At 63.5% G+C, this 185,423-nt stretch carries 164 protein-coding genes and 1 other RNA gene (1 of these 165 cut by a window edge); 107 read left to right on the plus strand and 58 right to left on the minus strand.

The genetic code is table 11. The annotated features are described in order from the left end of the window. Positions 1 to 201 carry the end of a FadR/GntR family transcriptional regulator gene (locus tag EOA19_RS09705; RefSeq protein ID WP_023813240.1) on the plus strand. The gene continues 576 nt to the left of window position 1, outside the view, so the window shows 201 of its 777 coding nt (coding positions 577-777); the start codon falls outside the window, past its left edge; the stop codon is at positions 199 to 201. 11 nt (positions 202 to 212) lie between these two features. Here the strand turns inward: EOA19_RS09705 and EOA19_RS09710 are convergent, their stop codons facing one another. After that, positions 213 to 503 (minus strand): DUF3175 domain-containing protein, encoded by a 291-nt coding sequence (locus EOA19_RS09710; protein ID WP_031213606.1) that lies wholly within the window; start codon positions 501 to 503, stop codon positions 213 to 215. Between the two features lie 170 nt (positions 504 to 673). On the opposite strand from EOA19_RS09710, the gene EOA19_RS09715 reads away from it, so the two are divergent. The 7 genes from EOA19_RS09715 to EOA19_RS09745 all read left to right on the plus strand — a co-directional run bounded on the left by EOA19_RS09715 (position 674) and on the right by EOA19_RS09745 (position 8,676). Further along, positions 674 to 1,903, plus strand: coding sequence for an MFS transporter (locus EOA19_RS09715; protein WP_128303429.1), 1,230 nt, complete (start codon positions 674 to 676; stop codon positions 1,901 to 1,903). Positions 1,904 to 2,080: 177 nt separating this feature from the next. Then, positions 2,081 to 3,109: a LacI family DNA-binding transcriptional regulator gene (locus tag EOA19_RS09720; RefSeq protein ID WP_023813237.1), complete on the plus strand. Its 1,029-nt coding sequence runs from the start codon at positions 2,081 to 2,083 to the stop codon at positions 3,107 to 3,109. A 301-nt stretch (positions 3,110 to 3,410) separates the two neighbouring features. Then, complete coding sequence (locus tag EOA19_RS09725; RefSeq protein WP_023813236.1) at positions 3,411 to 4,538, plus strand: sugar ABC transporter substrate-binding protein; 1,128 nt, start codon at positions 3,411 to 3,413, stop codon at positions 4,536 to 4,538. Between the two features lie 79 nt (positions 4,539 to 4,617). Further along, complete coding sequence (locus tag EOA19_RS09730; RefSeq protein ID WP_128303430.1) at positions 4,618 to 6,165, plus strand: sugar ABC transporter ATP-binding protein; 1,548 nt, start codon at positions 4,618 to 4,620, stop codon at positions 6,163 to 6,165. Then, positions 6,162 to 7,142: an ABC transporter permease gene (locus EOA19_RS09735; protein WP_128303431.1), complete on the plus strand. Its 981-nt coding sequence runs from the start codon at positions 6,162 to 6,164 to the stop codon at positions 7,140 to 7,142. Before EOA19_RS09730 ends, EOA19_RS09735 begins: the two co-directional genes overlap by 4 nt. Next, on the plus strand, positions 7,139 to 8,125 hold the full coding sequence (locus tag EOA19_RS09740) for an ABC transporter permease (protein ID WP_127295464.1): 987 nt from the start codon (positions 7,139 to 7,141) through the stop codon (positions 8,123 to 8,125). Before EOA19_RS09735 ends, EOA19_RS09740 begins: the two co-directional genes overlap by 4 nt. Positions 8,126 to 8,127: 2 nt before the next feature. Beyond that, on the plus strand, positions 8,128 to 8,676 hold the full coding sequence (locus tag EOA19_RS09745) for a gluconokinase (protein ID WP_023813232.1): 549 nt from the start codon (positions 8,128 to 8,130) through the stop codon (positions 8,674 to 8,676). On the opposite strand, the gene EOA19_RS09750 is transcribed toward EOA19_RS09745, so the two are convergent. Together EOA19_RS09750 and EOA19_RS09755 are read right to left on the minus strand one after the other, a co-directional pair. Continuing rightward, on the minus strand, positions 8,671 to 8,901 hold the full coding sequence (locus tag EOA19_RS09750) for a hypothetical protein (RefSeq protein WP_023813231.1): 231 nt from the start codon (positions 8,899 to 8,901) through the stop codon (positions 8,671 to 8,673). The two genes, EOA19_RS09745 and EOA19_RS09750, sit on opposite strands and share 6 nt — an antisense overlap. Before the next feature lie 113 nt (positions 8,902 to 9,014). Beyond that, on the minus strand, positions 9,015 to 9,920 hold the full coding sequence (locus EOA19_RS09755; protein WP_023813230.1) for a LysR family transcriptional regulator: 906 nt from the start codon (positions 9,918 to 9,920) through the stop codon (positions 9,015 to 9,017). Positions 9,921 to 10,039: 119 nt separating this feature from the next. Here EOA19_RS09755 and EOA19_RS09760 point away from each other — a divergent pair, with 119 nt between their 5' ends. Further along, complete coding sequence (locus tag EOA19_RS09760) at positions 10,040 to 10,462, plus strand: DoxX family protein (RefSeq protein ID WP_023813229.1); 423 nt, start codon at positions 10,040 to 10,042, stop codon at positions 10,460 to 10,462. A gap of 43 nt (positions 10,463 to 10,505) precedes the next feature. Then, positions 10,506 to 11,375: an NmrA family NAD(P)-binding protein gene (locus EOA19_RS09765; protein WP_023813228.1), complete on the plus strand. Its 870-nt coding sequence runs from the start codon at positions 10,506 to 10,508 to the stop codon at positions 11,373 to 11,375. 120 nt (positions 11,376 to 11,495) lie between these two features. Here EOA19_RS09765 and EOA19_RS09770 read toward each other — a convergent pair whose 3' ends face one another. Together EOA19_RS09770 and EOA19_RS09775 are read right to left on the minus strand one after the other, a co-directional pair. Continuing rightward, on the minus strand, positions 11,496 to 11,945 hold the full coding sequence (locus tag EOA19_RS09770) for an Rrf2 family transcriptional regulator (protein ID WP_023813227.1): 450 nt from the start codon (positions 11,943 to 11,945) through the stop codon (positions 11,496 to 11,498). Between the two features lie 256 nt (positions 11,946 to 12,201). Next, positions 12,202 to 13,188: a sulfate ABC transporter substrate-binding protein gene (locus EOA19_RS09775; RefSeq protein ID WP_023813226.1), complete on the minus strand. Its 987-nt coding sequence runs from the start codon at positions 13,186 to 13,188 to the stop codon at positions 12,202 to 12,204. 253 nt (positions 13,189 to 13,441) lie between these two features. Between EOA19_RS09775 and EOA19_RS09780 the strand changes: the two genes are divergently transcribed. From EOA19_RS09780 to EOA19_RS09795, 4 genes are all read left to right on the plus strand, one after another. Further along, positions 13,442 to 13,723 carry a DUF1778 domain-containing protein gene (locus EOA19_RS09780; RefSeq protein WP_023813225.1) on the plus strand — a complete coding sequence of 94 codons (282 nt, stop codon included), beginning with the start codon at positions 13,442 to 13,444 and terminating at the stop codon, positions 13,721 to 13,723. After that, positions 13,723 to 14,208, plus strand: coding sequence for a GNAT family N-acetyltransferase (locus EOA19_RS09785; protein ID WP_128303536.1), 486 nt, complete (start codon positions 13,723 to 13,725; stop codon positions 14,206 to 14,208). The genes EOA19_RS09780 and EOA19_RS09785 overlap by 1 nt, the downstream gene beginning before the upstream one ends. Before the next feature lie 155 nt (positions 14,209 to 14,363). Then, entirely contained in the window at positions 14,364 to 14,636 is a 273-nt protein-coding gene (locus EOA19_RS09790) for an antitoxin (RefSeq protein ID WP_128303537.1), read from the plus strand. Continuing rightward, positions 14,637 to 15,035, plus strand: a complete 399-nt coding sequence (locus EOA19_RS09795; RefSeq protein WP_023813222.1) for a type II toxin-antitoxin system VapC family toxin — start codon at positions 14,637 to 14,639, stop codon at positions 15,033 to 15,035. Positions 15,036 to 15,050: 15 nt separating this feature from the next. On the opposite strand, the gene EOA19_RS09800 is transcribed toward EOA19_RS09795, so the two are convergent. The 7 genes from EOA19_RS09800 to EOA19_RS09830 all read right to left on the minus strand — a co-directional run bounded on the left by EOA19_RS09800 (position 15,051) and on the right by EOA19_RS09830 (position 27,823). Then, on the minus strand, positions 15,051 to 16,091 hold the full coding sequence (locus EOA19_RS09800; protein ID WP_023813221.1) for a sulfate/molybdate ABC transporter ATP-binding protein: 1,041 nt from the start codon (positions 16,089 to 16,091) through the stop codon (positions 15,051 to 15,053). Between the two features lie 13 nt (positions 16,092 to 16,104). Beyond that, a complete protein-coding gene (cysW, locus tag EOA19_RS09805; RefSeq protein ID WP_127270916.1) occupies positions 16,105 to 16,989 on the minus strand; it encodes a sulfate ABC transporter permease subunit CysW in 885 nt (294 codons plus the stop codon). Then, positions 16,982 to 17,833, minus strand: coding sequence for a sulfate ABC transporter permease subunit CysT (gene cysT / locus EOA19_RS09810; protein ID WP_013530875.1), 852 nt, complete (start codon positions 17,831 to 17,833; stop codon positions 16,982 to 16,984). Before cysT ends, cysW begins: the two co-directional genes overlap by 8 nt. A 21-nt stretch (positions 17,834 to 17,854) precedes the next feature. Continuing rightward, entirely contained in the window at positions 17,855 to 18,880 is a 1,026-nt protein-coding gene (locus EOA19_RS09815) for a sulfate ABC transporter substrate-binding protein (protein WP_127271865.1), read from the minus strand. 220 nt (positions 18,881 to 19,100) lie between these two features. Beyond that, complete coding sequence (locus EOA19_RS09820) at positions 19,101 to 19,799, minus strand: M15 family metallopeptidase (RefSeq protein WP_245486126.1); 699 nt, start codon at positions 19,797 to 19,799, stop codon at positions 19,101 to 19,103. 269 nt (positions 19,800 to 20,068) lie between these two features. After that, positions 20,069 to 22,150: a penicillin-binding protein 1C gene (gene pbpC, locus EOA19_RS09825; RefSeq protein ID WP_128303433.1), complete on the minus strand. Its 2,082-nt coding sequence runs from the start codon at positions 22,148 to 22,150 to the stop codon at positions 20,069 to 20,071. 174 nt (positions 22,151 to 22,324) lie between these two features. Beyond that, positions 22,325 to 27,823 (minus strand): alpha-2-macroglobulin family protein, encoded by a 5,499-nt coding sequence (locus EOA19_RS09830; protein ID WP_128303434.1) that lies wholly within the window; start codon positions 27,821 to 27,823, stop codon positions 22,325 to 22,327. A gap of 272 nt (positions 27,824 to 28,095) precedes the next feature. On the opposite strand from EOA19_RS09830, the gene EOA19_RS09835 reads away from it, so the two are divergent. From EOA19_RS09835 to EOA19_RS09870, 8 genes are all read left to right on the plus strand, one after another. Continuing rightward, the gene (locus EOA19_RS09835; protein WP_128303435.1) at positions 28,096 to 30,024 is read left to right on the plus strand and encodes an autotransporter assembly complex family protein; all 1,929 of its coding nucleotides are present in this window, start codon (positions 28,096 to 28,098) and stop codon (positions 30,022 to 30,024) included. A gap of 3 nt (positions 30,025 to 30,027) precedes the next feature. After that, positions 30,028 to 36,081 carry a translocation/assembly module TamB domain-containing protein gene (locus tag EOA19_RS09840; protein ID WP_128303436.1) on the plus strand — a complete coding sequence of 2,018 codons (6,054 nt, stop codon included), beginning with the start codon at positions 30,028 to 30,030 and terminating at the stop codon, positions 36,079 to 36,081. Between the two features lie 266 nt (positions 36,082 to 36,347). Continuing rightward, entirely contained in the window at positions 36,348 to 38,000 is a 1,653-nt protein-coding gene (locus tag EOA19_RS09845) for an ABC transporter substrate-binding protein (protein WP_128303437.1), read from the plus strand. A 228-nt stretch (positions 38,001 to 38,228) separates the two neighbouring features. Then, the gene (locus EOA19_RS09850) at positions 38,229 to 39,263 is read left to right on the plus strand and encodes an ABC transporter permease (RefSeq protein WP_027035014.1); all 1,035 of its coding nucleotides are present in this window, start codon (positions 38,229 to 38,231) and stop codon (positions 39,261 to 39,263) included. A gap of 12 nt (positions 39,264 to 39,275) precedes the next feature. Further along, complete coding sequence (locus EOA19_RS09855) at positions 39,276 to 40,433, plus strand: ABC transporter permease (protein WP_128303438.1); 1,158 nt, start codon at positions 39,276 to 39,278, stop codon at positions 40,431 to 40,433. A 67-nt stretch (positions 40,434 to 40,500) separates the two neighbouring features. Then, on the plus strand, positions 40,501 to 42,849 hold the full coding sequence (locus tag EOA19_RS09860) for an ABC transporter ATP-binding protein (protein ID WP_128303439.1): 2,349 nt from the start codon (positions 40,501 to 40,503) through the stop codon (positions 42,847 to 42,849). Between the two features lie 118 nt (positions 42,850 to 42,967). Beyond that, the gene (locus tag EOA19_RS09865; RefSeq protein ID WP_023813213.1) at positions 42,968 to 43,195 is read left to right on the plus strand and encodes a CopG family transcriptional regulator; all 228 of its coding nucleotides are present in this window, start codon (positions 42,968 to 42,970) and stop codon (positions 43,193 to 43,195) included. After that, positions 43,192 to 43,629, plus strand: coding sequence for a TA system VapC family ribonuclease toxin (locus tag EOA19_RS09870; protein WP_023813212.1), 438 nt, complete (start codon positions 43,192 to 43,194; stop codon positions 43,627 to 43,629). The genes EOA19_RS09865 and EOA19_RS09870 overlap by 4 nt, the downstream gene beginning before the upstream one ends. An 87-nt stretch (positions 43,630 to 43,716) precedes the next feature. On the opposite strand, the gene EOA19_RS09875 is transcribed toward EOA19_RS09870, so the two are convergent. Beyond that, complete coding sequence (locus tag EOA19_RS09875; RefSeq protein WP_023813211.1) at positions 43,717 to 44,307, minus strand: transglycosylase SLT domain-containing protein; 591 nt, start codon at positions 44,305 to 44,307, stop codon at positions 43,717 to 43,719. A 216-nt stretch (positions 44,308 to 44,523) separates the two neighbouring features. Here EOA19_RS09875 and EOA19_RS09880 point away from each other — a divergent pair, with 216 nt between their 5' ends. Both EOA19_RS09880 and EOA19_RS09885 read left to right on the plus strand, forming a co-directional pair. Continuing rightward, positions 44,524 to 46,062, plus strand: a complete 1,539-nt coding sequence (locus EOA19_RS09880) for a trimethylamine methyltransferase family protein (RefSeq protein ID WP_128303440.1) — start codon at positions 44,524 to 44,526, stop codon at positions 46,060 to 46,062. A gap of 243 nt (positions 46,063 to 46,305) precedes the next feature. Beyond that, positions 46,306 to 48,732 (plus strand): FAD-dependent oxidoreductase, encoded by a 2,427-nt coding sequence (locus EOA19_RS09885; RefSeq protein ID WP_128303441.1) that lies wholly within the window; start codon positions 46,306 to 46,308, stop codon positions 48,730 to 48,732. Between the two features lie 112 nt (positions 48,733 to 48,844). Here EOA19_RS09885 and EOA19_RS09890 read toward each other — a convergent pair whose 3' ends face one another. Beyond that, positions 48,845 to 49,237 carry a DoxX family protein gene (locus tag EOA19_RS09890; protein WP_128303442.1) on the minus strand — a complete coding sequence of 131 codons (393 nt, stop codon included), beginning with the start codon at positions 49,235 to 49,237 and terminating at the stop codon, positions 48,845 to 48,847. A 200-nt stretch (positions 49,238 to 49,437) separates the two neighbouring features. Here EOA19_RS09890 and EOA19_RS09895 point away from each other — a divergent pair, with 200 nt between their 5' ends. Next, positions 49,438 to 49,926 (plus strand): hypothetical protein, encoded by a 489-nt coding sequence (locus tag EOA19_RS09895; RefSeq protein WP_206638022.1) that lies wholly within the window; start codon positions 49,438 to 49,440, stop codon positions 49,924 to 49,926. 81 nt (positions 49,927 to 50,007) lie between these two features. Here the strand turns inward: EOA19_RS09895 and EOA19_RS09900 are convergent, their stop codons facing one another. Further along, entirely contained in the window at positions 50,008 to 50,784 is a 777-nt protein-coding gene (locus tag EOA19_RS09900) for a VOC family protein (RefSeq protein WP_128303444.1), read from the minus strand. 165 nt (positions 50,785 to 50,949) lie between these two features. On the opposite strand from EOA19_RS09900, the gene EOA19_RS09905 reads away from it, so the two are divergent. The 11 genes from EOA19_RS09905 to EOA19_RS09955 all read left to right on the plus strand — a co-directional run bounded on the left by EOA19_RS09905 (position 50,950) and on the right by EOA19_RS09955 (position 62,439). Continuing rightward, entirely contained in the window at positions 50,950 to 51,687 is a 738-nt protein-coding gene (locus EOA19_RS09905; protein ID WP_128303445.1) for a gamma-glutamylcyclotransferase, read from the plus strand. Between the two features lie 120 nt (positions 51,688 to 51,807). Beyond that, on the plus strand, positions 51,808 to 53,172 hold the full coding sequence (locus EOA19_RS09910; protein ID WP_023813204.1) for an NAD(P)-dependent oxidoreductase: 1,365 nt from the start codon (positions 51,808 to 51,810) through the stop codon (positions 53,170 to 53,172). Positions 53,173 to 53,174: 2 nt separating this feature from the next. Continuing rightward, positions 53,175 to 54,488 carry an NAD-dependent dihydropyrimidine dehydrogenase subunit PreA gene (gene preA / locus EOA19_RS09915; RefSeq protein WP_128303446.1) on the plus strand — a complete coding sequence of 438 codons (1,314 nt, stop codon included), beginning with the start codon at positions 53,175 to 53,177 and terminating at the stop codon, positions 54,486 to 54,488. A gap of 109 nt (positions 54,489 to 54,597) precedes the next feature. Next, complete coding sequence (locus EOA19_RS09920; RefSeq protein ID WP_023813203.1) at positions 54,598 to 55,101, plus strand: Rrf2 family transcriptional regulator; 504 nt, start codon at positions 54,598 to 54,600, stop codon at positions 55,099 to 55,101. Between the two features lie 43 nt (positions 55,102 to 55,144). Then, positions 55,145 to 55,603 (plus strand): carboxymuconolactone decarboxylase family protein, encoded by a 459-nt coding sequence (locus EOA19_RS09925; protein WP_023813202.1) that lies wholly within the window; start codon positions 55,145 to 55,147, stop codon positions 55,601 to 55,603. Between the two features lie 62 nt (positions 55,604 to 55,665). Further along, positions 55,666 to 56,043: a DoxX family protein gene (locus EOA19_RS09930; RefSeq protein ID WP_023813201.1), complete on the plus strand. Its 378-nt coding sequence runs from the start codon at positions 55,666 to 55,668 to the stop codon at positions 56,041 to 56,043. Positions 56,044 to 56,157: 114 nt separating this feature from the next. Beyond that, on the plus strand, positions 56,158 to 57,219 hold the full coding sequence (locus EOA19_RS09935; RefSeq protein WP_128303447.1) for a glycosyltransferase family 4 protein: 1,062 nt from the start codon (positions 56,158 to 56,160) through the stop codon (positions 57,217 to 57,219). 50 nt (positions 57,220 to 57,269) lie between these two features. Further along, positions 57,270 to 59,432: an amylo-alpha-1,6-glucosidase gene (locus EOA19_RS09940; RefSeq protein WP_128303448.1), complete on the plus strand. Its 2,163-nt coding sequence runs from the start codon at positions 57,270 to 57,272 to the stop codon at positions 59,430 to 59,432. A gap of 141 nt (positions 59,433 to 59,573) precedes the next feature. After that, positions 59,574 to 61,352: a trehalose-6-phosphate synthase gene (locus EOA19_RS09945; RefSeq protein WP_128303449.1), complete on the plus strand. Its 1,779-nt coding sequence runs from the start codon at positions 59,574 to 59,576 to the stop codon at positions 61,350 to 61,352. A 53-nt stretch (positions 61,353 to 61,405) separates the two neighbouring features. Continuing rightward, complete coding sequence (otsB, locus tag EOA19_RS09950; RefSeq protein WP_164892901.1) at positions 61,406 to 62,131, plus strand: trehalose-phosphatase; 726 nt, start codon at positions 61,406 to 61,408, stop codon at positions 62,129 to 62,131. Between the two features lie 59 nt (positions 62,132 to 62,190). Beyond that, entirely contained in the window at positions 62,191 to 62,439 is a 249-nt protein-coding gene (locus EOA19_RS09955) for a hypothetical protein (protein ID WP_128303451.1), read from the plus strand. Between the two features lie 31 nt (positions 62,440 to 62,470). On the opposite strand, the gene EOA19_RS09960 is transcribed toward EOA19_RS09955, so the two are convergent. Both EOA19_RS09960 and EOA19_RS09965 read right to left on the minus strand, forming a co-directional pair. Then, entirely contained in the window at positions 62,471 to 63,193 is a 723-nt protein-coding gene (locus EOA19_RS09960) for an SDR family oxidoreductase (RefSeq protein ID WP_128303452.1), read from the minus strand. Beyond that, on the minus strand, positions 63,193 to 64,035 hold the full coding sequence (locus EOA19_RS09965) for an SDR family NAD(P)-dependent oxidoreductase (protein WP_128303453.1): 843 nt from the start codon (positions 64,033 to 64,035) through the stop codon (positions 63,193 to 63,195). Before EOA19_RS09965 ends, EOA19_RS09960 begins: the two co-directional genes overlap by 1 nt. Before the next feature lie 103 nt (positions 64,036 to 64,138). On the opposite strand from EOA19_RS09965, the gene EOA19_RS09970 reads away from it, so the two are divergent. After that, positions 64,139 to 65,026 carry a helix-turn-helix transcriptional regulator gene (locus tag EOA19_RS09970; RefSeq protein WP_128303454.1) on the plus strand — a complete coding sequence of 296 codons (888 nt, stop codon included), beginning with the start codon at positions 64,139 to 64,141 and terminating at the stop codon, positions 65,024 to 65,026. 4 nt (positions 65,027 to 65,030) lie between these two features. Here EOA19_RS09970 and EOA19_RS09975 read toward each other — a convergent pair whose 3' ends face one another. After that, positions 65,031 to 65,666, minus strand: coding sequence for a TetR family transcriptional regulator C-terminal domain-containing protein (locus tag EOA19_RS09975; protein WP_023813192.1), 636 nt, complete (start codon positions 65,664 to 65,666; stop codon positions 65,031 to 65,033). Between the two features lie 226 nt (positions 65,667 to 65,892). On the opposite strand from EOA19_RS09975, the gene EOA19_RS09980 reads away from it, so the two are divergent. After that, the gene (locus EOA19_RS09980; protein WP_128303455.1) at positions 65,893 to 67,221 is read left to right on the plus strand and encodes an aspartate aminotransferase family protein; all 1,329 of its coding nucleotides are present in this window, start codon (positions 65,893 to 65,895) and stop codon (positions 67,219 to 67,221) included. Between the two features lie 112 nt (positions 67,222 to 67,333). Here EOA19_RS09980 and EOA19_RS09985 read toward each other — a convergent pair whose 3' ends face one another. Then, entirely contained in the window at positions 67,334 to 67,972 is a 639-nt protein-coding gene (locus EOA19_RS09985) for a TetR/AcrR family transcriptional regulator (RefSeq protein ID WP_013530908.1), read from the minus strand. Between the two features lie 121 nt (positions 67,973 to 68,093). Between EOA19_RS09985 and EOA19_RS09990 the strand changes: the two genes are divergently transcribed. The 3 genes from EOA19_RS09990 to EOA19_RS10000 all read left to right on the plus strand — a co-directional run bounded on the left by EOA19_RS09990 (position 68,094) and on the right by EOA19_RS10000 (position 71,231). Beyond that, complete coding sequence (locus tag EOA19_RS09990; protein WP_128303456.1) at positions 68,094 to 69,344, plus strand: Zn-dependent hydrolase; 1,251 nt, start codon at positions 68,094 to 68,096, stop codon at positions 69,342 to 69,344. 61 nt (positions 69,345 to 69,405) lie between these two features. After that, on the plus strand, positions 69,406 to 70,857 hold the full coding sequence (gene hydA / locus EOA19_RS09995) for a dihydropyrimidinase (protein WP_128303457.1): 1,452 nt from the start codon (positions 69,406 to 69,408) through the stop codon (positions 70,855 to 70,857). Between the two features lie 2 nt (positions 70,858 to 70,859). Beyond that, positions 70,860 to 71,231, plus strand: coding sequence for a hypothetical protein (locus EOA19_RS10000; protein WP_023813188.1), 372 nt, complete (start codon positions 70,860 to 70,862; stop codon positions 71,229 to 71,231). A 35-nt stretch (positions 71,232 to 71,266) separates the two neighbouring features. Here EOA19_RS10000 and EOA19_RS10005 read toward each other — a convergent pair whose 3' ends face one another. Beyond that, on the minus strand, positions 71,267 to 71,671 hold the full coding sequence (locus EOA19_RS10005) for a cupin domain-containing protein (RefSeq protein WP_127296050.1): 405 nt from the start codon (positions 71,669 to 71,671) through the stop codon (positions 71,267 to 71,269). A 127-nt stretch (positions 71,672 to 71,798) separates the two neighbouring features. Here EOA19_RS10005 and EOA19_RS10010 point away from each other — a divergent pair, with 127 nt between their 5' ends. From EOA19_RS10010 to EOA19_RS10030, 4 genes are all read left to right on the plus strand, one after another. Further along, complete coding sequence (locus EOA19_RS10010) at positions 71,799 to 72,590, plus strand: ABC transporter ATP-binding protein (protein ID WP_023813186.1); 792 nt, start codon at positions 71,799 to 71,801, stop codon at positions 72,588 to 72,590. Between the two features lie 366 nt (positions 72,591 to 72,956). After that, complete coding sequence (locus EOA19_RS10020; protein ID WP_023813184.1) at positions 72,957 to 73,835, plus strand: ABC transporter permease; 879 nt, start codon at positions 72,957 to 72,959, stop codon at positions 73,833 to 73,835. Then, entirely contained in the window at positions 73,832 to 74,986 is a 1,155-nt protein-coding gene (locus EOA19_RS10025) for an ABC transporter permease (RefSeq protein WP_023813183.1), read from the plus strand. Before EOA19_RS10020 ends, EOA19_RS10025 begins: the two co-directional genes overlap by 4 nt. A 40-nt stretch (positions 74,987 to 75,026) precedes the next feature. Next, the gene (locus EOA19_RS10030) at positions 75,027 to 75,998 is read left to right on the plus strand and encodes an ABC transporter substrate-binding protein (protein WP_013894623.1); all 972 of its coding nucleotides are present in this window, start codon (positions 75,027 to 75,029) and stop codon (positions 75,996 to 75,998) included. A 50-nt stretch (positions 75,999 to 76,048) separates the two neighbouring features. Here EOA19_RS10030 and EOA19_RS10035 read toward each other — a convergent pair whose 3' ends face one another. Then, the gene (locus EOA19_RS10035; protein ID WP_128303458.1) at positions 76,049 to 76,507 is read right to left on the minus strand and encodes an Lrp/AsnC family transcriptional regulator; all 459 of its coding nucleotides are present in this window, start codon (positions 76,505 to 76,507) and stop codon (positions 76,049 to 76,051) included. Between the two features lie 124 nt (positions 76,508 to 76,631). Here EOA19_RS10035 and EOA19_RS10040 point away from each other — a divergent pair, with 124 nt between their 5' ends. After that, positions 76,632 to 77,915 carry a cystathionine gamma-synthase family protein gene (locus EOA19_RS10040; protein ID WP_128303459.1) on the plus strand — a complete coding sequence of 428 codons (1,284 nt, stop codon included), beginning with the start codon at positions 76,632 to 76,634 and terminating at the stop codon, positions 77,913 to 77,915. Positions 77,916 to 78,062: 147 nt separating this feature from the next. Beyond that, positions 78,063 to 78,506 carry a CHRD domain-containing protein gene (locus EOA19_RS10045; RefSeq protein ID WP_128303460.1) on the plus strand — a complete coding sequence of 148 codons (444 nt, stop codon included), beginning with the start codon at positions 78,063 to 78,065 and terminating at the stop codon, positions 78,504 to 78,506. Positions 78,507 to 78,557: 51 nt separating this feature from the next. Here EOA19_RS10045 and EOA19_RS10050 read toward each other — a convergent pair whose 3' ends face one another. From EOA19_RS10050 to EOA19_RS10060, 3 genes are all read right to left on the minus strand, one after another. Continuing rightward, the gene (locus tag EOA19_RS10050) at positions 78,558 to 80,207 is read right to left on the minus strand and encodes a thiamine pyrophosphate-binding protein (protein ID WP_128303461.1); all 1,650 of its coding nucleotides are present in this window, start codon (positions 80,205 to 80,207) and stop codon (positions 78,558 to 78,560) included. After that, entirely contained in the window at positions 80,204 to 81,379 is a 1,176-nt protein-coding gene (locus tag EOA19_RS10055; protein WP_128303462.1) for a CaiB/BaiF CoA-transferase family protein, read from the minus strand. Before EOA19_RS10055 ends, EOA19_RS10050 begins: the two co-directional genes overlap by 4 nt. Positions 81,380 to 81,478: 99 nt before the next feature. Beyond that, positions 81,479 to 82,411: an alpha/beta hydrolase gene (locus EOA19_RS10060; RefSeq protein WP_128303463.1), complete on the minus strand. Its 933-nt coding sequence runs from the start codon at positions 82,409 to 82,411 to the stop codon at positions 81,479 to 81,481. Between the two features lie 182 nt (positions 82,412 to 82,593). Here EOA19_RS10060 and EOA19_RS10065 point away from each other — a divergent pair, with 182 nt between their 5' ends. Both EOA19_RS10065 and EOA19_RS10070 read left to right on the plus strand, forming a co-directional pair. After that, positions 82,594 to 83,601: a ribonuclease gene (locus tag EOA19_RS10065; protein WP_128303464.1), complete on the plus strand. Its 1,008-nt coding sequence runs from the start codon at positions 82,594 to 82,596 to the stop codon at positions 83,599 to 83,601. 80 nt (positions 83,602 to 83,681) lie between these two features. Further along, entirely contained in the window at positions 83,682 to 84,293 is a 612-nt protein-coding gene (locus EOA19_RS10070) for a hypothetical protein (protein ID WP_128303465.1), read from the plus strand. Between the two features lie 4 nt (positions 84,294 to 84,297). Here the strand turns inward: EOA19_RS10070 and EOA19_RS10075 are convergent, their stop codons facing one another. Continuing rightward, positions 84,298 to 85,584: a GGDEF domain-containing protein gene (locus EOA19_RS10075; protein WP_023813174.1), complete on the minus strand. Its 1,287-nt coding sequence runs from the start codon at positions 85,582 to 85,584 to the stop codon at positions 84,298 to 84,300. A gap of 274 nt (positions 85,585 to 85,858) precedes the next feature. Here EOA19_RS10075 and ettA point away from each other — a divergent pair, with 274 nt between their 5' ends. The 3 genes from ettA to EOA19_RS10090 all read left to right on the plus strand — a co-directional run bounded on the left by ettA (position 85,859) and on the right by EOA19_RS10090 (position 89,629). Continuing rightward, positions 85,859 to 87,508: an energy-dependent translational throttle protein EttA gene (gene ettA / locus EOA19_RS10080; RefSeq protein WP_013530923.1), complete on the plus strand. Its 1,650-nt coding sequence runs from the start codon at positions 85,859 to 85,861 to the stop codon at positions 87,506 to 87,508. 46 nt (positions 87,509 to 87,554) lie between these two features. After that, a complete protein-coding gene (tam, locus tag EOA19_RS10085) occupies positions 87,555 to 88,322 on the plus strand; it encodes a trans-aconitate 2-methyltransferase (protein WP_128303466.1) in 768 nt (255 codons plus the stop codon). Between the two features lie 185 nt (positions 88,323 to 88,507). Beyond that, positions 88,508 to 89,629 (plus strand): beta-ketoacyl-ACP synthase III, encoded by a 1,122-nt coding sequence (locus tag EOA19_RS10090; protein WP_128303467.1) that lies wholly within the window; start codon positions 88,508 to 88,510, stop codon positions 89,627 to 89,629. Between the two features lie 13 nt (positions 89,630 to 89,642). Here EOA19_RS10090 and EOA19_RS10095 read toward each other — a convergent pair whose 3' ends face one another. Beyond that, a complete protein-coding gene (locus EOA19_RS10095) occupies positions 89,643 to 89,822 on the minus strand; it encodes a hypothetical protein (protein ID WP_245486120.1) in 180 nt (59 codons plus the stop codon). Between the two features lie 260 nt (positions 89,823 to 90,082). On the opposite strand from EOA19_RS10095, the gene EOA19_RS10100 reads away from it, so the two are divergent. Beyond that, positions 90,083 to 90,700 (plus strand): MOSC domain-containing protein, encoded by a 618-nt coding sequence (locus EOA19_RS10100; protein ID WP_128303468.1) that lies wholly within the window; start codon positions 90,083 to 90,085, stop codon positions 90,698 to 90,700. 46 nt (positions 90,701 to 90,746) lie between these two features. Here the strand turns inward: EOA19_RS10100 and EOA19_RS10105 are convergent, their stop codons facing one another. After that, complete coding sequence (locus EOA19_RS10105) at positions 90,747 to 91,586, minus strand: SDR family oxidoreductase (protein WP_128303469.1); 840 nt, start codon at positions 91,584 to 91,586, stop codon at positions 90,747 to 90,749. Between the two features lie 132 nt (positions 91,587 to 91,718). Next, a complete protein-coding gene (locus EOA19_RS10110; protein ID WP_128303470.1) occupies positions 91,719 to 92,681 on the minus strand; it encodes a D-amino acid aminotransferase in 963 nt (320 codons plus the stop codon). A 151-nt stretch (positions 92,682 to 92,832) separates the two neighbouring features. Between EOA19_RS10110 and EOA19_RS10115 the strand changes: the two genes are divergently transcribed. Continuing rightward, complete coding sequence (locus tag EOA19_RS10115) at positions 92,833 to 93,336, plus strand: hypothetical protein (protein ID WP_128303471.1); 504 nt, start codon at positions 92,833 to 92,835, stop codon at positions 93,334 to 93,336. A gap of 13 nt (positions 93,337 to 93,349) precedes the next feature. On the opposite strand, the gene EOA19_RS10120 is transcribed toward EOA19_RS10115, so the two are convergent. Together EOA19_RS10120 and tsaA are read right to left on the minus strand one after the other, a co-directional pair. Next, on the minus strand, positions 93,350 to 93,661 hold the full coding sequence (locus EOA19_RS10120) for a DUF2293 domain-containing protein (protein WP_128303472.1): 312 nt from the start codon (positions 93,659 to 93,661) through the stop codon (positions 93,350 to 93,352). Continuing rightward, entirely contained in the window at positions 93,658 to 94,197 is a 540-nt protein-coding gene (gene tsaA, locus EOA19_RS10125; protein WP_128303473.1) for a tRNA (N6-threonylcarbamoyladenosine(37)-N6)-methyltransferase TrmO, read from the minus strand. The genes EOA19_RS10120 and tsaA overlap by 4 nt, the downstream gene beginning before the upstream one ends. A gap of 122 nt (positions 94,198 to 94,319) precedes the next feature. Here tsaA and EOA19_RS10130 point away from each other — a divergent pair, with 122 nt between their 5' ends. Together EOA19_RS10130 and metF are read left to right on the plus strand one after the other, a co-directional pair. Beyond that, complete coding sequence (locus tag EOA19_RS10130; protein WP_128303474.1) at positions 94,320 to 95,342, plus strand: metalloregulator ArsR/SmtB family transcription factor; 1,023 nt, start codon at positions 94,320 to 94,322, stop codon at positions 95,340 to 95,342. Beyond that, a complete protein-coding gene (gene metF / locus EOA19_RS10135; protein ID WP_128303475.1) occupies positions 95,339 to 96,256 on the plus strand; it encodes a methylenetetrahydrofolate reductase [NAD(P)H] in 918 nt (305 codons plus the stop codon). Before EOA19_RS10130 ends, metF begins: the two co-directional genes overlap by 4 nt. A 467-nt stretch (positions 96,257 to 96,723) precedes the next feature. On the opposite strand, the gene EOA19_RS10140 is transcribed toward metF, so the two are convergent. After that, positions 96,724 to 97,641, minus strand: coding sequence for a DMT family transporter (locus tag EOA19_RS10140; RefSeq protein WP_128303476.1), 918 nt, complete (start codon positions 97,639 to 97,641; stop codon positions 96,724 to 96,726). A 209-nt stretch (positions 97,642 to 97,850) separates the two neighbouring features. On the opposite strand from EOA19_RS10140, the gene EOA19_RS10145 reads away from it, so the two are divergent. Continuing rightward, positions 97,851 to 99,071 (plus strand): alanine racemase, encoded by a 1,221-nt coding sequence (locus EOA19_RS10145; protein ID WP_013530936.1) that lies wholly within the window; start codon positions 97,851 to 97,853, stop codon positions 99,069 to 99,071. 81 nt (positions 99,072 to 99,152) lie between these two features. On the opposite strand, the gene EOA19_RS10150 is transcribed toward EOA19_RS10145, so the two are convergent. Then, a complete protein-coding gene (locus tag EOA19_RS10150; RefSeq protein WP_128303477.1) occupies positions 99,153 to 100,334 on the minus strand; it encodes a lytic murein transglycosylase in 1,182 nt (393 codons plus the stop codon). A 123-nt stretch (positions 100,335 to 100,457) separates the two neighbouring features. Beyond that, a complete protein-coding gene (locus EOA19_RS10155) occupies positions 100,458 to 101,258 on the minus strand; it encodes a GH25 family lysozyme (RefSeq protein WP_127296027.1) in 801 nt (266 codons plus the stop codon). A gap of 229 nt (positions 101,259 to 101,487) precedes the next feature. Between EOA19_RS10155 and EOA19_RS10160 the strand changes: the two genes are divergently transcribed. Next, a complete protein-coding gene (locus tag EOA19_RS10160) occupies positions 101,488 to 102,867 on the plus strand; it encodes a serine hydrolase (protein ID WP_128303478.1) in 1,380 nt (459 codons plus the stop codon). A gap of 22 nt (positions 102,868 to 102,889) precedes the next feature. On the opposite strand, the gene EOA19_RS10165 is transcribed toward EOA19_RS10160, so the two are convergent. From EOA19_RS10165 to EOA19_RS10185, 5 genes are all read right to left on the minus strand, one after another. Further along, positions 102,890 to 103,198, minus strand: coding sequence for a HigA family addiction module antitoxin (locus EOA19_RS10165; protein WP_023813159.1), 309 nt, complete (start codon positions 103,196 to 103,198; stop codon positions 102,890 to 102,892). A gap of 9 nt (positions 103,199 to 103,207) precedes the next feature. After that, positions 103,208 to 103,504 (minus strand): type II toxin-antitoxin system RelE/ParE family toxin, encoded by a 297-nt coding sequence (locus EOA19_RS10170; RefSeq protein ID WP_128303479.1) that lies wholly within the window; start codon positions 103,502 to 103,504, stop codon positions 103,208 to 103,210. 110 nt (positions 103,505 to 103,614) lie between these two features. Next, the gene (locus tag EOA19_RS10175; RefSeq protein ID WP_128303480.1) at positions 103,615 to 104,280 is read right to left on the minus strand and encodes a class I SAM-dependent methyltransferase; all 666 of its coding nucleotides are present in this window, start codon (positions 104,278 to 104,280) and stop codon (positions 103,615 to 103,617) included. Then, positions 104,277 to 105,575: a DUF3419 family protein gene (locus EOA19_RS10180; RefSeq protein ID WP_128303481.1), complete on the minus strand. Its 1,299-nt coding sequence runs from the start codon at positions 105,573 to 105,575 to the stop codon at positions 104,277 to 104,279. Before EOA19_RS10180 ends, EOA19_RS10175 begins: the two co-directional genes overlap by 4 nt. Before the next feature lie 31 nt (positions 105,576 to 105,606). Beyond that, complete coding sequence (locus tag EOA19_RS10185) at positions 105,607 to 109,230, minus strand: hydantoinase B/oxoprolinase family protein (protein WP_128303482.1); 3,624 nt, start codon at positions 109,228 to 109,230, stop codon at positions 105,607 to 105,609. Between the two features lie 192 nt (positions 109,231 to 109,422). On the opposite strand from EOA19_RS10185, the gene EOA19_RS10190 reads away from it, so the two are divergent. The 7 genes from EOA19_RS10190 (at position 109,423) to EOA19_RS10220 (ending at position 113,465) form a co-directional block, all read left to right on the plus strand. Next, the gene (locus tag EOA19_RS10190; RefSeq protein WP_081734943.1) at positions 109,423 to 109,683 is read left to right on the plus strand and encodes a hypothetical protein; all 261 of its coding nucleotides are present in this window, start codon (positions 109,423 to 109,425) and stop codon (positions 109,681 to 109,683) included. Between the two features lie 164 nt (positions 109,684 to 109,847). After that, positions 109,848 to 110,567 (plus strand): DnaJ family molecular chaperone, encoded by a 720-nt coding sequence (locus EOA19_RS10195; RefSeq protein WP_128303483.1) that lies wholly within the window; start codon positions 109,848 to 109,850, stop codon positions 110,565 to 110,567. Beyond that, complete coding sequence (locus tag EOA19_RS10200; RefSeq protein WP_128303484.1) at positions 110,564 to 111,319, plus strand: N-acetylmuramoyl-L-alanine amidase; 756 nt, start codon at positions 110,564 to 110,566, stop codon at positions 111,317 to 111,319. Before EOA19_RS10195 ends, EOA19_RS10200 begins: the two co-directional genes overlap by 4 nt. A gap of 208 nt (positions 111,320 to 111,527) precedes the next feature. After that, the gene (locus EOA19_RS10205) at positions 111,528 to 112,253 is read left to right on the plus strand and encodes a lytic transglycosylase domain-containing protein (protein ID WP_023813152.1); all 726 of its coding nucleotides are present in this window, start codon (positions 111,528 to 111,530) and stop codon (positions 112,251 to 112,253) included. 50 nt (positions 112,254 to 112,303) lie between these two features. Beyond that, an RNA gene (rnpB, locus tag EOA19_RS10210) (RNase P RNA component class A) lies at positions 112,304 to 112,713 on the plus strand. 177 nt (positions 112,714 to 112,890) lie between these two features. After that, the gene (locus EOA19_RS10215) at positions 112,891 to 113,166 is read left to right on the plus strand and encodes a type II toxin-antitoxin system ParD family antitoxin (RefSeq protein ID WP_128303485.1); all 276 of its coding nucleotides are present in this window, start codon (positions 112,891 to 112,893) and stop codon (positions 113,164 to 113,166) included. Beyond that, on the plus strand, positions 113,163 to 113,465 hold the full coding sequence (locus EOA19_RS10220; RefSeq protein WP_128303486.1) for a type II toxin-antitoxin system RelE/ParE family toxin: 303 nt from the start codon (positions 113,163 to 113,165) through the stop codon (positions 113,463 to 113,465). Before EOA19_RS10215 ends, EOA19_RS10220 begins: the two co-directional genes overlap by 4 nt. A gap of 8 nt (positions 113,466 to 113,473) precedes the next feature. On the opposite strand, the gene EOA19_RS10225 is transcribed toward EOA19_RS10220, so the two are convergent. Further along, positions 113,474 to 114,589 (minus strand): cystathionine gamma-lyase, encoded by a 1,116-nt coding sequence (locus EOA19_RS10225; RefSeq protein ID WP_023813150.1) that lies wholly within the window; start codon positions 114,587 to 114,589, stop codon positions 113,474 to 113,476. A 409-nt stretch (positions 114,590 to 114,998) separates the two neighbouring features. Here EOA19_RS10225 and mraZ point away from each other — a divergent pair, with 409 nt between their 5' ends. The 23 genes from mraZ (at position 114,999) to EOA19_RS10340 (ending at position 142,388) form a co-directional block, all read left to right on the plus strand. After that, entirely contained in the window at positions 114,999 to 115,457 is a 459-nt protein-coding gene (mraZ, locus tag EOA19_RS10230) for a division/cell wall cluster transcriptional repressor MraZ (protein WP_128303487.1), read from the plus strand. Then, positions 115,454 to 116,488, plus strand: a complete 1,035-nt coding sequence (gene rsmH / locus EOA19_RS10235) for a 16S rRNA (cytosine(1402)-N(4))-methyltransferase RsmH (RefSeq protein WP_128303488.1) — start codon at positions 115,454 to 115,456, stop codon at positions 116,486 to 116,488. Before mraZ ends, rsmH begins: the two co-directional genes overlap by 4 nt. 3 nt (positions 116,489 to 116,491) lie before the next feature. Beyond that, on the plus strand, positions 116,492 to 116,890 hold the full coding sequence (locus EOA19_RS10240; RefSeq protein ID WP_128303489.1) for a hypothetical protein: 399 nt from the start codon (positions 116,492 to 116,494) through the stop codon (positions 116,888 to 116,890). After that, complete coding sequence (locus EOA19_RS10245; protein ID WP_128303490.1) at positions 116,887 to 118,596, plus strand: penicillin-binding protein 2; 1,710 nt, start codon at positions 116,887 to 116,889, stop codon at positions 118,594 to 118,596. The genes EOA19_RS10240 and EOA19_RS10245 overlap by 4 nt, the downstream gene beginning before the upstream one ends. Positions 118,597 to 118,650: 54 nt before the next feature. Further along, positions 118,651 to 120,105, plus strand: a complete 1,455-nt coding sequence (locus EOA19_RS10250; RefSeq protein ID WP_128303491.1) for a UDP-N-acetylmuramoyl-L-alanyl-D-glutamate--2,6-diaminopimelate ligase — start codon at positions 118,651 to 118,653, stop codon at positions 120,103 to 120,105. Then, complete coding sequence (locus tag EOA19_RS10255) at positions 120,102 to 121,559, plus strand: UDP-N-acetylmuramoylalanyl-D-glutamyl-2,6-diaminopimelate--D-alanyl-D-alanine ligase (protein WP_128303492.1); 1,458 nt, start codon at positions 120,102 to 120,104, stop codon at positions 121,557 to 121,559. The genes EOA19_RS10250 and EOA19_RS10255 overlap by 4 nt, the downstream gene beginning before the upstream one ends. Before the next feature lie 18 nt (positions 121,560 to 121,577). Then, the gene (gene mraY, locus EOA19_RS10260) at positions 121,578 to 122,660 is read left to right on the plus strand and encodes a phospho-N-acetylmuramoyl-pentapeptide-transferase (RefSeq protein ID WP_013530954.1); all 1,083 of its coding nucleotides are present in this window, start codon (positions 121,578 to 121,580) and stop codon (positions 122,658 to 122,660) included. Between the two features lie 8 nt (positions 122,661 to 122,668). After that, entirely contained in the window at positions 122,669 to 124,069 is a 1,401-nt protein-coding gene (gene murD / locus EOA19_RS10265) for a UDP-N-acetylmuramoyl-L-alanine--D-glutamate ligase (protein ID WP_128303493.1), read from the plus strand. Next, positions 124,069 to 125,220: a putative lipid II flippase FtsW gene (ftsW, locus tag EOA19_RS10270; RefSeq protein WP_128303494.1), complete on the plus strand. Its 1,152-nt coding sequence runs from the start codon at positions 124,069 to 124,071 to the stop codon at positions 125,218 to 125,220. Before murD ends, ftsW begins: the two co-directional genes overlap by 1 nt. Before the next feature lies 1 nt (position 125,221). Next, positions 125,222 to 126,349 (plus strand): undecaprenyldiphospho-muramoylpentapeptide beta-N-acetylglucosaminyltransferase, encoded by a 1,128-nt coding sequence (murG, locus tag EOA19_RS10275; protein ID WP_128303495.1) that lies wholly within the window; start codon positions 125,222 to 125,224, stop codon positions 126,347 to 126,349. After that, positions 126,346 to 127,752, plus strand: a complete 1,407-nt coding sequence (gene murC / locus EOA19_RS10280; protein ID WP_023813140.1) for a UDP-N-acetylmuramate--L-alanine ligase — start codon at positions 126,346 to 126,348, stop codon at positions 127,750 to 127,752. The genes murG and murC overlap by 4 nt, the downstream gene beginning before the upstream one ends. Further along, positions 127,749 to 128,714 carry a UDP-N-acetylmuramate dehydrogenase gene (murB, locus tag EOA19_RS10285; RefSeq protein WP_031213597.1) on the plus strand — a complete coding sequence of 322 codons (966 nt, stop codon included), beginning with the start codon at positions 127,749 to 127,751 and terminating at the stop codon, positions 128,712 to 128,714. The genes murC and murB overlap by 4 nt, the downstream gene beginning before the upstream one ends. Positions 128,715 to 129,027: 313 nt before the next feature. Further along, complete coding sequence (locus tag EOA19_RS10290; protein ID WP_023813138.1) at positions 129,028 to 129,954, plus strand: D-alanine--D-alanine ligase; 927 nt, start codon at positions 129,028 to 129,030, stop codon at positions 129,952 to 129,954. Then, positions 129,942 to 130,883, plus strand: a complete 942-nt coding sequence (locus EOA19_RS10295) for a cell division protein FtsQ/DivIB (protein ID WP_128303496.1) — start codon at positions 129,942 to 129,944, stop codon at positions 130,881 to 130,883. Before EOA19_RS10290 ends, EOA19_RS10295 begins: the two co-directional genes overlap by 13 nt. Further along, on the plus strand, positions 130,880 to 132,187 hold the full coding sequence (ftsA, locus tag EOA19_RS10300; RefSeq protein WP_128303497.1) for a cell division protein FtsA: 1,308 nt from the start codon (positions 130,880 to 130,882) through the stop codon (positions 132,185 to 132,187). The genes EOA19_RS10295 and ftsA overlap by 4 nt, the downstream gene beginning before the upstream one ends. A gap of 68 nt (positions 132,188 to 132,255) precedes the next feature. Beyond that, positions 132,256 to 133,938, plus strand: a complete 1,683-nt coding sequence (ftsZ, locus tag EOA19_RS10305; RefSeq protein ID WP_128303498.1) for a cell division protein FtsZ — start codon at positions 132,256 to 132,258, stop codon at positions 133,936 to 133,938. 281 nt (positions 133,939 to 134,219) lie between these two features. Further along, complete coding sequence (gene lpxC, locus EOA19_RS10310; RefSeq protein WP_023813134.1) at positions 134,220 to 135,170, plus strand: UDP-3-O-acyl-N-acetylglucosamine deacetylase; 951 nt, start codon at positions 134,220 to 134,222, stop codon at positions 135,168 to 135,170. Positions 135,171 to 135,432: 262 nt separating this feature from the next. Further along, the gene (locus EOA19_RS10315) at positions 135,433 to 136,302 is read left to right on the plus strand and encodes an outer membrane protein assembly factor BamD (RefSeq protein ID WP_023813133.1); all 870 of its coding nucleotides are present in this window, start codon (positions 135,433 to 135,435) and stop codon (positions 136,300 to 136,302) included. Positions 136,303 to 136,521: 219 nt separating this feature from the next. Then, positions 136,522 to 138,195, plus strand: coding sequence for a DNA repair protein RecN (gene recN / locus EOA19_RS10320; protein WP_128303499.1), 1,674 nt, complete (start codon positions 136,522 to 136,524; stop codon positions 138,193 to 138,195). Between the two features lie 112 nt (positions 138,196 to 138,307). Then, complete coding sequence (ligA, locus tag EOA19_RS10325) at positions 138,308 to 140,512, plus strand: NAD-dependent DNA ligase LigA (RefSeq protein ID WP_128303500.1); 2,205 nt, start codon at positions 138,308 to 138,310, stop codon at positions 140,510 to 140,512. Continuing rightward, positions 140,509 to 141,201: a TIGR02453 family protein gene (locus EOA19_RS10330; RefSeq protein WP_128303501.1), complete on the plus strand. Its 693-nt coding sequence runs from the start codon at positions 140,509 to 140,511 to the stop codon at positions 141,199 to 141,201. The genes ligA and EOA19_RS10330 overlap by 4 nt, the downstream gene beginning before the upstream one ends. Positions 141,202 to 141,366: 165 nt before the next feature. Continuing rightward, positions 141,367 to 142,095 (plus strand): AzlC family ABC transporter permease, encoded by a 729-nt coding sequence (locus EOA19_RS10335; protein ID WP_128303502.1) that lies wholly within the window; start codon positions 141,367 to 141,369, stop codon positions 142,093 to 142,095. Beyond that, positions 142,092 to 142,388 (plus strand): AzlD family protein, encoded by a 297-nt coding sequence (locus EOA19_RS10340; protein ID WP_128303503.1) that lies wholly within the window; start codon positions 142,092 to 142,094, stop codon positions 142,386 to 142,388. Before EOA19_RS10335 ends, EOA19_RS10340 begins: the two co-directional genes overlap by 4 nt. Positions 142,389 to 142,546: 158 nt before the next feature. Here the strand turns inward: EOA19_RS10340 and EOA19_RS10345 are convergent, their stop codons facing one another. The 3 genes from EOA19_RS10345 to EOA19_RS10355 form a co-directional block, all read right to left on the minus strand. Beyond that, on the minus strand, positions 142,547 to 144,391 hold the full coding sequence (locus EOA19_RS10345) for an aminopeptidase P family protein (protein ID WP_128303504.1): 1,845 nt from the start codon (positions 144,389 to 144,391) through the stop codon (positions 142,547 to 142,549). Between the two features lie 146 nt (positions 144,392 to 144,537). After that, positions 144,538 to 145,410 (minus strand): 50S ribosomal protein L11 methyltransferase, encoded by an 873-nt coding sequence (locus EOA19_RS10350; protein WP_128303505.1) that lies wholly within the window; start codon positions 145,408 to 145,410, stop codon positions 144,538 to 144,540. A gap of 10 nt (positions 145,411 to 145,420) precedes the next feature. After that, positions 145,421 to 145,999, minus strand: coding sequence for an SCO family protein (locus EOA19_RS10355; RefSeq protein ID WP_128303538.1), 579 nt, complete (start codon positions 145,997 to 145,999; stop codon positions 145,421 to 145,423). A 189-nt stretch (positions 146,000 to 146,188) separates the two neighbouring features. Here EOA19_RS10355 and EOA19_RS10360 point away from each other — a divergent pair, with 189 nt between their 5' ends. The 3 genes from EOA19_RS10360 (at position 146,189) to EOA19_RS10370 (ending at position 148,158) form a co-directional block, all read left to right on the plus strand. Next, positions 146,189 to 146,719 carry a CreA family protein gene (locus tag EOA19_RS10360; RefSeq protein WP_245486122.1) on the plus strand — a complete coding sequence of 177 codons (531 nt, stop codon included), beginning with the start codon at positions 146,189 to 146,191 and terminating at the stop codon, positions 146,717 to 146,719. Between the two features lie 68 nt (positions 146,720 to 146,787). Further along, positions 146,788 to 147,429 (plus strand): DapH/DapD/GlmU-related protein, encoded by a 642-nt coding sequence (locus tag EOA19_RS10365; protein WP_128303506.1) that lies wholly within the window; start codon positions 146,788 to 146,790, stop codon positions 147,427 to 147,429. A 303-nt stretch (positions 147,430 to 147,732) separates the two neighbouring features. Continuing rightward, positions 147,733 to 148,158, plus strand: a complete 426-nt coding sequence (locus EOA19_RS10370; RefSeq protein WP_128303507.1) for a low affinity iron permease family protein — start codon at positions 147,733 to 147,735, stop codon at positions 148,156 to 148,158. A gap of 2 nt (positions 148,159 to 148,160) precedes the next feature. Here EOA19_RS10370 and EOA19_RS10375 read toward each other — a convergent pair whose 3' ends face one another. Continuing rightward, positions 148,161 to 149,027, minus strand: coding sequence for an SDR family NAD(P)-dependent oxidoreductase (locus EOA19_RS10375; protein WP_128303508.1), 867 nt, complete (start codon positions 149,025 to 149,027; stop codon positions 148,161 to 148,163). A gap of 163 nt (positions 149,028 to 149,190) precedes the next feature. Here EOA19_RS10375 and EOA19_RS10380 point away from each other — a divergent pair, with 163 nt between their 5' ends. Further along, the gene (locus EOA19_RS10380; RefSeq protein ID WP_023813121.1) at positions 149,191 to 149,472 is read left to right on the plus strand and encodes a hypothetical protein; all 282 of its coding nucleotides are present in this window, start codon (positions 149,191 to 149,193) and stop codon (positions 149,470 to 149,472) included. 53 nt (positions 149,473 to 149,525) lie between these two features. On the opposite strand, the gene EOA19_RS10385 is transcribed toward EOA19_RS10380, so the two are convergent. Continuing rightward, entirely contained in the window at positions 149,526 to 150,101 is a 576-nt protein-coding gene (locus tag EOA19_RS10385) for a TMEM175 family protein (RefSeq protein WP_128303509.1), read from the minus strand. A gap of 240 nt (positions 150,102 to 150,341) precedes the next feature. Between EOA19_RS10385 and EOA19_RS10390 the strand changes: the two genes are divergently transcribed. After that, complete coding sequence (locus EOA19_RS10390) at positions 150,342 to 150,743, plus strand: SH3 domain-containing protein (protein WP_023813119.1); 402 nt, start codon at positions 150,342 to 150,344, stop codon at positions 150,741 to 150,743. 177 nt (positions 150,744 to 150,920) lie between these two features. Next, positions 150,921 to 152,132: an MFS transporter gene (locus EOA19_RS10395; protein WP_128303510.1), complete on the plus strand. Its 1,212-nt coding sequence runs from the start codon at positions 150,921 to 150,923 to the stop codon at positions 152,130 to 152,132. A 33-nt stretch (positions 152,133 to 152,165) separates the two neighbouring features. On the opposite strand, the gene EOA19_RS10400 is transcribed toward EOA19_RS10395, so the two are convergent. Together EOA19_RS10400 and EOA19_RS10405 are read right to left on the minus strand one after the other, a co-directional pair. Next, positions 152,166 to 153,626: an MATE family efflux transporter gene (locus tag EOA19_RS10400; protein ID WP_245486124.1), complete on the minus strand. Its 1,461-nt coding sequence runs from the start codon at positions 153,624 to 153,626 to the stop codon at positions 152,166 to 152,168. A gap of 182 nt (positions 153,627 to 153,808) precedes the next feature. Then, positions 153,809 to 155,287, minus strand: a complete 1,479-nt coding sequence (locus EOA19_RS10405) for an esterase-like activity of phytase family protein (RefSeq protein ID WP_128303512.1) — start codon at positions 155,285 to 155,287, stop codon at positions 153,809 to 153,811. Positions 155,288 to 155,505: 218 nt separating this feature from the next. Between EOA19_RS10405 and EOA19_RS10410 the strand changes: the two genes are divergently transcribed. Beyond that, positions 155,506 to 157,917, plus strand: coding sequence for an FAD-dependent oxidoreductase (locus EOA19_RS10410; RefSeq protein WP_128303513.1), 2,412 nt, complete (start codon positions 155,506 to 155,508; stop codon positions 157,915 to 157,917). A gap of 12 nt (positions 157,918 to 157,929) precedes the next feature. Next, the gene (locus EOA19_RS10415; protein WP_128303514.1) at positions 157,930 to 159,483 is read left to right on the plus strand and encodes a trimethylamine methyltransferase family protein; all 1,554 of its coding nucleotides are present in this window, start codon (positions 157,930 to 157,932) and stop codon (positions 159,481 to 159,483) included. Positions 159,484 to 159,625: 142 nt separating this feature from the next. Here the strand turns inward: EOA19_RS10415 and EOA19_RS10420 are convergent, their stop codons facing one another. Then, positions 159,626 to 160,651 carry a LacI family DNA-binding transcriptional regulator gene (locus EOA19_RS10420; RefSeq protein ID WP_128303515.1) on the minus strand — a complete coding sequence of 342 codons (1,026 nt, stop codon included), beginning with the start codon at positions 160,649 to 160,651 and terminating at the stop codon, positions 159,626 to 159,628. Between the two features lie 196 nt (positions 160,652 to 160,847). Here EOA19_RS10420 and EOA19_RS10425 point away from each other — a divergent pair, with 196 nt between their 5' ends. From EOA19_RS10425 to EOA19_RS10445, 5 genes are all read left to right on the plus strand, one after another. Then, a complete protein-coding gene (locus EOA19_RS10425) occupies positions 160,848 to 161,879 on the plus strand; it encodes a Gfo/Idh/MocA family oxidoreductase (protein ID WP_128303516.1) in 1,032 nt (343 codons plus the stop codon). Further along, positions 161,876 to 162,784 (plus strand): sugar phosphate isomerase/epimerase, encoded by a 909-nt coding sequence (locus EOA19_RS10430; protein ID WP_128303517.1) that lies wholly within the window; start codon positions 161,876 to 161,878, stop codon positions 162,782 to 162,784. The genes EOA19_RS10425 and EOA19_RS10430 overlap by 4 nt, the downstream gene beginning before the upstream one ends. A 103-nt stretch (positions 162,785 to 162,887) precedes the next feature. Beyond that, a complete protein-coding gene (locus EOA19_RS10435) occupies positions 162,888 to 163,901 on the plus strand; it encodes a substrate-binding domain-containing protein (protein WP_128303518.1) in 1,014 nt (337 codons plus the stop codon). 89 nt (positions 163,902 to 163,990) lie between these two features. Continuing rightward, complete coding sequence (locus EOA19_RS10440) at positions 163,991 to 164,788, plus strand: ATP-binding cassette domain-containing protein (RefSeq protein WP_023813110.1); 798 nt, start codon at positions 163,991 to 163,993, stop codon at positions 164,786 to 164,788. Next, positions 164,785 to 165,834 (plus strand): ABC transporter permease, encoded by a 1,050-nt coding sequence (locus EOA19_RS10445; RefSeq protein WP_128303519.1) that lies wholly within the window; start codon positions 164,785 to 164,787, stop codon positions 165,832 to 165,834. Before EOA19_RS10440 ends, EOA19_RS10445 begins: the two co-directional genes overlap by 4 nt. 288 nt (positions 165,835 to 166,122) lie before the next feature. Here the strand turns inward: EOA19_RS10445 and EOA19_RS10450 are convergent, their stop codons facing one another. Then, the gene (locus tag EOA19_RS10450; RefSeq protein ID WP_128303520.1) at positions 166,123 to 168,786 is read right to left on the minus strand and encodes a UvrD-helicase domain-containing protein; all 2,664 of its coding nucleotides are present in this window, start codon (positions 168,784 to 168,786) and stop codon (positions 166,123 to 166,125) included. 252 nt (positions 168,787 to 169,038) lie between these two features. On the opposite strand from EOA19_RS10450, the gene EOA19_RS10455 reads away from it, so the two are divergent. Further along, the gene (locus tag EOA19_RS10455; RefSeq protein WP_128303521.1) at positions 169,039 to 171,354 is read left to right on the plus strand and encodes a glucose/quinate/shikimate family membrane-bound PQQ-dependent dehydrogenase; all 2,316 of its coding nucleotides are present in this window, start codon (positions 169,039 to 169,041) and stop codon (positions 171,352 to 171,354) included. 137 nt (positions 171,355 to 171,491) lie between these two features. Here EOA19_RS10455 and EOA19_RS10460 read toward each other — a convergent pair whose 3' ends face one another. Continuing rightward, positions 171,492 to 171,926, minus strand: coding sequence for a hypothetical protein (locus tag EOA19_RS10460; RefSeq protein ID WP_128303522.1), 435 nt, complete (start codon positions 171,924 to 171,926; stop codon positions 171,492 to 171,494). A gap of 9 nt (positions 171,927 to 171,935) precedes the next feature. Beyond that, on the minus strand, positions 171,936 to 172,091 hold the full coding sequence (locus EOA19_RS10465) for a hypothetical protein (RefSeq protein ID WP_164892894.1): 156 nt from the start codon (positions 172,089 to 172,091) through the stop codon (positions 171,936 to 171,938). Between the two features lie 269 nt (positions 172,092 to 172,360). Here EOA19_RS10465 and EOA19_RS10470 point away from each other — a divergent pair, with 269 nt between their 5' ends. After that, positions 172,361 to 173,248, plus strand: coding sequence for a dienelactone hydrolase family protein (locus EOA19_RS10470; protein ID WP_128303523.1), 888 nt, complete (start codon positions 172,361 to 172,363; stop codon positions 173,246 to 173,248). A gap of 10 nt (positions 173,249 to 173,258) precedes the next feature. On the opposite strand, the gene EOA19_RS10475 is transcribed toward EOA19_RS10470, so the two are convergent. Next, positions 173,259 to 174,167 (minus strand): DMT family transporter, encoded by a 909-nt coding sequence (locus EOA19_RS10475; protein ID WP_128303524.1) that lies wholly within the window; start codon positions 174,165 to 174,167, stop codon positions 173,259 to 173,261. Between the two features lie 89 nt (positions 174,168 to 174,256). Between EOA19_RS10475 and EOA19_RS10480 the strand changes: the two genes are divergently transcribed. Further along, positions 174,257 to 174,736, plus strand: coding sequence for an Lrp/AsnC family transcriptional regulator (locus EOA19_RS10480; protein ID WP_128303525.1), 480 nt, complete (start codon positions 174,257 to 174,259; stop codon positions 174,734 to 174,736). Positions 174,737 to 174,751: 15 nt separating this feature from the next. Here EOA19_RS10480 and EOA19_RS10485 read toward each other — a convergent pair whose 3' ends face one another. From EOA19_RS10485 to EOA19_RS10495, 3 genes are all read right to left on the minus strand, one after another. Continuing rightward, on the minus strand, positions 174,752 to 174,949 hold the full coding sequence (locus EOA19_RS10485) for a hypothetical protein (RefSeq protein ID WP_013531006.1): 198 nt from the start codon (positions 174,947 to 174,949) through the stop codon (positions 174,752 to 174,754). Between the two features lie 235 nt (positions 174,950 to 175,184). Beyond that, positions 175,185 to 175,664: a thioesterase family protein gene (locus tag EOA19_RS10490; RefSeq protein WP_023813101.1), complete on the minus strand. Its 480-nt coding sequence runs from the start codon at positions 175,662 to 175,664 to the stop codon at positions 175,185 to 175,187. A gap of 140 nt (positions 175,665 to 175,804) precedes the next feature. Continuing rightward, positions 175,805 to 176,581 carry a hypothetical protein gene (locus tag EOA19_RS10495; RefSeq protein ID WP_128303526.1) on the minus strand — a complete coding sequence of 259 codons (777 nt, stop codon included), beginning with the start codon at positions 176,579 to 176,581 and terminating at the stop codon, positions 175,805 to 175,807. 97 nt (positions 176,582 to 176,678) lie between these two features. Between EOA19_RS10495 and EOA19_RS10500 the strand changes: the two genes are divergently transcribed. Next, complete coding sequence (locus tag EOA19_RS10500; RefSeq protein WP_128303527.1) at positions 176,679 to 178,091, plus strand: FAD-linked oxidase C-terminal domain-containing protein; 1,413 nt, start codon at positions 176,679 to 176,681, stop codon at positions 178,089 to 178,091. 121 nt (positions 178,092 to 178,212) lie between these two features. Then, positions 178,213 to 178,734 carry a hypothetical protein gene (locus EOA19_RS10505; RefSeq protein ID WP_128303528.1) on the plus strand — a complete coding sequence of 174 codons (522 nt, stop codon included), beginning with the start codon at positions 178,213 to 178,215 and terminating at the stop codon, positions 178,732 to 178,734. Positions 178,735 to 178,764: 30 nt separating this feature from the next. On the opposite strand, the gene EOA19_RS10510 is transcribed toward EOA19_RS10505, so the two are convergent. Further along, the gene (locus tag EOA19_RS10510; protein WP_128303529.1) at positions 178,765 to 179,751 is read right to left on the minus strand and encodes a Dyp-type peroxidase; all 987 of its coding nucleotides are present in this window, start codon (positions 179,749 to 179,751) and stop codon (positions 178,765 to 178,767) included. A gap of 131 nt (positions 179,752 to 179,882) precedes the next feature. Between EOA19_RS10510 and EOA19_RS10515 the strand changes: the two genes are divergently transcribed. Next, entirely contained in the window at positions 179,883 to 183,815 is a 3,933-nt protein-coding gene (locus EOA19_RS10515; protein WP_128303530.1) for an AsmA family protein, read from the plus strand. A 34-nt stretch (positions 183,816 to 183,849) separates the two neighbouring features. On the opposite strand, the gene EOA19_RS10520 is transcribed toward EOA19_RS10515, so the two are convergent. The 3 genes from EOA19_RS10520 to EOA19_RS10530 form a co-directional block, all read right to left on the minus strand. Beyond that, positions 183,850 to 184,731, minus strand: a complete 882-nt coding sequence (locus EOA19_RS10520; protein ID WP_128303531.1) for an RNA polymerase sigma factor — start codon at positions 184,729 to 184,731, stop codon at positions 183,850 to 183,852. A gap of 16 nt (positions 184,732 to 184,747) precedes the next feature. Beyond that, a complete protein-coding gene (locus EOA19_RS10525) occupies positions 184,748 to 185,053 on the minus strand; it encodes a hypothetical protein (RefSeq protein WP_128303532.1) in 306 nt (101 codons plus the stop codon). Positions 185,054 to 185,179: 126 nt separating this feature from the next. Continuing rightward, the coding region (locus EOA19_RS10530; protein WP_128303533.1) for a MarR family transcriptional regulator at positions 185,180 to 185,423 on the minus strand (244 nt) is incomplete at its 5' end.

Genomic DNA, 185,423 nt, shown 5'->3' on the forward strand with positions numbered 1-185,423 from the left:
TTGGTGCCGCTCGGCGTACTGATCGAATCCGCGTTCGATCACCTCTTTGCCTATACGACGCGGGAGATCGACGATCTCAACCACGCGCAGAAGCTGCACGAGGCAATCGAGAAGAACATCCGCCTGCAGCGCCCCGACGCGGCGCGCAATGCAGTGCGCAAACTGCTCGCCAACACAGACGGCGTCATCCGCGCCCGGTAGGCCGGCCGCCGCTAATCATCCTTGTCACGTCCGAAGGCGCTGCGCAGTTCGTCCTTGGCGTCCTCAAGCACTTTTTTGCGCGCGGCAGGCAAGTTCTTGCCGGCGCGGTTGATGTAGAAGTTCAGCATCGACATGGCCGACTGGAACGGCTCGGCCTTGCGCCGGTGGCTGTGTTCGGCGGATCGCTTGAGCGAGGCGGCGATCTTCCTGGCGTCGTCCGATTCGAAGACGTGATCCTCAAGATCCATCGCGTCGCTGTGCTCGGTCACCTCGGCCGACCATTTTTTCCTGGTGGCGGTCATCGCAGGACTCCTCTGCAGGGTGGGCTGCCAGGAAACTCCGCACATCGGCATCGGTTCCGCCCTGGCTCTGGAGCCACGGATTTGCCAGCTGTGGCGCTGCTGCGACCCGAGAATGCGCCGATACTGGCGCAAACGGCAGCCGATCTCCGAGACCGCCGACAGGAAACGCCTTGACCCGAACCGACAGCATCCAGGCCGGCCCCGGCATCGACAGCTCCTATGCCTGGATGCGGCTTGCCATCTCGATGCTGCTGGCGACGATCGGCGCCGTCGGCATGTGGGCTGTCGTCGTCGTGCTGCCCGCGGTGCAGGCCGAGTTCGGCGTCGACCGCGCCGCGGCGTCCATGCCTTACACCGCGACCATGGTCGGTTTCGCCGCCGGCAACGTGCTGGTCGGTCGCGCCATCGACCGGATGGGTTACTGGATCCCGGCGCTGCTCTCTTCGATCGCGCTTTCCGCCGGCCTGCTGCTCGCGGCGCTGTCGACCTCGATCCTGCAATTCACGCTTGCCCAAGGAGTGCTGATCGGTGTCGGCACGTCGGTGATCTTCGGGCCGCTGATCGCCGATATATCACACTGGTTCAATCGCCGGCGCGGTGTCGCGGTGACCGCGGCGGCCGCCGGAAATTACCTCGCCGGAGCGATCTGGCCGACCATCATCCCGACACTGATAAAGGCGGAAGGCTGGCGCTTCACTTATGCGGCAATCGGCATCTTCTGTCTGGTGACAATGGTGCCGCTGGTGCTGATGCTGCGGCGCGGTGCCCCAGTTGCGGCTGCCGCCGGTTCGCCCGGAAGCCGGCCGGTGCAGTCGATGCCGCTGTCGCCGGCGGCGTTGCAGGTGCTGCTGGTCGTCGCCGGCCTCGGCTGCTGCGTGGCGATGTCGATGCCGCAAGTGCATATCGTCGCCTATTGCATGGATCTCGGCTACGGCGTGGCGCATGGCGCCGACATGCTGTCGATCATGATGGCAGGCGGCGTCGTCAGTCGGCTGGCATCGGGCTTTCTCGCCGACCGTATCGGCGCGGTGTGGACACTGATGATCGGCTCGGTGCTGCAATGCCTGTCGCTGCTGTTCTACATCCCGTTCGACGGGCTTGCCTCGCTCTATGTGGTGTCGCTGGTGTTCGGCCTGTCGCAAGGCGGTATCGTGCCTTGCTACGCGATCATCGTGCGCGACTACATGCCGGCCAAAGAGGCTGGCCAGCGTATCGGCATCGTCTTGATGGCGACGATCTTTGGCATGGCGATCGGCGGCTGGATGTCGGGCTGGATCTACGATTTGACCGGCTCTTATGCGGCTGCGTTCCTCAACGGCATCGCCTGGAATTTGCTGAACATACTGGCGATCGGGCTGCTGTTGTGGAAGGCACGGCGCAGCACAGCCGTGATGGCCTGAGCTCACCCTGCCCAATGGTCCGGGAGCTGCGCGGCTTGACAACCACCCAAGGCTGCGCGACGCCGGAAGGCGGATGGGTGCGGCAACAGGCCGATTTGGCATGACGACGGTGGCAAAGACCCTGAATATGGTTCTAAAGGCGCTTGGCTGCACAAGCCCGTCGCCAGGAGTGCGCCCTTGACCAAGCCGCGCTCGCGCCGGGGCGGCGGCCGCCCTACCATCGCGGATGTCGCGCGCAAGGCCGGCGTTGGTGCCATCACCGTGTCGCGCGCCCTGCGCGAGCCGGAGCGTGTGTCCGAAGAGCTGCGCCGCCAGATCCAGGCCGCCGTCGACGAACTGGGCTATGTGCCGGACCCGAATGCCCGGGCCCTGGCCTCGGCGCGCGCCGAGGTGTTCGGCGTGCTGGTGCCGTCGCTGACCAACAACGTCTTCGCCGAGGTGGTGCGTGGCATCTATGACAGCCTGTCGGCCAGCCCGTTCCGCATCCAGCTTGGCAACACCCACTATTCCGGCCTCGAGGAAGAGCGGCTGCTGCAGGTGTTCGGTTCGCAACGGCCAGCCGCGCTGATCGTCGCCGGCATCGATCAGACACCGGCTTCGCGAAAGCTGCTGGAAAGTGCCGGCTGCCCTGTGGTGCAAGTCATGGAAACCGGTCCAGATCCCGTCGACATGATGGTCGGCTTCTCGCATCTGGATGGCGGCAGGGCGGCGAGCGAGCATCTGATCGAGGCGGGCTATCGCCGCATCGGCTTCATCGGCGCGCGCATGGATCCGCGTTCGCAGCGGCGCCTTGCCGGCTATCGCGCGGCGATGGAGGCCGCGGGCCTGTTCGATCCGCGCCTCGTCACCACTACGCCGGTGCTGTCCAGCGTGTCGCTCGGCCGCGAGATGTTCCGCGATGCGCTGGCCAAGGTGCCGACACTCGACGGTGTCTTCTGCAACAATGACGATATCGCGCTCGGCGTCTTGTTCGAATGCCATCGCGCCTCGATCGCGGTGCCGAAGACGATCGGCATCGTCGGTTTCAACGATCTCGACATGATGCAGGTGGCGTTTCCTTCGGTCACCAGCATCCGCACCCATCGTTATGAGATCGGCCGGCGTGCCGTTGCCATGGCGCTTGCGGCGATCGCCGGCAACAGACCGGAGCAACGGATCGTCGACCTCGGTTTCGAGCTCAAGCGCCGCGAGAGCACGGCGCGTTGAAACGCACAGAAGCGACTGTGCGAATGCCGGTTTACACGCCAATTTGGTAGCGCTACCATTTCCTGCAGGCAGGTGCATAAACGACAGGGCGTACCTGTTTATTATACATAAGCGACAACTAATACTTGTTTATTATGGATAATATGATAGTTTTCGTACTGCTGGCGGCGACAAGGGAGGAACCGGGTCGGCCACCACGGGCGGCCAAGGACGCGCATGGCGAGGCGGGAGGTGCCGGTCCATCGCGCGAAAATTCGCGTTGCGAAACGAACAATCTGAACTGCAATCGGGAGGATTATCGATGATCAAGTCACTTGTTGGTGGCGTCGTTGCCGCCACTGCATTCGTCATGCTCAATTCGGCCGCCATGGCCGCCGGACCCGAAATCGTGTCGGGTCCCGCCGCTCAGGCGGACTGTTTCGCGCCGTGGAGCGCGGAGACCAAATTCTTCAAATATCCCAAGAAGGAAGGGCCGTTCCGCATCGCCTTTGCCAATGGCTATATCGCCAATACCTGGCGCATCCAGATGGTGCAGACGGCCAAGGCCTACGCCGCACAACCTGAAGTCAAAGCCAAGATCAAGGAGTTCAAGGTCGTCTCGACGGGCGAGGACGTGCCGGCGCAGATCTCGGCGATCAACAATTTCATCGATTCCGGCTATGACGCCATCGTCACCGACGCCCAGAACCCGACGGCCTTCGGTCCAGTCATCAAGCGCGCCAAGGAAGCCGGCATCGTGCTGGTCGCCTTCGACAACATCCTCGACACCAAGGACGCCATCAACGTCAATGTCGATCAGAAGGGCCTTGGCGAATTGTGGGCCAAGTGGCTGGTCGCCAAGATACCGAACGGCGGCAAGATCCTGGAAGTGCGCGGCGTCGCCGGCACCTCCGTCGACACCGATCGTCACAACGGCATCCACGAGGTCTTCGACGCGTCCGGCAAGAAGTGGGACGTGACCGAAGTCGCCGGCAAATGGGATGACGGCGTGGCACAGAAAGTGACCGCGGATGCGATCGCCACCAACGGTCCGTTCGACGGCATCACCGGGCAGGGCGGCGACACCGGCATCGTGCAGGCGATGATCGACGCCAAGCATCCATTCGTGCCGTTTGGCGGCGAGACCGAGAACGGCTTCCGCAAGTTCTGCGCAGCGCATTCGGCCGACGGGCTGAAGTGCTCGTCCGCAGGCTCGGGTCCGGCTCAGGTCGCCGTCGCCATCAAGACCGCGATCGCCGCACTCGAAGGCGAGGTGGTGCCACAAGAGGTGAAGCTGCCGCTGGCGATCGCCGAAGACCCGAACTTGAAGGAAGGCACGGATTATTTCCCCAAGGAATCCGATAATTTCTTCGTCGGCAACTCCTTCCCGACCTGCGGCATCAATTTCAGCGCCCAGGAAATCATGGGTCAGACCAAGGAAAACCAGTAAATCATCGCTGGCTGTCACCTGGCGCCGCGGCTTGAGCCGCGGCGCTTGTCTCAATCCCACAATCGCCCTGGGAGGGCCGATGGACGGTGCGGCTCCGCTCTTTCGTATGGAAGGCATATCCAAGCGCTATGGCGGCGTACGTGCGCTGGAGCAGGCCGAGCTTGTCGTCGAAGCCGGCAGCATCCACGCCATTCTCGGTGAAAACGGCGCCGGCAAATCGACGCTGATCAAGGTCATGGCAGGTGTCGTGGCGCCCGATGAGGGCCGCATGACGCTGGACGGGCGCGAGGCGACCTTCGCTTCTCCGGGGGCCGCCAACAAGGCCGGCATCGTCTGCATCTTCCAGGAACTGTCGCTGGTCCCTGAACTCAGCGTGGCCGACAACATCGTCATTTCCGATCCCCCCAAACGCTTCGGCATGATCGACCGCAAGGCGCAGCGCCGCATCGCCGAAGAAGCACTTGCTCGCGCCGGCGCCGCCGACATCCACCCGCTGGCGCTGGTCAAGGACCTGCCATTGTCGCGCCGCCAGATGGTCGAGATCGCCAAGGCATTGGCACGCAAGCCGCGCATCCTCATCCTCGACGAAGCGACCTCCGCGCTGACCGCCGCGGATGTCTCGAGGATATTCGCGGTGCTGAAGCGGCTGCGCTCGGAAGGGCTGGCGCTGCTTTACATCTCGCACCGCATGAACGAGATCGCCGAACTGGCGGATCAGTGCACGGTGTTCCGCAACGGCCGCAATGTCGCCAGCTATGCAGCCGGCTCGAAGAGCGACAATGAGGTGGTCGAACTGATGATCGGCCGCGAATACAGCCATATCTTTCCGCCCAAGCCGGCGGCCGTGCCTGCCACCGCGGCCCCCAGGCTCGAGGCCCGCAAGCTCTCATGGGCCGACCGGCTGCACGATATCTCGCTGACCGTCAGGGCAGGTGAGGTGGTCGGCCTTGGCGGCCTCGACGGCCAGGGCCAGCGCGAATTGCTGCTCGCCTTCTTCGGCGTGCTGCGGGGCCTCAGCGGCCAGATCCTGATCGACGGCAAGCCCGTTTCGATCACCAGTCCATCCGTTGCGCGCGACGACGGCATCGGCATGGCGCTCATTCCCGAGGACCGCAAGACCGAAGGGCTGATGCTGCCGATGACGGTGCGCGAGAACCTGTCGTTCGCGGCGCTCGACCGGCTGTCGAAAGCCGGTATTATCGATCGCGCCGCCGAGCAGCGGCTGATCGACGACATGGTCGGCCTCTTGGCGATCAAGACGGCGGGCCTCGACATTCCGGTCGGCGCGCTTTCGGGCGGCAACCAGCAGAAAGTGGTCATCGCCAAATGGCTGATGCGCCAGCCGCGCATCATCCTGCTCAACGATCCGACGCGTGGCATCGACGTCGGCACCAAGCAGGAGTTGTACCAGCTGATGCGCAAATTGGCCGACGCGGGTGCGGCGATCCTGTTCTACTCGACCGATTATGACGAACTGATCGGCTGCTGCGATCGCGTGCTGGTGCTCTATGACGGGGCGGTCAAGCGCGAGTTGGTCGGTGCCGAGATCACCGAGCGGGCGCTGATATCAAGCGCGCTCAACATCCATGGCGAGGAGAGCCCAGTGGGCCTGGGAGCAAGCGCGTGAAAGATTGGCGCTACTGGCTGGCCGAGCAGCGCGGAACGCTGCTGGCGTTCGGCATCTTCATCGTCATGTTCGTCATCTACACCTCGAACCATCCGGCGGGCTTCACCGCCAATGTCGTGCAGACGGCGTCGAACAAGGGTGTGCTGCTCGCCTTTGTCGCCATGGCGCAGACGCTGGTGGTGATCACCGCGGGCATCGACTTGTCCGTCGGTATGATCTTCCTGCTCACCAACTGCCTCGCCTCCTGGCTGGTGGTCGGCACGCCGATGCAGGCGACGCTCGGTGTCATCGCCGTGCTGGCGGTAGGGCTGCTGTGCGGCGCGATCAACGGCGCCATCGTCATCTATGGCCGGCTGCAGCCGATTGTCGCCACCATTGCCACGGGGGCCGTCTATTACGGCATCGGCCTTTTGCTGCGGCCATTCCCGGGCGGCTCGGTCAATGAGGATCTGGCCGATGCGCTGACCGGCCGTGTGTTTGGCGTGGTGCCGGCGAGCCTGGTCGTCCTGCTGGCCGTCGTGCTGGTGATCTGGGTGCCGTTCAGCCGCTCGGTGCTCGGCCGCGCCGCCTACGCGGCGGGCTCATCGGAGACGGCGGCCTACATGTCGGGTGTGCCGATCCGGCGCGGCAAGTTCGCCGCCTACACGCTGGCCGGCCTGCTGGCGGCGATCGGCGGACTGTTCCTGACCTTCTTCACCTATACGGGTGAAGCGGCCTATGCCAGCGGCAACTCCTACACGCTGTTTTCGATCGCCGCCGTGGTGCTCGGCGGCGTTTCGCTGTTCGGCGGCAAGGGCAGCGCCATCGGCGCCATCTTCGGCGCACTGGCCTTCCGCACCATCGGCGACCTGTTGTTCGTCTTCGATTTCGATCCGCTCTGGCAGCCGCTGTTCCAGGGCGTTATCCTGCTGGTCGCCGTCAGCCTCGGCGCCTTCGCCCTGTTTCGGGTCCGCAACCGGCTGGAGTGGTTCCTGTGAGCGAAACGACGCTTGGCGGCATTGCCGGCCGCATGCCCAGATTCATCCGCCGTGCCGATCCGGCGGTGCTGACGGCCTTTGCCTGCATCGTTCTCTTGCTGTTCCTGGGCAGTCTCTATTCCAGAAGCTTCCTGTCGCCTGAATATCTTCTGCAGCAGCTCAAGGTGGCTTCATTCCTCGGCGTCATCGCCACCGGGATGATGCTGGTCATCCTGCTCGGTCAGATCGACCTGTCGGTGCCGTGGGCGGTGGCGGCGGGCGCCATGATGGCCTGCGCTGCGGCGGCCTACGGCCCGGTCGGCGTGGCGCTGGCCATTCCGTTCGGTATTTTCTGCGGCATGCTGATCGGCGTCGTCAACGGCATCGGCGTCGCCTATCTGCGCATCCCCTCGATGATCATCACATTGGCCACCAACGCCGTCGCGCAAGGGCTGATGGTGGTCTACACTGGCGGCTTCTCGCCGCAGGATTCGGCGACGGGCGCGATGCGCTACCTGGCGACCGGCTTCGCCATTCCGGGCGTGCCCAACGCGGTCATCATCTGGGCGCTGATCGGAGCCGCGATGGTGTTCGTGCTGACCCGTACCAGCTTCGGCCGCACCGTCTACGGCATCGGCAACCGCGAGCGCGCGGCCTATCTCTCCGGCATCGACACACGGCGCGTGGTGATGATCGCCTTCGCCGTCTCCGGCGGGCTCTCGGCTTTCGGCGGCGTGCTTCTGGCGGGCTATGCCTCCAAGGCGGCGCAGTCGATGGGCGACGCTTATCTGCTGCCGTCGATCGCCGCGGTGGTGCTTGGCGGCACCTCGATCCTGGGCGGACGCGGCTCTTATCTCGGCACTGTCGCCGGTGTCATCCTGATCACGCTGCTGCAATCCATCCTGTCGGTCATGCAGATGCCGGAGGCGGGGCGGCAGATCATCTATGGTGTCGTCATCGTCGCCATGCTGCTGCTCTACGGCCGCGCGCCGGCAAGCCGCTGACAGTGGATGAAAAGGCAGCACAGGCGCCAGCGGGCGCTCCCGGCTCGGTGTCTCCGGCCATCGTGGTGATGGGCGTCGCCGGCTGCGGCAAGTCGGCCGTCGGTATTGCGCTGGCGGCCGCGCTGCGCGTTACCTTTATCGAGGGCGACAGGCTGCACCCGCCGGAAAACGTCGCACGCATGGCAAGCGGCGAACCCCTTACCGATCAACTGCGCGAAGGCTGGCTCAACGCGATCGGCGAGCGCATCGCGGAGTCGGTGGGCGGCCGACAGGGCGTGGTTGCCGCCTGCTCGGCACTGAAGCGCAGCTACCGCGACCGGTTGAGCGGCTTCTGCCCGGAAATCGTCTTCCTCTATCTGGAGATCGACCCTGCCACGGCCAGGCAGCGTGTCGGCAACCGCAAGGGCCATTTCATGCCGGCAAGCCTGGTCGACAGCCAGTTCGCCATCCTCGAGCCGCCGGCAGTGGAGGAGCGGGCCCTGACGCTCGATGCGACGCGCCCGGTCGGTGAGCTCGTCGCTGCCGCGGTCCGACTGATACGCCGGTCATGAACTTTCATCGTCAGTGCCGATGCCGGTGCTGTCCTGGGCCTCGGTCAGCCGCTGCCGGCGGGACCACGTCAGCATCTGCTCGGGGTAGAGCCTCAGCGCCTCCAGCAGGCGGTCACGCTTGAGCAGGATGTAGTGAGCCTGCACGGCCATGTTCTTGGCGCCATCCCTGGCGGTGTCCGTTGCCGGGGTGACAGACGCCTCCGGCGCCAGCGCGGGGCTGAGCACGGCCCGGTACTCATGTCCGTGCTTGAGCCGGCGCCCGCGACGCCGGACCGCCGATCGGCAGACACAACTTCAGAAATGTTGATTTCGAGGGTCGGACGAAGATATTCGTGTCGCTATTCCATATATGGCGTCAGCACATCTTCGATCCATTTCATGAATGCGCGGACTCGGCGCGACAGATTGCTCCGATGCGCAACGACGAGGGACACGGCGAGCGCCCGGCGACGAAAATCGGGTATGATCTCGACAAGCGCTCCACTCTCCAAGTATCGGCCAATGCCCAAGAGTGGCGCCTGAATCACACCAAGGCCGGCGAGGGCGGCGGCTTCGTAGGTCTGCGCGCTGTTGACGTGTAGCCCACCTGGCAACTGAAGCGTCGCGTAGCTGTCGCCGTCCGGATATTCCCATCCATAGGGTCTCGCGCCCAGCACCGTCGAAAAGTGAATTGTCCTATGTTCCTGACGCCGGAGATCTTCCAGCGACCGAGGGACGCCATGGCGCGCCAGATAGGCGGGGCTGGCAGCGTTGGCCATGCGCAACAGGCCCAGTGGGCGGGCAATCAGCGTCTCGTCCCGAATGGGTCCAAGCCGCAATACACAATCGAACCCCTCTTGAACCAGATCGACTTGCCGATCCGTACTCGACACCTCCAGCTCCAACTCGGGGTGCGCCGCCATGAAATCCGGCAAGGCCGGCACGATCGTTGTGCGCGCCACTTCGGTTGGAAGGTCGACCCGCAAACGCCCGCGAAGTGCCACGCGATCGCCGGCGAACATCGAGTGCAGATCATCGACTTCAGCAAGCAGATCGCGGGCACGGGCATGAAATGCGCGTCCGTCTTCCGTCAACCGCACGCTGCGCGTCGTCCGGTGCAGGAGCCTGACACCGAGATCTTCTTCCAGCTTCCGGACCGCCGTTGAGGCTCTCCCCTTTTGGATGCCCAGGCTGTCGGCTGCGCGGGTGAAGCTCCCCATTTCCGCTACCGTTATGAAAATGAGGATGGGTTCGAGATTTTGCATTTTCGTGCCCCGGTATTGTTTCCCGAAAAGAGAACAGTCGGTTCATTTCCTCGGTGTTTATCACGTCTTGGGGGCACAGTAAGCTTGGAACATGGGATCTTCCCAATGGAGAATGACAAGTGTCGGAAACCGTGAACCTGCATCAGACACCTGAAACTATGACCTTGCATCGCGCCCTGTGGGCCGGCCGGATAATGAGCGCGTTTGTCGTTATCGCTTTGATGGCAGACGGCACTGTTCAGCTTTTCGCGCCGGCACGGATCGCGAGCATGTTGCAGGAAACCGGGTTCGCGATGGACCTGACCGGTGTCGTGGGTCCGATCATACTCGCCTGCGCCATCCTCTATGCCATCCCGGTCACCGCCGTCCTCGGCGCGATCCTGGTGACTGGCTTTCTGGGAGGTGCCATCTGCGCCCATCTCCGCATCGGTGAGTTGGGGTCGCCGCCGGAAATCATTTCCCTGCTTCTGGGCGCGATGACCTGGGGCGGCCTCTATCTGCGCGATCCCCGTATCCGGGCCATTCTGCCGCTCATCCATTGAACCAACAGGGGCAGCTCTGTCCCTAAACATCAGGAGAAAACACATGTTCTTAGTAATGGGAATCACGGGAAACGTGGGCGGCGCGACGGCAAGGCATTTGCTAGCGCAAGGCAAGAAGGTGCGCGCGCTGGTTCGCGACCGCGAGAAGGCGTTGAGCTGGGCGAACCGGGGCGTGGAGCTCGTTGACGGCGATTGGAACGATTCGGCAGCCATCGAGCGAGCGCTCGAAGGCGTCGAAGGCGCGTTCGTCATGCTGCCCCCTGTCTGGGCGCCTTCGCCCGATTACAAGGAAGCAAAGGGCGTGATTGCAAGCTATGTCGAGGCGCTCACCAAGACAGCGCCGCCGCGAGTGGTTGCGCTTTCGTCTATGGGGGCGAACAGAACCAGCGGGCACGGGGTAATCGCGGCCTTGTCGCTTCTGGAGCAAGGTTTTCGCGACCTGACATCGCCAGTTGCTTTTGTGCGCGCAGGCGGATTCTTCGAGAATTTTCTTTTCGGGTTGCAGGTCGCGCAGGGCGGAACGCTGCCGGCTTTCTACAATCCGACAAACCGGAAATCGACAATGGTCGCGACGAACGACATCGGCGCGGAATTCGCAACGCTTTTGACCGGGCCAATGTGGTCAGGGCAGCGCATCGTCGAGCTTGGTTCGATGGTCAGCGCGGACGACGTCGCCGAGCAATTGGGCGAAGTCCTGAATCTCGACGTGAAAGCCTTTGCAATCCCGCGTGCGGGGTGGGCGGAGGCGCTCGAGCAATTCGGCATCCCGAAGGGCCACAGCGGACCTGCCGAAGAAATGTACGAGGCCGTGAATGCGGGATGGATGGACCTCGGTGTGGCGGGTACGGAGCACGTGGCGGGTACGACGTCCGCACGCGATGTATTCGAGGCTGCGTCCAATTTGAACGGGTAGGCCAAACTGTATGGGGTTCTCCTGTGATTTCAGGTCTTCGCAACCCGGGATTTGGAGAACTCCCTCTTCAATGGAAGAATCTCATGTCTGTCTGAGCGCGGTCAGCTTGCAGTCGGTGGTTTAGATCTGCGACGTCAGCTCGACCGGAAAATCGTCATTGTCCGCATCGCGCATGGCGGCGAGGCTGCGATTGTCCAGCACCTCGGCGATAGCCTGCCGCACCTCCAGCATCATGTGGCGGACCTGGCAGGTCGCCTCGTCGCAATCCTCGCAGCGCTGATACTGCGTGCGGCTGGCGCAAGGGATCGGCGCCAGCGGCCCGTCAAGCACGCGCACGACATGGCCGATCTTGATTTCGGAAGCCAACCGGGCAAGGCGGTAGCCGCCTTCCTTGCCTTTGCGGCTCTGGACGAAGCCGGCATTGCGCAACTCGCCCAGGATGGCATCGAGGAATTTCTTCGGGATATTGTTGGCCACAGCGATGTCATTGACGAAGGCCAATTGGCCGGCCGGCAGGCCAGACAGATGCACGAGGGCCTTGAGGCCGTATTTGCCTTTTTTTGTCAGCATGCCCAGATCAACCCATAAAAGCCCCAACCACTCGCATCTGCCGGCTGTTTGTGTGCAAATAATGACGTCTTCGCCCTGCGATGATGTTTCGCAAACAGCCACCAAATTGCACGTTAGGCATAAACGCGTTGATTCTTTGTAACGTTTTGCACTGAGAAGGCGGATATTCTGCTGATAACCAGGTTTTCGGCGTTCAAAAACGAAAAAAGCCGGCAGGGCGCCGGCTTTTCCGTCTACTCCGCAGATATCGCGGCCTTCAGCGGCTGCCGTAGGTCTGGTCGAGCAGGCCGCCAGCGGCGAAATGCTCTTTCTGTACTTTGTCCCAGCCGCCGAAGACGTCTTCCACCGTCAGCAGCCGGATATCGGGGAAATCGGCCTTGTATTTTGCCGCCACAGCGGCGTCGCGGGCTCTGAGGCCGTTGCGGGCGGCGATGTCCTGGCCCTCCGGCGTGTAGAGGAAGTCGAGATAGGTCTTGGCCAGATCGCGCGTGCCGTGCTCGTCGGCAACCTTGTCGACGATCGCGACGGGGAATTCGGCCAGCAGGCTGACCGAAGGCGTGACCTGCTCGAACTTGCCGTCGCCATACTCCTTGCGAATACCGCGCGTCTCCGACTCGAAGGTGATCAGCACATCACCGATCTCGCGCTGCACGAAGGTGGTGGTCGCGGCGCGGCCGCCGGTGTCGAAAATCGGCACGTTGTTGAACAGCTTGGTGATGAACTCCTTCACCTTGGCGTCGTCGCCCTTGAAGGCCTCCTTGGCGTAGGCGGTGGCCGCCAGATAGGTGTAGCGCGCATTGCCGGAGGTTTTCGGATTGGGGAAGATCACCTGCACGTCGTCGCGCACGAGATCGTTCCAGTCCTTGATATGCTTGGGGTTGCCGGCGCGTACCAGGAAGGACGGCAGCGAATAGAAGGGCGAGGCGTTGTCGGGAAAGTTCTTCTGCCAGTCTGCCGACACGAGGTCCTTCTTGACCAGGAAGTCGATGTCGGTGACCTGGTTGAAGGTAACGACATCGGCGCCAAGGCCCTCGGCGATGGCGCGCGCCTGCGCCGAAGTGCCGGCATGCGACTGGTCGACGGTGACGCCCGGATGCTGAGCGATGAAAGCCTTGTTGACCTGCACGAACAGTTCGCGGCCGACATCATAGGATGCGTTGAGCAGTTTGTCAGCCGACCAGGCCGGGGAGGATGCGAGGAACAGGCCGGCGACGGTGGCAAGCCCGAGGAAAAATCGCTTCATGAAAACAGGCTCCGATGCAATGTGTTTATGGTCGGACCATAGCCGGGGTGCGTGGTGTGCGACGAGGCATGGGTCCGGGGATCAATGCATCGCTTCTAGAAAACCTATCCCCGGAATAGAAGGTTCGTAGTTTTTTCTTTCAAGTGCGACTTCGCCTCGGTGGACGCCGATCGTTCCAATTCGTTTGACTGTTCCGAAAAAAGATACACATTGTGTATGCAGGTGTGCTACGGGAGCGACAAGGAGCGCTGCCATGACAAAGACCACACCCGAGACCCACGCCAAGCCTGTCAATCTGCGCATCCGAGAGGATGTGCGCATATTGATCGACCGTGCTGCGAAAATACGCGGGAAGACCCGCTCCGACTTTATGATCGATGCTGCATATCGTGCGGCCGAGGACACGCTGCTCGACCAGGCACTGATCAAGGTGGATCCCGAGAGCTATCGGCACTATCTCGACATCCTCGATGAGACGCCAAGCGGTGAAGGTTTTGCACGCCTTATGAACGTGCCCAGGCCGTGGCAGGGATGATACTATCGGCGCCCGCGCCTCTGGCCGAAAATCACGATCTCGACCTTTTTCGAAGCGGGACGGAAAGTCTCGACCAATGGCTTCGCCTGAGGGCGCGAGCCAACCAGGTCAGCGGCGCGTCGCGTACCTATGTGGTGGCGGAAGACGCGCGCGTTGTCGGTTATTCCTGCCTCTCTTCGGGCGGGCTTGATCTCGCGCAGGCACCCGGCGCCATTCGTCGCAACATGCCTGATCCCATTCCGATGGTCGTGCTCGGGCGTCTTGCCGTCGACGCGGGCTGGCAAGGCAAGGGGCTGGGTGCCGCGCTGCTGCAAGACGCCGTTTTACGGGCAGGTCGCGCCGCGACGATCCTCGGGATTCGCGGGATATTTGTTCATGCCATATCGGATGAGGCGAAAGCCTTTTACGAACACTACGGTTTTGCGGCTTCGCCGAAAAACCCAATGACCTTGGTGCTGTCGCTGAAAGGCGTGACGAAAGGATAGTCGTGTCGCTCGAAGCATGAATTAAGCCGACCGCCATCAGACCGAAACGTTCCGGGGTGCGATGGCAGGCGATGTCTCCTGTGCCGAGTTTTCCCGGGCCTTGCACCGTGGCGCTGTTTGGCATATACAAATGGCATATACAAAAGAGCTGCAACATGCCCCAGAACCGTCATTCAACAACGCCGCCCAAGGAGGCGAAGCTGTTTCGCAACAACCGCAGCCAGGCGGTGCGCATTCCTGTCGAGTTCGAGCTTCCCGGCGAAAAAGTCCTGATCAGCCGGGAAGGCGATCGTCTTGTCATCGAGCCGGTTCGCAAACCTGGCCTCACCGCGTTGCTCGCCCAGTGGGCGAAAGAGCTGCCGCTCGATCCTGAAGACGACTTCCCCGAGATCGACGACACGCCAGTCAAATCCGAGGACATTTTCTAGATGCGGTTCATGCTGGATACGAACATCATCAGCGACATGATCCGAAACCCGGCTGGCAAGGCCGCGAGGGCAATGTCGCGCGAGGGAGATGACGCGGTTTGCACCAGCATCGTGGTCGCCTCGGAATTGCGATATGGCTGCGCCAGGAAGGGATCGGCCAAGCTGCTCAAGAAGGTTGAAGACTTGCTGGCCGAGATTCCTGTCTTGCCGCTCGATGTGCCGGTGGATGCCGAGTATGGCGGACTTCGCGCCGAGCTTGAAGCGGCAGGCCAGACCATTGGCCACAACGATCTTTTTATTGCCGCTCATGCCTGTGCATTGGGCGCCACGCTGGTGACCGCCAACACGGGCGAGTTCAACCGGATCAAAGGCCTGAAGGTCGAGAACTGGCTGGCGTAGCCCTCGACCAGAGGATCAAGCCGCCGGAAAAAGCTTCCAGCGTCCGGGGCGGAACGCCACCCGGCTTTTCTGCGCCGCGGGGTGGTCGACGGGCAGTTCGATTTCGACCCGCTGGCGCTCTCCGCCGATCTCAAGCTCGACCCGGCGCGTGCCGGCGACGCGGCGGCTGGCGGCGACCGTGCCGGCGATACAGCCGCTGCAGCCGTCCAGCAGTTCGACATCATGCGGGCGGAAATAGAGCGTCGCATCGCCCGAGGGCTCGTTGGGCGCGGCAATCCCGATCGGACGGTCGGCGAGCCAGATCTCGCCATTCTCGACCTTGACGGGAAGCGAGCTTGATTCACCGATGAAGCCATAGACGAAGGGCGAGTTCGGCGTGTCGTAGATATCGTCGGCGGTGCCGACCTGCTCGATGCGGCCCTGGCTCATCACCACGACGCGGTCGGCAAGCTCCAGCGCCTCTTCCTGGTCGTGGGTGACGAAGACGGTGGTATGGCCGGTGGCGTCATGGATTTCGCGCAGCCAGCGGCGCAATTCCCGGCGCACCTGCGCGTCAAGCGCGCCGAACGGCTCGTCGAGCAGCAGCACCTTGGGCTCGATCGCCATGGCGCGCGCCAGCGCCACGCGCTGCCTCTGGCCGCCGGAGAGCTGCGCCGGATAGCGCTTTTCGAGCCCTGAAAGCTGGACGAGGTCCAGAAGCTCGGAGGCGCGACGGCGGATCTCCTGCGCCGGCGGGCGCGACGGTCCGTGCCGGACCTTCAGGCCGAAGCCGATATTGTCCGCCACCGTCATATGCCGGAACAGCGCATAGTGCTGGAAGACAAAGCCGACATTGCGCTCCTGGATCGACTTGTGCGAGGCGTCCTCGTCGCCGAAGAATATCTTTCCCCGTGTCGGCCGCTCCAGCCCGGCAATCAGCCTGAGCAGTGTCGTCTTGCCGGAACCGGACGGTCCCAGCAACGCGATCAGTTCGCCCGACTTGATGTCGAGCGAGACGTCGTGAAGCGCCGGAAACCGGTCAAACTCCTTGCGCACGTTGGCAACGCGAACTTCCATAGTGGTCCCTTTGTCAGTGCCCGCGTGTTGCGGCGATCTCGGCGCCGTAGCGCATCTCGAGAAGTGTTTTCAAGACCAGCGTGACGAGCGCCAGGCCCGCAAGCAATGAAGCGACGGCGAAGGCACCGACGGCGTTGTACTCGTTGTAGAGGATTTCGACATGCAGCGGCATGGTGTTGGTCAGGCCGCGTATGTGACCCGACACCACCGATACCGCGCCGAACTCGCCCATGGCACGCGCATTGCACAGGAGCACGCCGTAGAGCAGCCCCCATTTGACGTTGGGCAAGGTCACGTACCAGAAGGTCTGCCAGCCATTGGCGCCGAGCGAAAGCGCTGCCTCCTCGTCGCCATTGCCTTGTTCCTGCATCAGCGGGATCAACTCGCGGGCGACGAAGGGGAAGGTGACGAAGATTGTGGCCAGCACGATGCCCGGCACGGCAAACAGGATGACGATGCCATGCGCTTTCAGCCAGGTGCCGAGCAGCCCTTGGGCGCCGAACAGAAGCACATAAACGAGGCCCGATATGACCGGCGAGACCGAGAAGGGGAGGTCGATCAGCGTGGTCAGGAAGGCCTTGCCCTTGAACTCGAACTTGGCGATCGCCCAGGCGGCGGAGATGCCGAAGACGATGTTGAGCGGCACCGAGATCGCCGCCACCAGCAGCGTCAGCCGGATCGCCGAGCGGGTGTCGGCACTGCCGAGCGCTTCGGTGTAGGCACCGATGCCCTTGGCGAAGGCTTCGTTGAAGACGATGATCAGCGGCAAGAGCAGGAAAATGCCGAGGAAGGCGAAGGCGACGGCCATCAGAGCCAGGCGCGCAGGGCGGCTTTCCGTGACCGCCGCCGACTGGCTTTCATGATGCGGTTCGTAGGATTTGATCTCCGGGTCAGCCATAGCGCTTGCGGCTCCATGACTGTGCGAGGTTGACGACCAAAAGCATGATGAACGACAAAGCGAGCATGATCGCCGCGATCGCGGTTGCCGCCGGATAATTGTATTCCTCCAACCGAATAACGATCAGCAGCGGTGCGATTTCTGATTTGTAGGGCAAGTTGCCGGCGATGAAGATGACCGAGCCATATTCGCCGACGCCACGCGCGAAGGCGAGCGCGAAGCCGGTGACGATGGCCGGCGCCAGGCCCGGAAACAGGATGCGGGTGATGATCTGGAAGCGATTGGCGCCAAGCGTGGCGGCGGCTTCCTCCACTTCCTTGTCGATCTCCTCCATGATCGGCTGCACGGTGCGCACGACGAAGGGCAGGCCAATGAAGATCAGCGCGATGACGATACCGAGCGGCGTATAGGCTACCTTGATGCCGAGCGGCATCAGCAATTTGCCGATCCAGCCGTTCGGCGCGTAGAGCGTGGTCAGCGCGATGCCGGCCACAGCCGTCGGCAGGGCGAAGGGCAGGTCGACCATGGCATCGACGATGCGGCGGCCGGGGAAGCGGTAGCGCACCAGCACCCATGCGACCAGCGTGCCGAAGACGACGTTGACCGCAGCTGCGACGAAGGCGGTGCCGAAGCTGATTCTCAGCGCATTGATGGTGCGGCGATCGGTGGCGATCGCCCAGAATTCAGGCCAGCCAAGGGCGGCCGAGCGCCAGAGCAGCCCGGATAGCGGGATGAGGATAATGAGGGTGAGGTAGGCAAGCGAGAAGCCGAGCGTCAATCCGAAACCCGGAATTACGCTCGGCTGCCTGAATCGCCACCCCGCCTGGGCGGGTGCTGTGGTCATGTCGTCCTGAATATCGACTGCTTACTGGGGCTTGTAGATCTGGTCGAATATACCACCATCGCCGAAATGATAAGGCTGTGCTTTTTTCCAGCCACCAAACTGTGGATCGTCGATGGTTACGAGCTTGATCGGCGGCAGCTTGGCGAGGTCTTCGGCCGGCACCAGATCGGGCTTGGCAGGACGATAATGGTTCTTGGCGATGATCGTCTGCGCTTCTTTGGAATAGAGCCAGCTCAGATAGGCTTCGGCGACCTTGCGCGTGCCCTTGGCATCGACATTGGCGTCGACCACCGCCACCGGCGGTTCTGCCAGGATCGAGGTCGGCGGGTAGACGATGTCGAAATTGTCGGCACCGAACTCGTCGAGCGCCAGATAGGCCTCGTTTTCCCAGGCGATAAGCACATCGCCCAAGCCCTTTTGCGCGAAGGTCACGGTCGAGCCGCGCGCGCCGGTGTCGAGCACCGGGGCATTGGCGTAGAGCTTGCCGACGAACTCCTTGGTCTTGGCCTCGTCGCCGCCGTCATTGGCGTTAGCGTAGGCCCAGGCGGCGAGATAGTTCCAGCGCGCGCCGCCGGAGGTTTTAGGATTAGGCGTAATCACCTGGACACCGTCCTTGACGAGGTCGCTCCAGTCGTGAATGCCTTTGGGATTGCCCTTGCGAACGAGGAAGATGATGGTCGAGGTGTAAGGCGCTGAATTGTTTTCGAATTTGGTGCGCCAGTCCGGATTGATCTTCTTCGCCTTCGAGACGATGGCATTGATGTCGCCTTCAAGTGCCAGCGTCACCACATCGGCGTCGAGGCCATCGATCACGGCGCGGGCCTGGGCGCCCGATCCGCCATGCGACTGCTGGACGGTGACCGTCTCTCCGGTCTCGGCCTTCCAATGCGCGACGAAAGCTTCGTCATAGGCCTTGTAGAGCTCGCGTGTCGGATCGTAGGACACGTTGAGAATGGTGGTATCGGCAAACGCGAAACCGAGCGTGCCGAACTGGACAGATGTGGCGACCAGTGCGCCGAGCAGTTTCCTGAAATGAGGTTTGGTCATTTCTGCCTCCGTTGAACCCGCGCCAAATCTACCGAATTGGTAGAAATTAGATGCATTCAATGTTGCCTTTTTTGCCCCTCTTGAGAAAATGTTCGACGCCATTTCGCCGTTAGGAGAAATATTTTCCTCTTGCGGCCAAAGGAAGAATCCATGGCCCGGCCACTCAGCCTATCTAGCAAGGGGCGGTGCCGAGGCAAGGTGTGGAATTTGGTCCGGTGCATCAATCGGCGGTGATGGGAAAGTCGAAACGCTGTCTGGCGAACGGTTCGCTTTTCAGCGTGAAGTGCCACCATTCCCTTGCATAGTTCTTGAAGCCGCCAGCGCGCATGGCGTCGACAAGCATCTTGCGGTTTGCCGCCGCTTCACTGGCAAGGCCGCGGTGGGCGGTTTCGCTCATCGGATCAAAGCAGTCGAAGCCGGTGCCGAAATCGAGCGTGTCGGCATCAACCGCGCCACAGGCCGGGTTGGGGCTGGACCTGCGGTCCGTCCGGGCGATGGCGACGTCGACGGTCGAGCCTCGTGAATGGGTCGACAGCTCTCCGACATAGCCGTTGGCGATCAGGTCGCTGCGCCTGACCTTCGGATACCATTGCGGATCGGGCGGCCCGCCCTCGCGCGTCCATTCATTCATGTCGGCGACGGCGCGGGCAGGGCGGTAGCAATCGAACAACACCAGGGTCAAGCCTTTGGCGGCGATCGCTTTCTGGACGGCGGACAGTGCCTTTGCCGCCTGCCCAGTGAGGATGCAGGCCGGGGCGTCATAGCCGTCCACCTTGCGATGCAGGAAATTATCCGATCCGGCGTAGCGTATGTCCTGGCGGATCGAGGGATCGACATCGGCGAGCCGGACAAAGCCGGCGGGCAGGGCATCGGCCAAAGCGGGGAGTGTGGTTGCCGCGATAAGGATTGTTGCTGCCAGTGCTGAGGCTGCTGACGATAGAAGATGGCGCGAGGCACCCCCCTCTGCCCTGCCGGGCATCTCCCCCGCAAGGGGGGAGATTGGCAGCTTTGCCGTTGCGTATTGTCTTTGACAGTTGGCGAAAGCGGAAAGGACATCCGATCTCCCTCCTTGCGGGGGAGATGGCCGGCAGGCCAGAGGGGGGTGCCTCGGAACAGGCATGGGGTGAGTATCCTGCTATCCGCTGAGCCTGTGGAAAGCCAATTCCATGAATCGCTTCTTGGCGCGATCTATTCGACAAACACCTTCACACTCGCCGCACGCCCCGCGGCGTCGATGACGGTCAGCGTCGAATAGCCGGCGCCGTCGGGCTGCCAGGTCGCGGTGCGGCGACGATCGATGCCTACCAGCGGCTTGCCGTTGGCGAGCCAGCGGAACGGCGCCCGGCCGCCTTGCAGCTTCAGCACCAGTGGCGAGGCGTCGGCCGAATTGGTGCCGAGATCGACGCGGGCGCCGTCGGGCGGGAAGATGATGGTCGGTGCGGGTTCGGTCACTGTCGCCTGCACCAGTCCGTCCGGCCCGGCGCCGAAGCGGGCGAGGGTCACCGGGAGGTCCTCGCGCCTGGGGCTGAACACGCCGGGCGGCTTGCCCGGCAAGGGGACGGTGGCGAGGCCCGAGCGGACAAAACCCTCGAAGAGGATGGGAGCCGCCGAGACATAGCCGGATAGGCCGGGCACCGCGCCGGCGTCGGGGCGGCCGACCCAGACACCGAGCACATAGCGGCCGTCGAAGCCTACCGACCAGGCGTCGCGATAGCCGTAGGAGGTGCCGGTCTTGTAGGCGATGCCGCGCTGCAAGGCACCCTCGGGCGGCTTGACGCCCGACAATATGTCGATGATCTGCCAGTTGGCCTGACCGTCGAGGATGGTGGCGCTGGTGCGCTCGGCATTGGCAGGCTCGGTGCCATCATGCAGCGTGTGCGTCTTGCCGCCATTGGCGAGCCCTGTGTAGAGCTGGACGAGGTCGCGCAATGTCACCCCGACGCCGCCAAGACCGATGGCCAGGCCCGGGGCTTCGTTGACCGGCAGTATGGGGCTGACGCCGGCCTGGCGGAAGCGCGCCATCAGCCGCGTTGGCCCGACCGCGTCGAGCACGCGGATCGCCGGCACATTGAGCGACAATTGCAGCGCTTGCCGGATGCTGACATCGCCCTGGTAGCCCATATCGAAATTCTTCGGTCGGTAGCCGGAGAAATCGACGGGGCTGTCGTCGATCAGCGTTTCCTGCGCCACGAGGCCCTGTTCGAAGGCCAGACCGTAGATGAAGGGCTTCAGCGTCGAGCCGGGCGAGCGGACGATCTTTGTCATGTCGATCCAGCCGGAGCGGCTGGCGTCGAAGAAATTGGCCGAGCCGACTTCGCCAAGGATGTCGCCGGTGCGGGAGTCGGCCAGCACCATAGCGACCGACAGGCGAGGGCCGAGCTTGGTGGCCGCGTCCCTCGCCACCTGTTCCAGCCCCTCCTGGACGCTCTTGCGGATCGTCAGCTGCAAGGGCTGGCCGGGGACGGCCTTGGGCAACATCGCATAGGCGGCGTGCGCGGCGAGCGCCGGCAGCGTGCGGCGCAGGTCCGAGACATCGTCGAGGGCGGCCCGTGCGGCCTCGCGCTCGCCGAGCAGGCGGGAGGAGACCATTCGGGTCAGCACCCGGTCGCGGGCGGCGTGGGCGATCTTCAAATTGCGGTCGGGCCGGCGCTTTTCCGGCAATTGCGGCAGAGCGACGAGCAGGGCGGATTCGGAAACGGTGAGCCGTTTCGGCTCCTTGCCGAAATAGGCGAGCGAGGCGGCGCGCACGCCTTCCAGATTGCCGCCATAAGGCGCCAGCGTCAGGTAGCGTTCGAGGATCTCGCGTTTCGACAATCGCCGCTCGATCTGGATGGCGCGCAGCATCTGCTTGACCTTGGAGCCGAGGCTGCGGCTTTCGCGCGGCTCGATCAGCCGGGCAAGCTGCATCGAAAGCGTCGAGCCGCCGGAGACGATGTGGCCGCTCGTGGCGAACTGGCCGGCGGCGCGGGCCAGCGCCAGCACGTCGACACCTTCATGGTCCCAGAAACGCTTGTCTTCGTAGGTGACCAGCATGTCGACGAACTGCTTGTCGACCTGGTCGAGGCGGGTTTCGAGCCGCCAGTAGCCGTCCGGCGTGGCAAAGGCGCGCAACAATTCGCCGTCGCGATCCTGGACTTCGGTGGAGACCGTGAGTTCGGCTGGAAGCGGGGGTGGGAAAGCACGGTCGAGTTCCCAGAGGCTGGCTGCGGAGAGCGCCAAAAGGCAGGCGCCCCCTGCGGCTCCAATAGCGAGTTTGCGAAGTATCTTCATGGCTGGAAAGACGCCCCCTCATCCGGCCGCTTCGCGGCCACCTTCTCCCCGATGGGGAGAAGAGACTGGCGCCGGCGCTGGTCGTCTCCTCTCCCCTCGGGGAGAGGTCGACCGAGCGAAGAGGAGGGCGGGTGAGGGGGCACTTTGCTTATCGCGTCCATCACCATCGGAGCCTTACGGCGCCTTGACCTCCATCATGCCGGTGGCGGTGCGGGCCGAATATTGCGGCCGGTACATGTCCTCCACCGTTGCCGCCGGGTGCGCATAGGTACCCGGCGTCACCGCGCGCACGACATAGGCGAGTGTCAGATTGTGGTCATGATCGCCATCGGCCGGGTTGAACGCCGCGACGAAACGGTCGTCGCGGAATTCGAGATGGGCCGCATCGGTCTGCGCCAGCCAGGAGAAGTTCGTCAGCTGGGCGCTGGAGACCAGGCCGGGATTGTCGATCTCGAAGCCGGCCGGCAACAGGTCGGTGACCAGCAGGCGCGACGGCCATTTGTTCTGCTCGTTGACCTTGAGCACGACGACATAGCGTTCGTTCTGCGTCGCCTCGGTGACATTGGCCTCGGTGCCGTCGAGCTTGTAGTAGGTGCGGCTGATGGTGAAGCCGTCGCCGCCGGCCGGCAAGGGCTGGACCGGCGACGCCACGGTGGTAACGACTGCCTGCAGCGGGGTCTTGCCGGTGTTGGCGATGGTCAGCGGGCTGTCGGCCAGGTCAGAGCCTTCCACCTGGTTGGAGTAGCCGCCGGAATGCGCCGCGCCATTGACGGCCAGCGTGATCGAATCATTGCCTTCCTTCAGCGCGCGGGCCGCAAGCAGCATCCAGGATTCGTCCTGGGTGCTGGTCCAGCGGGCTTCGGCGCGTTCCCTGGTCACCAGCTTGATCAGTTCCGGCACGATTGTCGGCACCGGCTTGGATTCCGCCGCCAGCGCCAGCATCGCCGCGCCATCACGCAGCCGCGAACCGTAGTCGGAGCGGTAGTAGTCGTAGTCGGTGGTGGACTTTGCCAACTGCAAGGCAGTCTTGAAGGTGGCTTCGGCGCGCGGTGTATCGCCGTAGAGCGCCAGGCTTGCCGCCAGCTGGGCAACGGCCATCGGGCTTGAGAAAGCTTCGAGCTGGGTGTCCGCATAGTAGCGCAGGTCGCCGATCGAGGCCTTCTTGTTGCGGGCCAGAACGTAGAGGGCGTAGGCGATCTCGCTGCCACGGTCCTGGACGCTCTGGTCGTAGCCGAGCGAGTTCTGCAGATTGCTCAGCGCCTGGTTCATGGCCAGGCTCGGCACGTCGTATTTCTGCTCGCGCGCCCTGGTCAGGAAGTCGGTGACATAGGCATCGAGCCACAGATCGCCGGAGCCCGGACCCCACAGGCCGAAGCTGCCGCCCGAAGCCTGGTAGCTCAGAACCTTGTAGATGGCGTCCTGGATGCGGCCATGGATATCGGGATCGCTGGCCATGCCGATGCCGGATGCCAACTCATTGACGTAGAGAAGCGGCATGGCGCGGCTGGTGGTCTGCTCGGCGCAACCATAGGGGTAGCGGTCGAGCGTCATCAGCAGCGACGGCACGTCGAAGGCGGCGGCCTGCGAAACGCCGACGCTGACGGAGGCGCCGTTGAGCAGGCTGGCTGCCAGCAGTTCCTTGTCGACGCGCAGCGCTCCGCCATCACCTTTGAGGTCAACCACCAGCCGGGTGGTCACCGGTAATTGCGCCGGGCGCACCGGCACATAGAGCGTCTGCTCGACCTTGGTGCCGTCGGCATGGGCGAGCTTGATGGTGAGCGAGGCATTGCCGGCCGTCTGAGCGATCAGCGGCACGGTCAGCGTCTGGCGCTTGCCCTGGGCGAGCGTCAGCTTCTGGGGCAGGGGCTTGTCGCCGGTCGACAAGTCGCCCGTCGTTTCGATCGAGAACGCATAGTCGCCAACCGGACCATCGGTGTGGGCGACATCGAGGCGCATGACGGCGGCGTCACCAGGCGCCAGGAAGCGCGGCAGGCCGGCGGTGATCACGATGGGATCGCGCACGATGACATCGGACTGGGCGTGGCCGACCGCATCCTTGGTCCAGGCGACGGCCATGACGCGCACGGTGCCGTTGAACTGCGGGATGTCGAAGTCGACCCGCGCCTTGCCGTCGGCATCGAGCTCGACGATACCGGAGAAGAAGGCGACCAGCTTTTCGGTCGGCGGGCTGCCTTGCGCCTGCATGTTGGCGCCGTCGCCGCCGGTCCTGAGCTTGCCGGTGTTGCCAAGCGAGCCGTCGATCAGGCGGCCGTAGATGTCGCGGATTTCCATGCCCAGCATGCGCTGGCCGAAGAACCAGCTCTCCGGGTCCGGTACCTTGTAGTTGGTCAGGTTGAGGATGCCGACATCGACGGCGGCAACCATGACATAGGCATTGCTGCCCGGCTGCACGCCGGCGACCGAAACCGGGATCGACAGCTGCTGGCGCGGCATGGTCTTGTCCGGCGGCGTCAGGGTGACCGCGAGCTTCTTCGAGCCCGGATCGACCTTCAGCCATTTCACGCCGATGGCGCGCGCCGGCATGCGCGTTTCCTGCGCCTCGCCCGGCCGGAACAGGGTTGCGGTGACATAGGCGCCGGCGCCCCAGTCGTCGCCGACCGGGATGTCGACGGTGCTGCCGCCGGCCGGCACGGATGCCGTGACGGTCTTCAACAGCTTGTCGGAACCGATGTTGATGAGAAGTTCGCCGGCAAAGTGCGGCGAGACTTTCAGCCTGGCCACTTCGCCGGCGGCATAATTGTCCTTGTCGAGGGCGATTTCGAGGCCGTCAGGCGTTTCGGTGGTGGTCGAGGAGACATACCAGCCGGCATCGAACTCGTAGCTTGTCGCCGGTCCCTCGGGATCCGATGTCTCGACTTCGAGGCGGTACTGACCCCAGTCGACCGGCACGGAGACCGTTGCGTCGCCGTCGGCGCTGAGGTCGACCTGGCCGTTGGCGATCGACTTGGTGAAGTTGACCGGCTCGTAGTTCCAGGAATTGTTGGAGCGGTACCACTGGTAATTGCGTTCGACCTTGACCAGCGTCCACTGCGCGCCTTTCAGCGCCTCGCGCTTGCCGTCGGGATCGACGGCGATCAGGCTGAACTTGGCGGTGCCACCCTGCGGCACTTCATTGTCGGCGAAATCCGGACGGATGCCGATCATATGGCCTTGCGGGCGGATGCCGATGTTGAGCGAGCGCTCTATGGCGCGGCCGCCGGATTCGCGCATCCTCACCGTCACCTTGGCGTCGACCAGCTTGGTGGTCGAGGGCAGTTGGTCGACGGAGACCGGGAAGGTCACCTTGCCGTCATCGCCGACCACCGGCAGATCGGCGAGGGGGGTGACCGTGGGTTCGGCCGACTGCTCGTCGGCGAGACCGAAGGAAAAGCCCTGGAAGCGGTCCCAGTCGCGCGACGTCGACAGCGTCAGCTCGCCTTCCAGCGCCAGGCCCGCCGCCGGCGCGCCATAGAGGAAGCGGCCGTCAATGTCGATGTTGGCGGTTTCGCCCTGGGCAATCTCCTGCTTGTCGGCCTTCATGTCGAATTCGATGCGATCCGGTACGAAATCCTCGACCAGGAACATCTGGCTGGCCACCGCCGGCTGCTTGGGATCGGTGTAGATCGACACCGACCAGGTGCCGCGCATGGCGTTGGGTGCGAGGGGCAGGTCGACGGCATGGCCGCCGGCGGAGGCGCCGTCGCTGACGATGCGGCGATCCTCGACACCGTCGGGACGCGAGAAGATGAAGGTCAACGGCAGGTTTTCGACCCCCTTGGCGGCGCCGTCGCGGGCAAGGGCGGCGACATGGACATCCTCGCCGGCGCGGTAGATACCGCGTTCGGTCCAGGCATAGACGTCGAGCGCGCCGGGCGCCGCGCGTCCGGTGACGCCGCGGTCGGACAGGTCGAAGCCGGCCCGGCCCATGTCGAGGAAGACGAAATCATTGTCGCCCTGCTTGGCCATCAGCACGGCCGGGACCATGCCGCCGTCGCCGCGCGTCAGGCCGGGGTTGAAGACGGCATGGCCGTCGGCATCCGACGTCGCCGTGCCGAGAACCTCATTGTTCCTGGCAACCAGCGTCAGTTCGGCGCCGGCGATCGGCTTGGCGCTGCCCAGCGAACGGGCAAAGACATTGAGCCCGTCCTGGCCGGTATAGGTCGACAGACCGATGTCGGAGACGACGAACCATTGCGTGGCCATCGAATTGTAGTCGTCGCTCTTGTCGTTGACGGCCTGGGCGGTCAGCACGTAGACGCCGGGCTTGCGCTGCGGCAGCGCCTCATCAACCGGGAAGGAGGTGGTGACCTCCTTGTTGAGATCATTGGCGATGTCGAGCTGGCCTTGCCAGACCGGCGCGCCCATCTGTTCGGAAATGTTGGAGATGTCATAGCCGTCGAGCTGGTGCAGGAACTGGTAGCCCGACAGAAGCTGGGCCAGCGAACGATCGCCGATGCGGTAGAGCTTCATCTCGGCGGCGTTCATGTTGACGGTGACGACGGGAATGCCGCGGCGCGCGCCGGCCGGCAGCACGAAGCTGTCACCGGTGAAGCGGGCGGACGGTGCGCGGTCCTGCACATAGATCGACAGCACCACGGGAGCCGCGGTCACTTCGCCGATTGCCGCCGGCAGGCCGGCGCGGAAGGTGACGTCGTAGTGCTGGCCATGCTCCAGCCCTTCGACGCAGATCTGCTTGTCCTTGGCCTCGACGCCCTTGGGTGGCGCGTTGTCGACGGTGACGAACTGCGCGTAGTCGACGCCGGTCTTGACCAGATCCTCGGAGAATTGCGCGCAGATGCGCGGCGCGCTGGTGTCGGCGTCGACGGTATGGTCGATGACGCGAAAACCCTTGCGGGCCTTGAGATCGGCATAGTAGGCCTGGACCGTCGGCGAAGGGTTCAGGGCAAGGCTGGCCTCATAGGCCTGCAGCGCCGGCCGGTAGAGATCGCGCTTGTCGAGGCCGTTGCCGAGCAGCGCCAGCACTTCGGCGCGCGTCTTGGTGGTGCGCAACAATTTATAGGCGTTGAATGCGGCCGAAGTGCCGTTCGTCGGTAAAGTGGAAGCTTCGGATGTGCTGGCGGCGGGCTGAACGGCCAGCGTTTCACGCGCCAGGTTGAGCCAGAGCTGGCCATCATCGGGCAGCACCGAGACCGCTGCCTCGTATTTCAGCATGGCCGAGCGGTGGTCGCCGGTCAGTACGGCCTGTTCGGCGGCGCTCAGCAAGGCTGCCATGCCTTCTGTCGGTCTGTCATAGGCCGGGCCGAGCAGCTTGTTGCGGTATTGCTGGGCCTGGTCGGACATCCAGTTGGGGAAGAAGGCGAGTTCCGGCGGCGCGCCGATATCAGGGTCGCCATCGATGTTGACGACCTTGCCCGCGACCGCGCCGTTGAAGGTTTTCAACTGGTTGTAGTCGGATTTGAGGAAGCACCATTTGGCTTTTTTGTTGTAGGTGAAGGCGCGGCAGGCCGGGTCTCCCAGGCATGTCGTCTTGCACTGGTCGATTGTCACATTCTGGTCGGACCTGAGATCAAAGCCGAAATAGTCGGAATTGTCCGTTGTCGCTATTCGCCGGGCCTCGGCCGCTTGCGCGGCGCTGCTCCAGGCCAGGACATTGGCCCAGGCGAAAAACAGGAGAATCAGGATAGACAGACCACGAGCCGCGCGCATTGCCATAACACCCCTCCAGACACAGCTGACGTCCGGGCATGATCAAGCTTCAGTCAGGCTTGTCAACACAAGGACGCGGCAGGGTTCCGCCTGCCAGCGGTTTCCTTTCCGGCCGATGACCGGTAGTACCTCCATAGGACAGGGGATCACGCATTCTTGCGGCGACGCAAAAGGTGTGAATTCCAAGCCCGCCCTATTTCAGACAATTGGATTGTGGCCCCTTTACGAGCGCTTCAGAACTTCATTCCAATTTTAGTTTTGTAATCTAGGTTGTCTTAATGCCGGAGCATGAAGAGCAGATGTCAGGAGGTCGCGCGCCAGGGCGTGCGCTTCCGCATGCCCTGCTGCTAGTCATGATGTGCTCGACCGTGCTGGTCGCCGAATCGCGCCCGGCGGCCGCTTTCGAGCTTTTCGGCATCAAGCTGTGGGGATCGTCCAGCGACGAGGATGCCGATATCGTCGATCCCCTGCGCTACGCCGTGACCATCAACGCCCCCGACGCCGACAAGGATCTGGTCAAGAAGCTCGAAAATGCCTCGGCGCTGAAGAGTGACGAGGAGCGTCCCGTTTCAGGCTCGCTCGGGCTGATGGCCAAGGCGCGCAGCGACCGCGAACAGCTTGTCGCCGCGCTTTATGCCGATGCCCGTTACGAAGGCGTCGTCACCGTCACCATAGACGGCAAGCCGCTCGACGATTTGCCGCCGGATGCCGAATTCAAGGGGCCGCAGCCGGTTCCCGTGGTCATTGACATTGCCACCGGGCCGAAATTCACCTTGGGCAATATCCACCTTGAGGGCGATGCGGCAGGGCTGATGAGCGCCGATTACGGCCTGATTTCAGGCGGCGATGCCGGATCCGGCGCTGTGCTCAAGGCTGAGGCCCTGATCGTGCGGGCGCTGAAGGAGGAGGGCAGGCCGCTGGCCAAGATAACGGCCCGGCAGATCGTCGCCGACCACGCTACTTCGACGCTCGACGTGACGCTGACGGTCGCCGCCGGGCCGGTCGCCGGCTATGGCGACACAACGGTGGAAGGCACCGAGAAGGTCGACCGTGACTTCACCGAATACATGACCGGCCTCAAGCGCGGCCGGCAATATTCGCCGCAAGAAATCGACGACGCGCGCGACCGGCTGCTGGCGCTCGAGGTCTTCAACAGCGTGACGTTCAAGGAAGCCGACACGCTCGATGCCGACCGCAACATTCCGATCGGCGTCCAGGTCAGCGAGCGCAAGCCACGCTATTTCGGCGTCGGCGGCACTTTTTCCAACACCGAGGGGCTGGGCCTTGAGGGCTATTGGGGCCACCGCAATTTGTTCGGCCGGGCCGAGAAGCTGCGCATCGAGGGCAAGATCAGCGGCATCGGCAGCAACGATCTCGGCGAGCTCAACTACAATGCCGGCATCATGTTCGAAAAGCCGGGCGTGATCGGGCCGGCATCGAAGTTCTTCGCCAGCGTCAAGACGGTGCTCGAACATCCTGACGCCTACGACCATTTCTCGGTCAAGGGCAGTACCGGGCTGTCCTACGAACTGACGAAGAAGCAGACGGTTTCGGCGGAAGTGGCGCTCGACTATTCCCGCATCCACGACGCTTTCGGCAAGCACAAATACCTGATCGCCAGCATTCCGCTGCAATATGTCTACGACAACCGGGACAACCGGCTGAACCCGACAAGCGGCTTCCGGGTGCTGGCCTATGCCGAGCCGAGCTACGACATTTTGAGCGGTGCGGCGTTCCTGAAGCTGAAGGGCGAAGGGTCGGCCTATCAGTCGCTGGATTCGGCTTCGAAGTTCGTCCTGGCCGAACGTGTCGCTATCGGTTCGATCGTCGGCACCAGCCTCGAACATGTGCCGGCCGACCGGCGCTTTTATTCCGGGGGCGGCGGTTCGGTGCGCGGCTATGCCTATCAGGGCATCGGACCCAAGGACTTCACCGGCCAGCCGATCGGCGGCCTGTCATTCTTCGAAACCTCGGTCGAGATGCGCATCGCCATCACCGACACGATCGGCATCGTGCCGTTCGTCGACGCCGGCACCGTGTCGACCAAGCCGGTCCCCGATTTCGCCGACGTCAAGGTCGGCGCCGGCGTCGGCCTGCGCTATGTCACGCCGTTCGGGCCGCTGCGCATCGATGCCGCCGTGCCGCTCAACCGCGATCCGGGTGACCCGCATTTCGGCATCTATGCCGGCATCGGACAGGCATTCTGAGCGATGAAAACAGTCTGGCGCATCCTCCGCATTGTTCTCTACACGCTGCTGATCGTGGTTGCGGGAGCGATCGGCGCGCTGGTCGTGCTGACCAAGACCGAGCGCGGCCGCGACAATCTCGCCGGCATCATTTCGCGGCTGGCTTCGAACGACGACCGCAAGATCACGGTCAGCGGCATAGACGGCGTCTGGTCCGGGGCGCTAAGCGTCGACCATGTCGTGCTGGAGGACCGCGAGGGCGCCTGGCTGGTGGCGCGCAAGGTGGCCGTCGACTGGTCGCCGCTGGCGCTGCTGTCGAAAAACTTCAGCGCCGACCGTATCGCTGCCGAGCGTATTGAGTTGGCGCGATTGCCGGTGGCCAGCACGCAGCCAGCGCCGAGCGGGGGCACGGCGACGCTGCCGGTTTCCATCGACATCAAGCAGATCGATCTGCCCGAGATCGCGCTTGGCCAGCAACTGGCCGGCAGCGGCATCGCAGAGCTTGCGGCCAAGGGATCGGTCAAGGCCGATGCCGCGCCACTGGCGGTCGAGACGGTGCTCAACATCACCCGCCATGACGGCAAGCAAGGTAATGTCGACGCCAAGATCCACTTTGCGCCGGCAGACAACAGGCTCGATCTCGACCTGAAGGCCTCGGAGCCGGCAGGCGGTATCATCGCCAACCTGCTCAAGCTGCCCGACACGCCGCCGGTCGACATAAATGTCTCGGGCACCGGGCCGCTCGCCAATTGGAACGGCATCGGCACGTTCTCGGTCGACGGCAAGATCGTCACCCAGCTGACGGGTCGCCACCAACTGACCGACAAGGGCAATCATATCGAGGCCAAGGGCGACGGCGATTTCGCCCGCTTCCTGCCTGAGAATCTCAAGCCGCTGTTTGCCGGCAAGACCAGTTTCGACATTGCCGGCACCGCCACATCGGCCGGTGGCGTCAGTGTCGACCGCGCCAACATCGACAGCGATGCGGTGCACGGCACCGCGACCGGCATTGTCGATCCTGCCGGCGCCAGCGACCTCTCGGTCGAACTCGCCGCCAAGGGTCCACCCGTGGTGATCAGCGTCGGCAGCAAGGCGCAGCCGATCACGCTGGCGATCAGCAATGCCACCGCCCGCGCCTTCGGCGACGGCAAGGCGCCGATCATCGACGTCGGCGCCTCCTTCGTCTCCATCGTCGCCGGCGGCACGCGGCTGGATGATCTGGCGGCCCAGATCCATTCCGACGGTTTTGACATCCAGAACCGCGCCGGGCCGGTCACCGTCAAGCTGGAGGCGGGCGGCCTCAACACCGACGTGGCGACGCTGGCGCCGCTGATCACCGGCAAGATCGATGTCGACCTGGCCGGGTCGGTCAGCAAGGACGCCATTGCCATCGACCAGGGCACGCTGCGTTCCGACGCGCTCAACGCTTCGCTGACCGCGACGGTGGCGCTTGCCGACCTGTCGATGCAGCTCAAGATGAACGCGGATGCCGTGGCGACGGCCTTTCCGCCGCAGATCGCCTCGGTGCTCGGCGCTAGGGTGAAATTCTCGGCGAGCGCGGCCCGCGACCCGCAAGGGTCTTTCGCCGCCAACTCGATCGAGTTCACGTCCGGCACGCTCAGCGCCGCCGGCACGGCCAGCATGCAAGGCACCGACATCCAGGCCGACATCAAGGGCAAACTGGGCGACGTTTCCGTGCTGTCGCCGACAGTCGGCGTGCCGGTTGCCGGTGGCGTCGATTTCGCGCTGTCGGCAAGTGGCGCCATGACGGCGCCGGATTTCACCGTTACCGCCGACAGCGACAGCCTGACGGCATCGGGCCGCACGGTGAAGAGCATCAAGCTGACGGCAAGCGGCAAGGCCGATATCACCAGTCCCGCCGCCAACGTATCGCTGACCGGCTCCGTCAACGACCAGCCGCTCGACATCAAGGCAGCGCTGGTGACGAGCGAAGGCAAGCGTTCGATCAACGGATTCCTGGTCTCGCTGGGCGACAACAAGGTCTCGGGCGATCTCGCGCTCGACGACAAATTCATGCCGCTCGGCACGCTGACGCTCGATGCACCCGCTATCGACCAGCTGGCCGCACTTGCCGGCCAGGCGATAACGGGCGACATCAACGGAACCATCCGCTTCGCCAAGGATGGCGACGCGCCCTCCGTTGCGATCGATGCGAAGAGCACATCGATCGCGCGCGGTGAGGTGACGGCCAAGGCCATCACCGTCAATGCGCTGATCGCCAATTATCTCAAGGCGCCTGCGATCGCGGGTACGATCAAGGCCGACAGCGTCACCTCCGGAACCACCGAAATCGGCGGCATCGGCGTCGACCTGAAGCGCGAAGGCGACTGGACTAATTTCACCGGCGGCGCCACCATAGCGGGCATTCCGGCAACCGCTGCCGGCCGGGTGAAGATCGCCGATGGCACGACCAGCGTCGAGATTGCCTCGGGCGAAGCCACTGTTCGCGGCATCAAGGCGGCAATCGCTCAGGCGTCGACAATGAGCATCGCCAACGGCACGACCAGCATCGAGAAACTGGCTCTCGATGTCGGCGGCGGTTCGGTGACGCTGTCGGGCACTGCCGGTCAGACGCTCGACCTTGCGGCGCAATTTTCGGCACTGCCCGCGGCGCTCGCCAATGAATTTTCGCCCGGCCTCGATGCTGTGGGCACGCTCAGCGGCACGGCTGGTGTGACCGGACCGCCAGCCGCTCCCGATGTCCGCTTCAATGCGCAACTGACCGGAATCGAAACCAGCCAGACCCGGCAGGCCGGGCTCGGGCTGCTCGCCGTCGATGCGGCCGGCAGCTACACCTTGGCCGGCGGCGTGATGCTCGATCAGGCGACGCTGACCGGCGACAAGATTTCCGGCAAGGCCGCCGGCACCCTCAACCCGAACGGCGCTAGCGATTTTGCGCTGGATCTCATATCATCCGGCCCCAGCCTGCCCCTGACTGTCGGCAGCGCCGAGAGTCCGGTCAAGATCGAGATCCAGTCGCTGTCGGCAAAGGTGGCGGGCGAGAGCACGCGGGCCCGCCTGGATATCTCCGCGATCCTGCCCTCGATCGTCACCAGTCCGGCGAGGGTGGAGGGGCTTGCCCTGGCGTTGCACTCGGATGCGTTCGATCTCAAGAACCGTGCAGGGCCGGTTTCCGGCACAGTGTCGGTGGACGAGGTCGGTCTCGACAATCCGGTGATCGCGCCGCTGATCGCCGGCAAGGTCACGGCAGCCGTCAGCGGCCGCCTGACGGCCGACCTGTTTGCCATCGACAGCGGCTCGCTCAAGAGCGATGCGTTGAACAGCCAGGTCGCCGGCCAGGTATCGCTGCGAGACGGTGCCATCGACCTCAATCTGAAGGCGGATGCCCCATCGTCGGCCTTGCCGGCGGCGGCGCGCGGCATGCTTGGCGAACGCGCTGAGATCAGCGCCACGCTGAAGCGCGATCCCAAGGGCAGCATCAACATAGGCGGATTGAAGTTGACCTCGGGTGCGCTGACTGCCGACGGGCAAGCCAGCCTTGCCGACAACAAGGTGGCCGCCGACATCAAGGGCGCGCTGAGCGACATCTCTCTGCTGTCGAAGGATGCCAAGGGCGCCATCGCCTTTGCGTTGAAGGCACAGGGGCCGGCCACCGCGCCGGACCTGTCACTGACGGTCGACAGCGACAGGCTGCTGGTGGCGGCGCGAGAGATCACCGGGTTGAAGCTGACCGCCACCGGCAAGGCCGATGCCGCCAATCCGGCAGCCAACGTGCAACTGACCGGCAATGTCGCCGGCCAGGCGCTGCAAGGCAGCGCGGTGCTGGCGACGGCTGACGGCAAGAGCGCCATCAACGGGCTGCTGCTGTCGCTCGGCAAGAACAGGATTTCAGGCGATCTGGCACTGGACGAGAAGTTCGTGCCGGTCGGCACCATCGCGCTCGACCTGCCTGATATCGGACCGCTGGCGGCACTGGCGCTGGAAAAGGCCGAAGGCGACGTACGCGGCACGATTGCCTTCTCGAAGAATGGCGCAGCACCCCAGGTCGCCATCAAGGCGGCGACAGCGTCGATTACGCGCGGCGACCTGCAGGCGAAAGCCGTCTCGATCGATGCGCTGGTCGCCAACTATCTGGCGGCGCCCGTGATCTCCGGAAAGATCCGCGCCGACACCGTCATTTCGGGCGGCACCGTGATCAGCGGCATCGATGTCGATTTGAAGCGCGACGGCGACTGGACCGGTTTTTCCGGCGGCGCCACAGTCAAGGGCATTCCGGCACAGGCTGCTGGCCGCGTGAAAGTGGCCAACGGCACGACGACCATCGAGCTTGCCTCCGGCCAGGCGACCGTCCAGGGCATCAAGGCGGCCATTGCCCAAGCCTCGACCGTCAGCATCGCCAATGGCACGACGACGCTGGACAGGCTGGTGCTCAACCTTGGGGGTGGCACGGCGACGGTGACCGGCAAGGTCGGCACGGCGCTCGACATCAACGCGACACTGGCGCGGGTGCCGATGTCGCTGGCCAACAGTTTCTCGCCGGGGCTCGACGCCGCCGGCTCGATTTCGGGCACGGTCAAGGTGACGGGCGCGCCGGCGAACCCTGCCATTGCCTTCAAGATCGACGCGGCCGGGGTGCAGACCTCGCAGACCCGAGGTGCTGGTGTCGGCGCGGTGAATATTTCCTCATCCGGCACCTTTGCCGCCAGCAAGCTGACCTTCAACGCCAATGTCAGCGGTGCAGCCGGCCTAGGTCTCAAGGGCGGCGGCACGGTGACGACGGCAGGCACGCCGACGCTGGCGCTCGATTTCAATGGAGCCGTGCCGTTCGGCCTGCTCAGCCAGAAGCTTGCCGCGCAGGGCCTGTCGCTGTCTGGAACCGCCAATGTCAACGTGCAGGTGCGCGGTCCCGCGACATCGCCCGCCATCGGTGGCAGCGTCAGCACCTCCGGTGCGCGCCTTGTCGATGCGCGCTCCGGCCTCGCCGTCAACGATCTCGCCGCCGATGTCACGATTGCCGGCGGCGTCGCCAGGATCAACCGGCTGACCGGAACGCTGTCGACGCGCGGCAGCCTGTCGGCCAGCGGCACGGTCGGCATCAACCCGGCGCAGGGTTTTCCGGCCGATTTGTCGATCAAGCTGGTCGACGGCCGCTATACGGACGGAAGGGTGGTGACCGCCAATCTCGGGGGCGACCTGACGATCAAGGGACCGCTGACCTCCGCACCGGTCATTGCCGGCACCGTGAATCTCGCCAAGACGGTGATCACGGTTCCGGACAAATTGCCGGGCTCGCTGGCGGCGCTCGACGTCAAGCACAAGAACGCGCCAGCTGCGGTCAAGGCACAGGACAAGGCGCTGCGGCCGCCGACGACCAGCGGCAAGGGCGGCGGTAGCGGCCTTGCGCTCGATGTCACGGTCAACGCCCCGAACCAGATCTTCATCCAGGGCAGGGGCGTCGATGCCGAACTTGGCGGCTCGCTCAGGCTGACCGGCCCGGCCTCGTCGCCGCAAGCGGTCGGCACCTTCACCTTGCAGCGCGGACGGCTGTCGATCCTCGGCAAGCGGCTGACCTTAACCGAAGGCACGGTCGGGTTTTCCGGCTCGCTGGTGCCCTATCTCAATTTGACGGCGACCACGACGACGACCAGCGCCACCGTCACCATCGTGGTGTCGGGCGAAGCGACCAATCCGAAGTTCACCTTCTCCTCGGTGCCGGCGCTGCCCGAGGACGAGGTGCTGGCGCAATTGATCTTCGGCCGCTCGATGTCGAACCTGTCGCCGCTGCAGATCGCCCAGTTAGCCGAGGCCGCCGGGCAACTGGCCGGCGTCGGCGGCTCGACGTCGCTTCTGGAAAACCTGCGCAGCGCCATTGGCGTCGACGATCTCGACGTCACCACCGACGACCAGGGCGGCACGGCGGTTTCGGCGGGCAAATACCTCAACGACCGCACCTATGTCACGATCCAGAAGGGCGACAAGCCGGGCTCGGGCAAGGCTACGATCGACCTCAATGTCGGGCGCGGCGTCAAGCTGCGCGGCGAGGCCAACGATGCCGGCGAAGCCAAGGGCGGCATCTTCTACGAGAAGGAATACTGATAATTCGGCAGGGCTTTTGGCCTCATGATGGATCGATTCTGGCGCTGTTCGGGCTGGAGTAAATGTCTCAGTTTAATCGACTATCGAGATTCCAGAAGAATCCATCGGACAGTAGCAAATTTGCGCCAAGACTGTCGTTATCACGCGAACCGCTCCCCTTTCAAAGTTGCACATTCCCTAACATGTTCTCAATCCACGCCGTCTTTGACATCATGGCCTGGATGCGGAATGTTAAAAGGCGGAAAGCCAACAATGGGAGTTAAGTCATGACAATTTATAAGAGTAATGGCGATCGCGTTCCGGATCACATCCTGGCCATGGCCGAAGAAGCCAAGGCAGGCAAGGTGGACCGCCGCGAATTCCTGGCCATGGCCAGCGTCTTCGGCGCATCGACGGCAATGGCTTACGGCTTGCTCGGGCTCGCCGATCCGACGCCGGCGAAGGCCGAAGAGGTAAAGGGCAAGAAGGGCGGCACGCTGAAGATCGCCCAGTGGATCAAGGATCCCAAGGACCCGCGCAAGGCCGACTGGTCGGAAATCGCCAATGCCGAGCGCCAGGCGCTCGAGCCGTTGGTCAAGTACACGTCCGAATACACGTTCCGCCCCTATCTGCTGGAAAGCTGGGACGTCAACGAGGATGCCACGCAGTACACGCTGCATGTGCGCAAGGGCGTCACCTGGTCGAATGGCGATGCCTTCACCGCCGCCGACGTCGTCTTCAACCTGAAGCGTTGGGCCGACAAGAAAGCCGAAGGCAATTCCATGCCAGGCCGTCTTGGCTCGCTGGTCAAGGACGACAAGCTCGACGAAAGCGCCGTGACCATGCCGGACGACCACACGGTCGTGCTGAAGCTCACCAAGCCGGACATCGCGCTGATTCCGAACATGTGCGACTATCCCGGCCTCATCGTCCACAAGACCTTCGACGAGAAGGGCGGCGACTTCAAGGCCTGCCCGATCGGCACCGGTCCGTTCGAACTCGTCTCCTACGATGTCGGTCAGAAGGTGGTCTACAAGCGCCGCACCGACGACAAGTGGTGGGATGGCGAAGTGTTCCTCGATGGCCTGGAATTCATCGACTACGGCACCGATCCGGCAGCCATGGTCAGCGCTTTCGAAGCCGGCGAAGTGCACACCAATTTCGAGACTTCGGCCGACTATGTGTCGATCCTCGACGGCATGGACCTGGTGAAGTCGGAGATCGTCACCGCGTCGACCATCGTCTGCCGCACCAACGTCAACAACAAGCCCTATGGCGACCAGAAGGTGCGCAACGCGCTGCAGCTTGCGGTCGACAACAATGTCGTCTTGCAGCTCGGCTACGGCAATGCCGGTTCGGTCGCCGAAAACCACCATGTCTGCTCGATCCATCCGGAATATTACGAGCTGCCCAAGGTTGCCCGTGATCCGGCCAAGGCAAAGGCGCTGATGGCGGAAGCCGGCCAGGCCGACTTCGAACACGAGCTGATCACTGTCGATGAAGACTGGCACAAGAACACCGGCGATGCGATCGCCGCCCAGCTGCGCGACGCCGGCATCAAGGTGAAGCGCACCGTTCTGCCGGGTTCGACGTTCTGGAACGACTGGACGAAGTATCCGCTGTCGATGACCAACTGGAACATGCGCCCGCTCGGCGTCCAGGTTCTGGCCATCGCCTATCGCACCGGCGAGGCCTGGAACGAGGCCGGCTGGTCGAATCCGGACTGGGATGCCAAGCTGAATGCGGCGCTCGCCGTTGCCGACGCCGCCAAGCGCAAGGAGATGATGAAGGAAATCGAGCAGATCCTGCAGGATTCCGGCATCATGATCCAGCCGTACTGGCGCAAGCTCTACAGCCACTCGGTCAAGGCGGTGCAGAATTACAAGATGCACCCGACCTTCGAGCGCGACTACGGCAAGATCTGGCTCGACCAGGCTTGATCGCACCGACATTGGGGGAAGAGGCTCGCTCCCTTCCCCCGCTCTTTGCATCGTCCGTCCCTGCTGGTCCGCACGTTCTCAAAAAAATTGCGGACTCGCGGGCAAGGCCATGCAACAAAAACAGGGTTGATCGCATCCGAAGGCCTGTTTGACAGCCAGCCCCGCCGGTTACGGCAGGGTTGGCTTTCATAGCCGGCTCAAACCCCAACCCATCGGCAGGGGGCCGCCATGCTTTCCTTCGTTATCAGGCGTCTTGGCACCATGGCATTGACGATGCTGTGCCTGACCATGGTCGTCTTCTTCCTGATCAACCTCGAACCCAATCTGAAGAAGCTGGCGATCAGCCAGACCGAAATGCATACGTCGGCCGAGCAGCTCGAGAGCTGGCTGGTCAACCATGGCTATCGGCAGAACTTCTTCGTCCGCTATGGGCAGTGGCTGGGCGTGGTGCCCAAGCAACCTGTGACAGACCCGGCGACCGGCAAGCCGGCGCAGCGTTTCTCCTTCTGCAACGATCCGCTCGTCCCGACCTTCGCCGGCGTTTTCCAGGGCGATTTCGGCTGCTCGACCAAGTTCAAGGCGACCGTCGCCTCAAAACTGTTTCCGGCACTCGGCGCTACGGGCATCCTGATGTTCTGGGTGCTGGTGGTGATGGTGCCGATCTCGCTGCTGATCGGCATTCTGGCCGGCATGCGCGAGGGGTCGCGAACCGACCGCGTGCTGTCGGTGGCATCGATCGCCTCGACGGCGACGCCTGAATATGTGTCGGGCGTCATTTTCACCGTCATCTTCGCCTCATGGCTAGGCTGGCTGAACGGCTCGGCGGCTTCGGCCAGCCAGGGCATCACCTTCTATAATTTCACTTTGCCGGTGATGACGCTGGCGATTTACGGCATCGGCTACATCGCCCGCATGACGCGTGCCTCGATGGTCGAAGTGATGACGCAGCAATATATCCGCACTGCCAGGTTGAAGGGTCTTTCCTTCGGCAGCGTCGTGGTCAAACATGCCTTGCGCAACGCGCTGATCGCACCGTTCACCGTCATCATGCTGCAGTTTCCCTGGCTGCTCACCGGCGTCGTCATCGTCGAGGTGATGTTTCGTTACCAGGGCTTCGGCTACACGCTGGTCGAGGCGGCCGGCAACAACGACATCGACCTTTTGCTCGGCTGCTCGCTGGTCTCGGTGTTCATCGTCTTGATCACGCAGCTCATTTCCGATGTCGGCTACGCGTTTCTCAATCCGCGTATCAGAGTCCAGTAGGGAGCGAAGCGGATGCCGGTTCAATACATCAGTGGCTTCACCGTCGTTCTCGAAGTGCTGTCGCGCTTCTGGCCGGTCTGGATCGCGCTCGTCATCGTCATGGGCGCGAGCTTCGCCTACAAGAAGAAGCTGGCGCTCTACGGCCAGCTGTTCGACAGCGGTGTCGGCATCGTCGGCGTCGGCATCTGCCTGTTCTGGCTGTTCACGGCAATCTTCGCCGCGACCGTTTCTCCCTTCGATCCGCTGGCCCAGATTCCCATCATGAAGGATGTGCTGCCGGGCGCCGTCGAACCGAAATCGGGACTGGCCTATCTGTTCGGTGGCGACAAGCTGGCACGCGACGTGTTTTCGCGCATGGTCTATGGCAGCCAGATCGTGCTGATCATCGCGCCGGCGGCAACCGGCTTCGCGCTGATGGTCGGCATCACGCTCGGCCTACCCGCCGGCTACTACGGCGGCAAGATCGACACCGTGCTGTCGTTCCTCGCCAATCTCGTGCTGGCCTTCCCTGTGATCCTGCTGTTTTATCTTTTGGTGACGCCGGGCATCATGGACACGCCGATCCCCTATGGCATGGCCGGCGTCTTCTTCCTGTTCCCGATCATCTTCTTCACGGTGCTGTTCTGGACGCGCTACAAGAACCGCCCCGACCGGCTCTACATCTTGCTCGGCATCACCTTGATCCTCGGCGGCTGGATCTATGCCGGCCTTGTCTTCGACGCCGATCCGCTGAAGATCGTGCACATCGATCCCAACCAGCTCAACATCTTCGTGGCGGTGGTGTTCGCGTCCAGCCCCGGCGTGTTCCGCATCGTGCGTGGCCTGGTGATGGACATCAAGACGCGTGACTATGTGGCGGCGGCGCAGACGCGCGGTGAATCGCCCTGGTACATCATGCTATGGGAGATCCTGCCCAATGCGCGCGGGCCACTGATCGTCGACGCCTGCCTGCGCATCGGCTACACCACGATCCTGCTCGGCACGCTCGGTTATTTCGGCCTTGGCCTGGCGCCGGAAAGTCCGGACTGGGGCACTGCGATCAAGGACGCCAGCCGCCTGCTGCGCTCCTTCATCCACCCGGCGTTGCCGCCGACGATCGCACTGATGTCGTTCGTGCTGGGCTTGAACCTGCTCGCCGACTCGCTGCGCGAACAATCGATGAAAGACTGATCTCGCGGGTTTCGACCCGATGCGCCTGATAGAAACAGGCCTAGAAGAACCAGGATTGGAGCGACCCATGAACGAGGCAGTTCGAAATCCCGCCACGCCAACCAATGGGCCGGCCAACGCGCCGATCATCGAGATCGAGAACCTGTCGATCTCCTTCTTCACCCGCAAGGGCGAGATCCCGGCGGTCATGGATTTTTCCTGCACCGTCATGCCCGGCGAGGCGATGGGCATCGTCGGCGAATCCGGCTGCGGCAAGTCGACCGTGTCGCTCGGCATCATGCGCGACCTCTCCAACATCGGGAAGATCGTCGGCGGCAAGATCAAGTTCCAGGGCAAGGACATGGGCGAGCTCTCCGACGAGGAGTTGCGCTCCATTCGCGGCAACAAGATCGCGATGATCTACCAGGAGCCGATGGCGAGCCTGAACCCGGCGATGAAGGTCGGCCAGCAATTGATGGAAGTGCCGCTGATCCACGACAAGGTGTCGAAGGAAGAGGCCCATAAACGCGCGCTTGACATGGTGCGCGCGGTCAAGCTGCCTGATCCCGAGCGCATGATGCGCTCCTATCCGCACCAGCTCTCGGGCGGCCAGCAGCAACGCATCGTCATTGCCATGGCGCTGCTGTCGAAGCCGGCGCTGCTTTTGCTCGACGAACCGACGACGGCGCTCGACGTGACGGTGGAGGCCGGCATTGTCGACCTGGTCAAGGGGCTCGGCGAGAAGTTCGGCACGTCGATGATTTTCGTGTCGCACAATCTCGGCCTGATCCTGGAAACCTGCGACCGCATCACGGTTATGTATTCGGGCGAAGCGGTCGAAACGGGCAAGATCAAGGACGTCTTCGACCGGATGCGCCACCCTTATACGCAAGGGCTGTTCCGCTCGATCCCGCTGCCCGGCGCCGACAAGAACTCGCGGCCGCTAATTTCGATCCCCGGCCAGCTACCGCTGCCGCACGAGCGGCCCAAGGGCTGCAATTTCGGCCCTCGCTGCCACCATTTCGTCGAGGGCGTCTGCAACGCCGCCGAAATCCCGATGATCGAGGTCGCGGGTCACGAAGGCCATTTCTCGCGCTGCGTGCGCTTCAACGAGATCGACTGGGAGGCGCTGCCGCCCGGCGCCAAAAAGGTCAATGAGCGCGTCGTGCCCGGCGCTCCGGTGCTCAAGATCGAGGATCTCAGAAAATACTACAGGGTGGGCGGCAGCGAGGTGTTCGGCTCGAGCGAGGGCCGCGTCGTCAAGGCCAATGAGACGATCTCGTTCATGGCGCGCGAATCCGAGACGGTTGCCATCGTCGGCGAATCCGGCTGCGGAAAGTCGACGCTGGCCAAGGTGCTGCTCGGGCTGGAGACGGCAAGTGCCGGCACGGTGACGCTGGGCAACAAGGAAATCCAGTCGACGGGCATCGAGAAGCGGAGTGTCGACACGGTGTCGTCGATCCAGATGGTGTTCCAGAACCCGTTCGACACGCTCAATCCCAGCCATTCGGTCGGTTCGCAGATCATCCGCACGCTGGAGAAGTTCAATGTCGGCAAGACGGTCGCCGACCGCCGCAAGCGCATGCTGGAGCTGCTCGACCTGGTGAAGCTGCCCAGGGCGTTCGAGACCCGCAAGCCGCGCCAGCTATCCGGCGGCCAGAAGCAGCGCATCGGCGTGGCGCGGGCCTTTGCCGGCGACGCCAAGGTGGTGGTGGCCGACGAGCCGGTCTCGGCACTCGACGTGTCGGTGCAGGCGGCGGTGACCGAGCTGCTGATGGACATCCAGCGCAAGAACAAGACGACAATGCTGTTCATCAGCCATGATCTGTCGGTCGTGCGCTACATCGCCGACCGCGTCGTGGTCATGTATCTCGGCTATATTGTCGAGCAAGGCACGACCGACCAGATCTTCGCGCCGCCCTACCATCCCTATACCGAGGCGCTGCTGTCGGCGATCCCGATCGCTGACACCAGCGTGGTCAAGCGGCACATCGTGCTGGAGGGCGACATTCCCTCGGCGATGAACCCACCGTCCGGCTGCCCGTTCCAGACCCGCTGCGGCTACAAGAAGCTGGTGCCTGACAATCTGTGCGAGACCAAGGTGCCACCGGTCAAGCATCTCGGCGGCGGCCATATGAGCCTGTGCTGGCTCTCCGACGACGTGCTGGCAACGATGGAGCCGGTGATCAAGTTCGACAAGGAGCACGCCGCGCACGAAGGCGTGCCGGATGACGCGCCGCATGGCGATGGCCCCGGTTTTGCCGGCACGCCACCGAAGCGTCCGCGCGGCAAGACGGGCAGCGCGGAAGCCGATGCAGCGAGGCAGGCCGGCGAGGAGACGGAAGCCGTTTCGAAAGCCCGCCGTCACGAGGTCCGCGACGAGGTTTCGGAAACCGGCGATACCCCAAAGCCGGGCGTTTCTAGGAAACCGAACTGACCGGCATCAGGCAATGCCATCAATTTCATATGCTGCGCAAAACATGCGTCCCTTGAGAATCTCAGTCTGTTGCTCTATGTGATGCGTGATGTTTGATGCTTGGAAAGGAGGACGAATTGTGAGAACGACACTTGCAATCGATGATGATGTCCTTCTTGCCGCCAAGGCTATGGCGCGGCAGCAGGATCGCAGCGTGGGAGAAGTCATTTCCGATCTGGTTCGCCGTTCGCTGCGTCGGCCGCAGGCGGGCGGTGAGCGCAACGGCATTCCCTTGCTTTCGTCGCGGCCCGGCGGGCCGATGGTCGATCTCGAAACGGTCAATGCGCTTCGCGACGAGCTGCCGTGACCTTCCTGCTCGACGTCAATGTGTTGATTGCGCTGATCGATCCGGCTCATGTCGCGCATGACGATGCCCATCGGTGGTTCGAATCCACCGGGCATCACTCATGGGCCACATGCCCCATCACCGAGAATGGCGTTATCAGGATCGTGGGCAACCCCAAATACCCCAACTCTCCTGGCTCCCCTGCCGTCGTCGCGCCGATCGTCGGCAAATTGCACGCACTTGCCGGACACCAGTTCTGGCCCGATGACATTAGCCTTGTCAGTTCCAGAGAGATCGACGCGGGCAAGATCCTGACTTCGACGCAAGTAACCGACAGTTATCTGCTGGCGCTGGCCAAGTCGCATGACGGCGAGTTGGCGACGTTCGACCGAAAGCTATCGACGACGGCGGTAAAATCAGGGAAGGCAATCCTTCATCTGATCCCAAGCAAATGAATCGCTGAGATCTTTTCTGCTCGAGGGGCGACATCGCTTTTCGCAGCGCCAAGTGATTTCACTTGGCTGCGTAATGCTCCGGCAAAGTCAGTTGCCGCACTCGCTCAGTTGCTGCGCATAGTCCCGCGCCATCTTGTCGGTGGCCCGGGCATAGCCCTGGACGCCGGCATCGCCCCGGTTGCCGCGGCCATAGGCGGTCCAGCCGAGATAGTAGGCCAGATAGAGGTTGTAGGTATCGTTGCGGGCAACGCCATACGTGTCCGCGGTCTTGGAATGATACCAGCCGACAAAGTCGACGGCGTCGGCGAATTTCGTCCGCCGTGCCGCCCAGTTGCCGGTTTCGCGCTGATATTGCGACCAGGTGCCGTCCAGCGCCTGCGAGAAGCCGGTGGCCGACGAGACATGCTTCCACGGAATGAAGCCGAGCAGCTTGGTGCGCGGCGGCCGTGCATTGCTCTTGAAACCGGATTCCTTGCGCACCGTCGCCATCAGCACGGGAACGGGGATGCCGTATTTCTGCTGGGCGCGCTCGGCGGCCGACTGCCAGTTGTCGAACCAGCCGTCATTCTGGTCGAAGACGGCACAGACATTGTTGATGTGGCTGGGCGGCGTGGCGCAGGCCGAAAGCGCCAGCAGCACGCAAACCGCACCAATTTTACTAAAACTCGAACTACGCATGGGCAGAGCAATAGGCCGAAATCATAAAGGGAATCTTGCGGCGTCCGTTAACGCTTCGCCGGCGCAGTCTCTCAAGGAAATCCAGTATCGATAATCCGACGCACTTCGTCGCTTTTTCTAAACAGACATTGCAGAAATGCCGCCGTGGCTAAAATCGCGCCCGCAGACGACGTATTTCTGACAGCTTGCCCGGTTTGCCGGGGCTTTGATACCGGCATGAACGAACCAAGACGCAAACGCGGCGCCGAGCGCACCAGCAACAGAGGGCCATCGGCCATCCCGCAACTGCCGCTCAGGCGGGTGACAAATCCCTATCCGCCAATGGCCATGCTGTCGCCCGACCAGATCGAGCAGATCCATCAGGCGTCGATGCACATATTGGAGAATTTCGGCATCGAGGTGATGAGCCCGCGGGCGCTGTCGCTGTTCGAGAAGGCCGGCGCCAAAGTCGATCATGCCTCGGCGAATGTCCGCATCGATCGCGGCCTGATCGAAGACGTGCTGAAGACCACGCAGTCCACCTATGTGTTGACGCCGCGCAACCCGGCCAACGCGGTTCATCTGGGCGGCAACACCATCAATTTCACGCTCGTTGCCGGGCCGCCGAATGTGCACGACATGGAGCGCGGCCGCCGCGCCGGCAATTTGCGCGACTATGCGGATCTGACCCGGTTGGCGCAGCATTTCAACTGCATCCATATGCTGGGCAACCAGGTCTGCGCACCGGTGGAGCTGCCGGCGAATTCCCGCCATCTCGACACCTACTTTACCAATCTGACGCTGACCGACAAGAGTTTCCATGTCTCGGCGATCGGGAGGGGCAGGGCGCTTGACGGCATCGAGATGATGGCGGTTTCGCGCGGGCTGACGCTCGATCAGATGCGCGACGACCCCGGCATCACCACCATCATCTCGGTCAACTCGCCGCGCCGCTTCGACGAGATGATGGCCGAAGGACTGATGACCATGGCCGAGTTCGGCCAGTCGGTGGCGGTGACGCCGTTCACGCTGATGGGGGCGATGAGCCCGGTGACGCTGGCCGGCGCGCTGGCGCAGCAGAACGCCGAGGCGCTGTTCGGCGTCGTGCTGACGCAGCTTGTCCGTCCAGGCGCGCCGGTCATGTATGGCGCCTTCACCTCCAATGTCGACATGAAGTCCGGCGCGCCGGCCTTCGGCACGCCTGAGAACACCAAGGCCAACATTGCGTCGGGGCAACTGGCACGGCGCTACGGGCTTCCGTACCGCACGACGCCGGGCTCGGCTTCCAACGCCGCCGATGCGCAGGGCGCCTATGAGACGCTGATGGCGCTGTGGGGCGCGGTGCTAGGCCACGGCAATCTCGTCTATCATGCCGCCGGCTGGCAGGAGGGCGGGCTGACGGCGTCGTTCGAGAAGCTCATCATCGATGTCGAGATGATCCAGCACATGATGGAGTTCTTGCGCCCGATCGAGGTCAATGAGGCCGAGCTCGCCGTCGAGGCGTTGGGCGCGGTGCCGACCGGCGGCCATTTCTTCGGCGAACCGCACACGCTGGAGCGCTACGCCACCGCCTTCTACCAGCCGATGCTGTCAAACTGGCAGAATTACGAGGCGTGGCAGGAGGCTGGCGGGCTCGACGCCACGGCGCGGGCGACGCGGCTGTGGAAGAAGGCGCTGGAAGACTATGTCGAGCCGGTGATGGATATCGCCGTGCGCGAGGCGCTGGAGGCTTACATGGCCAGGCGCAAGGAAGCGATCGGGCAGGGCGAGCCGTGATGGTCACAGGTTTGCGCGCGTGCACCCCCCTCTGTCCTGCCGGACATCTCCCCCTCCAGGGGGGAGATTGGCTGGCACGTTCTTCTTCGCCAACTACCAATGTTGAAAAGAGGGTCGCGGCGCAGCCGCTGCTGATCTCCCCCCTTGAGGGGGAGATGGCCGGCAGGCCAGAGGGGGGCGGCTTGGCTCCTCCCATTTCGATTCATTCCACCCATCCAACTCATTGATAACAGAGAAAAATCCATGAAATCGCATGCAAAGGTCGTGGTCATTGGCGGTGGCGTCGTCGGGTGCTCCGTGCTGTTCCATCTCGCCCGCCACGGCTGGACCGATGTTGTCCTGCTGGAGCGCGACGAATTGACGTCCGGCTCGACCTGGCACGCGGCCGGCGGCATGCACACCATTAATGGCGACCCTAACGTCGCCAAGCTGCAGAAATACACCATCAACCTCTACAAGGAGATCGAGGAGCTTTCCGGGCAGGCGACCGGCGTGCATCTGACCGGTGGCGTGCTTCTGGCGGCAACCGAGGCGCGGCTGGACTGGCTGCGCGGCGTCGTCGCCAAGGGCCGCTATCTCGGCATCGAGCTGGAGGAGATCTCGCCCAACGAGGCGGCCGAACTGATGCCGCTTCTCGACCCCAGGCAGTTCGTCGGCGCCGTCAGGAACAAGGAGGACGGCCATCTCGACCCCTCGGGCGTCACCCATGCCTATGCCAAGGCCGCGCGGAAACTTGGGGCGGAAGTGGAGCGTTTCACCAAGGTCGAGGACATTGTGCGGCGTCCTGACGGGCTGTGGCGCATCATCACCAACAAGGGCGAGGTGGTGGCCGAGCATGTCGTCAATGCCGGCGGCCTGTGGGCGCGCGAGGTCGGCCGCATGGTTGGTCTCGAACTGCCGGTGCTGGCCATGGAGCACATGTACCTGATCACCGAGGATATGCCGGAGGTCGCCGCCTGGAACGCCAAGACCGGCACCGAGATCATCCACGCGGTCGACTTCGATGGCGAGCTTTACCTGCGCCAGGAGCGCGGCGGCATGCTGATGGGCACCTATGAGAAGGCCAACAAGCCGTGGTCCGAATACCAGACGCCATGGAATTTCGGCCATGAACTGCTGGCGCCGGACATCGACCGCATCGCGCCGTCGCTGGAGGTCGGCTTCCGCCATTTCCCGGCCTTCCAGAACACCGGCATCAAGCAGATCATCAACGGCCCCTTCACCTTCGCGCCGGACGGCAACCCGCTGGTCGGGCCGGTGCGCGGGCTGCCGGGCTTCTGGGTCGCTTGCGGCGTCATGGCCGGTTTTTCGCAAGGCGGCGGCGTCGGCCTCGCTTTGTCGAACTGGATGATCGAGGGCGATCCCGGCGCCGATATCTGGGCGATGGATGTCGCGCGCTACGGCGACTGGGCGACGATGGCCTATACCAACGCCAAGGTGCGCGAGAATTATTCCAGGCGCTTTTCGATCCGCTTCCCCAATGAGGAGTTGCCCGCCGGGCGGCCGCTGAAGACGACGCCGATCTATGATCTGCTGTCTGCTGGGGGTGCGCAATGGGGCGTTGCCTATGGGCTGGAAGTGCCGCTGTGGTACGCGCCGGAAGGCGTCAAGGACGAATTCTCGTGGCGCCGCTCGAGCGACTTCACGCAGGTCGCCAGGGAGGTCGCGACGGTTCGTGACGGTGTCGGCCTGTCCGAGATTTCGAGCTTCGCCAAATACAAGGTGACGGGTGAGGGGGCGGCCGCCTGGCTCGACCGGATGCTTGCCTGCAAACTGCCGAAACCCGGCCGCATGACGCTGGCGCCGATGCTGAAGCAGGACGGCAGGCTGATCGGCGACTTCACGCTGGCCAATCTGGGGGAAGACGGCTGGTTCCTCGCCGGCTCCGGCATCGCCGAGCAATACCACATGCGCTGGTTCGAGCAGCACCTGCCAGACGACGGCTCGGTCCGCATCGAGGCGCTGGGCCAGAAGCTCAGCGGCTTGTCGATCGCGGGGCCGAAGGCGCGGGATGTGCTGGCAAAGGCCACGCGTTCGGATGTCTCCAATGCGGCATTTTCCTTCATGGCCATTGGCCGGATGGATATCGGCATGGCGCCGTGCCTGGTCGGCCGTGTGAGCTATACCGGCGATCTCGGCTACGAAATCTGGGTGACGCCGGAATACCAGCGCGCCGCCTATCAAGCGCTGATGGCGGCGAGCGAGGAATTCGGCATCGGCCTGTTCGGCTCGCGCGCCCTCAATGCGCTGCGGCTGGACAAGAATTACGGCTCATGGGGGCGCGAGTACCGGCCGATCTACGGACCGCTGGAAGCGGGGCTCGACCGCTTCGTTGCTTACGGCAAGGACGCCGATTTCATCGGCAAGGCCGCGGCGCTGGCCGAGCGCAAGCTGGGCGGCAAATTGCGCCTGCGCGCCTTTATCGTCGATGCCGACGATGCCGATGTCATTGGCGACGAGCCGATCTGGTTCGATGGTGCGGTGCGCGGCTGGGTGACGTCGGGCGGCTATGCGCATCATTCGAAGAAATCCGTCGCCATCGGCTATGTGCCGAAGGAGATCGCCGATGAGAGCGACGGCTTCGAAATCGAGCTGCTGGGCAAGCGCCATGCGGCGCGCATTCAGGTGGTGCCGCTTTTCGACGCCAATTTCGAACGGATGCGTGCCTGAAGCGCTTCGGCTTCGCCGATGCGCTTCAGATTCCTGTTTTGTACATGTCGTTGTCCCAAAACCGCGGGCACTTTTGGGCGACATGCACTAGGCCCGCCCCTTCTTCTGGGCGTCAGGCGCTGCGGCGGTTGTCCAGCGCGAAGGCGCCGGCGCCCGCAAACACCAGATAGAGGAAGATGAAGCAGAATGAGATCGCCGAATCGCCGCCATTGTTGACCGGGAAGAAGTCGCGCGGCGCGTGCGCCATGAAATAGGCGATCGCCATTTCGCCGGCCAGAAGGAACGCGACCGGCCGGGTGAACAGGCCCAGCGCCAGCAGGATGCCGCCGGCGAATTCGAGGATGCCGGCGGTCATGGTCAGCCCGGAAAGGGCGTGGGGATCGGCGCTGACGGGGAAGTTGAACAGTTTCTGGCTGCCATGCTCGATGAACTGCAGCGCGGTCACGATGCGCAGAATGCCGAGTGCCTGCGGCTGATATTTGGCAAGGCCGTCGAAAAGCTTCATCTAAAACTCCCTTTAGCTTCCGGGATCGGCCATAGTTTATCGCCCGGCATTGGACCATTCATTTCCCCTGGTTTGCCATCAACAATCAGTGATTGGGAATGTTCCCAATTCCCTTCAAATGTTTCTCGCCAGGGTTGCATTAATACCTCTATGGTTGTATTAATGCGTGTACAACAATCTGAATGTGTGGGGGTCTTGCCATGAAAAAAGTCGTCATCAGCCTGTTCGCGATCGTCGCAGGCACCAGCTTCGCCATGGCCGAGGACGCCGGCTGTGAGGCCTTCAAATGGCCGGTGACGCGGGAGCAGACCCTGTTTGCCGCGGCACCGGCAACGCCGTCCGGAGCGGCGCTGGCGGTTGGTGCGGCTGCGGACCTGGCGCTGGTGCCGGTAGAGAAAGCCGGTTTTGCGGTGGCGCCCGAACGTGCGCCGGCATCAGACACGTTTGGGGCCGTCGCCAGCGTGGAAGTGCCATCCGAGGGAGCCATCCAGATCAGTCTCTCGGGGGAGGCCTGGATCGATGTCATCCAGGATGGCCAGGCCATCAAGTCGGCGGGCTATAGTGGCGTGAAAACATGCCCTGGCATCCGCAAGAGCGTGCGCTTCAAGCTTGCGCCCGGCCCGGCCACCGTCCAGTTCAGCGGCGCGAAAAAAGCTGAGTTGAAGGTTGCGGTGCTGGCGCCGGAATGAGACGGCGCCAGGCAGGGGTAGAGGCCTTCATTGGTGGTCTGATGAAAACCCGCGCTTTGTGTCAGCGGTTTTCGATCGCGGTCAGCGGACTGGCGCCATCAAGGCGAAGTGCGCGTCTTGCGGGTCCTGGCATTGGACGATCCAACTGCCGCCGGGGACCTCCATCGGGCCCATCAGGATCTTGCCGCCATTGTCGGTGACCCGTTTTGCGGCCGCGTCGATGGCCGCAACGTTGAAGTAGAATTGCCAGACCGGCACCGGGATCTGCTCCGGCTTGTTCATGATGCCGCCGCCGGATTCGGGGCCAGCCGTAAAAGTCTGGTAAGTGCCCATCGGACCCATGTCGAAATCGCCGGCGTCGATCCAGCCGAACTGCTCGGAATAGAAATCGAACGCGGCTTTCCAGTCGCTCGTATAAAGCTCGTGCCAGCCGATGTGGCCCGGCGTGCCGGCCGGCACGACAGGCTGGTCGGGACCGTTCGGCTGCAGGAACATGAAGGTCGTGCCTTGCGGATCGGCGACGACGGCAAAGCGGCCGACACCCAGCATGTCGTCGGGCTGGCGGTGAACGGTGCCGCCGGCTTTCTCCAGCGATGCCGTGGCGGCGTCGACATCCTTGGTGTGAATATAGCCAAGCCAGGCAGGCGGCATGCCCATCTTGGCGGCATCCTCGGGCAAGGTCATCAGTCCGCCGACGCCACGTTCGCCGACATTCATCACGATATAGCGCGGCATGCCGGGTGCCTTATCGAAGGGCTGCGCCGTCCAGCCGACCACTTGGGTGTAGAACGCCTCGGCGGCGTCGAGATCTGATGTCATCAATTCGTACCAGAAGAAGGGCATCGGGGTTTTCGGCATTTTCGGTCTCCTCACCTTTCATGGATCGATCGTCGTCCATCTTAGGACGATCCTCACGACGGAAATCCGACACGCCCGGACAACAATGGGTGTGTGTGCCAAGCGTTCCCTGGTTGCGCGAGCTCTGGTTTTCGATTTCTCTGCGGTGATGAGGGGTTGTCGTCCATGCGCTTGATGTCGCTCACGCCCGAGCTTGTCGCACTGTGCCATCGGGAAGAGGCCGATCCCGGCCCGGACCCGAGTTGGACAGACATGAACGACGAGGATTTCCGCACCCTTGCCTTGCGGCTGTCCAATGAAGCCGATGAGGGACCACTATGGGTGTTCGCTTACGGGTCCCTGATCTGGAAGCCGGAATTCGAGTCGGTCGAGCAACAGCTCGCCACGGCCTTTGGCTGGCACCGCTCTTTTTGCCTCGACATGGTGCGTTGGCGGGGCAGCGCCGAGCAGCCGGGGTTGATGATGGCGCTCGAACGGGGCGGACGCTGCAACGGCGTGATCTACCGCTTGCCGGAGGGCGAAAAGCCGGCGCAGATCGAAAGGCTGCTGCGACGCGAGATCAGCGACCACGAAAGCATCGAGACGGTCCGGTGGCTGCCGGTGCATACGCCGCAAGGTACGCTGCGCGCGCTTGGCTTCTGGGTCGGCGTGAAGGGCAGGGGAACGTCGCTGAACCAGCCGCTGGACAGAGTGGCGAGCGTGCTGGCCAGAGCCTGCGGGCATATTGGATCCGGCGCCGAATATCTCTACAACACGGTCAGCCATCTCGAGGAATTCGGCATCCATGACCGCAATCTGTGGCGGCTGCAGCAACTGGTAGCCGACGAGGTCAAGACCATTCATGGCTGTAAGCTTGAACCCGGCCATTCGCGCGCACTGAAAAGTGGCCCTCGCCTCCAATAACATGACTAAAAAAATCATGTTATTGTCGAGCCTTTTCAGGGGCTTGCGCCGAAAATTGACCAATTGATAAAAAAATAAAACGTGCTAGCCTTCCTCAAAAGAAAACATGGGGAACTGACGATGCCAGAAGGCCAATTCAGGGAAGGCATTGCGGGCGGCAGGCTCTCGGCCGACCAGTATGCGGACAATTTTTCCGACCTGCATCCGCCGCTCGATCACCACGAGGCGCTGGTCGAATCCGATCGTTGCTATTTCTGCTACGACGCGCCGTGCATGAATGCATGCCCGACCTCGATCGACATTCCGCTGTTCATCCGCCAGATCTCGACCGGCAATCCGATCGGTTCGGCCAAGACCATCTTCGACCAGAACATATTGGGCGGCATGTGCGCCCGCGTCTGCCCGACCGAAACGCTGTGCGAGGAAGTCTGCGTGCGCGAGGTGGCGGAAGGCAAGCCGGTGCAGATCGGCCGCCTGCAGCGCTACGCCACCGATGTCGCCATGGGCGAGAACAAGCAGTTTTATCCGCGCGCCGAGCCGACCGGCAAGACAATCGCCGTGGTCGGCGCCGGGCCGGCCGGCCTTGCCGCCGCGCACCGGCTCGCCCGCCACGGCCATGACGTGACCATCCTGGAAGCGCGCGCGAAGGCCGGTGGCCTCAACGAATACGGCATCGCCGCCTACAAGAGTGTCGACGATTTCGCCCAAGCCGAAGTCAACTACGTGACCGCGATCGGCGGCATCGACATCCAGAACGGCAAGGCGCTCGGCCGCGACTACCAGCTGTCGGACCTGATCCGCAATTACGATGCGGTGTTTCTCGGCATGGGCCTTGGCGGCGTCAACGCGCTGCGTGCTGATGGCGAGGAGGCCGACGGCGTCATCAACGCGGTCGAGTTCATTGCCGAACTGCGCCAGGCCAGCGACCTTTCCGGCCTGCCGGTTGGCCGCCGTGTCGTCGTCATCGGTGGAGGCATGACGGCCATAGACGCCGCGGTACAGTCGAAGCTGCTCGGCGCCGAGGAGGTGACGATCTGCTACCGGCGCGGCCAGGAGCACATGAACGCTTCCGAATTCGAACAGGATCTGGCGGCAGCCAACGGCGTCAGCATCCGCCACTGGCTGCAGCCGAAGCGGGTGATCGCCGAAGGCGGCAAGGTCACCGCCGTCGAACTCGAATACACGGCGCTGAACGGCGACAGGCTTGCCGGCACCGGCGAGACACTGACGCTCGTTGCCGACCAGGTGTTCAAGGCGATTGGACAGAGTTTTGTGCCGGTCGCCCTTAATGGCAGCGGTGCGTCGATCGATCTTGAAGCCGGCCGCATCAAGGTCGATGCGGAAGGGCGCACTTCTCTCGCCAGGGTCTGGGCCGGCGGCGACTGCATCTTCGGTGGCGACGACCTGACCGTCTCGGCGGTCGCGCAAGGCCGCGACGCTGCGGAGAGCATCAATCGGGCACTGACCTCGAACGGGAGGGCATGAGCATGGCAGATATCAGAAACAATTTCGTCGGCATCAAATCGCCAAATCCGTTCTGGCTGGCCTCGGCGCCGCCGACCGACAAGGCCTACAACGTCATCCGCGCCTTCAAGGCCGGCTGGGGCGGCGTGGTGTGGAAGACGCTGGGCGAGGAAGGCCCACCGGTGGTCAACGTCAACGGCCCGCGCTACGGCGCGATCTGGGGCGCCGACCGCCGCCTGCTCGGCCTCAACAACATCGAGCTGATCACCGACCGCGACCTGCAGGTCAATTTGCGCGAGATCAAGCAGGTCAAGAAGGACTGGCCCGACCGCGCCATCGTCGTCTCGCTGATGGTGCCATGCGTCGAGGAGGCCTGGAAGGCGATCCTGCCGGTGGTCGAGGAGACGGAGGCCGACGGCATCGAGCTCAATTTCGGCTGCCCGCACGGCATGTCGGAACGCGGCATGGGTGCCGCCGTCGGCCAGGTGCCGGAATATATCGAAATGGTGGTGCGCTGGTGCAAGCAGAACACCCGCATGCCCGTCATCACCAAGCTGACGCCCAACATCACCGATGTGCGCAAGCCCGCACGGGCGGCACATGCCGGCGGCACTGACGCGGTGTCGCTGATCAACACCATCAACTCGATCACCGGTGTCGACCTCGACAGCTTCGCGCCGCAGCCGGCAATCGACGGCAAGGGCTCGCATGGCGGCTATTGCGGCCCGGCGGTGAAGCCGATCGCCATGAACATGGTGGCCGAGATCGCGCGCGATCCCGAAACCCGCGGCCTGCCGATCTCCGGCATCGGCGGCATCACCACCTGGCGCGATGCTGCCGAATTCATGGCGCTCGGCGCCGGCAATGTGCAGGTCTGCACGGCGGCAATGACCTATGGCTTCAAGATCGTGCAGGAAATGATCGCGGGCCTCGAAAACTGGATGGACGAGAAGGGGCACGCCTCGCTCAACGACATCGTCGGCCGCGCCACGCCCAATGTCACCGATTGGCAGTATCTCAACCTCAACTACGTCGCCAAGGCGCGTATCGACCAGGATGCCTGCATCAAATGCGGCCGCTGCCACATCGCCTGCGAGGACACTTCGCACCAGGCGATCACCAGCATGGTCGACGGCGTCAGGCACTTCGAGGTGATCGAGGCCGAATGCGTCGGCTGCAATCTGTGCGTTAATGTCTGCCCGGTCGAGAACTGCATCACCATGGAACCGCTGGCGGCAGGCGTGATGGACCAGCGCACCGGCAGGCCGGTATCGCCGGTCTATGCCAACTGGACGACGCACCCGAACAATCCGATGGCCAAGGTGGCTGCGGAATAGGGACTTACCCCAACAAAAGAGCGGCGCTTTCGAGCGCCGTTCTTAATTTTCCTATTGCAGATAATAATTATCCACGATAGTATATATCCATGATAAAGGAGCCGATCCAATGAAGCTGGGCGAGGGCGTTGAGGCAGCTATCCATTGCGCTGCCACGCTGGCCAGTGTGGAGGGGAACAGCACCATGCCTGGCGCCGCTCTGGCCGAGTCCTTTGGCCTGTCGCCTAGCTATCTGCTGAAGCATCTCAACATGCTGAGCGCGGCGCGCATCCTGGAATCGGTGCCCGGGCCTGCCGGTGGCTATCGGCTGGCGCGGCCGGCCGAGCGCATCACGCTGCTCGACATCGTGCTGGCCATCGAAGGGCGCGAGCCGGCTTTCCGTTGCGGCGAGATCCGCCAGCGCGGTCCGGTGAAGCTCGATGCTTCGGCCTATGTCAAACCCTGCGGCATCAACGCCGCGATGCTGAAGGCCGAGCGTGCCTATCGCGCCGCGCTCGCCGAGACCAAGCTGTCCGATATCGTGGCCACCTATGCGGCAGAAGGCGATCCCAGGTCGCTTGCCGCGAGTTGCGCCTTCGTCGAGCGCCACCAGCGGCCGCAGAAATCCAGTTAACCCCGTAGACCCAAACCCAAAGCAGATTTGAAAGGACAGGAAGATGAAACAGAGGCTGCAATTTTTCGCCAAGGCGCCGGAGATCATGAAGGCTGTGTCGGCGCTCAACAAGGCGGTGGACGAATGCGGGCTCGAGGTGAGCCTGCTGCACCTGATCAAGCTCAGGGCATCGCAGATCAATGGCTGCTCGTTCTGCGTCGAGATGCACAGCCGCGAGGCGAGGCGCGACGGCGAGACCGAGCAGCGGCTCTATCTGGTTTCAGCCTGGAAGGAATCGCCGCTGTTTTCCCTGCGCGAACGCGCTGCCCTGGCCTGGACCGAAGCCGTCACCTTGATCGCCAGCAATGGCGTGCCGGACGAACTCTATGCAAAGACGCTCGAGCATTTCTCGGAAGAGGAACTGGTCAAGCTTTCCGTTGCGCTCGGCATGATCAACACCTGGAACCGGCTGTGCATCCCGTTCCAGGCCATTCACCCGGTGCCGGCGGCGAAGGCCGCCTGATTGTCCGGTTATGTTGGGAGCGCCGTCGAAAGGCGGCGCTCCACTTTCAAAGGGAGCGTTTGATGCCTGCCGATTTGCCTTCGACCTTGTTGTTTCTCGCTCGCCTGTTGCTCGGCGGCGCCTTCGTCTTCGCCGGCCTGCGCAACATCCAGAACGCGGCCTTCCTGACCCAGCTGATGGCCGCGCGCGGTGTGCCGCAGGCAAGATTGGCGCTGTGGCTCGGCATCGTGCTTCAGATCGCCGCCGGCGTGCTGGTCATCGCAGGATTGTGGACGGCACTCGCGGCCGCGGTGCTGCTGCTGTTCCTCATCGTCGCCACGCCGATGTTTCACAATTTCTGGGACCATCAGGGCCAGGACCGTGCGTCCCGCATCAACGGCTTCGTCGGCAATGTCGCGCTGAGCGGTGGCTTTCTGACCCTGATCGCGCAATCCGTTTGACGCACAGTTCCATGCCGACTGCGGCCTCTGGTGCCGACGCCTCGATCATAAAATCGGAACCAATCGAGCCGTTGACGCATTTCACACCTGCATGCCCAGCATCCAGGATGGAATATGAAAATCGCCCATGTCGCGCCGCTTTATGAATCGGTGCCGCCAAGGCTCTATGGCGGCACCGAGCGCATCGTCTCGTATCTGACCGAAGCGCTGGTCGATCTGGGCCATGAGGTGACGCTGTTCGCCAGTGGCGACAGCCAGACTTCCGCGACGCTGGTACCCAGCCGGGAACGCGCGCTGCGCCTCGATCCGCGTCCGCTTAAATCCGAGATCGCGGCGCATCTTTCGATGCTTGCGCAGGTGAGGGAACGGGCGTCGGAGTTCGACGTCATCCACTTCCATCTCAGCCATTTCCTGCACTTTTCCTTCTTCGAGGATCTCGCCGACCGCACGGTGACGACACCGCATGGCAGGCTGGATTATGTCGACCTGGCGCCGGCCTATGAACGGTTTCCGCGTTTCCCCCTGATTTCCATTTCGCACAGCCAGAAGGCGGGCTTTGCCAACGCCAACTGGTTGGCGACGATCCATCACGGATTGCCGACCACTCTCTACGAACCGACTTTTGAGACGACGGCGGAAGAACCCTACCTTGCCTTCCTCGGCCGGTTCTCACGCGACAAGCGCCCGGACCGCGCCATCGAGATCGCCTTGCGTTCGGGGCTCAAGCTCAAGCTCGCGGCAAAGATCGGCGACGACGACCGCGCCTATTTCCACGAGGTGGTCGAACCGTTGATCGACGGCGATCGCATCGTCTATGTCGGCGAGATCGAGGAGGACCAGAAGGCGGAATTTCTCGGCAAGGCGGCCGGCCTGCTGTTCCCGATCGACTGGCCGGAGCCGTTCGGCCTTGTCGCCATCGAGGCCATGGCCTGCGGCACGCCGGTCATCGGCTGGAATTGCGGCGCGCTGCCCGAAATCATCGATCAAGGCGTCACCGGTTTCATCGCTGACACGGTGGACGGCGCGGTCGCCGCGGTGCCCGACTTGCTGCAACTCGACAGGCGAAAGGTGAGGGCCGTTTTCGAAAAGCGGTTCTCCGCTCGAAGAATGGCTGGCGATTATCTGGCCGCCTATGCGGGCCTGATCAGCGTCCCGAGCGCGGCGAAGGCGTCTTGAGCAACGACGTGCTCGAGCCACGACAACGAAACAACAGGGATCTTTGACGAATGGCCCAACTCGATGAGCGCCAGCTCGATCCCGCGGTTGCGCTTGCATCGCTCGACGCCACCGCCCCTCGCGAGCCGCATCGGTTGTTTGCCCTCAAGCAGGGCGATTGCTTCGCGGTTGCCGACGCCTATGGCGACATACGCGGAGCCGGCGACGGTTTCTTTCGCGACGACACACGGGTTCTTTCCGAGTTCCGGCTGACCGTCGGCGGCAGGCAGACATCGCTGCTCGGCGCCTCGCTCAGCCAGGACAATGTGCTGTTCACCACCAATTTGACCAATCTGCCGATACAGAGCGCCGGTGGACGCGACATCCCGCAGGGAGCCATTCACATCGAACGCGTCAGGCTGCTTTGGCAGGACAGGCTGTTCGAACGCATCACCCTTTCCAATTACAGCCGGGAACACTCGACGATCAGCGTTTCCCTGCACTATTCCGCCGATTTCCGCGACATGTTCGAAGTACGCGGCTCGACACGGCTGAAGCGCGGGCTGGCCCATGCCGCCGAAACAGACGCGACGTCCGTCCTGCTGCGCTATGACGGGCTCGACGGCCTGGCCCGCCTCTCTGCGATATCGTTCTCGCAGGCGCCGGACCAACTGACAGCCACCCGTGCCGATTTCCTGATCGCCGTGACCAAGCGCAGCAGGAAGGTGCTTTATGTCGAGGTCGGTCCCGAGGTGGCCGATAAGCCCGACCGCGACCGGTTTCGCGCCGCTGCCGCCCGCGCCCGCTTTGGCATGCGGGCCAAACGTCGCCATGGCGCGACGGTGCGCAGCTCGGGCCGCGTCTTCAACGACTGGGTCGAGCGCGCCCGCGCCGATGTCGCGCTGCTGACCACCGAACTGGCGACCGGCCCCTATCCCTATGCCGGCATCCCCTGGTTCTCGACGGCGTTCGGTCGTGACGGCGTCATCTCGGCACTGCAGATGCTGTGGCTCAATCCGGGCCTGGCGCGGGGCGTGTTGGCCTTTCTGGCCCAGCATCAGGCGACCGAGACATCGCCGTTCAGCGATTCGCAGCCGGGCAAGATCATGCACGAGACCCGCAAGGGCGAAATGGTGGCGCTGCGGGAGCTCCCCTTCGGCCGCTACTACGGTGGCGTCGATACGACACCGCTCTACATCTATCTTGCTTGTGCCTACGCCGATCGTACCGGTGACATGGCGTTCATCGACGGCTTGTGGCCATCGCTGTGCGCTGCGGCCGAATGGACGGAGGAGGCGGGCCGGGAGACCGGATTCGTCACTTACCAGCGAGCGGCCGAGTCCGGCCTCGCCAACCAGGGATGGAAGGACAGTTTCGATTCGGTCTTCCATGCCGATGGCCGCATTCCCAAGGGTCCGATCGCCCTGGTCGAAGTGCAAGGCTATGTCTTTGCCGCTTTCCGGGGGCTGGCCAAGCTTGCCCGCCGCCGTGGGGAGGACGACAGGGCCGACCATTGGGATGGTCGCGCCGAGGCGATGCGGGTCGCCGTGGAACGCGATTTCTGGCTTGACGATCTCGGCTTCTATGCCCTCGCGATCGACGGTGCGGGCGAGCCCTGCAAGGTGCGGACCTCGAATGCCGGGCATCTGCTTTTTGTCGGATTGCCTGAGCCGGCGCGGGCCCAGATGGTCGCCGACCAGCTGCTTTCCGCCTCCTTCCATTCCGGCTGGGGACTGCGGACGCTCGCCGACGATGCCGTGTTCTTCAATCCGATGTCGTACCACAATGGCTCGATCTGGCCGCACGACACCGCCCTGTGCGGTGCCGGCCTGGCGCGCTATGGCGAGCGTGAAAGCGTGGTTCGCCTGATGAGCGGCACATTCGAATCCGCAGTCCATTTCAACATGCGGCTGCCCGAACTGTTCTGCGGTTTTACACGTGCGCCGGGCGAAGCACCCATCGCCTATCCCGTCGCCTGCCTGCCGCAGGCGTGGTCGGCGGGCTCCGCCTTCATGCTGATGCAGGCCTGCCTTGGCCTGGAGATCGACGGCTGGCATGGCGAAATCCGCGTCACCCGCCCGAGGCTGCCGATCGGCATCGACACGCTGACACTGCGGCACCTGGGCGTCGGCGACCGGGTCGTCGATCTCACCTTCCAGCGCGTCGGCGATCGGGTTGTCGCTTTCCTTGCCGACCGCCATGAAGGGCTGGTGCCGCTCATCGTAAGGACATGATCCGAACAAAATTGGCGGAACCGATCCGAGCTTTGTGCGTTGCAAAAATACGGGTCCGAACGCCGACCCCGTGGTCGGCGGACCTTTTCAAACGGGAAACACGAAAAAACGGTCGCCGACGGCCGGGTGAGTTGACATTCAATGACAAACTACGGTGCGGAACTGCTCTGGGTTCTGATCTTCGCGAGCCTCGGTTTTTCCGCTCTTGCCGTATTCCTCTCCCTATCGCGGCAGCGCCGCAGTCACCCTCCGGCGGTTGCCCATACAGCGGGCGAAGATGTGGCCGCGGAGGCGGCGCGCAAGGTGATACGTGAGTTCGAAAAGAACGGCCAATCGGCCGATGCGGCGCTGGTGACGTGGTCGCCCGAGACATTGCGCAAGATCCTCGCCGACGATCTGCCCGATGCGCAGGTCATCGTGGTGTCGAACCGCGAACCCTATATCCACAACATCAGGGATGATGGCGTCGAATTGTTGGTGCCGGCCAGCGGGCTGGTGTCCGCGCTCGAGCCGATCACCCGCGCCTGTGGCGGCACCTGGATCGCCTATGGCGGCGGAACGGCGGACCGCCTCACCGTCGACGACCACGACCGGGTACAGGTGCCTCCCGGCCATCCGTCCTATACGCTGCGCCGGGTCTGGCTGACGGAGGAAGAACATCAGGGTTATTATCTCGGTTTCGCCAATGAGGGGCTCTGGCCGCTTTGCCACATCGCCTTCACCCGACCGATTTTTCGCGCCTCCGACTGGGCGGCCTATGAAGCCGTTAACCGGAAGTTTGCCGATACGGTGGTTGCCGAAGCGCGCAACGAGCGGCCGATCGTGCTGGTCCAGGATTACCACTTCGCGCTGCTGCCGCGCATGATCCGCGAGCGCCTGCCGGAGGCGATCGTCATCACCTTCTGGCACATCCCATGGCCGAACTCGGAGGTGTACAGCATCTGCCCTTGGCGTGAACGCATCCTCGAGGGGCTGCTCGGCAGCTCTATCATCGGTTTCCACACCCAGTTCCACGCCAACAATTTCACCGAAAGCGTCGATCGCTTCCTGGAAAGCCGCATCGAGCGGGCCGATGCGGCGATCTCCTATGGTGGCCAGACGACGCTGGTGCACGCCTATCCCATCTCGATAGAATGGCCGGCGGACCTGTTGGCAAAATTGTCTGACGTCGATGACTGCCGCGCCCGCCTGCGCAACAGGTTCGGACTGAAAGCGGATGTGAAGCTGGCCGTGGGTGTCGAGCGTCTCGACTACACGAAGGGCATTCTGGATCGATTTCAGGCGCTGGACGAATTGTTCAAGCGATACCCTGAATGGATCGGAAAGCTGGTTTTCCTGCAGATCGCGGCTCCCAGCCGCGGCACGCTGCCGGCCTACAAGCTGCTCCACGACGAATGCCACCGCTATGCCGAGGAGCTCAACCAACGCTATGGCAGCGAGGGCTACAGACCGGTGATCATGGTGGCCGAGCATCACTCGCAGGAACAGGTCTATGAGATCTATCGCGCCGCCGACATATGCATGGTCACCAGCCTGCATGACGGCATGAACCTGGTCGCCAAGGAGTTCGTCGCGGCGCGCGACGACGAACAGGGCGTCTTGATGCTCAGCACCTTCGCCGGCGCCTCGCGCGAATTGCTGGAGGCGCTGATCGTCAACCCTTACGACGCCGCCATGATGAGCGAAGCGCTGCTGCAGGCGCTGATCATGACTTCAGACGAACAGCGCGAGCGCATGCGGCCCATGCGCGAGACGATCCGCAACAACAATGTCTATCGCTGGGCCGGCAGCATGCTTCTGGATGCAGCGCGCTTGCGCAAGCGCGGTGACCTCGACCGGGTAACCGGTGTCGGTGACCGGCTGCCTAGCGTCGACAATGTCGTGTCCATGTTCGAGCGCAAGCGGGTAGTCATGTCATGAACGAGGTTCTGCAAAAGATGATCAGCGAAAGCCCGCAAAAGCCGCAGGCCGTCATGCCGAAACCGCAGACTGTGCTGACCGGCGAATGGGCGTTGTTCCTCGACATCGACGGCACCCTGCTGGAACATGCCGAACACCCGGACGCCGTCTCGGTCAGCGACGAGCTCCGCTCCTTGCTGCAAGGCCTGGACCGCAAGCTGGACGGGGCGTTGGCGTTCATCACGGGCCGGTCCGTTGCGGCTGTCGACCATCTGTTTCAGCCTTTGAAACTGCGCGCGGCCGGGCTGTATGGATTGGAGCACCGGCTTCTCCCGGACGACGACGTCGAAGTCGCGGACGAGCCGGCGGATATCGCGGCCCTTGCCGACGAGATCGAGGCCGAGCTCGGTCGTGGGGCCTATATCGAGCGCAAGGGAAAGGTGCTGGCCATCCACACGCGCGCCGCCCCCCATCTGCTTCCCCGCGCGACGCAGCTTGTCGAGCAGGCGCTGGCCACGCTGCCAAAGGGCTACCGGGTGGTTGCCGGCAACGCCGGCGTGGAATTGCTGCCGCTGGAGGCCGCCAAGGGCGCCGCGATCCGGCGTTTCATGGAGATCGCGCCATTCACGGGCCGTCGCCCGGTCTTCCTGGGCGACGACACGTCGGACGAAAACGGCTTCGAAACCGTCAATGATGCGGGCGGCATATCGATACGGGTCAAGCCACCGGCGCACACCACCGCGCAGTACGGGCTGGTCGGCGTCGCCGAGACGCTGGCCTGGCTGAGAGGTCAACTTTAGGTCCAGCTGACGCACCGCGATCGCGCCTCCTGGAAAAGACAAGGAAAGGAACGGTTTCGATGGGACGCTTTGCACAATTGGTCCGAGAGATCACCCCGAACTGGCTGCACTCTCGCTCCTCCCGCCATGAGATTGCCGACGTTTCACCGTCGGACGCGGATTTCAGCTGGCAAGAAGCGGTCGACAACAAGATGTATGGGGCGGATACATCTGACTATTCCCATGTGCCGGAAAAGCCTGTTTCGGCAAAACCGACAGGCGACAGGCCTGCGGACGAGAACGACCGTGTTCCAAAGAAGGCCAATTAAGGGTCCCGCCGGAGCCCGATAATCGCTGTTCCTATGCCGCAAATCGCAGGCCGCCATCGCAGGTCAGCACCTGGCCGGTCATGAAGCCGTTGGAGACGAGGAAGGCGATTGCGTCGGCTACGTCTTCGGCCCGGCCGACGCGGCCGACCGGGGTCTTGCCGGCATAGTCGGCAAAGATCGTTTGCTTTTGCTCCTCGGCCAGAAAATCCCACCATGGCGTGTCGATGACGCCCGGCGCCACGACATTGACGCGCAGCGGCTTCAGTTCCACCGCCAGGATCGGCACCACGGTCAACAGCATGCCGTTGATGGCGGCGATACCGGCGACGCCCGGCGCCGCGAGCTGCGCCGACACCGCCGAGATGAAGGTGACCGAGCCGGCCTTGTTGAGTGTCGGCAAGGCGGCCTGCAGGCAAGACAGCTGCGGGCGGACCTTTTCCTCCACGCCACTGCCGATGTCGCTCAGGTCAAGCGTCGGGAAGGGGCCGAGGCCCTTGCCGCCGCTGGCCGCCAGCACCAGATGGTCGAAAGGCCCGAGGCTCTCGAAGAACTGGCGGACCTCGTCCGGCTTCGCGGCGTCGAAAGCAGCCTTCCCGGCAGCGCCGCCAAGGCTTTTCCAAGCGCTCTTCAGTTTCTCCTCGTTGCGCCCGGTGATGGTCACCTTCATGTCCGGGCCGAGCAACTTGCGTGCCGTCGCCAGGCCGATGCCGGACGAGCCGCCGATGACGACGGTGTGTTCGATTGTCTTGGTCATCAATGCTGTTCCTTCGATGTGAGGGAGGCCGGGTCGATGAGATCGAGGCTCAAGCTTCGCAGCCGTTGCCTTGCCTTGGCGTCATAAGCCTGGGCGTCGGCACGGGATTCCCGCAGGCCGTCGAAATAGAGGCCGCTTTTTCCGTCGAGCGCGGGTGAGGCGGCGAGGTTGAGGATGGCCTCGGCACCGGTCTCGACCGAACTCCACGGCGTCACACCAGCCTGCCGGACCATGGTGGTATTCATGTAACTCGCTGGGTGCAGCGCGTTGACGGTGACGCCGGTACCTTTCAACTGTTCGGCCAAATCGACGGTGAACAGGATCTGCGCCAGCTTGCTCTGGCAATAGGCGCGCTCGCCGTCATAGAAGCGGGTCAGCATGACATCGCTGAAATCGACCGCCTGCTGTCCGGCCGAGGCGACATTGACGATGCGGGCCGGCGCACTCGCCTTCAGCAACGGCAGAAGCTCCGATGTCAGCAGAAAACCGGCGAGGTAGTTGACCGCGAAGCGCAGTTCGTAGCCGTCGGCGCTGACCTGCCTTTTGGCACCCTGGCCCGCCGTGCCGATTCCGGCATTGTTGACGAGGATGTCGAGCCGGCCCGTCCGGGCGCGCACCGCCTCGGCAAGCCGGCGCACTTCGGCCAGCGAAGAGAGGTCGGCGACCAGAAGCTCCGCCATGCCGCCGGCCGCTTCGATCTCGGTGACAACAGCCTTGCCGCGCCTCGCATCGCGGCCATGCACCATCACACGGGCGCTCGCGGCGCCGAGCCGTTGCGCGACGACGCGGCCGACGCCATCGGTCGAACCGGTGATGAGGATCGTCTTGTCTTTGAGTTCCATGTTCAGAGCCTCCGTTCTGTTGCTCTGAACGGAAGATGGGACAGTTGGCGCGAGCCAAACAGTTCAAACTTTATCCTGGTATCAATACTGCTATACTGGGCGCATGGAGTCCCAACCCCACGCGGCCCCAAACCACTCCGCTGAAGACAGCCGCCGGCGCGAACTCGGCGCCTTCCTGCGCTCGCGCCGCGAAAGGCTGACGCCCTCGGCCACCGGCATCGCCACCGGTCTCAGGCGGCGTACGCCGGGACTACGGCGCGAGGAGGTGGCGATGATCGCCGGCGTCGGCACCACCTGGTACACATGGCTGGAGCAGGGGCGGGAGGTCAGGCCCTCGGTCGAGGTGCTGACGGCACTCGCCGAAGCACTGCGCCTCGACGCCGCCGAAAAACAGCATCTGTTCATCCTTGCCGACCGCCAGCAGCCGGAGCGCCGTGCCGTGGCGCCGGAAAGGGTCGACGGCCCCTTGCTGCACATGCTGCAGAGCCTGGTGCTGCAGCCGGCCTATGTGGTCGGGCGGCGCTGGGATGTGCTGGCCTGGAACCCGGCGGCGGTGGCGGTGTTCGGCGACTATGGCCTGCTGGAAGGGGATGCCCGCAACATCGTCCACATGGTGTTCACCAGCCCGCACCACCGGCGCCTGCTGGTCGACTGGGAGCAACTGGCGCGCACCGTGCTGGCCTCGTTCCGGGCCGCGAGCGCCCGCTATGTCGGCGATCCGGATTTCGAGCGGCTGATCGAGTTGATGACGCGTTCGAGCCCCGAATTTCGTGCCTGGTGGCCGCAGCGCGACGTCGCGCACCGATTGTCGGGGGTGAAACATGTCCGGCACCCGAGCGCGGGCGCCATGAGCTTCGAGCATATGAGCCTGTCGATCGGCGACGGCTCGGACATGAAGCTGATCGTCTACACGCCGCTCGCCGAGCAGAATTCGATCGCCAAGCTGCAGACATTGCTGGATGAACTGCCGGCCAAGCGGCGCAGCGCCTGAAGCGTCAGGTCTTCGGCTTCAGCCCATCAAGAAACAGTTGTTCCAGGAAGCGGGCCGCATCCTCGAAGCGGCCGTCGCCGCCGCGGTTCGGCCCGAGCACGGCGCGGACCTGGACGTCGAAATCGGCATAATGCTGCGTCGTTGCCCAGATCGAGAAGATCAGGTGCCACGGATCGGTCTTGGCGATCTTGCCAGCGCGCATCCAGCCCTTGATGACGGTCGCCTTCTCGTCGACCAGCGTCTTCAACTCTCCGGCCAGCAGCGGCATGATGCGCGGCGCGCCTTGCAGGATCTCGTTGGCGAACAGCCGGCTCTCGCGCGGAAAGTCGCGCGCCATCTCCAGCTTGCGCCTGATGTAGCTGCGCAGTTCGGTAAGGGGATCCCCAATGTCGTCGAGTTCGCGCAGCGGCGCCAACCAGGTGTCGAGCAGGCGCTGCATCAGCGTTTCGTGGATGTCTTCCTTGCGGCGGAAATAATAGAGCAGGTTGGGCTTCGACATGCCTGCGGCTTCGGCGATCTGGTCGATGGTCGAGCCGCGGAAACCGTTGGCGGAGAAAACCTCGAGCGCCGCCTCCAGGATGAGTTCGCGCTTTTCCTGCTGGATGCGGGTGCGGCGAGGGGCGTCCGTGGCGATGGTCACCGTTGCAAGCCCTCGTGTTGAGGGTCCTCTGGACCAATTCTCTGGACCAGTTTTTCCCTAGCCTGTGGAACGCACTTCAGGTGCCGCATTTCCGCTAGTAATCCTTGACCGCTGAGAGGGCGGTGCTAACGTTTGTCCAATCGGTCAAAAATTTGCGTAGCATGAAAACGCGGCAAAGACCAAGCGTTGGGCGCAGCGAAACAGTTTACAAGGGGAAGTCCTGGTCATGTCCAACCGGCTGAAAGTCACGCCGAACGATCTCAGCGCATTCTGGATGCCGTTCACGGCAAACCGGCAGTTCAAGCAGGCGCCGCGCATGATGGTGTCCGCCAAGGACATGCACTACACGACCAGCGACGGCCGCAAGGTGCTCGACGGCACCGCCGGCCTGTGGTGCGTCAATGCCGGCCATTGCCGGCCGAAGATCACCGAAGCGATCCAACAGCAGGCCGCCGAGCTCGACTATGCGCCCGCCTTCCAGATGGGCCATCCGATCGTCTTCGAACTGGCCAACCGCTTGGTCGACCTCGCGCCCAAAGGCATGGACCATGTCTTCTTCACCAATTCCGGATCGGAATCGGTCGAGACTGCGCTCAAGATGGCCATCGCCTACCACCGTGTGAAGGGCGAGGGCTCGCGCACCCGGCTGATCGGCCGCGAGCGCGGCTATCACGGCGTCAATTTCGGCGGCATCTCGGTCGGCGGCATCGTCACCAACCGCAAGATGTTCGGCACGCTGCTCGGCGGCGTCGACCATATGCCGCACACGCATCTGCCGGAAAAGAACGCCTTCACCAAGGGCGTGCCGGAGTATGGCGCGGAACTCGCCAACGAACTGGAGCGTATCGTCGCTCTGCACGACGCTTCCACCATCGCTGCCGTCATCGTCGAGCCGGTCGCCGGCTCCACCGGCGTCATCCTGCCGCCGAAGGGTTATCTCGAGAGGCTACGCGAGATCTGCACCAAGCACGGCATCCTGTTGATCTTCGATGAGGTCATCACCGGTTTCGGCCGTCTCGGCACGCCGTTCGCCGCCGACTATTTCGGTGTCACGCCCGACATCATGACCACCGCCAAGGGCGTCTCCAACGGCGTCATCCCGATGGGCGCGGTGTTCGTGAAGAAGGAGATCCACGACGCCTTCATGACCGGCCCCGAGCACATGATCGAGTTCTTCCACGGCTACACCTATTCGGGCAACCCGATTGCCTGCGCGGCTGCACTCGGCACGCTCGACACCTACAAGGAAGAGGGCCTGCTGACCCGCGGCGAGGAGCTGGCGCCGTACTGGGAAGACGCGCTGCATTCGCTGAAAGGCGAGCCGAACGTCATCGATATCAGGAACATCGGCCTGATCGGTGCGATCGAGCTGGCGCCGATCGCCGGCCAGCCGACCAAACGGGCCTTCTCGGCCTTCGTCAAGGCGTTCGAGCGCGGCGCCCTGATCCGCACCACCGGCGACATCATCGCGCTGTCGCCGCCGCTGATCATCACCAAGGGCCAGATCAACGAATTGATCGACCATGTGCGCGAAGTGCTGAGGTCCATCGATTGACGGACTGACACGATATCCCTCGCCCTGGAGGAGAGGGTCGCCGCGAAGCGGTCGGGTGGGGTCGGTGCGGCAGCGCGCCGACCTGATCTTTTGCTGCAACGAACGGTTACAGTCAGGCGGGCAACGCGCCGATCCCGGTCAGGATCACCCGCTTGATATTTTCCTTGGCTTCCCGCCATTGCCGGTCGGACAGCGGCTTGCCGCCATTGAGCGTCTCGATCTGGTGACCGAAATCGGCGTAGTGCTGGGTCGTAGCCCAAAGCATATAGAGCAGATGGCGCGGATCCACCGGGTCCATCTTGGCTTCCTCGATCCAGCGCCTGATGATCTCGACGCGGCCGTCCGTCCATTCGCGCAGCGTCGATTCCATATAGTCCTGAAGCACCGGCGCACCGTGCATCACTTCAGAGGCCCAGACCTTCGAGCCGTCAGGATGGCGGCGTGATATTTCCATCTTGGCGTCGATATAGGCACTGATGCCGTCTATGGGTCCGCGCGCCGCGTCGAAGCAATTGGCCGCCTGTAGCCAGATTTCAAAGATGTTTTGAACTACCGACCGGTAAAGCTCTTCCTTGGTGGCGAAATAATAGTGGAGATTTGCCTTCGGCAGTCCCGCCAGATCCGCGATCAACTGCATCGTGGCGCCGCCGAACCCTGCCTCCGCAAACACCTTCTCGGCAGCGACGAGAATGGTTTTTTCATTCTCTCGTCGGATCTCCTGTCGCCGCATGGGGCGGGTGGGTTCTGCCATGTCTACCCCAAGATTCTAGTTGACCGCTTGGTCAGGTTGTGTAGTTTAAAAGCTGACCATACGGTCAAGCTGTAAATCACTCAAGGGGCGACAAGAACCCTGGTGTAGATGGGAACTCAAGATGGCCGCACCCGGCGAGAATCTGCGAATCAATTCAGACCGTTTGTGGGATTCCATCATGGAGATGGCGAAGATTGGCCCCGGCATTGCCGGCGGCAACAATCGTCAGACCCTGACCGACGAAGACGGCGAAGGGCGGCATCTGTTCAAGCGCTGGTGCGATGCGGCCGGGCTCGAAATGGGCGTCGATGAAATGGGCACGATGTTTGCCCGCCGCGAAGGCACCGATCCCAGCCTGCCGCCGGTCTATGTCGGCAGCCATCTCGATACGCAGCCGACCGGCGGCAAGTATGACGGCGTGCTCGGCGTGCTGGGTGGGCTTGAAGTGGTGCGCTCTCTCAACGATCTCGGCATCAAGACCAAACATCCGATCGTCGTCACCAACTGGACGAACGAGGAGGGCTCGCGCTTCGCGCCGGCGATGATGGCGTCCGGCGTGTTCGCCGGCGTGCTCGACCAGGCCGATGTGTACGGGCATGTCGACAAACAGGGCAAGAAATTCGGCGAGGAACTCGAGCGCATCGGCTGGAAAGGCAGCGAGAAGGTCGGCGACCGTAAGATCCACGCCTTCTTCGAACTGCATATCGAACAGGGTCCGATCCTCGAGGACGAAGATATCGACATTGGTGTCGTCACCCATGGCCAAGGCCTTAAATGGCTGCAGGTGACGCTGACCGGCAAGGAAGCCCACACCGGCTCGACGCCGATGCCCAAGCGCCGCAATGCCGGGCTCGGCATGGCGCGGGTGATCGAACTGGTGCACGAGATAGCCATGGACTACCAGCCCGATGCCGTCGGCGCGGTCGGCCACATGGAGGTCTATCCCAATTCGCGCAACATCATCGCCGGGCGCACCGTCTTCACCGTTGATATCCGCTCGCCGGAAAAGGAAGTGCTGGACGCGATGGATGGCCGCATCCGCGAAGGCATCGACACGATCTGCGATGCACTCGACATTCGCTACGAGATCGAACAGGTCGGTGCTTTCGATCCGGTGACCTTTGATGCCGGCTGCGTCAAGGCGATCCGTGATGCCGCCGAACGCCTCGGCTATTCCCACCGCAACATCGTCTCCGGCGCCGGCCACGACGCCTGCTGGATCAACCGCGTCGCGCCCACCGCCATGGTGATGTGCCCTTGCGTCGATGGCCTCAGCCACAACGAGGCAGAGGAGATCAGCAAGGAATGGGCTTCGGCGGGCGCGGACGTTTTGTTCCACGCGGTGGTGGAGACGGCTGTCATCGTGGAGTGAGCTTAGAATCTACCTTCAAACGACGCTCGTAAGAAGCGCGGCAAGAACAAGGGAACAACCAATGACCAAAGTCATCCGAAACGGCACCATCGTCACTGCCGACCGCACCTGGCAGGCCGATGTGCTGATGCAGCACGGCAAGATCGTGGCCATCGGTTCGGGCCTGCATGGCGACCACGAGTTCGATGCCACCGGCTGCTATATCATGCCGGGCGGCATCGACCCGCACACCCATCTCGAAATGCCGTTCATGGGCACCTATTCGGCCGATGATTTCGAATCCGGCACGCGCGCGGCGCTCTCCGGCGGCACGACGATGGTGGTCGATTTCTGCCTGCCGGCGCCGCAGCAGTCGCTGCTCGAAGCCTTGCAGATGTGGGACAACAAGACCTCGAAGGCGTCCTGCGACTATTCCTTCCACATGGCGATCACCTGGTGGGGCAAGCAGGTGTTCGACGAGATGGCCACTGTCGTCGACAAGGGCATCACCTCGTTCAAGCATTTCATGGCCTACAAGGGCGCGCTGATGGTCGACGACGACGAGATGTATGCGTCGTTCCAGCGCTGCGCCGATCTCGGCGCGCTGCCGCTGGTGCATGCCGAGAATGGCGACGTCGTTGCCGCCCTGTCGCAGAAGCTGCTGGCTGCCGGTAACAACGGCCCCGAGGGCCACGCCTATTCACGGCCACCCGAAGTGGAAGGCGAGGCGACCAACCGCGCCATCATGATCGCCGACATGGCCGGCGTGCCGCTCTATGTCGTGCATGTCTCCTGCGAGCAGAGCCACGAGGCGATCCGCCGGGCGAGGCAGAAGGGCATGCGGGTGTTCGGCGAACCGCTGATCCAGCACCTGACGCTGGACGAGAGCGAGTATTTCGACAAAGACTGGGATCATGCGGCGCGCCGCGTGATGAGCCCGCCCTTCCGCAACAAATTGCACCAGGATTCGCTGTGGGCGGGCCTGCAGGCGGGCTCGCTGCAGGTGGTGGCGACCGACCATTGCGCTTTCACCACCAAGCAGAAGCGCAACGGCGTCGGAGATTTCACCAAGATCCCGAACGGCACCGGCGGGCTCGAAGACCGCATGCCGGTGCTGTGGACCACAGGCGTCAACACTGGCCGGCTGACGATGAACGAGTTCGTCGCGGTGACCTCGACTAACATCGCCAAGATCCTCAACATGTATCCGAAAAAGGGCGCCATCGTCGAAGGCGCGGATGCCGACATCGTCGTCTGGGATCCCAAGCGAAAGAAGAAGATCACTTCTAAGCAGCAGCAGTCCGTCATCGACTACAACGTGTTCGAAGGGTTCGAGGTGACCGGTCTGCCGCGGTTCGTGTTCTCGCGTGGCGAACTGTCGATCCAGGAGGCCGAGATCAAGGCCAAGCCCGGGCATGGAGAATTCGTCGGCCGCGAGCCGAATGCGGCGGTCAACCGGGCGCTGTCGACGTGGAAGGAAATCTCCGCGCCGCGCAAGGTGGAACGCACCGGCATCCCGGCGACCGGGGTTTGAGCTTGGCGCGTTCGGCCGCGCTCATTTCGTTGGTCCTGATGGCAACTGCCTCAGGTCCGGCAGCAGCGGACGGCCTACTGGCCGGCTCCTGGGGCAATGATGTCGGCTGCGCCGGCGTCAAAGCCGGTTATCAGGAGAGCGATGCCTATATCGTGCTGACCGCCGAAGGCGTCGAGACCTATGGCAGCGGCTGCCGGTTCACACAGCAATTGACATCGGTGCTGGGCGCGCAATCGCTTGGCGCGACCTGTTCGGCGGAAGGCGAGGCGGGAACGACAATCGAAACCGTCATGGTCACCAACAAGGGGGAGGATGGTTTCTTCGTCACCATCCCCGGCCTTGAGGAAATGGGGCCGCTGCAATTATGTTCGTGACGGTGCCGATGGCGACCATTCCGTCGATGCTGGCCTCACGCGACCAGCGCATCCAGTTCCGGCAGCAGGACGACGCTTTCCTGTTCGTTGGGATCGGTGCGCGCAATGACGGCCGAAGACGGGGCGCTGCTCAGATTGGCCGGCAGATGCGGCACGCCGGCGGGAATATAGAAAAGGTCGCCGGCCTTGGTGACGATATGATGCTCGAGCCGGTCGCCGTACCAGGTGTGGACTTCGCCGGAGAGCACATAGATCGCCGTCTCGTGGCTCTCATGCATATGCGCCTTGGCGCGCGCGCCGGGCGGGATGGTGAGCATGTGCATGCAGATGCCGGAGGCGCCGACGGTTTCGGCGGTAATGCCGGCGAAATAGGTCAATCCCTGCTTGCCTTCATAAGTGCTTTCAGGGCGGATAAGATGACAAGTGGGTTTGGGCGACATCGGGGAAACTCCGGGCGTCGATCGAGTGGGACAAGACCAATGGGACAGGGCGAGTGGAAAACAACGTCGCGATAAAAGCAATTGGATTCCAGCCGCCGCAGGGACGGAAACAGGCAGGCGGCAGCCGATGACGGGGACTTCGCCAGCCGTCGTCGCGGCAAGCAAACTCGGACTGACCTTCCAGACCAATGACGGGCCGGTGCAGGCGCTGTCCAATGTCGATCTCACCATCGGCAAAGGGGAGTTCGTCTCCTTCATCGGGCCTTCGGGCTGCGGCAAGACCACGCTGCTGCGCGTCATCGCCGATTTGGAGAAGCCGACCTCGGGGACGATTTCGGTCAACGGCATGACAGCAGAACAGGCGCGCGAGAAACGCGCCTATGGCTATGTTTTCCAGGCCGCCGCCCTGTTTCCGTGGCGGACGATCGAGCGCAATGTCGGGCTGCCGCTGGAGATCATGGGTCTGTCCAAGGCGGAGCAAGGCGAGCGTATCAAGCGCACGCTCGACCTCGTCAACCTCTCTGGTTTCGAGAAGAAATATCCCTGGCAGCTCTCGGGCGGCATGCAGCAGCGCGCCTCGATCGCCCGTGCGCTGGCCTTCGACGCCGACCTGCTGCTGATGGACGAGCCGTTCGGCGCGCTGGACGAGATCGTGCGCGATCATCTCAACGAGCAATTGCTGGAATTGTGGGGACGCACCAACAAGACCATCTGCTTCGTCACGCATTCCATTCCGGAAGCCGTCTATCTGTCGACGCGCATCGTCGTCATGTCACCGCGCCCGGGCCGCGTCAGCGACATCATCGAATCGACGCTGCCGAGAGAGCGGCCGCTCGACATCCGCGAGACGCCGGAGTTTCTGGCGATCGCAGCGCGCGTGCGCGACGGGCTGCGGGCAGGGCATAGCTATGATGATTGAGCGCCCTGGCAAGCGAGCGGCCACCCACGCCTTCGTCATCCTAGGGCGCCGCGAAGCGGAGTGCGAAGAGGGAGCGCCCCACCAGACCTTCGTCATCCTAGGGCGGAGCAGGCGCGAAGCGGCCTGCGCAGACCCTAGGATCCATGCCGCGACGTGCGCCGAAGGGCAAAAACGGTTCAGAATATCGGCCAAGCAGGGCGAGGCACAGGGAGCCTTGTTCGGCACCGTTGCGGAGCGGAGAGGTAACGGTATGGATCCTAGGGTCTGCGCCGCGTCGCTTCGCTCCTTGCTTCGCCCTAGGATGACGAACGCCTGGTGGGTCGCTCGCGTTACGCAGAGCGCACGCCTGTCCGGCGAGGTCTGCTGATGGACACCTTCCGCGACAAACTCATCCCCGTCACCTCCATCCTCGCTGGGGTGGTCGTGCTCTGGTATGTCTTCGCTGTCATCCTCAACACACCGTTCCAGCGCGATCTCGACCGCCGTGCCAATGAGACCTCCACGTTCAGCGAACTCATCGGCAAGACGTTGTCGCAGCCGAAGCCGACATTGCCGGCGCCGCATCAGGTGGCGGTGAATTTCTTCGAGAACACCTTCCTGCGGCCTATCACCTCGAACCGCAGCCTCGTCTACAATGCCTGGGTGACGCTGTCGTCGACGCTGCTCGGCTTTGCCTTCGGCACGGCGCTCGGCATCATCATTGCGGTCGGCATTGTCCATGTGGCGACGCTCGACCGTAGCCTGATGCCGTGGATCATCGCCTCGCAGACCATTCCCATCCTGGCAGTGGCGCCGATGATCATCGTCGTGCTGGGGGCGATCGGCATCAGCGGCCTGATCCCGAAGGCGATGATCTCGACCTATCTGTCGTTCTTCCCGGTGACTGTCGGCATGGTGAAGGGGCTGCGCTCGCCCGAGATCATGCATCTCGACCTGATGCACACCTACAATGCCAGTCGTGCGCAGACCTTCTGGAAGTTGCGCGTGCCGGCCTCGGTGCCGTTCCTGTTCACATCGATGAAGGTGGCGGTCGCGGCAAGCCTGGTCGGCGCCATCGTCGGCGAACTGCCGACCGGCGCTGTCGCCGGCATCGGCGCCAAGCTTTTGGCCGGTGCCTACTACAGCCAGTCCATCGACATCTGGTCGGCGCTGGTTGCTGGGTCTGTGGTGGCGGCACTTCTGGTCATGGTGGTCGGCATTGCCGGGCGCCTCGTCGACCGCGCCATGGGCGGGAGGCCGGCATGAACCGGCTGAAACCCTCCTGGCAAGCGGTGCTGGCGATCACGCTGTGCTTGATCGCTGTGGCGCTCGGCCCGATCGCCGCGCCGAAAGTCGATGCACTGGCGCAGCCTTCAGGGACGTTGATATACCCCTATGTGGCGACGAACTGGCTGATCTTCGGCGTGCTGCTTCTTGTTGCCTTGATCACGATGGCCAGAATACCGTCCGTCGTCGAAGCGGTTGTGCTTTTCATCGGCGCACATCTGGTCGCCTGGCTGCTGATTGGCGGCATCGCCGGCTTCGAGGGCCTGGCACGGGCGCCCTATTTCCTGCTGCTCACGGGTGCCTGGCTGCTTGGCTGGCGCTGCGTGGCGGTGCTGTCATCATTGCGTCCCTTCGCCAAATGGGCTCGCACCGCGCTGCGCCTGATCATCCCGGCCATCTTCGGCGCCTGGATACTGATCATCTGGGAAGCGGTGACGCGCGGGGCCGGCATACCCTTCATCCTGCTGCCGCCGCCAAGCGCCATCGGCGCACGCATTGCCGGTTCGCTGCCGGTGCTCGGCGCCGATATCAGGCAGACCATTTTCAAGGCGGTGATCTTCGGCTATGTGGTGGGCAGCGGCGCCGGCTTCATCACCGCGGTCCTCGCCGATCGCGTGCCGTTCCTGCGGCGCGGCCTCTTGCCGATCGGCAACATGGTCTCGGCACTGCCGATCATCGGCGTCGCCCCGATCATGGTGATGTGGTTCGGGTTCGACTGGCAGTCCAAGGCGGCGGTGGTCATCATCATGACCTTCTTCCCGATGCTGGTGAACACGGTCGCCGGCTTGGCCGCCTCCGGTCACATGGAGCGCGACCTGATGCGCACCTATGCGTCGGGCTACTGGCCGACGCTGCTGAAGCTCAGGCTGCCGGCAGCCGCGCCCTTCATCTTCAACGCGCTGAAGATCAACTCGACGCTGGCGCTGATCGGGGCCATCGTCGCCGAGTTCTTCGGCACGCCTGTCGTCGGCATGGGCTTCCGCATCTCGACCGAGGTCGGGCGGATGAACATCGACATGGTCTGGGCCGAAATCGCAGTTGCAGCACTTGCGGGTTCGGTCTTTTATGGCGTGGTCGCTCTTGTCGAAAGAGCCGTCACGTTTTGGCATCCCTCTGTCCGTGGTGGATAGGGGCGGTGGGTTTAGGGCACTAACTTCAGAGGGTAAAAAAATGAAAAGACTGATTATTCCCGTTCTGGCCGGCGCGATGTCGCTCGCCGCGTTCCAGGCAATGGCCGCCGACAAGGTGACGTTGCAGCTGAAATGGGTCACGCAGGCCCAGTTTGCCGGCTACTATGTCGCCAAGGCCAAGGGTTTCTATGAGGCCGAAGGTCTCGACGTCGACATCAAGCCGGGCGGTCCCGATATCGCGCCCGAGCAGGTGATCGCCGGCGGCGGCGCCGATGTCATCGTCGACTGGATGGGCGGTGCGCTGGCTGCCCGCGAAAAGGGTGTGCCGCTGGTCAACATCGCCCAGCCGTTCAAGAAGGCCGGCATGGAACTGGTCTGCCCGAAGGACGGCCCGATCAAGACCGAAGCCGACTTCAAGGGCCACACGCTCGGCGTCTGGTTCTTCGGCAACGAGTATCCGTTCTACGCCTGGATGAACAAGCTCGGCCTCAAGACCGACGGCGGCCCGGACGGCGTCACCGTCTTGAAGCAGAGCTTCGACGTGCAGCCGCTGATCCAGAAGCAGGCGGATTGTATCTCGGTCATGACTTACAACGAGTACTGGCAGTTGATCGACGCCGGCTACAAGCCCGAACAGCTGACCGTGTTCAACTACTCGGCCATGGGCAACGACCTGCTCGAGGACGGGCTCTATGCGTCCGAAGACAAGCTCAAGGACCCGGCCTTCGAAGACAAGATGGTGCGTTTCGTGCGCGCCTCGATGAAGGGCTGGAAATACGCCATCGACAACAATGACGAAGCCGCAGGCATCGTCATGGACGGCGGCGGCCAGGACGAGAACCACCAGAAGCGCATGATGAGCGAAGTCGCAAAGCTGATCGACAATGCCGACGGCAAGCTCGACCCGGCGACCTACGAGCGCACCGCCAAGGCGCTGCTCGACCAGAAGATCATCACCAAGGAGCCGACCGGCGCCTACACCACTGCCATCACCGACAAGGCAGTCAAGTAAGCCTGGTCGGCAACACATCTATCCAGAACGCGGCGCCTCCGGCAGAAATGTCAGAGGCGCCGTTCCTTTATGGTGTTCATGACGAAACTGGTTTCGATCGAGGCGACGCATTTCAGCCGCGCGATCTTTTCCTTGATGAAGCGCTCATACTTCTCAAGGCTTCCCGTCACCACCTTCAGCACATAGTCGCGCGAACCGGTGACGAGGTGGCATTCCAGCACCTCTTCCCAGCCGCGTATCGCGTCCTCGAACATGACGATCTCGTCCTCGTTCTGGCGGCTGAGCCGGATGGTGGCGATGGCGACCATGTTCCAGCCGAAGGCTGAGGGATCGACCAGCGTGGTGTAGCCCCTGATAATTCCGGTTTCCTCCAGCCGCCGCACCCGCCTCAGGCAGGGCGACGGCGACAGGCCGATCCGCTCGGCAAGCTCGTTGTTGGTGATGCGGGCGTCTGCCTGCAGTTCGCGCAGGATCTTGCGGTCGAAATCATCGGCTATCTTCTGCTGCATTTTTGCGCCCATTCAGCAATTCGTTGCGGGAGTGCAGTCATATCAGCTTGAAAATAGCAAGGACTGGCGGATGAGGATCGCATAAATTGCCGCGCGATATCACTCGAAAAAGGCAGGAAAGATCATGACCGCGCCACGCCCGTCGAAAACCCATATCGGCAACCACAAGCTCCACCCGGAGACGCTGATGCTGAGCTATGGCTTCGATCCGCAGCTTTCGGAGGGCGCGGTCAAGCCGCCGGTGTTCCTGACCTCGACCTTCGTGTTCAAGTCGGCGGAAGAAGGACGCGACTTCTTCGATTACACCTCCGGCCGCAAGGAGCCGCCGAGCGGCACGGCGTCCGGCCTGGTCTATTCGCGCTTTAACCATCCCAACAGCGAGATCGTCGAGGACCGTCTGGCAATCTATGAAGGGACGGATGCCTGCATCCTGTTTTCATCAGGCATGTCGGCGATCGCCACGACACTGCTCGCCTATATCAGGCCGGGCGACGTCATCCTTCATTCGCAGCCGCTTTACGGCGGCACCGAGACGCTTTTGACGCGCACGCTCTCCAGTTTCGGCATCGGTGCTGTCGGTTTTGCGGACGGCGTCGACGAGACGGCGGTGCGCACGGCCTCCGACGCCGCCGTCGCGAAGGGCCGCGTGTCGGTCATCCTGATCGAGACGCCGTCAAATCCGACCAACAGCCTGGTCGACATCGCGCTGATGCGGAAGATCGCCGACGAGATCGGCGCGAGCCAGGGGTCGACGCCGATCGTCGTCTGCGACAACACGCTGCTCGGCCCGGTGTTCCAGCGGCCGATCGAACATGGCGCCGACGTGTCCGTCTATTCGCTGACCAAATATGTCGGCGGCCATTCCGACCTGATCGCGGGCGCCGCCATGGGCGGCAAGGCGGTCACCAAGCCGATCAAGGCGCTGCGCGGCGCGATCGGCACGCAGCTCGACCCGCATTCCTGCTGGATGCTCGGCCGCTCGCTGGAGACGCTGTCGATCCGCATGGAGCGGGCCAACGACAATGCGCGGCTGGTCGCCGAATTCCTGCGCGACCATGCCAAGGTCGAGAAGGTGCATTACCTGCCGTTCCTGGGCGAGGAAACGCCGGCTGGCCGCACCTACAGGGCGCAATGCACTGGTGCCGGCTCGACCTTCTCCTTCGATATCAAGGGCAGAGAGAAGGCGGCTTTCGCCTTTCTCAACAATTTGCAGATCTTCAAGCTGGCGGTGAGCCTGGGCGGAACGGAATCCTTGGCCAGCCACCCCGCGGCCATGACGCATTCGGGCATACCCTTCGAGGTGCGCGAGCGCATCGGCGTGCTGGAGACCACGGTCAGGCTGTCGATCGGCGTGGAGCACCCGGACGATCTGATCGCCGACCTGACGCAGGCGCTGGCGGCGGTCTGACGCTCCCCGTATCCGGGGTATCGCGCGGTCCATTAGTTTGCACGTAAGTGTTACTCGCGCGCAGCCATTCGCTCTTATAAGCGTTGTGCCGATACATCCGCGCGCCGGGGAGCCGTGGCTGGATGTCATCAGCAAACGGAGATCCTCATGCGTATCAAATCCTTGGCGCCGATGCTTTCGGCACTGGCCATCTCGGCGTCCTTCCTTACGGCAGCGCCGGCCCTGGCCGAGACGGTGAAGCTGAAAGCGACGCTCGACGGCGCCCAGCAGAACCCGCCGGTGACCACAAAAGGCAAGGGCACCGCAGCTCTTACCTTCGACACGGCCACGAAGAAACTCAGCTGGAACGTCAAATATTCCGGCCTCAGCGGGCCGGCGACCGCGGGACACATTCACGGCCCGGCTGCGATGGGCGAAAACGCCGGGGTGGCGATCCCGTTCAAGGGCAAGCTCAAGAGCCCGATCAAGGGATCGGCTGTGCTGGCCGACGCGCAGGCCGCCGACCTGATGGGCGGCAAGGACTATGTCAATTTGCACACGGCAGCCAACAAGGACGGCGAAATCCGCGGACAGATCGAGGCCGCGAAATAGCGCAAGCCGCATGACAGAAAGGGCGGGCGACCGCCTCTTTTTTTGTTTGAATTACGCCTTGTCGCGTATCTGCGTCATCGTCTTGGTCGGCGTGATCGCTTCGGGGTCGAGGCGGATTTCCACGATCGCCGGCTTGCCGCTGGCGCGGGCACGTTCGAAGGCCGGGGCGAAATCGGCGGTCTTGTCGACCGTTTCGCCATGGCCGCCATAGGCGCGGGCGAGAGCCGCGAAGTCGGGGTTCTTAAGATCGGTGGCGACGACGCGGCCGGGATATTCGCGCTCCTGATGCATGCGGATGGTGCCGTAGATGCCGTTGTTGACGACGACCACAATGATAGGCAGGTCATACTGCACGGCGGTGGCGAATTCCTGCCCGTTCATCAGGAAGCAGCCGTCGCCGGCAAAAGCGACCACGGTGCGCTCCGGAAACAGCTCTTTGGCAGCGACGGCCGCAGGCGTGCCATAGCCCATCGAGCCCGATGTCGGCGCACCTTGAGTGGCGAAGCGGCGGAAGCGGTGGAAGCGATGCACCCAGGTCGCGTAATTGCCGGCGCCATTGGTGAGAATGGCGTCGTCGGGCAGCATCTTTTCGAGGTAGTTCATGATGGGGCCCATCTGGACCGAGCCGGGGCCGCCTTCAGGTGGCGTCGACCAGTCGAGATAGGCGGCATGCAGCTTTGGTGTCTCGGCTGCCCAGGTCGGCTCCGAGGCCGGCTTGCGCTTGGCGAAAGCGTCGATGAAGGCGGACGGCGAGGCGTTGATCGCCAGTGTCGGCCTGTAGACGCGGCCGAGCTCGCCAGCGTCGGCATGGACATGGACCAGCGTCTGGTCGGGGTAGGGGCTTTTCAGCAGCGTGTAGTCGGACGACGGCATTTCGCCCATGCGGCCGCCGATCAGCAGCACGAGATCGGCCTGCTTGATCGCTGTCGCCAGCTTCGGATTGATGCCGATGCCGACATCGCCGGCATAGTTCGGGTGCAGATGATCGAACAGCATCTGGCGGCGGAAGGAGCAGCCCACCGGCAGCGACCACGCCTCGGCGATCGTGCGCATTTGCGCCACCGCCTCGGCGTCCCAGCGCGTGCCGCCAAGGATGACGAACGGCCGCTTGGACTTGGCCAGCAGCTTTTCCAGCGCATCGAGCTCCGCTTCGCCCGGCCGTGTCTCAACCGGCGTGTGCGGCAAGGCGATAGGTGCTTCGACGATGCTGGTCAGCATGTCTTCGGGCAGCGAGATCACCACCGGGCCGGGCCGGCCCGATGTCGCCACCGCGAAGGCGCGGGTGACGAATTCGGGGATGCGCGAGGCGTCGTCGATCTCGACCACCCATTTGGCGATATCGCCGAAGAACCTCTTATAATCGACCTCTTGGAACGCTTCACGCTCCTTGGCGTGGCTGGCGACCTGGCCGATGAACAGGATGACGGGTATAGAATCCTGCATGGCGATGTGGATGCCGGCCGAGGCGTTGGTGGCGCCGGGGCCGCGGGTGACGAAGCAGATGCCGGGCTTCCCGGTCAGGCGGCCGTGGCAATCGGCCATCATCGCGGCACCGCCTTCCTGGCGGCAGACGATGGTGCGGATCGCAGAATCGTGCAGCGCGTCGAGCACCGCCAGATAGGATTCACCCGGCACACAATAGATGCGGTCGGTGCCGTTGGCTTCGAGCGCGTCGACGATGAGTTGTCCGCCGGTCTTCATTGTCCAGACTTCTCCAGTTCGGCAAGGATTTCTTGCGTGTGCTCGCCCAGGCGCGGCGAGGGGCGCTCATAGACCAGCGGCGTGCCCGACATCACCATCGGCGCACGCACCGAAGGCAGAAGATTGCCATGGCCGTCGTCGAGATCAAGCCGCATGCCGCGCGCGATCGTCTGCGGATCGGCAAACATCTGGCCGATCGTGTTGATCGGGCTCGCCGGCACGCTGGCCGCTTCCAGCTTGGCCAGCAGCGGATCGCGGTCAAAAACCTTCAGCGCCTCGATCATGCGCTCATGCAATTTCACCCGGTTGGCGACCCGGGCGGGGTTGGTGGCGAAGTCGGGATTGGCAGGCAGGTCGCCCAGTCCGACAGCGGCGCAGAATTTGGCGAACTGGCCGTCATTGCCGACCGCCAGGATGATGTGCCCATCCCGGACCGGCACCACCTCGTATGGGGCGATGTTCATATGCGCATTGCCCATCTGCACCGGCGATTTGCCGGAGACGAGATAGTTCAAATTCTGGTTGCCGAGCGCCGAGATCTGGGTGTCGAAGAGCGCCATGTCGACGTGCTGGCCTTCGCCGGTTTGTTCGGCATGGCGCAATGCTGCCTGGATGGCGATGACCGAATAAAGGCCGGTGAAGATGTCGGAGATGGCGACGCCCGCTTTTTGCGGCTCGCGGCCGACCTCGCCGGTGATCGACATCATGCCGGCCATGGCCTGGATGATGAAGTCGTAGCCGGCGCGCGGCGCATAGGGTCCGTCCTGGCCGAAGCCGGTGATCGAGCAATAGACGAGGCGCGGGTTGATCTTGCGCAGGCTGTCATAGTCGAGGCCGTATTTCTTCAGACCGCCGAGCTTGAAGTTCTCGATCAGCACGTCCGAGGTGGCGACCAGCCGGCGCACGGTCTCGGCCCCTTCCGGTGTCGAGAAATCGATGGCGATGGAGCGCTTGCCGCGATTGCAGGAATGGTAATAGGCGGCCGACAGGTTCTCGCCGTCCTTGCCCATGACGAAGGGTGGCCCCCATTTGCGGGTGTCGTCGCCGCCATCGGGGCTTTCGACCTTGATGACATCGGCGCCGAGATCGGCAAGCAACTGCCCGGCCCATGGCCCGGCAAGGATGCGGGCGAGTTCGACGACGCGGACGCCTTTCAGCGGGGGCTCAGCCATGGATCACCGTGGTTGCCGCAATCACCGTGACTGCTGCGAAAGCAGAGCCTCTATCAAGCCCTGCAACGGCTGTCACGGCTCTTGCAATGGGCCAATCCGTCACGCTTTGAGGACTTTGTCGGCCCAGGCGGCGAAATCATCCATGATGATGTCGCGATTCACCTCGTTCAGGCTTTCGTGGCGGGTGCCGGCGTAAACCTTTGAAACCAGATTCGAAAAGCCCATCGCGCGCATGCGGCTGGCAAGATGCGTGATCCCTTTGCCATAATCCGAGGCGGGATCTCTTTCGCCGCCGACGATGCTGATGGGCAGGTCGCGCCGGATGCCGGCAAAGCCGGCATCCTTGCCGCCGTTCAGCGCCATCGAGACCACATCGCGCCACATCGACACCGAGGCATCCCAGCCGCAGAGCGGATCGGCGATGTATTTCGCCACTTCCGCCTCGTCGCGCGACAGCCAGTCGAACAATGTGCGGTGATTGGGCACCGCCTTGCCCCAGGCCTGGAAGGTGAGCTTCGGCAGCAGACGCGATGGCACGTCGGAGCCGAGCCGCATCCGTTCCCAGGCAAGGATGCCCAGCGCCACCTGTCCGAGCAGGCCTTGGGAGAAATTGCCGTTCCAGATACCGGCGGCATGAACGCGCGGCGAGTGGCGTAACAGGTAGTTCAGCGCGACCGACGCTCCCATCGAATGACCAAACAGGATGACCGGTCTGTTTGGCTGTTCGCGGGCGATAAGATCATGGATGGCGCCGACGTCGGCTATCACCTTGGCCGGGCCGTCGCTGGCGGCGAACCTGCCGAGCGGCGCGTCGGGCGCCTTGGTCGCGCCATGGCCGCGATGATCGTGGACATAGACATCGAAGCCGCGGGAGCCAAGAAAATCGGCAAAGCGGGCATAGCGCGCTGCGTGCTCGGCCAGGCCATGATTGATCTGGACGACGGCGCGTGCCCGGCCATCGGCCTGCCTGACGAAAAGATTGAGCTCGGCACCGGTTGGGGAGCGAACCACGCGCTGCTGGCTGAATGACATGCCGCTCGGTCCCGCCCTTGCATTATCGTCGTTGGCTTTGTTTGCGCCGGCCCACATTATGCGTCAATCCAGCAAACCCGCTTTTCGCGACGATGTTTCTTGCGTTTGGCCAGCAAAATATCGCAATTCTGACATGGAGACAGCTTCAGTCTGTCGCCCACTTGTCCAGCCGAGGATTTTCCATGCGCATTGGTGTCGTTTTCGGATTGGCCATGCTGGCCGCGTCGCTGGCCGGTGCCGCGCGTGCCGACGTCAAGATGAGCGGCTCCTTTGTGGCCGACGCTGCCTGTCCGGCAACGCAAGCCATCAAGAACGGCAAGAACCCCGGCAATGTCTCGACCGATGCCGGGCAGAGCTATCGGCTGCTTGCCGGCAACAAGGATACGCCGACGCATTATCTCATCCTGGTGCCGGGCGCCGATCCGGAGCGCCGCTGGGTGAAGGTCAGCTGCGGCCACGTTTCCGGCAGCAGCGCGGCGACCGTGCCGGCCGCACCTGACGGGCAAGGCAAGCCGGCGGCATCGGGGAAACCCGAATACGTCTTCGCGCTGAGCTGGCAGCCGGCGTTTTGCGAGACAAAGTCGAACAAGACCGAATGCAGGGCGCAGAGTGCTGGTGATTTCGACGCCACGCATTTCACCTTGCACGGTCTCTGGCCGCAGCCGAACGGCAATTTCTATTGCCAGGCGACGGCGAGCGACAAGGCCAACGACAATCCGGCCCACTGGAAAGACCTGCCGCCGGTCAATCTTGACGCCAACACCCGCACGGAACTCGATCAGGTGATGCCCGGCACGGCCTCCCACCTCGATCGGCATGAATGGATCAAGCACGGCACCTGCTACGGCAAGAGCCAGCAGGACTATTTCTCCGATGCGCTCAACCTGATGCGCGCGGTGAACAGCTCGCCGGTGCGCGAACTCTTTGCCAAGAACATCGGCGGCAAGCTGACGGCGGACCAGATCCGCGGCGCTTTCGACACTGCCTTCGGGGCGGGAGCAGGGGATCGCGTGCGCGTTTCCTGCGTCATCGATCCGTCGAGCGGCAGGCGGCTGATCGGCGAACTGACGCTCGGCCTCGCGGGTCCGATCGGGCCCAACAGCTCGCTTAAGGATCTGCTGCTGGCTTCGGTGCCGACCAACAAGGCCGGCTGCCCGACAGGCAATGTCGACGCGATCGGCTTCCAGTAACTCTCAACAGAGATACCGGACTGTCGCGCTGCCGCGCCCTGGTGCTATGCTGCGAGCGCATCATTCTGGCGGGGGCGGCAATGGATGGCATGACGAGCAGCGCGCTGGCGCGGCTGGCTTTCTGGGCCAAGGGCATGGTCTCGATAAACGATGCCCGCATGGAATGGCCGGGCTTTTCGTATACCGACGCCGAGTGGGCACGCATGCGGACGCTCTCCGAACCGATCGGCGTCGGCACCTACCAGCTGTTCACGATCGTCAATGCGGCGATCTTCATCACGATCGCGGCGATCGGCATTTTCGGTGTCTTCCTGCCGCTGGCGACGCTGCTGTTTCCCATAGCGGCGGAAACCAGCGCGCTGAAGTTTTCGCTCCTGCTGGCCGCTTGCGCTTTCCTGATCATCGGGCTCGGTCTGCCGATCTCGATGCACCTTTCGGCCATGCTGGTGGGCGGCAAGACGGTGCGGGCGGTGCTGGTTCCAGCACTCGGCGACGAGGCGTTGGCGTCAAAAGTGTCCTGGCAGATCAACCGCATCATGCTGGTCATGTGCGGCTTGCTGGTGCCGGGCATCCTGCTGTTCATTGCCTACGATATCCAGGCCGGGCCGATCATCACGGTGCTGAAATGGCTGGCGATCGCGCTGATGGCGGTTTCGACCGTGACGGGCTTTCGACGGCAGAGGAATTCGTAACGAACTAGATCTGTGCGGATTTGGTCCGCGCAGCGGCTGTGTCGGCTTCTTGGCCGCCCGGCTCGCCGACGACGCGATCGCGGCCGGTCGACTTCGCCTTGTAGAGACGCTGGTCGGCAAGCGCGAACAGGTCGGCAAGGCAGCGCGTGGTTTCGCTGACGCTGGAAACGCCAGCGCTGACGGTGAGCTCGAAGCGACTGGTGGCGGCCGAGCCCTTGACCGCGTGGCGAATGCTTTCGCCGAACAGCCTGGCGACCGAGTGCGGACGCGAACTGAGGATGGCGAATTCCTCGCCGCCGATGCGGAACACCTGGTCCTCGGCGCTTGCCGTCTCGCCAAGCAGGGCCGCGACCGCCTTCAACACCTTGTCGCCTTCGGCATGGCCGAAACGGTCATTGATCGATTTGAAATGGTCGACATCGATGATCAGCAGGCTGAGCGGCCTGGCGGTGCGCAGGCTGGCCTGGACGGCGGCTTCACCGTCGGCGTCGAAGCGCCCGCGGTGCAGCAGGCCGGTCAGGCCGTCCCGCCCGACATGTTCGACCAGCGCTTCGTAGCGTTCGCGATAGGTCAGCGTATCGAAGATATCGGTCAATCCGCGCGGCGCGGTGACTTGGCGCTCCTCGAACCATTTGAGATAGGCGACGAGCATGGTGCTGAACGTCACCGCCGCCGCCATCTTGGCGAACCAGCCGCCGAAAAAGACGGCTATCGGCGCGCCGGCAACGAAATGCAGGGCGGTGAAAAACCCGGCCTGGTCGAATGTCAGCACGCAAGCGACCGAAATCAGGATGCGCGCGAACGGCGCCTTGCGCAGATAACGCCCGAGCTTTTCATAAAGCAGGATGATCAGGATGGCATCGACGAACAGCAGCGTCGTGCCCCACACCATCAGCCAGCCCATCTGGTCGATGAAGCCGATGTCTGGAAGCCTGCCGTCGGGAAGTGCCGCGATGACGTGCAGGCGCAGCAGCAGCACCAGCCCGATCATCAGCGCATTGCCGAGCAGCAGGCCGTAGATCGGCTGACGCACAGTGGCGGCATCCTCCTTCATATAGAGCAGCAAAAGCATCACCAGCTTGCCGGAAAACAGCACCGCCGAGCCAGGCGAGACCATGCCGAACGGCAAGGCGACGTAAAAAACGCTGGCGAGGTAGGTCTCGAGGAAGTGCATGACACCGAGCGCGCAGATGAACACGCCGAGGCCGATGCGCCTCCGGAAGCGGAAAAGCGTCACCATGACGCTGAAGTAGACGACCGCTTCGGCAAGGAGCAGGAAACTGTTCAGCAATGCCGTCGACCCGATCTCTTTCTCGAAATCGCGAATAGCGAGCGATTCCACTCCGATCCTGTTTTGACGCCGAAGAGTTAACCGGAGATTTCAGCACGCTTCGTGCTGGTGGAAAACTTCGGCGGTTGGCGGACACTTCCGCGTGTGACCGGGCAGATATGGCAAAAGCGATTGCCGTTCGCCGCCGCATCGCCTACATAGCGGCCAACCTCCACTCAATTCGACAGATCCAGTCAGTTTTCTGGGCCAGTCAGTTTTTTCAGGGAAAGCGCGCGTGGCACGCCAGTTCATCTATCACATGGCCGGCCTCAACAAGGCCTATGGCACCAAGAAGGTGCTCGAGAATGTCCATCTCTCCTTCTATCCCGACGCCAAGATCGGCATCCTCGGCCCCAACGGTTCGGGCAAGTCGACGATCCTCAAGATCATGGCCGGGCTCGACAAGGAGTGGAACGGCGAAGCCTGGCTGGCCGAAGGCGCAACCGTCGGCTACCTGGCGCAGGAGCCGGCGCTCGATCCGGACAAGACCGTGTTCGAAAACATCATGGAAGGCGTTGCCGCCAAGACCGCGATCATCGAACGCTATAACGAATTGATGATGAACTACTCCGACGAGACGGCCGACGAGTCGGCCAAGCTTCAGGACGAGATGGACCGGCTCAACCTGTGGGATCTCGAACAGCAGGTCGAGATGGCGATGGAAGCGCTGGGCTGTCCGCCCAAGGATTCGGAAGTCACCAAGCTTTCGGGCGGCGAACGCCGCCGCGTCGCGCTCTGCCAGCTTCTGCTGCGCCAGCCTGATCTGCTGCTGCTCGACGAACCGACCAACCATCTCGACGCCGAAACCACAGCGTGGCTGGAAAAGCATCTGCGTGCCTATCCTGGCGCCGTGATGATCATCACCCACGATCGCTACTTCCTCGACAACGTCACCGGCTGGATCCTCGAACTCGACCGCGGCCGCGGCATTCCCTATGAGGGCAACTACACCAAATACCTCGAAGCCAAGGCCAAGCGGCTCAAGCAGGAAGGCCGCGAGGACGATGCCCGCCAGCGCGCCATCGGCCGCGAGCGCGAATGGATCCAGTCGAGCCCGAAGGCCCGCCAGACGAAGTCCAAGGCGCGTATCCAGGCGTTCCAGGATCTTTTGGATGCAGCCGACAAGCGGCGTCCGAGCGATACGCAGATCGTCATCCCGCATGGCGAGCGGCTCGGCAATGTGGTGATCGAGGCGGAAGGCCTGTCGAAGGGCTTTGGCGACACGCTTTTGATCGACGGCCTGGAATTCAAGCTGCCGCCCGGCGGCATCGTCGGCGTCATCGGCCCGAACGGCGCCGGCAAGACGACGCTGTTTCGTATGATCACCGGCCAGGAAAAGCCGGATGCGGGCTCAGTGCGCGTCGGCGAAACGGTGAAGCTCGGCTATGTCGACCAGAGCCGCGATGCGCTCGATCCGTCAAAGACGGTGTGGGAAGAGATTTCCGGCGGCGCCGAAGTGGTCAAGCTCGGCAAGTTCGAGGCCAACACGCGTGCCTATTGCGCGTCGTTCAACTTCCGCGGCGGCGACCAGCAGCAGAAGGTCGGCAATCTGTCCGGCGGTCAGCGCAACCGCGTGCATCTGGCCAAGATGCTGAAGACCGGCGGCAATGTGCTGCTGCTCGACGAACCGACCAACGATCTCGACACCGAAACGCTGGCGGCACTCGAAGACGCGCTGGAAAACTTCGGCGGCTGCGCCGTCATCATCTCGCACGATCGTATGTTCCTCGATCGCCTGGCGACGCACATCCTTGCCTTCGAGGGCGACAGCCATGTTGAATGGTTCGAAGGCAATTTCGAGGATTACGAGCAGGACAAGATCCGCCGCCTCGGGCCGGATGCCGTCAACCCGCACCGCATGACCTACAAGAGGCTGACGCGGTAGGGGGTTTTCCGGGCGGCGAATTCTCAAGAAGACGTGAGGAGTTCACATGGCTGATTGGTCCGCCGCCCAATATCTGAAATTCGAGGACGAGCGCACGCGGCCCGCGCGAGACCTGGTGGCACAGGTGCCAGTGGACTTCCCGCGCCGGGTCGTCGACATCGGCTGCGGGCCGGGCAACTCGACCGAGCTGCTCGTCGAGCGCTGGCCGGATGCGCAGGTGAGCGGCTTCGACACTTCGCCCGACATGATCGAGAAGGCGAGGGCGCGTCTGCCCGAGGTCACCTTTGATCTGGCCGATGCCTCCAAATGGCAGCCGGCGGAGCCGGTCGACGTGATCTTCGCCAATGCGGTGTTCCAGTGGCTGCCCGAGCATCCCGCTGTGTTCCAGCGGCTGATGGGTTTTCTTGCGCCAGGCGGCGCGCTGGCCATCCAGATGCCCGACAATATGGGCGAGGACTCGCACCGCCTGATGCGTGAAACCGCCGCCGAAATGCCGTTTGCCGAAAAGCTCAAGGGCGCGGCACGCGGCCCGCTGCAGCCGGTGTCGTTCTATTATGACCTGCTGTCGCCGCTCAGCGATCGGCTGGATATCTGGCACACCATCTACAACCACCCGCTTGCCGATGCGCAGGCGATCGTCGAATGGGTGAAATCGACGGGCTTGAAACCGTTCCTCGATCCGCTGGGCGCCGACGAGCGGACGATGTTCCTCGACAGCTACACGGCCAGGATCGCCAAGGCCTATCCGAAGACGGCAAGCGGCAAGGTGCTTTTGCGCTTTCCGCGCATTTTCATTGTCGCAAAACGAGCTTGATTATCCGTGTTGCGCGGCGTCTTAGGGCCGCTTGGCTTTGCCTGTGGCCATGTCGAGGATCGGCTTAAGTCGGCCCAGATCTTTGGTTTAAGCCGGCGTAAACCGCCTCGGTGAGAAAACTGTTGCGTCGGAGCATTCCGGCGCCCACATGAAGCCGCAGCGCCTGCGGATGGGACGGACTGGACATGCATCGCGTCATCATCAGCGGCATCGGCGTTGAAATCCCCGAGCCCACAATCACCAATGAAGAACTGGTCGCCAGCTTCAATGCCTGGGTCGACCTGGAAAACGCGCGTCGCCTGGATACTGGCGAGCCGCCGCTGCCGAAATCGGACAGCGACTTCATCGTCCACGCCTCGGGCGTGCGCACCCGCCATGTCATCGAGCGCGAGGGCATTCTCGATCCGACCCGGATGGCGCCGCGCATTCCGGCGCGGCCCGACGACGCGCTGTCGCTGGAGGCGGAGTTCGGCATCGCCTCGGCGAAGAAGGCCCTCGACCACGCCGGGCTGCAGCCGTCGGATATCGACCTGGTGATCTGCTCGGCCTCGCATCACCAGCGGCCCTATCCGGCGATCGCCATTGAAATGCAGGAGGCGTTGGGGACGAAGGGCGCCGGCTTCGACATGGGGCTTGGCTGTTCCTCGGCCGCGGCCGCCTTGCACGTTGCCGTCAACCTGGTGCGGTCGGGCGCGCACAAACGCATCCTGGTGACGACGCCGGAGATCATCACCGGGCATCTCAATTTCCGCGACCGGCAGACGCATTTCATCTTCGGCGACGCTTCGGTGTCGATGGTGGTCGAAGGCCTGGCCAAGGGCGACAAGCGGCCGGGGCGCTTCGAGGTGCTCGACACGCGCGTCTGGACGCAGATGTCGAACAACATCCGCACCAATCTGGGCTATCACACCCGCACCGCCCAGGAAGATCCTTACATGATCAACCTGGAAGGCAATCTGATCAAGCAGGTCGGCAACAAGGTGTTCAAGGAAGTCACCGTCGCCGGGCAAAAATTCATCGTCGAATTCCTCGCCGAGCACGGGCTGACGCCGCAGGCGATCAGGCGCTTCTGGCTGCATCAGGCCAATGCGCGCATGAATGCGATGATCCTGAAACTGTCGTTCGGCCACGAAGTCGACCACGACCGCGCGCCGATGGTGCTGGAGCGGCTGGGCAACACGGCGGGCGCCGGCGCCATCGTCGCGCTGTCGGAGAACCACGCCGACATGAAGCCCGGCGATTTCGGCCTGATCTGCGCCTTTGGCGCGGGGTATTCGATAGGCGGCGCGCTTCTCAGGATGCTGTAGAGAGCTATTCGTGTCAGACCGGTGCGAACGGCACCAGCATCGGCACCCGTCTGATATAGTCGTCATAGGCGCTGCCCAACTCGTCGTGCAGGAAACTCTCTTCCAGTCTTGCCTTCGTCACGATGCCGATGATGAGCGATGCGAGACCTCGATACCGGGCCTCCGCCCTTGAATCCGGCGCGCTGCTGGGCATGGGCGGACCATATGGCGGCGGACCAGACACCATCCAACCAAAGCAACGTGATTGCCGTCACGGGTCGCATGATCGGCCTCCGTGAATTGTCTGGACGTCACCATGAACGGCACGTCGGTAATGCGCCATCACATCGATGACAGGTAAGAAATGCGTGATCGCCATCATATCGATGGTGTTGATCGGACAATCAGTACTTTCGACTGGACGCCTCGAAGTCCGCCCGGCTACTTCGCTGGATGACGAAAGGAAAGAACGCCATGTTGGATCTCTTCCCCGAGGCAGAAAAGCCGGTTGAAATCATCCCCGCGCGAAAGCTTGCCGCCAGGGCGGCAGCGCTTTACGTGGCGCCGGCGGATCATTTTCAGACCCGCCCGGTGGACGAATTGCGGCTGGGTTTCGACGGCATTTCAGGCGACTTCCATGCCGGACCGACACGGCGCTCGGGCGGGCGCGAGCCCTGGTATCCGCGCGGCACGGAAATACGCAACGAACGGCAATTGTCCATCGTGGCGGCGGACGAGCTGGCGGTTGTCGCCGAACGCATGGGCCTGGCCGAGATCAGGCCGGAGTGGATCGGCGCCAATCTTGTGATCGAAGGGGTGCCGAACCTCTCGATGCTGCCGGCCGGCACGCTGCTGTTCTTCAAGGGGGGCGTCACCATCAAGGTCGACGCACAGAACGGCCCGTGCCGCATCGCCGGCCGGTCGATCGCCGAAAACGCCGGATTGGCCGACGTCGAAGCCGGCGCGCTACTGTTCCCAAAAATGGCGAAGCGGCTGCGCGGCGTCGTCGCCTGGGTCGAGAAGCCGGGAACGGTCAAGACCGGCGAAGAGATTTCGGTGCGCGTGCCGGAACAGTGGATCTATAAAGCCTGAGGCGAGCTACGCCGCCCATGGAGCGGCGTAGCAAGAGTGCTGGACTTCAGCCCTTGCGGTTCTTCTTGGCGCCTTGCGCCATGATGGAGACGTCGTCCCACTTCTCCCAGCTGGCGATGCGGTTGGCGTATTCCTGTTTGATCATCGGCAGGCCGCCGTCGCCGAAGAACACCCTGAGCGGCGGCTCGGCGGCATCGACAATGGCCAGCATGGCCGGCCCGGTGGCCTCTGGATCGCCGGCGACTGAATTGGCGCGGCGCTCCGTCATCTTGGCACGGGCCGGTGCATAGGCCTCGATCGGTTGGGACACCTTGGCCGACGGGCCGGCCCAGTCGGTGGAGAAACCGCCGGGTTCGACCAGCGTCACATGGATGCCGAATTCCGCGACCTCGATGCTCAGCGACTGGCTGAAGGCCTCCAGCGCCCATTTCGAGGCGTGGTAGAGGCCGAGCGAGGCAAAGGCATTGACGCCGCCGATCGACGAGATCTGGATGATGTGGCCGAAATGCTGTGCCCGCATGATCGGCAGTGCGGCCTGAGTGACCCACAGCGCGCCGAAGACATTGGTTTCGATCTGGTCGCGTGCTTCCTGTTCGCTGACCTCCTCGATGGCGCCGAAATGGCCGTAGCCGGCATTGTTGATGACGACGTCGAGCCGGCCAAAGCGCTTGTGCGCTTCGGCGACAGCGGCATCGACGGCTTTCTTGTCTGTGACGTCGAGCTTTATCGCGGCAATCCTGTCGCCGTATTTCTGGACGAGATCGGCGAGCGTGCCGGCGTCGCGGGCAGTCGCCGCGACGCTGTCGCCACGCGCGAGTGCCGCCTCGGCCCAGACGCGGCCAAAGCCCTTCGACGATCCGGTGATGAACCAAACCTTGTTTGTCATGATCTTGGAGTCCTTGCCCCTGCGGGCGTGATTTTTGGGTGAAAGCGGAGGCTTCTCCGCTTTCGGGCATATACGGTCGATCCTCTGATTTTCCAGAGCCGACGGGAATGTTTTGAAAAGACCCCTGAATTATCAGGGATAATTCACCTGGGACGACCAGGCCGCGTCATCGTGCTTTTGCCAGTAGCGCGCCATCAGCCGGCTGGTGATCGCGCCGACCTTGCCGTCGGCGATCCGAACACCGTCGATCTCCATCACCGGCATGATGCCGCCTGCGGTCGAGGTGATGAAAACCTCGTCTGCCTCGTGCAATGCGGCAACGCTGACATCGGTGGCGGTGGCTGCAAGACCTTCTTCGGCGCACAGATCAAAGACAGTGCGGCGGGTGATGCCGGGCAGCACACCGATGGAAGGCGTCGACAGTTTGCCATCCTTGACGCAGAAGACGTTGAAGCCCGGGCCTTCGGCGACATTGCCGTTGAAGTCCAGAAGCAACGCAGTCTCGGCGCCGCGATCATAGGCATCGTAGAGGCCGCGCACCAGATCGAGCCAGTGGTAGTTCTTGATCGCCGGGTCGATCGAGGCCGGTGGAATGCGCACCTTGTCGCTGATGGCGACACGCAGGCCGCGCTGCAATTGCTCGGCATTGGCGACCGAGCCGAAAGGCACGGCGAACGCCATGAAGCGGTTGACCGCCTGGCGCGGGTCGCGGCTGAAGGTCGGCGAGGCGCCGCGCGTGCACAGCATTTCGACATAGGCGGCGCGATGACCGGACAGCGCCACACAATTGTGCAGGATTTCGGTCACGCCGTCGCGATCGAAGGGGATGGTCATGCGCAGCTTGTCCAGCCCGCCGAAGAAGCGGTCGAGATGCAGGTCGAGGCGGAAGAAGCGACCGTTCCAGACATGCACGGTGTCGTAAGTGGCATCGGAATGCAGAAAACCCCAGTCCAGCACCGAGACCTTGGCTTGCGACATCGGCAGGTATTGGTCGTCGAGGAAAGCGACGCCCTCGGGGTAGGAGTGCGGGTCGACATGGCGGTCGCCAACCAGGGGCAGTTGCTTCTCGTCCTGTGTTGCCATCGTCCGGCTCATTGGGGCCTCCTGTCGCGCAAGGCGAGAGGCTAGCGGCGCCAGACAGAAGGCATAGAGCCACCCGCCCGACGCTGTTCGGCCTCCATCATGATCTGGCCGATACATTCGATCGCAATTGCCCTATCATTCCGGGTCTGAACGGGAGGGGAAGATGGGCAGGCTCGGGGCCGTCATAGCAGCCATGATGATGTTCGCCGCCGCGGGCGAAGCCAGCGCCCAGTGCGCGCGCGAAGGCGAGGAACTGTGCCAGAGCGGCCAGACCTATCGCTGCGGGAAAACCGGCAGCGAATTGACGCCGATCTTCCAGAACTTGCCCTGCGCGGTGAATGTGCCGTCGCTGAGCGGCACCTGGGTCGGCAGCGGCCACCAGAGCCCGGCCGGCGATGCCGGAGCTGATTGGGCGATCGCCATGACGATCAACGATGGCGGTGCGTCGATCGACTATCCGTCGCTCGGCTGCGGCGGATCCCTGTCGCAGACATCAAGGGACGACACATCGGCGGAATACCACGAGAGCATCACTTACGGGCAGGATAAGTGCATCGACGGCGGCAACATCACCGTCAGGTTTTACAAGGGCAATCTGTCCTGGACGTGGGTCGGCCAGGCCGATGGCCAGCCCTACAATGCAGTCGCCGTTCTGAAGCGGCAATAACGGTTCTGCCGCCTCATTCCTCGTCGTCGGCGTCGAGCAGGCGTGTCGCGCGCCAGCGGGTGAGCACGATGTTGGTCTGCTCGATGACGAAGAAACGCGCCGAGTCGCGATCGTAACCTTCACTCAGCAGCTTTTCGTAGTCGGTATGCATGTGGCGGATATGGGCAATGGTCGCCAGCCATACGGCGATGCCCGGCGGCAGGGTCTTCATGTGAACCGCGCCGGCGTCGGTGCGGATCTTCTCCATATCGGCATAGGGCGCCAGCGGCAGAAGTGCGGTCAGCGCCTTGGCGATGGCGCGGCGGCGGCCGGTCGGCGCTGTCATCGCCGGATCCCATTGGGCTCGTCGCGCCCTTCGATGGTCGCCTCTGATATGGCGTCGGTCGAGGCGAAATAGGGTTTTAGGTCGATGACCGGCGTGCCGTCGAGCACGTCGATGGCGTCGAGATCGATGCGGCCGGTTTCGATGTTGACGGCAATCAGCCTGGCGATGTGCAGCCCGATGGGGTTCGGGCGGGCAGGGGAGCGCAGCGCAAATACACCTTTCGCTTCAACAGCATGGCGCGGTTTCTGCACAATCAGAGTCCGCGGCGCATGATGCAGCCAGGATAGGATGATGACGTGGCTGGCGCGCTCCAGCCCCTGCAGGCCCCTTCGGTAGGGCGCGTCGATGGTCAGCACCGCCTTCTGTCCGGTCTCGCGCGCGACGCGCATGTTCTTCGGGCAGGTTTCGCGCGTCGTCCACGGCGAGGCAATGCGGCCGATGAAGACGATGCCGCCATCAGGCGGCATCAGGGCCGGATCGTTTTCCAGCCTCTGCTCCCCTTCGCGCGCCTCGAACATCTCACGCGTTTCAGTCATGGCCCGCGTCTCTTAAAACGCCACACGAGCGGCATTTTCTGGTCCGGAAGCGACATAGCGCTTGCAAGGTTTCGAAAACCGACATAAACATATGTTTATATCTTTTCAAAGAGAATACGCTGATGCATGTCTCGCTCGACACCATGGTTGACACATTGAAGGCGGCGGCCGAATCCAGCCGATTGCGCATACTGGCACTTCTGTCGCGCGGCGACCTCACGGTTTCCGATCTTACCGAAATTCTCGGCCAGTCGCAGCCGCGCGTTTCGCGTCACCTGAAGCTCTTGCTGGAGGCCGGGCTGATCGGCCGCTACCAGGAAGGGTCCTGGGCCTTCTTCCGTCTGTCGGATGCGGATTCAGCGCGTGACTTCGTCATGGGACTGGTTTCCGGCATTCGCGGCGCCGATCCGCAGGTCGAGCGCGATCTTGAGCGTCTGGCCTCGGTCAAGCGCAAGCGGCAGGACCGCGCGGTCGCGTATTTTTCGGTGAATGCGGCAAGCTGGGACCATATCCGCTCGCTGCATGTGCCGGACCGCGCCGTCGAAGCCGCAATGTTGAAGCTGGTGGGCAAGCGGCCGTTCCAGTCGATGCTGGATCTCGGCACCGGCACCGGGCGGCTGCTTGAAATCTTCTCGCCGCTTTATCGGCGCGGTGTCGGCATCGACATGTCGCGCGAGATGCTGACCGTGGCGCGCGCCAATCTCGACAAGGCCGGGGTTTCGAACGCACAGGTTCGGCAGGGCGACATCTTCGCACCGCCGGTCGAGCGCGATGCCTTCGATCTCGTCACCATCCATCAGGTGCTGCACTATCTCGACGATCCCGCCCGCGCCATCCACGAGGCGGCGCGGCTTTTGCGTCCGGCCGGACGCCTTGTCATCGTCGATTTCGCGCCGCATGCGCTGGAATTCCTGCGCGAGGAGCACGCGCATATGCGGCTCGGTTTTTCCGACCGGCAGATCGCCGACTGGTTTTCGGAAGCCGGCCTCGATCTTGAAGACAGTCAGGAATTCGAGCCGCGCGGCGGCAACGAGGCTAGGCTCACCGTAAAACTCTGGCTTGGCCGCGACCGGCGCCTCTTGATCGCCGATCCTTCCAACGACACAAGGCAGGCCAAAGCGAACTCGATAGGGGAAATCGCATGAACCAGTTCCGCTTTTCCCGCCGCCCCGACATTGGCGACAAGGTCAGGGTTTCCTTCGAATTCTTCCCGCCGAAGACGGACGAGATGGAAGCGAGGCTGTGGGAGACGGTAACAAAGTTGGAGCCGCTGAAGCCGAAATTCGTCTCGGTGACCTACGGCGCCGGCGGCTCGACGCGGGAGCGTACCGCGCGCACTGTAAAGCGCATCCTGACGGAAACCGGTATTCCTGCAGCGGCGCATCTGACCTGCGTCGGTGCAACACGCGACGAGGTCGACGCGGTCATCCAGGATTACAGGTCGATCGGCATCAACCGGTTCGTGGCGCTGCGCGGCGACCCGGCCTCCGGCGTCGGCGAACCGTATCGGCCGCATCCCGGTGGCTACGAGAACGGCGCGGAGCTGGTCGCCGGGCTCAAGGCAATCGCGGACTTCGACATCTCCGTCGCGGCTTATCCGGAAAAGCATCCGCAAAGTCCCGATTTCGCCACCGACATCGAGATGCTGAAGCGCAAGGTCGACAATGGCGCGACGCGCGCCATCACCCAGTTCTTCTTCGACAATGATCTCTACGAGCGCTATGTCGAGCGCGTCCGCCGCGCCGGCATCTACATCCCGATCGTGCCGGGAATCCAGCCGGTTCACAGTTTCAGGCAGGTCGCGAACTTTTCCGCCAGGGCGGGCGCGCATGTGCCCGGCTGGCTGGCGGAGCGTTTCGAAGGCCTTGACCTGGACCCGCAGACGCATGCGCTGGTGGCGTCGGCGGTGGCAGCCGAACAGGTGATGGACCTGGTCGAGCGCGGTGTCGGCGATTTCCACTTCTACACCATGAACCGCGCCGATCTGGTCTTTGCCATCTGCCATATGATCGGCATCCGCTCGCACGAGGCGGCGGCGGCCGGATCAGCCGCGGCTTGAGGTCGGGTTCAAACAAAAGGCCGGGAAAAACCCGGCCTTTTGAATTGGTTGGACTATTTGCTGGTCTTCCCCGCTTTGGCGGTCAGGGAAGGAAGCCCATAATAAGGGCTCCGATAAAGGCGAACGCAGCACAGATCATCAATGCGTTGATAGGCCTCGTAAGTCCCATGACATAGCCTCCTCTTAAAGAGCTATGTCATGGAGTCTAGGTTCATTTGTGCCACAGGCAAGCGGAAAATGTGCTGCATTGCGACGTGATTGTGAAATCCGCGACATGTCTTTTGCCGTTAGGCTTTGAAACTTCTAGGCAAAAACCGGCTTCAGACCTGTGAATAAAATGTGGCCCGCTCGTGTCGCTGCTGTGTTATGGCAGCGCTACCCCCGCGAAAGCCGAATTCGGCTTTCGCGATGCGGGGGCAATTAGGCGGTTAGAGCATTCTTTGCGCGTCCAGTGGACGCGCGGCGCTCTAACGTCGGCCGAACAACCGCCCGTCAATGGTGACGAGGCCGAGCGCGATCAGCACCACGCCGCCGATTTCGAACAGCTCCAGCCGCTCGCCAAGGAACAGGAAGCCGAGCAGCATGGCGCTGGCCGGCACGACAAGCGTGACCAGCGAGGCGTTGGTCGCGCCGGCCGAAGCGACGAGGTTGAAATAGAGGATGTAGGCGAAGGCGGTGGACAGAAGCGCCAGCGCCAGCACCGCCGCCCAGACTGGTGGTGAGGCCGAGAACAGGCCGGATGGACCGTGGGTGAAGAGCACGATCGGGATCATGATGATGGTCGACGCCGTCAACTGTCCGGTAGCGATGACCGGTGATGGCACGCCCCTGAAGCGGCGGGCGACCATCAGCGCAATACCGTAGGACAGCGAAGCGCCGTTCAGCGCGAATTTGGCCCAGACCGGGCCGCCGAGCCCAGCAAGCAGGCCGGGGCCGATCATGACGGCCGTGCCGGCGATGCCGAGCGCAATGCCGGCGAGCTTGTTCCAGGAGAGCTTTTCGTCGGATGTCAGCGCGTTGGCGAGGATCAGCGTCCAGAATGGCGTCGTCGCGTTGAGCACCGAGGCGATGCCGGCGCCAAGCTCCGTCTGGCCGGCGAAGATCAGCGAGAAGGGCACGACATTGTTGGTGAGCGCCAGCAGGAAGAACAGGCCTGCATGCGGAAGCGCGAGGCGGAAGGACGGACCGCGCAGGCCGAGATAGATCTGCAGTGCGATCGCGGCGATGGCGACGCGAAACAGCACCAGCACCAGCGGGGGGAGTTCCGCCACCGCGATGCGCGCAAAGAAGAACGAGCCGCCCCAGATCGCGCCGAGCAGCAGGAGTTGCCCCCAATCCTTGAGCACCATCGGCCCGCGTGGTGCGGATGTCGCGGCCATTGCCATGTGAGTCGCCCTCCCAGACTGCCTGAATGCCAGTCACTCAGGCAGAAGCCATATCGGCGCCAGTGACAAGGGCCACCCGAAACCTGATCGCTGGCAAACGTTGCTGGCAAAGACCTAGCGCCGCTGCGTCAGCCGCACGAGACACAGAATTGTTTTCATTAGCCGCTAGCTTGGATTAATTGTGCGCAGGCTAGGTCAAGGATTCGTCGATGCAGCGATTCGAAAATGCCCGCGAGGCGGCACTGGCGCTTCGTCCGGACGATCCGGTCTATTGCTTCCGCCCGCAAGTGCTGATGGCGGATGCCAGGCAGTTCATGGGCATGTTCCCCGGCAAGACCGCCTATGCGGTCAAGACCAATGGCGAGCAGATCGTGCTGAAGACCCTGGTCGAAGCCGGTGTCAAGGCTTTCGACGTCGCTTCGCCGGGCGAGTTCGCCGCCGTGCGCGCGGTCTCTCCGGATGCCGAGATGCTCTACATGCATCCGGTCAAGGCGCAGTCGGACATCAAGCTGGCGCTGGAGAAATACGCCATCCGCGTCATTTCGCTGGATCACGAGGACGAGATCACCAAGCTGACGCGAGTGGTGCGGGCGCTCGACATCGATCCGGGCTCGATCAGCGTGTTCGTGCGGGTGCAGACCAAGGGGCATGCCGCCTACGAATTGTCGAAGAAGTTCGGCGCCGGGCCGGCCTATGCGGTCGAACTGGCCGAGCGGCTCAACCGCACCGGCTACAAGGTTGGTCTGTGTTTCCATGTCGGCAGTCAGATCGAGGATCCCGACACCTATGAGCGGGCGCTGGCTTCCGCCGATTGGGTGCGCAACCGGCTGACCTTCGATATTGCAGGGCTCGACGTCGGCGGCGGTTTCCCCGCCGAATACGGCCACGATCCCAACCGCAAGCAGATCGAGATGCCGTCGCTCGGCCAGATCATGTCGCGGCTTTCGGGCGATCTGAAAGAGTATCAGTTCGACCAGATGCCGCTGGTGGCCGAGCCGGGCAGGGTGATCGTGGCGCGCTGCCTGTCGCTGATCGTGCGGGTGCTGCTGCGCAAGGGCAAGCGGCTTTACATCAATGACGGCATCTGGGCGTCGCTGTCGGATTCATGGACCGGCAAGATCACGCTGCCGGCCCGCTTCATTCCCGATCCTGCGATCCGCTCGCGCAATGGCGAGGAGAAGAACATCGTGCCGTTCAAGGTCTGCGGCGCGACCTGCGATTCCGTCGACATCCTGTCGCGGCCATTCTGGCTGCCGGAAACGGTCGATACCGGCGACTGGATCGAGATCGGCCATATCGGCGCCTATTCGCTGTCGCTGAGGACCCGATTCAACGGGTTTTACCCCGACACCTTCGTCGAGGTGACGACGCCGTTCGACGAGGGCGACGCGCCGCAGGGGTTTGCGAGTCTGGAGACGATGGCGGATTAGGGAATAGGGAATAGGGAATAGGGGTGGCAGGCACGGCTTTCGGAGTAATTTTCTACTGCCTACTGCCTACTGCCTACTGCCCTAAAATTTCCCCAATAGCTCCGGCGTCGGCCAGCCATCCACCGGCAGGCCTAGCCGCATCTGCTCCTTGCGGATCGCCTCGCGGGTGTTGGTACCCAAAATGCCGTCGACAGTGCCGACATCGTAGCCCCTGGCTTCCAGCTTGGTCTGCAACGCCTTCATCTGCTCGTTGTTGAGGCCGGTTTCGGGATTGCGCGGGTCGAGCGGCGGCGCGCCTGCGAGTCGTGCGGCAAGGTTGGCTGCCGTCAGCGCATAGGTGAAGGACTGGTTCCATTCGAGATAGACGTCGAAATTGTCGTAGGTGAGGAAGGCAGGCCCCTTGCGGCCCATCGGCAGCGCCAGGCCTGCTTTCAGGCCGTTGTCGACCAGCGGCGCGCCGCTAGGGTAGGTGACGCCCCATTGCGCCCACTGCGACAGCGGCAGCTTGTTGGTGCGGCCGGTCTGGTCCCACGGCATGTCTTCGGGCGCGCGGACTTCCTGGATCCAGGGCTGGTCGCGTTTCCAGCCGCGCGACAGCACTTTGTTGGCGGTGGTCATGATCACATCGGGCACGCTGCCGCGCAGGTCGATCTTGCCGTCGCCGTCGCCGTCGACGCCGCGTGCCAGATAGTCGGAGGGCAGGATCTGCGTCTGGCCGATCTCGCCGGCCCAGGCGCCCCTGACATCGGCCGGCAGCACGCCGCGATCGATCAGCTCCAGAAGCGGCACCAGCTGCTGCCGGAAGAGCTGCGGCCGGCGGCAATCATGGGAAAGCGTCACCAGGGCGCTCAGCGTGTGGAAGTCGCCCTGCACGGCGCCGAAATCGGTCTCCAGCGCCCAGAAAGCGGCGATGATCGGCGCCTGGACGCCGAACTGCTGGTCGGCGCGGGCGAAGACGTCGGCGTATTTCTTCAGGTTTGCCGCACCTTGCTTCAGGCGATAGGCCGAGATCATGCGGTTGGAAAACTCGACAAAGGTTTGGGTGAAGACGCCCTGGGCGCGGTCGCGTGCCAACACCTTGTCGTCGAAGGTTGCCGCTCCAAGGGCGTCGAGACCCGCTGTACCTACGCCAGCCGCCTTGGCTTCCGCAGCGACGCCCTGCTTCCAGGATTCGAAGTCGCCGCCGCATTCCTGCGCCATCGCCGGCAAGGCCGTGGCGCACAGGGTCAGCGCAGCCGCGAGGACTTTGGAACGCAGTCGCATCAGCTTCCTCTCGAAACGAATAGCGGGCAGTTGTTGTGCTCCCCGGAAGCCCAACGCCCTGAATTACTGGCGGTTGCACTTTTCACCGCTGGCTGTGTCGAAAAGCAGGCGGCAGGCCCGGTGTCAACGGGTGTTCTGCCGCAGCCACTTGTTCCAGGTGGCTTCACTGCCGTTGAAGACGTTGATGTCGGCCTTGCCGGTCATACCCGGAATGATCCCGGTTCCGGTGTACTGCCAGAATGTGAAGGGGTGGCTGCCGTATTTCTCACGCGGATGGCCGGCGACGGAACGCAGCCAGTAGGGATAGCCGCGGAACCCCGCCAGCCCGTTGTCGTCGAAGAAGTCGACCGAGGTGTAGATGATCGGCTTTTTGCCGTAGTGCCGTTCGACGATCTCGAGGAAGGTGGTCATCTCCGCGCGCACCGTGGCGGCGTCGGGACGCAGCCTGCAGGTTGGCGACTGCGGGTTCCATTCCATGTCGAGGACGGGCGGCATTGCCGAGCGATCGACGGGGACGTTGCGGATGAACCAGCGCGCCTGCACGGCAGCCGGGGTGCAGAAATAGTAGAAGTGATAGGCGGCTCGCGGAATCCCGTTGGCCTTCGTGTGCGCCCAATGCTCGTTGAAGTATTCATCGAAGCGATCGCCGCCCTCGGTCGCCTTGATGAAGGCGAAGGAGATGCCGCTGGCCCTGGCCGCCGGCCAATCGACCGAGGTCTGGTATTTGGAAACATCGGTGCCGTGGACGGCATAGTTCCACGGCGCGCCGCTTTCCCATTCATGCGGTTTGGAATCGGCAAAGCGCGGCGCGCGCACGGCAACCGTCGGGCTGCTCGAAGCGGACGGCGACAGCGGCGAGAGATCGTCCACGGTCGAGCAGGCGCCAAGCAGCGTCAGCATGATGAGGCCCGCAAGACGGCGCATCGCAATTCCCGAGCCGGATTCAGCCGGTCGCTGATGGGTCTATACACTGATGGCCGGTTTTGTGATCGGGCCCCCTCCGAGCGATCGCCCCACAGCATCGCTCAGCATATCCTGTGATCGCCCATCATGGTTGATAATCCGTTGATGGCGCTCGACAAGCATTGTGATTTGCGGAAGCAATGGCGGCAAATCGATGACATAAGGGTCGCGCAGGGCCCGGAGGAAATAAATGCGGATCGTGGTCAAGATCGTCAAATGGCTGCTTGGCCTGATCGTTCTGGCGATCGCCGCCCTTTTTGCCTGGCTTTATATCGCGCCGCCGGAGTTGATCAGGGTCGGCTCGGGCTACTCGGCCAAGATCGTCTGTTCGAACGTCTTCATTGCCGGCCGCGATCCCAATGAGGTGCTTGCCGTCGACGTGCAGGCGCCCGGGCATCCCCTGCTGCGGCTAATGCGGGTTTCGGTGGACAAGAACAGGGGAACGGTGTCGGCGGGCCTGTTCGGCTTCCTCGGCAAGAGCATCGCCGTCGCCCGTGACGGGCTGGGCTGCGCTTCGGTTCCGGACGGCGATGTAGGCAAGGCGCGGCGGACCGCGATCCAAGCGGAGCCGTCGGCGGCCACCATGGGCGACCTGTGGCCGCAAGGCGAGCGCGTCGAGGCATCACAGGATCCGGTGATTGCCAAGCTGCTGGACGATGCGGCGCTGGCCGGCACCGGCATGCGCGCGGTGGTGGTGGTCAAGAATGGCCGCGTCGTCGGCGAGCGCTACGGCGATGGCTTTTCCGCCAAGACGCCGCTGCTCGGCTGGTCGATGACCAAGACGGTGAACGCCGCCATCGTCGGCACGCTGGTCAAGGACGGCAAGATGGCTTTCGACGACAAAAACCTGTTTGCGCCGTGGAAGGCGGACGGCCGCACTGCCATCCGCCTCGCCGACATGATGGCGATGTCGAGCGGGCTGGAGTTCAACGAGGATTATGGCGACGTCGCCGACGTCACGCGCATGCTCTATCTCGAACCTGACATGGCGGGCTTCGCCGAATCCAAGCCGCTGGCTGCAGAGGTCAGCAAACAGTTTTCCTATTCGAGCGGCACGGCGGTGATGCTGTCGCGCCTCTGGCAGGACGCGATCGGCGACAAGGCCAAGGCGCTGACGTGGCCTCGCACGGCGCTGTTCGAGCCGCTCGGCATGCACAGTGCGGTGCTCGAGACCGACGAGCAAGGCACCTTCGTCGGCTCATCCTATCTCTACGCGACTGCCCATGACTGGGCGCGCTTCGGCCAGTTCCTGCTGCAAAGCGGGGTGTGGAACGGCAACCAGATCCTGCCGGCCGGCTTCGTCGACTGGATGCGGGAGCCGGCAGCTGCCTCGAAAGTCTACGGCAAGGGCCAGTTGTGGATCGAGGCCCCTGGCGATGAGGAAAACCCCGGCGCCGGCGTCGCCGCAGGCCTGCCCAAGGACACCTACTGGATGGAAGGTCATGACGGGCAGACGGTAGCCATCATTCCCTCGGAGCAACTGGTGGTCGTGCGGCTGGGGCTAACGCCGGCCAAGCTCGGCTACCGGCCGCAGACGATGGTGGCGGCGTTAATCAAGGTGTTACATTAGACTAGCGCGCCGTAACTCTTGTCTATGCAGCTGTCGCCAAAGGCTTGGCGCGATCAACCCGCGCCCGCTCGTCGGGCGAGTTCATGACCTGCCAAAGATCGCTGCGGCGCTGTACGTTCAACCAGAAATCCGGGCTGTTGCCGAACACCCGTGCCAGAATGAGCGCGGTCGCCGCCGTCACGTTGCGGCGGTCGTTGCACAATTCGTTCACATGTTTGCGCTGGACCCCCATCGCCTCGGCCAAAGCTGCCTGCGTAAGGCCAAGCGGTTGCATGAATTCTTCCGTGAGAATTTCGCCAACCGTTGCTGGCTTGCGTGCGGTCATCAACATGTTCTCACCTCACTTATAGCTGTGGTCGTCGAGATAGATGTCCGACGCCTCACCGCGGCCGCCGTCCCAGCGGAAGATCAGCCGCCATTGCTTGTTGACGCGTATTGAATGGAAGCCTTCGAGAATGCCACGCAGCTTCTCGAAATGATTGCTGGGCGGCACACGCAAATCCTGATCGATCATCGCGTCGTCAATCATCTGGAGCTTGCAGAACAAACGGCTTTCGAGATCGGACGGAATGTTGCGAGAATGGGTGTCTTCCACGAAGAAGGCCCGCAGCCATTCATCCCTGAAGCCGATGATCACCACATGCTTCCATGCATGTGAGATAGTGTACCGCTCTCGGGGTCATAAGGCAACGTTTATCCAACGGATCGTGGCTGCTTCGCCTTTATGTGCCTTTCCCACGGCAATATTCAGGAAGTTATCTTGATAACCGCCAGCCAGGCATAGCCGCGATAAAGCGTGCGGAAACGGAAGCTTGCGCTGGTTCGCCGAGATTCCGATTCCAGCACTTCGCGCAACGATTCACGCGGCGCGACGTGGAATTTTTTCAGCCAGCCGCGCAGCAAGGTCCGGAACCAGCCGGGTAGGCCTTCCTGCTGGCCGAAATCGACGATGTGCAGCGAACCGTTCGGCGACAGGGCGGCAAGCGCTGCCGACACAGTTTTTTCCCAACCGGGGATCATCGACAGCGAATAGGACACGAAGACGCGATCGAAGCTATTGCGTCCGAACAGCGCCCTGGCATCGAATGCCGTGGCGTCGCCCTGGGCGAGCGTGACACGATCGAGCAGGCCCTCGCGGGCAATCGCGGCGCTGGCCGTCTCCAGCATTTCGGCTGAAATATCGAGGCCGAAGAAGCGGGCGTCGGGGTAGCGACGCGCGGCCAGGATGATGTTGCGGCCGGTGCCGCAGCCGAGTTCCAGCACGGTGCCGCCGGCGGGCACATCGAGCCCTGCGATCAGCCGGTCGCGGCCAAGCAGGTAGTATTTGCGGGTCAGGTCGTAGATGTGGCGCTGCCAGCGGTAGACGCCGTCCATCAATTCGGCATGGTTGGCCGGCAGCTCGGTCGTGCTCATGCCGCACGCTTCACGTAGAGGTGGAAGCCGCCATAGATGGCCGAGCGGTCGCGGGCCAAAAATTCGCGCGAAGCCTGGTCCTGATAGTCCCACTGGTCGAGCAGCGAGCTGGAGACTCGGCCCGGCAACAGGCTGGGTTCGGCGGCGGTGCGGAAGATCACGCGGGCGCCGGCCGATGCGGTGCGGGTGATTTCCGCCCACAGCGCGTTGAGCTGGTCATCGGTCATCCAGTCCTGAGCGTCGAGCAGGACGAAGCGGTCGACCGCGCCTGCGTCCTTGCCGGCGAGGAACTCGATCAGATTGGCATGGTGGATGGCGACGCGGTCGACATTGCCGCGAATGGTCTCGTAGTTCTGTTTTTCGAGATAGGCGGGAAGGGCAGCCTCGCCGGGGTTCGGATAGCGCCGGGCGAAGGCCTGCCAGGCGAAATAGTTGTTCTCCAGCGGAAAATCGCAAGCGAGCTTTTCCAGCCGGGCTTTCAGCACGCTGGCCATGGTGCCGTCGCCAGAAGTGATCAGCGAATCGTACTGCGCCGGCGGAATGCCGAGGCCGAACAGAGAGGCCTTGCGCGACGTCGCCCATTTCAAAAGCTTCTTGTCGAAGACCGGCGCCAACTCCTCGTTGAAGAAGCGGCGCTGCTCGCCGATGTTCTTGGCCTGCATGATGCCGGCAGGGTCGACGCCGAAGAATTTTGCCGTGCGGTGGCCCATGGCGATGAACAGGCCGAGCAGGCCGGTCTGGTAGAAATTGCGGTCGAACACAGTGATGCGACGGCGGCCGCGCCAGTTGCGGCGCTCCCAGTAGTGACGGCTGACCGGATCGAGATGCGGCGCGATGAAACGGTCATACGCTTTCGAATTGTGGCTGGTGTCGGCGGCGCCGAAGAAGCGGAACAGGTCGCCCTGCGATGGCAAATGGCGCACCGCCTCCAGCTTCATGCGGTTCAGCGCGATGTGCGCGGTGTTGAGGTCGACGGCGTCGACCCGGGCCGGCGAGCGCGTGAGGTAGGCCAGGATGTTGCAGCCGCCGGAGGCGATGGTGACGACGCGGTGGCCCTGGCCAAGCTGCATCGCCTCCATGTCGACATCGGGGTCTTCCCAGATCTGCGGATAGACGAGGCCGGAAAACAGGAAGGCGAACAGCCGCTCCGAAATGCCGGCCTTCGACAGCGGGCGGTTCTGGTAGACGGCCTTTCCAACTTCCTTGCCGCGGCGAAAAACCAGATCAGCGGAAACGTCCGTCATGGCAAGATGATTCCCCATTTGCTTTGCCGCAAGCGGGTAGCTCAGGGTCATGACAGGCCGGTGACAGCCTGTTGACGCCTCCTTACAGTTTGCCAAACCCGCCCGGCGTCGGCGTCGTCAGGATGACGGCGTCGCCGGCCTGCAGCACGGTCTGGTCGCAGGCTTTCAGCATGTCGATCGTGCCGTCCTTGCGGCGGACCTTGGTCGAGCCGACCTCGCCATCGCCGCCTCCGTCCAGCCCTTGCGGCGGGCGGTTGCGGTGCGAGGAGAGGATCGCGCATTCCATCTTTTCGAGGAAGCGGATGGTGCGTTTGGTGCCGTCGCCGGCGCTCCATTTGCCCTTGCCGCCGGAGTTTTCCCGAATGTGGAAATCCTCGAGCAGCACGGGAAAGCGCAATTCCAGCACTTCCGGGTCGGTGAGGCGCGAGTTGGTCATGTGGGTGTGGACGCCGGAGGTGCCGGCAAAGCCGCGGCCCGAGTTCATCTGGCCGGCGGGCGAGCCGGAACAGATCGTCTCGTAGTATTGGTAGGTCTTGTTGCCGAAGGTCAGGTTGTTCATCGTGCCTTGCGCGTTGGCCATGGCGCCCATGGCGCCGAACAGCGCATTGGTGACATGCTGCGAGGTCTCCACATTGCCGGCGACGACGGCGGCGGGGTAGGCGGGTTTCAGCATGCAGCCGTCGGGAATGATGATGTTGATTGGCCGCAGACAGCCGGCATTCATCGGGATCATGTCCTCGACCATGACGCGGAAAGCATAGAGCACGGCCGCTCGGGCGACGGGTTCGGGCGCGTTGAAATTGTTCTTCATGCCCGGCGACGTGCCGGTCAAGTCAACGGTCGCCTCGCGCTTTTGCCGGTTGACCGTGATCTTCACCTTGATGATTTGGCCGGTGTCGGTCGGGTATTCGTACTGCGAACTATCGGGCAGCCGCTCCAGCACGCGGCGCACGCTTTCAGCCGCATTGTCCTGGACATGGCCCATATACGCTTCGACGACATCGAGGCCGAAATGCGCGACCATCTTGCGCAGTTCCGCGACGCCCTTCTCGTTGGCGGCGATCTGCGCTTTGAGGTCGGCGATGTTCTGGTGCGGATTGCGGGCCGGGTAGCGGTGGTCGGTGAGCAGCGTTTCCAGCTCCTTCTCGCGGAATTTTCCACGATCGACGATGCGGAAATTGTCGAACAGCACGCCTTCCTCGTCGACCGTGGTGGCAAGCGGCGTCATCGAGCCGGGTGCCGTGCCGCCGATATCCGCATGATGGCCGCGAGAGGCTGCCCAGAACAGGATTTCGCGTTGGGCGTCGTCGAACACCGGCGTCACCACGGTGATGTCGGGCAGATGCGTGCCGCCATTGTAGGGTGCGTTGAGGGCAAAGACGTCGCCGGGGTGGATGTCGCCGGAATTCAGCCGGATGACGGTTTCGACCGAGCGGTCCATCGAGCCGAGATGTACCGGCATGTGCGGCGCATTGGCGACCAGCGCGCCAGTGCGATCGAAGACGGCGCAGGAGAAATCCAGCCTTTCCTTGATGTTGACCGAATAGGCGGTGTTCTGCAGCGTCACACCCATCTGCTCGGCGATCGACATGAACAGATTGTTGAAGACCTCCAGCATGACCGGATCGGCCTCGGTGCCGAGCGCTGCCTGCCGGCGCTTTTTCTCGACGCGGCGCAGAAGCACATGATTCCTGGCGGTGATTTCGGCCTGCCAGCCCGGCTCGATGGCGATTGTCTGGTTCGGCTCGATAATCAAGGCGGGTCCCGCAATCCTGTTTCCCGGCTTCATCGCCTCGCGGCGGAAGATGGGTGAAGTGTGCCACTCTCCTTCGGTGAAGATTTCGCGGGTTTGCGAAGGGCTTACGGCAAGGTCTTCGGTTCGCGATTCAGTTTCGTCGCGCCCGGTGCCGCCGGTGTCGGTGCCTTCGACGCCGACGGTCTCGACGATCATCGGCTTGTCGTCATAGACGAAACCGAACTGCGCCTTGTGGGCGATTTCAAAATCGCGCCTGGCCTGGAAAATCGAATCCGCCTCGAAATTCACCGGCAGTGTCGTGTCGGTGCCGTCATAGCGAATGTGCAGCACGGGCTTGGTGGCGACCGCATCCTCGCCGATGCCTTGCGCCGCGAGCTCGGCGATGACGGCTTTTCTCAAGATGGCAATGAGGTTGCCGATCTCCGTTCTGGACTCTTCGGCAAGCGGTTTCAGCAGCGCCTGCTGGCGCGAGGCAAAGACCGAGGACAGGCCGATGCCATAGGCCGACAGCAGACCTGAGAAGGGATGGATCAGCACCGCTTCCATGCCGAGCGCATCGGCGACCAGGCACGCGTGCTGGCCGCCGGCGCCGCCAAAACAGTTCAGGAGATATTCGGTGACGTCATAGCCGCGCTGGACGGAGATCTTCTTGATGGCGTTGGCCATGTTCTCCACGGCGATGGTGACGAACCCTTCGGCGACAGTCTCGGGCGACCGGCCATCGCCGATTTCGGCGGCAAGTGTTGCAAATTTTGCTCGCACCGTCTCGACGTCGAGCGGTTCGTCCTGGCCGGGTCCGAATATTGCCGGAAAGAAATCGGGCTGCAGCTTGCCAAGCATGACGTTGGCGTCGGTGACGGCGAGCGGGCCGCCGCGCCGGTAGGCTGCCGGGCCGGGATTGGCGCCAGCCGAATCCGGTCCGGCCCGGAAGCGACCGGCCTCATAGTGCAGGATCGAGCCGCCGCCGGCGGCGACGGTGTGGATGCGCATCATCGGCGCACGGATGCGCACGCCGGCGACCTCGGTGTCGAAGGCGCGCTCATACTCTCCGTCATAATGGGCGACGTCGGTGGAGGTGCCGCCCATGTCGAAGCCGATGACTTTGCCGAAACCGGCGAGCCTGGCCGTCTCGACCATGCCGACGACGCCGCCGGCGGGCCCCGACAGCAGCGCGTCCTTGCCCTGGAACATGTCGGCGGCGGTGAGACCGCCCGACGACATCATGAACATGAGGCGAGGCGATTGGCCGGGCGCCACGCCCAACTCTCCCGCCACCCTTTGCACGTATCGAGACAGGATCGGCGACAGATAGGCGTCGACCACGGTGGTGTCGCCGCGGCCGACCAGCTTGATCAGTGGCGAGACTTCATGGCTGACCGAGACCTGGCTGAAACCAAGTTTGCGGCAGACTTTCGCCACAGCCTTCTCGTGGTCGGGGTATTTCCAGGCGTGCATGAAGACAATGGCGACCGCATCGATGCCATCGGCCCTGGCCTGTTCGATCGCCGGCCGGCAGGCGGCGATGTCGAGCAATTGTTCGACGCGGCCATCGGCGCGCACGCGCTCGTTGATTTCGATGACCCGCTCGTACAGCTGTTCGGGAAGGATGATCTCCTTGGCGAAGATGTCGGGGCGCGCCTGGTAGGCGATCTTCAGCGCATCGCGAAAGCCCTTGGTGATGAGCAAAAGCACGCGGTCGCCCTTGCGCTCCAGCAGCGCATTGGTGGCGACCGTGGTGCCCATCTTGATGTCGCCGATCAGGCCGCTCGGGATCGTGTCGCCGACTGACAAGCCGAGAAGGTCGCGAATGCCCTGGATGGCGGCATCGTTATAGGCTTCGGGGTTTTCGGAGAGAAGCTTGCGCGGGTGCAGCCCGCCTTCCGGATCTCGGCCGATGATATCGGTGAATGTGCCGCCGCGGTCGATCCAGAAATCCCATTTTTCGGTCATGACAGCCCCTGGCGCTCTTCTGTTCGATCGGTGGTGCACATGCTGTTAGTTCGCCACGGCCTGAGCGGCAATCGCAAATGAACCAGACGATGTTACATGTCGAAACGCAACGTTACGAAACTCATGGTCGTCTGACGCATTTGTCCTTCGACCGCTCACGGCAACGTGAGCGTGTGTTGAAGGAGAGACAAAATGAAAAAGCTCATTCTCGCGTCCGTTTCCGCTCTGGCCTTGCTTGGCGTCGCCGCCTGCAGTGACAGCGGCACGGACAATACGACCACCCAGAGCACCAATCCGCCGGCCGCCGAGGAACCGATGAAGCCGGCTACCCCGGAAGCCACGCCGCCGGCCGCGACGCCTCCGGCAACGGATAATTCGACCACGAAGAGCATCACACCCGAGAAGCCTGCCGAGCCGGCTCCGGCAACACCAGCTCCTGCGCCCGCGCAGTAGTGAGCAAGCAGTACTTCGTGTGATGAATGAGAAAGGCCGGCTCGCGCTGGCCTTTTTCATATTGTCCGAGCGCCGTGGCGTTCGAGTCCGATCGATTTGTCGCGCAAAGCCTGCGGCACTGTCCCGGCTTGATAGGAGCGGGCGGTGGCTCTAAGAAGCAGGCCATGTCGATTTGGGATCGCCTCGGCGAATTCATCACCCGCGTTTCATCCTCAGCCTCGTCGGGTGTCGCCGACGTGGTCGAGGCCGTGCGCACGGTTTTCGCCGGCGATGCGGATTTGCGCCGGCGTGTCGCCTTTTCGGTGGCGATGATCGCGCTGTCGGCCAAGATGGCCAAGGCCGATGGCATCGTCACCCAGGACGAGGTGCGCGCGTTCCAGGAAATATTCGAAGTGCCGCCGAAGGAGACGCGCAATGTGGCGCGTCTGTTCGATCTCGCCCAGCGCGACGTGGCCGGTTTCGAGGCCTATGCCGAGCGGATGGCGCAGATGTGCGGTTCCGGGCATTCCAATTGTGTGATGCTGGAGGACATACTCGACGGTCTGTTCCACATCGCCAAGGCCGACGGGCTGGTGCACGAGCGCGAAGGCCACTTCCTGCACCGCATCGCCGAGATTTTCCGCATCGACGAAGCGCATTACGAGGCCATCATGGCGCGGCACGTCAATCTCGGCGCCGGGGATCCCTATGTCGTGCTTGGCATCGAGCGCGGCAAGCCGTTCGAAGAGGTCAGGAAGCGCTATCGCAAGCTGGTTTCCGACAATCATCCGGACCGGCTGATCGCGCGCGGCCTGCCTCAGGAATTCATCAAGATCGCGACCACCAGGGTGGCGGCGATCAACGCCGCCTACGAGATGATCGAGCGGGGCCTGCGCCACGCATGAGCGGCTTTCTGCCCGACGAGCCACGTGCCGAAGTCAGGGTATCGCCGAATTTCGGCCCGCGGCGCGAGACGCCCAGGCCTGACATGATCGTGCTGCACTACACCGGTATGGCGACCGGCGCCGGGGCCGAGGCTTGGCTTTGCGACCCGGCCAGCGAGGTCTCGTCGCATTATCTCGTCCACGAGAATGGCCATATCGTGCAGATGGTCAGGGAAAGCGACCGCGCCTGGCATGCCGGCAAGAGTTCGTGGTTCGGACGGGCCGACATCAATTCCTGTTCGGTCGGCATCGAGATCGTCAATCCGGGGCATTCGCTGGGTTATCCCGGTTTTCCCCGGCGGCAGATCGATGCGGTGATCGGGCTGTGCCGTGGGATCGCCGGTCGGCATTCGATCGCCGCCGAGCGGGTACTCGCGCATTCCGATATTGCGCCGGGGCGCAAGATCGATCCCGGCGAGAGGTTTCCGTGGCGGACGCTGTTCGAAGCCGGTGTCGGTCATCTCGTGGCGGCCGCACCCGTCAGGCGAGGCGCCACTCTGACAACCGGCGACACCGGCGGCGACGTCGAAGCGTTGCAGTCGATGCTGGCGCTCTACGGTTATGGCGTTGAAATATCCGGCGTTTTCGACCGGCAGACCGAGGCGGTGGTCGAGGCCTTCCAGCGTCATTTCCGGCCGCGCAAGGTGGACGGCGTTGCCGACGGCTCGACGCTGCGGACGCTGCAAAGGCTGCTTGCTTCCGTGAGGCGCTGACCCCCGGGAAGCCTCTTCCAAGCAATTCTTTCCAATCCTTAAGTTACAAGCTGTCACTCAAAGTGACTTGCCTGGCCTTGTTTGACACCAATTCGGGCGTCAAACGGCTGACGTGTAGATGTCGGACCCCAAGCCCCCGGGTTGTTCCGACGTTGGTTAGGCGTTGCTGCGCGAACATCTTCGCGCGGTTCAGACAGAACAGGATCACATGCAGAAATTTACCGTTTTAACGGCAGCTCTTGCTGCCGGCGTAATGACTTTTGCCTTCAGTGCCGCAGATGCCGCGCCCCTCAGCCCGCGAGCCGATCAAGGGCCTGTCGTGGCATCCGCGAAAGGCGGCAAGGCCCCACAGGCCAGAAGCGGCAAGGCAGGCCAGGACGCCAAGGCGACGAAGCGGGCTTCCGCGAAAATGGAAAAAGCAAGCTGGTCCAAGCCGAAGAAGTCCGCCAGAAAGCAGACGAAGCGTGGCCGAAAAACCGTCGACATGACGGCAACGGCGTCGATCGGTGTCCGGAACGCGGCAGCCTCGGCGGCCACGGTGGCCAGCAGCGGGCAGTATTCCGCAATCGTTGCCCGCTATGCGGCGATCGAAGGCGTTCCGGTATCGCTCGCCTCGGCGGTTATCCAGATCGAAAGCAACTATCGGCCCAACATCGTCGGCGGCGCCGGCGAGATCGGCCTGATGCAGATCAAGCCGGCCACGGCTCGGATGATGGGCTATAGCGGCTCCGCCAAGGGTCTGTTCGATCCCGACACCAACATCAAATACGGGATGAAATACCTTGCCATGGCGCGGAGCCTCGGCGGCGGCACGACCTGCGGCACGATTTTGAAATACAATGCCGGCCACGCCGCAACGCGGATGAACCCGGTGTCGGCAGCCTATTGCGGCAAGGTGAAGGTGCAGATGGCTGCGCTGGGATCGCCCGCATAAGTCTGCTTTTTCGTTTGCGTTTTCGGGCGTGAACCCCTTTATACGCTCTGCCAGCTGGCTGGGCGGCCGCACCCGCAAACGCCGAAAGGTCGTGGGTGAGGAAAGTCCGGGCTCCATGGAAACACGGTGCCGGTTAATGGCCGGCGGGGGCGACCCCAGGGAAAGTGCCACAGAAAGCAAACCGCCACGATCCGGCTTGCCGGATTCGGGGTAAGGGTGAAAGGGTGGGGTAAGAGCCCACCGCGCGACTGGCAACAGGAGCGGCACGGTAAACCCCACCGGGAGCAAGACCGAATAGGGGCGGTGCGAGGGGAAACTCTCGAGGGCTGTTTCCGGCTCACCGTCCGGGTAGGTTGCGTGAGGCGCATGGCAACATGCGCCCAAGATGAATGGCCGCCACGTTCTCGCCTCGCAAGGGGCGAGGGCCATACAGAACCCGGCTTACAGGCCAGCTGGCAATTTTTTCTCCCGCGATATCGAAGAGAAGTCTCTTGATATCAACAGGTTGCGCCCTCGGGCGCGCCTGCTGATTCAAGTTTGTTCACCGATCCATCCATGCGAGCGAGGGCCGGCTATTGCTTGAAACTGGTGCGATTAAATCGTACCATGGATCAGCTGATAGCATCGGGAGCCTCTCATGGGACAGGTCGACAAACGCAGCATCACGCTGTCGCCGGAACTGGCGGCGGCGGTGGACGATGTAGTCGCCGCCGGCGAATATGCATCGGCCAGCGAAGTGATCCGCGACGCGCTCAGACAGTGGAAAGACCGGCGCGAACTGCATGGCTACACGGTCGAGGAATTGCGCAAGCTGGTGCAGGAAGGGATCGACAGCGGGCCTGGTCGATTTGCGTCAATGGATGACATCAAGGCTGAAGCGAGGAGACGCCTGCGATCTGACGACGCGGCATGAATCTGCTGCCCATCGTCCGGAATGCGCGCGCAGAAGACGATTTGATCGCGATCTGGCTTCATGTTGCACGCGAGAGCGAGGCTGCGGCCGATCGGTTGCTCGATCGCATCGAGGCGCGGTGGCGGCAACTGGCCACCTATCCCTTCTTAGGCGCACCGCGCGACGACATCGCGCCAGGCATCCGTCATCTGGTCGTTGGCGACTATCTCACCTTGTACCGGGTCGATGACGACGCGATCGAAATAATCCGCGTGCTGCATGGCAAGCGCAACATCGAGGCCGATGACGTGGGCGCGTAGCCGTTTCGTCAGCCGCCGATCTTGTCCAGTGACGCCTCGATCGCCTTCCAGAGCTCGTCCACCGGCTCGCAGCCGACCGAGAGGCGAACGAAGCCGGCGGCAACGGCATCGCCTCGCTTCAAGCGCCGCTCGGCGGACGTGTGGACGCCGCCGAAGGATGTCGCGGCCTGCATCAAGGCGCAATTGTTGATGAAATCCTCGGCCTTGTCCTCCGAGGCGAGCTCGAACGAGATGAGGAAGCCGAAGCGCTCCATCTGGGCGCGGGCAAGGTTGTGCGACGGATCGCCTTCCAGTCCGGGATAACGCAAGCCGCTGATTGCCCGGTGGCCCTGCAGCCGCCGCGCGATGACTTCCGCCGAGGAACACATGCGATCGAAGCGCACATCCAGTGTCTCCAGGCCGCGGTGCACCAGCCAGGCTTCGAATGGTCCGGGAATGCTGCCGGAAACTTCGCGCCAGCCGGTCACGGCGGCGATGATATCGGCATTGCGGCTGGCCACATGGCCGAACAGCACGTCGGAGTGGCCATTGGGTGCCTTGGTGTCGGCGGCAACGACGATATCGGCGCCATGGTCGAGCGGCCGCTGGCCGAAGGGTGTCATGGTCGTGTTGTCGACGACAAGGATCGCGCCGGCTTTGTGAACAGCATCGGCAACGGCGGCGATATCGCAGATATCCAGCCCCGGATTGGCAGGGGTTTCGACAAACGCCAGCCGATAGCCATCGAAGCCGCCATCGAGGAAGGTCGAGGTCGGCCTGACATCGTAGGTGATGCCGAGCGGCTTGAGGAAGCGATCGGCCAAAGCCCGCGTCGTGTGATAGCCGTCTGAAGGCAGCAGGATACGGTCGCCGGCCTTGAGCATGGCAAAAAACGCCGCCGAGATTGCCGCCATTCCTGAAGGGAAGGCAACGCACGGCGCACTCTCCAGATGAGCCAGCATATGTTCGACCGCGTCCCAGGTCGGGTTGCTGAAGCGGCCATACTGGTTGAAGCCGGTGGCGTCGCCGGGCGCATGAAAAATGGCGGCCATGGTCAGGGGCAGGGGAATGGAATCGCCCATGGCAAGCCCGCTGCGACGCAGATGAGGAAGTGCTGCAGCGCGTGACTTTGCTGTTTCAGACATCGAATTTCCAACCCTGTTTGCGACCGACGAGATGTGGCGAGACGCTATGCCCGGCAGCGGCGCGCGGCAAGGCGCCTCCGGTTGGGCCAAGCGGCTCTAAACGCTTCGTTAGGCTTAATAGACGATAAAGACGAGACGTGTCGTCGAGGCTGTTCTCATTGGTCGGGCGCGCGTGTTTGTGAAGCCTAATCCCGTTGACGCCCATAGTGCCCCATGATATCCCATCCAGACATCAAAGCCTTCGTTCCGTGTCAGGGTAAAGCGTACGCCAATCGGGCAGCCGCGGCGGCTGCGCGTTTGCCGGTTTTTGCCCGTGCGGACGAGACTGATACGGGCCAGGGAAGGCGCCGCGGCGGCGCCGGCGACAAGATGGAGAGGGGTGCGGCGGCGCAAGCGGCCGTAGCGTGTAATGGACCGGTTTCTGTCAAACTCGGTGAGCAGGATCGATGCGAAGGGGCGGGTGTCCGTTCCCGCGCATTTCCGTGCCGTCGTGCAGAAACGCGGCTATTCGGAACTCTATGCGCTACGCTGCCTGGATCTGCCGGCGATGGATGTCGGCGGGCTCGATCTGCTCGACCGCTACGAGCAGCGCATCGCGCTCGAGGATCCCTTCCTGCAGACGGCGGACGATATGTCGTTCTTCTGCCATGGCGACGGAGCCTTCTTGAAACTCGACCAGGATGGCCGCATCACGATGAGCGATTTCCTTCGCGAACACACGGGCATTTCGGCCGAGGTGGCCTTTGTCGGGCGCGGCAATTTCTTTCAGATCTGGGAGCCGGGACGGCTTGCCGCCTATGGGGCGCAGGCGCGGGCACGGCTTTTGCAGCTTCGGCAGGGGACGAAGCCTGGGGAGCGACCGGAATGACGGCAGGCCACGGCGATGACCTTCCTCGCGCCGTAGGTGGGCACGCCGTTGGCGGATCGGCCCGCCACATTCCGGTCCTGCTTGCCGAAGTGCTTGAAGCACTGGCGCCGGCGCAGGGCGACATCATCATCGACGGCACGTTCGGCGCCGGCGGCTACACCAGGGCCATTCTGGCGACGGGCGCCTCGGTTGTGGCGATCGATCGCGATCCGGATGCAATCGATGCCGGGCGCGATCTGGAAGCGCAGTCCGGCGGCCGGCTGCGGCTGGTGCAGGCGCCGTTCTCGACGCTGGACGAACATGTCGAGAGCGCCGAGGGCGTCGTGCTCGACATCGGCGTGTCCTCGATGCAGCTCGACCAGGCCGAGCGCGGGTTTTCGTTCCGCGCCGACGGGCCACTCGACATGCGCATGGCGCAATCGGGCCTCAGCGCCGCCGATGTCGTCAATTCCTTCAAGCCGGGCGACCTTGCCCGTATCTTCGGCTTTCTCGGCGAGGAGCGCCATGCCGGACGCATCGCCCGCATGATCGAGGCGCGCCGCGAAAAGCGCCCGTTCGAACGCACGCTGGAACTGGCCGACGCCATCGAGACGCATATCGGCCGGGCGCCGAAGGACAAGATCCATCCGGCGACGCGCGTCTTCCAGGCGCTGCGCATCTTCGTCAATGACGAGCTTGGCGAACTGGCCAAGGCGCTGTTCGCGGCCGAACGCGCGCTGAAGCCGGGCGGTCGGCTCGCCGTGGTGACGTTCCATTCGCTGGAAGACCGCATCGTCAAGCGCTTCATCGCCGACCGGGCCGATGTTGCGACCGGCTCACGTCACCTGCCCGAGGCTCATGCGCGCACCGCGACGTTCCGCAAGGCGGGCGGCGGCGTGACTGCCGGCGACGCCGAGGTGGCGGCCAATCCGCGCGCCCGTTCGGCCAGGCTGCGCGCGGCGATCCGCACCGAGGCGCCGGCGCGCGGCAGTGTTTTTTCGATTTTCGGCCTTCCAAAGCTTCCCGGTATCGACCGGCCGGGGGAGAGGTAACACGTGTTTCGTACCAGCGACATTGTCCTGATCGCCGTCATGGTTGCGGTAGCGGCCCTTACCTACAAGGCCAAGCGCGAGGCCGAGGAACAATTGGCCGCGGTGCAGAAGATCCATGCCCAGATACGCTATGAGGAGGATACGATCGACCTGCTCAAGGCCGACTGGAGCCTGCTTACCCAGCCGTCGCGGCTGCAGAAGCTCGCCGAACTCTACAAATCGCAGCTCGAACTCGAGCCGGTCAGCGCTCGCCAGATCGGCGGCATCGGCGACCTGCCGGCCAAATCGCTTGACATCCAGGACATCCTGTCGGGACGCCAGGGAGGCATGGCCGACAATTCGGGTGGCAACGCGCCGCCGGACGGCAGGGATCCCGTGGTGACCGGAGGCATCGCCCAATGATCGGCAAACTGCTGAAGCGTCGCGCCAGGACGAGTGAAGATGGATCGATCGTGGTCGAGGGCGCCCGCAAGACGACCGGCGGCAAGGGCAGGACGCGCATCGTCATGACCATGGCGGTGTTCTTCGGTATCTTCTCGACCATATCAGGGCGGCTGGTCTATCTCGGCTTCCAGACCCCCGACATGTCGGGCGGTCCGCAGAGCCGGGTGACGGCATCGCGGCCCGACATCGTCGACCGCAACGGCGAAGTGCTGGCCACGGATATCAAGACGGCGTCGCTGTTTGCAGAACCGCGCCGCATTGTCGACGCCGACGAGGCGATCGAGAAGCTGTCGACGGTGCTTCCGGACATCGACTATGAGCAGACCTACCATAAGCTGAAGAGCGGCGCCGGTTTCGTCTGGCTGCAGCGGCAGCTGACGCCCAAGCAACAGTCCGACATCATGCAACTCGGCATTCCCGGTTTCGGCTTCCGCACCGAAAAGCGCCGCTTCTATCCGAGCGGCGAGACCTCGTCCTACATTGTCGGCCTCACCAACATCGACAACCAGGGCATCTCCGGAATGGAGAAATATGTCGACGAGCAGGGGCTGAGCGATCTGCAGGCATCGGGCCTTGCCATTGCCAAGGATCTCAAGCCGGTAAAGCTTTCGATCGATCTGCGCGTGCAGCATGTGGTGCGCGACGAGATCGCCGCCGGCCTGGAGCGCTATCGTGCCATGGGGGCCGGCGCCGTCGTGCTCAACGTCAAGACCGGCGAAGTGGTGGCCATGGCCTCGGTGCCGGATTTCGATCCGAACAATCCCTACAATGCACAGGACAAGGACCGGCTGAATCGCATGTCGGCGGGCCTCTACGAGATGGGCTCGACCTTCAAGAGCTTCACCTCAGCCATGGCGCTCGATTCCGGCAAGGCGACGATGGCGAGCCGCTTCGATGCTTCGCATCCAATCCGGGTCGGCCATCAGGCCATTCACGATTTCCACGGCAAGAACCGTGTGCTGTCGTTGCCGGAGGTGTTCCTCTACTCGTCCAACATCGGGTCGGCCAGGGAAGCCGAGATGGTCGGCATCGAGGGGCATCGCGAATTCCTGCATCGCCTTGGCCTTCTGGACAGGATGCAGACCGAATTGCCGGAGACTGCCCGTCCAACTGAACCGAAGGTCTGGAAACAGGTCAATTCATTCACCATCGCCTTCGGCCATGGCGTGTCGACGACGCCGTTGCAAGCGGCTGTGGGCTGCGCGGCGTTGATGAATGGCGGCTTCCTGATGAACCCTACCTTTCTGGTGCGTACGCAGGCGGAAGCGATGGCCACGGCCAAGAAGGTGGTCAGCGAAAAGACCGTTGAAGGCATGCGCTACCTCTATTCGCTCAACGCGGAGAAGGGCTCGGCCAGAAATGCCAGGGTCCCCGGCTACCGCGTTGGCGGCAAGACCGGAACGGCCGAGAAGGTCGTCAATGGCCGCTACTCCAAGGACTTGAATTTCAACACTTTCGTCGCCGCCTTCCCGATGGACGATCCACAGTATCTGGTGTTTACCATTGCCGATGCCCCGCACCCGGAAAAGCCTGGCATGACGGATGTCGCGGCCGCAAATGCGGGGGTCATGGCCGGCAATATCATCAGGCGTTCAGCTGCCATGCTTGGCGTGAAGCCAGATTTCAGCCATGAAAATGGTGCAACGCTGGTTTCCTATCAGTGATTCTTAGGGCGCGCCGGCAACAGCGCGCTATTTTGTTGCGGTGAACGGGACTCGATGAAGCTCAGAGATCTAGCCGGTATCCTGCCCGTCGAGGGAATAGCTTCCGTCGATCTGGAGGTTACAGGGATTTCTTCGGATTCCCGCCAGGTGAAACCGGGCGTTGTCTTTTTTGCGCTCGCCGGAACCAAGGCCGATGGTGCCGTTTATGCCGCCGACGCCGCCGCGCGCGGTGCGGCCGCGATCGTGGCGGGCAAGGGCAGCACCATTGCCGGGCTGTCGGTTCCGTTATTGGCGGTCGACGATCCCCGCCTGGCGCTGGCGCTGAGTGCCGCCCGTTATTCCGGCAAGCAGCCTGAGATCATGGTCGCGGTGACCGGCACCAGCGGCAAAACGTCGGTCGCCGCCTTCACCAGGCAGATCTGGGAGCAGGCCGGTTATGCCGCCGCTTCGATCGGCACCACCGGCGTGGTGGCGCCTGGACGCAACGACTATGGCTCGCTGACGACACCCGATCCGGTCGCCCTGCACCAATTGCTGCGGGAATTGGCGGATGCCGGCGTCACCCACGCTTCGATGGAAGCCTCCAGCCATGGGCTCGACCAGCGCCGCCTCGACGGCGTGAAGCTGGCCGCCGGCGGCTTCACCAATCTCGGCCGCGACCATATGGACTATCATCCGACCATCGAGGACTATCACCGCGCCAAACTGCGTCTGTTCGACACGCTGCTGCCGAAGGGCGCACCGGCCGTGATCTTCGCCGACGATCCATGGTCGGCGCCGACGATCGAGGCCGCACAGGCTGCCGGGCTCAATGTGCTGACGGTCGGCCGCCATGGCGATTTCCTCAGGCTGAAGCGGGTCGAGCACGAGCGCCACCGCCAACGCGCCGAAGTCGAGGCCGATGGCGTGCTCTACGAGATCGACCTGCCGTTGGCCGGTGATTTCCAGATTTCGAACGCGCTGGTTTCGGCGGGTCTTGCCATCTCCACGGGAACACCTGTCGCCAAGGCCTTGATGGCGTTGGAGAAACTGAAGGGCGCGCCGGGCCGGCTCGACCTCGTCGGCACCACCGCCAGCGGCGCGCCGGTCTATGTCGATTATGCCCACAAGCCGGACGCGCTGGAAAACGTTCTGGCCTCGGTCCGGCCGTTCACCACCGGCCGCGTCATCGTCGTGTTCGGCTGCGGCGGCGACCGCGACCGCGGCAAGCGACCGATCATGGGCGAGATTGCGACGCGACTTGCAGATGTCGTCATCGTCACCGACGACAATCCGCGCTCCGAAGTGCCGGAAACGATCCGCGCCGCTATTTTGGCCGCCGCTCCCGGTGCCATCGAGATCGGCGACCGGCGCCAGGCGATTCATGAGGCGGTCGCCATGCTGCATGCCGGCGACACGCTGATCGTGGCCGGCAAGGGGCACGAGGAGGGCCAGACGATCGGCTCCGAGACCTTGCATTTTTCCGATCACGAGGAGGTTCGCGCGGCACTCGTGGAGCGTGCCGCATGAGCTTGCTGTGGACCTCCGAGGCGCTGGTTGCCGCCATGGACGGGCGGCCGCTCGGGCCGATGCCGGAAGGCATTTCAGGCATTTCGATCGACAGCCGCAGCCTGCAGCCGGGCGACGCCTTCTTCGCTATCAAGGGCGAGGCGATGGACGGCCATGACTTCGCAACCGCCGCCATCAAGGCTGGCGCCGGCGTGCTGGTGGTGGCCGAAGGCAAGCTGCCGTCGCTCGGCCGGCTGACGGCGCCGATCATCGTCGTCGAGGACGTGCTGGTCGCGCTGGAAAAGCTTGGAGTTGCGTCGCGCGCCCGCTCGAGCGCGAAAATCATCGCTGTGACCGGTTCGGCCGGCAAGACCACCACCAAGGAAGCGCTGCGCCATGTGCTGCAAGCCGCCGGCAAGGTGCATGCCTCGGCGCAGTCCTTCAACAATCACTGGGGCGTGCCGCTGACTTTGGCACGCATGCCCGATGATTGCGACTATGCCGTGTTCGAGATCGGCATGAACCATCCCGACGAGATCCGTCCGCTGGTCAAGATGGTGAGGCCGCATGTCGCCATCGTCACCATGATCGCGGCCGCCCACCTAGGTTTCTTCCGCAATCTGGACGAGATCGCCAAGGCCAAGGCCGAGATTTTCGAGGGGCTGGAGCCCGAGGGGGCCGCCGTCCTCAACCGCGACGATACGCGCTTCAAGCTGCTCGACAAGATGGCCCATGCAGCCGGTGTCGAGCACGTCTACGGCTTCGGCGAGAATGCGCGCTCTACCTTCAAGCTCACCAAATGCGAACTGCATGCGGATCATTCCGATATCATCGCCAGGATCGGCGGCCACGAAGTGACGGCGCGGATCGGCGCGCCCGGCCGCCATATGGTGCAGAACGTGCTGGCGGTGCTGGGGGCGGCACATCTGGTCGGGGCCGATCTCGACAAGGTGACACTCGCACTGGCCGATCTTTCGGCCGAGCGCGGGCGCGGCAAGCGCCATGTGCTGCGCCATCCCGGTGGCTCGACTTCGAGCCACCTAGGTGGACCGATCACGCTGATCGACGAAAGCTACAACGCCAATCCGGCATCGATGGCTGCTGCCATGGCATTGCTCAACGCGACGCCTGTGACGGGCGAGGGCCGCCGCATCGCCGTGCTCGGCGACATGCTCGAACTCGGCGACCATTCGGCCAAGCTGCATGCAGCCCTTGCCGAACTCATCGTCGGCACCGGGACACAGACCGTCTTCCTCGGCGGCCCGGAAATGCGGGCGCTGGCCGAAGCGCTGCCGGCTGAGATCAAGACGGAATACCGCGCTGGTGTCGAGGAGCTGAAGCCGGTGCTGCTTGCCGCGCTTAAGCCGGGTGACGTGGTGATGATCAAATCGTCGAAGGGCATCGGTTTTGCAAAACTGGTCGATGCGCTGCTGGGCAAATTCCCGGCTGAATCGACAGCTAGAAAACAGACCTAGGTCGGGGGACGAAAACGCATGTTTACACTGCTCGTCGATTTTGCGGACAAGGTCTCGGTCTTCAATGTCTTCCGCTACATCACCTTCCGCACCGGCGGGGCGCTGATCACGTCGGCGCTGATCGTCTTCATCTTCGGACCGACCATCATCAATTCGCTGCGGCTGCGGCAAGGCAAGGGTCAGCCGATCCGCGCCGATGGGCCGCAGACACATTTCAAGAAGGCCGGCACGCCGACCATGGGCGGCCTGATGATCCTGTCGGGCATCATCGGCTCGTCGCTTTTGTGGGCGAACCTGTCGAGCATCTATGTCTGGGTGGTGCTGCTGGTGACGCTGGGCTTCGGGTCGATCGGCTTCTACGACGACTATCTCAAGGTAACCAAGCAGTCGCATCTCGGCTTTTCCGGCAAGGCACGCCTTGCGCTTGAATTTGTCATTGCCGGCATCGCCGCCTGGGTGATCATGCACAATGGCCAGGCGCCGTTCTCTTCGTCGCTGACATTTCCCTTCGCCAAGGAATTCATCGTCAATCTCGGCTGGTTCTTCATTCCGTTCTCCTGCTTCGTCATCGTCGGCGCCGGCAATGCTGTGAACCTCACCGACGGTCTGGACGGACTGGCGATCGTGCCGATCATGATCGCGGCGGCTTCCTTCGGTGTCATCGCCTATCTCTCCGGCAACGCCGTGTTCGCCGAATATCTGCAGATCCATTTCGTGCCCGGCACCGGTGAACTGGCGGTCGTGCTCGGCGCGGTCATCGGCGCTGGTCTGGGCTTCCTCTGGTTCAATGCGCCGCCTGCGGCGATCTTCATGGGCGACACCGGCTCGCTGGCCATGGGCGGCCTGATCGGCACCGTTGCGGTCGCCACCAAGCACGAGATCGTTCTGGTCATCGTCGGCGGATTGTTCGTCGTGGAAATCCTGTCGGTCATCATCCAGGTCGGCTACTTCAAGATGACCGGCAAGCGGGTGTTCCTGATGGCGCCGATCCACCATCATTTCGAAAAGCTCGGCTGGACCGAAAGCCAGGTGGTGATCCGCTTCTGGATCATCGCCGTCATCCTGGCGCTGGTCGGCCTGTCGACCCTCAAGCTGAGATAGGAAGCCCCTTGATCCCCGCCGCATCCTTTTCAGGCAAGCGCGTTTCGCTCTTCGGGCTCGGTGGCTCGGGGATCGCGACGGCGCGCGCACTGATCGAGGGCGGCGCGGACGTGCTGGCTTGGGACGACAATCCCGAAAGCGTGGCCAAGGCAACGGCTGCCGGCATCGCAACCGCCGATCTCCGCGGCGCCGACTGGGCGAAATTCTCGGCCTTCGTGCTGTCGCCAGGTGTGCCGCTGACGCATCCCAAGCCGCATTGGACGGTGGAGCTGGCGCGCGGTTCGGGCGTCGAGATCATCGGCGACATCGAGCTTTTCTGCCGCGAGCGGATGCTGAGCGCGCCAAATTCGCCTTTCATCGCCATCACCGGCACCAACGGCAAGTCGACGACGACCGCGCTGACCGCGCATATCCTGAAAGCCGCGGGACGCGACACCCAGATGGGCGGCAATATCGGCCGCGCGGTAATGACGCTCGATCCACCCGAGCCCGATCGGCACTATGTGGTCGAATGCTCGTCCTACCAGATCGACCTCGCGCCCTCGATCAATCCGACGGCAGGCATCCTGCTTAACCTGACGCCCGATCATCTCGACCGCCACGGCACCATGCAGCACTACGCCGCGATCAAGGAGCGGCTGGTGGCCGGCAGCGAGACGGCGATCGTCGGCATCGACGATTCCTGGTGCGCGCAGATCGCCGAGCGGTTGGAGCGGGCGGGCCGGCCTGTCATCCGCATTTCCAAGCGCCTGCCGCTGACCGATGGCTATTTCGCCGATGGCAGCAATCTGATGGAAGCCGTGCACGGCCGTTACAGCCGTGTCGCCTTCCTCGAAGGCATCGGCTCGCTGCGTGGCCAGCACAATGCCCAGAACGCTCTGGCGGCGGTCGCCGCTTGCCTCAAGGTCGGGCTGGAGCTTGGCGAGATCCAGTCGGGGCTGGAAAGCTTTCCCGGCCTCGCGCACCGCATGGAGCAGGTCGGCCGCAAGGACCATGTGCTGTTCATCAACGATTCCAAGGCGACCAATGCCGATGCGGCGGCGCCGGCGCTGTCCAGCTTCGCGCGCATCTACTGGATCGCCGGCGGCCTGCCCAAGGAAGGCGGCATCGAACCCTTGCGCGGCTTCTTCCCGCGCATCGCCAAGGCCTATCTTATCGGCGAGGCGGCGCCGGCTTTTTCGGCGACGCTGGGCGAGGCAGTTCCCTACGAGATTTCAGGCACGCTGGCCGCGGCGGTCGAGCACGCCGCGCATGATGCGGCCAAGGACGACAGCGGTGAGGCGGTGGTGCTGCTGTCGCCGGCCTGCGCCAGCTTCGACCAGTTCAAGAATTTCGAAGTCCGCGGCGAAGCCTTCAGGCAAGCTGCGAATGCTATCGAGGGTGTGAAACCCATCGGAGGGGCACGATAATGCAGAGCCGTCTCGACAAAAGTCCGGTTGCGACCTGGTGGTGGACGATCGATCGCTGGTTCCTGGCGGCGTTCCTGTCGCTGATGGGGCTTGGCATCGTCTTGTCCTTCGCTGCCAGCCCGGCGGTGGCCGAACGCATCGGCCTCGACAGTTTCCACTTTGCCACCAGGCAGATCATCTTCACCGTGCCGGCGCTCGGCGTGATGCTGGCCGTTTCCTTCCTCGATTCCAGGCAGATCCGGCGCATGGCGCTGGTCATCCTGTGCCTGATGCTGGTGCTGATGGTGGCGGTGCTCTACATCGGCGTCGAGGTGAAGGGTGCGCGCCGCTGGGTGTCGCTTGCAGGCCTGTCGATCCAGCCGTCGGAATTCCTGAAGCCGGCCTTCGTCATCATGTGCGCCTGGCTGTTCGCCGAGCACAAGCGCCAGCCTGACATTCCGGGCAATCTGTTTGCCATGCTGCTGCTGGTGCTGGTCGTATCGCTGCTGGTGGCGCAACCGGACCTCGGCCAGACCATGCTGACGACCGGCACCTGGGGCATCATGTTCTTCATGGCCGGGCTGCCCTGGCTGTGGATCGTCGCGCTCGGCGCGGCCGGCGTCGGTGGCGTCTTTGCCGCCTATACGGTGTTCCCGCACGTTGCCTTGCGCATCGACAAGTTCCTCACCGGCGAGGGCGACACGTTCCAGGTCGACATGGGGCGCGAAGCGCTGATCAATGGCGGCTGGTTCGGTGTCGGGCCGGGCGAGGGCACAGTCAAGCGCGTCATTCCCGATAGCCATGCCGACTTCGTCTTCTCGGTCGCGGGCGAAGAGTTCGGGCTGATCATGTGCTTCTTCATCATGTCGATCTTCGCCTTCATCGTGCTGCGCGGCCTCAACACGGCGCTGAAGGAGCATGACGATTTCACCCGCTATGCGGTCGGCGGCCTCGTCACCGTGTTTGGCCTGCAAGCGGTCATCAACATGTGCGTCAATCTCCAGCTTGTGCCGGCCAAAGGTATGACGCTGCCGTTCATCTCCTATGGCGGCTCCTCGCAGATCGCCATCGCCATCTCGATGGGCATGGTGCTGGCGCTGACACGCAAGCGGCCGGAAAAGCGCAAGCAGATGGGCTTTGGCCTGTCGCAACGCGCCCTGCCGGCGGAGTGATATGGCCAGAGGCGTCATCCTTCTCGCGGCAGGCGGCACCGGTGGGCATCTTTTCCCGGCCGAAGCGCTGGCGCATGAGCTGAACGAGCGCGGCTGGTCAGTGCATCTGGCGACCGACGACCGTGCAGAGCGTTTCGCCGGCCATTTCCCGGCCGCAGCCGTCCATCCGATCCAGTCGGCGACGATGGGCTCGAAAAACCCCTTTGCCCTGCTTGGTGCCTTCTGGAAAATCTGGCGCGGCGTGCGCCAGGCTTCCGCCGTCATCGCCAGGATCAAGCCGGATGCGGTCGTCGGCTTTGGCGGCTATCCGACCTTGCCGCCGCTCTACGCGGCGACACGGCGCAAGGTGCCGACCCTGATCCATGAGCAGAACGCGGTGATGGGGCGCGCCAACCGGGCGCTGGCCGGCCGTGTCGATGCCATCGCCGGCGGCTTCCTGCCGCAGGACACCAGTGCTGCCGGGGTCAAGACGGTGACGACAGGCAATCCGGTCAGGCCGGCCGTGCTGGAAGCTGCCAGGACGAATTATGCGGCATCGACCGGGGAACAGCCGTTCCGCCTGCTGGTGTTCGGCGGCAGCCAAGGCGCTCAGTTCTTTTCCGATGCCGTGCCGGGGGCGATCGCGCTGCTTTCCGATGCTCAGCGCAAGCGGCTGGTCATTACCCAACAAGCTCGCGCCGATGATGTGGCGCGGGTCAAGGCGGCCTATGCGGCACTGGGCGTTGCTGCCGAGGTCTCACCCTTCTTCACCGACATGGCGCAGCGCATGGCGGCTGCGCACCTGGTGATCTCGCGCTCCGGCGCCTCGACCGTTTCGGAGATCGCCGTCATCGGCCGGCCGGCGCTGCTGGTGCCTTACCCCTACGCGCTCGACCACGACCAGGCGGCGAACGCGGCGGCCCTTGCCGCTGCCGGCGGCGGCGAAGTGCACCCGCAATCCTCGCTCTCGCCCGAACGCATCGCAGTGCTCCTCGGCGGGCTGATCGACCAGCCTGAGCGGCTTGTGGCGATGGCGGCGGGCGCGAAATCGGCCGGCCGGCCGAACGCGGCACGGTTGCTCGCTGATCTTACAGAGGCTATTGCGTCCAAAAAAACCATTTCGGATTTCAGGAAGGGGACGCAAGCATGAAGATGCCGCAGACCATCGGCCTTGTGCATTTCATCGGCATTGGCGGCATCGGCATGAGCGGCATTGCCGAAGTGCTGCACAATCTCGGCTACAAGGTGCAAGGGTCCGATCAGGCCGAAAGCGCCAATGTGCAGCGGCTGCGCGACAAGGGCATCGAATGCTTCGTCGGCCATAGGGCCGAGAATCTCGGCGATGCCGAGGTTGTCGTCGTCTCGACGGCGATCAAGAAATCCAACCCTGAGCTCAAGGCCGCGCGCGAAAAGCTGCTGCCGATCGTGCGCCGGGCCGAAATGCTGGCCGAGCTGATGCGCTTTCGCCAGGCGGTGGCGATCGGCGGCACGCATGGCAAGACGACCACGACCTCGATGGTGGCGACCTTGCTCGATGCCGGTGGGCTCGATCCGACCGTCATCAATGGCGGCATCATCAATGCCTACGGCACCAACGCGCGCATGGGCGACGGCGAATGGATGGTGGTCGAGGCCGACGAAAGCGACGGCACTTTCCTGAAACTGCCGGCCGAGATCGCGGTCGTCACCAACATCGATCCCGAGCATCTCGATCACTATGGCAGCTTCGACAAGGTGCGGGAGGCGTTCCGCCAGTTTGTCGAGAACGTGCCGTTCTACGGTTTTGGCGTGATGTGCACCGACCATCCCGAGGTGCAGGCGCTGGTCAGCCGCATCGAGGACCGCCGGGTCATCACCTATGGCGAGAATGCGCAGGCCGACGTGCGCTTTACCAATCACCGCATGGCAGGTGCCATTTCGGAATTCGACGTGGTGATCCGCGACCGCAAGACAGGCGGCCAGACTGTCATAGCAGGCCTGCGCCTGCCGATGCCCGGCCGCCACAACGTCTCCAACGCGACGGCAGCGATCGCGGTCGCGCATGAGCTCGGCCTGTCGGCCGAGGCGATCAAGAAGGGCCTGTCGTCCTTCGCCGGCGTCAAGCGCCGCTTCACCCATACCGGTTCGTGGGACGGCGTCGAAATATTCGACGATTACGGCCACCATCCGGTCGAGATCTCGGCGGTGCTGAAGGCGGCGCGCAGCGCCACCCAGGGTCGCGTCATCGCCATTGCCCAGCCGCATCGCTTCACCCGGCTGCATGATCTGTTCAACGAGTTTTCCACTTGCTTCAACGACGCCGACACAGTGATGGTGGCGCCGGTCTACGCGGCCGGCGAAGAGCCGATCGACGGCGTCAGCTCGGACGCGCTGGTGTCGCGCATCCGCGCCGGCGGCCATCGCGACGCGCGCTACATCGAGGGTCCGGCGGCGATCGCGCCCGTCATCCGTGATCTGGCCAAGCCGGGTGACTTCGTCGTCTTCCTGGGCGCCGGCAACATCACCCAATGGGCCTATGCGTTGCCCAAGGAGCTTGGCGGGACCGTCTCATGATGCACGGCCAGGCCCTGATCGACAGACTTGGCGACCGGCTTGCCGGCCTGCGCGGCCGCCTCACGCCGAACGCCGAGATGGACAAGATCACCTGGTTCCGTGCCGGGGGCCTGGCTGAAGCGTTGTTCCAGCCGGCTGATGAGGAGGATCTTGCGGTGTTCCTCAAAGCCGTTCCTGAAGAAATACCTCTTACCGTCGTTGGCGTCGGCTCGAACCTTTTGGTCCGCGACGGCGGCATCGAGGGCTTTGTCATCCGCCTTTCGGCCAAGGGCTTCGGCGAGGCCGAGGTGATTTCGCCGATCAGGATCAAGGCGGGAGCTGCGACCCCCGACAAGCGTGTCGCAGCGGTGGCGCTCGAGGCCGGCATTGGCGGCTTTCATTTCTACCACGGCATTCCGGGTGCAATCGGCGGTGCGCTGCGGATGAATGCCGGCGCCAATGGTGTCGAGACGCGCGAGCGCGTCGTCGAAGTGCGGGCGCTCGACCGCAAGGGCAATGTGCAGACGCTGAGCAATGCCGATATGGGATACGCCTATCGCCATTCAGCGGCGCCCTCCGGGCTGATCTTCACCTCGGCCGTGTTCGAAGGCTTTGCCGAGGAGAAAACGGCGATCAAGGCGGCGATGGAGGCCGTGCAGAACCATCGCGAGACCGTGCAGCCGATCCGCGAGAAGACCGGTGGCTCGACCTTCAAGAATCCGGAAGGCACGTCGGCCTGGAAGGAGATCGACAGAGCGGGCTGCCGCGGCCTGATGATCGGCGGGGCCCAGATGTCGCCGATGCATTGCAACTTCATGATCAACACGGGAACCGCGACCGGCTACGACCTTGAATATCTCGGCGAGACGGTGCGCACGCGGGTGCTGGAGAATTCCGGTATCCGGTTGCAATGGGAAATCAAGCGAATCGGCAATTTCCGGCCGGGGCATGCCGTGCAGGAGTTTCTCGGGCAGCTCCTTTAAGGTGCACTTTGGCGCGCGTTGAAGTTCATGTGATGCATGAACTTCAACGAGGCCGAAACGGTCCGCGACCGTTGCCGCAAAGACTCAACGACACGCTTTTCGCATCCATTTTCTCAGAAAGTGAATCTCTCGGAATCGTAAGCACTTGCCAGTGAATCAACTCTCTGATTCTCTGCTCGAAAGCGTTTCCTGATTTGAGTCGTTCGACGCGTTTTCAGCGTTTTCCGTCTGGGGGGCAACCTGCCGGGAGACTCTGACTCAATGTTGCGGAAAATCTGGTTTTGGTCCGCCGTGAGAGAGGGGATGCCGGGGAATGAAAAACAAGCATGTGGCCGTCCTGCTGGGTGGTTTTTCGTCCGAGCGGCCCGTGTCTCTTTCGTCGGGAAGGGCTTGTGCCGATGAGCTCGAGAAGGAAGGCTACCAGGTCACCCGTGTCGATGTCGGGCGCGATGTCGGCTCCGTGCTTGCCGAGCTCAAGCCGGATGTCGCCTTCAATGCGCTGCACGGCCCTTTTGGCGAGGACGGCACCATTCAGGGCATCCTTGAATATCTCGGCATTCCCTACACCCATTCTGGCGTGCTCGCCTCGGCTCTGGCCATGAACAAGGAGCAGGCCAAGCGGGTTGCCAAGTCGGTCGGCATCGTGGTCGCCGAATCGAAGGTCGCCAGCCGCTTTGCCATCCAGAACAAGCATCCGATGAAGCCGCCCTATGTGGTCAAGCCGGTCAATGAGGGTTCGAGCTTCGGTGTCGTCATCGTGCATGAGGGCCAGTCGCATCCGCCGCAGGTTCTTGGCTCGTCGGAGTGGAAATATGGCGATACCGTCATGGTCGAGCGCTACATCCACGGCAGGGAGCTGACCTGCGCGGTGATGGGCGATGTGGCGCTGGGGGTCTGCGAGATCATCCCGACCGGCCATTCCTTCTACGACTATGATTCAAAATATGTCGCCGGGGGATCAAAGCACGAATGCCCCGCAAAAGTTTCACCGAATATTTACCAAAAAATACAAACACTGGCGCTCAAGGCTCACCAAGCGATCGGCTGTCGAGGCGTTTCCCGTTCGGACTTCCGTTATGACGATCGTCATTCCGAAAACGGCGAGATTGTCTGGCTCGAGGTCAACACCCAGCCGGGTATGACGCCGACGTCTTTGGTGCCTGAAATCGCCGCCCATGCCGGGCACTCGTTTGGCGATTTGTTGAGTTGGATGGTGGAGGACGCTTCGTGTCTGCGTTGAAATGGGGACAAGGTAGGGAGAGGGGCGCGGCCGGGCCGGCGCTGTTCGGCCTGTCATTGTCGTTGGACCATTTCGTACTGCCGCGCATGCTTCGCCGCCCGGTGCGCATTCTGGCGCGCCTGGGCGTTGGGGAATTCCAGGCGCCGCGCTTTTCCGCGGCCATGATGTCGGCCGTGCTGATTTTCTCGAGCAGTGCCTATGGTGCCTACCTTGGCGGTCACGTCGACGGTATCGTGCAGAGCATCACCGCCCGTACCGGCTTTGCCGTTGATCAGGTCAAGGTGGTCGGCAATCGCCAGACCTCGGAAATCGATATACTCGACAGGCTTGAACTTGATGGCTGGACGTCGCTGATCGGCTTTAATGCCGAGGCAGCGCGCGAACGGATCTCCGGCCTGCCGTGGATCGAGGTTGCGGCCGTGCGCAAGGTCTACCCGCATACGCTGGAAGTACGTGTCGAGGAGCGCGAGGCTTTCGCGCTCTGGCAGCAGGGCGACGAGCTTTCGGTCATCGAGAGGAATGGTGCCATGATCGCGCCGTTCTCGGGTGGCAAGCAGGTGCTTCTGCCGCTGCTGATCGGCACCGGCGCGCCGGCGAGCGCGCCCGATTTCCTGGCCAAGGTCGAAAAATATCCCGAGCTCGCGAGCCGGATCAAAGGTTATATCCGCGTCGGCGAGCGGCGCTGGGACCTGAAGCTGGACAATGGCATCACCGTCAAGCTTCCCGAGGACGACGAGGAACAGGCGCTCGCCGAACTCGTGAAGATGGATCATGACAGCGGCTTGCTGTCGCGTGACATCGCCGCCGTCGACATGCGCCTGACGGACCGGCTGGTCGTGCAGTTGACGGCGGAAGCGGCGACGCAGCGCGAAGCCGCCCTCAACGAGAAACCCAAGAGCCTGAAGCGCAAGCCGGAGACGAAGATATGAACTGGCTTGGCGGTCCTGGCGATGCCGCGTCGCGCCGGTCCGGCACCCTGACGGTGCTGGATGTCGGTTCGAGCAAGGTCTGCTGCATGGTGGCCAAGCTGAAGCCGTGCGATGACGGCAAGCTGCTGCGCGGCCGCTCGCACCGGATCCAGGTGATCGGCATCGGCCATCAGAAATCGCAAGGCGTGAAGTCTGGTGTCATCGTCGATCTCGACCGCGCCGAGCACGCCATCCGCCTTTCCGTCGACGCGGCCGAGCGCATGGCCGGGCTGACGGTCGATTCGCTCATCGTCAACATGACGGCCGGCCGGCTCAAGAGCGAAGCCTTCTCCGCCACCATCAATCTTGGCGGCCATGAGGCCGACGAGGCCGACATCAAGCGCGTTCTCGGTGCTGGCGCCAAGCAGGCGCTGAAGGCCGAGCGCGAGGTGATCCATTCGCTTCCCGTCGGCTTCTCGCTGGATGCCGAACGCGGCGTGCGCGATCCGCGCGGCATGATCGGTGACGCACTCGGCGTCGACATGCATGTGCTGACCGGCGACGCCGCGCCGATGCGCAATCTGGAGCTTTCCATCAACCGTTCGCATCTGTCGGTCGAGCGCATGGTGGCGACGCCCTATGCCAGCGGTTTGGCGGCCCTGGTCGACGACGAGCTGGAAATGGGTGCGGCCTGCATCGACATGGGCGGCGGCACGACAACGATTTCGGTGTTTTCGGAAGGCAAGTTCGTCCATGGCGACGCCATCGCCATCGGCGGCAACCACGTCACGCTGGACATGGCCAAGGGGCTGTCGACCTCGCTCGATGCCGCGGAACGGCTGAAGGTGATGCATGGCTCGGCGCTGCCGGGCAGCGCAGACGACCGCGACCTGGTCTCGATCCAGCCGATCGGCGACGATGGCGACGTGCCCTTGCAGATCCCGCGCTCGGTGATGACGCGCATCGTGCGTGCCCGTATCGACGAGACGCTCGAACTGCTGCGCGACCGGCTGAACAGGTCCGGCTATGGCAATGCAGTGGGCAAGCGTGTGGTTCTTACCGGCGGTGCCAGCCAGCTTGCCGGCCTGCCGGAGGCGGCGCGCCGCATCCTGGGACGCAATGTGCGCATCGGCCGCCCGCTCGGCGTGGCCGGCCTGCCGGAAGCGGCGAAGGGGCCGGCCTTCTCGGCCGCGGTGGGGCTTCTGATCTATCCGCAGATGGCGAGCTTCGAGAGCCATCCTGCGAAAGGAATTTCCGGTCTCAAAATGACCGGAACGGGCGGAAAACTGCATCGCATGAGTCAGTGGTTGAGAGACAGTTTCTAAAATTGACGGGGACAGCCCCATAGGCGGCCGCGGCGGCGAAGCGGCGTGAAAGGCAAAGGACGGAGACAATGACCATCAATCTGCAGAAGCCGGACATCACCGAGCTTAAGCCGCGCATCACCGTGTTCGGTGTCGGCGGCGGCGGCGGCAATGCCGTCAACAACATGATCACCGCCGGTCTGCGCGGTGTCGAGTTCGTGGTGGCCAACACCGACGCGCAGGCGCTGACCATGTCGAAGGCGGGCCGCCTGATCCAGCTCGGCGCGCATGTCACCGAAGGCCTTGGCGCCGGCTCGCAGCCGGAAGTCGGCCGTGCGGCGGCGGAAGAGTGCATCGATGAAATCCTCGATCACCTGACCAACACCCATATGTGCTTCGTCACCGCCGGCATGGGCGGCGGCACCGGCACCGGTGCTGCTCCCGTCGTTGCCCGCGCGGCGCGCGAAAAGGGCATCCTCACCGTCGGCGTCGTCACCAAGCCGTTCCACTTCGAAGGCCAGCGCCGCATGAAGACCGCGGATTTCGGCATCGAGGAATTGCAGAAATGCGTCGATACGCTGATCGTCATCCCCAACCAGAACCTGTTCCGGCTGGCCAATGACAAGACCACCTTCGCCGATGCCTTCGCCATGGCCGACCAGGTGCTCTATTCCGGTGTCGCCTGCATCACCGACCTGATGGTCAAGGAAGGCCTGATCAATCTCGACTTCGCCGACGTCCGTTCCGTCATGCGCGAGATGGGCAAGGCGATGATGGGCACCGGCGAGGCTTCCGGCGAGGGCCGTGCGATGGCCGCCGCCGAAGCGGCGATCGCCAACCCGCTGCTCGACGAGACCTCGATGAAGGGGGCCAAGGGCCTGCTGATCTCGATCACCGGCGGCCGCGACCTGACGCTGTTCGAAGTCGACGAAGCCGCGACCCGTATCCGCGAGGAAGTCGACCAGGACGCCAACATCATCCTGGGCGCCACCTTCGACGAGGAACTCGAAGGCGTCATTCGCGTCTCGGTGGTTGCCACCGGCATCGACAAGTCGGCGGCTGAAATCGCCGCCGCGCCGATCTCGATCCGCACGGCGCCTCCGAAGCCGGCCAGCCGCCCGGCGGCTCAGATCGCGGAGGTTCGTCCGGCGCCTGTCCAGCAGGCGGCATACGAGCCACGCGCTGTCGACCCGGTCGCGGAAGCCATCCATCTGGCCGAAGCTAATGCCGCGGCTATGGCGCAGGCGCGCCCGGCCCCGGTCGCCCACGCTGAAGATTTCCGCCCGCAGAGCAAGATCTTCCAGGCACCGCCCGCCCAGCCGATGGCGCAGCCGGTGGTCCAGCAGATGCAGCCGGCCCCGCAGCCGCGCGAGATGCTGCAGCGCGAAGCGCCGCAGCCGGTTGCGATGGCGCCGCAGCGTATGCCGCGCGTCGAGGACTTTCCGCCGGTCGTCAAGGCCGAGGTGGATGCCAAGAGCCGCCCGGTCGATCACGAGAACAACAGCGGACCGATGGGCCTGCTGAAGCGCCTGACCAATGGCCTGACCCGCCGCGAGGAGGAACCCGCAAGGCTGCAGCCGGCGCAGCCGCGCGAGCCCAAGCTGCGCCAGGCAGCGCCCGAAGTACGCCGTCTTGCCAGTCAGGATGCGCAGCTCTATGCGCCGCGCCGTGGCCAGCTCGATGATCAGGGCCGCCTGACGCCGCAGGTGAGGACGACTCAGGAAGACGATCAGCTGGAGATTCCGGCGTTCCTGCGCCGCCAGGCCAACTGATTGGTAAACGGACTGTAACATTTGTTAACAGGCAAGCGAGGAATCGCTTGCCTGTTAACGTTTTAAATGATGGGATTTCAACGACTTACCAATTCGTACTCATTCCATTTTGCGGTTACACTGAGTAAGAAACCGTGATTTGGAGTCTCCCTGACGGGACATTATCTTCGCTGCCTACCATCATCGGTTTGCCGGGATTTCGGGGGAAGTCGCCCTGCCAGCCGATTCACACAAGAGCCGCGCCCTCGGGCTGGAGAAGCGGACCTAGGCATTACGGGCTTATGGGGATTGTCTTGCACGACTATCAGACGACATTGAAGACGCGCGCGTCGCTTACCGGCACCGGCGTCCACAGCGGCAAGGAAGTGTCCATCAGCTTCGTGCCCGCGGATGCTGACACCGGCATCGTTTTCCAGCTTTTCAACGGTGCGGAGCAGGGCCGCGAGTTTCGTGCCCTGGTTTCGGAAGTCGGCGCTACCGACCTGTGCACCATGCTTGGTGATCCCGCCGGCGAGCATATCGCCACGGTCGAGCACATCATGGCGGCGCTGTTTGGGCTCGGCATCGATAATGTCGCTGTCGAGATCGATGGTTCCGAGGTTCCTATCTTCGATGGCAGCGCCATGGCGTTCGTCGAAGCCATCGATCAGGCGGGCATCGAGACGCTTTCGGTCAAGCGCCGCTATATCAGGGTCATCAAGCCGGTCCGCATCGAGAACGGCGCCTCGTGGGCGGAGTTTCGCCCCTATGACGGGACCCGTTTCGAGATCGAGATCGACTTCGAAAGTCCGGCGATCGGCCGTCAGCTGTTTGCCTCCGACCTCAATGCCGATATTTTCCGTCGCGACATCGCGCGCGCCCGCACCTTCGGCTTCATGAAGGATGTCGAGCGGCTGTGGGCTGCAGGCTATGCGCTCGGCTCCTCGCTGGAGAACTCGCTGGTCATCGGCGACGACAACCGCGTCATCAATATGGGCGGCCTGCGCTATCCCAACGAATTCGTGCGCCATAAAACGCTGGACGCCATGGGCGACCTGGCGCTGGCCGGCGCCCGCTTCATCGGCTGCTTCCGCTCCTATCGCGGCGGCCACAGGATGAATGCCGCGGCCCTGCGCCGTCTGCTCTCGGACCGCACGGCATTCGAAATCGTCGAGACGACACGCCGCGAGCGTGGCCGCAGCGCCGAGATGAACGCCGTCAATGCGCCACTCTACGCGCCCTGGATGATCTGATTTCCCGGGTTTTTCGGGTTCCATGGGCGATAGCGCATGTGGCAGGAATGCACCACTCGCCAGTGAAATTGCATTGACGTCCAAGCTGCGTCCGGCCGCCACAAAAATGTGCGATTGGCCGGAGATAGCGTTGTCGGGCAAGGCGGTTATGGTTTATGGCTGCTGCCGTCGATTAATGCATGTCGTTCAAAAGTGGGGACCAGTTTTGAAACAATGGCATGCAACTGGCATTGAAATGGCGCCGAAAGGGCGAGATCCAATCATGTTCTTCAAGCGAGTTGGTCAATTGAAAGCACCGCAGAGGGCTGTTTTCCTGGCGCTTTCAGTAGTTGTTCCATCGCTCTTTCTGTCGGCCTGCATGTCGTCGGAGAAAGATATCGACCTGTCGACCTATGTCGACCAGACCGAGCCGGCCGATGTTCTCTACAATCAGGGCCTTGCCAATCTCAATGCCGGGCGCCTGCAGGAGGCGAGCAAGAAGTTCGACGCCGTCGACCGCCAGCATCCCTATTCAGAATGGGCCCGCAAATCGATGGTGATGGGCGCTTTCGCCGACTATCGCCAGGGCAATTACGATGAGGCGATCGGCTCGGCCAAGCGCTATCTCACGCTTTACCCGTCGACCGATGACGCCGCCTATGCGCAGTACATCATCGGCTTGAGCTACTACCGTCAGATCAAGGACGTGACGCAGGACCAGAAGGAAGCGCGTCAGACCGTACAGACGATGCAGGATCTGGTCACGCGCTGGCCGACATCGGAATATGTCGACGACGCCAAGGAAAAGATCCGCTTCGCCAACGACCAGTTGGCCGGCAAGGAAATGCAGATCGGCCGCTACTATCTTGAGCGGCGTGAATACATCGCTGCCGTGAAGCGCTTCCGCACCGTGGTCGAGAACTATTCCAACACCCGCCATGTCGAGGAGGCGCTCGCCCGCCTGACCGAAAGCTATTACGCGATGGGCCTGACTTCGGAGGCGCAGACCGCCGCCGCCGTGCTCGGCACCAATTACCCTGACAGTTCATGGTACAAGGATTCATACAAGCTCTTGCAGAGCAATGGGCTTGCACCGCGCGAAAATGCCGGGTCGTGGATATCCAAGGCCGGAAAGATGATCACCGGCGCCTGATCCCAAGCAGACGTTGCAGGCTTCACCAACGCGCCGTCTGCCTGGTTTTGTTGCTTGTCGCGGGTTCTAGCCGCAAAACCGCACGACACTTTTGTGGAACCTGCCTGGAGCACTCGGATCGAAGCGTGCGCTTTTTCGGATTGATCCGGTGCTCAAACAAAAAGATAGTGCGGCGCTGCGACTCCAAACCGTCGCGTGCCGTTCTAGATTTGGGTTCTGATGCTTTCCAGACTGTCGATCCGCGATATCGTCCTGATCGAGAAGCTGGATATCGACTTCCAGCCGGGTCTTTCGGTGCTGACCGGCGAAACCGGTGCCGGCAAATCCATCCTGCTCGATGCCTTGTCGCTGGCGCTCGGAGCGCGCGGCGATGCTTCGCTGGTGCGCCATGGCGCGGCGCAGGGGCAGGTCATCGCCGTCTTCGACGTGCCGCGTAACCATCCGGCGCGTACGTTGCTTGCCGACAATGCGATCGAGGATGACGGCGACATCATCCTGCGCCGCCTGCAGACGGCGGACGGCCGCACCCGCGTCTTCGTCAACGATCAGCCTTCAAGCGTCACCCTGATGCGCGATGTCGGGCGCGCGCTGGTCGAGATCCACGGCCAGCATGACGAGCGCGCGCTGGTCGATCCCGGAGCGCACCGCGAGGTGCTCGACGCTTTCGGTGGCCATCTCGGCGCCGTCCGCTCGACCGGCGAGGCATGGCGGCACTGGCGCGCCTGCGAGCAGGAGCTGTCGCGACACCGCGCCAAGGTGGCGGCGGCGGCGCGCGAGGCTGATTATTTGCGCGCGGCGGTGGCGGAACTGACCAAGCTCGATCCGCAGCCGGGCGAGGAGACTGATCTCGCCGAACTGCGGGCGTCGATGATGCGAGCGGAGAAGATCGCTTCCGAAATCCATGATGCGCAGGATGTGCTATCCGGCCCGTCCTCGCCCTTGCCGCAACTGGCCAGCCTGCTGCGGCGGCTGCAGCGCAAGGTGACGGAGGCGCCCGGCCTGCTCGACGATGTCGTCAAATCGCTCGATGAGGCGATGCTGTCGCTCGACGCGGCGCAATCGGGCGTCGAGGCAGCATTGCGCGCCACCGAATATGATCCGCAACGGCTGGAGAAAGCGGAGGAGCGGCTGTTTTCGCTGCGCGCGGCCTCGCGCAAGCACAGCGTCGCCGTCGACGATTTGGCGCAGCTGCGCGACACGATGTCGGCCGATCTCGCCGATCTCGATGCCGGCGAGGAGCGCCTGCACGGGTTGGAAAAGCAGGCCACCGCCGCGCGCGAGACCTATGACATCGCCGCCGCGCAGCTGTCCTCGCTTCGCCATGCGGCGGCGGTCGGCCTGACCAAGGCGGTGATGGCGGAATTGCCGGCTCTGAAGCTCGAACGCGCCGCCTTTATCGTGGAAATGAAGAGCGAGGTCGAAAGCCGCATGGAAGAGGGGATCGATCAGATCGAATTCTGGGTGCGGACCAATCCAGGCACGCGGCCCGGGCCGATGATGAAAGTGGCCTCCGGCGGGGAGCTTTCGCGCTTCCTTCTGGCGCTGAAGGTGGCGCTGGCTGATCGCGGCTCGGCGCCGACGCTGGTGTTCGACGAAATCGACACCGGTGTGGGCGGCGCTGTCGCCGACGCTATCGGCCAGCGGCTGGCGCGGCTGTCGAAGCGGGTCCAGGTGCTGTCGGTGACGCATGCGCCACAGGTGGCGGCGCGCGCGGCGACGCATTTCCTGATCTCCAAATCCGGCACCACCGACCGTGTCGCCACAGGCATTGCCGAAATGGATCGGCCGGCGCGGCAGGAAGAGATCGCACGCATGCTGGCCGGCGCCACCATCACCGACGAGGCGCGCGCCGCCGCGGAGCGGCTGCTGCGTGAGAATACCACGGCGGCATAAGAACAACGGATGTCAGGGATCGAGTCAGGATATGGCTGCATCCCGCTGTTCAGGAATGCTTTTCCCAAAATCCTGATCTATTGTGGCGGAGCACCGTCCGGGGAAGGTAAGCATGGCTGAAAAACCTGTCGATTCGCTCAGTGAGAGCGAGGCCGAAGCCGAGCTGAAACGGCTGGCGGAAGAGATCGCCGAGCACGACCGGCGTTACCATACCGAAGATGCGCCTGTTATCACCGATGCGGAGTATGATGCGCTGGCGCGGCGCAACCTTGCCATCGAGGAGCGCTTTCCGGCGCTGGTGCGCGAGGATTCGCCATCGCTCAGGGTTGGTGCAGCACCCGCGGAAGGCTTTACCAAGGTGCGCCACGCCGTGCCGATGCTCAGCCTTGCCAAGGCCTATACCGATGATGACGTCACGGATTTCATCGAACGCGGGCGGCGGTTCTTCGATCGCGACAAGGAGCTCGACATCGCCTTCACCGCCGAACCGAAGATCGACGGGCTGTCGGCTTCGCTGCGCTACGAGAACGGTGTTTTCGTGCAGGGCGCAACGCGTGGCAATGGCACTGTGGGCGAAGACATCACCGCCAATTTGAAGACTATCGCCGACATCCCTGCGAAGTTGAAAGGCTCGGGCTGGCCCGAAACCATCGAGATCCGCGGCGAGGTTTATATGACCTATGCGGAATTCGAGGCGCTGAAGCAACGCTCGGCAGCGGCCGGCGGCCAGGACTACGTCAATCCGCGCAACACGGCAGCCGGGTCGCTGCGCCAGAAGGATCCGTCCGTCACTGCCAGCCGCAATCTCAAATTCTTCGCCTATGCCTGGGGTTACACGACGGCGGATCCCGCTCCGACCCAATATGATTCGGTGCAGAAATTCGCCGAGTGGGGTTTCAAGATCAGTCCGCTGATGGTGCGGGCGAAATCGGCCGAGGAGTTGATCGCGCATTATCATCGGATCGAGGAGCAGCGCTCGGCGCTCGGCTACGATATCGACGGTGTCGTCTACAAGGTCGACCAGCTAAAATTGCAACGCCGATGGGGCTTCGTCACCGGCGAACCGCGCTGGGCGGTCGCGCACAAATTCCCGGCCGAACAGGCGATGACGACCGTACAGAAGATCGACATCCAGGTCGGTCGTACCGGTACGCTGGCGCCGGTTGCGCGGCTGGCGCCGGTCACTGTCGGCGGCGTCGTGGTCGAGAACGTCACGCTCCACAATGAGGACTACATCAAGGGCCTGGACAGCACCGGCGAGCCGATCCGAGATGGCATCGATGTGCGCATCGGCGATACGGTCGTGATCCAGCGGGCAGGCGATGTCATTCCGCAGATCGTCAGCGTCGTCATCGACAAGCGGCCTGCTGATGCGGTGCCTTACGAGTTCCCTCACACTTGCCCGATCTGCGGCTCGCCGGCGACGCGCGAGATCAACGAAAAGACCGGCAAGGAAGATTCCCGCCGGCGCTGCACCGGCGAACTGAGCTGCCCGGCGCAGGCGGTGGAGGGATTGCGCCACTTCGTGTCACGCGGCGCCCTGGACATCGAAGGGCTCGGCGCGGAAAACATAGACACGTTCTTCAATGCGGGATTGATCAAGACCGCCGCCGATATCTTCACGCTCAGGGACCGCCGTCCGGCTGTCACCAGGGCGCTGGCCGAGCGCCGTGAGGAGCAGGCAAGGCAGCGCGAGGCCGCATCGGGCAAGACACGCAAGAATGTGCGCAGCGTCGAGGATCGCAACTATGAGGGCCTCGACAAGCTGTTCGCCGCCATCGATTCGCGCCGCGAGCCGGAGCTGGACCGCTTCATCTTCGCGCTCGGCATCCGCCATATCGGTGAAACGACGGCCGCCGTGCTTGCCCGGACGTTCTCGACGATCGAGGAGCTGATGCGCGTCGGCAAGGAGACAGCCGCAGCGGAGAATCCACATACGGTTTTCCCCTCGGTCAACGGCATCGGCGATACCGTGATCGATGCTTTGCGCGACTTCTTCGGCAATGAGCGCAATGACGACGTGCTTGACGCGTTGCTCCGCCAAGTCAAGCCGAAGCCGTATATCGTCAACGTCTCGGCCGACAGCGAGGTCGCCGGCAAGACGGTCGTGTTCACGGGCTCGCTGGAGAAGATGACACGCTCCGAAGCCAAGGCGATGGCGGAGCGCCTCGGCGCCAAGGTCGCGGGCTCGGTTTCGGCGAAGACCGATCTTGTCGTGGCCGGGCCAGGTGCCGGCTCCAAGCTGAAGCTCGCCAGCGAACTCGGCATCGAGGTGATCGACGAGGATGCCTGGCTGGTGCGGATCGGCAAGGCATGACCGGACCGTTCAGCGGCTTCGGCCCCAAAGCCATTCCGTTCCTCAAGGCGCTGGATTTCCACCAGAGCCGCGAGTGGTTCCTGGAGAATCGCGACCTCTTCGAACAGGAGTTGCGCGATCCGCTCAGTGATCTCGTCGAGACGCTGACCGAGCGCTTCGCGGAGGCAGGTCTCGGCCTGCGCGGCGACCGCAAGAAGTCGCTGTTCCGGATCAATCGCGACGTGCGTTTCGCTAGGGATAAGCGGCCCTACAACAGGCATTTGTCGGCCATCCTGTCGCCCGACGGCACCAAGATGGAGCAGGGCGTGTTCTACGTGCATATCGGGCTTGAGCGCTGCTTTGCCGACATTGCCTGGTGGCAGCCGGAGCCTGCGCTGCTGCTGGCGATGCGCAAAGCCGTCGCGACGAAGCCGGACAAGTTTCGCGCCCTGGTGGCGGCGCTGAAGAAGAACCGGCTTGAACTCGAGACCGAAGGCCGTATGAAGCGTACGCCACGCGGCTTCGAGGAAATCAGCGATCCCGATCTGGTCGCCGCCATCCGCCACCGGCATTTCTATGTCCAGCATGTCATCGATCCGGCCGGAATCCATACGGCTGATCTGGTCGATGAACTCGTCGATTTCACCTTGCGCGCCAAGCCGCTGCTCGACTGGGGCAGGGCGATTGAGGGCAAGATCCCGAAGGAATAAGCGTCTAACTCAGCCGATCCAGCGATCATTTCCGCTGATCGTTTGGCTCAAGCGAATTCGTGTGACACGGCGAGGCGCGCCACCTACATACCGCGCTTCCCTTGTTGTTGTGCATGTCGTTATCCCTGCTACGCACTTTTGGGCGACATGTATCAGGAGTGGTTGATGGCGACGGACGCAATTTCGGAGAGCAGCGAAAGAAGCGATTTCTGGCAGGGCGTGCGGCTGTCGATGCCTGTCGTGGTGGCGTCGGCGCCGTTTGCGGTGCTGTTCGGTGCGCTCGCCGTCGACAATGGTTTCTCGGTCCTGGAAGCCTTCCTGATGAGCGCGCTGGTCTATGGCGGCGCCAGCCAGATGGTCGGCATCCAGCTGTTCGGCCAACATGTGGCGCCGTGGCTGATCGTGCTGTCGATCTTCGCCGTCAATTTCCGCCACGTGCTCTATTCCGCAGGCATCGGCCGGCGCATCGCGCACTGGCCTGTCACCCAGCAGGCACTTGGTTATTTCATCCTCACCGATCCGCAATTCGCGGTAGCCGAAGCGCGGGCGCAATCGGGCCAGACAGTCGGCTTTGCCTGGTATCTGGGGCTTGGCTTGCCGGTCTATCTGTTCTGGATCGTCGAAAGCGCGCTTGGCGCGCTGTTCGGCAAGCTGATCCCCGACACGCATGCGCTCGGCATCGATTTCCTGCTGCCGATCTATTTCCTCGGTCTCGTGCTGGGCTTTCGCAAGCGGCCGCTGTGGCTGCCGGTGGTCGTCGCCAGCGCCGCCGCCTCGATCATCGCCTACAAGACGGTGGGCTCGCCTTGGCATGTCTCGATTGGCGCTGTTGCCGGTGTGCTGCTGGCGGTCATCCTGCCTCCCCATCACAGCGGCGTAAAGGCACGGCCATGAGCACGACCTTCTCGATCATCATCGCCGGCGCAATCGCGACCTATCTGACGCGAATCGGCGGGCATCTGGTCATCTCCCGCTTCGAAACCATCCATCCGCGCGTCGAGGCCGGTCTCAACGCCGTGCCGGCGGCGGTGCTGACGACGCTGGTGGCGCCGGAACTGTTGAATGCCGGGCCGGCGGAATGGGCGGCTCTGGTGGTCACCGCGGTCGTCTCGCTGCGCGGTGGGTTGATGGCGATGTTTCTGGCGGGTGCGGCGATGTTGATCGTGGCGCGGCAGTTCGTCGGGTAGGGCGTATCGATATTCAGGTGATGACGGCCTGCAAACGGCGGCTTCCTGCGCTTCCGGTGCTCACGTACCCAAAAGTACGCTCCGCTCCGGTTCTCGGAACCCATCGTTTTCGGCTCGTCCTGACCTGAATCTCGACACGCCCTCGGCGCCTCAGAAAATCAGATCTTCGCGTCGTGCGGCAATGGCGCCGTCGCCTTCTCCAGCCAGGCCAGCGTTTCGCCGTCGAGCATCGGGCCGATCTCGGTCAGCACGCGCGCATGGTACGTGTCCAGCCAGTGCAACTCGTCGCGCGTCAGGAGGTCCGACTGCACCAGTCTTGTGTCGATCGGCGCCAGCGTCAGCGTCTCGAAGCCGTGCATGGCGATATCGCCGCCCTCGATCTCTTGCGCCGACGTCACCAGGATCAGGTTCTCGATGCGGATGCCGTAGGCGCCTTCCTTGTAGTAGCCCGGCTCGTTGGACAGCATCATGCCTTCGAGCAGCTTTTCGGTGCCGGTGCGGGCGATACGCTGCGGCCCTTCATGCACGGCCAGATACGAGCCGACGCCATGGCCGGTGCCGTGGGCGAAGTCGCAACCGTGCTTCCACAGCGCCATGCGCGCGACGGCATCGATCTCGGAGCCGCGCGTGCCGGCGGGAAAGCGCAAGGTGGAAATGCCGATCATGCCTTTCAGCACCAGGGTGAAGCGTTCGCGCATCTCCTGTGTCGGCTGGCCGATCGGCACGGTGCGGGTGATGTCGGTGGTGCCGTCCTGATACTGTGCGCCGGAATCGAGCAGGAACAGTTCACCGGCCTGCAGCTTGCGGCTGGTGGCGCGCGATACGCGATAATGCATGATGGCGCCGTTCGGGCCGGCGCCCGAAATGGTGTCGAAGGAGACATCGCGCAGCGGCATCTGCGTTTCCTCGCCGGTCTGCCGGCGCTGTTCCTCCAGCCGGGTGACCACCGATATCTCATCGAGCGATCCGGGTTTTTGCCGCTCCAGCCAGCACAGAAGCTTCGCCACGGCCGCACCGTCACGCCGATGCGCGGCGCGCGAGCCGTTGATCTCGGCCTGGTTCTTGGTGGCGCGCGGGATGCGGGCGGGGTCTGCTGCTGCAACGACGACGCCGCCATTGGCCTCGACCAGCATGCGCAGCCTGTCGGCCGCCAGCACCGGATCGAGCGCGATTTTCGCGCCACTCTTGGCAAGTGCCGCAATCGCCGCTTCGAATTCGCCGGGCTCATGCGGCTCGGCGAGCTGGGTGAGGTAGGCCGCGACCTGGCGCGAGAACTTGCGCTTATCCATGAAAAGCTGGTGCGACCCATCGGCGGCGAGGATGGCGAAGCCGAGCGCCAGCGGCGTGTGCGGCACGTCGCCGCCACGGATGTTGAAGGCCCAGGCGATGGAGGAGGGGTCGGTCAGCACCGCATGGGTGGCACCATCCTTGGCGATCGCCGCCGCCAGCCGCGCCAGCTTGTCCTTGGCAAGCTCGCCGGCAAAGCCGATCGGGTGAAGCTCGACGGGAGCCACCGGCGCGTCGGGCTGATCCTTCCAGATGATGTCGATCGGGTTCTTGTCGAGCGGCACCAGCACCGCACCTGATTTGTCGGCCGAGGCCTGCAGCGCCTTGACCTCGCTGATCGTGTGCAGCCATGGATCGAGGCCGAGCCGTGCGCCCTTGCCAAGATTGTCTTTGAGCCAGACAGCCGGGGGATTGTCGACCAGGCTTTCGATCGAAAAGACATCGAGATCGACCTCGCTGCGCACCTGCAGCGTGTAGCGCCCGTCGACAAAGACGAAGGCGCGATCGCGCAGGACGATGGCGACACCGGCCGAGCCGCTGAAGCCGGTCAGCCATTTCAGCCGCGCCGAGCGGTCGGCGACATACTCGCCCTGATGCTCGTCGGCACGCGGCACGATGAAGCCGTCCAGCCCGTTGGCTTCAAGCCATTGGCGCAGCAACGCCACACGCGGTTTGCCGACGGCTGGGTCGCCCGCGGAATCGAAGGTCTGGAACATTGTGGGCCTCCTGCGGTCAGCGCAACCGTAGCGTAAGGTCGCGGAAATCGGAATCGATTTCCGGCTGGGCGCAACCTGCTACAGCATCGCTTGGCTGACAACCGGTGGAACTTGGTCCAAGCTCGGTCGTTGCCGGCCTGCATGCCTCAATGCTTCAGATGGATCGTCACCCAGCCCTCGCGGTGCAAGGTGCGCACGTGGCGAAAATTCTGGCCGACATAGACCGAGATGACGGCGTCCCGCTGGCGCTCGAGGATACCCGACAGCACGATCGAACCGCCAAGTGCGATGTGACCAGCCATTTGCGGCGCCAGCCGCATCAGCGGCCGTGCCAATATGTTGGCGACGATGAGATCGAAGGGCGCGCGCTTGCCGAAGATCGGATGGTGAAAACCAGGCGCGGTTGCTGTTTCCACCAGTGCCTTGACGTGGTTGAGCCGCGCATTGGCGGCAGCCACCCGCACCGCCACCGGATCGATGTCGGTGGCCAGCACAGGAATATGCGCCAGCTTGGCGACGGCGATCGCCAGCACCGCACTGCCGGTGCCGAGGTCGAGCGCATTGCGCGGATGCTCGCGCCGAACCACTCTTTCAAGCATTTCCAAGCAGCCGGCTGTGGTGCCGTGGTGACCGGTGCCGAAGGCGAGGCCGGCCTCGATCTCGATGGCGAGTTCGCCGCTGTGGCGTTTCCTGCGGTCATGCGCGCCGTGGACGAAGAAACGGCCGGCACGCACCGGCTTCAGCTCTTCCAGAGAATGCGCCACCCAGTCGATGTCGGGCAGGGCCTCGCGCTCGATCGGCTTCGACAGGGAAAGGCCGGCAAGGATGTCCTTCAAGCGGGTCTCGACCGCATCGACGTCGCCATCGGCATAGAGCGACACTTCGTGGATGTCCTTGTCCTCGTCGACCTCCAGGACGGCGATAGGCAGCCCTTCTTCCTCGAAGGCCGCCTCGAGCGCCGCGAAAATGCTGACGGACTCGGTCTTTCCGGTGGTGAAGTAAAGGCGCGTCTGGGTCATGAAATGGTAATCAGCCTTTCGCCGCCAGCCGCTTCAGCTTGGCGATGGCCGTATCGGCGCTTTCGCCGTAGGCGATGGTGCCGGCAAAGTCGCCATTGGCGTTGAGCAGCAGCACCGAGGCGGTGTGGTCCATCGTGTAGTCGCCGTCGCCGGTGTCGACCTTCTTCCAGTAGATGCCGAACGACTTGGCCATGGCATGGACCTTGTCCGGAGCGCCCGTGATGCCGACGATGCGGTCGGAGAAATTGCTGACATAGGCGTTCATCACTTCCGGCGTGTCGCGCTCGGGATCGACCGAGACGAAATAGGCGTGCAGGTTCTTGCCGTCGTCGCCGAGCGTCTTCAGCCAGCCGGCCAGTTCGAACAGCGTGGTCGGGCAGACCTCGGGGCAATGGGTGAAGCCGAAGAAGACGACGCTGGGCTGCCCCCTGAAGGCGGCTTCGGTGATCGGCGTGCCTTTCTGGTCGACCAGGGTGAAGGCGGCCCCGAACGGTTCGCCGCCATAGTGGCCGCGGTACCAGTCGAAGGTCAGCCAGCCGATGCCGGCCGCCATCAGGACGAGAATGCCGACCAGGATAGAACGCATCATCATCAAAAGTCCGTCTGCAGAAATCGCCGCGCCGGCTCAATGCCGCGCCTGTGCGACAGTCTTAGCGGTTCGGCCTCGCACAGGCAAAGTGCCGCGTTGCCGCAACCGCGGCGGTGTCGACCTATCTGCTTGCAAAGCCGGGCTGCTCGCCCCACCTGTGACCGGCAACTCGAACCGCAGGAGGCTAGTTTGCGACGACTGGTTGGGCGACGGCTGCTTGGGCACGGACTGATTGGGCGGAAACTGATCGGCGGCGCCTTGGCCGCCTGCGTTGTCCTTGGCGCCGGTGCCGTGGTCGCCGAGGAAGTCGGCAAGGTCGGCGTCGACTGGCTCGGCAATGACATCATCGTCGAAGCGATCAAGGATCCGAAAGTGGAAGGCGTGACCTGCCACGTCTCCTATTTCGATCGCGGCATCATCGATCGCCTGCACAAGGGCAACTGGTTCGAGGATCCGTCCGATTCCTCGATCTCCTGCCGCCAGACCGGTCCGATCACCATCGGTGACATCGACATGAGTGAGGGCGGCGAGGAAGTGTTCAAGCAAGGCATCAGCCTGATCTGGAAGAAGCAGGTGGTGAACCGCATCTACGACAAGGCCAACGAGACGCTGATCTATCTCTCGCATTCGCGCCAGGTGCAGAACGGCTCGGCCAAAATGTCGGTCACCACCGTGCCGCTCTACGGTCAGAACGTGGTGTGGAGCAAAGGCAAGCCGTAACAGGCTGCCGACCTTCGGACGATTGGTCCCGCTTGCGGGACCAATCGCTCGGGGGTAAAGCCGCCGGCATGGACCGTTCCGAAAACCTCGTCCCGAAAGACCCCGAGCCACGCATCCATCCGACCGCGGAGCTGAAGGCGTGCAAGCTCGGCCGCTATGCCTCGATCGGCGAGCGAGTGGTGCTGCGCGAGGTGAATGTCGGCGACTTCTCTTATTTTGAACGCCATTCGGAAGCGATCTACACGACGATCGGCAAATTCTGCTCGATCGCCGCCAACAGCCGCATCAATGCGCTGGAGCATCCCATAGAGCGGCTGACCCAGCACAAGCTCAGCTACCGGCCGAACGAGTATTTTCGTTGGCTGGGCGTCGATGCCGCCTTCCGCGAGCGGCGGCAAGCGAAAGCGGTGACCATCGGCCATGATGTCTGGATCGGCCACGGCGCGGTGATCATGCCCGGGGTCGCCGTCGGCAACGGTGCCGTCATCGGCGCCAACGCCGTGGTGACGCGTGACGTGCCGTCCTATGCGATCGTCGCCGGCGTGCCGGCGAAGGCTCTCCGGCCACGCTTCGCTCCGGATATCGCGGCGCGGATCGAAGCTCTCGCCTGGTGGGACTGGCCGGTCGAAAAGCTGGCCAGAGCGGTTCCCGACATGCAGGCCATGCCGATCGAAGCGTTCCTCGATCGCTGGGAAAACGACGCCGTCTGACCAGTTCAAGTGCGTAGCGTTGAGACGGAGTCGGGCGACGCGCTTCAAGGCCCGCCGGACTGAAACCCCTTCCGCCATGCGGGGGTGGCGCAGCGGAAGGGGCTGGAGTTAAACCGCTGTGAAGCGGAAGGAACAGGCACTCTCGCCTGCAGGGTCATTGTGACATTGAACCCATAAGGCGTGTTTTCCAGGCTATTCTCCCTATGCGTGTAGGCAATTGTACCTGAGGTATTTGCTTGCATCGGGAACCTGAAACGGTCGCTGATTGTTCTCATCGCGCCGCAGCGTTGAGGATTTCGATAGATGGAAAAGCATTTCACCAAGGTCGCCAACTGGGTCGCCCGCATAGCCGGCCTGCCGCCGACATTCGCCCTCTGTTGCCTGATCGTCATCGTCTGGGCGGTGAGCGGTCCGTTCTTCGGCTTTTCGGACACCTGGCAGCTCGTCATCAACACGGGCACGACCATCATCACCTTCCTGATGGTCTTCCTGATCCAGAACACTCAGAACCGCGACGGCGCGGCGATCCAGGCCAAGCTCGACGAACTGATCCGGGTCGGCAAGGGCCACAACCACTTCATAGGCATCGAGCATCTGACCGAATCCGAAGTCGAGGAAATCCGCGCCAAATGCGAGCGTGCGGCAAAGCGGCATGACGAACAGATCGCCGACATGGCAGCGAAGAAGGTTGTGACGAGGAAGCGCGGGTCGAAAAAGCAGGCGGCCTAAGATCAGTCCTTCATGAACGCCGCGAAACTGTCCTTGTGGTCCGGATGCCAGCGGGACAGGGCTGGGCGGTTCTCGATGATGTCGCCGATCGCCCAGGCCATGCGCTTTTCATCCAGCGGGCGGGCCGCCTCATTGTCCGGGCACAGGATGTAGAAATCGCCTCTGGTCAGGGATTCCAGCATGAAATCCACAACCTGTTCGCCGGTCCAGGCGCCGGCCGGTTTTTCCGTCGCGCCCTCGGTCAGGCCGGTAAAGGTGAAGCCGGGGATCAGCAGATGGGCAGCGACATGGGCGCCGGGTTCGTTGCGTAACGCATGCGCCAGGCCCTCGGTGAAGGTTTTCACCCCTGCCTTGGAGACATTGTAGGCAAGATTGCCGGGCGGCGTGGTGATGCCTTGCTTGGAGCCGGTGTTGACGATCAGACCCGGCCCGGCCGAGGCCAGCATGCGCGGCGCGAAGGCCTCCACGCCATGCACGACGCCCCAGAAATTGATGTCCAACAGCCGTTTCCAGGCATCGCGGTTTTCCCATGGCTTTCCGGGATTGTCGCCGACGCCGGCATTGTTCATCAGCAGCGACACGCCGTCGAAGGCGCCGAACGCCCTCTCGGCGAGGCGGTCCACCTCATCCGCCTTCGAAACGTCGGCGGCGACGGCAAGCACGGCATCGTCGCCGGCAATCGCAGAAACGGCGCGCGAGGCGTCGTCAAGCCGCGCGCCGCCAATGTCGGCCAGCACGATCTTCATGCCCATCAGTGCAAGCCGCTTGGCGGCCGCCAGACCGATGCCGCTGGCGGCGCCGGTGATCACGGCGGCATTGCCTGGGGCAAGCGCGGGCAGGGCGGTCTGGATCTCGGCGTCGGTGATCATGGGCGATGGGTTCCTTGTTCGATGCGCCGAACTTAGCGCCGGAACCGATCGGTGCAAGCCTCTGCTCGCCTTGTCGGGTTGACCAGTTCGGTCGAGGCTGCGCATGTTGCCCTTTGCCTCCGCAAAAGAGATTTTGCCCTGGGGACAAACGGAGATTTCCTGATTGACGGACTGGGTTGCAATCCTGAAAGAACAGACCGCCATTGGCGACCAGATGGGCCGCGAGGTGCCGCAGATGCTGGCCAACCCCGACATCAGCGAAACGCAGGTGAAGACGCTCTTTTCCGCCCTGGAGAAACAAGCCGAGTTCGTCGAGAAGCTGCGCATGGCGCTGGAAAAGTTCGGCCATGATTTCTCGATCATCAAGGCCGCGGAACGGCTGGAGGAGCGCTATGCCGACCTTGCCGCATCGGTGGCGGAAAAACTGAAAGCGATGCGCAAGTAGCGCAACTCTGGGAAAGACGTGCAACGCTTTGCCTTGAAAATGCGTGAAGACAGCTACTTTTCAATCACCCGCGCAAAGCGCGTATCCGGTACGAGCCATATCATCGCGACCAGCACATAGAGTGCGACGCCGATCCACTGGCTGACGAAGGTCAGCACGACGGCTGCGATGTAGACAGTCAGCGAGAGCTTCCCCTTGCGGTCAGTACCCAGCGCCTTGGCAAAGGCGGTATCATTGCCGTGCAGCCGATGCAGCGCGGCGGCGAGTATGGTGTAGGCGATGGCGCATAGCGCGAGGTCGGTGCCATAGACGGCGACCGGCACCGGCGCAAAGTGGTTCTCGCCCATGAAGGCTGTGGTCACCGGCATCAGCGACAGCCAGAACAGCAGATTGAGGTTGGCCCACAGCACGCGCCCGTCGACCCGCTGCACGGCGTGGAACATGTTGTGCAAATTGTTCCAGTAGATGCCGACATTGATGAAGGACAGCACGTAGCAGAAGAAGATCGGCCACAACGGCACCAGGACGGAGAAATCCTCGCCATGCGGCACTTTCAACTCAAGCACCATGATGGTGATGATGATAGCCACGACGCCGTCGGTGAATGCCTCGACCCTGCCTTTGCCCATGGATCCCACCTTTGCCCGCGATGAATTGTCGAAAGAGAGTAAACGCTAGCGGATGTTGGGGAGCCAATAAATGGCAACCGGGAAATTCCTCAACCATGTCCAAGGAAAATCCGGCATCAGTCCCGCTGGTCAGGACGATTACGGCCGCCCACCGTTGACTTTTCTTGGCTTGGCCGCTCCTCTTGCAGGGCAGTCTTGGCCGAAGCAGATGTACGGCCGGGATTCTAATGGAGGGGACTGATGAGATTTCGTTTTCTGCTTGTGGTCGCGACCATCCTGGCCGCGGTCTTCGGGACGTCGGCCGCGGCCTTCGCCTACAGCGCCCACACCTCGACCAACCTCAACGTCCGCAGCGGGCCGGGAGCGGGATACGCCAGGGTGGGAACGCTGCCCGCCGGCTTCAGGGTCAATGTCACCGGCTGCCAGCCGGGCTGGTGTAGAATCCACGGCGGCGGCGTGAGCGGCTGGGCCAGCGCCGGTTATCTCGAACGCTCCCAGATCGTTCGCCCGCCGATCATCATCGTGCGCCCGCCGCATCGGCCGCACTGGCAGCACAGGCCGCACCGTCCTCCGCACCATCGCCCGCCGCACAAGCCGCGCCCCGGCAAGTGCAAGATCGCGCCCGGCTTCCCCTGCAGGTGAGGCCGACCGGTTGAGCGATAGATGACGGATCGGAGCCGCGATCCGAGCCTGTTCAGCCGGCAGATATCCCGCTCAAGCAAGGTCCACGGTGCTGTCAGGAGCCTCCCTGTCGGCTGGAACGTCGTGGATGAAACCGCGTTAAATCCTCGATCCCCGAAATTGGTGACGAGGTTGGCCATGGCCATTCGCAATTTTGCGCATACGCACGAAGGAGCAGGTGGCGACGCTCTTGCAATCCCCACCGTCGCCGCGATGATTGCGGTGCTGTTTGCCGGCAGCACGGTGCTGACGCCGCTCTATATCGTGTACAAGCAGCAATTCGGCTTTTCACAAATCACCCTGACGCTGATCTACGCCGTGTATGTCGTCGGCAATCTGGCGGCATTGGTGATGTTCGGCGGGGTGTCCGATGTCGTCGGGCGCCGGCCCGCGAGCCTGGCGGCGATGCTTGTCGCCATCGTCAGTGCGCTTGTCTTCCTGTTTGCCGGAAACGTCGTCTCGCTCGACGTCGCCCGCATCCTGAGCGGGCTTGGCATCGGCGTCGGCGCGGGGACCGGAACTGCGTGGATTGCCGAGCTTCTTCCCGGCGCGGACAAGTCGCGCGCCAGTGTGATCGCCACCAGCACCAATTTCCTCGGCCTCGGCTTCGGCGCACTGATTTCGGGACTTCTGGCTGAATATGAGCCATGGCCGTTGCGGCTGATCTTCATCGTCTATCTGGCAGCACTTTTGGTGGTAACGATCCTGGTCTGGCGCACTCGCGAAACGGTGGCGAAGCCGGGCGGCCTGCGGCGGCTTTCCTTGCGGCCGCAACTTTCCGTCCCGGAGGAAATCCGTGCGCGCTTCGTCGCGCCGGCGGTGACCGGCTTCGGCGCGATGGCGCTGGTCGGGTTCTACGCCGCGTTGGCGCCGAGCATCCTGGCGCAGCAGCTGCATGTGACCAACCACGCCGTCGCCGGCGCGCTGTTCTTCGAACTGGCGATCGTCACCGCGATCAGCATTGTCGTTCTGATGCACATGAAGAGCAACAAAGCGATGCTGGCTGCGCTGGCATTGATGATCCCAAGCGTCTCGTTGGTGGTGGCGGCGCAGACACTGGCCTCGATGGCACTGATGGTTGCTGCGACGGCCTGTTGCGGCGTTGCGGCGGCGCTTGGTTACCGTGGCGGGCTGCAAGTGGTGAACGAGATCGCGCCAAAGGCTCGTCGCGCCGAAGTGGTGTCCAGCTTCTTCATCTGCTGCTTTGTCGGCAACGCCTTGCCCGTCATCGGCATCGGCATCGTTTCGACCTATGCCAGTCCTATCACTGCCAGCCTGGCATTCGCCGGCGTGATCGTGGCGTTTGCGTTGGTGGCACCGGCTTTTGAGCTGAAACAACACGGGCGTTGAGCCCTGGAGCTGTCCAGCGGAACCGGGTTGGCTTCAGCCGTTCGGTGTTTCAGGCGAAAGATGCGCGCGTCCGCGCGGCACGCCAAGACCGGTGTCCGGCGGCTCGCCGGCGGCCGGCCTGTTCTCGATCATGTGCGTGGTGCGCCAGCGGCCGAAACGGTAGTAGGCAGCGGCCAGTACAAGCGAGCTGATCGAACCCACCGGGAAACTCCACCACAGCGCTTCCTCGCCGATCACGCCACGCATGAAATAGGCAAAGCCGGTGCGCACGATCAGCACCGAAATGACCAGGATGATCAGCGGCGGCATCACGGCACCCGTGGCTCGTACGGTGGCAAACAGCACGATGGTTATGCCGAACAGGATGAACGACCACGAGGCGACATTGTTGATGTGGACGGCGATGTCGATCGCAGCACTATCGCTGCTCAGGAACAGGCTCAGCACCGAACGGTCGAAAACCGACAGCACGGCAACCAGCGCGCCGGTCAGGACCAGGTTGAAGCCGACGCCGGAGGCGGCGATGCGGCCGATCCGGTCCCAGCGCCCGGCGCCGACATTTTGTGCCGCCATCGAGGACACCGCGGCGCCGATGGCGAGCGCCGGCATCTGGATGTAGGTCCACAGTTGGGCGGCGATGCCGTAAGCGGCCGCGACCTGCGAGCCGTTGGAGTTGACCATGCCCATCACTGTCAATGCAGCCGCGGAGATGACGATCATCTGCAGACCCATCGGCACGCCCTTGAAGACGACGATGCGCAGCAAGGTGGGATCGGGCCGCAGCAGAGCGAGGTTGGCGCCGGCCAGCCGCAGCGGATGCTTGCGCACATAGAGCACGATCAGGATGGCGATCACGCTTACCGTCTGGCCGATCAGCGTCGACGTGGCGGAGCCGGCGATACCGAGTTCGGGAAACGGCCCGATGCCGGCGATGAGCAATGGGTTGAGCACGATGTCGAGGACGACGGCCAGCGCCATGAAGAAGAAGGGCGTGCGTGAATCGCCGGCACCGCGCAGCACGGTCATGACGAAGGACAGAAGGTTCATCATCGGCACGGCGACGAAGATGATGCGCAGATAGGAGCGCGCCAGCGGCAAGGCATCGGCCGGTGTGCCGAGCGTGTTGAGAATGGCGTCGACCCAGATCCAGCCGCAGACCGCGAAGACAACCGAGACGAGGAAGAAGAACGTCGCGCTGGTGCCGACGATGCGGCGCGCCTCGGGCAGGTCGCGGGCACCGACCGACTGGGCCACCAGGATGGTGGCCGCCATGCCGATGCCGAACACAGTGCCGAGGATCAGGAACAGGACGAGGTTGGCGTTGGAGGTGGCGGTCAGCGCCGATTCGCCGAGGAAACGGCCGACCCAGACGGCGTTGATCGAACCGTTGAGCGACTGCAGCACGTTGGAGCCGAGCACCGGCAGGGCGAACAGCAGAAGCGTGCGCGGGATCGGGCCGCTGGTCAGGTCGCCGGTGCCCCGGCGCGCGGGCATTTTTTCGTCCATGGCGGGCAGCTCGGCGGATGGTGATTTGGATCCAGTCCACGATGATATCGCAGGCGGGACCGAGATGCACCCTTGCGAACGCGCCGCACGGTTGAAAGGCCGCTGCCCCGTTCATGCCCAGCCGCGAGCCCCAGCGGACGCGCCAAGCGCGCCCGCCCGGGCAGTGGTGGTTACTTCTTGGCCAGACCCGGCAGCGTGACCTGATAGACCAGGAACATGGTGTCGACATTGGCGCCGTCTTCGGCCTTGTAGGGCGCGCCGACCTGAAAACCGTCCTGGGCGAGGAAGTCGTTGTCGTTGGCGACGAACAGGAAGTAGTCGTCGGGCAGCTTCGGATCCAGAACGCTGACCACTGACATCGCCTCCCACTTCTCGGACAGGTTATCCTGGTCGTTGGGCGCGCCATTGTGCAGGCCGAAGCGGCCGAGCTCGGCACTGTCGTTGATGTCGATGAATGGCGTCAGCTTGGCCGGTGTCACCGATGGGTCGACGACGCCCTTGGGGGCGACCGGCTTGTCAGCGGCGTCGAAGGCGCCGCCGGCGATGTCGGTCGCGGTGGATAGGTCGACGACGTTGACCTGGCGATAGAGCGAGGTGTGGCCCTTCAGCCCCTGGCCGTTGCCGCTGTCGCGCGCCAGCATCAGGAAGGTCTGATCCGACAGTGCCACGATCTCGCTCTGCGCGGCGACCTTGGTCTTGCCCTTGGCATCCTTGAACACCGGCAGCGGCACGACATACTCATGCGCCAGCTTGAGATGGCCGAGGTCGGATGCGTCGTAGACCAGGGCGCGGGTGTTCTGGCGCGTGGCGGGCGAATCGCCGCCGTCCTGCCGGGGCGCCGACTGCAGCACGGCGATCAGGAACTTGCCGTCTGGCGTCATTGCCATGCCTTCGAGGCCTTGGTTGTTCTGGCGGCCGGTTTCGGGATCCTTCGGATCGGGCTCGGCGGCACCGGGTCCCGGATTGTCCGAGGCGAAGTTCGGCGTGCCGTGGCGCATCGGCACGAGGGCGGCCGGTGGCTGGGTTGCCGACAGCAGATGCCCGTCGGCGGAAAACCGATAGATGTTCGGGCCGTATTCGTCGGAGATGAACATCGAACCGTCGGGCAGCCGCACGATCGCCTCGTTGTCGAGCGCCAGCTTGCCATTGTCGGCTTGCGGCAGGATCGGCATGTCGCCGCTTGCCGCGCGCACGCCGTTGAGCGGGTCGAGGCCGGTGGCATCAGCGCCCTTGTCGTCGGTGAGCAGCATGGTGTCGGCGAGCGTCGCCTTGACGCCCGTCTGCTCCTGGCCGGCAGCGGGTGCGGCACCCAATGCGGTCGGCATGAATTCTATGCCGATGGTGTTGAGGCGCGGCCGGTAGTCGGTGGTGCCGACGACATTGTAGCCGCGGTCGGGCAGCAGCCAGAGCGAACCCTTGTAACCATCGGCGCCGTGCGTCCAGCCTGATGTGTCGATCGCCATGCCGGAGCCCGAGCCGAAGGTCTCGCCGAACTTGTCGCGCTGAGCGGCCGGGATGCGGCCGACACCGACCAGCCCCTTGTTGACGAGGCCGCCGACGGTCGCGGTGCTGTCGGCGAGCGCCGGCGTCAAGGCGGTGAACAAGGCCAGCGCGACGCCGAGCGACGCGGTTCGGTACAGGTGTTTCATGGATAATCCTCTTTGTGACGGATGTGCCGCGAGGCGCGACATCGATGATGCCGCGCAGGCCTCCCCGAAACGCGGTCTACGGCGCGAACATGATGCTTACGTGACAGCGCGCGGTGCATGCCGGCGGTCGACGAAAAACGATGCGCGCGCGCGGCACTAGACACTTATGTCCAGTGAATATATGCTCCAGCCTTCGGACTAACCGTGGAGGGGAAGCCTTGAAGTCGCACTACCGCGCAGTCGTCATCGGAGGTGGCGTGGTTGGAGCCTCGGTGCTCTATCACCTGACGCGGTTCGGCTGGAGGGATGTGGCGCTGATCGAGCGCGCCGAACTGACGGCCGGTTCGACGTGGCACGCGGCGGCAGGCTTCCATTCGCTCAACGCGGATCCCAACGTGGCGGCGCTGCAGGACTACACCATCAATCTCTACCGGGAGATCGAGGCCGAATCCGGCTGGGATATCGGCCTGCACATGAAGGGCGGCGTCAACATCGCCAGCGATCCCGCGCGCTGGGAGTGGCTGAAATCGGCCTGGGCGGTGTTCCAGTCGGTCGGCATCGAGACCGCTAGGTTGGTAACGCCCGATGAGATCAAGACGATCTGCCCGATCGTCGACGTCACCGGTGTGCTTGGCGGGCTGCATGATTCCAACGAAGGCCATCTCGACCCGTACGGCACGACGCATGCCTATGCGGGTGCTGCGAAGAAGCGCGGCGCCGACATCATCCTGCGCAACCGGGTCGTCGAGTTGAAGCCGCGCGCCGACGGTCGCTGGGATGTCATCACGGAGCAGGGCACCATCATCGCCGAGCATGTCGTCAATGCCGGCGGGCTGTGGGCAAAGCAGCTCGGCCGCATGGCCGGCGTCGACCTGCCGGTGACGCCGATGGAGCACCATTATTTCATCACTGAGGACATTCCCGAGATCGCGGCGCTGGACAGGGAAATCGGCATCGCCGTCGATCTCGATGGCTTTTCGTATCTCCGGCAGGAGCGCAAGGGCGTGCTGCTGGGCGTTTACGAGCAGAATCCGAAGCACTGGAACATGGATGGTGCGCCATGGGACTACGGCATCGAGCTGATCCCGGAAGACATCGATCGCATCAGCCCGGAACTCGCCAAGGCGCATGAGCGCTTCCCTTGCCTGGCGACTGCCGGCATCCGCAAATGGGTCAACGGTGCCTTCACCTTCACCCCGGACGGCAATCCGATTGTCGGGCCGGTGCGGGGGCTGAAGAATTACTGGGTCGCCTGCGGCGTCATGGCCGGTTTCAGCCAGGGCGGCGGCGTCGGCAAGTCGCTGGCCGAATGGATGATTTACGGCGAACCGCAGGCCGACATTTTTGGCATGGACATCGCCCGCTACGGCGCCTTCGCCGCCAACCGGGAATATCTCAAGCAGACCACGCGCCAGTTCTATTCGCGCCGCTTCGTCATGACCTTTCCCAATGAACGGCTGCCCGCCGGCCGGCCGCTGAAACGCCCCGGCGCCTATGACGGCATGACGGCCGCGGGATGCGAATGGACGGCTTCCTGGGGGTTGGAAATCCCGGCCTATTTCGCGCCGATGGGATTTGCCGAGAACACGACGCTGCGGCGCTCCAACGCCTTCGACATCGTCGGCGACGAGGCGCTGCAGGTGCGGCGCGCCGCCGGTCTCGTCGATATCTCGGCCTATTCGCGCTATGCGGTGGCGGGGCCAGGTGCGGAAGCCTGGCTCGACCGGCTGCTCGCCTGCAAGCTGCCGAAACCCGGACGGGCCGGCCTGGCGCCAATGCTCGGTCTTGACGGACGGCTGAAGGGCGACCTCACCGTCTTCAACTGGGGCGGCGGCAGCTATTGGCTGATGGGCTCCTACTATCTCCGGGAATTCCACATGCGCTGGTTCGAGAGCCATGCGGCTGAAGGCGTCACCGTCGCCGACCTGTCCGACACGATGAGCGGCTTTCTGCTGACCGGGCCGAACGCGCGCAAAATACTGGAGCGAACGACGCATCAGGATGTTTCCGGCGCAGCGCTGCCGTTCATGGCCTGCGGCGCATTTGATATCGGCATGGTGCAGGCACGTGTTGCGCGGCTGTCGATATCAGGCGAACTCGGCTTCGAAATCAGTTGCCCCGTGACCATGCATGCCACTCTGCGCGACACGCTGCTGGGCGCTGGCGAGGATCTGGGCCTTGCCGAAATCGGCTACTATGCGCTCAATGCGCTGCGGCTGGAGAAGAGCTTTGGCATCTGGTCGCGCGAATTCACGCAAGGCTACACGCCGGGCCAGACCGGTCTCGACCGGTTCATCGCTTTCGGCAAGAGCGACTTCATCGGCCGCGAAGCTGCCTTGAAACAGCGCGAGGCCGGTAGCGGCCAAAGCCTTGTGACCCTGGAAATCGATGCGTTCGACGCCGACGCCAGCGGCTTCGAGCCGGTCTGGTATCAGGGCCGACGCGTCGGCTTCGTCACGTCGGGCGGCTATGGCTATACGGTCGGCAAGAGCCTGGCGCTGGCGCTGGTCGACCGCGATGTTGCAGGCGAGGGCACCGCGCTCTCCGTAAATGTCGTGGGTGAGGAACGGCCGGCGCATGTCGTCGCGGCCTCGCCCTACGATCCCGAGGGCAAGGCAATGCGGCAATGAGGAGGATTTCCGATGGTCGATGACGCGGCACGGGATGGCAGGCGCGAACGCCGGCGTGGACGCACGGGCGAGGCCGGCAGCGAAAGCAGCCGCCGGCCGAATTACCATTCGCTGAAGAACCCGTTCCTGCCGCAGCCGATCTTTTCGGACGATCAGGTGGCCGCGATTCACGACACCGCGCTGCGGGTGCTGGAAGAGCTCGGCATCAAGGTGCTGCTGCCGCAGGCGCGTGAGCTTTTCGCCAGCGCCGGCGCGCTGGTCGATCCGGACACCGACATGGTGCGCATCGGGCGCGACATGGTGACGACGGCACTCGCCTCGGCGCCGAGATCGATCCACGCTCACGCCGGTTCGCGCGCCCGCGATCTGACGCTGGAGCTCGGCTCGATGACCTTCCTGGCCGGATGCGGGGCGCCGAACGTCACCGATCTCGAGCGCGGCCGGCGGCCGGGAACACTGGCGGATTTCGAGGATCTCATGCGGCTGGTGCAGCATTTCGACGTGCTGCATATGCTGGGGCCCTGCATCGAACCGCAGGATGTCGACAACCGCTTTCGGCACTATGCCGTCAACCGCGCGCAGCTGACGCTGTCGGACAAGTTTCCATTCGTCTTCGCGCGCGGCACGCCGCAAGTCCAGGACGGGTTCGAGATGCTTCGTCTGGCGCGCGGCCTGTCGCAGGACGAGTTTCTGGCAAATGCATATTGCTACACCGTCATCAACACCAACTCGCCGCGCCAGCTCGACATCCCGATGGCGCAAGGCATCATCGATTTCGCCCGCGCGGGCCAAATCTCCGTCATCACGCCGTTCTGCCTGGCAGGCGCCATGGCGCCGATCACGGTGGCCGGCGCGTTGACGCTGCAGCACGCCGAAGCGCTGGCCGGGCTGACGCTGGCGCAGATCGTGCGGCCGGGTGCGCCGGTCGTCTATGGCTCGTTCTCTTCCAATGTCGACATGAAATCCGGTGCGCCGGCCTTCGGTACGCCCGAGCATGTCAAGGCGACGCTGGGCGCCGGCCAGCTGGCGCGCTTCACCGGACTGCCGTGGCGGTCCGGCGGCGGCAGTGCCGCAAACATCTCGGATGCGCAGGCCGCGCACGAAACGCAGTTCGCGCTGTGGGGTTCGGTACTGGCTGGGGCGACGATGTGCATCCATGCCGCCGGCTGGCTGGAGGGCGGCCTCAGTGTCTCCTTCGAGAAGCTGATCACCGACATCGAGGCGCTGCAGACGGTGGCTGAACTCTGTGCCGTAACCCCGGGTGACAGCGATGCCATCGGTTTCGAGGCGATCGCCGAGGTGCAGCCGGGCGGCCATTTCTTCTCGGCCGGCCACACCATGGTGCGCTACCGCACCGCCTTCTACGAACCGCTGGTGGCCGACTGGTCGAATTTCGGCAATTGGACGCAAAGTGGGTCGAAGACGGCGAGCGAGCGCGCCACCGGCGTCTGGAGGCGGGTGCTTTCCGATTTCGCGCCGCCGGCAACGGCTGCCGCCACCGCCGGCGTGCTGGATGAGTTTATCGCGCGGCGCACGGCAGAGGGCGGAGCGGCGCCGGTGTCTTAAGGCCGGCTCTCGCTGATCGCCCTGGTTGTGGCGCGATCCGGAGCCTACAGCGCCTCCCGCGCATTCAAGGTTGCGGCCGGTGCACTGCGGCACCGGTGTGCTGTTTGAGGGGAGGACGACATCGGCGGTCCTGCTGCCACCATCAATCGCTGTCGCGTGCGACCAGCTCCAGCGGCCAGACCTCGCGGATGATCCGCGGCCCCTCCGGGCCGGCGAAGGCGGGAAGCGACGCCAGCAGCATTTCGGCGAGGCGTTGTCCCATTGGCTCCAGCGCCGGGCGGAAGGCGGTCAGCGCCGGGGAAAAATAGCGGCAGAGCGGCGTGTCGACGATGACGGTCACCGCCATGTCTTGACCCGGCCTGATGCCCATCTCGGCCAGCGCCTTGCAGCCGCCCAGCGCCATTGCGTCATTGTTGAAGATGATGGCGGTCGGCGGGGCCTTGGAGCGCATCACCTGAGGCGTCACCTCGTAGCCGCCGGCCTCGTTGATGAAGCCGGAGGCGATCAGCTCGGGGTCGATCTCGATGCCGTGCCGCTTTAGGGCCTTGCGGTAGCCGGCCAGGAACAAATAGCCGAAGTTGAGGTCGAGCGACGGACGGACGGCTGCGATGCGGCGGTGGCCGCGCGCCACCAGGCGGTCGACGGCGTCGGCGCCGGCCTTCTCGAAATCGAGGTCGAGGGAAGGATAGGACTTGGCCCCGGAGCGACTGCGGCCGAGCGTGGCGAAGGGAAAGCCGGCTTGCGTGAGATAGTCGATGCGCTCGTCCTCGCGCCGCGTCCAGGCCAGCAGCACCGCGTCGGCGCGGCGCGTTTCGACGACACGGCGCAGGCGCTCCTGCTGGTAGTCGCCCGGCGCCCCCATGACCACGGTCAGGTCGAGCCCGCTTTCGGCAAGCCTGGCCTGCAGCCCGATCAGGAATGGAATGAAGAACGGCTCGCCATATTGCTGGTCACCGGGATGCGGCTGCAGCATGAAGGCGATCGAATGGGTGGCGCCTTGCCTCAGGCTGCGGCCGGACTGGTTCGGCGAATAGTTGAGCGTCCTGGCCGCCTCGAGCACGCGCTGGCGCGTGTCGGCATTGACGTCGGCGCGGCCGTTCAGCGCTCGCGACACCGTGCCGATCGAAATGTTCAGGTGACGGGCAAGGTCGTGAATGCTGGATGCCAAGTGACTGTACTCCCCTTGCTTGGCTAGCACCGGTGGCCGCTGAGGCCAAGGCGACAGGACGATTTTCGCCAACGGCCAATTGACATTCTACGCCTTCGGGTGTGTTCTCGTAAACGTTTACGGAAAAACGTTTACGGTCCTGCCGTGAATGCCGTGACGATCGGTCTGGAGGGACCGAGCGGAGGAGGAGCGCTGGATGATCGATGTCGTCCTGGTCGGCTGCGGAGCGATGAGCAAGGCCTGGCTCGATGCCATCAGGCAGATACACGGGCTCACCCTTGTCGGCCTCGTGGATATCGATGCCGAGAGGGCACGGGCGAGGGCGCGCGAATACGATCTCACCAATGCCGTCATCGGCAGCAATCTCGACGCCGTGCTCGACCAGACCAAACCGCAAGCGGTGTTCGACGTGGTGGTTCCAGCCGCCCGGCGCGAAGTCGCTTTTTCCGCTTTTGCCCACAATTGCCATCTGCTGACGGAAAAGCCGCTCGCCGACAGTCGGGAAAATGCGCGCGCCATCGTCGAGGCCGCGCGCCGCGCCGCGCGCATCCATGCGGTCGTGCAGAACCGCCGCTATGTCGCCGATGTCAGGCGCATCCGCAGGTTCCTGGATTCCGGCGCCATTGGTACGCCGACCAGCATCCACGCCGACTTCTTCGTCGCGCCGCATTTCGGCGGCTTTCGCGAGGAGATGGCGCATGTGCTGCTGCTCGACATGGCGATCCACACCTTCGACGCCGCCCGCTACATGGTCGCCGGCGAGCCGGCCAATGTCTATTGCCAGGAATGGGAGCCGGCCAATTCCTGGTACCGGCAGGGATCGTCGGCCAGCGCCGTCTTCGATCTCGGCCGCGGCAAGGTCTTCACCTATGCCGGCAGCTGGTGCGCCGCCGGCTTCCGCACCAGTTGGGAAAGTACATGGCGCATCGTCGCCGAGCGCGGCAGCCTCATCTGGGACGGTCATGACGACCTGAGGGCAGAAGCAGTGATGCCGGGCCGCGACGGAATGTTCGACAAAACCCAGCCGATCGCGGTGCCGCCGCTCGATGCGTCCGATCGCGTCGGCGGCCATCTCGGCATTCTCCAGGATTTCGTGGACGCCATCGAGACCGGCACCGAGCCGGAAACGCGCGGCGCCGACAACATCAAGAGCCTGGCCATGGTTTTCGGCGCCATCGAAAGCGCCGAGACCGGCCGCCGCGTGACAATCGCAGAGGACGCACAATGACGCCGAACCCGCTTCTCGACATCCGGATCGGCACCATGGTGCGGGCCAATCTCGACGACCCGGCGGCTTACGTCAAACAGATCCTGCCGCTCGGCTTCGAGAGCATCCAACCCTTCTTCTGGCAGACGCTTGGCGGCAAGGACCTGCCGCTTCTCGCCGGCCAGATCCGCGAGGCGATCGGCGATGCCGACGTCACCGTGTCCTCGCTCGGCGTGTTCGGCAATCCGCTGGAAGACGGCGAGGTCGACCGCGGCGTGCTCAAGGCCTGGGAGACGGTGATCGACAACGCGCATCTGTTCGGCACCTCGATGGTCAGCGGCTTCACCGGCCGCCTGCGCGGCAAACCTCTGCCGGACAGCCTGCCGCGCTTCAAGGAGGTCTGGGGACCGCTGGCCAAGCGCGCCGCCGACAAGGGCGTCCGCATCGCCTTCGAGAACTGCGCCATGGACGGCAACTGGGCCGCCGGCGACTGGAATATCGCCCACAATCCGGACGCCTGGGAGATGATGTTCAACGAAGTGCCGGACGACAATCTGGGCCTCGAATGGGAGCCCTGCCACCAGCTCGTCTATCTGATCGATCCGATGCCGCAGATCCGCAAATGGGCGCCGCGCATCTTCCATGTGCACGGCAAGGACGCGACGGTGCGTTGGGACGTGATCCGCGAGCATGGCGTGTTCGGCCGGCTGCCCTTCGTGCAGATGCGCACGCCTGGTTTCGGCGACAGCGACTGGACCCGGGTGATCAGCGAATTGCGACTGGCCGGCTACAAGGGGGCCATCGATATCGAAGGCTGGCACGACCCGGTCTATCGCGGCGACCTCGAGATCACCGGCCAGGTGCGGGCGCTGGAATATCTCAAGCAATGCCGGGGAGGGGCCAGCTACCTGCCGAACCCGATGTGAGGATCGGCCGGCGGGAGGAGCCGGCCGGGATGTCTGTAGCGCGCATTGCCGAAGCGAATGTCGAAACCCCTCGCTTGCGAGGACAAAAAGGGAGGATAAGTGCATGAGCATGACGATGAGAAGGACAGTTCTGCGCTCGACCGTCGTGGCCGCCGCCACGGTGCTTGCCGCTGCGATCTCCACCTTGCCCGCGCAGGCGCTCGACGCCAAATGGTGCAAGGATGTCCACATCCGCTTCTTCGTCGGCGGCGCCGAGGGCGACGCTTTCGGCACCATCGTCTATAATGGCGCCAAGCAGGCAGAGACCGATCTCGGGCCGAAGGTCGACTACATCTTCTCCCAGTGGGACATCGAAAAGATGGTGCAGCAACTGCGCGAGGCCGTCGCGGTCAAGCCCAACGGCATCGCCATGATGGGCCATCCGGGCGACGCGTCGATCATGCCGCTCGCCGAACAGGCGCACAAGGACGGCATCAAGATGATGTATCAGAACGTGCCGGTGCCGAAGGTGATGGCGGCATTTGGCGGCGGCTATGTCGGCGCCCAGCAGGAACAGCAGGGCCGCGCGCTCGGCGCCGAGGCGTTCAAGCTCGGCAAGCTGAAGGCCGGCGACAAGGCGATCATGATCGGTCCGTTCGAAAACGAAAGTCGCGGCGCGCGCGAGCGCGGCACGGTGGCGGCGCTCAAGGAGGCCGGCGTCGAGGTCATCCAGTTGTCCTCACCGCCGAGCGGCGAATGGGCGTCCGATCCCAATCTGGCCATTCCGGTGATCACCGCGGCACTGCTCAACAATCCCGACGTCAAGGCGGTCGGCTATCCCGGCGGGCAGATGCTCGGCAATGTCTCGACCTACATGCAGGCGGCCGGACGCAAGGCGGGCGAGATCTTCAACTTCGGCTTCGACACCAGCCCGCAGATCGTCGAGGGTTTTAAGGGCGGCTGGGTGCAATTGACCGCCGACCAGCAGCCGTTCCTGCAGGGCTATTTGCCGATCCTCAGCCTCTGCCAGCAGGTGGTGCTGGGGCTGGCGCCGGTGAATGTCGACACCGGCGCCGGCTTCGTCACGCCCGAAAATTACGAGATCGTCGCCGAGCTCGCCAAGCAGGCGCTGCGCTGACCTCCCAAGCCGCCGGCCGGGATCTCAGGCCCCGGCCGGTGGGACCGCTGGCGACGAAGCCGGCAAGCGACAATCAAAGCGAGGATCCGATGGCAGAACGCCTCATCGAACTGCGCGACATCAGCAAATCCTATGGCCAGGTCTATGCACTGGGCGGGGTCAATCTCAGCGTCGACCGCGGCGAGGTCGTCGGCCTGCTCGGCGACAATGGCGCCGGCAAGTCGACGCTGATCAAGATCCTCTCCGGCGTGGTCAAGCCGACCAGTGGCGAAATCCTCGTGCGCGGCAAGCCGGTGACCGGGTGGAGCGCCGCGCGTTCCCGCGAGGCCGGCATCGAGACGGTGTTCCAGGACCGGGCGCTGGCCGTGCAGCAGACCATCGTTCGCAACATCTTCATGGGCCGCGAGCTGACCGGATTCCTGGGCTTTCTCAGGGTCAACAAGGAGATCGAGGAGGCAAGCCGGCTGATGCGCGAGATCGGCTTCACCTCGAAAGTGTTCACGCCGCAGTCGATCGTCGGCCAGCTTTCGGGTGGCGAGCGCCAGGGCGTGGCGATCGCCCGCGCCATCTACAAGCAGGCGGAGTTGATCGTCCTCGACGAGCCGACGACGGCGTTGTCGCTGACCGAAACCGCCAAGGTGTTCCATTTCGTGCGCCAGGTGCGGGCGAGCGGCCGCTCGATCCTGTTCATCGGCCACAACATCCATCATGTCTTCGACATCGCCGACCGCTTCGTCGTGCTCGACCGCGGCAAGGTCGCACTGACGACCGACCGCAGCGAGGTCAAGTCGGCCGAAGATCTCATCAACTTCATGGAAGAGGTCGCGCATCCCGGCGGATTGGCCGGGCTGCACGATGCCGGCGACGCGGAGCAGAGAGCACGATGAGCAAGACCATGGAGCCCGATCTGCACGAGCCGTCCGCCGGCATTCCCCGCCCCAGTGCCCAGAAAGAGTGGAAACACCCATCCGATCACTGGATGCGCGGCTTCATCCTCGACAACCGTGCCGCGCTCGGCACGCTCGCCGTGTTCATCGTCATGATGACGGTGTTCCTGATCGCCAACCCGACCGTCTTCACCACCTGGTATCTCTACCGCTCGGTGCTGACGACGCTCCCCGTTGCGCTGTTCGTGGTGGTGCCGCTGGTCTTCGTCGTCACCTGCGGTGAGATCGACCTGTCGTTTCCGGCAACAATGGGTTTTGCCTCATGGGTCTTCGCGCTGGTCGTGCAGGCCGGCTACGATCCGTTCCTCGGCATCGCCGCGGCGCTCGTCACCGGCATGCTGCTCGGCTTCCTGGTAGGCTCGCTGGTCGTCTATGGCGGACTGTCATCGCTGATCGCCACGCTCGGCATGAATTTCCTGCTGCGCGGCCTGATCCAGATCATCAACGAAGGCAAGTCGATGGCGCTGACCAGCCTCAGCGACAGCTGGGCCTACACGATCTTTTCAAGCCAGCTCCTGGGAATTCCGGTGCAGATTTTCTGGGCGATCGGCTTCGTCGTGCTGTCGGCGATGCTCTACAACCGCCATCGCTTCGGCGCGCAGGTGAGGGTGGTTGGCGACAATCCCGACAGCGCCCAGCAGATGGGCATCGACGTCAAGCGCGTGCGGGTGAAAGTGTTCGTCTTCGTCGGCATCGGTGCGGCGCTCGCCGGCACCTTCTCGGTGATGATCAACTTCACCTGGTGGCCGACCGCCGGCGACGGCTATCTGCTGCCGGTGCTGGCCTCGGTGTTCGTCGGCGGCACGCCGACCTGGGGCGGCATCGGCACCGTGGTCGGCGGCGCTATCGGCGCGGTCACCGTGTCCTTCATCCAGACCGGCGTCGTCGCGGCGGGGTTGAGCGGCTTCTACGTGCAGTTCTTCAACGGCCTGATCATCATCCTGTCGCTGCTCGGGCATAAGTGGAACCAGGCAAGGTATCGGTGAGGGCTGTTTCGTTGGCGAACCGCATGCCTTGACGATTGGCGGAGACATCAATCACTTCGTCATCCACGGGCGAAGCAGGAGCGCAGCTCCGTCGCGAAGACCCGAGGATCCATGCCGCGACCTTCGCCCAGGAATGCAGCGGAGCAGAATTCTGCACCGTGGTGACGCGTTTGAGTCCCGGCATGGATCCTCGGGTCTGCGCCGCGTCGCTACGCTCCTTGCTTCGCCCGTGGATGACGAAGGTGGGGCTTCCGCCAGAGAATGGTCGCTTGTAGGGCAAGCAACCGCTCACACCGCCGCGACGAACCCGTCCAGCACGCGTTTTTGGCCGGCCTTGTCGAAATCGATGGTCAGTTTGTTGCCTTCGATAGCCGAGATGTTGCCGTTGCCGAATTTCTGGTGGAAGACGCGGTCGCCGACGTTGAAGGCGGAGGGTGTGTCGGAGACGGATTTGGCGACCAGTTCGCCGTCGATGGTTCGGCCTTTGACCGAGGTGCGGCCGGCGCCGTAGCCGGAGTCGGTTTCGCCATAGCCGATGCGCTCGACCTGATGGCCGGAGCGCGAGCCCCAGTTGCGGTCGGTCGCTTCGGTGCGGTTGGCCTGGGCGCGCTGCCAGCCCGGCGTCGCATAGGTGTTGGAGAAGGCGCCTGATTTTTCGGTGTCGGCGCCGACATTGTCGAAGCGCGAGGCGCCATAGGGGTTCTGCCGTCCTGCGCCCTGGCCGCCGCGGCCGGAGGCAAAAGAACCGCCGCCGTAGGAGTTGCCGTAGCCGCCGTAGCTGTTGCCGCTTTCGGCGACCTCGACATGGGCTTCCGGCAGTTCGTCGAGAAAGCGCGACGGGATGGTCGACTGCCACAGGCCGTGGATGCGGCGGTTGGAGACGAACCACAGATGCAGGTTCTTCTTGGCGCGAGTCAGGCCGACATAGGCAAGCCGGCGCTCTTCCTCCAGCCCGGAGCGGCCGCCTTCATCGAGCGCTCGCTGGTGCGGGAACAGACCTTCTTCCCAGCCGGGCAGGAAGACGGTCTCGAATTCGAGGCCCTTGGCCGAATGCAGCGTCATGATCGAGACGGCGTCGAGCCCGGCGTTCTGCTCAGCGTCCATGACCAGTGCGACATGCTCGAGGAAGGAGCGCAGCGATTCATACTCCTCCATCGAGCGGATCAGCTCTTTCAGGTTCTCCAGCCGGCCGGGGGCTTCAACCGAGCGGTCGTTCTTCCACATGTCGGTGTAGCCGCTCTCTTCGAGAATGGTCTCGGCGAGTTCGGTGTGCGGCGTGGTTTCCAGCGCCTTCTGCCAGCGTTCGAAATTGGCCGCGACTTCGCGCAAGGCGGCGCGCGGCTTCGGCTTCAACTCGTCGCTTTCGGCGAGCTTGGCGGCGGCTTCCAGCATTGGGATGCGCAGCGCGCGGGCCGTGTCGTGGATCTGGCGGATGGTGGCTTCACCAAGGCCGCGCTTGGGCACATTGACGATGCGCTCGAAGGCGAGGTCGTCGGCGCCTTGCGCCACCACGCGGAAGAAGGCCAGCGCATCGCGGATCTCCATGCGCTCGTAGAAACGCGGGCCGCCGATGACGCGGTAGTTGAGACCGAGCGTGACGAAACGATCCTCGAATTCGCGCATCTGGAAGGACGCGCGGACCAGGATCGCCATGTCGTTGAGATTGTGCTTTTGCCGCTGGTAGGTCTCGATGGTCTCGCCGACGGCGCGCGCTTCTTCCTCGGAATCCCAGGCGGCGTGGACATGCACCTTGCCGTCTTCGGGATCGTTGCGGTCCGTGAACAGCGTCTTGCCGAAGCGGCCCTCATTGTGGGCGATGAGGTGGGAGGCCGCGCCAAGGATATGCGCGGTCGAGCGGTAGTTGCGCTCCAGCCGGATGATGGTGGCGCCGGGAAAATCCTTGTCGAAGCGCAGGATGTTGTCGACCTCGGCGCCGCGCCAGCCATAGATGGATTGGTCGTCGTCGCCGACGCAGCATATATTCACGCTCACGGGCTGTTCCGCGCCTGCCGGCGCGGGCCCTCCGCGGGGGCCTCGCAACGGCTCGGACGGACGGTCGTCCTTGCGGCCTTCGGCCGATTGGAGATTAGTCGCCGAAGGCTTGCGCCCGGAATCGGGCCTCTGCGCCAAAAGCCGCAGCCACATGTACTGCGCGGTGTTGGTGTCCTGGTACTCGTCGACGAGGATGTATTTGAAGCGCTTGTGGTATTCCTTCAGCACGTCCGGATTGGCGCGGAAGATGCGGATCGGGTGGCAGAGCAGGTCGCCGAAATCGCAGGCGTTCAGCGTCTTCAGCCTCTCCTGATAGGCCTTGTAGAGCTCGCGGCCCTTGCCGTTGGCGAAGGCGCGCGCGTCGCCCTCGGCGATGTCGGCCGGACCTTGCCCCTTGTTCTTCCAGCCATCGATCATCTGGGCGAACTGCTTGGCCGGCCAGCGCTTGTCGTCGAGCCCTTCGGCCTGGATCAGCTGCTTGATCAGCCGCACGACGTCGTCGGTGTCGAGGATGGTGAAGTCGGAGCGCAAACCGGCGAGTTCGGCATGGCGGCGAAGCAGCTTGACGCCAATCGAGTGGAAGGTGCCGAGCCATGGCATACCCTCGACATTGCCTTCGCCGATCAGCACGCCGATGCGGATCTTCATCTCGCGCGCGGCCTTGTTGGTAAAGGTCACCGCGAGGATCTGCGACGGGAACGCCTTGCCGGTGGCGAGGATGTGAGCGATGCGCGTGGTGAGCACGCGGGTCTTGCCGGTACCGGCACCGGCCAGCACCAGAACCGGCCCCTCCGTTGTTTCAACAGCTAGCCGCTGCTCCGGGTTGAGGCCCTTCAGATAGTCGGGTGCGTTGTTGTGTCCGCTGCGGGCAGCCATGGCGCGCGCGGCGATGCCCGACGGGGCCGTGGGCCGCGCATTGGGTTCGTCGAAAAAGGGCATGTCTTCGGAAAAGCCGGACATCGCCCCGAATGTAGTGATTCGGTGGGGAAAGACCAGAACTGTCTACGTTTTGTTCCGCTAAAGTGCCCGATTGCTGCCCCGCGCTCCCACCGCGGTCGATGTTATTCCAATTGCGATGGACCATTACCGCCTGCGCTTGAGGCCCGTGCTTGACAGGCGGGACCGTCAGGAGAAAGTTGTGCTTCGGGCAGCGACGCAATGCCGGGTTGCCATGGCCGCGCCGCGAAGCGCAACAGTCGAAGGAGTATCATCTTGGCTGTCACCATCACCTCCCTCATTCTTTTCCTCATCGGCCTGGCGCTCGGCGGCGGCGGCATCCGCCTGGCGATGCTGGGCGGCAGCTGGTACTATGTCATTGCCGGCCTTGCCTTCCTGATCGCCGCCTGGCTGCTCTACCGGCGCAGGTCCACCGCACTGTGGCTCTACGCGGTGATCGTGCTCGGCACGCTGGCCTGGGCGGTCTGGGAAACCGGCTTCGATTGGTGGGAACTCGGGCCGCGCGGCGGCATCATCGTGCTTCTCGCTTTGTGGCTGCTGACGCCGTGGGCGAGGCGGGGTCTTGCCGGCCCTGACGGGCGCGCACCGCTGATCCTTGCCGTGCTGGCCTCGCTGGCCGTCGCCGGTTATTCGATGACATCGGACCCGAAGGACATTGCCGGTGAACTCGGCACCGACAAGGTGGTCGCCAACGCCAATCTCGGCAATGATGTGCCGGCCGGCGAGTGGCACTATTACGGCCGCACGCAGTTCGGCCAGCGCTATTCGCCGCTCGACCAGATCACGCCTGACAATGTCGCCAAGCTGCAGCCGGCGTGGACCTACCAGACCGGCGACGTGAAGGGTCCGGACGATGTCGGCGAGACCACCTATCAGGTGACGCCGCTGAAGATCGGCGACACGCTCTACATCTGCACGCCGCACAATTTCGCCATCGCCATCGATGCCGCGAGCGGCAAGGAGAAATGGCGCTTCGATCCCAAGGTCAAGCTCGACAAGGACCGCCAGCACCAGACCTGCCGCGGCGTGGCCTATTATGCCGATGCCGCCGGCGCCGCCGGGCAGCCCTGTGCGACCCGCGTCTACCTGCCGACCTCGGACGCGCGGCTGATCGCGCTCGACGCCGCCAACGGGCAGGTCTGCCCGGCTTTCGCCGAGGGCGGCACGCTGAACCTTCTGACCAACATGCCCTATCCGAAGTCGGGCTATTACTACTCGACCTCGGCCCCGCTGATATCAGGCGGCAAGATCATTGTCGGCGGCGCGGTCAACGACAATTATTCGACGCAGGAGCCGTCCGGTGTCATCCGCGCCTACGACGCTGCCACCGGCGCGCTGGTGTGGAACTGGGATTCCGGCAATCCGGACCAGACGACGCCGCTGCCGGCCGGCCAGACCTATACCGCCAACTCGCCCAACATGTGGTCGACGCCGAGCGCCGACGAGAAGCTCGGCCTGCTCTACGTGCCGCTCGGCAACCAGACGCCGGACCAGCTCGGCGCCGGGCGCAGTGCCAATGTCGAGAAGTTCTCGTCGTCGATCACCGCGCTCGACCTCAACACCGGTCAGGTGCGATGGGTGCGGCAGACCGTGCACCACGATCTCTGGGACATGGACGTACCGGCACAGCCGAGCCTGATCGACATCACCAAACCCGACGGCACGGTGGTGCCGGCGCTGGTCGGACCGACCAAGCAGGGCGACCTCTATGTGCTCGACCGCCGCACCGGCGAGCCGGTCATTGCGGTCAACGAAGTGCCGGCGCCGGGCGGCGTGATCGAAGGCGACCACACATCGCCGACGCAGCCGGTCTCCGATCTCACCTTCATGCCGAAGCCGCTCACCGGCGCCGACATGTGGGGCCTAACCATGTTCGACCAGTTGGCCTGCCGGATCGAATTCCAGGGCCTGCACTATGAGGGTCGCTATACGCCGCCTTCCGTCCAGGGGTCGCTGATCTACCCCGGCAACTTCGGCACCTTCAACTGGGGCGGCGTCGCCGTCGATCCGGTCCGGCAGGTGCTGTTCGGCATGCCGACCTACCTGGCGTTCAAATCGCAGTTGATCCCGCGCGATCAGGTGCCGCCGCCGGACGAAGGGCGCGGCAGCGAGCAGGGGCTGAACCGCAACGAGGGCGCGCCCTATGCGGTGGTGATGGGACCGTTCCTGTCGCCGCTCGGCATTCCTTGCCAGGCGCCGCCCTGGGGCTATGTCGCCGGCGCCGATCTCAGGACCGGCAAGATCGCCTACAAGCACCGCAACGGCACCGTCTACGACATGACGCCGCTGCCGCTGCCCCTGAAAGTCGGGGTGCCGGGCATCGGCGGGCCGATGATCACGGCTGGCGGCGTCGCCTTCCTGGGGGCCGCGGTCGACGACTATCTGCGCGCCTACGACCTGACATCGGGCAAGCAGCTGTGGCAGGCGCGGCTGCCGGCCGGCGGGCAATCGACGCCGATGACCTATACGGTCGCCGACGGCCGCCAGTTCGTGGTCATCGTCGCCGGCGGCCACGGTTCGGTCGGCACCAAGCCTGGGGACTATGTGATGGCCTACGCGCTGCCGAAGTAGGGCGGCAGGGTAACGCGATCTTTCAGAGGTCGCGCCGCCCCTCGTCTGTGCCGGTGTCTTTTCCCCGCATAGTGACGGGGAGAAGTGCCCGATTGGGCGATGAGAGGCGGGAAATCTTCCGATCAACCCGTTGTCGATCAGCCAATCCCCAGATCACCCTTCAGGCTGGGCACCGAGCCGAGCACCTTGTTGGTCAGGTCGGGACCGGCGGCGGCTTCGGCCTGCTGGATCAGCGTCGCGCCGGCCTTCTGGATCTGCGCCATGTCGAGCCCGGATGCCTTGAGCGCGGCGACGCCGTTGATCAGCGCGCCGGCCTTCTCGCCGAGAACGCCGCCAAGCGCGCCCTGCAACGACGACAGAAAACCGCCACCGCCGGCCGAAGCGGCGGCCATGACGTCATATTGATGGGCGAGGTCGTCGGCGCCGGCGATCCTGGCGAAGAACGCCGAGGCGCTTGTGCCTTCCGCCTCGTGTTCGAGCACCGAGAAAATAGTGCCGACGACTTTCTCCGTCGTCGCCTGGTCGAGGCCCGCCTTCTGCGAAACGGTATTGACGATGTCCTGGACGTTCATGGCGTCACCTCAACCCTGGGTTTTCGTGTTGCGGTTCCCCTCAGCGCGGACCGTGATCAACGATCGTCTGCCTGCGTTCAGAACCATCGAGCACCGGGCCAAAGCGGCGGCCGCCGCAAGGACGAGCGCGCTGGCGAGGATCGGGGAAGGCATGGTCATGGTCATCGCTTCCTTCTGGGTCTGACGTGTGGGCACACGGCCAAGATACTGGTCGATAGCCACCTTCCCTCACGATTGTGGCAGCGCCAGCAGGATTTGTCGCCAATGACCAAAAAGTGATGACACGGCCGCGCATGGCACCGGCTTTACTGCCCGGCCGCGGCTGGCTGCATACCCTGAAGCGATCGACGGCCGCGATGAGTGGTCGACTGGATCATGCCGGCTTGGTCCCTATGTAGCTGGGGAATTGAAGCCCGAAGCAGAGGAACTCTTCCATGACGAAACCCGACGCCAAACCCGCCATCACCCAGGCGATGATCGATGCCTATGACGAATATACGCATCTGACGCTCGATCGCCGCCGGTTCATGGAGCAGTTGACCCGGCTTGCCGGATCGGGTGCGGCGGCGGCCGCGATCGCGCCGCTTCTGGCGGCAAATTCGGCGCAAGCGGCTGTTGTCGCCGACAACGATCCGCGGGTGAAGGGCGAGGACATCAGCTATCCCGGCGGGAGCGGCGAAATGAAGGGCTATCTGGTCAAGCCGGTGGACAAGGCGGGCAAGCTCGGCGCGGTGATCGTCGTGCATGAGAACAGGGGGCTCAACCCGCATATCCGCGATGTGACGCGACGCGTGGCGCTGGAGGGGTTCGTGGCGCTGGCGCCGGATTTTCTGTCGCCGCTCGGCGGAACGCCAACCGATGAAGACAAGGCGCGCGACATGTTCGCCAAGCTCGATCCGGCGCAGACCATCGCCGACGGTGTTGCGACCGTCGCTTTCCTCAAGAGCGACAAGGACGGCAACGGCAAGGTCGGCGCCATCGGCTTCTGCTGGGGTGGCGGCACGGTCAATATGCTGGCCGTCAACGCGCCCGATCTCAGTGCCGGCGTTGCCTATTACGGCATGCAGCCGAAGGCCGCCGATATGTCCAAGATCAAGGCGGCCTTGCTGCTGCACTATGGCGGACTGGACGAGCGCATCAATGCCGGCATCGACGCCTTCAAGAAGGAACTCGACGCGGCGCATGTCGAATACACGGTCTATGTCTATGAAGGCGCCAACCATGCCTTCAACAACGACACGTCGGCAGCGCGCTACGACAAGAAGGCGGCCGACCTGGCCTGGGGCAGAACGATCGCCTTCCTCAAGCAGAAACTGGCATAGGGGCGTCCGTCTAATCCGTGTTCGCCGGCTTGTGGAAGGCGACGCCGGCGGCCACAAGCGCAATGCCGAGGCAATCGGTAAAGCTTGGAATCTGGCGCAGCACGACGACGCCGATCAGCGTCGCGGTGACGGGCAGCAGCGACAGCATCAGCGCGAAGCTCGCGCGTGGCAGCCGCGACATGGCGAGCTGGTCGCAGATGTAGGGGATAACCGACGAGCAGATGCCGACGCCGGTGGCGGCGAGCAGCAGCGGCGGCGAGAAAAAGGCCGGCAGCGCATCGGTGAAGCCGATCGGCAGCACGACCACGAAAGCGATCGCCATGGCGGCACCCAGGCCGGCAATGCCGCTGCCTGCGCCCGAAGCGGCGACGCGGTGGCCGAGCACGATGTAGCCGACAAACAGCGCGCCGTTGAGGAAGGCCCAGAACAACCCGATGCGATCATCGGACCACTTGACGTCGATGAGCAGCAAGGTGCCGGTCACGGCAACGGCAAGGGCGGCGAGATTGCGCGGGCTCCTGAGGCCGATCGCCGCGACGCCGATGGTGCCGACGAATTCGATCGCCGCCACCAGCGAGATCGGCAGGCGGTCGAGCGCCAGGTAGAACGAACAGTTCATCACCGCCAGACAGGCCCCGAAGGCCAGCAAAAGCAGCCTTGTCGAGCGATCGGCGCGGGCGAAGGTTCGCCATGGGCGGGTCAGGGGTGCGAAGATGAGTGCTGCCGTGGCGATGCGCAGCCACGCCATGCCGAGCACGCCGACATGCGGGAAAAGCAGGACGGCGAATGCCGGCCCGAGATAGTGGAAGACGGCGCTGACGCCGAACCAGACATGCGGCGGCAATTTTTCCGTCAGCCTGCCGACGGTGGAGTTGGCAGGGGCAGGGTCTGCTGTAAGAGCTTGCGTTTGATCATCCATCGGATCAGTATCGCAGGCATATTTGCCGGTTTATATGAGTGATGATGGGCTGGTCTGGCGAGATCTCCCTCGGAAGCAAGGAATTTCCTATGAAGCGCCTTCGAACTGAAAGTGCCGACCTCGATGTCGCGGACATGAAGATCCTGCGTCTGCTGGAGAAGGACGCGCGCACCAGCACGGCGGAGCTGGCACGCTCGGTTGGCCTGTCGGCGCCGAGCGTGGCAGAGCGCATCAAGCGGCTGCAGGAAAGTGGCGTCATCGAGGCCTATTCGGTCAGGATCAACCCGGCGGCACTCGGCCTGCCGCTGTCGGCATGGCTGCGCATCCGGCCGGTGCCGGGGCAACTGGCCGTCGTGGCCGAGATCATCCGCGAACTGCCGGAGATCGTGCAATGCGACCGGGTGACCGGAGAGGATTGTTTCGTCGCGCTGGCGCATGTCGGCTCGGTGGTTGAACTTGAGCGGGTGATCGACCGCATCATCCCCTACGCGATGACCAACACGGCGATTATCCAGTCGTCGCCGGTGGTGGCGCGCTCGGCTCTGGCGGCGTTGCGGCGCCAGGCTTGACGTACAGGGAGAGACCTATGCGTGGCCGCGCTTCATGCGCGCCTGCTTCAGGATGGCGCGCCAGCGGATCATGTCGAACGGGATCGGCTCGTTGTTGTTGGCGATGTGGAAGATCTCGTTGTTGACGTTCTTGAGCGAGCGCCAGAAATCATAGTCGGTGATGCGCGGATCGGCGGCCAGCCTGTCCACCTCGACCTTGATGTCGGTTTTCATGCACTTTCCTCGAACCGGCGCCGCGCCGCCCGTGTCGCTACCTCGATGCGGATCGTTTTCGACCGACCCGCTGAGTCGCGCAACGGCTCAAATGGCTTGTTCCCGTTAAAACCTTGGTAAGGTTAACGTGGCCACGGCGCCGCTTCAAGCGTCGCCGCCGGCCGATGGGAGGGTTCCGCGATTTTAGATTGCCGGTGTGGCTTTGAAGCCGGAAACGAGAAGTATCGGCTTCGCCCTATTTGCGTTTGATGCCGATCGAGCGGCCGGCCCGTTCCGGCATCGGCAGTGCCGAATGGGCGGCGCGCATGGCTTCGACCCTGGCCAGCACATCGGCGGGGAAGGGCGCCACCTTCGGCCCGGACATGTCGACATGCAGCGACAGCGATTCGGACGTCGCGGCCAGCCAGCCGTCGACATGGCGGATTTCCTGATAGGCCCGCAGCCGCTTGTCGTCGTGGTCGATGAGCTGGAATGAGACCGTGACCTTATGCTCGAGGTGCAGCTCCTGCACGTAGCAGACATGGACTTCGGCCGTGTAGATGGTGAGGCGACGATCCCTGGCATAGTTCGGTCCCATGCCCATTGCCTCGAAGGCATCGTCCGAGCAGCGGTCGAACAGCACGTTGTAATAGGCCATGTTGAGATGGCCGTTGTAGTCGATCCAGTCCTTCTCGATGTCCATGGGTTTTGAGACGAAGGGAGTGGGGATGGGCATCGAAACTTCCTTGTTGGACCGAGCGTGGCGGGTAAGACTACGCATCCATAATCGCATAACAAGCGTGGACACTGGTCCATTCGCCGAGGAATTCATGGCTCTGAGCGACCTCAACCCGGTCGAACGCTCGGACCGGCTTGTTAATTTTCTGGCAGAGTGCGACGAGCAACCAACATCGCAAGACCGCCCAGCGGGAAGAAAAACATCATCACTATTTTTCCAACCGCAGCCCAGAAGAGTGTCAAATCATCACCTGCGGTATAGCAAGCAGCATTTAGCCAGCAGTGTTCAGTTTTTGTTTGAAATTCGTCGATACCAAAATAGGCGCTCAGACTCGTAAGAATGCCGAAAATAACACCAGCGAAAGCGGTCAAAGTATTTGGTCTTTTGCGCCCGCCAGCATTGAGTCTTTCGGTTATCTCATTTTTTGGCATAGCGACATAGTATATAAAAATCGAAATAGAAGATATGAAACCTGCAAAAAGAAAGCAAGTTATTATGGATTGAGCTCTGAAGATCGATTTATCGGAAAGAGGCGGTTGAATGGAATTCGCGTATTTGGCAACAACGGGGAAAAGATATGATCCCAGGGCAGATAATATCGAACCTATCTCGCCTATGAAGCCTTGATCGGGCTCGCCGTAGGTAAGCGCGATGGCAAGCGACTCGCCGGACAAGAAAGTGGCAAAGATAAAGACACAAAGATATCCGCCATAACGCCGAGCGAAAGGACCGGGCTTTCGATCAGTGCCCGGGTATGCTCGAGTGCTTAACACAGCGAATAGCCCTATGAAGCCAAAGAAGATGACCGCACCAAACCAGCCGACGCGACTTTGGGTGGCCGCTGTATGCACCGCCCATCCAGGCAAGAGCGCCAGGAAAAAAAGTATGTATCCTGCCAGTACCGAATTTTTCATTTCCGACCCGAGGTCACGGCAACCATTTGACTAGCCGAATGGACATCTATGCGGCAAGTGGCTTAGACCTCCTGCAGAAAAGTTGGGATAGAAAAATATGGCTCTGAGCGACCTCAACCCGGTCGAACGCAACGAGGAAGGCATCGCAGCGGTGCTCGGCATCCTCAAGCAGCAGCTTGGCGAGCGATTCCAGACCGGCCAGGCCATCCGCTCCCAGCACGCCCACACCACCACCTACATCCCGACGCAGGCGCCTGACGGCGTCGCGTTTCCGGAGACGACCGCGGAGGTGCAGGACATCGTGCGCGCCTGTGCCGCGCATCATGTGCCGGTGATCGCCTTTGGCGTCGGCTCCTCGCTGGAGGGTCACACCAACGCACCGGGCGGCGGCATATCGGTCGACACCTCGCGCATGAACCGCATCCTGGCGGTCAATCCGCAGGATCTCGACTGCACGGTCGAACCTGGTGTGACGCGCGAGGATCTGAACCGGCACCTGCGCGACACCGGCCTGTTCTTCCCAATTGATCCGGGCGCCAACGCCTCGCTCGGCGGCATGGCGGCGACGCGGGCGTCCGGCACCAATGCCGTGCGCTACGGCACGATGCGCGAGAACGTGCTGTCACTGACCGCCGTCATGGCCGACGGCGAAACGGTGACCACCGGCAAGCGGGCGAAAAAGAGTTCGGCCGGCTATGATCTGACGCGGCTGCTGGTCGGCTCGGAAGGCACGCTCGGCATCATCACCTCGCTGACCTTGAAGCTGCAAGGCATCCCGCAGGCGATCTCCGGCGGCGTCTGCCCGTTTCCGAGCGTCGAGGCGGCCTGCAATGCTGTCATCGCGACGATCCAGATGGGCATCCCCGTGGCGCGCATCGAACTGGTCAACGCGTTGCAGATGCGGGCGATGAAGAACTATTCGAAGCTCGACTATCCCGAAAGCCCGTGCCTGTTCGTCGAGTTTCACGGCAGCGATGCCGGCGTTGCCGAACAGGCCGAGACCTTTGGCATGATCGCGGAAGAGAATGGCGGCGGGCCGTTCCTGTGGACCAGCGTCGCCGAGGAGCGCACAAAACTGTGGAAGGCCAGGCACGACGCCTACTGGTCGTCGCTGACGTTGCGGCCGGGCGCCAAGGGGCTGTCGACCGATGTCTGCGTGCCGATCTCGCGCTTTGCCGAATGCGTCATGGAAACCGAAGCCGACATAGCGGAGATGGGTCTGATCGCGCCGATCGTCGGCCACGCCGGCGACGGCAATTTTCACGTGCTGGTGCTGATGGATGTCAACGATCCCAAGGAGATCGCATTGTCGGAAAAGTTCGTCTCGCGGCTCAACATGCGGGCGATCGCCATGGACGGCACCTGCACCGGCGAGCACGGCATAGGCCAGGGAAAGATCGGCTTCCTGCGCCATGAACTCGGCCACGGCGTCGACATCATGCGCACGATCAAGCAGGCCCTGGATCCGCTTGATATCATGAACCCGGGCAAGATTTTGCCGGGGGACTAGGCGAGTCCTCCAGCGCAAGGCCGCAGGCGGCTCGTCTTGACCATGCCACCATTTTCGGGCCGAGACTTCGGCGAGCAGCGAGGCCTGAAACAGACAGGCGTGCCAGCGGAGGAAAAGTGTCATGGCGATTTCACGCAAGGAAGAGGCGCGTGCGCTGAGCGCCGACGAACAGGAACTGGTGGAGAAATCGCACCATCCTTCGGTGCAGGAGCTTTCCGACGCCGATGTTGCCGGTCTGGTCAAGCTGTTGCGGGACCGGCGCGACAAGGCGCAGACCGAGGCGCATCGGCGCCGCCGCGAAATGCGGGGCAAGGGAGCGCCGAAAGGTGCTTCGCCCTCAAAGTCCGATGGCGGTTCGCAGGTAAAGCTGGCGGTGCTAGCCATGGCGATGCGGCGGCTGAATGGCGAGGCCGAGCGGCGCCGGCAACTGGCGGCCAGCGTTTCGCTGGTTGGGAATGCGCGCAAGGTGCTGGCCATGAAGCAAAATGCGCCGGCGGACGGTCCCGCGCTCAATTCGCGGACGGCTCACAAGGGCATGCGCGCCGTGGCTAGCAAGCGGGCGCCGAAGCTGGTCCGGCCAGCGGAATTCGGCCGGCAGCGCAAGGCGGGCAAGGTGGCACAAGCGAAGCGCGACGCACGCTGATCTTCGCCGATAGAGGCCGTCAGCCGTTCTTTACCGGGCGGCGGGAAGCTTCTCCTGCGCGCCCTCGACAAGCGCCTGCAGCATGGGGCGGGTTGGCGCGAAGAACGTTGTGCCGGTCTGCGGCGTCGAGAAATCGAGCAGGCGGTCGTAGGCGCCCGGCGGGTCGCCGATATACATGCGCTGCAGCATTTTTTCGATGACCCAAAGATATCTGGAATAGCCGATGAAGTAGGTCCCGAACTCGTTTTGTCCGGGCCTGCCGAACGGCATGTTGTCGCGCAATATGTCGTACTCGTTGCCATCGGCATCCTCGATGGTGGCCAGCGACTTGTGTGATTTGCGCGGCGCGTCGTCATCGTCGATTTCGATGTTGTCGATCTTGGTGCGGCCGATGATCGCTTCCTGCTCGGGCGTCGGAATGCGCGCCCAGGCCTGCATGTCGTGCAGATATTTCTGGACGACGACATAGCTGCCGCCAGCGAAGTCGGCGTCTTCATCGCCGACGAGCGCAGAGGCGGGCAAATCGAGGCCGGTCGGGTTGGCGGTGCCGTCGATGAAGCCGAGCAGGTCGCGCGCATCGAAATAGCGAAAGCCGGAAACCTCGTCGACGACGCTCACGCCGTCGCCGAGATTGTCGAGCAGAATGCGCTCGAACTCGAAGCACATGTCGGGGCGTTCGGAGCGGATGTGGAAGAGAAGATCGCCAGCGGTCGAGGGCGCCGAATGAACGGATCCCTTGATCGGCGCAAACGGTTTCAGTTCCAGCGGCCGCCGATCTGGAGAAAGACGATCCCAGAGATCGCGGCCGATGCCGGCAATGCACGAAAGCCGCCCGGAAAGATCGCGGAACCCGACGGTTTTGACGAGATCGTCGAGCCCACCAAGCACGGAGGCCACCTTGGCGAGCGCGGTCTGCTCGCCGGCGACGGTGACGACAAGAAAGACCGCCGAAAGCGACAGCGGAGCGTCGACGCTTTGCGCGTCGATCGGCACGCGATCCCAGTTCTTCCCAGACATCCGAATTCTCCGCTTTGCGAGGATTTGTTTCAGATCATCCGGGATCGCGCAACACTGGATGAATTGCCTCTTTATCGACACGCGGATGCGGGTAGAGTGCGGCAGAATTTCAATCAACCCATTCGGAGCTGATGCTCGCACGCCTGTTCGTGATCTTTGGTGGCCTGTTCGTGCTGGTGCTATGTGCGGCGCTGGTGGTGCCGTATTTTGTCGACTGGACCGGCTACCGCGCCCAATTCGAGCGCGAGGCGAGCGCCATTCTCGGCCGCAAGGTGACCGTGCAGGGCGACGCCACGGCAAGGTTGTTGCCGTTCCCCTCGGTGACCTTCTCGAACGTCGCTGTCGCCGGCGGCCCCAATGGCCAGCCGGCCATGACCGTCGAGACGTTTTCGATGGATGCGGAACTGGCGCCCTTCCTGCGCGGCGAAGTGCTGATCTTCGACATGCGGCTGGTGCGGCCGAAAGCGACCATCGACATCGCCAACAATGGCACGGTCGACTGGGCGATGCGGCCGTCCTCGCCCTTCGACCTCGATCAGATCTCGATCGAGAAGCTGACGGTGACGGAAGGGCAGATCGAACTGCGCCATGCCGCCGGCGGGCGCAGCCATTTGTTTTCCGAGATCAATTCGACCATCTCGGCCAAGTCGCTGGCCGGGCCATGGCGCATGGACGGCACGCTGCGGCTGGACGGGTTGCGCACCGCGGTCACCGCGTCCACCGGCAAGGCTGAAGGCAACGGGCAGATGCGGCTGCGGCTGAAGGCCGATCCGGACGCCTATCCGCTGGTCATCGAAGCCGACGGCAATGCTGGCATTGTCAATGGCGCTGCCGTCTATTCCGGCCAATTCAAAATCTCCGGTGCGGACAAGAACAGCGCCGAGCTGCGCAGCACCGACGGTGAGACGGTGAAGGTTTCCGCCGGCAAGCCCGATCCGGGCTTTCGGCTGAACGGCAAGTTTTCGCTCGACCACCAGAAGTTGGGCGTCGACGAATTCCGCTTCGAGACCGGGCCGCTCGACAACCCCTACACCGCCGATGGCGAGGCTTCTGTCGATCTCGGGCTGAAACCGAGTTTCGCCATCGAGGCCAATGGCGCGCAGGTGCAGTTCGACGAGGCGGTGGGCGCCGAGGCCGGCGCCGGCCTGACGCTGGACCAGCGCATCGCGGCGTTTGAGCAGGCGCTGCTCGACATGCCGAAGCCGACTATCCCCGGCACCGTCGAGGTCAAGCTGCCGGCGGTGGTGGCCGGCGACACCACGGTGCGCGACGTGCATCTTTCCGCCGAGCCGGTCGATGGCGGCTGGTCGGTGAAATCGCTTGCCGCGACCTTGCCCGGCCGCACCACGCTGGAAGCCGATGGCATGCTCGTGCTCAATTTGGAGGGTCATTTCGGCTTCAACGGCTCGCTGCTGCTGGCCGTGGCGCAACCCTCCGGCTTTGCCGCCTGGCTGTCGAAGGATGTCGACGAGGCGATCCGCCGTCTGCCTGCCGCCGGCTTCAAGGCCAAGGTCGACCTCTCGCAGAAGCGCCAGGCCTTCAGCGATCTCGAATTGATCCTGGGCAAGGCTAGGTTTTCCGGCCGCATCGATTCCACCCAGCCCGACGATGCCAAGCCCTCAGTGCTGATGCGTCTCGAAGGGGGCGACCTCGATATCGACGGGCTGGCGGCCTTCGCCTCGATCTTCGTCAGCGACAAGGGGGCCAATCGCTTTGCCGACCGCGACCTCGATTTCCAGATCAAGGCCGGGCCGGTCAATGCCGGAGGGTTGACCGCCGATACGATCGACACGGCGCTCAGGCTGCGCGATGGGCTGCTCGAAATCGACCGGCTGTCGGTGGGCGGACTGGCCGGCGCCTCGATCAGCGCCACCGGCCGGGTCAAGGATTTCCCGGCGAGCCCGACCGGCAAGCTCGATGCATCGGTGGTTGCCGTCGACCTGAAGCCGCTGGTCGACGTCGCCGCCCAGCACTATCCCGACAGTGCCGTGCTGAAAGGGCTGGCGAGCCGTGCCGCTGCCTATCCCGAGCTGTTCCAGGATGCGCGCATCGACCTGGTGGCGAGTGCGGCCGACAATGGCGACGGCACCACGGGGCTGGCGGTGAGCGGGCAAGGCAAGGCGGGCGGCTCGGCCTTTTCCGCATCGCTGTCGGGGAAGGGGGCGGTGGACAAGCTTCTTGAAGCGCCGGTGGCGCTTACCTTCAATGCCAAAAACCCTGACGCCACCACGCTGCTGGCCCTCTACGGCCTGCCGGCGCTGCCGCTCGGCATGCTGGGCGAGGCAAGCACCGATATTCAGGCCAAGGGAACGCTTGGTGGCGGCCTGACGACGAATTTCAGCCTTGCCGGCAACGACTTCAAGGCTGGTTTCGAGGGAACGATCGCCGATACGCCGCAAGGCTTCGCCGCCAAGGGCAAGCTCAGCCTCGACGCCGCCGACATCGAGCCATGGCTGATGACGACAGGTATCGGCCTGCCGGGCATGGGGGCGGGCATGTCGACGTCGCTCTCGGCGCAGGGCGATTATGGCAACGGTCTGCTGGTGCTGGACGAACTCAACGGCGCTATCAACGAAGCGGCGGTGTCCGGCGACGTCAATATCGATGTAAAGGAGGGGGTCGACGGAAAGGCCGGCGTGCCGCATCTGGCCGGGGCGCTGGCGCTCGACGAACTCGACCTCGATCCGATGGCGGTGGCGCTGTTCGGCGATTCCGCCTTTCTTGCCGACAAATACGGGGCCGACAAGGAAGGGGCAGGCAAGGGTGGCGTGTGGCCGGCGACACCGTTCAGCCAGAAGTCCAACCTGCCGTTCACCGCCGACCTAGACCTGACGACGGCAGCGCTCGCCGCCGGTCGGTTCGCCACCGCGTATGATGCCGCCTTTTCGCTCAAGCTGGACCAGGAAGGCATCCGCGTTTCGGATTTGAAGGCGAAATTGCTGGGCGGGGCGCTCACCGGCCTGTTCGAACTGAAGAACAATGACGGCACCGGCCTGTTCTCTGGCCAGATGAAACTGGCGGGCGCCGATCTGGCGACCGTGCTGCCGGATGCCGGCATCAACGGCATCGGCGACTTCTCGACAGCGCTGTCAAGCAGCGGCAAATCGGTCGAAGGGATGGTGGCCGCCTTATCAGGCTCCGGCACTGCGGCGTTGAAGGGCGTGAAAGTTGCTGGCGTCAATCCAGATGCGTTCAGTGCGTTCCTCGTCAAGGCGGATGCGATCGGGCGTGACATCGATGCGGCCAAGACTGCCGGCTTCGCGCCTGACATCGCCGCTGATGGCAGTCTAGCCGCCAAGGACACCGACATAGCCTTCACGGTTGCCGGCGGCACGCTGCGGGCGCCGCCGGTCAGCCTGGAAAATCCGGCGGCGACCTTGTCCGCCGACGTCACGGCGGATCTCAACGCGGTCACGGTGTCGGCCAAGGGTGCGATCACCTATCGGCCGGGCGACGAGGCGCTGGTCGGCTCCGAGCCGGTCGTGAATTTCACCGCCGAGGGGCCGTTCGGCGCGGTGAAACGAGCATTCGACAGTGAGCCGCTGGCGCAGTTCCTGACCCAACGCGCGCTGGAAAAGGAACAGCAGCGCGTCGAGGCGATGCAGGCCGCGCTGCTCGAAAAGCAGCGGCTTCGGCGCGAGGTCCGCTACTACGCGGCGCTGCAGGATGCTCGCGACAAGGCGGCCGAAGAACTGCGCAAGCAGCAGGAAGCGGCGCGGCTGAAAGCCGAGGCGGACGCCAAGGCAAAGGCGGAAGCGGATGCCCAGGCCAAGGCTGAGGCGGACGCAAAGGCCAAGGCCGATGCCGATGCGAAGGCGGCTGCCGAAAAGCAGGCCGCCGACGAGGCGGCCAAAGCGCAGGCCGAGCAGGAGCGGCAGAAGGCGGAAGAGGCGGTGCGCATCGCGGCGCAGGAAAAGGCAAGGCTCGAGGCCGAGCGCAAGGCCGCGCAGCAGGCTCCCAAGGTGGAGCGTGCCCCGCCACCGGAAGCCAATGACAATCCGCCGCCGGCCAAGCCGAAGTCCAATCCGTTCACGATCGACAATCTGCTGAAGTCGCTGCAGTAGGCAGTAGGGGAGGCCTTTCCGCCCCGAGACCGTTTCAAAGAACGAACAGTTCGGCACCGTCGGTGGTGTAGCGGGCGTGGCGAAAATCGCGGATGGCGGCAAGCCTGCCGTCCTGCCAGGCCAGCAGGATGAAATAGGTGGGGCGCCCTGTTGGGTCATTGGGATCGCGGACGAGGACTGCTGGCCTGTCTTCGACGAAGCCGAGCATAAGATGCCAATCCTGCACGCGGGAATAGTTGCTGAAGTAGGTGGCGACCTCCTTGCGGCCATTCAGCCGCGCCCTGGCCACCAGTTCCAGCCGCACCTCATCGGCCAGCATGTCGCGCACCGCATCGAAGTCGCGGGCGTTGAAGCGGTCGATGTAAGCGTCGAGCAGCAGACGTTGCGCGGCGCTCAGTCTCGGAACAGGACGGTCGTCCGGTTCGTCCGCAAGATTGCGCAGTCGGTGGCGGCCACGATGCAGCGCCGCCTTGATGGCGGGGATGCTGGTATCGAGCGTGGCGCTGATTTCCTGCAGCGAATAGCCCAGAACGTCCATCATGATGACGCTGCTTCGCTGCGTGACGGGAAGGCGCATGAAAGTGTGCAGGCTGGCCGCGGCGGCCTGACGATCGGCGGTGGGATTGGCCGGGTCGACGATCATATCCGGGTCCTCATCGGAAAAGGCCTTTTCGCGGGCTCGCCGGCGCAGAAAGTCGAGCGCAGCATTGTGGGCAATGCGAAACAGCCAGCCCTCCGGGTTGGCGATCGGGCCGGCATCCGGCAGCGCCTCGAACGCCTTGGCCAGGGCTTCCTGCAGCACGTCCTCGCCGTCGATGACCGAGCCGGCCATGCGGGCGCAGTAGCGGTGCAGTTTGGGACGCATTTCGCCGAACAGGCGGTCAAAAGGCTCGCGGATCTCGCCAGGAATGTTCATGCACCTCTGTTTGCCGTTACTGGTCCAGCATCCGGTAGTGGCCCACCACGGTCATTTCCTCGCGCTGCGGACGCTCGATCAAGCGATCCCTGATGCCGCTCTGGAAGGCCTCGAATGCCGCCAGCCCGGTGATGATGTCGGCATGGGCCTCGGTTTCCGTCTCGACCAGATGGACAAAGGTCCCGTCGTCGGACCGCCATGTCATGTAGCGAACACCTTCCGGCGACTTTTCCCGCAGCTCCTGGAACACGGCCTTGACCAGCCGTTCATTCTCATCGGTCCGTTCCGGTTTCGTCTTGTAGCGTATCAGGTGGCGTTTCATCGCGTTTTTTCCTCTTCGTGCCCTGCGCTTTGCGGGCCGCTTACGTCCGAGACGTTGTGGCGAAGCCAAAGGATTCGGGAGGCCGGGAAAATAGTTCGGTGCCGTTTTCGTGCAAGGTCTGGAGCCTTACGCATGGTCCCGATCGAGCAGCCGGCGCAGCATCGGTTCGATGCGTGAAAGCTCGTCGAGATGTGCCGCCGACAGCTCGGCCAGGCAATCGTCGGCGCGCTCGGTCAGTTGCAGCAGCACGCGGCGGTGGTCGTCCTTGTCCTGATTTCTGGCGACCAGCCCTGTTTCGCAAAGGCGGTTGACCAGTTCGACGGCGCTGTGGTGGCGGATGCGCAGGCGTTCCGCGAGATCGCCAACCGTC

This window comes from Mesorhizobium sp. M7A.F.Ca.US.010.02.1.1 (assembly GCF_004023085.1).
In the GTDB taxonomy this organism is placed as follows: Bacteria; Pseudomonadota; Alphaproteobacteria; order Rhizobiales; family Rhizobiaceae; genus Mesorhizobium.

Coding starts and splice junctions, on each gene's coding strand:
- EOA19_RS09815 (WP_127271865.1), bottom strand. CDS start 18,880: ATGACCAAACCTCATTTCAGGAAACTGCTCGGCGCACTGGTCGCCACA.
- EOA19_RS09845 (WP_128303437.1), top strand. CDS start 36,348: ATGACAATTTATAAGAGTAATGGCGATCGCGTTCCGGATCACATCCTG.
- EOA19_RS10225 (WP_023813150.1), bottom strand. CDS start 114,589: ATGTCTGAAACAGCAAAGTCACGCGCTGCAGCACTTCCTCATCTGCGT.
- EOA19_RS09765 (WP_023813228.1), top strand. CDS start 10,506: ATGTTCTTAGTAATGGGAATCACGGGAAACGTGGGCGGCGCGACGGCA.
- lpxC (WP_023813134.1), top strand. CDS start 134,220: ATGGGGATTGTCTTGCACGACTATCAGACGACATTGAAGACGCGCGCG.
- EOA19_RS10465 (WP_164892894.1), bottom strand. CDS start 172,091: ATGACCATGACCATGCCTTCCCCGATCCTCGCCAGCGCGCTCGTCCTT.
- EOA19_RS09830 (WP_128303434.1), bottom strand. CDS start 27,823: ATGGCAATGCGCGCGGCTCGTGGTCTGTCTATCCTGATTCTCCTGTTT.
- EOA19_RS10185 (WP_128303482.1), bottom strand. CDS start 109,230: ATGACCGAAAAATGGGATTTCTGGATCGACCGCGGCGGCACATTCACC.
- EOA19_RS10315 (WP_023813133.1), top strand. CDS start 135,433: ATGTTCTTCAAGCGAGTTGGTCAATTGAAAGCACCGCAGAGGGCTGTT.
- EOA19_RS10190 (WP_081734943.1), top strand. CDS start 109,423: ATGAAAAAGCTCATTCTCGCGTCCGTTTCCGCTCTGGCCTTGCTTGGC.
- cysT (WP_013530875.1), bottom strand. CDS start 17,833: ATGACCACAGCACCCGCCCAGGCGGGGTGGCGATTCAGGCAGCCGAGC.
- EOA19_RS10375 (WP_128303508.1), bottom strand. CDS start 149,027: ATGATCACCGACGCCGAGATCCAGACCGCCCTGCCCGCGCTTGCCCCA.
- EOA19_RS10515 (WP_128303530.1), top strand. CDS start 179,883: ATGCTCGCACGCCTGTTCGTGATCTTTGGTGGCCTGTTCGTGCTGGTG.
- EOA19_RS10335 (WP_128303502.1), top strand. CDS start 141,367: ATGGCGACGGACGCAATTTCGGAGAGCAGCGAAAGAAGCGATTTCTGG.
- EOA19_RS10385 (WP_128303509.1), bottom strand. CDS start 150,101: ATGGGCAAAGGCAGGGTCGAGGCATTCACCGACGGCGTCGTGGCTATC.
- EOA19_RS09905 (WP_128303445.1), top strand. CDS start 50,950: ATGCGCTTGATGTCGCTCACGCCCGAGCTTGTCGCACTGTGCCATCGG.
- EOA19_RS10350 (WP_128303505.1), bottom strand. CDS start 145,410: ATGACCCAGACGCGCCTTTACTTCACCACCGGAAAGACCGAGTCCGTC.
- EOA19_RS10105 (WP_128303469.1), bottom strand. CDS start 91,586: ATGACAAACAAGGTTTGGTTCATCACCGGATCGTCGAAGGGCTTTGGC.
- EOA19_RS09835 (WP_128303435.1), top strand. CDS start 28,096: ATGCCGGAGCATGAAGAGCAGATGTCAGGAGGTCGCGCGCCAGGGCGT.
- EOA19_RS10155 (WP_127296027.1), bottom strand. CDS start 101,258: ATGCGCCGTCTTGCGGGCCTCATCATGCTGACGCTGCTTGGCGCCTGC.
- recN (WP_128303499.1), top strand. CDS start 136,522: ATGCTTTCCAGACTGTCGATCCGCGATATCGTCCTGATCGAGAAGCTG.
- EOA19_RS09795 (WP_023813222.1), top strand. CDS start 14,637: ATGCGGTTCATGCTGGATACGAACATCATCAGCGACATGATCCGAAAC.
- EOA19_RS10005 (WP_127296050.1), bottom strand. CDS start 71,671: ATGTCGCCCAAACCCACTTGTCATCTTATCCGCCCTGAAAGCACTTAT.
- EOA19_RS10220 (WP_128303486.1), top strand. CDS start 113,163: ATGAATCTGCTGCCCATCGTCCGGAATGCGCGCGCAGAAGACGATTTG.
- EOA19_RS10425 (WP_128303516.1), top strand. CDS start 160,848: ATGATCGATGTCGTCCTGGTCGGCTGCGGAGCGATGAGCAAGGCCTGG.
- murB (WP_031213597.1), top strand. CDS start 127,749: ATGATGCACGGCCAGGCCCTGATCGACAGACTTGGCGACCGGCTTGCC.
- EOA19_RS09855 (WP_128303438.1), top strand. CDS start 39,276: ATGCCGGTTCAATACATCAGTGGCTTCACCGTCGTTCTCGAAGTGCTG.
- EOA19_RS09880 (WP_128303440.1), top strand. CDS start 44,524: ATGAACGAACCAAGACGCAAACGCGGCGCCGAGCGCACCAGCAACAGA.
- ftsW (WP_128303494.1), top strand. CDS start 124,069: ATGCAGAGCCGTCTCGACAAAAGTCCGGTTGCGACCTGGTGGTGGACG.
- EOA19_RS09990 (WP_128303456.1), top strand. CDS start 68,094: ATGGCCGCACCCGGCGAGAATCTGCGAATCAATTCAGACCGTTTGTGG.
- EOA19_RS10020 (WP_023813184.1), top strand. CDS start 72,957: ATGGACACCTTCCGCGACAAACTCATCCCCGTCACCTCCATCCTCGCT.
- EOA19_RS10445 (WP_128303519.1), top strand. CDS start 164,785: ATGAGCAAGACCATGGAGCCCGATCTGCACGAGCCGTCCGCCGGCATT.
- EOA19_RS09955 (WP_128303451.1), top strand. CDS start 62,191: ATGGGACGCTTTGCACAATTGGTCCGAGAGATCACCCCGAACTGGCTG.
- hydA (WP_128303457.1), top strand. CDS start 69,406: ATGACCAAAGTCATCCGAAACGGCACCATCGTCACTGCCGACCGCACC.
- EOA19_RS09725 (WP_023813236.1), top strand. CDS start 3,411: ATGATCAAGTCACTTGTTGGTGGCGTCGTTGCCGCCACTGCATTCGTC.
- EOA19_RS09890 (WP_128303442.1), bottom strand. CDS start 49,237: ATGAAGCTTTTCGACGGCCTTGCCAAATATCAGCCGCAGGCACTCGGC.
- EOA19_RS09965 (WP_128303453.1), bottom strand. CDS start 64,035: ATGGAACTCAAAGACAAGACGATCCTCATCACCGGTTCGACCGATGGC.
- EOA19_RS09790 (WP_128303537.1), top strand. CDS start 14,364: ATGCCCCAGAACCGTCATTCAACAACGCCGCCCAAGGAGGCGAAGCTG.
- EOA19_RS10140 (WP_128303476.1), bottom strand. CDS start 97,641: ATGGCAATGGCCGCGACATCCGCACCACGCGGGCCGATGGTGCTCAAG.
- EOA19_RS09875 (WP_023813211.1), bottom strand. CDS start 44,307: ATGCGTAGTTCGAGTTTTAGTAAAATTGGTGCGGTTTGCGTGCTGCTG.
- ligA (WP_128303500.1), top strand. CDS start 138,308: ATGGCTGAAAAACCTGTCGATTCGCTCAGTGAGAGCGAGGCCGAAGCC.
- EOA19_RS10365 (WP_128303506.1), top strand. CDS start 146,788: ATGGACCGTTCCGAAAACCTCGTCCCGAAAGACCCCGAGCCACGCATC.
- EOA19_RS10145 (WP_013530936.1), top strand. CDS start 97,851: ATGCAGCGATTCGAAAATGCCCGCGAGGCGGCACTGGCGCTTCGTCCG.
- EOA19_RS10520 (WP_128303531.1), bottom strand. CDS start 184,731: ATGAACATTCCTGGCGAGATCCGCGAGCCTTTTGACCGCCTGTTCGGC.
- EOA19_RS10160 (WP_128303478.1), top strand. CDS start 101,488: ATGCGGATCGTGGTCAAGATCGTCAAATGGCTGCTTGGCCTGATCGTT.
- EOA19_RS10400 (WP_245486124.1), bottom strand. CDS start 153,626: ATGCCCGCGCGCCGGGGCACCGGCGACCTGACCAGCGGCCCGATCCCG.
- EOA19_RS10040 (WP_128303459.1), top strand. CDS start 76,632: ATGACCGCGCCACGCCCGTCGAAAACCCATATCGGCAACCACAAGCTC.
- EOA19_RS10250 (WP_128303491.1), top strand. CDS start 118,651: ATGAAGCTCAGAGATCTAGCCGGTATCCTGCCCGTCGAGGGAATAGCT.
- EOA19_RS10055 (WP_128303462.1), bottom strand. CDS start 81,379: ATGGCTGAGCCCCCGCTGAAAGGCGTCCGCGTCGTCGAACTCGCCCGC.
- EOA19_RS09985 (WP_013530908.1), bottom strand. CDS start 67,972: ATGGCAGAACCCACCCGCCCCATGCGGCGACAGGAGATCCGACGAGAG.
- EOA19_RS09960 (WP_128303452.1), bottom strand. CDS start 63,193: ATGACCAAGACAATCGAACACACCGTCGTCATCGGCGGCTCGTCCGGC.
- EOA19_RS10150 (WP_128303477.1), bottom strand. CDS start 100,334: ATGCGACTGCGTTCCAAAGTCCTCGCGGCTGCGCTGACCCTGTGCGCC.
- EOA19_RS09800 (WP_023813221.1), bottom strand. CDS start 16,091: ATGGAAGTTCGCGTTGCCAACGTGCGCAAGGAGTTTGACCGGTTTCCG.
- murC (WP_023813140.1), top strand. CDS start 126,346: ATGAAGATGCCGCAGACCATCGGCCTTGTGCATTTCATCGGCATTGGC.
- EOA19_RS10195 (WP_128303483.1), top strand. CDS start 109,848: ATGTCGATTTGGGATCGCCTCGGCGAATTCATCACCCGCGTTTCATCC.
- EOA19_RS09930 (WP_023813201.1), top strand. CDS start 55,666: ATGCCTGCCGATTTGCCTTCGACCTTGTTGTTTCTCGCTCGCCTGTTG.
- EOA19_RS10290 (WP_023813138.1), top strand. CDS start 129,028: ATGAAAAACAAGCATGTGGCCGTCCTGCTGGGTGGTTTTTCGTCCGAG.
- EOA19_RS10505 (WP_128303528.1), top strand. CDS start 178,213: ATGGCGATTTCACGCAAGGAAGAGGCGCGTGCGCTGAGCGCCGACGAA.
- EOA19_RS09850 (WP_027035014.1), top strand. CDS start 38,229: ATGCTTTCCTTCGTTATCAGGCGTCTTGGCACCATGGCATTGACGATG.
- EOA19_RS10205 (WP_023813152.1), top strand. CDS start 111,528: ATGCAGAAATTTACCGTTTTAACGGCAGCTCTTGCTGCCGGCGTAATG.
- EOA19_RS10475 (WP_128303524.1), bottom strand. CDS start 174,167: ATGGATGATCAAACGCAAGCTCTTACAGCAGACCCTGCCCCTGCCAAC.
- preA (WP_128303446.1), top strand. CDS start 53,175: ATGGCAGATATCAGAAACAATTTCGTCGGCATCAAATCGCCAAATCCG.
- EOA19_RS10500 (WP_128303527.1), top strand. CDS start 176,679: ATGGCTCTGAGCGACCTCAACCCGGTCGAACGCAACGAGGAAGGCATC.
- EOA19_RS10415 (WP_128303514.1), top strand. CDS start 157,930: ATGGTCGATGACGCGGCACGGGATGGCAGGCGCGAACGCCGGCGTGGA.
- EOA19_RS10200 (WP_128303484.1), top strand. CDS start 110,564: ATGAGCGGCTTTCTGCCCGACGAGCCACGTGCCGAAGTCAGGGTATCG.
- EOA19_RS10060 (WP_128303463.1), bottom strand. CDS start 82,411: ATGTCATTCAGCCAGCAGCGCGTGGTTCGCTCCCCAACCGGTGCCGAG.
- EOA19_RS09840 (WP_128303436.1), top strand. CDS start 30,028: ATGAAAACAGTCTGGCGCATCCTCCGCATTGTTCTCTACACGCTGCTG.
- EOA19_RS10025 (WP_023813183.1), top strand. CDS start 73,832: ATGAACCGGCTGAAACCCTCCTGGCAAGCGGTGCTGGCGATCACGCTG.
- EOA19_RS10435 (WP_128303518.1), top strand. CDS start 162,888: ATGAGCATGACGATGAGAAGGACAGTTCTGCGCTCGACCGTCGTGGCC.
- EOA19_RS10495 (WP_128303526.1), bottom strand. CDS start 176,581: ATGAAAAATTCGGTACTGGCAGGATACATACTTTTTTTCCTGGCGCTC.
- EOA19_RS10165 (WP_023813159.1), bottom strand. CDS start 103,198: ATGTTGATGACCGCACGCAAGCCAGCAACGGTTGGCGAAATTCTCACG.
- ftsZ (WP_128303498.1), top strand. CDS start 132,256: ATGACCATCAATCTGCAGAAGCCGGACATCACCGAGCTTAAGCCGCGC.
- EOA19_RS10035 (WP_128303458.1), bottom strand. CDS start 76,507: ATGCAGCAGAAGATAGCCGATGATTTCGACCGCAAGATCCTGCGCGAA.
- EOA19_RS09770 (WP_023813227.1), bottom strand. CDS start 11,945: ATGCTGACAAAAAAAGGCAAATACGGCCTCAAGGCCCTCGTGCATCTG.
- ftsA (WP_128303497.1), top strand. CDS start 130,880: ATGAACTGGCTTGGCGGTCCTGGCGATGCCGCGTCGCGCCGGTCCGGC.
- EOA19_RS10215 (WP_128303485.1), top strand. CDS start 112,891: ATGGGACAGGTCGACAAACGCAGCATCACGCTGTCGCCGGAACTGGCG.
- EOA19_RS10395 (WP_128303510.1), top strand. CDS start 150,921: ATGGCCATTCGCAATTTTGCGCATACGCACGAAGGAGCAGGTGGCGAC.
- EOA19_RS10255 (WP_128303492.1), top strand. CDS start 120,102: ATGAGCTTGCTGTGGACCTCCGAGGCGCTGGTTGCCGCCATGGACGGG.
- EOA19_RS10180 (WP_128303481.1), bottom strand. CDS start 105,575: ATGACCCTGAGCTACCCGCTTGCGGCAAAGCAAATGGGGAATCATCTT.
- cysW (WP_127270916.1), bottom strand. CDS start 16,989: ATGGCTGACCCGGAGATCAAATCCTACGAACCGCATCATGAAAGCCAG.
- EOA19_RS10030 (WP_013894623.1), top strand. CDS start 75,027: ATGAAAAGACTGATTATTCCCGTTCTGGCCGGCGCGATGTCGCTCGCC.
- tam (WP_128303466.1), top strand. CDS start 87,555: ATGGCTGATTGGTCCGCCGCCCAATATCTGAAATTCGAGGACGAGCGC.
- EOA19_RS10100 (WP_128303468.1), top strand. CDS start 90,083: ATGTTGGATCTCTTCCCCGAGGCAGAAAAGCCGGTTGAAATCATCCCC.
- EOA19_RS10070 (WP_128303465.1), top strand. CDS start 83,682: ATGGATGGCATGACGAGCAGCGCGCTGGCGCGGCTGGCTTTCTGGGCC.
- EOA19_RS09775 (WP_023813226.1), bottom strand. CDS start 13,188: ATGAAGCGATTTTTCCTCGGGCTTGCCACCGTCGCCGGCCTGTTCCTC.
- EOA19_RS10330 (WP_128303501.1), top strand. CDS start 140,509: ATGACCGGACCGTTCAGCGGCTTCGGCCCCAAAGCCATTCCGTTCCTC.
- EOA19_RS09900 (WP_128303444.1), bottom strand. CDS start 50,784: ATGCCGAAAACCCCGATGCCCTTCTTCTGGTACGAATTGATGACATCA.
- rsmH (WP_128303488.1), top strand. CDS start 115,454: ATGACGGCAGGCCACGGCGATGACCTTCCTCGCGCCGTAGGTGGGCAC.
- EOA19_RS09970 (WP_128303454.1), top strand. CDS start 64,139: ATGGAGTCCCAACCCCACGCGGCCCCAAACCACTCCGCTGAAGACAGC.
- mraY (WP_013530954.1), top strand. CDS start 121,578: ATGTTTACACTGCTCGTCGATTTTGCGGACAAGGTCTCGGTCTTCAAT.
- EOA19_RS10095 (WP_245486120.1), bottom strand. CDS start 89,822: ATGCCCAGCAGCGCGCCGGATTCAAGGGCGGAGGCCCGGTATCGAGGT.
- EOA19_RS10510 (WP_128303529.1), bottom strand. CDS start 179,751: ATGTCTGGGAAGAACTGGGATCGCGTGCCGATCGACGCGCAAAGCGTC.
- EOA19_RS09980 (WP_128303455.1), top strand. CDS start 65,893: ATGTCCAACCGGCTGAAAGTCACGCCGAACGATCTCAGCGCATTCTGG.
- EOA19_RS10405 (WP_128303512.1), bottom strand. CDS start 155,287: ATGAAACACCTGTACCGAACCGCGTCGCTCGGCGTCGCGCTGGCCTTG.
- EOA19_RS10090 (WP_128303467.1), top strand. CDS start 88,508: ATGCATCGCGTCATCATCAGCGGCATCGGCGTTGAAATCCCCGAGCCC.
- EOA19_RS10480 (WP_128303525.1), top strand. CDS start 174,257: ATGAAGCGCCTTCGAACTGAAAGTGCCGACCTCGATGTCGCGGACATG.
- metF (WP_128303475.1), top strand. CDS start 95,339: ATGAACCAGTTCCGCTTTTCCCGCCGCCCCGACATTGGCGACAAGGTC.
- EOA19_RS10110 (WP_128303470.1), bottom strand. CDS start 92,681: ATGAGCCGGACGATGGCAACACAGGACGAGAAGCAACTGCCCCTGGTT.
- EOA19_RS10470 (WP_128303523.1), top strand. CDS start 172,361: ATGACGAAACCCGACGCCAAACCCGCCATCACCCAGGCGATGATCGAT.
- pbpC (WP_128303433.1), bottom strand. CDS start 22,150: ATGAAGATACTTCGCAAACTCGCTATTGGAGCCGCAGGGGGCGCCTGC.
- EOA19_RS10355 (WP_128303538.1), bottom strand. CDS start 145,999: ATGATGCGTTCTATCCTGGTCGGCATTCTCGTCCTGATGGCGGCCGGC.
- EOA19_RS10065 (WP_128303464.1), top strand. CDS start 82,594: ATGCGCATTGGTGTCGTTTTCGGATTGGCCATGCTGGCCGCGTCGCTG.
- EOA19_RS10175 (WP_128303480.1), bottom strand. CDS start 104,280: ATGAGCACGACCGAGCTGCCGGCCAACCATGCCGAATTGATGGACGGC.
- EOA19_RS09895 (WP_206638022.1), top strand. CDS start 49,438: ATGAAAAAAGTCGTCATCAGCCTGTTCGCGATCGTCGCAGGCACCAGC.
- EOA19_RS09940 (WP_128303448.1), top strand. CDS start 57,270: ATGGCCCAACTCGATGAGCGCCAGCTCGATCCCGCGGTTGCGCTTGCA.
- murG (WP_128303495.1), top strand. CDS start 125,222: ATGGCCAGAGGCGTCATCCTTCTCGCGGCAGGCGGCACCGGTGGGCAT.
- EOA19_RS10115 (WP_128303471.1), top strand. CDS start 92,833: ATGGGCAGGCTCGGGGCCGTCATAGCAGCCATGATGATGTTCGCCGCC.
- tsaA (WP_128303473.1), bottom strand. CDS start 94,197: ATGACTGAAACGCGTGAGATGTTCGAGGCGCGCGAAGGGGAGCAGAGG.
- mraZ (WP_128303487.1), top strand. CDS start 114,999: ATGGACCGGTTTCTGTCAAACTCGGTGAGCAGGATCGATGCGAAGGGG.
- EOA19_RS10525 (WP_128303532.1), bottom strand. CDS start 185,053: ATGAAACGCCACCTGATACGCTACAAGACGAAACCGGAACGGACCGAT.
- EOA19_RS10460 (WP_128303522.1), bottom strand. CDS start 171,926: ATGAACGTCCAGGACATCGTCAATACCGTTTCGCAGAAGGCGGGCCTC.
- EOA19_RS10045 (WP_128303460.1), top strand. CDS start 78,063: ATGCGTATCAAATCCTTGGCGCCGATGCTTTCGGCACTGGCCATCTCG.
- EOA19_RS09780 (WP_023813225.1), top strand. CDS start 13,442: ATGACAAAGACCACACCCGAGACCCACGCCAAGCCTGTCAATCTGCGC.
- EOA19_RS10120 (WP_128303472.1), bottom strand. CDS start 93,661: ATGACAGCGCCGACCGGCCGCCGCCGCGCCATCGCCAAGGCGCTGACC.
- EOA19_RS10245 (WP_128303490.1), top strand. CDS start 116,887: ATGATCGGCAAACTGCTGAAGCGTCGCGCCAGGACGAGTGAAGATGGA.
- EOA19_RS10430 (WP_128303517.1), top strand. CDS start 161,876: ATGACGCCGAACCCGCTTCTCGACATCCGGATCGGCACCATGGTGCGG.
- EOA19_RS09730 (WP_128303430.1), top strand. CDS start 4,618: ATGGACGGTGCGGCTCCGCTCTTTCGTATGGAAGGCATATCCAAGCGC.
- EOA19_RS09925 (WP_023813202.1), top strand. CDS start 55,145: ATGAAACAGAGGCTGCAATTTTTCGCCAAGGCGCCGGAGATCATGAAG.
- EOA19_RS10050 (WP_128303461.1), bottom strand. CDS start 80,207: ATGAAGACCGGCGGACAACTCATCGTCGACGCGCTCGAAGCCAACGGC.
- EOA19_RS10010 (WP_023813186.1), top strand. CDS start 71,799: ATGACGGGGACTTCGCCAGCCGTCGTCGCGGCAAGCAAACTCGGACTG.
- EOA19_RS10345 (WP_128303504.1), bottom strand. CDS start 144,391: ATGTTCCAGACCTTCGATTCCGCGGGCGACCCAGCCGTCGGCAAACCG.
- EOA19_RS09945 (WP_128303449.1), top strand. CDS start 59,574: ATGACAAACTACGGTGCGGAACTGCTCTGGGTTCTGATCTTCGCGAGC.
- EOA19_RS09755 (WP_023813230.1), bottom strand. CDS start 9,920: ATGCAAAATCTCGAACCCATCCTCATTTTCATAACGGTAGCGGAAATG.
- EOA19_RS10370 (WP_128303507.1), top strand. CDS start 147,733: ATGGAAAAGCATTTCACCAAGGTCGCCAACTGGGTCGCCCGCATAGCC.
- otsB (WP_164892901.1), top strand. CDS start 61,406: ATGCCGAAACCGCAGACTGTGCTGACCGGCGAATGGGCGTTGTTCCTC.
- EOA19_RS09710 (WP_031213606.1), bottom strand. CDS start 503: ATGACCGCCACCAGGAAAAAATGGTCGGCCGAGGTGACCGAGCACAGC.
- EOA19_RS10490 (WP_023813101.1), bottom strand. CDS start 175,664: ATGCCCATCCCCACTCCCTTCGTCTCAAAACCCATGGACATCGAGAAG.
- EOA19_RS10450 (WP_128303520.1), bottom strand. CDS start 168,786: ATGTCCGGCTTTTCCGAAGACATGCCCTTTTTCGACGAACCCAATGCG.
- EOA19_RS10390 (WP_023813119.1), top strand. CDS start 150,342: ATGAGATTTCGTTTTCTGCTTGTGGTCGCGACCATCCTGGCCGCGGTC.
- EOA19_RS10485 (WP_013531006.1), bottom strand. CDS start 174,949: ATGAAAACCGACATCAAGGTCGAGGTGGACAGGCTGGCCGCCGATCCG.
- EOA19_RS09885 (WP_128303441.1), top strand. CDS start 46,306: ATGAAATCGCATGCAAAGGTCGTGGTCATTGGCGGTGGCGTCGTCGGG.
- EOA19_RS10130 (WP_128303474.1), top strand. CDS start 94,320: ATGCATGTCTCGCTCGACACCATGGTTGACACATTGAAGGCGGCGGCC.
- EOA19_RS10340 (WP_128303503.1), top strand. CDS start 142,092: ATGAGCACGACCTTCTCGATCATCATCGCCGGCGCAATCGCGACCTAT.
- EOA19_RS09935 (WP_128303447.1), top strand. CDS start 56,158: ATGAAAATCGCCCATGTCGCGCCGCTTTATGAATCGGTGCCGCCAAGG.
- EOA19_RS09920 (WP_023813203.1), top strand. CDS start 54,598: ATGAAGCTGGGCGAGGGCGTTGAGGCAGCTATCCATTGCGCTGCCACG.
- EOA19_RS09910 (WP_023813204.1), top strand. CDS start 51,808: ATGCCAGAAGGCCAATTCAGGGAAGGCATTGCGGGCGGCAGGCTCTCG.
- EOA19_RS09860 (WP_128303439.1), top strand. CDS start 40,501: ATGAACGAGGCAGTTCGAAATCCCGCCACGCCAACCAATGGGCCGGCC.
- EOA19_RS10440 (WP_023813110.1), top strand. CDS start 163,991: ATGGCAGAACGCCTCATCGAACTGCGCGACATCAGCAAATCCTATGGC.